The organism is Pelosinus fermentans DSM 17108 (assembly GCF_000271485.2).
GTDB classification, from domain to species: domain Bacteria; phylum Bacillota; class Negativicutes; order DSM-13327; family DSM-13327; genus Pelosinus; species Pelosinus fermentans.
Map to the genome: position 1 here is coordinate 4683871 of NZ_AKVN02000001.1, position 230686 is coordinate 4914556.

At 40.7% G+C, this 230686-nt stretch carries 194 protein-coding genes, 2 tRNA genes, 7 rRNA genes, 1 other RNA gene, 1 pseudogene, 2 riboswitches and 1 other annotated feature (1 of these 208 cut by a window edge); of the genes and pseudogenes, 39 read left to right on the plus strand and 166 right to left on the minus strand.

From position 1 onward, the window contains the following. The 10 genes from FR7_RS21480 to FR7_RS21525 all read right to left on the minus strand — a co-directional run. A protein-coding gene (locus tag FR7_RS21480) for a DUF3100 domain-containing protein (RefSeq protein ID WP_007932906.1) crosses the window boundary here: on the minus strand, positions 1 to 287 show its beginning. The gene continues 508 nt to the left of window position 1, outside the view; 287 of the gene's 795 nt are visible here — the first part of the coding sequence; the start codon lies at positions 285 to 287; the stop codon falls past the left edge of the window. Between the two features lie 210 nt (positions 288 to 497). Further along, positions 498 to 1823: a helix-turn-helix domain-containing protein gene (locus tag FR7_RS21485; protein ID WP_007932907.1), complete on the minus strand. Its 1326-nt coding sequence runs from the start codon at positions 1821 to 1823 to the stop codon at positions 498 to 500. A gap of 246 nt (positions 1824 to 2069) precedes the next feature. Further along, positions 2070 to 2279 (minus strand): CopZ family metallochaperone, encoded by a 210-nt coding sequence (locus tag FR7_RS21490; RefSeq protein ID WP_007932908.1) that lies wholly within the window; start codon positions 2277 to 2279, stop codon positions 2070 to 2072. 224 nt (positions 2280 to 2503) lie between these two features. Beyond that, entirely contained in the window at positions 2504 to 3313 is an 810-nt protein-coding gene (locus FR7_RS21495) for an HAD-IIA family hydrolase (protein WP_007932909.1), read from the minus strand. Further along, on the minus strand, positions 3314 to 4693 hold the full coding sequence (locus FR7_RS21500; RefSeq protein ID WP_007932911.1) for a sn-glycerol-1-phosphate dehydrogenase: 1380 nt from the start codon (positions 4691 to 4693) through the stop codon (positions 3314 to 3316). It abuts the gene before it with no gap. A 162-nt stretch (positions 4694 to 4855) separates the two neighbouring features. After that, on the minus strand, positions 4856 to 5671 hold the full coding sequence (locus FR7_RS21505) for a PTS system mannose/fructose/sorbose family transporter subunit IID (RefSeq protein ID WP_007932914.1): 816 nt from the start codon (positions 5669 to 5671) through the stop codon (positions 4856 to 4858). Between the two features lie 21 nt (positions 5672 to 5692). Beyond that, on the minus strand, positions 5693 to 6454 hold the full coding sequence (locus tag FR7_RS21510) for a PTS mannose/fructose/sorbose/N-acetylgalactosamine transporter subunit IIC (RefSeq protein ID WP_007932916.1): 762 nt from the start codon (positions 6452 to 6454) through the stop codon (positions 5693 to 5695). Positions 6455 to 6497: 43 nt separating this feature from the next. Next, the gene (locus tag FR7_RS21515; protein WP_007932917.1) at positions 6498 to 6971 is read right to left on the minus strand and encodes a PTS sugar transporter subunit IIB; all 474 of its coding nucleotides are present in this window, start codon (positions 6969 to 6971) and stop codon (positions 6498 to 6500) included. Positions 6972 to 6986: 15 nt separating this feature from the next. Further along, on the minus strand, positions 6987 to 7409 hold the full coding sequence (locus FR7_RS21520) for a PTS sugar transporter subunit IIA (RefSeq protein WP_007932918.1): 423 nt from the start codon (positions 7407 to 7409) through the stop codon (positions 6987 to 6989). A 341-nt stretch (positions 7410 to 7750) separates the two neighbouring features. Next, complete coding sequence (locus FR7_RS21525; RefSeq protein ID WP_007950770.1) at positions 7751 to 10414, minus strand: sigma-54-dependent transcriptional regulator; 2664 nt, start codon at positions 10412 to 10414, stop codon at positions 7751 to 7753. Positions 10415 to 10719: 305 nt separating this feature from the next. Between FR7_RS21525 and FR7_RS21530 the strand changes: the two genes are divergently transcribed. The 4 genes from FR7_RS21530 to FR7_RS21545 all read left to right on the plus strand — a co-directional run bounded on the left by FR7_RS21530 (position 10720) and on the right by FR7_RS21545 (position 13721). Beyond that, on the plus strand, positions 10720 to 11352 hold the full coding sequence (locus tag FR7_RS21530) for a TetR/AcrR family transcriptional regulator (protein WP_007932920.1): 633 nt from the start codon (positions 10720 to 10722) through the stop codon (positions 11350 to 11352). 184 nt (positions 11353 to 11536) lie between these two features. Beyond that, entirely contained in the window at positions 11537 to 11758 is a 222-nt protein-coding gene (locus tag FR7_RS21535; RefSeq protein WP_007932922.1) for a hypothetical protein, read from the plus strand. A 61-nt stretch (positions 11759 to 11819) separates the two neighbouring features. Continuing rightward, positions 11820 to 12302, plus strand: a complete 483-nt coding sequence (locus FR7_RS21540) for an LptA/OstA family protein (protein ID WP_007950782.1) — start codon at positions 11820 to 11822, stop codon at positions 12300 to 12302. A 105-nt stretch (positions 12303 to 12407) separates the two neighbouring features. Next, positions 12408 to 13721 (plus strand): lipase family protein, encoded by a 1314-nt coding sequence (locus FR7_RS21545; protein ID WP_007950784.1) that lies wholly within the window; start codon positions 12408 to 12410, stop codon positions 13719 to 13721. Positions 13722 to 13830: 109 nt separating this feature from the next. Here FR7_RS21545 and FR7_RS21550 read toward each other — a convergent pair whose 3' ends face one another. Further along, positions 13831 to 15255, minus strand: a complete 1425-nt coding sequence (locus FR7_RS21550) for a YceG family protein (protein ID WP_007950786.1) — start codon at positions 15253 to 15255, stop codon at positions 13831 to 13833. Positions 15256 to 15355: 100 nt separating this feature from the next. Further along, positions 15356 to 16153, minus strand: coding sequence for a PhzF family phenazine biosynthesis protein (locus FR7_RS21555; RefSeq protein ID WP_007950788.1), 798 nt, complete (start codon positions 16151 to 16153; stop codon positions 15356 to 15358). 375 nt (positions 16154 to 16528) lie between these two features. On the opposite strand from FR7_RS21555, the gene FR7_RS24005 reads away from it, so the two are divergent. Together FR7_RS24005 and FR7_RS21560 are read left to right on the plus strand one after the other, a co-directional pair. Further along, complete coding sequence (locus FR7_RS24005) at positions 16529 to 16705, plus strand: hypothetical protein (RefSeq protein ID WP_007950789.1); 177 nt, start codon at positions 16529 to 16531, stop codon at positions 16703 to 16705. Positions 16706 to 16845: 140 nt separating this feature from the next. Next, entirely contained in the window at positions 16846 to 17706 is an 861-nt protein-coding gene (locus tag FR7_RS21560; protein WP_007950791.1) for a DMT family transporter, read from the plus strand. Between the two features lie 249 nt (positions 17707 to 17955). Here FR7_RS21560 and FR7_RS21565 read toward each other — a convergent pair whose 3' ends face one another. The 16 genes from FR7_RS21565 to FR7_RS21640 form a co-directional block, all read right to left on the minus strand. Then, positions 17956 to 18609: an MtnX-like HAD-IB family phosphatase gene (locus FR7_RS21565; RefSeq protein ID WP_007950792.1), complete on the minus strand. Its 654-nt coding sequence runs from the start codon at positions 18607 to 18609 to the stop codon at positions 17956 to 17958. A 153-nt stretch (positions 18610 to 18762) separates the two neighbouring features. Continuing rightward, positions 18763 to 19641, minus strand: coding sequence for a 4-hydroxy-tetrahydrodipicolinate synthase (dapA, locus tag FR7_RS21570; RefSeq protein WP_007950794.1), 879 nt, complete (start codon positions 19639 to 19641; stop codon positions 18763 to 18765). 21 nt (positions 19642 to 19662) lie between these two features. Continuing rightward, positions 19663 to 20595 carry a phosphoglycerate dehydrogenase gene (locus FR7_RS21575; RefSeq protein WP_007950796.1) on the minus strand — a complete coding sequence of 311 codons (933 nt, stop codon included), beginning with the start codon at positions 20593 to 20595 and terminating at the stop codon, positions 19663 to 19665. After that, the gene (locus FR7_RS21580; protein ID WP_007932941.1) at positions 20595 to 21206 is read right to left on the minus strand and encodes a KpsF/GutQ family sugar-phosphate isomerase; all 612 of its coding nucleotides are present in this window, start codon (positions 21204 to 21206) and stop codon (positions 20595 to 20597) included. The genes FR7_RS21575 and FR7_RS21580 overlap by 1 nt, the downstream gene beginning before the upstream one ends. 17 nt (positions 21207 to 21223) lie before the next feature. Further along, positions 21224 to 22072: a PTS system mannose/fructose/sorbose family transporter subunit IID gene (locus tag FR7_RS21585; protein WP_007932943.1), complete on the minus strand. Its 849-nt coding sequence runs from the start codon at positions 22070 to 22072 to the stop codon at positions 21224 to 21226. A 2-nt stretch (positions 22073 to 22074) separates the two neighbouring features. After that, a complete protein-coding gene (locus tag FR7_RS21590; RefSeq protein WP_007932945.1) occupies positions 22075 to 22821 on the minus strand; it encodes a PTS mannose/fructose/sorbose/N-acetylgalactosamine transporter subunit IIC in 747 nt (248 codons plus the stop codon). Between the two features lie 22 nt (positions 22822 to 22843). After that, positions 22844 to 23329, minus strand: coding sequence for a PTS sugar transporter subunit IIB (locus FR7_RS21595; RefSeq protein ID WP_007932946.1), 486 nt, complete (start codon positions 23327 to 23329; stop codon positions 22844 to 22846). A 23-nt stretch (positions 23330 to 23352) separates the two neighbouring features. Continuing rightward, positions 23353 to 23763, minus strand: a complete 411-nt coding sequence (locus tag FR7_RS21600; RefSeq protein ID WP_007932948.1) for a PTS sugar transporter subunit IIA — start codon at positions 23761 to 23763, stop codon at positions 23353 to 23355. 216 nt (positions 23764 to 23979) lie between these two features. Then, positions 23980 to 26817: a sigma-54-dependent transcriptional regulator gene (locus FR7_RS21605; RefSeq protein ID WP_007950799.1), complete on the minus strand. Its 2838-nt coding sequence runs from the start codon at positions 26815 to 26817 to the stop codon at positions 23980 to 23982. Positions 26818 to 27233: 416 nt separating this feature from the next. Then, positions 27234 to 28100, minus strand: a complete 867-nt coding sequence (locus tag FR7_RS21610) for a ketose-bisphosphate aldolase (RefSeq protein WP_007950800.1) — start codon at positions 28098 to 28100, stop codon at positions 27234 to 27236. A gap of 19 nt (positions 28101 to 28119) precedes the next feature. Beyond that, positions 28120 to 28974: a class II fructose-bisphosphate aldolase gene (locus FR7_RS21615; protein ID WP_007950802.1), complete on the minus strand. Its 855-nt coding sequence runs from the start codon at positions 28972 to 28974 to the stop codon at positions 28120 to 28122. Positions 28975 to 28985: 11 nt separating this feature from the next. Beyond that, positions 28986 to 30068, minus strand: coding sequence for a PTS fructose transporter subunit IIC (locus FR7_RS21620; RefSeq protein ID WP_007932953.1), 1083 nt, complete (start codon positions 30066 to 30068; stop codon positions 28986 to 28988). A gap of 30 nt (positions 30069 to 30098) precedes the next feature. Next, positions 30099 to 30410 carry a PTS fructose transporter subunit IIB gene (locus tag FR7_RS21625; RefSeq protein WP_007950804.1) on the minus strand — a complete coding sequence of 104 codons (312 nt, stop codon included), beginning with the start codon at positions 30408 to 30410 and terminating at the stop codon, positions 30099 to 30101. A 24-nt stretch (positions 30411 to 30434) separates the two neighbouring features. Continuing rightward, the gene (locus FR7_RS21630) at positions 30435 to 30887 is read right to left on the minus strand and encodes a PTS sugar transporter subunit IIA (RefSeq protein WP_007950806.1); all 453 of its coding nucleotides are present in this window, start codon (positions 30885 to 30887) and stop codon (positions 30435 to 30437) included. Positions 30888 to 30905: 18 nt separating this feature from the next. Further along, the gene (locus FR7_RS21635) at positions 30906 to 32822 is read right to left on the minus strand and encodes a BglG family transcription antiterminator (RefSeq protein ID WP_007950808.1); all 1917 of its coding nucleotides are present in this window, start codon (positions 32820 to 32822) and stop codon (positions 30906 to 30908) included. 272 nt (positions 32823 to 33094) lie between these two features. Then, positions 33095 to 35053 carry a TonB-dependent copper receptor gene (locus tag FR7_RS21640; RefSeq protein WP_007950809.1) on the minus strand — a complete coding sequence of 653 codons (1959 nt, stop codon included), beginning with the start codon at positions 35051 to 35053 and terminating at the stop codon, positions 33095 to 33097. Between the two features lie 592 nt (positions 35054 to 35645). Further along, positions 35646 to 35900 (plus strand) — a binding site (T-box leader). Positions 35901 to 35988: 88 nt separating this feature from the next. Between FR7_RS21640 and FR7_RS21645 the strand changes: the two genes are divergently transcribed. Together FR7_RS21645 and FR7_RS21650 are read left to right on the plus strand one after the other, a co-directional pair. Next, complete coding sequence (locus FR7_RS21645) at positions 35989 to 36960, plus strand: bile acid:sodium symporter family protein (protein WP_007932960.1); 972 nt, start codon at positions 35989 to 35991, stop codon at positions 36958 to 36960. A 35-nt stretch (positions 36961 to 36995) separates the two neighbouring features. Next, the gene (locus FR7_RS21650) at positions 36996 to 38285 is read left to right on the plus strand and encodes a lactate racemase domain-containing protein (RefSeq protein ID WP_007932961.1); all 1290 of its coding nucleotides are present in this window, start codon (positions 36996 to 36998) and stop codon (positions 38283 to 38285) included. 498 nt (positions 38286 to 38783) lie between these two features. Here FR7_RS21650 and FR7_RS21655 read toward each other — a convergent pair whose 3' ends face one another. Further along, positions 38784 to 39017 carry a hypothetical protein gene (locus FR7_RS21655; RefSeq protein ID WP_007932962.1) on the minus strand — a complete coding sequence of 78 codons (234 nt, stop codon included), beginning with the start codon at positions 39015 to 39017 and terminating at the stop codon, positions 38784 to 38786. A gap of 164 nt (positions 39018 to 39181) precedes the next feature. Further along, positions 39182 to 39421, minus strand: a complete 240-nt coding sequence (locus tag FR7_RS21660) for a hypothetical protein (RefSeq protein ID WP_007932963.1) — start codon at positions 39419 to 39421, stop codon at positions 39182 to 39184. A 244-nt stretch (positions 39422 to 39665) separates the two neighbouring features. On the opposite strand from FR7_RS21660, the gene FR7_RS21665 reads away from it, so the two are divergent. Then, entirely contained in the window at positions 39666 to 39959 is a 294-nt protein-coding gene (locus tag FR7_RS21665) for a hypothetical protein (RefSeq protein ID WP_007932964.1), read from the plus strand. An 82-nt stretch (positions 39960 to 40041) separates the two neighbouring features. Here FR7_RS21665 and FR7_RS21670 read toward each other — a convergent pair whose 3' ends face one another. The 10 genes from FR7_RS21670 to purB all read right to left on the minus strand — a co-directional run bounded on the left by FR7_RS21670 (position 40042) and on the right by purB (position 54113). Continuing rightward, a complete protein-coding gene (locus tag FR7_RS21670) occupies positions 40042 to 41760 on the minus strand; it encodes an SWIM zinc finger family protein (RefSeq protein WP_007950812.1) in 1719 nt (572 codons plus the stop codon). A 263-nt stretch (positions 41761 to 42023) separates the two neighbouring features. Continuing rightward, a complete protein-coding gene (locus FR7_RS21675) occupies positions 42024 to 42389 on the minus strand; it encodes a zinc ribbon domain-containing protein YjdM (RefSeq protein ID WP_276526086.1) in 366 nt (121 codons plus the stop codon). 339 nt (positions 42390 to 42728) lie between these two features. Beyond that, the gene (locus FR7_RS21680; RefSeq protein WP_007950816.1) at positions 42729 to 43607 is read right to left on the minus strand and encodes a radical SAM/SPASM domain-containing protein; all 879 of its coding nucleotides are present in this window, start codon (positions 43605 to 43607) and stop codon (positions 42729 to 42731) included. Positions 43608 to 43848: 241 nt separating this feature from the next. After that, a complete protein-coding gene (pruA, locus tag FR7_RS21685) occupies positions 43849 to 45480 on the minus strand; it encodes an L-glutamate gamma-semialdehyde dehydrogenase (protein ID WP_007950817.1) in 1632 nt (543 codons plus the stop codon). A gap of 155 nt (positions 45481 to 45635) precedes the next feature. Beyond that, a complete protein-coding gene (locus tag FR7_RS21690) occupies positions 45636 to 45938 on the minus strand; it encodes a PTS sugar transporter subunit IIA (RefSeq protein WP_007950818.1) in 303 nt (100 codons plus the stop codon). 62 nt (positions 45939 to 46000) lie between these two features. Then, a complete protein-coding gene (locus FR7_RS21695) occupies positions 46001 to 49090 on the minus strand; it encodes an efflux RND transporter permease subunit (RefSeq protein WP_007950820.1) in 3090 nt (1029 codons plus the stop codon). Next, the gene (locus FR7_RS21700; protein WP_007932973.1) at positions 49087 to 50196 is read right to left on the minus strand and encodes an efflux RND transporter periplasmic adaptor subunit; all 1110 of its coding nucleotides are present in this window, start codon (positions 50194 to 50196) and stop codon (positions 49087 to 49089) included. The genes FR7_RS21695 and FR7_RS21700 overlap by 4 nt, the downstream gene beginning before the upstream one ends. 102 nt (positions 50197 to 50298) lie before the next feature. Next, complete coding sequence (locus tag FR7_RS21705; RefSeq protein WP_007932974.1) at positions 50299 to 50916, minus strand: TetR/AcrR family transcriptional regulator; 618 nt, start codon at positions 50914 to 50916, stop codon at positions 50299 to 50301. Positions 50917 to 51215: 299 nt separating this feature from the next. Beyond that, the gene (locus FR7_RS21710; RefSeq protein ID WP_007950822.1) at positions 51216 to 52613 is read right to left on the minus strand and encodes an anion permease; all 1398 of its coding nucleotides are present in this window, start codon (positions 52611 to 52613) and stop codon (positions 51216 to 51218) included. Positions 52614 to 52766: 153 nt separating this feature from the next. Continuing rightward, the gene (gene purB / locus FR7_RS21715) at positions 52767 to 54113 is read right to left on the minus strand and encodes an adenylosuccinate lyase (RefSeq protein WP_007932976.1); all 1347 of its coding nucleotides are present in this window, start codon (positions 54111 to 54113) and stop codon (positions 52767 to 52769) included. A 354-nt stretch (positions 54114 to 54467) separates the two neighbouring features. Between purB and FR7_RS21720 the strand changes: the two genes are divergently transcribed. Together FR7_RS21720 and FR7_RS21725 are read left to right on the plus strand one after the other, a co-directional pair. Further along, on the plus strand, positions 54468 to 55349 hold the full coding sequence (locus FR7_RS21720; protein WP_007932977.1) for a LysR family transcriptional regulator: 882 nt from the start codon (positions 54468 to 54470) through the stop codon (positions 55347 to 55349). Between the two features lie 30 nt (positions 55350 to 55379). Further along, on the plus strand, positions 55380 to 56276 hold the full coding sequence (locus tag FR7_RS21725) for a hypothetical protein (protein WP_007932978.1): 897 nt from the start codon (positions 55380 to 55382) through the stop codon (positions 56274 to 56276). Between the two features lie 133 nt (positions 56277 to 56409). On the opposite strand, the gene FR7_RS21730 is transcribed toward FR7_RS21725, so the two are convergent. Together FR7_RS21730 and FR7_RS21735 are read right to left on the minus strand one after the other, a co-directional pair. Then, positions 56410 to 59553: an efflux RND transporter permease subunit gene (locus FR7_RS21730; RefSeq protein ID WP_007950824.1), complete on the minus strand. Its 3144-nt coding sequence runs from the start codon at positions 59551 to 59553 to the stop codon at positions 56410 to 56412. Between the two features lie 15 nt (positions 59554 to 59568). After that, a complete protein-coding gene (locus FR7_RS21735; protein WP_007950826.1) occupies positions 59569 to 60729 on the minus strand; it encodes an efflux RND transporter periplasmic adaptor subunit in 1161 nt (386 codons plus the stop codon). A 167-nt stretch (positions 60730 to 60896) separates the two neighbouring features. Between FR7_RS21735 and FR7_RS21740 the strand changes: the two genes are divergently transcribed. After that, the gene (locus tag FR7_RS21740; protein WP_007950827.1) at positions 60897 to 61727 is read left to right on the plus strand and encodes a MerR family transcriptional regulator; all 831 of its coding nucleotides are present in this window, start codon (positions 60897 to 60899) and stop codon (positions 61725 to 61727) included. Between the two features lie 197 nt (positions 61728 to 61924). Beyond that, positions 61925 to 62266, plus strand: coding sequence for a DMT family transporter (locus FR7_RS21745; RefSeq protein ID WP_337453687.1), 342 nt, complete (start codon positions 61925 to 61927; stop codon positions 62264 to 62266). A gap of 666 nt (positions 62267 to 62932) precedes the next feature. Here the strand turns inward: FR7_RS21745 and FR7_RS21750 are convergent. After that, the gene (locus FR7_RS21750) at positions 62933 to 63283 is read right to left on the minus strand and encodes a cupin domain-containing protein (RefSeq protein ID WP_040543391.1); all 351 of its coding nucleotides are present in this window, start codon (positions 63281 to 63283) and stop codon (positions 62933 to 62935) included. Between the two features lie 80 nt (positions 63284 to 63363). Here FR7_RS21750 and FR7_RS21755 point away from each other — a divergent pair, with 80 nt between their 5' ends. Further along, a complete protein-coding gene (locus FR7_RS21755; RefSeq protein ID WP_007932983.1) occupies positions 63364 to 63606 on the plus strand; it encodes an AzlD domain-containing protein in 243 nt (80 codons plus the stop codon). 207 nt (positions 63607 to 63813) lie between these two features. On the opposite strand, the gene FR7_RS21760 is transcribed toward FR7_RS21755, so the two are convergent. From FR7_RS21760 to rph, 6 genes are all read right to left on the minus strand, one after another. Then, positions 63814 to 64794, minus strand: coding sequence for a 2-hydroxyacid dehydrogenase (locus FR7_RS21760; protein ID WP_007950829.1), 981 nt, complete (start codon positions 64792 to 64794; stop codon positions 63814 to 63816). Positions 64795 to 64845: 51 nt separating this feature from the next. Beyond that, positions 64846 to 65730, minus strand: coding sequence for a 2-hydroxy-3-oxopropionate reductase (gene garR / locus FR7_RS21765; RefSeq protein WP_007950830.1), 885 nt, complete (start codon positions 65728 to 65730; stop codon positions 64846 to 64848). 58 nt (positions 65731 to 65788) lie between these two features. Then, the gene (locus tag FR7_RS21770; RefSeq protein ID WP_007950832.1) at positions 65789 to 66196 is read right to left on the minus strand and encodes a GlcG/HbpS family heme-binding protein; all 408 of its coding nucleotides are present in this window, start codon (positions 66194 to 66196) and stop codon (positions 65789 to 65791) included. A 14-nt stretch (positions 66197 to 66210) separates the two neighbouring features. Then, positions 66211 to 67203: a 2-keto-3-deoxygluconate permease gene (locus tag FR7_RS21775; RefSeq protein ID WP_007950835.1), complete on the minus strand. Its 993-nt coding sequence runs from the start codon at positions 67201 to 67203 to the stop codon at positions 66211 to 66213. 207 nt (positions 67204 to 67410) lie between these two features. Next, positions 67411 to 69399 (minus strand): sigma 54-interacting transcriptional regulator, encoded by a 1989-nt coding sequence (locus FR7_RS21780; protein WP_007950837.1) that lies wholly within the window; start codon positions 69397 to 69399, stop codon positions 67411 to 67413. A 572-nt stretch (positions 69400 to 69971) separates the two neighbouring features. After that, on the minus strand, positions 69972 to 72617 hold the full coding sequence (gene rph / locus FR7_RS21785) for a rifamycin-inactivating phosphotransferase (protein ID WP_007950839.1): 2646 nt from the start codon (positions 72615 to 72617) through the stop codon (positions 69972 to 69974). A 211-nt stretch (positions 72618 to 72828) separates the two neighbouring features. On the opposite strand from rph, the gene FR7_RS21790 reads away from it, so the two are divergent. The 3 genes from FR7_RS21790 to FR7_RS21800 are packed head-to-tail and all read left to right on the plus strand — an operon-like array spanning position 72829 to position 76802. After that, the gene (locus FR7_RS21790; RefSeq protein ID WP_007950841.1) at positions 72829 to 74553 is read left to right on the plus strand and encodes an ABC transporter ATP-binding protein; all 1725 of its coding nucleotides are present in this window, start codon (positions 72829 to 72831) and stop codon (positions 74551 to 74553) included. Then, positions 74550 to 76376, plus strand: a complete 1827-nt coding sequence (locus FR7_RS21795) for an ABC transporter ATP-binding protein (RefSeq protein WP_007950843.1) — start codon at positions 74550 to 74552, stop codon at positions 76374 to 76376. The genes FR7_RS21790 and FR7_RS21795 overlap by 4 nt, the downstream gene beginning before the upstream one ends. A 36-nt stretch (positions 76377 to 76412) precedes the next feature. Next, the gene (locus tag FR7_RS21800) at positions 76413 to 76802 is read left to right on the plus strand and encodes an MDR/zinc-dependent alcohol dehydrogenase-like family protein (RefSeq protein WP_007950845.1); all 390 of its coding nucleotides are present in this window, start codon (positions 76413 to 76415) and stop codon (positions 76800 to 76802) included. A gap of 13 nt (positions 76803 to 76815) precedes the next feature. Here the strand turns inward: FR7_RS21800 and FR7_RS21805 are convergent, their stop codons facing one another. From FR7_RS21805 to ttdA, 15 genes are all read right to left on the minus strand, one after another. After that, positions 76816 to 77763 (minus strand): sugar phosphate isomerase/epimerase family protein, encoded by a 948-nt coding sequence (locus tag FR7_RS21805; RefSeq protein WP_007950846.1) that lies wholly within the window; start codon positions 77761 to 77763, stop codon positions 76816 to 76818. An 18-nt stretch (positions 77764 to 77781) separates the two neighbouring features. Beyond that, positions 77782 to 78789, minus strand: a complete 1008-nt coding sequence (locus FR7_RS21810; RefSeq protein WP_007950847.1) for a Gfo/Idh/MocA family oxidoreductase — start codon at positions 78787 to 78789, stop codon at positions 77782 to 77784. 272 nt (positions 78790 to 79061) lie between these two features. Next, positions 79062 to 79907: an AraC family transcriptional regulator gene (locus tag FR7_RS21815; RefSeq protein WP_007950851.1), complete on the minus strand. Its 846-nt coding sequence runs from the start codon at positions 79905 to 79907 to the stop codon at positions 79062 to 79064. A 53-nt stretch (positions 79908 to 79960) separates the two neighbouring features. Next, positions 79961 to 80842, minus strand: coding sequence for a DMT family transporter (locus tag FR7_RS21820; protein WP_007950853.1), 882 nt, complete (start codon positions 80840 to 80842; stop codon positions 79961 to 79963). 446 nt (positions 80843 to 81288) lie between these two features. Continuing rightward, entirely contained in the window at positions 81289 to 82548 is a 1260-nt protein-coding gene (dcuC, locus tag FR7_RS21825) for a C4-dicarboxylate transporter DcuC (protein ID WP_007950855.1), read from the minus strand. A gap of 51 nt (positions 82549 to 82599) precedes the next feature. Then, positions 82600 to 83823, minus strand: coding sequence for a (Fe-S)-binding protein (locus FR7_RS21830; RefSeq protein ID WP_007950857.1), 1224 nt, complete (start codon positions 83821 to 83823; stop codon positions 82600 to 82602). A 16-nt stretch (positions 83824 to 83839) separates the two neighbouring features. Continuing rightward, entirely contained in the window at positions 83840 to 85228 is a 1389-nt protein-coding gene (locus tag FR7_RS21835; protein WP_007933014.1) for an FAD-binding oxidoreductase, read from the minus strand. Between the two features lie 272 nt (positions 85229 to 85500). Then, positions 85501 to 86406, minus strand: coding sequence for a LysR family transcriptional regulator (locus FR7_RS21840; protein ID WP_007933015.1), 906 nt, complete (start codon positions 86404 to 86406; stop codon positions 85501 to 85503). A gap of 272 nt (positions 86407 to 86678) precedes the next feature. After that, positions 86679 to 87581 carry a hypothetical protein gene (locus FR7_RS21845; protein WP_237769569.1) on the minus strand — a complete coding sequence of 301 codons (903 nt, stop codon included), beginning with the start codon at positions 87579 to 87581 and terminating at the stop codon, positions 86679 to 86681. A 554-nt stretch (positions 87582 to 88135) separates the two neighbouring features. Next, positions 88136 to 88942, minus strand: coding sequence for an acetoacetate decarboxylase family protein (locus FR7_RS21850; RefSeq protein ID WP_007950861.1), 807 nt, complete (start codon positions 88940 to 88942; stop codon positions 88136 to 88138). A gap of 43 nt (positions 88943 to 88985) precedes the next feature. Further along, on the minus strand, positions 88986 to 89396 hold the full coding sequence (locus FR7_RS21855; protein ID WP_007950862.1) for a DUF2000 domain-containing protein: 411 nt from the start codon (positions 89394 to 89396) through the stop codon (positions 88986 to 88988). A gap of 253 nt (positions 89397 to 89649) precedes the next feature. Further along, positions 89650 to 89835, minus strand: coding sequence for a hypothetical protein (locus tag FR7_RS24350; protein ID WP_237715536.1), 186 nt, complete (start codon positions 89833 to 89835; stop codon positions 89650 to 89652). 178 nt (positions 89836 to 90013) lie between these two features. Further along, positions 90014 to 91366: an MFS transporter gene (locus FR7_RS21865; protein WP_007933019.1), complete on the minus strand. Its 1353-nt coding sequence runs from the start codon at positions 91364 to 91366 to the stop codon at positions 90014 to 90016. 196 nt (positions 91367 to 91562) lie between these two features. Next, the gene (gene ttdB, locus FR7_RS21870; RefSeq protein ID WP_007933020.1) at positions 91563 to 92168 is read right to left on the minus strand and encodes a L(+)-tartrate dehydratase subunit beta; all 606 of its coding nucleotides are present in this window, start codon (positions 92166 to 92168) and stop codon (positions 91563 to 91565) included. Beyond that, positions 92165 to 93064 carry a L(+)-tartrate dehydratase subunit alpha gene (gene ttdA, locus FR7_RS21875; protein WP_007933021.1) on the minus strand — a complete coding sequence of 300 codons (900 nt, stop codon included), beginning with the start codon at positions 93062 to 93064 and terminating at the stop codon, positions 92165 to 92167. Before ttdA ends, ttdB begins: the two co-directional genes overlap by 4 nt. Positions 93065 to 93225: 161 nt before the next feature. Between ttdA and FR7_RS21880 the strand changes: the two genes are divergently transcribed. Then, positions 93226 to 94143 (plus strand): LysR family transcriptional regulator, encoded by a 918-nt coding sequence (locus tag FR7_RS21880; RefSeq protein ID WP_007933022.1) that lies wholly within the window; start codon positions 93226 to 93228, stop codon positions 94141 to 94143. Positions 94144 to 94252: 109 nt separating this feature from the next. Continuing rightward, complete coding sequence (locus FR7_RS21885; RefSeq protein ID WP_007933025.1) at positions 94253 to 94789, plus strand: flavin reductase family protein; 537 nt, start codon at positions 94253 to 94255, stop codon at positions 94787 to 94789. A 211-nt stretch (positions 94790 to 95000) separates the two neighbouring features. Here the strand turns inward: FR7_RS21885 and FR7_RS21890 are convergent, their stop codons facing one another. Continuing rightward, a complete protein-coding gene (locus FR7_RS21890; protein ID WP_007933026.1) occupies positions 95001 to 95294 on the minus strand; it encodes a hypothetical protein in 294 nt (97 codons plus the stop codon). Between the two features lie 209 nt (positions 95295 to 95503). Between FR7_RS21890 and FR7_RS21895 the strand changes: the two genes are divergently transcribed. Beyond that, positions 95504 to 95806, plus strand: a complete 303-nt coding sequence (locus FR7_RS21895) for a helix-turn-helix domain-containing protein (RefSeq protein ID WP_007933027.1) — start codon at positions 95504 to 95506, stop codon at positions 95804 to 95806. Between the two features lie 451 nt (positions 95807 to 96257). Here the strand turns inward: FR7_RS21895 and FR7_RS23605 are convergent, their stop codons facing one another. Next, the gene (locus tag FR7_RS23605; RefSeq protein WP_007933756.1) at positions 96258 to 96431 is read right to left on the minus strand and encodes a DUF2281 domain-containing protein; all 174 of its coding nucleotides are present in this window, start codon (positions 96429 to 96431) and stop codon (positions 96258 to 96260) included. Positions 96432 to 97154: 723 nt separating this feature from the next. Here FR7_RS23605 and FR7_RS21900 point away from each other — a divergent pair. Together FR7_RS21900 and FR7_RS21905 are read left to right on the plus strand one after the other, a co-directional pair. Further along, the gene (locus FR7_RS21900) at positions 97155 to 98069 is read left to right on the plus strand and encodes a LysR family transcriptional regulator (RefSeq protein ID WP_007933758.1); all 915 of its coding nucleotides are present in this window, start codon (positions 97155 to 97157) and stop codon (positions 98067 to 98069) included. Continuing rightward, positions 98053 to 98232 carry a hypothetical protein gene (locus tag FR7_RS21905; protein WP_007933760.1) on the plus strand — a complete coding sequence of 60 codons (180 nt, stop codon included), beginning with the start codon at positions 98053 to 98055 and terminating at the stop codon, positions 98230 to 98232. The genes FR7_RS21900 and FR7_RS21905 overlap by 17 nt, the downstream gene beginning before the upstream one ends. A gap of 185 nt (positions 98233 to 98417) precedes the next feature. Here FR7_RS21905 and FR7_RS24690 read toward each other — a convergent pair whose 3' ends face one another. After that, entirely contained in the window at positions 98418 to 98720 is a 303-nt protein-coding gene (locus FR7_RS24690; RefSeq protein ID WP_081489999.1) for an IS110 family transposase, read from the minus strand. Positions 98721 to 99231: 511 nt separating this feature from the next. Here FR7_RS24690 and FR7_RS21915 point away from each other — a divergent pair. Further along, the gene (locus tag FR7_RS21915; RefSeq protein WP_139181569.1) at positions 99232 to 102054 is read left to right on the plus strand and encodes a hypothetical protein; all 2823 of its coding nucleotides are present in this window, start codon (positions 99232 to 99234) and stop codon (positions 102052 to 102054) included. A gap of 252 nt (positions 102055 to 102306) precedes the next feature. Here FR7_RS21915 and FR7_RS21920 read toward each other — a convergent pair whose 3' ends face one another. The 6 genes from FR7_RS21920 to FR7_RS21945 form a co-directional block, all read right to left on the minus strand. Next, complete coding sequence (locus FR7_RS21920; RefSeq protein ID WP_007933783.1) at positions 102307 to 102624, minus strand: hypothetical protein; 318 nt, start codon at positions 102622 to 102624, stop codon at positions 102307 to 102309. 782 nt (positions 102625 to 103406) lie between these two features. Beyond that, positions 103407 to 103919, minus strand: coding sequence for a class I SAM-dependent methyltransferase (locus FR7_RS21925; RefSeq protein ID WP_007933787.1), 513 nt, complete (start codon positions 103917 to 103919; stop codon positions 103407 to 103409). After that, entirely contained in the window at positions 103895 to 104095 is a 201-nt protein-coding gene (locus FR7_RS21930; protein ID WP_007933790.1) for a hypothetical protein, read from the minus strand. The genes FR7_RS21925 and FR7_RS21930 overlap by 25 nt, the downstream gene beginning before the upstream one ends. Positions 104096 to 104244: 149 nt before the next feature. Then, positions 104245 to 104724 carry a 23S rRNA (pseudouridine(1915)-N(3))-methyltransferase RlmH gene (gene rlmH, locus FR7_RS21935; protein WP_007933791.1) on the minus strand — a complete coding sequence of 160 codons (480 nt, stop codon included), beginning with the start codon at positions 104722 to 104724 and terminating at the stop codon, positions 104245 to 104247. After that, positions 104725 to 105837 carry a S1C family serine protease gene (locus FR7_RS21940; protein ID WP_007933792.1) on the minus strand — a complete coding sequence of 371 codons (1113 nt, stop codon included), beginning with the start codon at positions 105835 to 105837 and terminating at the stop codon, positions 104725 to 104727. It lies immediately after the preceding gene. 12 nt (positions 105838 to 105849) lie between these two features. Then, a complete protein-coding gene (locus tag FR7_RS21945; protein WP_007933793.1) occupies positions 105850 to 106626 on the minus strand; it encodes an MBL fold metallo-hydrolase in 777 nt (258 codons plus the stop codon). 144 nt (positions 106627 to 106770) lie between these two features. Between FR7_RS21945 and FR7_RS21950 the strand changes: the two genes are divergently transcribed. Next, positions 106771 to 108324: a PAS domain-containing protein gene (locus FR7_RS21950; RefSeq protein WP_007950877.1), complete on the plus strand. Its 1554-nt coding sequence runs from the start codon at positions 106771 to 106773 to the stop codon at positions 108322 to 108324. On the opposite strand, the gene FR7_RS21955 is transcribed toward FR7_RS21950, so the two are convergent. Beyond that, positions 108314 to 109672: a phosphomannomutase/phosphoglucomutase gene (locus FR7_RS21955; protein WP_007933795.1), complete on the minus strand. Its 1359-nt coding sequence runs from the start codon at positions 109670 to 109672 to the stop codon at positions 108314 to 108316. The genes FR7_RS21950 and FR7_RS21955 overlap by 11 nt on opposite strands. A 145-nt stretch (positions 109673 to 109817) precedes the next feature. Here FR7_RS21955 and FR7_RS21960 point away from each other — a divergent pair, with 145 nt between their 5' ends. After that, positions 109818 to 110003: a hypothetical protein gene (locus FR7_RS21960; protein WP_007933796.1), complete on the plus strand. Its 186-nt coding sequence runs from the start codon at positions 109818 to 109820 to the stop codon at positions 110001 to 110003. Positions 110004 to 110066: 63 nt separating this feature from the next. Here FR7_RS21960 and FR7_RS21965 read toward each other — a convergent pair whose 3' ends face one another. From FR7_RS21965 to FR7_RS21995, 7 genes are all read right to left on the minus strand, one after another. Beyond that, positions 110067 to 110942, minus strand: a complete 876-nt coding sequence (locus FR7_RS21965; protein WP_007933797.1) for a peptidase MA family metallohydrolase — start codon at positions 110940 to 110942, stop codon at positions 110067 to 110069. A gap of 84 nt (positions 110943 to 111026) precedes the next feature. Then, the gene (deoC, locus tag FR7_RS21970) at positions 111027 to 111659 is read right to left on the minus strand and encodes a deoxyribose-phosphate aldolase (protein WP_007933799.1); all 633 of its coding nucleotides are present in this window, start codon (positions 111657 to 111659) and stop codon (positions 111027 to 111029) included. A gap of 155 nt (positions 111660 to 111814) precedes the next feature. Continuing rightward, a complete protein-coding gene (gene perR / locus FR7_RS21975; protein ID WP_007933801.1) occupies positions 111815 to 112240 on the minus strand; it encodes a transcriptional regulator PerR in 426 nt (141 codons plus the stop codon). 171 nt (positions 112241 to 112411) lie between these two features. Further along, complete coding sequence (locus FR7_RS21980) at positions 112412 to 112714, minus strand: spore coat protein (protein WP_007933806.1); 303 nt, start codon at positions 112712 to 112714, stop codon at positions 112412 to 112414. A gap of 17 nt (positions 112715 to 112731) precedes the next feature. Next, entirely contained in the window at positions 112732 to 112929 is a 198-nt protein-coding gene (locus FR7_RS21985; RefSeq protein WP_007933808.1) for a ferritin family protein, read from the minus strand. A 173-nt stretch (positions 112930 to 113102) separates the two neighbouring features. Then, positions 113103 to 113855, minus strand: a complete 753-nt coding sequence (locus FR7_RS21990) for a LytR/AlgR family response regulator transcription factor (protein ID WP_007933810.1) — start codon at positions 113853 to 113855, stop codon at positions 113103 to 113105. After that, positions 113848 to 115554 (minus strand): LytS/YhcK type 5TM receptor domain-containing protein, encoded by a 1707-nt coding sequence (locus FR7_RS21995; RefSeq protein WP_237714842.1) that lies wholly within the window; start codon positions 115552 to 115554, stop codon positions 113848 to 113850. Before FR7_RS21995 ends, FR7_RS21990 begins: the two co-directional genes overlap by 8 nt. Before the next feature lie 297 nt (positions 115555 to 115851). On the opposite strand from FR7_RS21995, the gene FR7_RS22000 reads away from it, so the two are divergent. Together FR7_RS22000 and FR7_RS22005 are read left to right on the plus strand one after the other, a co-directional pair. Continuing rightward, positions 115852 to 116874: an HD-GYP domain-containing protein gene (locus FR7_RS22000; protein WP_007933818.1), complete on the plus strand. Its 1023-nt coding sequence runs from the start codon at positions 115852 to 115854 to the stop codon at positions 116872 to 116874. Positions 116875 to 117137: 263 nt separating this feature from the next. Beyond that, complete coding sequence (locus FR7_RS22005; protein WP_007933819.1) at positions 117138 to 119324, plus strand: Tex family protein; 2187 nt, start codon at positions 117138 to 117140, stop codon at positions 119322 to 119324. Between the two features lie 138 nt (positions 119325 to 119462). Here FR7_RS22005 and pdxR read toward each other — a convergent pair whose 3' ends face one another. Continuing rightward, on the minus strand, positions 119463 to 120854 hold the full coding sequence (gene pdxR / locus FR7_RS22010; RefSeq protein WP_007933820.1) for a MocR-like pyridoxine biosynthesis transcription factor PdxR: 1392 nt from the start codon (positions 120852 to 120854) through the stop codon (positions 119463 to 119465). Between the two features lie 110 nt (positions 120855 to 120964). On the opposite strand from pdxR, the gene FR7_RS22015 reads away from it, so the two are divergent. Beyond that, positions 120965 to 121882: a DMT family transporter gene (locus FR7_RS22015; protein WP_007933821.1), complete on the plus strand. Its 918-nt coding sequence runs from the start codon at positions 120965 to 120967 to the stop codon at positions 121880 to 121882. A gap of 212 nt (positions 121883 to 122094) precedes the next feature. On the opposite strand, the gene FR7_RS22020 is transcribed toward FR7_RS22015, so the two are convergent. From FR7_RS22020 to FR7_RS22040, 5 genes are all read right to left on the minus strand, one after another. Continuing rightward, positions 122095 to 122565 carry a hypothetical protein gene (locus tag FR7_RS22020; RefSeq protein ID WP_007933822.1) on the minus strand — a complete coding sequence of 157 codons (471 nt, stop codon included), beginning with the start codon at positions 122563 to 122565 and terminating at the stop codon, positions 122095 to 122097. 8 nt (positions 122566 to 122573) lie between these two features. Continuing rightward, positions 122574 to 122843 (minus strand): hypothetical protein, encoded by a 270-nt coding sequence (locus FR7_RS22025; RefSeq protein ID WP_007933830.1) that lies wholly within the window; start codon positions 122841 to 122843, stop codon positions 122574 to 122576. Positions 122844 to 122866: 23 nt separating this feature from the next. Then, entirely contained in the window at positions 122867 to 124087 is a 1221-nt protein-coding gene (locus tag FR7_RS22030; protein WP_007933833.1) for an EAL and HDOD domain-containing protein, read from the minus strand. An 84-nt stretch (positions 124088 to 124171) separates the two neighbouring features. Continuing rightward, on the minus strand, positions 124172 to 125785 hold the full coding sequence (locus tag FR7_RS22035) for a DAK2 domain-containing protein (protein WP_007933834.1): 1614 nt from the start codon (positions 125783 to 125785) through the stop codon (positions 124172 to 124174). 32 nt (positions 125786 to 125817) lie between these two features. Then, the gene (locus tag FR7_RS22040; RefSeq protein ID WP_007933835.1) at positions 125818 to 126657 is read right to left on the minus strand and encodes a DegV family protein; all 840 of its coding nucleotides are present in this window, start codon (positions 126655 to 126657) and stop codon (positions 125818 to 125820) included. A 353-nt stretch (positions 126658 to 127010) separates the two neighbouring features. Between FR7_RS22040 and FR7_RS22045 the strand changes: the two genes are divergently transcribed. After that, a complete protein-coding gene (locus FR7_RS22045) occupies positions 127011 to 129143 on the plus strand; it encodes a cell division protein FtsA (protein WP_007933836.1) in 2133 nt (710 codons plus the stop codon). Between the two features lie 126 nt (positions 129144 to 129269). Next, entirely contained in the window at positions 129270 to 130568 is a 1299-nt protein-coding gene (hcp, locus tag FR7_RS22050) for a hydroxylamine reductase (RefSeq protein ID WP_007933837.1), read from the plus strand. Positions 130569 to 130787: 219 nt separating this feature from the next. Here hcp and FR7_RS22055 read toward each other — a convergent pair whose 3' ends face one another. Both FR7_RS22055 and FR7_RS22060 read right to left on the minus strand, forming a co-directional pair. Continuing rightward, positions 130788 to 131492, minus strand: a complete 705-nt coding sequence (locus FR7_RS22055) for a Crp/Fnr family transcriptional regulator (RefSeq protein WP_007933840.1) — start codon at positions 131490 to 131492, stop codon at positions 130788 to 130790. After that, positions 131489 to 132727 (minus strand): YgeY family selenium metabolism-linked hydrolase, encoded by a 1239-nt coding sequence (locus FR7_RS22060; protein WP_007933841.1) that lies wholly within the window; start codon positions 132725 to 132727, stop codon positions 131489 to 131491. The genes FR7_RS22055 and FR7_RS22060 overlap by 4 nt, the downstream gene beginning before the upstream one ends. Positions 132728 to 133132: 405 nt before the next feature. On the opposite strand from FR7_RS22060, the gene FR7_RS22065 reads away from it, so the two are divergent. From FR7_RS22065 to FR7_RS22085, 5 genes are all read left to right on the plus strand, one after another. After that, positions 133133 to 134272 (plus strand): metallophosphoesterase, encoded by a 1140-nt coding sequence (locus FR7_RS22065; RefSeq protein ID WP_007933842.1) that lies wholly within the window; start codon positions 133133 to 133135, stop codon positions 134270 to 134272. Positions 134273 to 134542: 270 nt separating this feature from the next. Continuing rightward, on the plus strand, positions 134543 to 135400 hold the full coding sequence (locus FR7_RS22070; RefSeq protein ID WP_007933843.1) for a zinc metalloprotease HtpX: 858 nt from the start codon (positions 134543 to 134545) through the stop codon (positions 135398 to 135400). A gap of 283 nt (positions 135401 to 135683) precedes the next feature. Next, positions 135684 to 136046, plus strand: a complete 363-nt coding sequence (locus tag FR7_RS22075; RefSeq protein WP_007933846.1) for a CidA/LrgA family protein — start codon at positions 135684 to 135686, stop codon at positions 136044 to 136046. 1 nt (position 136047) lies between these two features. Further along, a complete protein-coding gene (locus FR7_RS22080; protein WP_007950881.1) occupies positions 136048 to 136737 on the plus strand; it encodes an LrgB family protein in 690 nt (229 codons plus the stop codon). A 274-nt stretch (positions 136738 to 137011) separates the two neighbouring features. Beyond that, positions 137012 to 138244, plus strand: coding sequence for an LL-diaminopimelate aminotransferase (locus tag FR7_RS22085; protein ID WP_007933849.1), 1233 nt, complete (start codon positions 137012 to 137014; stop codon positions 138242 to 138244). Between the two features lie 286 nt (positions 138245 to 138530). On the opposite strand, the gene FR7_RS22090 is transcribed toward FR7_RS22085, so the two are convergent. The 34 genes and pseudogenes from FR7_RS22090 to FR7_RS22255 form a co-directional block, all read right to left on the minus strand. Next, a complete protein-coding gene (locus FR7_RS22090) occupies positions 138531 to 138899 on the minus strand; it encodes a FlxA-like family protein (RefSeq protein WP_007933864.1) in 369 nt (122 codons plus the stop codon). Positions 138900 to 139004: 105 nt separating this feature from the next. Beyond that, the gene (locus tag FR7_RS22095; protein WP_237769570.1) at positions 139005 to 140363 is read right to left on the minus strand and encodes a tetratricopeptide repeat protein; all 1359 of its coding nucleotides are present in this window, start codon (positions 140361 to 140363) and stop codon (positions 139005 to 139007) included. A 43-nt stretch (positions 140364 to 140406) separates the two neighbouring features. Beyond that, positions 140407 to 141396: a 3'-5' exoribonuclease YhaM family protein gene (locus FR7_RS22100; RefSeq protein ID WP_007933868.1), complete on the minus strand. Its 990-nt coding sequence runs from the start codon at positions 141394 to 141396 to the stop codon at positions 140407 to 140409. Between the two features lie 2 nt (positions 141397 to 141398). Then, positions 141399 to 142037, minus strand: a complete 639-nt coding sequence (locus FR7_RS22105; protein WP_007933870.1) for a trimeric intracellular cation channel family protein — start codon at positions 142035 to 142037, stop codon at positions 141399 to 141401. Between the two features lie 19 nt (positions 142038 to 142056). Next, positions 142057 to 142659: a DNA-3-methyladenine glycosylase I gene (locus FR7_RS22110; RefSeq protein ID WP_007933875.1), complete on the minus strand. Its 603-nt coding sequence runs from the start codon at positions 142657 to 142659 to the stop codon at positions 142057 to 142059. Between the two features lie 315 nt (positions 142660 to 142974). Next, entirely contained in the window at positions 142975 to 143853 is an 879-nt protein-coding gene (locus FR7_RS22115; RefSeq protein ID WP_007933877.1) for a beta/alpha barrel domain-containing protein, read from the minus strand. A gap of 6 nt (positions 143854 to 143859) precedes the next feature. Continuing rightward, the gene (locus FR7_RS22120; protein WP_007933879.1) at positions 143860 to 144924 is read right to left on the minus strand and encodes a homocitrate synthase/isopropylmalate synthase family protein; all 1065 of its coding nucleotides are present in this window, start codon (positions 144922 to 144924) and stop codon (positions 143860 to 143862) included. Next, positions 144921 to 145556, minus strand: coding sequence for a Fe-only nitrogenase accessory AnfO family protein (locus FR7_RS22125; RefSeq protein ID WP_007933881.1), 636 nt, complete (start codon positions 145554 to 145556; stop codon positions 144921 to 144923). Before FR7_RS22125 ends, FR7_RS22120 begins: the two co-directional genes overlap by 4 nt. Before the next feature lie 45 nt (positions 145557 to 145601). Further along, entirely contained in the window at positions 145602 to 145913 is a 312-nt protein-coding gene (locus FR7_RS22130; protein WP_007933883.1) for a 2Fe-2S ferredoxin, read from the minus strand. Positions 145914 to 145929: 16 nt separating this feature from the next. Beyond that, positions 145930 to 147165: a nitrogenase cofactor biosynthesis protein NifB gene (gene nifB, locus FR7_RS22135; RefSeq protein WP_007950884.1), complete on the minus strand. Its 1236-nt coding sequence runs from the start codon at positions 147163 to 147165 to the stop codon at positions 145930 to 145932. A gap of 59 nt (positions 147166 to 147224) precedes the next feature. Next, entirely contained in the window at positions 147225 to 148604 is a 1380-nt protein-coding gene (locus FR7_RS22140; RefSeq protein ID WP_007933888.1) for a nitrogenase component 1, read from the minus strand. After that, the gene (gene nifE / locus FR7_RS22145; RefSeq protein ID WP_007933889.1) at positions 148597 to 149976 is read right to left on the minus strand and encodes a nitrogenase iron-molybdenum cofactor biosynthesis protein NifE; all 1380 of its coding nucleotides are present in this window, start codon (positions 149974 to 149976) and stop codon (positions 148597 to 148599) included. The genes FR7_RS22140 and nifE overlap by 8 nt, the downstream gene beginning before the upstream one ends. Positions 149977 to 150146: 170 nt before the next feature. Continuing rightward, positions 150147 to 151535, minus strand: a complete 1389-nt coding sequence (nifK, locus tag FR7_RS22150) for a nitrogenase molybdenum-iron protein subunit beta (RefSeq protein ID WP_007933891.1) — start codon at positions 151533 to 151535, stop codon at positions 150147 to 150149. A gap of 1 nt (position 151536) precedes the next feature. Next, a complete protein-coding gene (gene nifD, locus FR7_RS22155) occupies positions 151537 to 153150 on the minus strand; it encodes a nitrogenase molybdenum-iron protein alpha chain (RefSeq protein WP_007933893.1) in 1614 nt (537 codons plus the stop codon). Between the two features lie 14 nt (positions 153151 to 153164). Beyond that, entirely contained in the window at positions 153165 to 153575 is a 411-nt protein-coding gene (locus FR7_RS22160) for a P-II family nitrogen regulator (RefSeq protein WP_007933895.1), read from the minus strand. Positions 153576 to 153594: 19 nt separating this feature from the next. Then, positions 153595 to 153921, minus strand: coding sequence for a P-II family nitrogen regulator (locus FR7_RS22165; protein ID WP_007933897.1), 327 nt, complete (start codon positions 153919 to 153921; stop codon positions 153595 to 153597). 39 nt (positions 153922 to 153960) lie between these two features. Beyond that, complete coding sequence (gene nifH, locus FR7_RS22170) at positions 153961 to 154782, minus strand: nitrogenase iron protein (protein ID WP_007933899.1); 822 nt, start codon at positions 154780 to 154782, stop codon at positions 153961 to 153963. Between the two features lie 493 nt (positions 154783 to 155275). Beyond that, positions 155276 to 156223, minus strand: a complete 948-nt coding sequence (locus tag FR7_RS22175; protein WP_007933908.1) for an AEC family transporter — start codon at positions 156221 to 156223, stop codon at positions 155276 to 155278. 185 nt (positions 156224 to 156408) lie between these two features. After that, positions 156409 to 156855: a BC1872 family protein gene (locus FR7_RS22180; RefSeq protein ID WP_007950885.1), complete on the minus strand. Its 447-nt coding sequence runs from the start codon at positions 156853 to 156855 to the stop codon at positions 156409 to 156411. 13 nt (positions 156856 to 156868) lie between these two features. Further along, positions 156869 to 157492, minus strand: coding sequence for a ribonuclease H1 domain-containing protein (locus FR7_RS22185; RefSeq protein ID WP_007933912.1), 624 nt, complete (start codon positions 157490 to 157492; stop codon positions 156869 to 156871). Positions 157493 to 157738: 246 nt separating this feature from the next. Continuing rightward, positions 157739 to 158239, minus strand: coding sequence for a hypothetical protein (locus FR7_RS22190; RefSeq protein WP_007933914.1), 501 nt, complete (start codon positions 158237 to 158239; stop codon positions 157739 to 157741). Positions 158240 to 158461: 222 nt separating this feature from the next. Beyond that, the gene (locus FR7_RS22195) at positions 158462 to 159628 is read right to left on the minus strand and encodes an ABC transporter substrate-binding protein (protein ID WP_007933920.1); all 1167 of its coding nucleotides are present in this window, start codon (positions 159626 to 159628) and stop codon (positions 158462 to 158464) included. A gap of 254 nt (positions 159629 to 159882) precedes the next feature. After that, a riboswitch (glycine riboswitch) is annotated at positions 159883 to 159982 on the minus strand. Positions 159983 to 159990: 8 nt separating this feature from the next. Continuing rightward, positions 159991 to 160066: riboswitch (glycine riboswitch) on the minus strand. Between the two features lie 380 nt (positions 160067 to 160446). Continuing rightward, positions 160447 to 161340, minus strand: a pseudogene (gene garR, locus FR7_RS22200) (2-hydroxy-3-oxopropionate reductase); the annotation flags it as partial. Positions 161341 to 161392: 52 nt separating this feature from the next. Next, a complete protein-coding gene (gene gudD / locus FR7_RS22205; protein WP_007950886.1) occupies positions 161393 to 162748 on the minus strand; it encodes a glucarate dehydratase in 1356 nt (451 codons plus the stop codon). A gap of 57 nt (positions 162749 to 162805) precedes the next feature. Then, entirely contained in the window at positions 162806 to 163720 is a 915-nt protein-coding gene (gene dapA, locus FR7_RS22210) for a 4-hydroxy-tetrahydrodipicolinate synthase (RefSeq protein ID WP_007933927.1), read from the minus strand. A 22-nt stretch (positions 163721 to 163742) separates the two neighbouring features. Further along, positions 163743 to 165149, minus strand: coding sequence for an enolase C-terminal domain-like protein (locus tag FR7_RS22215; RefSeq protein WP_007933929.1), 1407 nt, complete (start codon positions 165147 to 165149; stop codon positions 163743 to 163745). A gap of 17 nt (positions 165150 to 165166) precedes the next feature. Next, on the minus strand, positions 165167 to 166540 hold the full coding sequence (locus FR7_RS22220; protein ID WP_007933930.1) for an MFS transporter: 1374 nt from the start codon (positions 166538 to 166540) through the stop codon (positions 165167 to 165169). 394 nt (positions 166541 to 166934) lie between these two features. After that, complete coding sequence (locus FR7_RS22225; RefSeq protein ID WP_007933932.1) at positions 166935 to 167702, minus strand: IclR family transcriptional regulator; 768 nt, start codon at positions 167700 to 167702, stop codon at positions 166935 to 166937. A 199-nt stretch (positions 167703 to 167901) separates the two neighbouring features. Then, positions 167902 to 168087: a hypothetical protein gene (locus tag FR7_RS22230; protein WP_017531447.1), complete on the minus strand. Its 186-nt coding sequence runs from the start codon at positions 168085 to 168087 to the stop codon at positions 167902 to 167904. Between the two features lie 48 nt (positions 168088 to 168135). After that, positions 168136 to 169449 (minus strand): nickel pincer cofactor-dependent isomerase, group 22, encoded by a 1314-nt coding sequence (locus FR7_RS22235; protein ID WP_007933934.1) that lies wholly within the window; start codon positions 169447 to 169449, stop codon positions 168136 to 168138. Between the two features lie 269 nt (positions 169450 to 169718). Continuing rightward, positions 169719 to 170603, minus strand: a complete 885-nt coding sequence (garR, locus tag FR7_RS22240; protein WP_007933936.1) for a 2-hydroxy-3-oxopropionate reductase — start codon at positions 170601 to 170603, stop codon at positions 169719 to 169721. Between the two features lie 72 nt (positions 170604 to 170675). Then, complete coding sequence (gene dapA / locus FR7_RS22245; RefSeq protein ID WP_007933937.1) at positions 170676 to 171590, minus strand: 4-hydroxy-tetrahydrodipicolinate synthase; 915 nt, start codon at positions 171588 to 171590, stop codon at positions 170676 to 170678. Between the two features lie 54 nt (positions 171591 to 171644). Beyond that, positions 171645 to 173180 carry a galactarate dehydratase gene (garD, locus tag FR7_RS22250; RefSeq protein WP_007950888.1) on the minus strand — a complete coding sequence of 512 codons (1536 nt, stop codon included), beginning with the start codon at positions 173178 to 173180 and terminating at the stop codon, positions 171645 to 171647. Between the two features lie 52 nt (positions 173181 to 173232). Beyond that, the gene (locus tag FR7_RS22255) at positions 173233 to 174555 is read right to left on the minus strand and encodes an MFS transporter (RefSeq protein ID WP_007933942.1); all 1323 of its coding nucleotides are present in this window, start codon (positions 174553 to 174555) and stop codon (positions 173233 to 173235) included. Between the two features lie 266 nt (positions 174556 to 174821). On the opposite strand from FR7_RS22255, the gene FR7_RS22260 reads away from it, so the two are divergent. Beyond that, a complete protein-coding gene (locus FR7_RS22260; protein ID WP_007933943.1) occupies positions 174822 to 176753 on the plus strand; it encodes a sigma-54-dependent Fis family transcriptional regulator in 1932 nt (643 codons plus the stop codon). 120 nt (positions 176754 to 176873) lie between these two features. On the opposite strand, the gene FR7_RS22265 is transcribed toward FR7_RS22260, so the two are convergent. The 11 genes from FR7_RS22265 to FR7_RS22315 form a co-directional block, all read right to left on the minus strand. Beyond that, entirely contained in the window at positions 176874 to 177326 is a 453-nt protein-coding gene (locus tag FR7_RS22265; protein ID WP_007933944.1) for an L-2-amino-thiazoline-4-carboxylic acid hydrolase, read from the minus strand. 45 nt (positions 177327 to 177371) lie between these two features. Continuing rightward, entirely contained in the window at positions 177372 to 178688 is a 1317-nt protein-coding gene (hemL, locus tag FR7_RS22270) for a glutamate-1-semialdehyde 2,1-aminomutase (protein WP_007933945.1), read from the minus strand. A gap of 37 nt (positions 178689 to 178725) precedes the next feature. Continuing rightward, positions 178726 to 179700 carry a porphobilinogen synthase gene (gene hemB, locus FR7_RS22275; protein ID WP_007933946.1) on the minus strand — a complete coding sequence of 325 codons (975 nt, stop codon included), beginning with the start codon at positions 179698 to 179700 and terminating at the stop codon, positions 178726 to 178728. Positions 179701 to 179702: 2 nt separating this feature from the next. Beyond that, positions 179703 to 181223, minus strand: coding sequence for a uroporphyrinogen-III C-methyltransferase (gene cobA / locus FR7_RS22280; protein WP_007933947.1), 1521 nt, complete (start codon positions 181221 to 181223; stop codon positions 179703 to 179705). Positions 181224 to 181298: 75 nt separating this feature from the next. Then, complete coding sequence (hemC, locus tag FR7_RS22285) at positions 181299 to 182231, minus strand: hydroxymethylbilane synthase (RefSeq protein ID WP_007933948.1); 933 nt, start codon at positions 182229 to 182231, stop codon at positions 181299 to 181301. Then, positions 182191 to 183507 (minus strand): glutamyl-tRNA reductase, encoded by a 1317-nt coding sequence (hemA, locus tag FR7_RS22290; protein WP_007933949.1) that lies wholly within the window; start codon positions 183505 to 183507, stop codon positions 182191 to 182193. Before hemA ends, hemC begins: the two co-directional genes overlap by 41 nt. After that, entirely contained in the window at positions 183476 to 184138 is a 663-nt protein-coding gene (locus FR7_RS22295) for a precorrin-2 dehydrogenase/sirohydrochlorin ferrochelatase family protein (RefSeq protein WP_017531444.1), read from the minus strand. Before FR7_RS22295 ends, hemA begins: the two co-directional genes overlap by 32 nt. A 233-nt stretch (positions 184139 to 184371) precedes the next feature. Continuing rightward, the gene (mrdA, locus tag FR7_RS22300; protein WP_007933951.1) at positions 184372 to 186180 is read right to left on the minus strand and encodes a penicillin-binding protein 2; all 1809 of its coding nucleotides are present in this window, start codon (positions 186178 to 186180) and stop codon (positions 184372 to 184374) included. Positions 186181 to 186271: 91 nt separating this feature from the next. Next, positions 186272 to 187696: an LCP family protein gene (locus tag FR7_RS22305; RefSeq protein WP_007933952.1), complete on the minus strand. Its 1425-nt coding sequence runs from the start codon at positions 187694 to 187696 to the stop codon at positions 186272 to 186274. Positions 187697 to 188284: 588 nt separating this feature from the next. Beyond that, positions 188285 to 189391 carry a glycosyl hydrolase family 18 protein gene (locus tag FR7_RS22310; RefSeq protein ID WP_007933953.1) on the minus strand — a complete coding sequence of 369 codons (1107 nt, stop codon included), beginning with the start codon at positions 189389 to 189391 and terminating at the stop codon, positions 188285 to 188287. A 192-nt stretch (positions 189392 to 189583) separates the two neighbouring features. Beyond that, positions 189584 to 190837, minus strand: coding sequence for a dicarboxylate/amino acid:cation symporter (locus FR7_RS22315; protein WP_007933954.1), 1254 nt, complete (start codon positions 190835 to 190837; stop codon positions 189584 to 189586). 369 nt (positions 190838 to 191206) lie between these two features. Between FR7_RS22315 and FR7_RS22320 the strand changes: the two genes are divergently transcribed. Beyond that, positions 191207 to 191476, plus strand: a complete 270-nt coding sequence (locus tag FR7_RS22320; protein WP_007933956.1) for a hypothetical protein — start codon at positions 191207 to 191209, stop codon at positions 191474 to 191476. 85 nt (positions 191477 to 191561) lie between these two features. Here the strand turns inward: FR7_RS22320 and FR7_RS22325 are convergent, their stop codons facing one another. From FR7_RS22325 to FR7_RS22415, 19 genes are all read right to left on the minus strand, one after another. Next, a complete protein-coding gene (locus FR7_RS22325) occupies positions 191562 to 192197 on the minus strand; it encodes an NUDIX hydrolase (RefSeq protein ID WP_007933958.1) in 636 nt (211 codons plus the stop codon). Positions 192198 to 192281: 84 nt separating this feature from the next. Then, positions 192282 to 193310, minus strand: coding sequence for an FAD:protein FMN transferase (locus FR7_RS22330; protein WP_007933960.1), 1029 nt, complete (start codon positions 193308 to 193310; stop codon positions 192282 to 192284). A gap of 424 nt (positions 193311 to 193734) precedes the next feature. Continuing rightward, positions 193735 to 193851, minus strand: a 5S ribosomal RNA gene (gene rrf / locus FR7_RS22335). A 96-nt stretch (positions 193852 to 193947) separates the two neighbouring features. Continuing rightward, positions 193948 to 196880 (minus strand): 23S ribosomal RNA (locus FR7_RS22340). 423 nt (positions 196881 to 197303) lie between these two features. After that, a 16S ribosomal RNA gene (locus FR7_RS22345) occupies positions 197304 to 198861 on the minus strand. A gap of 373 nt (positions 198862 to 199234) precedes the next feature. Then, positions 199235 to 199351, minus strand: a 5S ribosomal RNA gene (rrf, locus tag FR7_RS22350). A gap of 86 nt (positions 199352 to 199437) precedes the next feature. Beyond that, a 5S ribosomal RNA gene (rrf, locus tag FR7_RS22355) occupies positions 199438 to 199554 on the minus strand. Between the two features lie 96 nt (positions 199555 to 199650). Then, positions 199651 to 202583 (minus strand): 23S ribosomal RNA (locus FR7_RS22360). Positions 202584 to 202867: 284 nt separating this feature from the next. After that, positions 202868 to 202943: transfer RNA gene (locus tag FR7_RS22365), tRNA-Ala, on the minus strand. Between the two features lie 192 nt (positions 202944 to 203135). Then, positions 203136 to 204693 (minus strand): 16S ribosomal RNA (locus FR7_RS22370). The 16S, 23S and 5S rRNA genes sit together here with 1 tRNA gene alongside, the layout of an rRNA operon. 352 nt (positions 204694 to 205045) lie before the next feature. Next, positions 205046 to 205324: a pro-sigmaK processing inhibitor BofA family protein gene (locus FR7_RS22375; RefSeq protein WP_007935587.1), complete on the minus strand. Its 279-nt coding sequence runs from the start codon at positions 205322 to 205324 to the stop codon at positions 205046 to 205048. Between the two features lie 230 nt (positions 205325 to 205554). Further along, a complete protein-coding gene (locus FR7_RS22380) occupies positions 205555 to 205848 on the minus strand; it encodes a DUF2508 family protein (RefSeq protein WP_007935589.1) in 294 nt (97 codons plus the stop codon). Positions 205849 to 205901: 53 nt separating this feature from the next. Continuing rightward, on the minus strand, positions 205902 to 206498 hold the full coding sequence (gene recR, locus FR7_RS22385) for a recombination mediator RecR (RefSeq protein ID WP_007935591.1): 597 nt from the start codon (positions 206496 to 206498) through the stop codon (positions 205902 to 205904). A gap of 3 nt (positions 206499 to 206501) precedes the next feature. Next, the gene (locus FR7_RS22390; RefSeq protein ID WP_007935593.1) at positions 206502 to 206828 is read right to left on the minus strand and encodes a YbaB/EbfC family nucleoid-associated protein; all 327 of its coding nucleotides are present in this window, start codon (positions 206826 to 206828) and stop codon (positions 206502 to 206504) included. Between the two features lie 3 nt (positions 206829 to 206831). Continuing rightward, positions 206832 to 208562, minus strand: a complete 1731-nt coding sequence (gene dnaX / locus FR7_RS22395) for a DNA polymerase III subunit gamma/tau (protein ID WP_007935601.1) — start codon at positions 208560 to 208562, stop codon at positions 206832 to 206834. A gap of 109 nt (positions 208563 to 208671) precedes the next feature. After that, positions 208672 to 208880, minus strand: an RNA gene (ffs, locus tag FR7_RS22400) — signal recognition particle sRNA large type. A gap of 284 nt (positions 208881 to 209164) precedes the next feature. Continuing rightward, on the minus strand, positions 209165 to 209569 hold the full coding sequence (locus FR7_RS22405) for a metal-dependent hydrolase (RefSeq protein WP_237715578.1): 405 nt from the start codon (positions 209567 to 209569) through the stop codon (positions 209165 to 209167). 72 nt (positions 209570 to 209641) lie between these two features. Next, entirely contained in the window at positions 209642 to 210412 is a 771-nt protein-coding gene (locus FR7_RS22410) for a hypothetical protein (RefSeq protein ID WP_007935603.1), read from the minus strand. A 199-nt stretch (positions 210413 to 210611) separates the two neighbouring features. Beyond that, positions 210612 to 210701: transfer RNA gene (locus FR7_RS22415), tRNA-Ser, on the minus strand. Between the two features lie 281 nt (positions 210702 to 210982). Here FR7_RS22415 and FR7_RS22420 point away from each other — a divergent pair. Further along, a complete protein-coding gene (locus FR7_RS22420) occupies positions 210983 to 211837 on the plus strand; it encodes a MurR/RpiR family transcriptional regulator (RefSeq protein ID WP_007935605.1) in 855 nt (284 codons plus the stop codon). Positions 211838 to 211957: 120 nt separating this feature from the next. Here FR7_RS22420 and ltrA read toward each other — a convergent pair whose 3' ends face one another. From ltrA to FR7_RS22470, 10 genes are all read right to left on the minus strand, one after another. After that, a complete protein-coding gene (ltrA, locus tag FR7_RS22425; RefSeq protein ID WP_007937569.1) occupies positions 211958 to 213367 on the minus strand; it encodes a group II intron reverse transcriptase/maturase in 1410 nt (469 codons plus the stop codon). A gap of 501 nt (positions 213368 to 213868) precedes the next feature. Continuing rightward, entirely contained in the window at positions 213869 to 214966 is a 1098-nt protein-coding gene (locus tag FR7_RS22430) for an HD-GYP domain-containing protein (protein WP_237769571.1), read from the minus strand. Between the two features lie 232 nt (positions 214967 to 215198). Next, on the minus strand, positions 215199 to 216077 hold the full coding sequence (gene dapA, locus FR7_RS22435) for a 4-hydroxy-tetrahydrodipicolinate synthase (protein ID WP_007935609.1): 879 nt from the start codon (positions 216075 to 216077) through the stop codon (positions 215199 to 215201). Positions 216078 to 216827: 750 nt separating this feature from the next. Continuing rightward, positions 216828 to 218147 carry a 4-aminobutyrate--2-oxoglutarate transaminase gene (gene gabT / locus FR7_RS22440; protein ID WP_007935612.1) on the minus strand — a complete coding sequence of 440 codons (1320 nt, stop codon included), beginning with the start codon at positions 218145 to 218147 and terminating at the stop codon, positions 216828 to 216830. A gap of 202 nt (positions 218148 to 218349) precedes the next feature. Continuing rightward, positions 218350 to 219768: an aldehyde dehydrogenase family protein gene (locus FR7_RS22445; protein WP_007935614.1), complete on the minus strand. Its 1419-nt coding sequence runs from the start codon at positions 219766 to 219768 to the stop codon at positions 218350 to 218352. A gap of 330 nt (positions 219769 to 220098) precedes the next feature. Further along, positions 220099 to 220434, minus strand: a complete 336-nt coding sequence (locus FR7_RS22450) for a PTS lactose/cellobiose transporter subunit IIA (protein WP_007935616.1) — start codon at positions 220432 to 220434, stop codon at positions 220099 to 220101. 23 nt (positions 220435 to 220457) lie between these two features. Further along, positions 220458 to 220766 (minus strand): PTS sugar transporter subunit IIB, encoded by a 309-nt coding sequence (locus FR7_RS22455; protein ID WP_007935618.1) that lies wholly within the window; start codon positions 220764 to 220766, stop codon positions 220458 to 220460. Positions 220767 to 220857: 91 nt separating this feature from the next. Beyond that, entirely contained in the window at positions 220858 to 222120 is a 1263-nt protein-coding gene (locus tag FR7_RS22460; RefSeq protein WP_007935626.1) for a PTS sugar transporter subunit IIC, read from the minus strand. Positions 222121 to 222181: 61 nt separating this feature from the next. Then, entirely contained in the window at positions 222182 to 224992 is a 2811-nt protein-coding gene (locus FR7_RS22465) for a sigma-54-dependent transcriptional regulator (protein WP_007935631.1), read from the minus strand. 207 nt (positions 224993 to 225199) lie between these two features. Further along, complete coding sequence (locus FR7_RS22470) at positions 225200 to 226549, minus strand: aminotransferase-like domain-containing protein (protein ID WP_007935632.1); 1350 nt, start codon at positions 226547 to 226549, stop codon at positions 225200 to 225202. A 112-nt stretch (positions 226550 to 226661) separates the two neighbouring features. On the opposite strand from FR7_RS22470, the gene FR7_RS22475 reads away from it, so the two are divergent. Beyond that, complete coding sequence (locus tag FR7_RS22475) at positions 226662 to 227993, plus strand: 6-phospho-beta-glucosidase (protein ID WP_007935634.1); 1332 nt, start codon at positions 226662 to 226664, stop codon at positions 227991 to 227993. A gap of 160 nt (positions 227994 to 228153) precedes the next feature. Here FR7_RS22475 and FR7_RS22480 read toward each other — a convergent pair whose 3' ends face one another. The 3 genes from FR7_RS22480 to celB all read right to left on the minus strand — a co-directional run bounded on the left by FR7_RS22480 (position 228154) and on the right by celB (position 230181). Then, positions 228154 to 228453: a PTS lactose/cellobiose transporter subunit IIA gene (locus tag FR7_RS22480; protein WP_007935638.1), complete on the minus strand. Its 300-nt coding sequence runs from the start codon at positions 228451 to 228453 to the stop codon at positions 228154 to 228156. 21 nt (positions 228454 to 228474) lie between these two features. Beyond that, positions 228475 to 228780, minus strand: a complete 306-nt coding sequence (locus tag FR7_RS22485) for a PTS sugar transporter subunit IIB (RefSeq protein ID WP_007935640.1) — start codon at positions 228778 to 228780, stop codon at positions 228475 to 228477. A 111-nt stretch (positions 228781 to 228891) separates the two neighbouring features. Further along, positions 228892 to 230181, minus strand: a complete 1290-nt coding sequence (gene celB, locus FR7_RS22490) for a PTS cellobiose transporter subunit IIC (protein WP_007951102.1) — start codon at positions 230179 to 230181, stop codon at positions 228892 to 228894. Between the last annotated feature and the right edge of the window lie 505 nt (positions 230182 to 230686).

The window sequence follows — 230686 nt, forward strand, 5'->3', positions numbered from 1 at the left end:
AGCAGCGCTCCTTTCGAATGAAACAGCAAGGATAAATTCGGTCCAATATCCAAGCCGATTTTAACAATTAAAAGCATCATAGCAATGGGCAAAATCCCAGCGGCCACTTCCATTTGCTTTGTTGATAGAATTTTAAATTTAGGAAAACTGATGATGCCGCCAAGTACCAATGCATGCAGCAGCGGCAGCAAAATAATGAGACCATACTTTATAACTCCAAGGTTCTCTGACATAACAACAATTATAAGTACCAAAAGATGAATTTTCCAATTACGCAAAATATCCACTACATCACTCCCAATTATTATAGAAATCTGTTTTCATGACATTTTTCTTTTGCAAATCACCTCTTTTATTTAAGGAATATATACGGTATTTTTCCTAAAATGATTATATAACAGCATGATTAGAAACAGCAAGTACCTTTGTATCTCTTCAATTATTCTAAATGGAAAATAAGAGAATACCATGCAAAAAGCATAGGTATTCTCGATAAATCAATGTTTTTCATTTTTATACGCGGCTATTTGGTATAATTTATTAGGCCGACCTCTTGCTGCTGCATACTCTTCGCCTACCTGCTCAACTAATCCAGCCTCGCAGAGACTCGTTATAATCCTTCGAACATTCCGCTCGGTAACCGACATCTGAGCGGCCAGTTGAGAAATTGAAAAGGAGCTCGCCCCCATGCGTTGTACAATGTTTTCGATTTTACAGTATGTCTTGATTCCCACACTCACTCGATTTAGCTTCTTTAGCAGCTCTGTATCATTGGAATAAAACTCATAGCTTAATGCTTTGTTGTTTTTAACTACCTCAACCATCTTGCCATCATCCTGCACAATAACAACATGCGCTCCTTTTTGCTCTTTCGTATTGCGAAGTGCACGATGAGCGTTGATCTCACCAGCAAAAACAGTTTCCCCAAAACCGATACCGGCTGTAACAGGAACATCCATATTGATTGCCAATAGTAATTGCTCAATTGTATCTTGCAGCATAGTTATTTCCCTTTGCACCGCACCGCGAGAGCTAAAAATCTCATATACTCCCGTTCCTTTATCCAAAAGATAGCCATCCAAACTCTTGCAAAGAGGCAATAAAATTGCCTTTAGCCTTAACTCTAAGATCTGAAGATCATAGGGAGTCTTAGCTCTTTCTATAATCTTTCCATAATTGCCAACTTCAATAATCACCAGTCCCACTTGAGTATTCTTGAAATAAGATGACTGTACTTTCTCAATAATAATTTTGAGAGATTGATAAATTTCTTGCTCACTTAACGTAAAGTGATAGACTGGAACATTTTCTTTTTGCAATGCATTCATAACACTGCGCAAAGCCGTTATCACTCCATCAATTTTACCCTCCCGCCACAATTGAAGATGAAACTGAATAATTTCCTCAGGGTCATATTGGCGGCTGTAATACTTAATGAAAACATCACGCCATGGTATTCCCGTAGCACGGAGTAACTGCTCTATATCTACTTCCGATTCAATAAAATCAACAGAAATACGTTCTAAAACCACTTTGTGGGCGAAGGCCATTTGCAGGCAGCACAGATAGAATCCTCCGCCCATTGTCTGGCAATAGGCAACCGTATCATCCGCTTTTATATACTCCTGAGCAATGATATAGGGAACGGGACCAGAAAAAAGCCAGCCTTTCACTTGGCTTCGATGCTCCTGTAAAATCCTTTGGATTTCTATCTCGTCGTCATAAGGAAAGGGTATGCATTCAACTTCATGAATGAAATCTGCAGCCACCTTAAGAATTCGCTCCACAGTACGATCAGGACCGATTACGCCAATTCTATGCATATATGATTACTCCTATCTTTCTTTTACATCTGTAAAATTCGTAATAATTGAATGTTCAGAGTTCTTTCGATTCAAATTGTTATGATTTCCTTATTTTTTAAATCTTTGTGCTTTATTACAATAATCATACCACAGAAAGAGCAGAATTTCTCCTACGCCTTGCTGAATCGAAAAGAAGTACCCTGTAAAGCAGACTTTTTCTTGTCTACTTTACAGGGTACCCTTTCCTACAGGCTATGAATAGCATTATGCAACTACATCAAAACCCACTTCTTCTATTGCTTGATGAAGGGCGGCAAGTTCTGCAGAGCCAGTCACTACCGCTTCTTTTTTCTCTAAATTAACAGCAGCGCTCGTAACTCCTGCAACCTCTTTAAGAGCCTTCTCGACGGCTGCCTTACAATGTCCGCAAGACATACCTTCAATTTTTATTACGATTTCACCAGTTTGACTCATTTCTATTCACCTCCTCTGCCTCATTATGCCATACCCCCGTACAGTATAATAAAAAGTATATAACAATCATTTTATCTAGTCAAGGCCATGAACATCGTACTTAACTTTTTGAACGGTCTTTTCTATATTTTCCCTTATAAAAGTTAAAAAGATGATTCTGTGCTTAGCCATAATCATCTTTTTAACCTTTATAGCTTTTTTAGTTTTCTGCAATCACTGTTTTACTAAAAATAGGTTCCTAATTCTTTTAGAGAATCAAATTGCAGCGTTGGCTGAATCTTTGAACTTTGTAAATCATTTATTTTCGTTTCTCCCGATAAAACCAGAATCGTCACCAAGTCATTCCCTTTGCCAAGTGCAATGTCCGTATATAATCGGTCGCCAACCACAGCAATTTCCTCTTCTTTGAAACCTGTATTCTTCAAAATATACTGCAAGGTATGAGTTGTCGGCTTACCAAAGTATTCTGGTGAAACTCCGGTAGAAGCTGTGATCATGGCACATATGGACCCGCAATCGGGAATAAAGCCATCCTCCGTTGGACAATTAAAATCAGGATGAACCCCTAAGAAAACCGCCCCTTCGCGAATAAACTTGCAAGCCTTGGATACCTTCTCATAAGCTAAGGTTGTATCAAAACCTACAACTACTACATCCGGCTCTTCTTCTACTAAATGGATATTAGAAGTTTGAAAGTCACTTGTTAAATATTCATTTCCCAATAGAAATACTTTTTTCCCTGGCATTTCTTCCTGCAGATGGCGGATGATGACATGGTTTGAAATCAACATCGCATTCTCTTTTACATCATAGCCCATATGATGAATTTTATTGATATAAAACTTTGCATTTTTAGAAGAATTATTGGTAAAAAATTTAAAAGCAATCTTATTTTTTTCTAGTGTCTCTAAAAATTCAATGGCACCATCTAATAATTTACCACCTAAATATACCGTTCCGTCTAAATCCAGAATAAAGCATTTTACCTTATGTAAAATATCTTGTGCTTTGCTTTTCACTGCCATTCCATTCATTTATGCTTCTTCCTTCTTTAAATAATCATGAACCTCACGAGCAAATTCTTCTAAAAGTCCAAGGTCAGATAATAAATTAAGGATGGTATATCTTGTCCGAACTTCTTTCGCCATCAAAATGCCATTGATGACATGTTGTTCATCAATGCCGACTTCCCTGGGGCGGCTCGCTCCTCCAGCATGTTTAAGAATGGCTGTAATCTCTCCTGCCGAAGGTATACTCTTAACGATATCGATAATTTTATCCATATTTTCTTGGATGGTATGAATCCTTGCAATTCTTTTAGCTACAGAGTTTCGTTGTTCTTTTTCATTGATATGAATAATTTCCTGAGCAGCTTTTTGATAGAGACTTTCAACACTTTTTTTCCATTGCTCCTGATCAAATGAATTGGCTTTATTAACAGCCTCGTCAAAATCAATCGATGCTTGGGCTAATAGTTCACTTAACTTTGCCGTAATTACGGCAGCAATCCCTACCTTTGTGCCATGGAGTACAGCCTTCTTCTGTTCAAATAAAAACATCATCTCCCAATAATGGGCCAAATGATGCTCTGAACCGGAAGCGGGTCTGGAATTGCCGGCAAAGCTCATGGCAATCCCCGTCACTACCAGGGCTTCCATTAAGTTTTTAATGGCACTTTCGTCTCTGTTTTTTATTCCTTCTACATTATTGATACATTTTGTCATGGATTCGGTAACCATTTTTACAACTACATCACAATAATATTCACCATTAATCGCTTTACCCAATTTCCAATCGGTTAAAGCTGAATATTTTCCAACAATATCCCCAAAACCAGCGATAATCATATTCATAGGTGCTTGCTTTAGTATAGTAATATCTCCAATGATGGCTTTGGGGCAGACACATTCAAAAGAGGTTTTAAGATTATCAACAATTAAGGCGGCTCCAGTGGAAGCAAAGCCATCCATGGAGGGGGCTGTTGCTATAATAATAGTTGGAATGCTGATTTTGTGGCTGACAAATTTAGCTAAATCATTGAGTGTACCTGTACCTATGGTAACAATTACATCTGTATCCTTTTCCACTTGAATCAGCAATGTGCCTACGGCTGCTTCGTCAGGAACCAGCTCTCCCTCTCCTTGAAATACAAATTTTTTGTATGCAAAGTTTGCTTGCCTTAAGGCTGCTTCTACCTGCTTGCCAGCGACTTCATCCGTGTGAACATCGGCAATGACTAATGCTTTTTTATATTGAAATTCTCTTAAACATTCAGGCAGTTTATCAATCCCATCCTTTTCGATTAGGATACGATCAATCGCAACGCGATGAGCTTCTTTGCATTCGCAATGTATTTCATTTCCTAAGAAATCTTCTATTTCTAAGTGCTCAATCCTATCTAGTGTTATATTCATCTTTGCCGCTCCTTTATCACCAAATTTCCTTTTAAAACATATAAACGAATCGAACCACAAAAACGCAAAGTACACAAAGGGTTCTATTTATATTTTTGTGCTCACCTTTGTGTACCATTGTGCCTTTGTGATTTATAAATTCTACAAGAAAAGCTAAAGCTCTTAAAATATACCTAAAATTCCTGTAACAGCGCCTAAGGCTATTAAGATACCCATTAGCTTAATAGGAGAAACACCCTTCTTGACCATCGAAAGAACAATTAAGGTTAATGCCAGCGGAATCAATCCTGGCATGAGTTTGTCAAGCAAATCGGTCTGTAAGTTAAATTTCACTTGACCTACATCGAAACTAATTAAGGTTTGCAGGGGAATAAACCGTCCTACCAGCCCTCCCATGACAAGAGTTCCTAAAATCGATGCACCTTCAATTACCTTATTAATCATGCCGCCTTCTAAAATTTGCTCCACTGCCTTCTTGCCATAGGTATAGCCATTCATCCACATGGTAAGTTGAATGGTAGTCATAATAGCGAATTGAGCAATTAAGAAGATAATGGGACCTGCAAGATTTTGATTATTGGTAATGCCAATGCAGATCGCAAGCATAATGGGAGTAATAATCCCTTGGGTTAATGTATCCCCAATGCCTGCTAAAGGTCCCATTAAACCGGTCTTAATCCCATTGAAAGCGCCATCAGTAATCGGCTTGCCATTGGCTTTTTCCTCTTCCATGGCAATGGTAATTCCATGAATCACAGCACCGCATATAGGCTCTGTATTAAAAAAGGATAAATGCCGCTGTACTGCTGCCTTGGCATCTTCTTTATCAGGATATAATTTTTCGATAACAGGCAGCATGGAATGGGCAAATGCAGTAGCTTGCATTCTTTCATAGTTATAATTGGATTGGGCGAACATGTACCATCGAAACCAAGATTTAAGCACATCATTCTTCGTTAATGTCTTTGCAGTTTGCATGCTAACTTACCTCCTTCATATTTATACGTTGACATCTTTTTTACCGGAATAGCGTATGGAAGTTACTGTCAGGGCTAACACAACACCCATAATGGCAATAATCAATATATCCTGTTTGAAATACACGGATAAAATAACACCTAAGACAAAAAACGGCATGGTAAAGGAATTGCCAATTAATTTCAAATTCATTGCGATACCCAAAGCAGGCAGCATGGCACCGATTACCGTAAACACATGCAGTACGCTAGGACTCATCACTCGCAGCATTCCTGATACAGCATCCGGTCCATAGAAGACTACCAAGGTGGCAGGAATAAAACTAACTAAGAATAGCAAAATCTGAGGGGGAAATACATTAATAAAGGCTAACCGCCTTAAATTGCCTTTTTCAATCTCTTTATCCGCCCAATGAACAAAAAAGGAATTCACCGTCATTTTAGCAATCCAAAGCACCGTTGCAATGGTTCCTAAGGGTACTGATATCGCCATGGCAGTAGCTACATCCAGGTTAGAAACTAAAGCAAGAGCCGTTCCAACGTATCCTGCAAAGGAAGGGTCACCCATTTGGGCACCACCGGCTGAAATAAAGCCTAAATAAATAACATTGATGCCCGCACCAATTAATGCCCCCTCTAAGGGCTGACCTAAAATGATGCCGGTAATAAATCCAGCTACCAACGGTCGATTAAAGGTAAAGAAACCAACATAGGTAAACCAGGGACTCCATGAAAGATAATAAAAAATACCGATTAACGCAGCCTGTAAAAAAGAGATGTGCATACTTTTTCCTCCTTTATTTTGCAAGCATCACATGCTTTGAAGATTAAATCATCGTTGCCATTGGCATTTTATTTGCATCAGGAACAATTTGTACAAAAACATCCACGCCAAGAGTCAATAATTCTTTAAATATCGCTTTTTCTTCTGCCGATATCGAAATGTTTCTGTAGAGCTGCTTTCTGCCCTGTGTTGCTCCCATACCGCCTAGATTTAAGTCGGCAATGTTAACTCCAGCCTTTATAAGATCAAGTACGGTTTTAGGCGTCTTAACTAAAATGATAACTCTTTCGCCAGTATCTTCTCCTGCTAGTGTTACAGCGGCATCCTCAGTATTAAAAATATCTACTTTAATAGAAGATGGGGCCGCCATCTTTAACACTTTTACCATAAATGAATCTTCGGCTACCTCATCATCCACGACAATAATTCGATCTGCTTTGGTGATTTTTGTCCAGGCTGTAATCACCTGCCCATGTATTAATCGGTCATCAATTCGAGTCAGAACAATATGTAACATAACATCCACCTCTTCTTACTTATTCGTTTCATCAAATATTTCAATCTCTTTAAAAAGTTCCCTGATTCCCGTGATACCTGTCTGGATACATACATTCGTTAACTCATCTAACTCATAGGACTCTCTCATACTAAAAGCCTCAATGATCATTGGTAAACTAAAACCGGCGATACACCTAAAATTACTGGTAATAGTGCTGCTCGCTTTGGCGGTATTATTATAGGGACTCGCGCCAAATAAATCAGCAAATACCAGCACCCCCATTCCTGTATCTAATGCTTGGATGGCTGCATTGACCTTCTCGCAAAACGCTTCAATGCTATCTCCGCGATAACATCCCAGCGCTAATGCTTTTTCCTGCTTCCCCAAAATTAATTGAGCAGTTTGTAAAGCTGCTTCGCCAAAATTTTCATGGGTTACTACTAAAATTCCAATCATTAAAATCCTCCTTTCTTTGTACTACGTATTAATGCAACTCCTATGCCAACTATGTGTCTCATTACCTGCCAGTCAGATAACAAACAGCCTATAGTCTATGAAAATAGGGGTTCGTTTGCTGCAATAAATTAATTTCAAATTTCGGATATCTTCCCTTCTTAGAATGTGTCTTAAAATGTGTCTTAATCGTAATTCATGGAATGTGTCTCAAAAAGCAAGACACATTCCATGATCATCGCGCTTCTGTCAATTGCGAATGCTCGCAATGACAGTAAATGATGCTCCCTAACAATTAAAAAGGAGCCTAAGAGTTCACCTTCCTCTTGGGCTCCTTTAAGCTTCTAATTCGATAGGATATTGAAATGTGCATCCATCATTTCAACGACATAGGCTAATTCAGTATTGGGAATTTCAATGCCAAATGCCTCTTCCACGATAATGAATGCATTTTTAATGGTTTTGAAAAGAGATTCCTTGGACTCCTTAATATGCAAAAAATTTGTATAGGGTAAAGGTTCATTCCTTATGATTCTTTCAATCATACAAGAACAATGAAATAAGAATTTGATCCTGATGCTTTCATCAATAGCTCCCTTACAGGTATCCGCAATCTTTTCTAATACTTCATTGAGTAATCTTGATGCTTTCCCTACATTTAAGAACGTGAGAATTTCTTCTAGCATAGCAATAGCACGCTCTTGATAGATAATGGGTGAGTAATCAAATTCAACCGGTGAGTTATCTACTTTTATTCTACCGCCAATTAACGGGCTCATTCCATTTACACTTTCCACCAGCATATCAAGGCTGATATTAGGTAACATCGCTTTTCTCGCTGCTTCGATCACCATAGGGGTACTCACCATTTTAACGACTCTTGTGGGTATGCCTGTTCGTTCTGAAATGATTTCGGAAAAAGTAGTAAGAGAGCCCATATCGACTAAAAGCAGCACGCCTCGTCCCTTATTGATTTTTTTCACCTTTTCAATTGCCTTGTCCAAAATTACTTCTACCTTCTCTTCCAAGGGCATGTCTATGGCATGAATACATTCATAACCTAGAAGGGTTTGGGCTACTTGAACCATATTGGTAGCTGTGGCATACCCATGAGTGATAACCAATACCTCAATATTTTCCTCACTCTTTTTTACATGCAGGGAGTATAGCAGCATAGCGGTAAAAGCGACTTCATCGTCAGGGATATGGATTCCCAATTTCTCTTCCAGCTTATTTTTAATCTTTTCGGCAACAGCAAATTCCTGCTGATGCTCTTCATATATTTTTTTGATATTGGGATGGATGGAGATCTGCCCTAAGCGCAGCCTTTCCACAAGAGTTTCCATATGCAGAGCTAGACTATATATTACTTTACTATCAAATAACAACCCCATAGCCTCTTTTGATTCTGCCAAGGATTCTTCAATGATTTTGACAATCTCCGGAGTAACGATTTTTGCCAGAACTTCTTTTTCTAATAACAGATTATGATCTTGGCTTACAGAAAAAGAATCGTGAAAGCGATTTTGAATCTGCTGATTCATGCGTTCTCTAATCTCATTAAGAGAAAGACCCTTTTCCAGAAATTTCTGCGCACTTCTAAGGATTACATCATAAAAATCCTCTTCGGTTTTATAATCGTCATACAAGAGCACGTTTTTTAGACTTGCATGTAAGTCTTCCTTTGCACCGTTAAATGTGATGGATTCGAAATCGTTTAAATTAAAGACCTTTGCTATTTCCTGTCTCTTATTATCAATGGTGAAAAATCCTTCTTTTAAGCGCTGTGAGAGCTGGGATAGTTTTATATGGACATCACTTTGCTGCTCAGTCACATATTCTACAAATGCATTGGCACACATAAGCTGGATATCATTTTTTAATTGTCCTATATTGCCTGGACATTTGTAGATCAACAATACTTTTAAAACCTCTTTTGATACGGTTACAGGTATTTTAATCTTGACAGACTCTTCTCTAAAAAACTGACAGATAAGAGTCATTCGTCCTTTCAATGACCGCTCTGCTAAACTAGGAAGCATAATAATTACCGGAATTCTTCTTAACAGGGTACCGAGGATCACTTCTTTAGGATCTTCAGTCGTAGCGGCAATGATCAGTATGTCAGCCTTACGGGTATTTTCCGATTCCCCTAAGCGACGATAACTGCCCCTATCCATCAGGGAAAACAGCATTTCCTGTCCTTCTGGCGGCAGACGATGAACTTCATCTAAAAACAAAATTCCTCCATTTGCTTGATCCACTAATCCTTTTTTCTCAATATCTGCGCCCGTAAAAGCGCCTTTTACATTGCCAAAAAGATGTGAAACTAACAGCTGGAGATTTTCCGCATAATCAGCACAATTAAATATGACATAAGGGGCATTGGCAGAAAATCGTCCTATCTCAATTGCATAACGATACATAATTTCCGCAAAAGTTGTTTTTCCGATTCCAGTAGGACCGATTAATAACGTATGTAATCCTTTCGGCGGATATAGAATTGCTGCCCGCGCCTGCTTTACCTGATTCTTTAAATCATCTTTAGAACCCACTATATTGGCAAAGATATCATCTTTCGGTTTGGCATGATTCTCTATTAAATAATGTAATTCATTTTTATTACAAGAAAATACTTCTTCTTTTTCATTACAAAGCAGCGATGTTTTAATTACTAGCTTTCTAAAATCAGTATCCTTTTTAATAATCGGATCTTTTATCATGATCTGTGCATTTGCTTCCAGCCAGATACGATCCAGATAACGCACAGGTTTACCTAAGATTTTAATAACCTTTCCCTCAGCCACAAGGTTATTTAATTCCGTGCTGACATTATTCCTGGTAATGTTAAGCTTCTCTGATAAAAGAGTTGTTTCAAAACCGACTTTTTCTAGTACTTTATACCTGCTAATATCAATCTCCTGAGTGAGCATTTTTAATTGTAGATAGACTTTCTCTTTTCTATGTATTTTATGTTCTAGACCATAAAATGTATCATCCTTTGACAATAGATCCCCCCCTTGCCCCTATCGTCTACAGTACTGTAAACGCATTAGAAATTATCTAAAAAAACAGATAATTCACATTCCCTGTATTCCACACATTTTCTCAAATCCCCTCTGTCCGGATTAAATCAATTATTTCACATTTGAGAAAATAATAGCTTTCACAAAAGGGACTGTCTTTCATTCTTTTGCATTTTGAGGCAGCCTCTGTAAATCCAACCTCTCTATTTTAATATAAAAATAAACCTTGACATCAAATTCCAGCAAAGTTTATAATTTGACTGAAATCAATTAATGAGGTGATGACCATGGCACGCCCTTCACAAGATCCCCAAATACGAATAGCCGAGATTCTGGATGCTGCCGAACCGTTATTTTATGCCAATGGCTATCATGAAACAGCAATCAGTGACATCGTAAAAAAAATGGGAGTTGCTCAAGGAACACTCTATTATTACTTTAAATCCAAAGAGGAAATATTAGAAGCACTGATCAATCGCCACATGTCCACGTTCACATCGGCATTTGAGCCGATCATTTATTCCGAAAACATTGCCCCGCCCCAAAAAATCGAATCCCTCTTACAGGCTGTATTCCATTCAACTCAATACAAAGAAGGATTATTATTTGGTTTTTTATATGATGACCGGACTTTACATCTCGTAGACAAATTGTCCCGTCAGGGTAAACAATTAATGGCACCTTTGCTGCTAAAAATTATCGAAGAAGGGAAGCAGCAAAACTATTTTCATGTTTCTCATCCCAAAGCAGCATTGAATTTGATTATGGCTATCATTGATTGCCTGATTGATGCAATTTATGAGAAATCACCTGACGGCCTGCTGACCTGCCAGTTTAAGCTTGCAGAAGAGCTCATGGCAAAAGCATTAGGGATGCAAGAAGGCACGATACATATCGTTATCAACGATTCAGAGCAATGAATATAAAAAACGCCATTCAGTCAATAACTGGATGGATGGTTTTTTTAGCTAATTAATTGACTGAAATCGATTAATTGGTTTTAATTAGACTAATTTCAACACCACGGACACATTCGTTAAGCAGCTTTTGCTGTGTGCTTTCATTGACGAGTATCATGAACCTATAATTAAGGAGGTATCGCAGATGTGTAATACGATCATTCATGGCATACCCGTTGAATCAGATCCTTCCTTATCAAGGGAAGAAATCAACAAGCTGGTTTACGAAGTCATTCAATCCTGGACCTGGGAAGGCAGAAAACTGGGAAAAGTCGAGATTATACGTGATGGACAATGGATGCAGGTCCACTCTTATGAACAACCTTTTATCCAGGTTGTCCCCATGAGAGCAACATTACAGGAGTGAATCAAGAGCCAAGAAAATAACCTGCTAACAGAACCTTAGCAGCTCGGGAGGTCAATCAAATATGAACCATAAAATTTTATTATCCCTCATCTTGCTTTTGTGTCTTTTGGTCAGCACAACAACAGCTTTCGCTGCCAAGCCTATCATCAACGCTGATAACACCTACTACGATGTAAATACCGGACTCTATATGCTACAAGGCAATGTGTACATTGAAGTTGCGAACCGCATTATAACGGCGGGTCAGGCAAAAGTCAGCCTCAGTTCACTGGAAGTCTGGGGATCAGACGGCATAACCCTTTCACAGGATCATATTTATCTTACAGCCGGCAGCGTTTACGTATATGGCCGTCAGAATAAAGCTATGCTTGACGGCGGCGTGACATTTAAACAGCCCAACTTAACGATAACTTCTGATACAGCCAACTTTAACTGGCGTACTAAACTGGGGATATTCAACGGGCAAGTACAGATTACTCAAGGTGATAACACCTGGTCAGCGGACTCCGTAACCTATAATATCGAAGCCAATACGCTGCAATAATCTCATCAGTCTGCTTTAACCTGCAGCGAAATAGTAGAATGCCGCATTCACACGAATTATCTGGTGGCGGTAATCTGGAATGATTTGCCCCCATGGAGGTTTATGATGAAAAAGTTAGTACTGCTGGTGCTCTGCTTTACACTATTATGGCATCCTTTTTTTGCCTACGCCACCCCAAAAGAAGATTATGAAGAAGCTTATAAACTATATGTTGCCGCCGGAGCCAGCGGAGCGGCTTATAGTGATCGGATCGGCGAGCTGGCCAACCGCTATTTAGCACAAAGCGGCTGGCAGATTGATCATTACGTCCAAACACAGGGTCATACCGGTGCCCGCTTCCTTATCGCAAAAAAAGATCATCCAGGTGGTGCTCCAGAGTATCTTCTTGCCATTGTTGGAACAGAAAACAACAAGGATCTAAAAACCAACCTAAAGGTTGAGAAAATTTATTTTGCAGGCAGCAACACCAACGAATTCACAGTCAATGCCAATAAAAAAGATGTGCCCAACACAGAACCTAAGGTACATAAAGGATTTAATGAATTTATACAAACCGTTCCGTCTGCCGTCTTGCGTAATCCCCGGCACTCCCGCCTCTCACTCCCTGATGTGCTCATGGCTGATAAAAACGCTAAACTGTATCTCACCGGTCATAGCTTAGGTGGTGCGGCGGCAACATTGATCGGAGCAAGGCTCCTCAGTATGGGAATAAATCCGGACCAAATTGAAGTGATTACGTTCGGCGCACCGGCCGTCGGCAATGCCGCGTTTGCCGCCAAATTCGAACCGATTCTTCACCTGACACGAATCGTCAATGCAGGCGATCCAGTAACTGGCGTCCTGCAAACCTTAATTGGCGGCTATCAGCAGTTTGGTCGAGAAATTAAATGGACCTCACCTGACACTCTAGATGATCCCCATAAGCTGGTCAGCTATGTCGATTCGGCAATAAAAAACTATTATGATAAGCGCAGCCAGGCTGTGGAGGCCGGAATGGAACTGCCCGTCGCGCCTGCTGCAAAACAGGCAGACTTCGGACGCGTCTACATTGCCTCACTCAAAAATAACCTTCCGCCTGTTTTGACAGCAGACTTTTGGTATATGCATGAAGCATTAAAGGATGAGTACCGGAAAATACTGCCAGACTATGTTATAGCTGATGCACAGGCAGCCCCAGATACATGGCGGGAAGGCGCCGTCGCCTCCGGTTGTCGATGGGCCATTATCTCAGAGGTAAGCGCTTTTCGTGTAAAACAAGAAAGAAGCACGTATTACATAACAGTAACCCAGGCTGTATATGATGTCACCACCGACACTGTCGTTGACACTGCCATTTTTTCAACTGGGACATACAACCTAACTCCCCTAGAAGCATTCATCCATGCTTTCAAAGGAATAAATATCCGGCAAAATAACTAGCTTTTAGCCACCATTAAGGCTGTTCCCCTGCGATATCCTCATCATCAGCTTTTGCAGCCATACTGTAATTACCTTGTGGTTATGTAGTGCCGAAGTACGAATTAATTCCTTATGTTTTTCTACGTCTATTAAAACTAGAAATAAGCAGTAATTTAGTAATTTCAATGCTAGGAATTGCCAAATTCAAGTTCTGTCCTTTGGTGTATCCACCAGTAGTTATACCTACTAATGACCCATATCTATCGAGTAATGCACCACCTGAACTACCAGGAGAAATAGGAGCAGTGATTTGAATAAAATTTTGATCATCAAAACTTCGGAAACCTGCAATTATACCATCGGAAATCGTATTCATGAGCCCAAGCGGACTACCAATCGCTACAATTTGTTGACCTCGTTTTAAACTATCGCTACTTTTGATAGGTATTGGTCGTGTTTTGCAATCGATTTGCAATAAGGCAAGGTCTTTTTGTCCATTGTTAGATATCACTGTATGTGTGATATACTCCGATTTATTATTTTCAAACAGGATTCCAAAGAAACTTCCATCCTCAATTACATGATAATTTGTCACAATGGTTCCATCTTCGTCAATGACTACGCCAGAGCCACTGCCACAATGTACGTGGTCATCATCGTAAACATTAATCATTACGATTGAATCAGACAACTTCGCCAATTCTTCATAGCTTTTTTCTATATGCTTCGTATGTATTATAGGTGCAGGATTCGGCGAAATAGTCTGTGATATATGTTTCGCAGGGAATCCTATTGTAACCCTACTTTCTTTTGGTTTTGGGAAGTCATAAATTTCAATTTTCATGTTATGTTCTATTAATTTCACATATGTATTGCGCAGGTCTATCCTATTAAATTCTTTATCATCTGTAGCGCTTATATATAAGGCATCACAACCTAGCATTGATAAGAATATAAAAAAATAAGCCTCATTCCGTCTTATTGCTCCCCAAAAAATGAACTTAGGTATAGAATTACTCTTCATCTCTCCAGAAAATAAACTACTCAAATAAGAATTTACCCACAAAATTAATGACAAGCCATAATTTCTTCTTATTGACTGGTTCTTGCTTTTTTCAATATCATCAAATAACTCTAATATTTTGGATAACGATCGTTTAATTGTCCAATTGACAGTGGTATTACTGATCTTAGTATCCCAAACAATACGATATAATTCTATATAGCTCCGTTTGCTATCATTTTCCCATTTTTCAAATTGATCCCAAATCGCTACTGCCTTTTCAATTTCTTCATTGGAATGAGAGCTAGTCAAACCTTGCTTTATGATAAGATATGGCTCAGAAGTTTTTTTCAAATTACATTCTAAGTCCCTTAATTCTTCCAAGTAATTTGTTGCATTGTCACAAATTCCAATATATCGATAACAATAGGTTGGGACAATGTGCCCTTTATTAAACTTTTTAATTCGCTCATTTCGTGATTTTAATATATCTTGCAAAGGATTCTGACTGTCTAATAAGAAAATTCCCTTTGCTTTTTCAGTAATAATCAAAATTCTACCCCCAGTTCCAGAAGTCCCACGGACGGCTCGTCCAATTTACCAGAATTTGCAACTCACGAGGGACGATTCCACCGAGTTTATCCCAGTTTCATCACTTGAGAAGCTCTCCCTTCAGCACTGTTACAGCTTTACCCCTAATCCGAACTCGGTCTCCTGCCGCAAGTAACTGTAGGAAACCGCCCCGTTTCGATGCTTGATAAGCAATAAACTCGTTTTTCTTCAACTTTGCCTGCCAATAAGGAGTTAGACGGCAATGAGCCGAACCTGTAACAGGGTCTTCATTGACACCAACAGCAGGAGCAAAAAAACGAGAAATAAAATCATAATTCTTTGATGCAGATAAAGCTGTCACAATTACTCCCCGGCAGGAAACCTGAATTAATCGACCAAAATCTGGTGCAGCCTCTTTTACTTCATCTTCTGACGATACTTCGATCAGATAATCGTCATCGCTGCGCCCAATAAAAATGGGCTTTACTCCCAAAGATTCCACTAATCCGCAAGGTGCTTCACAAGGAATTACAGTAGTGGCCGGAAAATCTAATTCAATTAAACCAGTATCCTCCTGATAGCTAGCTGTTAGCAAACCGCTTAAGGTGAAAAATCGAGCCTGTCTGTTTAATGGTAACAGTTTTTCCGTATACAGAATATGAGCACTCGCCAAAGTTGCGTGACCACAAAGTTTAACTTCATTCTTAGGTGTAAACCAACGAAGTTTATAACCGTCATTTTCCGGTATCAAAAACGCAGTTTCCGATAAGTTGTTTTCGTTAGCCACAGCCTGCAACCATTCATCATCTCTGATTTCTTCCAGTAAGCAGACAGCAGCTGGATTGCCTTTGTAAGGCTTATCGGTAAACGCATCAACCTGATAGATTGTTACTCCCATTTTGATTCTCCTCGTATTCAAAAATCACGGGGCCGATGGTTGCGCCCTTTTATATTTTATTTACCAGCAAAATAAAAACTCCTGCAAAGCTAATTTACTTTGCAGGAGTTTTTTCACCCTCAGTGAAACCTCAGCTGAGAGTCACTACCGTCCGAAATCCAGCTTCTCATATACTTTGAGGAAATGCGAACCGTAATATTTTTGTCACATTTATCAAGTATAATTAAAATCAATTTAGAAGAATTGGAGGGTCGACGTATTCCATCGTCCCAGATTTAAAACATTTTTCATTGATTACTTGTGGACTTCAAAGAAATATTAAATAGGAGTTTGATATTATAAAATGACAAATAACTTGATTATGGAGGTTTCATTGTGAAAAAGCCAATTCAAAATTTCCAAGTAAATGAACTGCAAATTCCGCAAAGCAATATTACAAAATTAAAAATTCGACAAGAATATTGTCAAAGAAATATTGTATTGCAAAAAATACATTCTTTTTTTACGAAGATAGACGCTTTAAACATTGAATATATTTCCCGCAGATGGTAATGATTGCATTGTCGCTCTAAACACCACCTCCAGATCTCCTTAAGTACAGGAATAAAGGCATATGAAGTCGAAGAAGAAAAAGCACATATTTTTGCAGCTAAATCTTAGCAGGTAAAATCGAAAATGATGAAGGTGTAGTTATGAATGGAGCAATCATACTTTTATGTCTAATCTGGGGAATGAATTGGGTGATAATGAAAGAAGCACTTCAAGTGTTTCCACCAGTGTTGTTTACCGCCTATCGTTTTGTTTTAGGGTCTATCGTGTTGCTTAGTATCGCCTATTTCAAAAAAATACCGATTCCACAACGCAAGGATTGGAAGTGGATTATTCTGGGAGGCATTTTGCAAACAGCCCTTTTTAATAGTGCCATTCAAATCGGCATGCAGTTCTTAAGTGCTGGACTTTCTTCGGTTTTATCTTATAGTATGCCTTTCTGGCTGGCAATCATGGCCCATTTTTTACTAGGTGAGAAATTGACCCTGAGAAAAATGGCTGGTATTACCATGGGCATCCTTGGACTGGTTGCTTTATTAAACGTAAGTGACGGCGGCGCCTGGTGGGCTATTTCTTTAACACTTGCAGGTGCCGTTGCTTGGGCATTCTCAAGTGTTCTTGTTAAATTAAAGTTGCAGCACTGTGATACCTTACAATATACAACATGGCAGATGGTAGTAGGAGCTATCCTATTGTCAATTTACTCGGCTTTGTTTGAGCATGGCATCGTACAGTGGGGTTTTAATGCAGTAGGGTATCTACTGTATAATGGCGTAATCGCCTCAGCATTGGCTTTTTTCCTCTGGACCTATATTTTATCAAATACTGAGGCTGGGAAGGCATCCATCTCAGTACTGGCTGTTCCAATTATCGGGGTGTTAGCCGGAGTAATTTTTCTTAATGAACCACTCTATTGGAATACCATTATGGGGATAGCATTAATTCTAGGTGGTATTTGGCTTGTCAATTGGCACAGGAAACCTCTTGAATCAAAAGGAACCTGATCCATTAAGGCTAGGATTGTTGGTGGAATGTTCCTGCCGCTTTGCCCACAATAAAGAGAAGATGCCATAAATGCTGGAACCAGAGAAGTTAAGGTGTGAACTGAAGTAGTAAACGCCTCTGGAAAAGCCTTTCAGGGAATTGCTGGCTTTTGTGATTGAGAACTTCAAACATTTTGCAACGATCCACCTCATTTATTCTTAATGAGGTGGATCGTTGTACGCTTTACCTGGCATATCAAGGGACTGTTACTAGATTAACTCCCTATTCTTTAAAAACTCTTCTACCTGGAAAAAACATTTAAAAGGCACATGTTCTGCTGCCTTTGCCTGTAACAGCGTAATTAATTTGCCTTTTGCAAAAGCAATATCGGCTAGTAGTGCTGCATTTACATCCGGTCTGCTATTGCCAGCGTAATATACTTTTTTATACTTTTGTTTTAAGCTCTGTACTACCTTTGCTTTATCCACACCATGTCTTCGTGAATAAAAAGGATGGTATGTATCTGGAGGCAGTAATGTAACGCCTTTGTTTTCGTATTTTCCTTCATTCGAGATAATTTCTATCTCCTGTATCCCCTTAAAAGCGAGTAAACGTTCTATATAATATCTGGTTCCTGCACTCAAAATAAGGAAATCACCACCAGCCGATTTTATGTATTCAATAAATGCTGGAATATACTCATCTATTTTTATACTCAGAATATCTTCACAGATTTCTTCTTTCGTTCTATTTATTGATTTAAATACAGTTGAAAGAAATTCCACATCTTCCATTTCGTTGCGTTTCCAGCTTGCGTGAAGCTCTTTCCCCCATTGCCCAAGATACTTCTCCATAATGATATGATAAAAATCTCTTTCACTCATGGTTCCATCAAAATCCGAGACAAAGATAAATTCTTTCAAAATGCATCCCTCCGCCCATATTATTTCTTCACGAGAAAAACCGCTGATTCAGGCTGCCTGCCAAAGTATTCTAAAACAAAAAAGCGCCAATATCGGTAGTGACCGCGTTAAGCGCTTAATGAGAGTAAAAATTCAACTATAGATTCAATGTTTCTATACTTTATAGTAATCCAGCATTTCCCCGATTTTCTTAACCGTTTCTTCCTTTACTTCAGTAACTGGTAATCTAGCGGGTCCAACTGGAATCCCTATCATTTCCATTGCTTTTTTCAAAATAGACGGAACAGTTCCCAGCTTTAGAACGGCACGCAATACTTCAATGTCCTGCTGTGCTTTTTCAGCCTTTTCCATATCTCCTTTTAAAAAGTTTTCATAAATAGAAACATCTATCGCTGTGATTAAGTTAGAAGTAGCGGCAATCGCTCCTGCAGCTCCAATTTTTAAAGCGCTCAAAATCAATGAGTCTGATCCGGATAATACAGAGAAGTCTTCATCTTTTGTGATTTGGATATACTTTTCAATATTTTCAAGCTTACCGCTGCTGTCTTTAATGGCTATGATATTTTTTATTTTTGCCAATTGACGTACGGTCTCAGGCTCTAGGTTTATACCAGTATTCTTTGGAATATTATATAGAACAATTGGTATTCTTACAGCTTCTGCAATTGCTTTATAGTGCTGAATGATTTCATTTTGTGAAGGAACTAAGAAATAGGGAGTAATCACTGATAAGGCATCAGCACCAAGTGCTTCCATCTTCTTTGACAGTTCCATTACTTCACTAGTACTGTTTCCGCCAGTACCAACATATACGGGTACTCGTTTGTTTACTTCATCAATAACGATCTTTGCAAAGGCAATTTTTTCATCATTGGTTAGTAAATGAAATTCTCCATTTGTACCAAGAATAAAAAGACCACTTACACCTGAATGGATTAATGTATTAACCAATTGTCTCGTTGCGTCGGCATTTATCCCCTGATTTTCATCAAAAGGAGTAACCATTGCTGTGATAATTCCTTTTACTTCCATAATAACTCTCCAATTCTCATGTTATTTTTCTAAAATTTTTAATAGATTATGGGTCGCTAAGTCAATGGTATTCATTTCTGCATTTACAGTTAATGAAGCAATGTGAGAACATAATATGAAGTTATCAAGTCTCAGTAACTTTTCATCCATTGATGGCGGCTCTTTAGAAAATACATCTGCAGCAGCTCCTGCGATCACGTTGTTAGTCAATGCATCATATAAATCCTCTTCATTGATTAAGCCACCTCGTGCAGTATTAATTAAATAGGCTGTGGACTTCATTAAGCCGAGTGCAGCTTTATTCATCAAATCATTATTTTCTTCCGTCAAAGGCATGTGCAGTGTGACAAAGTCACTTTCCTTTAAAACGTCTTCCAAACATTTCATCTCTATATTGTATTTTTCTTTCATGTCTTCTTTGCTGACAAAAGGATCATAACCAATAACCCTCATACCAATTCCTTGGGAGATCTTTGAAACTTCTTTACCGATGGCTCCTAACCCAAGAACTCCCACCGTCTTATTTTTTAATTCCAGACCAGAAGTTTTATTCCATTGACCAGCCTTTACTTCATTTACATTTTTGACAACATTACGGGCTAACAGAAAGAAGAAAGCAACTGCCAGTTCTGCCACAGAAGTAAAATTTGATCCAACGGCTCGAGCGATTTTGATCCCTAATCGATTAGCAGCTTCCACATCAATGTTATCGATCCCCACTCCAAATCGTGAGATTCCTTTTAATTTTTTTGCCCCTGTTAGCACATGTTCATCAACCGTATCTACCCCTAAAATGATTCCATCTACATCAGAAGATAGTTTGTAGAATTCTTCATAGGTATAGGGTTTGCCAGTAGTATTCACAATAACATCATAACCTTTTGATTTCATTCCCTCGATTGCCTTAGCTCCATATCTGGAAAATGAACGGGGCGTAATTAGAATCTTGCCCATTAGGATTCACCCTTTCTTTTTCCCAGAGATCCACCTGGATGCCATTTGATATATTGCTGATGGGATAACTTCTTAACACTTTGAAGTACTAGGCTTAATCCTTGCAGAACTAAAATTTCGGCGATGATTGATGCTCTCGGTGCCATATTTAATGAATCCCCTTCTTGTCCCACTCCTGCATATAAGAACACATCCCCATTTTTCGCAAGCCAGGAATCCGGATTACCGGATACCGCTATAATCTTTGCCCCATTATTCTTTAACGTTTGTATTGTCGCTTTTAATTCTTCTGTTTCTCCACTATTGGATATTGCAATAACAACATCACCAGAAACAACCTGACCAGCAGAACCATGCACAGCTTCCGTTCCGTGCAGTACATAGGTTGGCGTACCCGTAGAAGACAGTAGTGAAGCAATGTATCCAGCTACATGCCCTGGCTTTCCAATGCCTGTAATATGAACATGGCATTTCTTTTTTTCAGCATCAACAATTAAGTTTACTGCATCCTCATAAAAGCTGCGGTCTATTTTTTTTCGAATGTTTTCAAATTCAGTAAGGGATGTATTTAAAAAGTATTCTAATTCTTTATCGTAATTTTCACTTAGCATTTTTTATCTCCTCCCTTTTAAAAAATACCGATTGCTGAACCAGCTAAGCTGATTAAAATAAGAAATCCAACAATCTTAACATAGTTAGGACCTACTTTTATCAAGTAGAGATATACTCCTAATACAGCAACCAGAGGTAACAATTTAGGCGCAATCGTATCAATTACACTTTGAATTTCGAGAACTTTTACAGATGTAGTAATTGTCATTGGAGTTGTAAGTTTTACATAAGAAGCGGATAATGCTCCCATCATAAACATACCTACTACACCGGCACCAGTGATAACCTGTTGAATTTGACCAGACTGCAAAATATCAATAATTGATTTTTTACCAACGGTATATCCTTTATGATATAAGGTGTAGCCCATAACTCCTGTAAATACGGTCTGAATGATCAATGGAAGCAACGCGGCAATTGCTGAACCTGCCAGGGCAAAGGGAATGAAGATACCCATTAAAATTGGACGTAACGTTCCATAGTCAATGGTGTCCCCAATACCAGCAATGGGTCCCATCAAACCAGTTTTAATTCCTGTAATGACTTCTTCATTCACTTCTTCATCGTCTTCTTCAGTGTGAGATGCAGCTTTTTCTTCTAATGCAATGGCGATACCATTAATAACCGATCCCCAATTACATTGTGTGTTGTACATCGTTAAATGTCGTTGTAATGCCAAAGCTAAGTCTTCTTTATTTTTGTATAGTTTTTCTAATATTCCTGACATCGCTCCGCAGAAGGCCAATGCCTGCAAACGTTCATAGCTGTTAGACACCTCTGAATAAGCAAACCATCTGATCCATGATTTTGTAATATCGCCCTTCGTAAGTTTTTCGGGTTCTAAATTCACAACTTTCTGATTCATTATTAACCCTGCCTTTGCTGTGTATTTGGTTGAAAATGAGTGTAGATAGCTGCCATGCAAAATGCAAATATTGCGATTCCCACGATACTGATTCCTGTGTATGCTACAACGAAGAATCCAAGAATGAAAAAGGGAATAAAGTTCCTCTTACCGATAATAACCATTGTTAAAGCAAATCCTAGTGCTGGTAATATATTTCCCGCTACACCAAGTCCTTGTAATACCCAGTTGGGAACTGCTCCCATAAAACTTTGTACCGCATCAACACCATAGTAATTTGCTAAAAATGCCGGAATAAAACGGATAGGGAATACAAAGAGAAGCGGGTAGACAAATGCCAGCCTCCTTATGCCTTTTGCATCCCCTTCTTCTGCACGTTTATCTGCCACATGTACAAGTCCCGTAAATAATGTTCTTCTAAGCTCATCCAATAGAACTCCTAATAAACCAATTGGAACGGCAATGGCAACAGCTATTTCCGGACCAACATGTGCCTGAATTGCAATAGGAATCGCCACACAAGCTGCTAATGCTTCATCCGTTGGAATATTTCCTCCTGGAGCAATTGCACCAAGGTACATCATCTGTAAGGTAGCCCCCATAATTAATGCGGTTTGCATATCTCCAAAAATGAGTCCAATAAATACTGCCAATGATAATGGCTGCCGTATTAGCATTGAGAATCCATACCAAATTCGGTTTGTCGCTACATAATACAATAGACCAACCAATACTGCCTGGATAATCATTCGTTCATCTTCCTTTCCTGCATCATATTTTTTTAAGAATGTCCTCTAAACTTGCTGCCGTTTCCTCAGGGACGGTCTGGAAAAATATTTCTGTCCCAGCGTGACTTAATGTTTGAAGTTTTTCTGCATCTTCCTTGTTTAACGTGATCTGGCTATAAACAACTTTTCTTCCCGGACCAGCTCCCAGCCCTCCAATTTGTAATCGTTTCAGCGGAACCCCTTTTTCTGCTGTTTCCAAAGCAGTTGAAACTGTTTTAAAAAGAATTAATACACTTCCGTTGCCTAATTGGTTTTTCCCCCATAAAGCTGCTGCCTCATCTACCGACATCATTTCAACATTTACCCCTGGAGGAGCAGCCATCACATATACTTGGCTCATAAATGGATCTTTTGATAACTTGTTATCGATTACAACAATTCGATTTGCATTGGTCTGTTTTAACCAACGCGTAATTACTTGACCATGAATCAATCTAAAATCGACTCGCACCAGCTTAATTTCAGCCATAAAAGTTCCCTCCATCTCTCTTTTTACTTTATATTTTTTGCTTGCGGCAGGTCTGCCACACAGCATGCTTTCATTCCAACCTGCTGAACGGCTTCGGCTAATTCTCTGCCTGCTAACTCATTGCGCAGCAAATCTCCCTCAATGATCATTGAAATATTCACACCGCTGACTACATTGATGTCATAAACTCCTGATAATGCAATTGCTGCATTAAAAGGCGTGCCGCCAAATAAATCCGTTAATACCAGCACTCCCTTGGGCAGAGTATCTAACTTTACTTTAATCATCTCAATAAACTCTTCCGGAGACATCCCAGGTAACAGAGAGAAAGCTTGTACATTTGCCAAAGTCCCCATAATCATTTCAGCACTCTCGATGAATGCTTCTCCCAGATTGCCATGGGTTACTATTAAAATCCATGATTTTTCGTCCATACTTCTTTACCTCCTTTCTTTTGTCAAGTAATCTTACAACTATCGATTTCTTTTGATTTGTTAAAACTTTTCTTGCTTTATAGTAATGCAAAAGTTGTGCCAATTTACTATCTTCTTCGCTGATATTTGACAAAAAATAATAAAACAATTGATAAATGCAGGCTTTTAAGGCACTTTTTTTATCAATTGTTTTATTAATTTATTGCTTTATTATTTTTATTTTCTTGTGCGTCGATCTGTATCAATCAGATCAATGATATATCCAAGCTCTGTATCAGGAATTATCATACTAAAGGTATCCTCTGCAATCTGCAGTGATCTTTTCAGTGCATGATAGATATCTATATTCCCCTGAATACACATTGCAATATCTTCATAGGGCAGCGCTTCCTTCTTGATGACTCTTTCTATCATACATGTGCAGTGCATAAGGAAACATGCTTTTAAACGATCGGTTTTTTCGATGCGCAATATACTTACAATGTCATTTAAAGCCCTTTCCAGCACATCATAGGCTTTTTGAGGATTTAAGAAGCTTAAGGAATCCTCAATAATTTCCATTGTTATATTCGGAATCAATCTTTTCTTATAGATTCCAATTCGTCTGCCCTCAATCATGGTACTGATTCGTTCCAGCCCATTATGGATCACAATTTCATCTGTTGAAATATAAGGTATACCCATGATTTCGGGATTCAAGCTGCCCACAAATAAAAATATAGTATCTAATTTATCACGAGTTAAACTTTTGATCTTTTGCATTTTCATCGGTTGAACAATAATATTATGCTCAACGATGCCTGGAATCGAGTCTTTAATCAAGCTGGCAAGTTTTACAGCAGTTCCTTCTGATGTCATGCAGGTTGTAACAATCATTTTCGAGCTTATACCTGGCTTTGCAATTGTTAACTCTCTGGTAAGATTTATCCCTATATTAGGAGTTACATCTTGCAATTCTTCCCTAAGCTGAGCTAACGTCATACCAGACATCAAGCTCTTTCGAACTGCGTCTAACGCAATTGAAGTCGATACCATTTGAATTGTTACGATAGGAATACCCGTTCGTTCTTCAATAATCTTCCCAAAGGCTGCTAAAGATCCCATATCTACCAATAGTAAAACGCCTTTCCCCTGATCAACCCTTTTTACTAATTCCACTGCCTGATCCAAAACATCTTGAATTTTGTCGTCTAAAGCCATGTCAATTGCCCTACAGTGATTTGTGCTCAATAGAACATTGCAGACTTCAGCAATACTGGAGGCAGTACTGGTTCCATGGGCCATGAGGATAATACCGACTTTTTGGTTCATTTCTTCAGAATCAACGGCATAAAGGAACATGGCTATGAATCCTTCTTCCTCTTCGGGAATTTCCATATCCAAGGATTTTTCAATCTCTCTTCGAATGACCTTGGCGGCTTTATATTCTTCTGGATTGTTAATTGCAATCTTGTTTAAGCTTTCTTTTGTGTAGCTGAAATTTTCTGTTTTTCGTTTTGGCAGCGCATTGATATGCATCGCCAATGCAATAACTACTTTTTTACTTATTTTTTTCTTTAACATATCAGAAGCGATAGAAAGGGCATTTTCAATGACGGAATATACTCTGGGACTGACTACCTTAAAAAGCTTTTCATTTTCAGCTATCCTTTCATGAATATCTACCTTTTTTAAAAGCTGCTTTAAATATTTCTCAATAACCTGATTCATCTTCTTATTTATATTCTCTTGTGAGTACCCTCTTTTGGTATATAAATTATACTTTGCTGTTAATTCAGAATATACTTTATCTGAATCGTTATCGTTATCACTAAAAAAGTTTTTATTAGATTTGTTTTGAGGAAATTCGTAATACATTCTCTTGTCATCTTCCAGAAGCTCAAAAATTTCATCACGTTTTTCCTGACTGTATAAAAGCCCGTTGTACACATGCTCTGGAACTAATGGTATATCGATTTCGATAAATACTTTCCTGCGGGTTTTATATTCTAAGAATCCACGGGCACAGATTAGCTGTATATCACTTTTTAACTGCCCTATATTTCCCTTGCAATCATATAATAATAATGCCTTCAATACATCTTTATATACACGGATAGGCGCGTTGATCATTTCTGATTGAATCGAAAAGAAACTGCTGATTAATTCATAGCGTTCAGTCAAATACCTTTCAGATAACGAAGGTAATTTAATCACCATCGGAATTCTTCGTAAAAATGTTTTTAATAATACGGACTCTACATCTTCTGTAGTAGCTGCGATCAAAAGCACTTCCGCATTTCGCGTATTGCTTGTTTCTCCCACTCTGCGATATTTGTTTTTATCAATTAACAAAAACAGCATTTCCTGACCTTCTGGAGATAATCGATGTACCTCATCCAGTAATAATATACCGCCATTTGCTTTTTCAATTAATCCAGGATTATCTTTATCCGCTCCCGTAAAGGCACCTTTCATATGTCCAAACAACTGGGATAAGATCAATTGAGGATTATCTGCATATTCTGCACAGTTAAATATAATGAATTTCGCATCTTCTTTTAACGTACCAGATTCCAGTGCACACTGATACATAATTTCTGCAAAGGTAGTCTTGCCACTGCCAGTTGGACCAAGCAGCAGCGTATGCAATCCTCTTGGCGGGTAAAAGATAGCAGCCTTAGCCTGTTTAATCGGAACATCTAAGCTCATCTTAGAGCCAATAATTTGATCAAAAACATCTTGACTCTCGTTTTCCCTCTCCGTGGAATTAGGAGTGCTATGTATCAGTTCCCCTATGGAATCCACCTCTGTTTCTCTTATCGCCATATTGCCCCCGATTAAGCACTCAAGCCTTGCTTTGTCAAAAAAATAAACCGGATGCCCTTTTATTTTTATAACTTTTTTTTCCCTTACAAGCTTATTTAATTCTTTGCTGACGTTATTTCGGATAATACCAACAGTTTTACTGATCTGGTTTGTATCAAATCCAGAAAAGCCCTGCTCCAAGTTCTCAAAGCTAACTTTACTGCATAGCACTTTTAATGTTTCATATATGTTTTGCTTTCTTGTCATAGTTATAACTATTCCTTTCGCAAGCTCAAAGCACAATAAAACAAGTTAACCTTGAGCTTATTTTTTTTACAGCTATCTATTTTAAAGTACGGGCAGCTACAAATAATGATTCCGGTGAAAAAATAGTTACAGAATGATACAGCCAAGTAGAAAGGGATAATTGAAAGCAGAAAATTAAGTTTTTTATTACCATTTTCATATTTGAGATGTCTATTTTATAATATCATAGTCATTTACATGTTGCTTGATATCTGGAACATTTTTAAAGAATATGTCAAAGAGAGACATATTTCACCAGATCAAGGTGAATTATGTCTCTAAATTCTTCGAAAAAGATTGATTTTCCTGTATATTGATCCAAAAATTAACTGGATGTGAATCATTGCAGATCCAATAGGCTATGAGTCTAAAACATTTTATTTGTATAATTTCACTGTATCTGCTGCGTTAAATAAATTCATCTTGAATTCAATAACTTCACGTGCAGCAGCTATACATGGCGGATAAATAGCGTTGGGTTCATACCAGCCATCATTATCTTTTAACACTTCACGCACCTTTTTATAGTAAGCCGCTTTTACGTCGCTGGAAATATTTATTTTAGAGATTCCTATTTTTACGGATTCTGCAATTTCTTCGTCAGCATTTGATGAGCCTCCGTGTAAAACTAATGGAACTGCAACAACATTTCTGATCTCTTTTAATAAATCCAGCCTAAGTTTTGGCTTCATTCCTTTTGGATAAATACCATGCGCTGTTCCAATAGCAACTGCTAATGTATCAATGCCCGTTTTTTCTACAAAATCTTTTGCTAACTTAGGATCCGTGTATATAATCTTGCTTGCTCCCCCCTCAGCAGAGGTTCCAGTAGTCCCTATTGTTCCTAATTCTGCTTCTACTGAAACATGAATTGGATGTGCTGCTCCTACAACTTTTTTGGTTATTGCAATATTGTCTTCATATGACAAATGGGAGCCATCAATCATTACAGAAGTAAAACCGCATTGAATTGCGCGCATCACTTGCTCAAAACTTCCACCATGATCTAAATGGATAACCATTGGTACTTTGGCTGCGTTAGCTTCTGCTTTGCAGGATTCAACAAAGCTATCTCCCAGAAAGGATAATTCATCTGGATGAATTGCTAAAATGACTGGACATTGTATTTTTTCTGCACTTTGAACCACTGCTGTTAAAATTTGTCCACTGCCGATATTGAATGCAGGTACTGCAAACTGATTTTTCTGCGCTACTTCCAGCAATTCCTTCATATTCATTAACATGTGTGTCTCTCCTCATATTTTATATTGATTTATCATTTGATCCTGCTAATCGAATATAATATCTAACTTTCTCAATGCTATCCTCTTCTACTTGGTGAATTAATTCAAAATAATTTTTATCGGGAATTTCTTTTAATTGAGCCTTCGTGCTTTCTGTACAAGCATTGAAAAAATCACAGCCCACGTTGATCTTGTTAATGCCAAACTGTACTGCCTGCAAAATATTCTCTTCACCGGATCCTGATCCCCCATGCAACACAAGAGGTACCTTCGTATTATCCTTAATTGCTTTTAATCGCCGGAAATCAAATTTTGGCACCATCCCATCGGGATAGTTTCCATGAGATGATCCAAAAGATATGGCTAAAGCGTCAACCCCTGTTTCCTCTGCGAAGAGTTTTGCTTCATCGGGATCTGAATACATGGCAGTTTGTGTAAAAGAACCATCTTCATTGGTTCCCATGCAGCCAATTTCGCCTTCGACACTTACATTGTATTCTTTGGCAAATTCCACAATCTTTTTGCTGAATTCAATATTTCCCCTTAAATCATAGCGAGAAGCATCTACCATTACAGAAGAAAATCCATTTATAATTGCCTGGGTTAGATATTCATATTCAGTACCATGATCCAAATTCAGAGCAACTTCCACATCAGCTCGTTCTGCCAATATTTTCACAACAGGAGCAATTAAGCCGCTATCACAATGGCTTACTAAATGATCTTGCACTATATTTATGATGATTGGTGCTTTTTCAAGTTCGGCTGCAGTAATGACAGCTCTAATCGTTTCTAGATTAAAACAATTAATTGCCATCACTGCATAATATCCTTCATTTGCTTTTTTGAGCATTTCTTTCATTGAAACGTACATGTTTCACCCTCTCATCTAATTTGATCTGTGATATTAAGTTCTGATAAATCTACGCTTTCATCTTCTTCATCAAAGAATGAATCGTCTGCGGCTGTTTTTTTTGTTAATACTAATATTGCAGCCGTTATCACTGTGCCAATGGATAAAGCTGCCAAGAATCCTATTGGATTCTCCATGGCAGGCACGATAAACATACCACCTGAAGGTACGGGGCTTCCTACATTCCAAAGCATGGAGAATCCGCCACCTATGGCTGCACCTATGGAACAAGCAGCGATAACGCGAATTGGATCTCTGGCTGCAATGGGAATAACGCCTTCCGTTATCATCGCAACGCCCATGGGGAATGCAATTTTAATATTTTCTGCCTCTTCTTTTGAATATTTTTTCTTTGCTATGATCCATGATAATGCAACGCCGAATGGCGGAACCATGGATGCAAGAATTTTAACAGCTTCTGGTCCATAGATTCCTTCTACTAATAAACCATCTGCAAATAATGAAGCAACTTTATTTACAGGTCCCCCAAAGTCAAATGCCGCCATTGCGCCCATTCCTAAACCGAATATAAATCTTGAGCCACCTTGCAAGCCTTTTAATACTTCTGTCAGTGTTGCTGTTAACCAAACAATGGGAGTACCAATTACATAGAACATAAGTAAGCCTACAACCATAGTTGAAATTAAGGGTAAAATCATCATTGGCATTAAACCTTGCGCCCATACTGGTACTTTCAAATTATTCCTTAAATATTGTACGAAATAGCCAACGATATATCCTCCTAGCATGCCGCCCAGGAAACCAGCACCAATTGCATTTGCGATTAAGCCCATCATTAAACCCGGAGCAATACCTGGACGATCAGCAATGGAATAGCTAATAGCACCTGCTATTACCGGAACAATTAAACCCATGCCAAATACACCAAGAGAAACCAGCGCATCAGCAATTGAATACGCTTCTTTGTAATTTTTTATGACTGATCCGCCTGAGAGATTTCCAATGGCAATAAGGAGACCCGCTGTTACAACTAGAGGCAGCATATAAGAGATACCCGTCATTGCATGTTTTTTAAGTTGTAATTTTCTTAACATACTATCTCTCCTCTAAATTTCCATATTTAATTATAGTCCTAAGTCAGCCTGGATCTTTTTTATGATTGATTTTGGCGATTTAATAGCAATGTTAGTTGGAATATTGAGAATTTTTTTGCCTGCGAATCGTTCTTTACCACCAACGTTGATATCGGCTGCTACGATTACGATATCTGCATTTTTAATATCAATCTCCGTTAATTCATCCTCCGTCCCGATTGTTCCCTGGGTCTCAATGTGAATTTCATGCCCTAACTCTTTAGCCGCTTTCATTAGTTTTTCTTTTGCAATATACGTATGAGCAATACCTGAAGTACAAGCTGCAATTCCTACAATCTTCATAACATCCCTCCTCTCTTTTTTAAATTATCTGCCTGAAAATATAGCTAAGATTTCTTCAGGTGATTTAGCCTTTAGTAACTTGGCACAAACATCATCATCTCCTAAATTACTAGCTACTTTTGCTAATATCTTTATATGAGTGCTATTTTTGTCTTCATCTGTAACCGCAAATAAAATAATAAAACGAACCGGCTTATCATCCAGACTTTTCCAATGAATATCAGTTTTCGTTCTCCCAATAGCCAGTGATGTTTTGTTAACAAATTTTGATTTTCCATGGGGGATAGCGATACCATTACCAATTCCGGTTGTTCCTAGTGATTCTCGATAAAATACATCTTTTAGAAAGTTCTCCCGATTTGATATCGCATTTACATGAAGCAATAAGTCCGTTAACTCTTCCACAACTTCCTCTCTTGTAGTAGCCTCCATATCCAATTTAATTGTTTCACTTCTTATTACTTTTGATAAATCCATAGTTCTACCCCATTTCCTTTAATTTTTCATAAAAAAGCGTTGCACATCGATAGCACGAGTGCATTCCAGCAGATAATTCATCGCATTTTTCGCCTCGTATAAATGATAGATCTCCATGACTATATTTTTTGCGTGCTCATAATCCGAATTGAGAATAAAAAATTTTATGCAACTGCTGCCTTCCGTATTGTTCACGATTTGGATTGCAAGCCGCTTAATATTGGAATTTCCAGCCAGGTATATCTGTATTTTTTTGCCGAAATCAACTTTATAAAACACTAATTTATGTGCATTGTTCTTTTCTAAATCATTAATAATCACTGCATCTTCTGTGTTAATGTAAATATCAGCAGCAGAATTTAATTTTTCAAGATTTTCTAGTTGTAAATCTTGCTTCGTATTTTCAAATGAATCTTCAATCAAGATGTTCTTAATATTCTTAATGTCTTTTTCATTTAATAATGCTGAAACAAGCATGTATGGTTTTTCTTTAATGGCTAAATGAACCGTGGAAATAATAAAGTCGATATCATCGAGATTGATCGTATTTAATTTATGTTCTGATATCACATCCCCAATCTGCCATTGAGGAAATGCTCGTCTCAACCGGGTTGTCAATAATTGTGAAGTACCATAGCCGCTATGGCAAACTACAATTACTTTCTTATAACTGATTTCTCTTTCAATTGCTGCTTGAAAATAAGTTACTAAGTATCCAATTTCGTCAATGCTGATCGTATTTAAATTGTATTTTAAGGTAATCAAATGCACCACGATCTGGCATATGCTTAACATTTCAGTAAACCGTTCCTCAATTTCTTTTAATAATGGATTTTTTATTTGAATGTTATATTTAAGACGATTCAGCATTGGTCTAATATGAAGTATTAATCCATCATGCAGCAAGGTATCTTTGGTCAAATCAAAGGTTAAAATATCAGAGACCATTTTGACTAGAGAAGCAGTTATATCAATGTAATTCACTTCCAGATCTTTTTTAATGACTAATGAATTTCCCAGCAGCCGTTGTCCAACGCCGCATGAAACCAGGTATTGATAAATATAATAAATTTCTGAGTCATTAATCTTAATTTTACATTTTTCATAAATTTTTAGTGCTAACTTCGCAGCACTTTCAGATATTGCATCGTCAGCAGACAGGAACGTGAAGCTGCTATTATTCTGCCCTTGGATTTGGTTGCCGTCACTTACTCTTTTTATACAGATAAGAATATGGGTTAATAAATTAATAAAATATGGATCACCAATTGTGTATTCCAATGTTTTTTCTAAATCAATCAATATTTTTTCAATATATAAGACTAAATCAAGATCAAAAATCTTCGATAATCCCTTTATTGTCTGTGAATCAAGCCTGGAGAGACACTCTACGTCAAGACTATCACTAGTATCGTTTAGCAATTCACTGGTAATGGACGCAATTGCTTTTCTTATATTTACTTCTGATCCATTAATCTTTGTGCCCTCCACACTTCTATCGAGTGTAATATCATAACTTTGCAGCCAATCCTCTATAAACTTTAAATCATTTGCAATGGAGGCTTTGCTAACATAATATGCATCTGCTAATTTTTGAATGGATGTATTTTGATTGGATTGCGTGAGCAGCAATTTCAAAGTTTCTATTCTGCGATTTTTGATTGACAATGGATCGACAGCCTCTAAATTCGCATTGATATCGTTTAGTAAATCCATTTTTTGATGAGTAACAATCTTTATTCGTATACCACTGCCTGGCTTGCGATTAATCTTAATATTTTTATTTTTCAAATAATTTTCAATAAAATTTATATCTTTGGATAGTGTTTTATCAGATACTTTAAGAATTCCGGAATAATATTTAATTGGTTTAAAATCATTTTCTGCAATAAGTAGTCTGATTAATTCTTTTTGTCGTAAATTGAATATAGCCACTTATTCTTCCTCCTTATTACGATCTGCATTAACCTATCTCGTGTTAATAGTAACATACGTATTATTTCTTTAAAATACTAAATGCCTTCTGCTATGATACAGAAGGTTTAGTACCTAACTACGTAATTTTAGCGGCAGGAATATCAAGCCGCCGTTACTCATAAACTCTAGCGCCCCCGCACTAAAAGTGCAGGGGCGCTAGAATTTACTTCAAATGAGGCAGTTGCCCCTTCTACATCCAAGTCCAAAATGAAATTCGTTTTTAAAAGTTATTAATAATTATAGCTTGCTTTTACCCATATTGTACGACCAGGTTCGTTTACTCTAAATGAAGAAGCAATACCCAGCGCAGGGATTGCTGCCCCTGATCGGCTAATAAATTCAGAGTAATTTTTATCAAAGATATTATCAATTCCAGCCGCGATAGTAACCTGTTTGGTCGCCTTATAGGCCAGGTTGGCTGAAAGGATACCAAAGCCACTGCTTGCACCCAGATCATAGCCAATTTCACTGCCGCTGTTTAAATCGTAACGGGTTTGTGCCTGAACGCCGCGCCACAGCAAGCCCGCTTCTACCTTCTCATGGCTGTATTTGAGTCCCAGTGTTCCTTCCAAGGGTGGAATTTGGGCTAATGGTTTATCATCCGCATCATTATTGCCCCGTACATAGGCAAGTGAAGCTGTTGCCGTCCAATGCTTATTCAGCGAATAGATCAGATCGATTTCGCCCCCATAGAGTGATGCATCAATATTTTCTGCTGTCTTTGTCGCTGAGTTATTTGCATTTTTAAATAAGATAAAGTCATCTATATTTGCATAAAACAAAGATATACTCGTATTAAGTTTTCCTGAACGATAAATAAGTCCGGTATCAAGTTGAGTGCTCTTTTCTGGTTTCAGATAAAAATTGGTTCTCCGTTCCCAATAATCTGCTGGTCTTTGGGCATGTCCAATACCGACATATGAGGTAACCGGGGCATTTTTATGATCATGTTCATAACGCAGGAAGGCACCGTATGTCCGGTCATGATCTTCCGCCTCTGTTTTTGCATTCTTTACATCAAGGCTGTCAGTCCTGAGTCCAGCCAGCAAACGGCTATTCGTATCCAACTGGTGTTTAGCTTCGCCAAACAGACCATAATTCGTGAATATCAAATCCCGGCTCCAGCTTGAATACCCCATCCCCATATTACTTCGTCCATTATGTTTATTTTTTTGATAATCCATTCCAACGGTTCCCGTAGTCGATTTTCCTAAAATTAAATCTGCTGCTAAACGTCCGCCATTTGCAGTCCGGTCAACTTCCATAGCCATATTCATCATGGATGAGTTAGGCCGTAATGAGTAGTTGTCCATCACATGATCCACATAATTATGAAATGCTTTGAATTCTATATTACTAATCACCGATGATACATTTTTCTTGCTAAACTTAAAAGTATAATCATTACGGTCAAATTTCGGACCATCCATTGACCTTCCGCCGTAAGCCGCTTCAGCATCACTGGTTTCTGCAGTAAATTCATACAATGTATCCGCATCAGGTGTCCAGCCAAAAATACCAGTCAGACTTTGCCTCGTATAAAAAGAATGAACTTTATTGCCATTACCGTCTTTATAGTCATTCGAATTTGACCTGGTTTTTATAATCCGTACATAACCTTTTGTATCACCCGCAGTAACGTCCAATAATTCATCATCACGGCCGGCACTGCCGACAAGTACACTGCTGTTAACCCTGACTCCCGGCTGGTCAAATCGTTTTGTCTCCCGTTCAAATAAGACCGTTCCAGCTACGTTACCGCCACCGTATTTAACCGTCTCAGGTCCTTTCAAAACTGAAATTTTGCTATACGCTTCAGGAAAAACATAAGAAGTGGTCGGATCCATCCGGCCAGGGCATGCTCCAAACTGATACGTACCATCTAATAAAACATTAAGACGCGTTCCTCCCAATCCCCGGAAAACCGGATCGCTGCCTGTCCCGCCCTGTCGGGCCACCGAAAAGCCTGGAATATTTTTCAGATATCCACCGCCGTCAGCGGCTGGAACCGGCTGCCTTGGTGATTTAGGATCAGTCTCCACAATTAATGGCTCACTAACCGCCGGTGCGGTAACAACGATCTCATCCAATGTAAATGTTACTTTTTCCTCCTCTGCCGCTAACGCTGACTGCGTATTCGCCGAGAGCAGCAACAGTGAAGAAATCACAAAGGTCCGTACTTTTTTCATCAAATCATCATCCTTTATTCTGTTATAAGAACGCTAAGCCATAACTAATCATTTTTGCTGAAAATGAATACCTCCCCATTTTTTCTTTCTAAAATAAGAATATTGCGACCTGAAAAAACAATAAAGACCAGAAATGTCCATAGGAACAATCCTGGCCTTCAGTTCTTTACCAATCAGCCAATATTAACTTCCCTTTTAATAATACTCCTTTCCCTTGGGATACAATACTATCTTAAAGTGCTATCATCTTATCCAAAAATACCATAAACAATCATTTATTATCTGCCCTTAATCAGCTTACGGTTTATCGATCAGCCCTTTTATACCACCACTAGTTGAAAAATATAAGCAGAACTTTTAAAAAATCTCAATAGTACTTTTGGATAGTAGTAGACATTACAAAAATATAGTTGATGAAGATAACTGCAGGTGTTTTTTGTTGGATAGTAGTCTGATATTGCCAGCTATATTTTAAAAGCAATTGCAAACTCCCATGTTTTTTCAAAATTCCACTTGACAGCTACAAAAGGAAGAGTATAATGATAGATAATTAACAAAAAGCAGTGCAATCTCGATTATTTTTAATATTATTGTAAATGTGATGAGGGAGAATGTTGCAATCCTATGATCGTTTCAGAGAGCCGGTGGTTGGTGTGAACCGGTAGCGAGGGGAATGTAAAAATCACTCCTGAACAGCAAAGCTGAAATGTAAAAGTAAGCTGCGCCGGTTTCAGCTCCTTAATGGAGTGCAACCGTTATCTTGCTAGGGTTGTTAGACCTGATGAGAGGTAGACCAATTGGTCTATGAAAAAGGGTGGTATCGCGAGAAATTTCTCTTGCCCCTTTGAGTCAATTAAGACTCGAAGGGCAAGAGTTTTTTTTATTGCATGATTTAGCTTATGATTTCAAACAAAATGAATTAGGAGGTTTATTACATGGTTACGTTTTTAGAAAAGTTAGCAGCACTGGTTTGCAAGTATATGACGGTCTGGGTGCTAGTTGCCTCAACCATTGCTTTTGTTAACCCTGCTCCCTTTAAATTTGTCGGTCCGTATATTTCCTATCTATTAGGTGTGATTATGCTGGGAATGGGGCTCACCATGTCCTTGAAAGATTTTCGTCTGGTTTTGACTAGGCCCAAGGATGTTTTTTATGGCGTAAGTTTTCGTTATTTGATTATGCCGTTAGCAGGTTTTGGGGTAGCAAAATTATTGGGATTACCGCCGGCCTTAGCTGCAGGAATGGTACTATTAGGGGCTGCTCCCAGCGGCACGGGTTCAAATGTCATGACTTACATTGCCAAAGGTGACACAGCTCTTTCTATCACTGTTTCCAGTGTGAATACGATTTTAGCCCCCGTTTTGACACCATATATTTTTCTACTATTGGCTGGTTCAATGATTCCTATCGATGTTACCGTACTCCTTGTTGACATTGTCAAGATTGTATTGATTCCTGTCGCTGCTGGTGTTGCCCTTCATATGGCGGCTCCTAATCTGGTGGAAAAGATTATTAAGATTGTTCCTGCTGTATCAGTGGTATTTATTATTACGATTTTGTCTTCCGTTGTCGCACTGAATGCTGCAAAAATGGCAACAGTCGCATTGGTGCTATGCCTTGCAGTAATACTGCAAAATGTCTTGGGATTAACCCTTGGCTATTATTCTTCAAAATCCGTGGGAATGTCTGCCAAGAAATCACGGGCGATTACATTCGAAATTGGAATGGAGAATTCAGGTCTTGCCGTTGCTCTTGCCTTAGCTCATCTTGATCCAATGGCAGCTTTACCGGCCGCTGTTGGTGCGGTTTGGCAATATATTAGCGGCAGCGTACTGGCCAGTTATTGGTCAAATCGACCACTAGAAGAAGAAAAAGATATCGCCAAAGAAGTTGTGCTGGTAGAATAAAGAAGATTATTCTAAATGATAGGAAGGGATATATCATGGAAAAGAAAATTGCATTAAAGTATGGTAATAAAGAAATGACATTGTCTATTGCAGAAGAAAATATTCTGCAAGTCATTGAAAGTAATCCAATAGCTTTTGATAAATCGGAAATTGAAATTATACAAACAGCACTGGAAAATCCCATTGGCAGTGAGCGGCTTGCCAATCTAGTACGAGAAGGAGAACGGGTTTGCGTTGTTATCCCCGATATTACCCGAGCCTGGCAGAAAACAGACTTATATCTGCCATTGGTGGTTGAGGAACTAAATCGGGGTGGAATAAAGGATGAAGATATTCTTTTTATCTGCGCACTGGGAACTCATCGCCCACAAACAGCAGAAGAGCATAGACTATTGCTTGGGCCAAAATTGGCTGATCGGTTTCAGGTCATTGATCACGATTGCCTGGACCAGGAGAATCTGATTGATTGTGGTATGACTTCTTTTGGCACACCTGTGCGGCTCAATAAGAAGGCGATGGAATGTGATCATCTTGTTTTGACTGGCGGTATTGTTTATCATTTCCTGGCTGGGTGGTCCGGTGGCAAGAAATATGTACTACCTGGTATCTCCTCTTATGAAACAGTTATGAAAAATCATGCCTTGTCACTTAATCCAACCAGAGGATTAGGACCTCACCCGGACGTACGTTCCGGCAATGATGATACCAACCTGATTCATTTGGATATGCTGGAAGCGGCCAGCCTTGCAAAACCGGCATTTCTTTTTAATGTCGTAACTGCAGAAGGAAGAATCGCAGGCGCTGTAGCAGGACATTTCAAGGATGCCCATGACAAAGGACGGAAGCTGGTAAATGCTATTGATGGTGTGACGATTCAGGAAAAAGCAGACTTAGTTATCGCTTCGGCAGGCGGCAGCCCGAAAGATGTCAATCTCTATCAATCCATTAAAACACTGATTAATGCCCGGGAGGCGACAAAACCGGGCGGAACGATGATTATTCTGACCGAAAGCCCCGAAGGTCTTGGCGGTAATGCAGATGTACAGGAAATGATTTTAGGTTATGACACCGTTTTAGAGCGGGAAGATGCCCTAAGAGCTGATTATAGCATCTCAAAATATGTTGGCTACTATTTCTGCGAGTCTGCAGACAAATTTGATCTGCTATTAGTTTCATCCTTAGATTCTGATCTTTTGAAGAAAGCAAACATTACGATTGTTAAAACTCTGGACGAAGCGCTAGAACTGGTTTATGCAAAACGCGGACGTGACCTTAAAACTCATATCATGCCTCACGGAGCAAACACATTGCCTAGACTTGCGTAAATAAAAGATTATTTATTGATATGTAGACGACTTTCTTGTGGATAAACCTGTTAATAACATGTGAATACCTGTTGATAACTTTCATACAGCGTTAAAACAGTTCATTTAGAGTTTTATAATTGCTCGATTAACAAAAAATAAAGCTATGTATAGGATGTTTCTTCCTAAACATAGCTTCAAAATCTATTGCTATACATTAATATATTCATTTATTCATGGAATCCCGTTTTCTGCATGATTTCGCCCTGTCTTGCCAATTCTTCAATAATGAATGCACCAATTTTCTTTAATATCGTCATGATTTATCCACTCCTTTATTTTGCCAGTTATGATTCTTGATGTTAATATATATTAATCAATAATCATTGTCAATTAAAAAGTTTATTCTATTAAAAGACGCAATTGTGTAAATTATAAATATTAATTATTGCTGGAATTGTTTGTAAATACTAAAATCGTCTCACCCGAAGGTAAGACGATTCGTATTTCTTCATCCTCTTAAAATACAATTGGATAGTCTCTCTTTAGTCTCTTTACCTTTAATTCATCTACAGCAGTATATTTTTCCTCAGCTACTTCTCTAACCTTTTCTTCGATTACCAATTGAAAAAGAGCAGATTCTACATCTTCATGGTCACTTCCCAATACTGAGTTTATTTCTTTCGCTGTCATTTCTCCGTAATCATATAATAAACATAGGATATCAGCTTGTAGAAATTCTAGATACTCCATAAAATCTCTCCTGCTCAAATATTTATGATTTAGTATATCCCAATTCATCTATCAATAAATATCGCTTATAATATGGAATGAGAAACGTCTCAAAATGTATCTGAAATCTAACAACTCCTTAAGCAATTAGGCCTAAGGAGTTATTATTTTTACGTGTTCTTCCTTTACGAGATTATAATGGGACCAATTGAAGTTATTTCATTAATATTGATTGCAACCAATTCTCCCACAACATACGGTCCAACAGCAATAGTTAATTGAATAAACAGAAATTGCAGACCAGGCTCATTAGAATCATTACAATGACGTACTTCTAAAAGGGTTCCTACGTATACTACACCTGAGTTCGTAATAACTGACACGACGGCCCCCAAAGGAAATGTAAATGAATTAATATTAGACATTTATTTCTTCTCCTTTTTTTCTAGCTGAATATAACTATCCGCATGTTATTTTATGTATGATCACCATTAAAGGTTACATAGCGTGTTAATCTTATTCTCAGAAAATAAAAAACCACTGGTATGACCCCCAATTACACGATTCCGTCCATAATAAAGCATAAGAATTTGCATAAAAAATAACCAGAACTGAAAACTCCTGTTCATAAGAACATATAAGTATGAAAAATAACGCCTTCATCTCATTATGATTCTCGCCGGCGACATGAATCTTTATGGCCGAGTAATAGCAGATGCTGTAAGTACTGTTTCCGCTACTACGGGCCGGGTATTATTAACAGTAGCCAAAGAAGGCCTTAATGACAAATTGACGATTACAGCAGAAGGCACTCCGGAGAAAGAATTAGTGCAAGAGGCGTTATTAACAGCCTATCCAGAGCTGACAGTGAACATAAGAAATGGTAATCTGCTCTTATTCATTGAAACGACTGTTGATCTTAGTTCTCAGATTAAAGATGTAAGAATTATTGACCTACGCTGACTTTTCATAAGACTTCTACCCAATAAAAAGTAGACGCAGCTTCTAAGACTACGTCTATCTTTTTTAAAGAAAATGCTTCTAATTATTTTACTTTCACATTTTTTAACTCTTCGTAAAAAGCAGGTCTGCGCATGTATTCGAACGTCAAGTGCTTAACCAAATCAGCCGCAATACGATTGCCGCCGATTTTTACTAATAATCGTAAACGTGAACAGATATTTTTGTAATGAGATCGTTTCGAACTACGAGCTGCGTCCTGAAGGATCTCTTCTTTAAAGAGCTCATAAACCTGTTCCGGATATTTTGTTAGTAACGGACGATAGAACTCCACAATACGATGAGGATTCTTTTGAACATATTCTAAAAGCTTTTCCCATTCCTGCTCTTCAATAATAGCAGACGTATAATTATCGTTTATATATCCGGATTGTTTTGCAAACTCTACCAAAATACCAGGATAAATTTGCACCCACTCAGCCGGCTCATACATGCTCTTTAATTTCTGATAGTAGGTAAAATCACCGGATAATGCCAACTCACGACCCACTTCCCGCATCTTATCCAATTGCTTAGTTAGTCTATACACTTCAGCACGAAACTCTTTCCACTTTATTATCAGCCCTGGCAATTTATGATCGTTCTCTTCACCTTCCAATGCTAACATCTCTGCTTTAGCATAATCTTGTACTGCCAGTGCCTCCTGTATCGCTAATTCTCGAAAGCGGGAAAAATTCCGATGTGCATAAAGAAAATCCACAGCAGCTTTTTTACCATCAAATTTATCAATCAGTTCATATTGCAAAAGGGCAATCGCCTCAGACTCATATTCCCGAAAAAAAGCGTCCTGATCCTTTTCTTCCATCTTTAAAGAAATTTTCTTCAAGTATTGTTCAAATTGCTCTCGCTGCCTAGGATTTTGGATCACCGCAATACAAAAGTGCAGCAAGTCCATTCTCCATTCCGACCAGTTATGATAACGTCTTTGATCCGCTTCGTGAAGAATTTTGAGAAAGCACTTTTCTGCCTCTGGCCCTGGAGGAACCGTATCAGTAATCTGCACTAATACATCCTGTACTTCATAGATAACGGTGCTCACATCTCCTGCTGAATCATCAGCAGACTCCAGCATACCAGTCATTTCACACATCACACATAATGCCAAATCCACAGCAAGTTCATATTCTTGTTCATCACATGCCCTCCGTGCCCGCGCCACCACTTTGTAAGCTCCTTCAACAGCACGCTGACAATTACGGTAACTAATAAAACCATCATCATCTTCTGCTTGTTCAATATAGCGCCGCATTAAGCGAATCCACTTTTCTTTTTCGTCACTTCCAGAGCTAAACTCTGCTTTGATTTCATCGGCAATGGTCAAATCATTTTCTGCTATGTCCAGAAGTAAATTAATGAGTTTTTCCTTAGGTTGGCAAGATAGGCCACTTTTAAGCTGTTCCCGAAGACTTGTCTTCACTGGTAAAACGGTTCCTGCCTTTTTCTCAGAACTTACCCTTTTGGCAGCCACAGTCTGTACTTCTTCTTCACGCAATGCTAAAAGCGCAGCTACCATATGCTTGCAGTACGGTCCGCCAATATAAGGACAGTTGCATCCTGCTTCTACTATTGTTTCTTGCTCATCCAGCTGTACGACAACCAAATAATCGTCACTGCCGGTGACAGCGATTACATATCGATTGTCCTGTTGGTTATCAATATCCCCAATTCTTTTCTCTTGATAATACTGCCGCCCACGCTCCACAATAATGTCATCCACATATTGCTCAAAATCATTTAATTTCATCAAAGCACCTCTGCTCTCAATTATTCCTATATAAAGCTGTCCTCATTTTAACCTCATCGGCAATTTCCTCAGGCAGTTCCTCATAGGCAATAATATTGTTTTTTATTTGCTATTAAAATACAAATTCCTGCAAAAAGTAAATCCATTTTGCAAAAACTAAAGAAGATACCCCTAACCGAGCTAACTCAGGGGTATCTTCACTTTATTGATAGTATTGCAGCCATAATTTTATCAATACAGGGGTATGCACATGAGAATCAAGCTTATATCTTTTTAACAAATTCCGATTTTAATTTCATAGCTCCAAAACCTTCAATTTGACAATCAATATTATGATCGCCATCCACCAAACGAATATTTTTTACTTTTGTACCTATCTTTAAAGCCGATGAGCTTCCTTTTACCTTAAGGTCCTTAATAATTGATACAGAATCACCATCGTTTAAGGCATTCCCGTTTGCATCTTTGATAATCTTTTTTTCTTCACTGTTTTCGCCTTCTAAAGTCCACTCATGACTGCATTCTGGACAGATCAGAAGACTTCCATCTTCATAAGTATACTCTGAATTACATTTTGGGCAATTTGGCAAATCCATCATAATTTCATTTCTCCATTCATTATTGCTCATGTATTGATATAAGAATTACTTTTGATTTTCTTTTTATTTCGTAAAAATAGCACTTACGAGTTTATAAATTTATGAAAACGCAGCAATCTTCTTATACGCAAATATACTATCATAGTTTTCTGGGATTGACAAACCTTCCTATCGTCTTTTTGGAAATTACTCTTCTAAATCCCCCACTGATTCTTTTACACAAGTAAACCGGTTGAAACGCGAAGATGCAAAGACGCTGGCGCGTACACGAAGAACACAAAGGGGGAAAATAAATAGTTCTCTGCGTTTGACGTTCTCCTTGAAGACTATTAAGAAAAACTTTTTGAACCGGCGAAGACGAAAAGGAGTCTATTTGTTAAATCTTTTTCTATACCCGCATTTTCTGCAGAGTTCTTCCACTACATGAGTATTGCAAAAACCAAGCCTTATATTTTCCGCTCTTTTTGCGTGTATAATATCAGAAAATTGCTTTTCATGAATATTACCTAAGTTAATGATCCCTTCCCCGTCAAGACAGCAGGGTACTACTGTGCCATCGACTAAAATAGCAACTTGATTCCTTAAACCAAAGCAAGAGCCTGGTGTGAAATCCTCTTCCTCGTTTAAATCAGGCCATTTAAACTCATAATCCTGATTGAGGTACACTCGATCTCTTAATTTTAACGCTTTGGCTGCAGACAAATTTCCCTGTATTTTATAAGGCAGTTTAAAATTCTCTTCAATTTTATAAAGGATCTCTACATTTCTTTTTCTTTGATCCGCTGTCAGCAGTGCTTCATCTAAGTTCCATAATCGTAAGGATATAATTATGTTCGACTCTGCTGCTGCCTTGTTAGAAAAATTTAAAATATTATCAATATACTCATCCTTCGATATGCCCTTCTGATTTCCATCAAAACTATGAAGTGAAAAATTGATTTGTCTCACTGCAGGTTTTTCAATTAACGTCTCCGCTGCGGCAGCGATCAAAGTACCGTTTGTTGTAATGTTTACCTTAAACTCCTTTTCGTGACTTATATCGAGAAGACGCCCTAATTTAGGATGCAATAAAGGCTCCCCCATTACATGTAAGTAGATATAATCTGCAAAAGGTTTAATTTGATCCAGAATTTCTTTAAATGCAGCTTCTGATATACATTCAGGTTTCCTTTTGGTTTCAGGGCAAAAATCACATGTTAGGTTACAAATATTTGTTATTTCTAAATATATTTTTTTATATTTTTTCATAAATTGTAAACTCCAATTCTTTCTCAATGCACTCTTAGCAAATCACTAATACAGTTAGCTTATGATTAGTATGTCCCATTCACTATACTATAGTAAGACTGAGTCTGTCATTTGATTTCTCCTGCATCCTATGTTGCAGCACGCCGATTAGCCTGACGCATAATGTGTCAGGCTAATCGGCTTACTGCGCATCTAACTATTGATTTTACTGCATTTGGAAGATTTCAGGCTATTTCAGCGATTATTCCGTTACCATATAAGGATAATTGACTACGGTGCGGGGAACCAGCGTTTCCTTAATTGCACGCTGGCTCATCCAGCGATATAAATTAATAGCACTGCCTGCTTTATCATTTGTCCCTGATCCTCTGCTGCCACCAAATGGTTGCTGTCCAACCACCGCGCCAGTAGGTTTGTCGTTAATATAGAAGTTGCCTGCTGCATGATCCAATGCTTTTGCCATTTTGATGATTGCTGCTCTGTCCTGTGCAAATACAGCCCCCGTCAATCCATACGGAGTTGCAGTATCGCAGTCTTTTAAGGCTTCGTCCAGTTTATCATTGGGATATACATAAATGGTTATAATCGGCCCAAAGATTTCTTCTACCATGGTCTTGAATGCAGGCGTCTTTGCTACTATCACAGTAGGCTCTACGAAATATCCTGCACTATCATCGCTTCCGCCGCCAATAATGATTTCGGCATCTTTAGATTCCTTTGCATAGCTCAGGTAGCTCTGACAATTCTTAAATGATTTTTGGTCAATTACAGCATTCATCAGGTTGGTGAAATCACAAACATCACCCATCTTAATCTTCCCAATTTCCTCTTCAAGACGTCCTTTTAATTTACTCCAAAGACTTTCGGGAATATAAGCACGAGATGCTGCTGAGCATTTTTGCCCTTGGTATTCAAAAGCTCCTAAAACTATGGCGCATGCAAGAGATTCAATATCTGCGGATTCATGAGCAAAGATAAAATCCTTTCCTCCTGTCTCACCTACAAGACGAGGGTACGTGACATATTTATTAAGGTTTTCACCGACTTGCTTCCAGATCCCGTTAAATACATTTGTAGAACCCGTAAAGTGGACGCCCGCCATTTTGGGGTGACTAATAACGACGTTGCCAAAGTCTACCCCTCTAGATGGTACAAAGTTGATAACACCTGCAGGTAAACCCGCTTCCATAAGAATTTGCATAATGTAATAGTTAGATAACACCGCCGTAGAGGATGGCTTCCACAAGACCGTATTGCCAACCATAGCTGGAGCTGTAGAAAGATTTCCACCGATAGAGGTGAAATTGAAAGGAGTGATTGCTGCCACAAAGCCATCCAATGCACGATATTCTACACGATTCCATACTCCATCTGTACTGTTAGGCTGCTGCTTATAAATTTCCTGTACATAGTAGGGATTAAAGCGAAGAAAATCGGCCAATTCGCAGATAATATCAATTTCTGACTGATAAGCATTTTTACTTTGTACAAGCATGCAAGATGCTGCTATCTTCGCTCTATATTTTCCTGTCAATAAATCCGCTGCTTTTAAGAAAATCGTAGCGCGATGTTCCCATGGCATGTTTTCCCATTCTTCTTTTGCCCCTTCAGCAGCTTCAATTGCCATGAGCAGCTCTTTTTCACCGGCTATACAATATTCACCAAGCTCTTTTTTATGGTCATGAGGGCAAATCATTTTTTCTTTATTTTCGGAACGAACTTCTTTTCCAGCAATAATCATTGGTATTTCAATAGGGTTTGCCAATTGTCTTTCAAGCTCCGCCTTTAAAGCTTCCCGTTCAGGAGATCCCGGCATATACGTTTTTACAGGCTCATTTTTGGGAAGCGAGACTTGGAAATAAGCATTATTCATCTTTAATATTCCTCCTTGGCTATTTTGATCATTACGTTGACTATTAATTAAGAAGTATATACCTCATAATTATTTATCTAAATCTTACTTCAAAAATAGCGCTAGGTATATTCAGAATATCTTATAGATTGCATTAGTATTTTAAATACTTGCCGCTAAGATGATCCCTCTTGTATCATGCCAATCATTTCTTTAATCAAATCCCTCGCTAATAATGCATTCATTAGGTGATCTTGCGCATGGGCTACTAACAAGTTCATTTCTTGCTTTTCACCTTTTGCTTCCGTTTGCAATAGATTCGTTTGCAAGGTATGTGCTTTTTGTAATTCTTTAGTTGACTCTTTGAGGCATTCAAAAGCCTCTTTATGTTTTCCGCTTCGCGCAAAGCTTAGAGCCTCGAAACAATAGCTGCGTGCATTTCCTGCATGTAAGATAAGAGTGAAAGCAATGTGTTCCATTTCCACGCTGCACCTCCCATATTTGGTTATACCGAGAATCTAATTAAGAATATCATCTTGGTTTACTCAGAAAAATTAACCTCATTATCCTTATTTCGCGGCATTCCCATATGTACTTTATACCAAGCTGCATACATGGTCGGCAATACTAACAGCGTTAATATGGTAGCAACAAATAATCCAGCAGCAATCGCCACTGCCATTGGTCCCCAAAATACGCTGGAGAATAAGGGAATCATTGCTAAGATTGCCGCAGCTGCCGTTAATAAGATAGGACGGCAGCGAATGACTGTCGCATCAATCACTGCATCCCACAGGGATTCTCCATTTGAAACCAATTGTTCAATCTGGTCTATTAAGATTACTGAATTACGCATAATAATCCCGGATAAGGACAAAATCCCCAGCTGAACAACAAAACCGATTGGATGTCCCGTAAGTAAAAGCCCCAAAACTACACCAATGATGCCAAGAGGTGCTGTTAATAATGTCAGTATCATTTTAGGTATATTTTGCAGCTGAATCATCAATAGAATCATGATTGCTCCCACCATCATAGGCACAGGTTCAGAAATGAATTTAGCCGCTTTTATACTATCCTCTAAAGCTCCATCTACTTCAATGGTGTAACCAAAAGGTAAATCAGCACGTAACTCTTTAAGAGTATCATAAACCTCTTGCGTAACGTCATTTCCCATAAATCCTGGGTTTACTTCTGCCTGCACGATAACCATAGACTTCAACCCCCGCCTCCAGAAGAGTCCATCTTCTGCATCATAACTTATTTTTGCTATTTGATCCACAGGGATATATCTTCCGTTACCAATATGAACATTTAGGTCTTTAATTCGAGAAATGTCATTTCTATCTTGTGGTGCACCTTTAAATACCATACTGATGGTTCTATCCTCCACACGAAAATCTGCAATGGATGCGCCAGATAATTGTGTTTGCAGCGAAGACGCTAATGACTGTGTATCCACTCCAAGTTTTCTTGCCTTATCCTGATCAATCTCAAAGTGTATCACTTTACTTTTCTCATCCCAGTTAAAGTTAATATTCCTTACACCTGGATGGGCTGCCATGGTATCCCGCATTTTCTGGGCGATTACTCTGACTTTTTCAGGATCATAACCTCGAACTCGTATCATAACAGGATAATCTGCCGAAGGACCGTTGGCAATCACTTTCATATGTCCCCGTACGTTAGTCATCTTTTCATTTAATATAGTATTGACTTTCTGGGATAATGCCTCGCGAGCCTTAGCATCTTTAGCAACAATAATGAACTCCGCAAAATTTGTTTTATTAAAAGTAGGTTCAAAGCTTAAGACAAAACGAGGAGCGCCTTCACCTACATGATATGTATAGTAGTCAATAGCAGGATCACCCTCTATGCGCTTGGCAAATTCTTCAGCAATTTCTTCCGTAGCTTTCAAAGAAGCTCCTTCCTGCAGCTTCATTTGAACAATTAGCTCTGGTCTGGTAGATGCAGGAAAGAACTCCTGTTTAATCAGACTCATTGCTAATACAGCACCAAGAAAGCACGCCACGGTTCCTAATAATACTTGTTTTTTATGATTTAAACACCAAATTAGAATTCTTTTAAAGTATCGATAAAATTTAGTATCATAAATATTGTGTTCCTTTCCTTCAGCACCAGCTGATTCCATCTTAATGAACAGATAACCTAATAAAGGTGTTACTGTGCCGGCAGCAACCCAAGATAATAATAATGCCAATACCACTACTGTGAAAATACTGCCGCAATACTCAGCGGCACTTCCTCTTGCAAAACCAACAGGAACAAAACCGGCACAAGTAACCAGGGCACCTGTTAACCGTGGATAGGCTGTTGCAGTATAAGCATAGCAAGCGGCATTAAACCTTGTCCAGCCTTGCTCTAATTTTACAGACATCATTTCAATCGTGATGATGGCATCATCAACTAAGAGTCCCAAAGCAATAATGAGAGCACCTAGGGATATTTTCTGCAGATCAATCCCCATAAAATTCATAAAGGTAAAAACGGCTGCAATCACTAAGGGAATACAAAGAGCTACGATGACACCTGAACGCACTCCCAGGCTAAGAAAGCTGACAATTAATACAATAGCCACTGCTTCTCCTAAGGATTTTACAAATTCATCAATGGATGTTTCTACAATCTTCGGCTGATTCACGGTCTGATTTAGCTCTAACCCCACTGGCAGCTCTTTTTTGATTTGTTCAATGGCATTTTCTAAATTCTTGCCTAGGGTCAGTATATTCCCTCCCGGCTCCATAGCCAAAGAAATTCCAATAGCAGGCTGTCCGTTATAAAACATTTTAGGATCAGAAGGTTCAGCATAACTGCGGCTGATTTTGGCTATATCCCCTAAGCGAAACGTACTGCCATTAGCTTGAATCGGTACATTGCGAATGGCCTCCACATCTTCAAACATTCCTGTAACGCGTAAATAAACATTGTCGGAAGCTGTTTCAAACATTCCTGAAGCAGTCATAGCATTTTGTGTTTGGAGCGTAGAGGCGATGATACTTGGATCAATTCCCAATTGAGACAGTTTGTTATTTTCTATCTCAATATATATTTTTTCGGTTTGCACTCCAAGGAGTACAATCTTTTTTACGCTAGGAATATCTAGGAGCAGACGGCGAATCCTTTCTGCCTTTTGCCGCATTTCCTCATAGGTATAGCCATCACCTGTAAGAGTATAGACTACACCATATACTTCATCAAATCGATCATTAAAATTGGGAGCCAAAGCACCTTCAGGAAGGGTGCTTTTCATATCATTTATCATATTACGAGCTTCCAGCCATGTGGACCGGACATCTTTCTTGAGAACCGTATCTTTTAAAAATACGTAAGTAATGGTTTGCCCCGGAGTAGAATAGCTTTTTACATAGTCAAGGCCAGGCAAATCCTGCAGTTTTTTTTCAATTTTATCAGTGACCTGCTCTTCCATCTGACGAGCAGTAGCTCCTGGCCAGGAAACCTGAACAATCATTTGTTTTATCGTAAAATCAGGATCTTCCATACGTCCCAGTTTATTATAGGAGACTACTCCCATAATAAAGAATAACACAATAAAAAAATAGATAAATTGCTTATGATTTAAAGACCATTCAGTAAGATTAAAATTCTTCATAACGTATCACCGCTAATACGAACCTTTTGCCCTTCTTTTAATTTATGCACTCCTGCTGTAATAATCACATCTCCATTTTGGAGTCCTTCTAGTACTTGGACCTTTCCGTCACCAAAGGCACCAATTTTAATGTGACGCAACGTTACACTTTCATTATGTAGCACCCAAACTCCAGGAACATCGCTATTTTGATAAATTGCGGTTAGAGGAATATAGACTGCGGCTTGCTGATTCCCTCCATTAGCTGCCGTTACCGTAGACGTCATCCCCAATTTTACTTCTTGAGGAGGATTCAGCAGACTTACCCGGACTTTATAGGTACGAGATACGGCATCAGCCATAGGAGCAATCTCTCTAACAGCAGCGTCGACACTAACGGCAGGCAATGCCCAAAAAGAAACGTTAAGCTGCCCCATGTTACGAAATTCATCAATACGATTTTCAGGAACACTAATTTCAACTTCCCGCTCTCCATCCTGTACGATAGTAACTACAGATTGTCCTGCTGCAACAACCTGCCCTGCTTCGGCTGTTATGCTGGATATAACGCCTGCTTTATCAGCATATAAAACACTATAATCTAATTGATTAGATCCTTGAGCATATTGGGCCGAAGCCTGACGCAGGCTTGCAGCAGCCACATCATAGGCACTTTTGTATTGATCAAGTTGAGCTGCACTAATCGCTCCCCCTTCGTATAACTTTTGGTAGCGATTGAGATTATTTTCCGCCAGCTTTACCTGAGACTCAGCGGAATAGACTTGCGCTGCATTACTATTGACCGTTTGCTTAACATCTTTGGCGTCTATTTCCATAAGCACATCTCCAGCATTTACAACACTGCCTAGCTGCACATGCCGTTTTATTATTTTCCCGCCAACTTGAAAAGCCAGCTGACTTTCAAAACGCCCCTTAACTTCACCGGAATAAATATAATTTTGAGCCGCACCCGCATTCTCGACAACTGCAGTACGAACCAAGGCCACCTCTTCCATAACTACAGCTGATTTAGAATGTCCTTTGATCATAATTCCCGCTGCTACAGCTGCCAAAACCACACCTGCAGCCAGACCATAATATAGTTTCTTCTTACTGAACTTCTGCATCTTTCCACTCCTTTATATAAATACAACTAATGTTAAATATTATTTTAAATTAAACATTTATTTAATAAACTCTAAAAAAAAGAATTTATTAAAAGACTTTTTTTATGTAGGGTTACTTAAAACACCTCTGAGAAACATTTCAATGGCCTCTGTCATGTAGTATTCAGCCTTATCCTTTTTTGTCTCCAAAAATTCATCTGCAAGATAATTCGTCATAAAATAAAAATGTAAAACGCTTCCTAACAGTACATTAGCGCAATCAGGCTTAACATCTGACCGGATTTGCCCATTATTAATTCCTTCTTGAATACACTCCGTTAAGAAATCATGATTACGTAGAATAGCCGGCTTTACAATACTTTCATAGCAATTCGTAGAGTTTATGATTTCACCATAAATTAGACGATGATTATAAGGATAGAATTTATGTAACTTTACAAATTTTTGTGAAAAACGTCTGATTTTTTCGATGGGACAGCGTTCTTCATTACGAATTGAAACTATTATATTATCTACTAATTCAAACTGAGCTTCCAGTATAGCAGCATAAAGCTTCTCTTTTCCACCAAAATAATATGAAATCAGAGCAATATTTACTTCGGCAGCCTCTGCAAGTTCTTTTACAGATACTGCAGCAAATCCTTTTTGTGCGAACAAAGGAGCTGCTGCAGTCATTATTTTATGAACTGCTGGCTTATCTGTCATTATTTCCTTTTTCACTTTTTCCCCCATATTCTTCAACTTCAATCCATATTAAATGATCATTTAATATGGATTATACTTCCTATTCATAAATTTGTCTAGTTAGAAAGTGAATAAAGATAAGCCATCCAACTCGATTGTGCAGAAATCTGATGGCAATGTCCTTGATTTATCTCCAGACCGCTGACCTTTGCATTCATTACATTATCAGGTAGTTAGATTTTTTCATACACGCCATGAAAAGCCATAAGCCGATTAGCCTAACGCATAATTATACGTTGGACTAATCGGCTTTGTTTACGTGATTGTGTCCTCTTTTACCAGAGTCCGAGCACCTTCCACCATGCACCGCCGATTCCGAGCCAGATAATTACATTAACTGTAGTAAGTATAAACCCGAGCCGCCACCAGTCAGCCTGTGTTACATATCCAGCTCCGAAAAGAATCGGACCTGCCGCACCACTGTAATGTGTCAACGGTATCATAACATTGGATAAAAATGCAAAAGCTAATGCCGCGAGAATCGGAGGCACTCCTGCGCCAACAGCAATTGCAAGAAACGCTGCATACATAGCGCTAATATGTGCAGTAACACTAGCGAAACCATAATGACTATACACATAAATCACAATCAGTATCGCAAATGCCATAATCCAGGACAATCCCGATGCAGCAATTACCGTTCCTGCCGATTTAGCAATCCATCCAATAAAGCCTGACTTGGCAAGTTCAGTTGCTAAAGCAACAAGAGATCCCATCCAAAATAGCGTATCCCATGCTCCCTTTTCACTGATTACATCTTCCCAGGAAAGAGCCTGGCAAATAACCATTATACAAACAGCGCTCATAGCTACAACAGTCGCATCAATACGGGTAATGCCCGATGTCGCCCACATAATCATTGCACCTATAAATACAAAAGCTACCACCTTTTCTATTTTCGCCATGGGACCCATAGCTTTTAATTCCTCAATCGCTATTCTTTTTGCATCTGGCATTGCCGTAATTTCCGGGGGATACAATTTATAGAGAATGTATGGAATTAATAACAGTGAAACAATTCCGGGAACAATGGCTGCCAAAGCCCATGAAGCCCAGGTAAGCTGTACACCAATTGTGTGAGAAGCAAGTTCGACAGCAAGTGGATTGCCTGCCATAGCGGTCATAAACATTGCGCAAGTAATCGCATTAGCATGATACTCAACCTGCATGATATAGGAACCAAATCTTCGTGCTGTCGGTCCTGGTTCTGATCCAAGAGCAGAAGATAAGCTCTTAATGATTGGAAAAATAATACCACCCGCCCGTGCCGCACTAGAAGGTGTAGCCGGTGAAATAACAAAATCACTGAGAGTTATGGCGTAGCCCAATGTCAATGAAGACTTACCTATCATTTTAATGATGACAAATGCGATTCTCCTGCCAAGACCGCTTTTAATGAAACCCCGGGCAAATAAAAATGCAGAAACAATCAGCCACATGGTTCCATTACTATAACCAGATAGAGCAGCCCCCAGTTTTAATGTTCCGGATAAAGCAGTAAAAGTAACTGCGATAAAAGCAATGGCTCCGATTGGCAATGGCTGAAGAATATATCCCAGGATCGTAGCAACGAATATTGCAAATAAGTGCCACGCCTCTGCCTTTAAACCTGCTGGAACCGGCATAAACCATATAACGGCACCAACAGCAATTACAAGTAGTCCATTTCGCATCTCTTTGCTCATGGCATTATGTCACATCCCTTTTCAAAAAATTCAATGAAGCACCTCTTTTATAATGCTTTTGATAAATCAGGCGTATGTCGGACAAGTGAGTACATGATTCGGATTCGCGACATACGCCTGATGAAAGAATATGAAAATATTTTATGCGTTGTATTTCGCAAGAACGCGGTCAGCAAATTGAGGCGCATAGCCAATATAGTTTCGCGGATTTAGCATTTCTGTAATTTCTTCATCCGTGAATGCACCGCGAACTTTGGGATCAGCCTTAAGCGCTGTCTCCATCTGGGCTTCTTCTTCATATGCTTTCATGCAGGTTCTGTAAACGATCTCGTGAGCTGTCATTCGTCCTAATTTTGGTGCTAAATGCATCATAACGCATTCTGACATCATTATGCCTCTTAATTTGTTTAAGTTTGCTTCCATGTGTTTCGGATAGACAATTAGGTTTTCCAGCACATCCATTGATTTTTCAAGTGCTGCACCCATAAGATGGCAAGCACGCGGGATTGCTTCCCACTCTGTAAGAAAGCAACCCCAGTCCCGTTCATTTTCGCTGACCATACTTTCAACAATTGCTGGAGCTATACTTCTAACACTGCGGCAAAGTGCAATGATATTCTCGACGACCTGCGGATTACGTTTATGCGGCATGGTGCTAGAACCAACTTTCCCCATGAAAAAGGGTTCTTCCAATTCTATAATTTCAGTTCTTTGTAACGATAAGATTTCGCTGGCAATCCGCCCTAATGTACCAGCACAAATGGCCAGTACGCTGGCAAATTCCGCCTGGCTGTCACGTGCAACATGCCAGGCAATTGTGGGAACGTTCAAATCCAAAATTTCCATCATTCGTGCCTGAACTTCAAGTCCTTTTTCCGGATGAGAGGCCAATGTCCCCACTGCACCTGCCATTTCACCAACAAAAACCCTGTCTTTAATCTCTTGCAAACGCTGAATATTTCTGCCCAGTTCGTCTGCCCAGACAGCTACTTTATACCCCAGCGTAATTGGCAGCGCATGAATAACATGTGTTCTACCGCACATAATCGTATCTTTATGTTCTCTGACTAACTTCAGTGTCGATTTTTGACATGCAATCATTTGTTCTAAAATGTTTGCATAAGCCTCTTTCATCTGCAGTACAAGACCGGTGTCAATAATATCCTGACTAGTTGCGCCCCAATGAACATACTCACCGGCGTTGTTAGCTAATACTGTTTCAAATTCTCTTAATAAAGGTACAATTGTTATAGAACTTTTGTAAGATTCACCGATCCGAGGGATATTTAATAGTTCTGCATTTGCTTTTGCATTGATTTCATCCGCTTTATCCTTAGGGATAATGCCTAGCTCTCCTTGTGCTTTTGCTAATGCAGCTTCCGTATCCAGCCATTTTTGTACCATATTTTTATCACTGAATATTTCTCTCATTTTGTCGGTACTGAATAAGACTCCAAAAATTTGACTATCGATTGTTGTTGATGCCATTTAAAAAATCCCTTCCTTTTCCCGTAATTTCGTATTTATTCAATTTCTTGCCATGTGCACAATAACAAGCAGATCAACTTCGCCTTAATACTATCATTAAAAAAATTAACGGTGAAATATCGACAAATTATTATTTCATAACAAAGTCTTATATATATTTAAAATTACCTAAAAAAGCAGTTTATTCTAAATATTCCTAGGCTTATTCTATTTATTGTTACATTTTTTACAGCAACATAACTTAAATTTATCTTATAATAAGAAAAGCTTATCGCCTTATTCTCTATGAAAGTGCCCAAGTTAGACTTTTCCATGTTAGAATGAATACATTACAAACGTACGGGAGCAAAGATTATGGAATTAAGACAATTAGAGTATTTTCTTATGGTGAGTAAAACGAACAGCTTCACCCGAGCAGCAGAACGTCTTTATGTATCCCAGCCCGCTGTAACAAATGCGATCCGCATTTTAGAAGAAGAACTAGGCGTTCAGCTATTTGACCGCAATCAGAAACAAGCCGTTCTGACAGCAGAAGGACAGGTTTTCTTCAATCATGTTGAAAACATTATGTGCGGTGTATCAAAGACAATCTTTGAAATAAATGAATTAAAAAATCTGAATAGTGGTTTACTAACCTTAGCAATTACCCCTATTGCCGGAACATGGCCAATTCCTAAGCTTTTAAAAATATTTAAATGCAAATACCCGAACATCCAGATTTCTTTCATTGAAGAAAATGTCACAGAGGTACAAACATTATTAATTGAAAACAAAGCTGATCTTGGCATCGTCATTCTAGGCGACAATAATAACCTCATCGATTATACATTGATTAGTTCACAGGAGCTCGTTATCTGTTGTTCAAAAAACCACTGCTTTCAAAGAAAGAACTCCATAGATCTATCCGAGCTAGTAAACGAGCCATTAATCCTGCTTACCCAAAACTGTTTACTTCGTAAGATCATTGTAAAAGAATTCGAGAGGCTAAATACACTGCCCCAAATAGCTTTTGAATCCAATCACATCCAAACCATTAAAAGCCTTGTTGCCTGTAATGCAGGTCTTACAATCTTACCTTATGATTTATGTGACAATTCCCTTGTCACAATTCCGCTGGATACCCCTTTAACGATTGATACTGCCATTGCTATTAAAAAAAATAAATATATCTCACATGCTGCACAAGCTTTCCTTACATTAGCTAAAGAGAATTTTTTAAAGCACCATGAGAATTAATCTTATTATTTTTTATGAGGAGATCATGATATGAATGTAAAAATTGCCGTTGTTGCCAGCGGTCCATTGATTGCTGGTGAAATTGCGAGTATTATACAGTCCATCATAAGTGAAAGTATCGTTATTCAGACGTACTTGACTTGTGAGATTAAGGATAGCTCCACTGCTGATATCTATGTTTGCGCCCAAACACAACTAAAGTCACTGTCACAAGTTGTCCCAAAAGAAAAAATTGTTTTACTCGATCTAATGCCAAACTCGAAATTTTTCATTTCCATAGCTCGTATTCCTAAAAATGAAATCGTTTATATATTTAATAACCATTTAGAATATGCTGCTATCCTAAGTAATTACTGTAAGAATCTCGGTATCACCAACGAATTTGTGCCGATTGCCTATCGTGAAATGCCACAAAAAGATGTTTTGGCACAATTGCAAAAAGCTAACTATATAATTGGCGTTGACCGTTTTGTGGGGGAGGGTGGGCTTTTATCTCCAACCTATAGCACACACTTGCAAAAAGATGTCATGATCATTCCAGCAACCCGCGCCGCATCTGTTCACTCTGCCTGTGTGCTAATACAATGCATCGCGAATAAATTTCATCGCCATATCGCTGATGCTGCAGAAAAAATAAAGGCAGATTTACAAAGTGAATCTCCCCTTTCTGAAGATGATCTAAAAAAGCTTAAACTAGAAGCCAAGCATCTAGCTATTTCCAGTAATCAAGCAATGGATATCATTCAAAATGCAGTAACAAAATCAGTGTTAAATAATATTTCATCTGATACTGCTCTGCTTGCTCCTTATAGTAACCGTTTAGATATTGACCAGCTTGCCAACCAGCCAATAGATAACTTCTTAGAAATGATTATGGATTCAAACCGCACTCTGCATTTAATTGCTAAAAAGCTTGCAAGTCTATAAATAAGCATGAGTTCATATTTGCTCTAAGGCAGATGTTAAGAAATAGCAGTCTGCAGCCCATTCCAGGCTGCAGACTGCTATTTCTTACTATTTTTTTATTTTCCTTATTTGAATGCTGTTACTTAAGCAATATTTATATTGAACAAGCTTCTTTTTTCTTTTTCTTCCAATGCAATTTAGCCACAATCCATTCTACAACCACAAATAATACCGGGATGAGGAAGATGCCAAAAGCCGTAGCAATCGTCATACCGCCAACAACTGCAGTTCCCATCGCCATTCTCGCGCCGGCACCGGCACCGCTTGCCACCGCCAGCGGCAGGCACCCGATAATAAAGGCAAAAGACGTCATCAGGATCGGACGGAGACGCAATCCTGCAGCTTCAATAGCAGCTTTGACCGGGTCCATCCCCTTATCTACCCTGACTTTAGCAAATTCAACGATCAAAATCGCATTCTTAGCGGCTAAACCGATTAGCATAATCACTCCGATCTGCATATAGACGCTGTTTTGCAGATTCATAGCATATTGAGACAATAATGCCCCGAAAATGCCGGTTGGCACAGAAAGCATGACAGCATACGGAACGCTCCAGCTCTCATACAGCGCTGCCAGACATAAAAAGACAAATACCAAGGCTAATGCCAAAATCTGCATGGTTGTACTGCCTGCCTTCTTTTCCTCCCGGCTTTGCCCTGACCATTCCACGCTAAAACCGGAAGGCAGCTTTTCTTTTGCCAGTTTCTCCATGACAGCAAGGGCTTGCCCTGAACTATAATTTTCTCCTACCGAGCCATTGATCTGAATGCTGCGGGCAGCATTGAATCGGGAAATAATGGACGGTCCTGTCGTTAGCTTCGGTTTTATCAAGGTATCTAACGGAATCATAGATCCATTCGAGGATCGGACATAAATAAAGCGCGTCATGTCAGCTTCATTGCGGAACATTGTATCGGCCTGCATAACCACTTTATAGGTACGGTTAAATTGGTTGAAATCATTCACCTGGGTACCGCCAAAATTGACCTGCAGCGCCGTAAATACATCGTTTAACGCAATTCCCAAATTTTTTATCTTTTCCCGGTCAACTTCAAATTCATAGCCGGGAGAATCACTTTTATATGTGGAGTATACTGCACTCACTTCCGGGAGCTGATTGGCTGCAAGCACGAATTCTTTCGTAATCGCATCCAATTCTTCTTTGCTGTGACCGGTCATATCCTGCAATACCATAGTAAAACCGCCGACCATCCCCAGACCTGGCAAAGAAGGCATGTTAAAGGCCATAATTGAAGCTTCCGGAAACAGGTCCGCTTTGCTCTGAACCTGGCCGATGATGGAATCAATCTGGGTTTCAGGGTCTTTTCGGCTACTCCACGGTTCGAGCCCAACAAACAGGACTGCCGTGTTGGCTTTAGCAGCATTTGACAAAATATCAAAACCCGCAATCGCAATAACCTGCTCAACACCTGCTTGTTCTCTAATTTCTTCAGCCACCTGATCGGTTATGACCTGCGTCCTATTCATACTCGCACCTTCCGGCAGATTGACAGCTACCGCAAAAAAGCCCTGATCTTCATCCGGTACAAACGTGGTCGGGACAATTTTATACAGGTACACCGTCCCCACTAAAATGATCAACAAGAAGATATAACAATATTTCGCTTTGGAGATTAATGATTTCACCGTTTCACTATACGCACTGGTAGTTCGGTCAAACCAGTCATTAAATTTTTCAAAAAATCTGCCCAGAGCACTATCCTTTGCCTGTTCTTTGTAGGGTTTTAATAATAGGGCACACAGTGCCGGGGTCAAGGATAAAGCGACTAGAGCAGACAAAGCCATCGATACCGCGATCGTCAGGGCAAACTGGCGATAGAGAACCCCCACCATGCCGCCGATGAAAGCAACCGGAACAAATACGGCCGCCAATACAAACGCAATGGCAATAACGGGACCAGACACTTCGTCCATTGCTCGCTTCGTGGCCTCCACCGGTGTCATTCTATTATAGCGGATATGATGCTCCACAGCTTCAATAACGACAATAGCATCGTCGACAACCAATCCAATCGCCAATACCATAGCGAACAGCGTCAAGGTGTTAATCGAAAATCCAAGAAGCACGAAGGCACCAAACGTACCAATTAATGATACGGGAACGGCCAGCATCGGAATCAGCGTTGCCCGCCAGCTTTGCAGAAAAAGAAATACTATGATCATAACGAGGGTCATCGCTTCAAAGAAGGTTTTAACCACCTCGTACATAGATTCGGCGATAAAATTTGTATTATCAAAGACAGGTCTATATTTCATATCCGGTGGAAAATTTTCGGCTGCTGCTGCCACAGCTTTTTTTACTCCTGCAATGGTATTCATTGCATTCGCATCGCTGGTAAGCTGAATACCCACTGCAACCGCATTGGCCCCATCCTGTTTTGAGGAATAATTCAATTCTTTTCCGGCATTCTCGACTCGCGCAATATCTTTCAGATAAACAAAAGAACCATTCGGCTGAGCCTTCACGATAATATTTTCAAAATCAGCAATACTTGCCAAACGCCCTTGCACTTTAGCGGTATATTGAAACTCCTGCTTTTTGGGTACAGGCATGGCGCCGATTGTACCGGCTGGTGCCTGGACATTCTGTTCCTTGATGGCCTCAATCACGTCGGCGACTGTTAACTCCAGTTCCGCCATGCGATCCGGGTTAATCCAGATACGCCGGGAAAAATCCGCCCCCAGAATCATCACATCGCCGACACCGTTGACCCGCTTAATAGCATCTTTTAAGTAGACATTGAAATAATTAGTTAAAAATACACTGTCATAGGTGCCCTTGGGCGAATAGAAGCTCAGCATCATAGCCATGTCAGAAGATGCTTTTCTGGTGGTAATGCCAGCCGCGGTTACTTCTGCCGGCAAATTGGCATTGGCCTGGGCGACACTGTTCTGTACCTTAACAGCAGCTATGTCTCCATCGATGCCCAGATCAAAGATAACTTCCAGACTATAGGCACCCGAATCATCGGAATTTGAACTCATATAGTTCATGCCCTGGACACCGTTAACCTGCTCCTCCAGCACCTGGGCTACCGTCTGATTAACAACTTCAGCGTTCGCGCCAATATAGGCTGCCGACACTGATACTGTAGGCGGCTGGATTTGCGGGTACTGAGCAATGGGAAGATTTAGTCCGGCAATCATTCCCGCTACCACAATCATAATGGAAAGAACAATTGCAAAAATTGGACGCTCAATAAAAAATCTTGCCACGATTATGTACACCTCCTAGGAGTTAATTGATAGCTCCAACTCATCGGGAGTGACGATAGTCACATCAAGTGCCATCCCCTCCTGAACCTTTGTCAGCCCTTCTACAACAACTGTGTCATTTGCGGTTAATCCTTCTTTTATAAGGTAATAACTGCCCACCTTTTCTCCCAGAATCACCGACCGGGGCTCTGCTGTATTGTCGGCATTGACAATTGTGACGAGGGATTTATCCAAAACCTGCTGCACAGCCCGCTGGGGAACCAGTATAGCATTTCTTTCTGGTATGCCAGGGATTTTCACTCTGGCAAACATCCCAGGGATTAATATCCCATCAGGATTAGCAAAAGAGGCTTTTAACGTCAGTGTTCCACTATTATTGGCCAAGCCTCGATCTGCCTGCGTGACTTTCCCCTTTATCGGATATACTGCACCATTGCTTAATGTAATCATGACATCTTCGCCCCAGCCGCTGTTGGCAATATGATTCTGCGAAACCTGCCGCAAGTTAAGATATTCATTTTCACTCATGTTAAATTGCACAAATACCGAATCCAGAGCACCCATCGTGACTAACGTGGTACTCCCTGCCTGCACATAGGTTCCCACGCCGACATCATTTACATCAATGCGTCCGTCGATTGGCGAAACAACCAAGGTACTGTTTACATCATCCTGCGCCTTTTTTACTAGTGCACGGTAAGAAGCCACTAAAGCCTCATTCTGGCGTTCGGTCGCTTTCTGAGTAGTCAGACGCTGCTCCGAAATGGCTGCTGCATTCAGCAGATTTTGATATCGCTCCGTATCAATCCGTGAGTTTTCCCAATTGGCCTCGGCTTGTACCAGCTGCGCTTGGGCAGAGAGCAATGTACTTTCATATTGAATGCTGTCGATGCGAAACAAGGGTTGCCTCTTTTTGACCACATCACCGCCGGAAACCATTTTTTCCACAATATTGCCTGACACACGTGCCTGAATTTTCACTTCATTTTTTCCCTGTACCTGTCCTGCATATTCATTGGCTCTCGTTACATCCTGCTGGATAACCTTTATTGCTTTAACCGGCACTGCTTTTTCCTGCACCATCGTCTTCGTGCCGCCACATCCCGTAATGATCAAACCAATCATTATAGCACCCAATCCTACACAGTAACTCTTCCTAAATTTTGCTGAAAGCACAATTTTCCACCCTCCCTATTTGTTAACGATATTGCAGCATTGCTTTGCTGCGCCACCAAGTTATATCGGTCCATCAGCCTTATATACTTCTAAAATTGACCAATTTAGAGCTATGTATTATGATAAACTATACAGTAGTTGTATAGTCAAGAGGAGGATTTTACATCATGCATGATTTTTTACAAAAAAAATTTACTACCGGCCAATTTGCTGCTCTGTACGGCGTCAACAAGCGCACCTTGATGTATTATGACAGCATTGATTTATTCAAGCCGGCTATCGTGAAAAAAAACGGGTACCGCTATTATACGTATGGGCAAAGCGGTGTTTTTGACGCGATTCAACTGCTACGCAAACTCCGTGTCCCATTGGAAGAGATCAAAAAACATTTGGTACACTGCACTCCGCAAAAAACACAAACGTTGCTGTATAATCAAAGTCAAATGCTGGAGCAAGAAATTGCCGAGCTTATATGGCTGCAAAGAGTTGCACAGAATAAGATCAGCAACATGGAAGCAAACCTGGAAATGGATTGTTCTAAAATCGAAATTATTGAATCAAAAGCACAAGCAATCGTAGTCAGCGAATCGACTGCCGAAATGTCCATGGAAGAAACAATGAAAGTTATGCTGAAATTTATGCGTGACTGCTATCATACTCGAAATTATTGTGGATACCCCCTTGGCTACATGATGGATACTGACAAAGTACTACAAGGAGATTTCTGCCAATTGACCAATTACTTTTACCGTATTGATGAGAAAAACAGTAAAGCCATAAATTGGACTTTTAAGCCTGCCGGCCGTTACCTTGTGAGCTATTACAGAGGATCTTGGGCGGAGATGGATCCAACCCTTCAACAACTTTCGGACTATGCAAATAATCACGGACTTACATTCATTGGACACGCCTATCTGGAAAGTATCCTGGATGATACTACGGCAGTCGTTGAAGATCCCTACTATTGCGAAGCTAAAATTTCAATTTTATTGAAATAACTCAGCTTCTCGCCATTTCAATTCTTCTTGACTATTCAGCTACCGTATAGTTTATATTGTAATAAGGTTAAGAAATAATCACGCTAGGTCGTGCCGCCCAGGTTACGGAGGAGGATAGCCATGATAAAAAACAAACCGCGCATTAAATATCATATTTAAAGCTATACTAAAGCATAACGACCGCTTTATTATTTAACATTGGAGGATACAAAATGAATGGATACGCATTATTAGCGGCGGCTATCGTTTGTGAAATTTTCGCAACCTCAATGTTGAAAGCTTCTGCAGGTTTCTCAAGGCTCATACCTAGCATTTTATTTGTCGTAGTCATGGGAGCTTCGTTCTATGCACTCTCACAGGCATTGACCCAAATCCCGCTAAGCATAGCTTATGCCATTTGGTCAGGACTAGGAACAGCATTGACAGCCCTGGTAGCCTTATTGGTTTGGAAGGAATCTATTAATATTTACACTATTGCTGGTATAGTATTAATCATTATTGGTGTAGTGTTGCTTAATTTAAAAGGTGCTGGACATTAGTTGCATGTATACGCAGTTACCTGCACACTCAAATAATGTCCAATAAAAAAAAGCTACCTCACTAATTAAGAGTAAGGCAACCGTTGTGGGTAGCTATATTATGACGATGAATTGGATTTTAGCATGTAGTGCTGCAATCGTCTTCACAGCCGCAGAACAACAAAAGAATAATAATTATGACGATGACAAACCAACAGCCGCCGCTACCACCGCCAAATCTCATATTTATTCCTCCTTTCCAACATAATTGGTTTACATTATATATTATGTTTTTTGAGGATTTTTGGTTACAGGATTGGATATTCAAATAAATAAAAGAAAAAGAGCCGTCTAGCTAATTTAAAATGTACCCGATAAAGTAGACTTTAAAAAAGTCTACTTTATCGGGTACATTTTAAATTGAGATAAGACAGTGTTTTCGTGTGGATAAAGCTGTTAGTAACACCTATTTTCGTGGATAACTTTACCATATATGTAATATATATACCATTTATTAAGATCCACAACTATTGCAAGATCAGCGTCACATGAGCGACCCAGCCATCAAGAACATCAAATACTTACAAATTCACGTGTGCGCTTAGAATTCTTAAGAGTACTTATAAGAAATTGTACTAGAAATGGCGGGTTGCTTTAGCCATGCTGATATTCTGGAAAACAAACCTATCAAAGATTATTATAAGAAATGACAAAATGCAGCATGGTTAAAGAGGAAGAGGGGTTGGCATATTTATGTGGACGATCCCCTTTGAAACGAATGGAATCGTAATCATTCAAATGATGAGCCTCCCCGTCTACTTCCACTGTCAATTGACCGGACATGACGGTAACAAATTCCATCACTCCCGGTTGGTGTGCCTCTGACAGATACTCCCCTCGAGGCTGTAAGTATCCCCTATAAAGCTCAATCAAACCATGAGAACGAAACAAAGGCTCAGCGACAAATACATCATTTGAACTAATCAGCTTCATCCCATCTTTCTTTCGACTGATGGAGACATCCGATTCGATAGACAATAGAAAATGCTTAATTACTGGATTCTTATCGGATTGCTAGCAGCTTCTACCTATATATCACGCATCATAGGAATCGAATCATGGCAGGGCGAGAGATGAATGCTACCTTGCGATTATATTTTAATTATGTTCCTATTGGAATTATTTCAGCACTTATTATTAAACAAATCGTAATACCAATGGATGGTCAACTAGCTATTTCATTTCCGGTTCTTATTGGGTGTCTTTCCACAGCAGTAACAATTAAGGTACTAAACATGTTTCTTCCCTCTGTTATGATTGGAGCAATCCTTGGATGGGCAGCTCGTTATTGTATGAGTTAAATTGATTCACCATCTCCGGCAGTAAAGCCCCTTCCAAAATGGAATTGGAAGGATGATATAAAAAAAATATAAAGCCACGAAACTCGTGGCTTTATCAGCAGGTTAAATGATTGAGGCGATCCATAACTTTGTAAATCCTTTTAGCCCATAAAGACTATTAATAAACTAGCAGCCAACCATAAAATCATTTAAGTGATCAGCATAAATTTATTTCTTTAATACCTCAGGATTTACACACGTATCTGGCATTTGTCCATTAAGCACTTTGATGATATTATCTACGGCAATAGCCCCCATTTTTAAGCGAGTATCCATTGTTGCTGATGCGATATGTGGGACTATAACCACATTATCCAAATCGCTCAATCCTGGGGCAATTCTTGGCTCTTCTTCAAATACATCAAGTCCTGCACCCCAGATTTCTTTTTCTTGCAAAGCTTTTACTAGTGCAATTTCATCTACTACTGGCCCCCGGCTAGCATTAATGAGAACCGCCGTCTTCTTCATCATCTTCAATTCTTTCTCGCCGATGTAGTGATGAGTCTCAGAAATCAGCGGGACGTGCAGAGTAAGGAAATCCGATTCTTTCAACAAGGTTTCCTTATCTACAAATGTAGCTCCAACCTGCTTTTCAAATTCCTCATTGCGGCAAACATCTGTATAGATGATCTTCATATCAAATCCCTTGGCCTTGCGGGCAACATTCTTCCCGATTCTCCCCAGTCCAGCAACACCGAGAGTCTTCCTGTCTACGTCAAGACCAATAAAGAACATGGGAGCCCATCCCTGCCACTTTCCATCACGCAAAAATTTATTGGCCTCAGGAATACGGCGAGCCATCGACAGTAATAAAGTGAACGTAAGCGTGGCTGTAGATTCATCTAATACTCCTGGAGTATTTGTAAGAATAACGCCCCGTTCCGTGGCCGCAGCAACATCAAAATTATTGAAGCCAACAGCATAGTTGGCTACTATTTTCAATTGTGGACCGGCAGCATCAAGAACTTCACTATCGATTGTGTCTGTTAACAAAGAGATAACTGCATGTTTCCCTTTGAGTTTTTCCTTTAACTCCTCTTTACTCAATGCACGATCTTCTTGGTTAACCTCCACAGCAAAATGTTTACGCAGTTCCTCAATGTTGTCTTCGGGTATCATCCTAGTCACATATACACTTGCCTTTGTCATAATAGCCCCTCCAAATTTTTCTCAATTTTATCAGTAAATATCCAAGTAATTCTATCGTTTCACTTCTACCTGTGCCATTTTCTCGTAATATCGAATCAGCGAACCATGATCATCGTCTCCCATGCCATCGACTTTGAGAGCTTGCATCATTTCCATCACAGCGGCCGTCATCGGCAAGGGTACACCTACTCCATGGGCAGTGTCCATTACGTTGTTTAAATCCTTGATATGCAGATTGATCCGAAACCCAGGATCGAATTTACGGTCCATGACTAGAGGAGCTTTGGCATCAAGAACAGTACTGCCTGCCAAACCACCTCGAATGGCCTGGTAAACCAATTCAGGCTGAACTCCTGCCTTAGCCGCCAACACCAATGCTTCCGACATGCCGGCAATATTGATTGCCACAATGATTTGATTCGCCAGTTTGGTAACGTTGCCTGCACCGATATCACCTGTTAAAACAACTGATCCAGCCATCGTTTTCATAATGTCATAACAGCTGTCAAATACATGACGTTTACCACCAACCATGACTGATAACGTACCATCAATCGCTTTGGGCTCACCACCACTAACAGGTGCATCTAACATTTCAATACCGCTTTCAGCCAGTTTCATAGCGACTTCACGGCTAACCAAGGGGGAAATAGAACTCATGTCAATTACGATTGCTCCAGGTTTAGCTCCCTCAACAATACCGTCTTTACCAAGTACAACTTGCTTCACTTGGGGTGAGTTGGGCAACATGGTGATAATAATATCCGTCTGAGAAGCAACATCTTTAGGAGTTAACGCTAACGTCGCCCCGCATTGTACAACCTCGTCCACAGCAGACTGAACTACATCACACACCACAAGGTCATAGCCTTTTTTTAAAAGATTTTTACTCATTGGTTTTCCCATAATCCCTAATCCAATAAATCCTATCTTCATTTACTCTCACTCCTTGTAATCTACAGTTAACTAAAGGTTATTGCCGCCTTATTACCTGCTAAATATCTTTAATCATTTTGGCCATCATATTAGCTATTGCTAAATCCTCCTGGGGCTTAAGCCCACTGATTCCAGCTCCACCTACCATATTACCAGCAGCATCTTTTAAAACAGTACCGCCAGGCAGACCCGTCAGCCGTTGATCACAGAAGTAGCTTGCCGGCACATTTTCACGATGAAGCCGTTCTAGAAAAGCATCCGTGTCCACTCCCATACGCGCTGCAGTATATGCTTTTCCCTGTGACAGCTCAATGCTCCGAACGGGTGCTCCGTCCATACGGCCAAAGGCGATCAAGAATCCATATTTATCACATACAGCCACGCAAATTGGAGCGTTAAATTCAATAGTCGCCTTCTCAATTGCTTTTGAAACCAAATCCTGTGCCACCTGTAGACTTATCTCCATTTGTCCTCACTCCTTTACTCTTTAACGTTATGTACATCTTTACAATAAAGACTGGCATCCAATGCTGCTTGATCAGGTCCTTTTTTATGATTCTTTTTGTACATCCATGAAGTCAGCAGAGGAGTTAAAACTGCAGTAACAATAACAGATGCGGCCACTTGAACCGTTGCGATGGGAGCAATTGCGATATATGCATGGTCAGCCATTGCCACAGCTGACGGAACAGCTGCTGCATTGCCAGCGGTACTAGAAGCGGCAGCTCCTGCAATACCCGATCCCCCCAATTTCTTGTCTGCGAGAATGCAGACGAAACCCGTGACAGCCCAAACAAATACGCCTAATACTATGCCCTGGATTCCTGCCGATAAGACAGAATTAAGATTAATGTTTTGCCCCAGGGTAAAAGCCATAAAAGGAACGATCAGTGGCTCATGATCACCGAAGAATTTACGCAGGTCTTCGTCAAGGTTTCCCAATATAGCACCCATTAAAATGGGCGCTACAACCGACCACATGGTAAGCCATGGAATATTTGCAAGGCCGGCACCAACAAGGAATAGCATCGTCAGAAATGGTCCTGTCTCAATACTCTGAGGTACATAAGTTCCAGCATCCTCTTTACTTCCCATTACACTAGTCAGCGCCAAGAACATACCGCCGTTCGTATCGCTCATGGCTGCCATTACAGCCAAAGCCGAAAGTCCAAAAAGATCACCGTTAAATAGCCTTGATACCGCAAAAGCTATAATAATTGCAGTACCTACCTTCGCGCTAAGAATACCAAATCCTCGCTTTAACATGCTAGGAGCCGTTTTCAATGTCATCTTGGTACCGCATACGAATAAATACATACCCAGAACGGTAGGATAACCGATACCACTTAGAGCTTCAGTGAACCCGCCAATCTTAAGCATTGTAGGAAAAAACGTGTTAATAACCATACCGATAAATAAGGGAACTACCATAAGTCCGCCTGGCACGCGGCTTATTGACTTCATAATTTTCATTTTCTTACGCTCCTTATTTCTGAAATATTCAGATGGTATTTATTTTTCTTTACATATGGTTATGATAAATCGTGAAGGCCTTCACTTAATTATTAATGCAAAATTCGTGCCAACTTCCAAACTCAACAATATTGTAGAAAAAGATAAAGAAACCCACACATGCTGCTTGTTTTTTATGCGGCATGTGTGGGTTTTTAAAGCATTTTATTAAATATCTGATTCTCGGACAGCAAAACGGTTTACAGTCATTCGGTCGATACCCAGACGACGGGCTGCCTGACTCTTGTTCCAATCTTCCTCTTGTAATACTCGACGAATGACCTTGCCTTTAATTTCTTCAAATGTGCCACGAATTAATTCGTCATCACCCGATTCCAGTTGATCTTCTTGGAGATGTTGGATTTCCTCAACCATCAGCCGTACTGTCGGTAGATGAATTTGGCCCTGTACAGCAGCAAGGACAATACGCTCCATAACATTCTTTAACTCTCTAATATTACCGGGCCAGGAATATTCACTAAGCAAATGATTGATTTCCCCGGGTAATTCCATGATGCCTTTGCCATGTTCGACGATAAAATAGTTAAAGAAATATTCGGCAAGAAGGGAAATATCCTCTGGACGCTCGCGCAGCGAGGGGATGGGAAGGTTGAGCACATTCAGTCTATAATATAGATCATTACGAAAACTGCCTGACAGCACTTCTTTTCTCAGATCAATATTCGTTGCCGCAATCACTCGTATGTTAACCGGAATAAGCGAATCGGAGCCCAGGCGCATTACCATTCGTTCTTCAAGTACTCGGAGCAATCGAGCTTGAAGCCCTTTTTCCATATCACCAATCTCGTCGAGAAAGATCGTCCCGTTATGAGCCAATTCAAAAAGTCCAATTTTACCACCTTTTTTTGCACCAGTGAAAGCACCTTCGACATAGCCGAATAACTCACTTTCCAACAACTGAGAAGGTAGTGCCGCACAATTTACGGCGACAAAAGGTCCTTTAAAACGAAGGCTGTGAGCATGGATGCTTTGAGCAAAAAGTTCTTTGCCTGTACCACTTTCCCCTTGAATCAGTACAGTTGCACCTGTTAAAGAATAGCCCCGCGCAATCTCGATAAGCTTCTTCATTCGAGGATCCTTTGTCAAGATATCACTAAATACGTATTTGGTCACAAGGCCTTTCCCATAGAGACTTTGACGGATCGTTCGCTCTGCATCCTGAATCTGGGTTACTTCCTGGAATGTTGCCACTACACCTTTCACAGCTCCATCGACATTGATAGAAATCCGATTCGTCAGAATATGGCCTTCCGGAACTTTTTGCAACTGACCAATCTCATCTTGTCCAGATTTTAGTACTTCATCGATTCGAGTATCCCTGAAAACTTTGGTGATTTGCTGCCCCAGAACTTGACTCTGCTGAACATGGAATATTTTTTCCGCAGCCGGATTTAAGAGAGTAATGCTTCCATGCTCATCGGTTGCTAAAATTCCATCATGTACAAAGTTAAGTATAGCCTGAAGCCGTTGAGTAGCCTTCTGTTCTTCTTCTTGAACCCGCAGCAAATTCATTGCATCTTCTACCGCTGGTAAAATTGATTCTCGGCTGGAAGTAATTAAACGCACATCAAGTGTTGGAAATTCTAAATGAGTCATGACACTCGTATCACCGATGAAAGTATTGACACCGTATTCTTCCATCAGGTATTTTACCTGAGCACGGACATTCTCCCAGTTTGTTGTAACACCATCTGCAAGAATGACCTCGTGAATGGAGATACCGAGAACCTGAGCTGCTGCCCGGCAGCCCGTGACTGCATTCTGGTATCCTAAAATACCTAAAACTCTTCCGGGACCAGACACGGGGTATATGTTACGGAATATGTCGTATCCAGTTACCCTGATCTCCACCACGGGAATTTTAACGTGCCGCCGAATCATCGATGCTGTACCGCCGCGGCTAATAATTATCTTTGCTCCCGCCTTTTCAGCTTTCACCGCTTGTTTCGTTCCCTCTTCTAAACTCCCTTCCAGTACATCGATGGGTAGATCTAATTCCTTTTTGATATCGCGTACTAATTGAGCAAATTCTTTGTAAGTCGCCACCAAGCAAATACTATTCTTCATACTTTCCATCCCTTTCGGATGTATATTTTTCATTTCCCACAACCGAATTATTTCTATAGAAATGCCCACAGACCACACTCTGCTAACATTAGATTGATTTGACTTTCTTTGCTTTTAAGGGAATATCACTACTAAATTAGTATATCATTTCCACTTTATTAATAAATATAAAATTATGAAAATTGCAAAAACATAACAAACACTAAGCCCAAGGTGGACAGGCTCCTGCTATTTTCTTGCTTTGGAATAAAGTAAATATTCCATATCCTTGCCATTGTAATGCTTGATAAAAGAGCTTTCATATTTCATTTCCGCATTTTCAGCTACTTTTAGTGCAGAAACGTTATTTGACCGTATACATGCATATACTCTATCTACGTTTAACTCTCTAAAAGCTATTATTTCTATGATACAATATTATATCAGTTTTGATTCTTAGTAAACATTATTAGAAAAATATCAATACATCCTATCCCTATTTGAAATGCAAACGGCCTCAACTCTTGAAAATACAAGGGTTGAGGCATCTTTCATCGTTACAAATGGTATGCTGGTCCATGTTCGGGTTAAACGGAGATTTTAACAGAGTTGGCTATTTTATCTGAATGTATCAAAGTAAAAGCACCTTAAAAAAACCTCAGTTAATGTATTGGATTAACCTGTGAATCCTCCAATAGTTCAATATAGCCTTTTGTTCCGTTCACTCGAATTCTCTGCCCGTCCTGAATGAGAGTGGTCGCCTGCTGAACGCCGACAACGGCTGGAATGCCATATTCCCGGGCAACAATCGCACCATGAGTCATCAGTCCCCCGACTTCGGTAACCACGCCGCTTGCCGATACAAAGAACGGCGTCCAGCCAGGATCTGTAAAGGTGGCTACCAGGATATCTCCTTTGTCCAGCTTCGCTTGCTCCGGTTTTAGAATGACCCGGGCGCGTCCTTCCACCACTCCAGCAGATACAGCTATTCCGGGTAAAGATCCTGTCGGTGCATCCTGCTGGCCATAGCTGCCATAGATGATTTCCCCTTCACTGGTCATCACTCTGGGCGGCGTAAGTTTTTCATATTCCAGGTAATTTTCCTTACGATCAGCAATCAATTGCTGATCGGCATGAGCGGTCCGAATCACTTGTTCCAACTCAGTAAGAGACAGATAATATACATCTTCGGCTTGTTTAAGTACACCCTGATGAACCAGTTTTTCCGCTTCTTCCATAATCGCTTTTTTATAGAGATCAAAGTGGGATACGATGAAATATTTGGGATACTCTCTAAAACCGGCCAGCCCCCGATAGGTTTTAATGAGCTTATCCATAATTTTGGCTTTTACGGTGCCGCCTTTTATCTTTTTTAAGCGGGTTGACAGGCTTTTGGCCGCTTCTTCCGCCAGTTTCTCGCCTTTAGCAAACTTAAGGCGATGTTCACCCGGCTGTACGCTTTGAATATGGCTTAAAATTGCCGGGATAAGCTGGCTGGGTTTTTCCCGCCAGCGGGGCCGTGTAATATCAATTTCCCCGGTACACCGCATACCATATTGCTGGAGAAATTCCTCAAAAACCGGCTTCACATGATGGCCGCCTTTAACCGTTCCCAGCCCCGTCAGCAACGTATCGTCATCAGCCTGATGCAGATAAGTAATCACAGCGGGATACTGCCGAATGATATCGGCAAGATCGCCAAGGGCCAGCCCCATTTCACTGGTATTATTTCTCGGCGGTGATTTTCCCAAATCCTCAGTTTCTTTGCTGTCCCCCAGCCACCGTTTACTTAGGCGGTCAATTAATTCGAAGGAAAGCATACCCGCCATAAACGGTCCCATCATTTTGCCATGCAAAACCCAGGTAAGCATTTCTGTTTTATCCCTGTCAATAAACCTGATTCTGTCGCCGCCGGAAAGCTGCCGCAGCGTTCGCTTCGCTTCAGAAATTTTCTCTTCAGCCCAACCATAGACGTGATAAGCCTGACTTGGGTCGTTGGTCGTCATATTTTGAATCGTTCTCATTGCCGGCCCGGCAAGTTTTTTTAGTTGGGCAAAACTCATTCTGGGCTGTCCTTCCGGTTGAAGTAAGGCGACAAGGTCACGGCGGTTTTTGATCTCGTCGATGGCGCTGCCCATCAAAGCATCCATTCTATCCAGGCCTGTTTGTTTTTTTTCAGGACTGCAAGAACTGGTAATATCACCAAATAAACGTCCGCCAGCCATAACCAGGATGTGATCATAGGGTTCCGAAAACTGGAACAGCGACAGTCCCAGCGGCTTCATAGGGTCAGTCATCATTTGCTGATGCCCAAAGGAGGAGAATACATGAAACCGGTTATCGGCAAGTTTAGGTACCGGATAGAGCGTAGTAATCGGCCTGCTTTGTACAATATAGAAAATGCCGTCAGCAAAGCACCATTCGATGTCCTGGGGAGATCCAAAATACTGTTCGATATGTTTACCAATTGCCGCCAATGTAAGCACTTGTTCATCGGTAAGCGCCTGGCACTTAGGCATTTCGTCAGGCAATGCCCTTTCCCTTGTTCCCCCCTCCGGTGCAGCGTATATGGCGATTTTTTTATCACCAATCTGTTTTGTCAGAATTTTATTGTCCTTCACCTTGTAGAGGTCCGCGTTAACCATGCCGCTGACCAATGCTTCGCCCAAACCAAAGCTCGCATCAATGGAGACAATCTTACGATTGCCGTTTACCGGGTCGGCAGTAAACATAATCCCTGATACTTCCGGAAAAACCATCCGCTGTACCACCACGGCCAGCAAAACTTGTTTATGATCAAATCCGTTTCGAGCGCGATACACGATGGCGCGATCGCTGAACAACGAGGCCCAGCATTTCCGGACATGATCAACAATGGCGTCAATTCCTTTAATATTCAGGTAGGTATCCTGCTGGCCGGCAAATGATGCGCCGGGCAGGTCTTCTGCTGTCGCGCTGGAGCGAACGGCATAAGCATAATCTACTCCTGTTTCCTGCCAGGCCTGACCTATCTGCCGCCGGATTTCGTCCGGCACCGGCAGACTTTCCATATGCTGTCGGATGCGCTGCCCTAATAGTTGGATCGCATCAGAGTGTTCAACATCCAAATCGTTGAGTTGGTCTAAAAAACCGGCCAATACAGGACTTGCCTTGACAAAATATTGATAGGCTTCTGTGGTGATGCAAAAGCCTGGCGGTACTTTCACATTATCAATCTTGGAAATTTCTCCTAGATTTGCCCCTTTTCCGCCCACCAGCGGCAAATCCTGTTTGCTGATTTCAGTAAAAAAAAGTGTATAAGTTAGCATGCTTCCCCCCTAGTTTTCATGCAAAAGTATATAATCAATGCTCTGTTTAGTATTCGTCCGTAACAACAAATGTATTCTCATACTGAATAATTTGGGATATGAAGTTAGAAACTAAGCTATGCCAATACATTTCCCCTTTGTTGGTGATTGCAATAGAGATAAAGTGTCTTTTCTGTACAAAGGCCATCAAATATGGAGGGAGCTTGATTCGGTGCGATTACTTTGGGACTGTTTAAAACCGTATAAACTGCCTGTTTTTGCGCTTTTATTGTTTTTGATTATCCAGTCAGCCTGTGAAGTTCTGTTGCCCACCCTGGTAGCGGACTTAATTAATCAGGGCATTCAAAGGGCTGATACCGATTTTATTGAAAAAACAGGAATGAATATGCTGCTGGCGGCCATCGCAGCTATGGTTTGCTCTTTGGCCTCCGGTTTAATTTCAGCCCGTATCTCCACCAGGATTAGTGCAGATTTACGGCAGCAAATTTTTTTTAAAGTGCAGGAATTTTCCTCCAATGAAATGGACCTGTTTGGGGTTTCTTCGCTGATCACCCGTACCACTAATGACATTACCCGGATTCAAACTTTTTTACTTTATTTGTTGAAGATGGGTATACTTACGCCGTTAATGATGCTTAGCGGCATTATCATGGCTGTTTTCACCAGCGGTAAGCTGTCCCTTGTTCTCATTATTACCTTACCGGTTATGTCTTTGGTTATCGCCTGGATTCTGGCCAGCATGATGGGCTACTATCGAAGTATGCAAGCTCAATTTGATTTACTCAATTTGGTATTACGCGAGAATCTTACCGGAATACGCGTCATTCGGGCCTTTAAACAGACCCGCCATGAAATGGAGCGCTTCGAAGGAGTCAATGGCGAATACACCCGCTTGTCCATTCATACCCAGCAGCTGATAGGCATTTTAATGCCAGCGGTTACCATTCTGATGAATATAACCACCATTGCGGTCATGTTTTTCGGCAGCAGACTTGTCATGAACGCAACGATGGATGTAGGCAGCCTGGTCGCTTATGTGCAGTATATCACCCAGATTCTGTTGTCGGTGATGATGACGTCCATGCTTTTTATGATGTATCCACGGCTGATTACTTCACTCACCCGGATTATCACCGTATTGGAAACCAGTTCCAGCATTGTTGACGGCTCCCGGGCTGAGGCCAGAATTCATACCGGCATTGTAGAATTCAACCATGTATCTTTTACTTTTCCCCAGGCGGAGGAGGCTGTTTTAAAGGATGTATCCTTTACTGCTTATCCTAATCAAATGACGGCCATTATCGGCAGTACAGGCAGCGGAAAATCCACCATTGCCAAACTGCTGCTGCGTTTTTATGACGTCACCGCCGGTCAGATACTGATTGATGGGGTAGATATCAGGGACTATACGCTGCATAATCTGCGTGAGAAAATCGGTTATGTTCCGCAGCAGGCAGTGTTATTTTCCAACACCATTGCCGGAAATCTCCGCTTCGGCAAAAAGAATGCCAGCAGGGAGGAACTGCTTAAGGCTGCCGGCATTGCCCAGGCAACCGAGTTTATCCAGGCTAAAGAAGCAGGACTTGATACCCCCATTGCTCAGGGCGGCACCAATGTGTCCGGCGGTCAGAAACAGCGTCTGGCCATTGCCCGGGCTGTGATTAAAAAGCCGGCTGTCTATTTGCTGGACGATAGTTTTTCGGCACTGGACTATAAAACCGATCGGGCGGTACGCCAGGCATTAAAGTCTGAAACAAAAGACGCAGCCCTGATTGTCATTGCCCAGCGCATCAGCACCATTATTCAGGCGGATCGCATTGTGGTTCTCAACGAGGGGGAAGTCGCCGACACCGGCAACCATGAAGAGCTGATGAAACGCTGCGGCATCTATCAGGAAATCTTCAGATCGCAGTTTCAGCAGGAGGGGCTACTATGAGCAATAAGCCAGGTTCTTTTTCAAAGCCCCCGTCAATCATCGGAGACGCTGAGAAGCCGCGAAACTTCGGCAATACAGGCAGACGTCTGTTGCGCTATTTTAAACAATTAAAAGGGAAATTATTAGTCGCCATTTTAATGACGGTGTTAAGCACGGTGTTTACTGTTTTGGCACCGGAAATTTTAGGCCGAGTGACGACACAGCTGTACATAGGTGTGACTACAGGTATTTTTCTCTGGGACAAGATGATAACAACGCTGCTGCTATTAACCGTTATCTATTTGATTTCCCAGGTGTTTGCCTTTGCACAGAATTTCCTGATGGCCGAGATCACATCCCGTATTATTTATCTGATCAGAACAGACCTCAATATAAAGCTCAATCGGCTGCCACTGCGGTTTTTAGACAGCAAAACCCATGGTGAACTATTGAGCCGGGTTACCAATGATGTTGAAACCGTTAGTTCTACCTTGCAGCATAGCTTTACCCAGATTATTTCTTCTCTAACCACCCTGGCGGGGATCTCTGTCATGATGTTGATCATTAATGTCTGGATATCACTGGTAGCTTTTGCGGTTATACCCCTCGCACTGCTTACCTCATCAATCATCATAAAAACATCCCAAAAATACTTTATCAATCAGCAGGCTTTTATTGGCGCGATGAACGGACATGTGGAAGAAATGTATACAGGCTATAGCATCGTGAGAAGCTTTAATTACGAAGAAGAAGCTAAGACCCGCTTTAGCGACTTAAATAAAAAAATCCTGAAAAATTCATGGCGCGCCGAATTTTTATCAGGGATACTATCGCCTTTGGCCGCATTTTTAGGCAATATCGGGTATGTAGGCGTTGCTGTTCTGGGCTGTTTTTTTGCCATTCGCGGTCAAATTGAAGTTGGACAAATCCAGGCTTTTCTGCAATACGTCAAGCAGTTTAACAATCCTATCAGTATCATTTCCAATGCAGCGGGAACTTTGCAGGCCGCACTGGCTGCTGCGGAAAGAATTTTTGAAATTTTGGATGAAGCGGAGGAAAGCGCCGAGCATCCCAATCCGGTAAAGCTGGAAAACGTCCAAGGCAATGTTTCCATCCGGCAGGTAAACTTTTCTTACCTGCCCGGTCAGCCTGTCATCCGTGATTTTAATTTAGAGGTCAAAAGCGGTCAAACGGTCGCCATCGTCGGTCCCACCGGATCAGGCAAAACAACGCTGATCAATTTGTTTATGCGTTTTTATGATGTGGATGACGGCAGTATTAAAATTGACGGTATTGATATCAGGGATATGAAACGGGATGATTTGCGCGGCATATTTGGCATGGTACTGCAAGATACCTGGCTGTTTAATGGAACCATTGCAGAAAATATCGCCTATGGAAGGCAAGGGGCCACCCGGCAGCAGGTTGTTGACGCCGCCAAAACCACTTATGTCCACCAATTTATTAGAACATTACCGAATAGCTACGATATGCGGATTAGTGAAGATGCCGGCAATATTTCTCAAGGGCAGAAGCAATTACTCACCATTGCCCGGGCCATTATCGCCGACCAGCCAATTCTCATCCTGGATGAAGCCACAAGCTCCGTAGACACCCGCACAGAGGTTCTCATTCAAAACGCGATGAATAGGATGATGCAGGGCAGGACAAGCTTTGTTATTGCCCACCGGCTGTCTACCATTCGTAACGCGGATATCATCCTGGTACTGAATCACGGGGATATTGTGGAAAAGGGCAGCCATACAGAGTTGATGGTGAAAAAGGGTTTTTACTATGATCTTTACAACAGTCAGTTCGCGGCTGAGGATGCCGGATCTGTATAACGTAAAATCCCCTTCCTGTTTTGCTTAAGGTATGATATGTTAATGCGCTTTGACGATGCGGTTTTAATTGAACCTTTTTCAGTAGGAACCCATGGAAAAAATGTTCCTCAGACTAAACCGGAAAATCAAGTGGTGATTTATGGCGCCGGAACCATCGGTCTCTGTGCCCTAAGCGGCTTAATTGCCCAGGGAAACAAAAAAGTAGCCGTATTGGATGTGGATGATAGGCGTTTGGAAATTGTAAGGGAAATAGGCGGAATAGGATTTAATCCGACATCAGGAGATGTGCGTAATTTCTTAATTGAACAATTCGGGGAAATAAAAAAATCCCATGGACATTCGGCAATCAACATTGATGTGGCGGTTGACTGCGCCGGCACGCCGAATATTCCAGAGGATTTTCTGAATTATGCATTTAATCCATAGGATTCATATTTTCTCACTCATAATCATTTGGTAAAGCTTCTTTTAACACATTTAAAGACTTCTTTATTCCAGTTAGTGGCGACATTGTTAAATCTTCCATTTCTAAGCTGACCGATCCGGTATATCCAATCATGCTGAGAACAGAGAAAAATTCTTTCCACCACTGAACACTATGACCATGTCCCAATGCCACATAATTCCAAGTACGTTGAGAAAATTGATCGATTGTTTTTGTATCTAAGACCCCATCAGACTCTAAAAGACTTCGTTCCATGCGCGCATCCTTCGCATGGACATGATATATGCGCTCTGCCCCTAATTTGCGTACAGCCACAATAGGATCTCCTCCCATCCAAAACAGATGGCCTGGATCTATGTTCATCCCAATCATGGGACCTACCGCATCCCGAAGCCGTATAAGCGTTCCAGGGTTATAAACTAATTGATATCCATGATTTTCTAAAGCAATCTTTTCGATCCCATGTGATTTCGCTCTCTCTACCGCAGTCTGCCAATAAGGGATGAATACTTCATTCCATTGCCAATTTAAAATTTTCGTTGTAATTGGAGGCCAGCTACTTGTAATCCAATTAGGTGTTACATCCGTGGGAGAACCACCAGGCAAGCCAGACATCATTACAATATGTTTTATATTGAGCTTTTCAGCCAGTTGAAACGTTTTTTCAACAACTTTTTGATGCTCTTTTCCTTCTTCATTTGGCGCAAGTTGATTGCCTGAACAATTCAATGTTGCTAAAGTAAGTCCACGCTTTTCGATTTCTTCCATAAAAGTATTACGCGCAGTTTTATTTTCGAGCATATTATCTAAATCAATATGCGGAGCTTTTGACCAATTTCCACAAGCAATTTCAATTGAATCAAATCCCAACTCTGCTGCAGTATCCAACATTTCTTCAAAAGACATATATCCTAAGCTATCTGTATTAAAGCAAAGATTCATGGTATTCACCTCAAAAATTTATTTTTTATAAAAATCAGGCATAGATTCCAAGTTCATTCTTACAATACTTTGTGTATCGCGTGCTTTGGATGCGGCCTTAGCAGTTACTTGTCCAACATAGCCATCCCAAGCACTTGGTCCTGTTAAATGTCCATTTTTACAAGAATTAATCCATTCTTGAAATTCAATATTGTAGGCATCAACGAAACGTTCCGACCAATCATGACAAATTCGAGTTATACGCGAATTGTTGGTCCTGACCATTGCATTCGGTGGTTCCGGTAAATTCAAAGAACCTTCTTCACATACAATTTCACATTTTATATCATATCCATAACGGCAATTCACAAAAGACTCAACATCAATTCTCACACCTGATTCAGTCGTCAAATACATAATTTGTGGATCACGTAAATCACCTTCCGCATGACGAGTCGATTTTGGAAAAACAACTTCTACTGTCGCATAATTTTCATTGAGTAACCAACGAAGCACATCAATTTCATGAATCATCGAATTTTCGACAGACATAGGAGTTGTAAATCCAGGCGCATCATAATTACGGTGTACGCAGTGAAGCATCAAAGGAAGTCCATATTTTCCAGATTCAATCAACTGTTTCAACTGGCAATACCCTGGATCATAACGGCGCATAAAACCGACTTGTACAAGATGTTTTCCACCAGCAATTTCCGCTTCTATAATACGTTTGCAGGCCTCAGGTTCAGGCGCAAGCGGTTTTTCGCAAAAAACATATTTTCCGTATTGAATAGCTGCCATAACATATTGTTCATGAAACGGGTCAAGCGTTGTTACGATAACAGCGTCAATATCATTAGAGGCAATCATATCTTCTCCACATTTATAAGCATGGAGTTCATAATTCTTAGCAACCGTTTTACAAAAATCGAGATTCACATCTGCGCAGGCAATAACACGGCCTCCTTGTAATTTTTGATTTATTCGTTCGATATGCGTACGTCCAATAGCACCTGTTCCAACTAACCCTATTCTCAATTGTTTCATACCTAAGACTCCTCTCATTTATAAAGCTTATTACTCATTTTTTCAATTGGTACAAACAAAACACAATACGTTTTTTATAAAAACTTATCACAACTTGATAGTTCATGAACCTTAATTAATATTATAATTAGTATCATTTTTTTCTGTTATTATTATCTTGCTGTAATTTTCAGAATAATCATAATAGATCTTATTTTATTTCTTATTTGTTATAATATCTTGCAAAAAAAATGCACAGCATCATAAACATGACAATACTGTGCATTTTAAAATCATTTATTTTTTTTAAAATGTATTCTATAGTCTTTAGGGGAAATACCAACATACTTTTTGAATATCGCACTAAAATGAACACTACTGCCAAATCCAAGACTTTCTTCGATCTCTCGAATTAAAAGATGCGTTTCCATTAAAAGACTTTGCGCTTCTCCGATACGCCGGTGAATTATATACTGAATGGGAGATAAACCCGTTTCATGCTTAAAAACATGAGATAATTGCGAAGGACTAATATGAAGACTGTGGCTAATATTTTCCAGTTTAATCGATTCTTTATAGTGTTCATCGATAAACTCCGTAATTTTACGTACAAGGTTTTCTTTTTTTTGTTCATACTCCATATTCCCATTCTCTTTTTGTGTTACTATTTCTTCATAAACTAAAAGCAAAATACTTATAGCCAAATAATGTGAAACAATATTTGCTGATGTCATGTAAAGTTCATGCAATACGGGCATAAGTTGATGTAAACGCTTAGATGTTTCTTTTGAAGAAAAAATAGGTTTATGACTATAATTGATTAGGCAGTTTGGAGGCAATCCTTTTATGTCAATACCAGAGAGAGCACAACAATACGTCTGCATATTATGCTGCTGAAAAGGAGCTTCTCCATGAAGAATTCCCGCATTACAAATAATGAAATCACCAGAATTCACAGCATATTCTCGATTACCTACAAGATATCGCCCTTTTCCGCTATATACATAAAGAATTTCGAGCACATTTTGATGAGAATGAATCATATGTGCATGTTTTTGACTATATGTTTCATTAACAAAAAAGGTTCCTTTCAATTCAATATTATTTAGTGTAAATGACAACATAAGCTTTTTGTTCATCTCCAAATACCTCTCTTGATAAAATTATATCTTATTAAATTAGTTGATCATTCTTATGCTTCCATAGACTGTTTTTTCCCCTTAGCAACATACAAACCTGAAAATATTATAATAGCACCAATAAACTGCAGCCACCCAAAGCTCTCTCCGAGAAATAGGTAACTGATTGCAACAGCAAAGACTGGTGGCAGGTTATTATATAACGATGCCTTGGTGCTGCCTAATATTCCTGTGCCCCATATCCATAGACAATTACCCAAGCATAGAGGAAAAAGGCCAGAATATAATATGCTGGCCCAACCTGGCCAGGGTACAGATTGCCAATCAGTTGCCAGTACGGCGGGAAGTGATATTAATAGGAAGAGTCCAGTAGAAATTAGAAGTATATATGCGGTTATCTGATATGCCGAATAAGCATGTATCAGTAGACGAGAAAAGACGGTATAGTAGCCGTAACTCATTTGGGCGGCGAGTAACATCAGTGCCCCCGTAATATGTCTTTCGCTCAGACTGATTTCTTTACCAGTACCAGCCACCATAATAACGATCCCCCCAATCGAGACCAGTATACCAACCATCGCCGCCTTACTAATACGCTCAAGTCGGTGAAAGTGGTTAATAATGGCTACACTGACTGGCAAGCAGCCAAGAATGAGCGATGCGTTTCCTGCTGTTGTAATCTGCACACCTGCAGTAAAAAAAAGTTGAAAGAAGAAAAAACCCAGACTAGAAACGAGTAATACTTTCCAATCTTCTCGCCGCAGCGTTTGCCAGCTCCCTATGCGTCTTAGCACTCCCCAGCCAACTACCAACGCAACCAGCATGCGAATTGCATTATAAGGCATAGGATCTACATACAGAAGACCAATTTTCATTGCCGGCGGATTTAACCCCCACAAAAAAGCAACAAAAGCTAAAATGAAATGAACTTGCATTCCTGCCACCCCCAATTTCTTTCCTTTGCAATATAGCACTATACTATTAACCTGATTATCTTGTGTTACTCTCCTTGTAGCTCTCCCCACCCAAGCTTCGGAGGAACGATTCCCAGGATATGGCTTTGCGTATCGAGTCAAACGGCATTTTTTTATCCGTTATTATATCCTATAAGCGATACCTTTTAGTTAATACTATCAATTAATAATTAATTGGTCAAAATTTACATTTGGAAGTAATGTAAAGAGCAGGCTTATCACAATGGAAAGTTTGTTGAAGTTACGCCGGTGCGAATGCAGCACTGGGCGCATTCGACTATTTAATACGAAATTGATTTTGAAAAAAGCCGCAAGGAATATCAAAATAAAATGTACCCGATAGAGTAGACAAAGAAAAAAATCTACTCTTCGGGTACATTTTATTTGAGTTAAAAGATTCGGCTGAATTATTTGAATGAGAAAACAATCAAAACAGCAATAAGAGCAAGGAACATTCCTGGAGCGGTTCGCTTCGCAATCTCCATAGGATTTACACCAGCTATTGTTGCGCAAACAATGGTAGCACCCGCTACTGGAGACATCGTACGTCCAAAAGCTCCAGATAATGTAGCAAGTGAACCCATGTCAGTGATTTTAAAACCAAATTGTGCAGCATAAGGGGTAACTGAGCCATTGAAAGCGAGAGCAGCTGCATCACCCGAACCACTCAAAATTGCAAGTAAATATGGACCGAAGGAGGCTGCATATCTAGCTATATCCTGTGATTCCTTCATTTTTTCAATGAGCGCACCAGTGAGTCCGATTGTCTCCATCCCTTGGGTGAATACAGCGGCTGCAATAATAATACCCACGATTTCACCATAAGACTCACCCATGCCTTTAAAAAAGCTTTTGGATATTTCTTGAGCATTCCCCAATGTCACGATAAATCCTAGTATAACCCCCATAATCATAGCTTGGGGAACTGTAACGACAGGAATAATACCAACCATTTTGCTGCCCAACACCAACAATACAAGAGGAACGATAGGAACTAGCGCTTTTACAAAGTTAACTTTAAACTCTTGCTTATTGACAGCTACTTTTTCGGCACGCTCAGCACTAGGACCTTCTTTGCGCAAATAAGAAACAAAAGTTAGCATCGGTGCTGCAATAGCAAGTGCAATAAGCACAGATGAGGTATGACCAGCGATAACGGTCATCACATCAACATTAGCTAACTTAGCGACAAATGGATTGTGAACAAGACCAGGGCTCATTGTACTGCCAAATGTGCCGGACATGACAGCAGCGGCCGCCATAGCAGGGTGTACACCAGCTCCAATCAAAGTAGGTATTAACACGGCGCCAACTGCAGCGGCGCACCCCGCTGTACTCGGTAAAGCAATATTAAGCACCCAAGTCATTATTACTGCTCCTGGTATCAAAATAAATGTAAATCTTTTTAGCAAGCTAGTTAAGAAGTTTACCAGATGACTATCACAGCCAGTCAGTTTCATTACATAGGAAAAACCCATCACTGTACAGATCGTGGTTACAAGCCCTTCGTTCACCATTGCTTTGGCAAACGCATCTATGGCTACTAAAGGTTTGCCGACGACTAAAGCCATTGCCACACCTGCTACGAATAAAACCAACCTGGTTTCATAACGTTTGATGATAGCGAGGAATGTTAATAGTACAATTAAAATGCCAAGTAAAACCATTCATTAACCCCCCTAAATTTTCTATTCTCATCGCCCTGAGCCGTAGTCATCTCAAATGACTTGGCTAATGTGCATTACCTTGAATTTTCCGCCACTTTGTGCTGCCGCCTTATTTAGCTGAACAAGACAGGTGGGACATTCGGAGACAACAATTTGCGCCCCAGAATTTTCAATATTAATGCGTTTCTTTGCTAAGATGGATGTTGCAATATCGGGATAATCCATATGGAAGGATCCAGCACCGCCACAGCAAGTATTGGCTCCTGCCATTTCTGTAAAGTTCCCGGTTGCTTTTAAAAGTTGGCGGGGCTGGTTTTTGATACCTTGCCCCCGTCCTAAGTGGCAGGGTTCATGAAATGTCAGTTTCGCATCAACACGGTGCTGAGGCTTATAGCCAACATGGACGAGATATTCACTGAGCCCCATAATTTTTTGACTGAAGGCAGCTGCCCGGTCTTTCCACACTGGATCATCAGCAAAATAAGCGGCAATGTGCTTCAATGTACCGCTGCAGCTAGCACAATCACTAACAATCACATCCGATTTTTCAAATAAAACAATATTTTCTTTTGCCATCTCTAAAAAGTCAGTACGAAGTCCATGAGCAAGGTGGGGTAATCCACAGCATAGATTATCAATTCGTTCTGGCTCTGTTAGTGTACCTAAGATAGTAAGTGTCCCCTCTACTGCATCAGGGAACATCATGCTCATGCCGCAGCCTTTAAAATAGGCGACCTTGCTTTTATCAGATAGGGTAATAGGCGACAGGGGCGCAGCGCTGCCTAGAGCGGCAGGACCTACAAAGGATGCCAAATACTGCTTGCGTGTAAATTCTCTAGGTGCCATACCATGAGGGACCACAGTATTCATGCCGATCCGACGTAATACCTTAAGTGTCCCGGCAGATAATTTTACAAGGGTTCGATTCTTCATGAGGGCACCTAGTGCCTTATATTTAGCACCCGGACTGCCATTTTTATCGGCAAAATACTGTCGAAGGGCAATCATCGCCTCATCGGTTTTGACCTTGCTGGGACAATTATCTACACAGGTGCGGCACAAGAGACAAAAATTAATAATGTCGAGTACCTTAGTACTAGGTTTAACAACTCCTTGTATCAGTCCCCTGGCAATATTATTTTTGCCCCGGGCACTTGATGATTCCATATCTTTTGCGCCAAATAGAGGGCATACGGTCAGACAAGTGCCACAACGGTCGCACTGACTCACAATATCTTCCACGTCTTTGAAGTATGATTTTATATCTGTATGCATTATTACAAACTCCTCACTACCAAATTTTATTTGGATTCAGAATGCCCTTAGGATCAAAGGATTGCTTAACCATTTGCAGCGCATTGACCCCTGCTTCCCCTAAAGCCTTAGTAATATGAGGCCGTTTCGTTATGCCAATACCGTGTTCACCGGATAACGTGCCACCTACAGAAAGAGCTGCCGAAAAAATCTCATTTACAGCATCATGAACTCGTTGTTCTTCTCCGGGCTTAGACAGATCACAAAGTACAGAGGGATGGATGTTGCCATCGCCGGCATGCCCATAAACGGCAATTGTCAGGTTGTATTTTTCTGCTATTTTGCGGATAAGACCAACGGTCTCAGGAAATGCATTCCGTGGTACTGAAATATCTTCGCCAAATCGATTGGGTGCCATAGCACCAATAGCTGAACTGAGTCCACGGCGTATGGACCAAATATCATCTACTTCTTGCTGGGAAGCCGCAATCCGAACTTCAAGTACCCTAAATTCATTGGCGATAGCTTGAATTTGCTTAGCCTGCTTCTCCAGATCGGCATTGGTCTCTCCGTCAATTTCCAGGATGACACAGGCTTCTATGGACGAATCAATCTCAAGTTTACGGTGTCTGGCTACTGCTTGGATACTGATTTTATCCATTAATTCTGCAGCCGCTGGTACCACTCCGGATATCAGCATTTTATGAATGGTCTTACAAGCATTATCCAGGGAAGGAAACATTAATTGCAGGGTATTTCGTGCTTTGGGCATCGGAATTAAGCGCAGCAGCACCTTGGTAATAACACATAAGGTACCTTCTGATCCAGTGAATAATTGGGTAAGATTATAGCCAGTTACGTTTTTGATTGCTTTGCCGCCGGTATTAATAATGCTGCCGTCAGCTAATACGACCTCAAGTCCCATGACATAATTACTGGTCACCCCATACTTGACCGCCCTCATGCCACCAGCATTTTCCCCCACATTTCCACCAATGGTTGCATACTTCCAACTAGCCGGGTCTGGAGGAAAAAACAAGCCTCTTTCAGCACAAAAATTATAAACGTCAATGGTACGTACGCCAGCTTCCACTGTAATCATCATATTTCCTTCGTCAAATTCGATGATTTTTGTCATGCGATGGAGTGCTAAGGAAATACCACCGCAGACAGGGATGCTGCCACCAGTGCGGCCACTAGCCGTGCCGCGAGGTGTTACAGGAATACCATATTCATTGGCAATCGCCATTACTGCGGATATCTCTTCCGTAGTGCTGGGAATGACTACAAGATCGGGAATATTCTCTGGCGACATTGGAACAAAGGATGAGTCATAAGAATAGCCAAAACACTCCTCTGTAGAATCAATCGCATTTTCCAAACCAACAATATTACGAATTTTCCTTTTGATTTCATTTGCTATCATTCAATCTACCTCCTAAATAATTCATAAAATTCAAATTATTTATTTTGTATTTCGTGTACCTAAATAAACACTATCATGTAGGATTATTAAAGGGAAATATATTATAGCAATGAGTTAATAACTTGTGCCTATAGTAGTTATAATCGATTTGAATTCGTACGAATTATACTTTATTCAATACATGCAAAAAAGTCCGCGAAATTTGCGGACTTTTTATTTTAGCAGCAGAATTTATAAATTTTAAAGGATGCATCAGTATTTTTCTTATGTATTTACTTTGTAACATCATCAATACATGCTTTCAGTTTGTATTGCTCCTTAAGAAATTTTATAAATGCCATGGATGCATTTGACAAATATTTATCCTTTTTCCAAGCTAAGCCAATATCAAATGTAATAGGTTCATGTAATGGAACAACGGCGATTTGAGGATCATCCCGAACGACCATGGTCATCAGCAGAGAAATCCCCGAGCCATTGGCAATTAAATTCTTTATTGTTTTAATTTGGTTGGAAGAAAGTATCGTATTAGGCATGAAATGTTGACGCAAACACCTGCTGATGACAATTTGATGCTGATAAGATCTTTCTTTTAGTAAGATAAACTGTTCGTTTTTCAGTTGATCAAATCTCACCGATTTCTGCTGTCCCAGGGGATGATCGGGATGCATGCACAAGACAAGTTCTTCTTGGGTGATAACCAAGGTATTGAGGGTTTCAGAACTTTCAGGAAGAATGATGATCGCCAAATCAAGTTCATCTTTTTCTAGTTTAGAAGCAGCTTCTAAGGAGGATGTCTCCTCAAAAGCAATCAGTTGTAAATCGGGATAGGCATGTTTAAAGCCTGAGAAAATATCAGGAAATAAGTAGGATTCAATCATCGGCGGAACACCTAACTTGACCGTGCCTTTTCGCCACGTCTTAAAGTCTTTTGCTTCCTGAATAGCTTGTTGACAGTCATCGAGAATCTTTTCCATTCGCGTAAGAAAAGCCTCCCCTTCCGTCGTAAGAACAGCTTTCTTTTTACTCCTGTCAAAAAGCTGGACATCAATTTCTTCCTCCAGCTTGCGAATAGCCTGGGTGATTGAAGGCTGAGAAATATGTAATTGCTCTGCTGCTCTGGTAAAACTATGTAGCTTTCCTACCATGCAAAAATATTCAATTTGTCTTAATTCCATATGCAAAAAACCTCCATAACGTCCAGCATAACACAGGTACAAAACTAACTTCATAAAGTTAACGTATCGATTAACATATATCCAACTCTAATCATTATTGAATAGGCTGTATATGAACTTCTTCACTCTATGAACTAATTCCTTGTAGAAATTTACTGATCTGCCTAACCGGCCCAGACATTACACAGACAGCAAAAAGGCCGTAGTAAAACTAACGTTTCACCACGGCCTTTTGACAATCAGTATAACTTCATAGGATTAGTATTGTAAAGTTACTTAGTTACTTGTACTTCATTCGTATCGATATTAACTCTTACATTTTTGCTGACTAATGGTGAAGCAGAAGAATCAATCGCTACAACATAGACCCATCGATCCGAAACACTTAAATTGTTAACCGGGCTGTATGTCTCAATTGCTCCAACTTTAGAATAGGATTCTCCGTAGATATAGTTGGGATTACCAATTTTTTTCGTAATGTTATTTTCTTTTACATACAAGTTACCGCTTTGGTTATTCCAAGAACGATCTAAAATAACTGTTACATTATCAAAAACTTGAGAATACACTTTTGCATCTGCTGGAATTGTTGCTGAGCTTGCTTTAGTAGCTTTAGAGTTAATGATTAACCCTTTATTGGCATCAAAACTAAATGTCAAATTGAATTCATCAACTCCATATCGCATTAATGGGGCATAAGTGATGTCGCGAAATACCAGTAGAGGCAGGGTTTCATTTTTGTTGTTAATTACTTTTCCATTAACACTGGTTTTAAGTTCAGAGATAACAGCATCTTCCAGTGCAGAGTTAATATATCGATTGTTAGGATTATAGGAAAGCTGCATACTGTTCTTAGTTATTTGTAGACCATTGTCCAAACTCCAATCCGTTTCCAGTCCGAGAAAACGGCTGTCGTTGTAAGTCATAGGTAAATAGGTGGTATCTTTGTAAACGATAACAGGATACAGTCTTGTATTATTATCAATAGCAACATCATTCGCGGTAATTTTAAAAGTCGGCAAATTCACTTTTACAGATTGTTGAGCGAATACGCTAGGTACCGCTAAACCGGTTAATAACGTTACGCTAAATGCAGCCATTATAGTTTTCTTTAAATAATTCTTCATAAGAACACCTCTTTTTTTTATTTTCCCACTTATAACTCTTACAGCCAACTTATGGCTCCCACTGACCGCCTGCTTTCTGTACATACATGACTTCAAGTAGCTTTCAGCCTAACTTAGTATGACTTCTTTCCTCCTCCATCTTATCTCTTTTCATCGAAAAACTAAGATTATTAATCTTTCAGCCATCTTCATGAAAATTTCTCTACCGGTATTGATTACTCTATCTTGGTACCTGTCTCTATTGTAAATCATGAATTCATTTACTTATCTAACTATGCAATAAATGTGCCAACACACTAATATGTTCATAAAACCAGCCCCAGCTTGAAGCAGCTGAAAAGATGAATCATGCTGTTCAAAAGAACGTTGACCGTTTACGTATTACGAAAACGCAACAAGTGTACCTAATCGTTCAGCACTTCATACGATCTACTGAGCGAGCGCCATATTCGTTCCAAACTAAAGTCTTTCCATAAAGAAATAGCAGACTACCGCCTATTTGAGGCTGCAGTCTGCTATTTTAATATTTTAAAATTTACAGTTTAACCCGAAACTCCGAGTATGACGGCCAGGAATTCCTCAACAACATCTCACATTCCTTATTATCCCAAATCATATGAACACAAATCCCGAAGATGAATCAGATCATCAACAGTAAGTGCAAAAGGAAAACGATATCCGGCAATAACCGCTGTCGGTCGCAAGTCCGGAAGCTCTATATAAGGATGATCGAAAATCTCCATTTTGGCCTCCCCTTTCCAGATGTGAGATACCATGATATCACGTGATTTAAGTTGTACAAGTTCATTCACTGCTGCTTTCCCATGTTTACCTGCAGCAAGTTCTGGAAAATATCGTACATTAACAGCTTTTGCAAAATTAGGCGAAGGAAGAGAATCCGTCAATTCGCATAAAGTAACTTGCGCTTCGATCAAACGACGGTCTTTAGCGGATAAAGTAGCACCAAACTTCCCACCTGGGCCTACAACAGGATTTGCTTTTGATGGCAGATCATAGGCCCGCGTAATCCATGTTGACCCCATTTGTTTAGGCCACCCCTGAATAAGACCCCGCATTAGGGAAACATCCTGGTCAACCCATATAAATGGGCAGTAAGATACAGGTGCTCCCTCAAATTGGGCAGATAATAAAATAATCGTTTCATGATATTGACTACGAACAGGATCTAAATACTCTTCATCATTTTCACTGGAGTACTGCCATTCAATAAAATATGCTGCGCAGCGGCTTGATGCTAACTCAAGACCCTCAGGCAAAAACGCTGCAGCAGCTATTGCATTTACCTCATACTCAACTGCAAGTGCATTGCCCACATAATGCCATGGCGGTTTTGGTGCAAGACTTGATGTGCCTCGTGGCGTCCGTGGAAGTGTATATCCTTTAAGCATTATATTACCTCCTCATTCCATAGATTTATTCTCTTTATGCTTGTTATCGCAATAAGCCCAAATTTCCCGTTAGTTTATTTACTTTTTTCTTCGGGCCGTACAAGCAAATACCTAAATAGTAGATGTCCGAACTTGGCAAACAGGAAAGTGTTCTGCTATAGTCTTCATACTCCAAGCATTTTTGAGCAAGCTCGCTGAAATCTATAACAGTTACCTCCGAATGAGAACTGTCAAACATTAAATCCCGAATATCTTTAATCTGCTGTCTACTACCACCTAAAACAGGAATTGTTTGGGCAGTGATTCCAATATGTATGTTGCCATTAGCATCTTGTATATCGCATCCTACAATGTCCTGTTGAAACATATTACTCAGACTAATTCCCAGCACTGCAGCGGTATTGGCTACTAGTCCGATCGGAAGTTCTTTATTGATAACCATGACGATCTTCACTATATTCCCCCCTTCTTTCCATTTATTTTAGCAACCTAAGCCCACAATGTATTGTAAAAAATTGACGTAAGAAATAGCAGCCTGCCTCCCTATTGCAGATGGCAAACTGCTATTTCTTACTAATTATTGATTTTGAAACCACATTCATGCTGTCCTCTATTATACGCAATATCAATTTACATGGGATAAAATGATTTTGAAATGTTGTATAGGCAATTTCTTCAATCTTAATCATCTAATTCTGGGTGCAAGATCAACTAATCGTAATCTCCTTTGCTTGATTACAGCAAAGCACTTTATTCTGTCCGTTTAGTTTTGTTTGTATTTTAACTTCTTCTCCCCATAAACTGGCAATATATTTTATTGCATCTTTCGCAAACTCCAACTCAAGCTCCCGCCCGTCAAAATCATGTTCCAGAATCAAAGTACCCTTTTCCACATCCAGGGGCTTAATAGCGGGAATATGGTTTACCTGGACCCATCGCAGGTTGCCTGAAAATCCCTTAAATAATGAAAGGTTACAGACAAAATGAAATAGCCTCAGTCCGCTGGAAGTTCGGACCAAGGCTGCTTAGATACTTTATTTTTTTATACTGCCTCCTTGACAGGGACAGTGTTCAATCCTTAAGTTCAACTCGCTTAATCTCTCCAACAACAAACAAATAACAGAAAATAGCAACAAGGCAATGTACAGCAATATAAACTAACGCACCATTGAATGATCCTGTTATTTTTATAATATAACCAATTGCAATGGGGGTAATGATACTGGTAAGATTGCCAAAAATGTTTAATACAGCGCCACTCACACCGACGATGGCTTTTGGCGCAGTATCGGAATTGACCGTCCAGCCAAGTTGACCCAGTCCTTTACCGAAGAAGGCTACAGACATAACAGCGATGACGATCCATTCCGTGTCCACATAATTACAGGCGATTATCGTGGTTCCTAATAACATCCCTACTATTATCGGTATTTTCCTGGCAATAGTAAGAGAATAGCCCTTTTTGAGCAAGAAATCAGATAACATTCCACCCAAAATTCCGCCCACAAAACCAAATATTGCGGGTACAGATGCAGCAAAGCCGGCTTTGAGAATCGTCATTCCACGAGCCTGCACCAGATAAACTGGAAACCAGGTAATAAAGAAATATATCGTAGCGTTAATGCAATATTGGGCAATATAGATTCCTAGCATCATACGATTTTTAAGCAGTTGTTTAACATATTTCATGTTAGGTCCATCTTGCTTAGCTCCATCTTTCTTTGCTTGATCCATATCGACCAAGCCGCCGCCTTCTGTAATATATTGAATCTCAGCTTCATTGGCCATGGGATGATCTTTAGGATTATGAATAAACTTATTCCATACCAATGTAAAGAGCATCCCCATCGCGCCCATAACCACAAACACATAGTGCCAACCATAAGTGAATACAAGCCATCCCATCAGCGGCCCAAACAATACGGTGGCAGCAGCTTGACCGGAACTAAAAATAGCTGCTGCAGTACCGCGCTCTGAGGCAGGGAACCAAGCCGCAACAATTCGACTATTTGCCGGAAATGAAGGTGCTTCAGAAGCCCCAACCATGAACCTTAACGCAAACAAAGTAGCAACTGCAGTAAATCCAGTTAGAAAACCAACGAAACCTTGAAATAATGTAAATAAAGACCAAAAGAAAATACTAGCTGCATACACTTTTCTTGAACCAAATCGATCCAACAAATATCCTCCTGGTAACTGACAAAGGACATATGCCCAACCAAAGGCAGAAAAGATATAACCCATCGCTACAGAATCCATATGCAAGTCTTTTGCAATCTCTGGGCCGGCCAGTGCAATCGTAGCACGATCGGCGTAATTGATGATAGTAACAATAAATAATATGGCTACGACTATCCAGCGAACATTCGTCTTCTTTACTGTGGAAGGAGTTATTTTGGGTGTAACATGATTCATAGTATCCATAATTTCACCTGGTAGATTTGCTAATCCACAGATCTACGCTATCCTTTCTCTATATAGTGATTTTATTTATCATTACCGTTCATTAAAATTTTCTTTCCGTTAATCATTCTTTTATATCTACTCTTTCAATATGCTTCCTAGCAAAGGAAGCTTGCAGGAACCTTTCCTGCAAACTCCCCTATACAGACTACTTTAACTATTTAATAAACTTAACTTGACTACAAACATCTTTAACGATTGGTATTTTCTTCTCATTGAATATGACCTTATTAGTTTCAAAGAGATTATTTCCTTTGGTATCAATAGAAATAATGAGCGGACCAAATTCTTTTACTCTACAGACCCAAAGCGCCTCAGGCATGCCAAGTTCTAACCATTCAACTCTTTCGATTTCTTCCACTTTCGTCGCAGCCAGTACCGCACAGCCACCAGGGAACACTGCATGAACTGCTTTGTAAGTTTGGCATCCTTCCACTGTATTCGGGCCCATGCCGCCTTTGCCGACAATTAATTTTACCCCTGTCTCTGCAATAAATTCTTTTTCGAACTTTTCCATCCGCATACTGGTGGTAGGTCCTATGGAAATCATTTTCCATCCATCGTCTTCTTTTACAACAATTGGTCCTGCATGGAAAATTGCTAATCCTGCCAGATCGACAGGTAATTTTTGACCTAATTCTACAAGACGACGGTGAGGCATATCACGACAGGTAACTAGATATCCATTTAGATACACAACGTCTCCCGCCGTTAGCTGCTCAAGGTCGCCATTCTGAATTGGTGTTGTTAAAATCTTTTTCACAGTGTTCCCCCCCTGTGTGAAGTAATTTCATAAGTCATATCTTCATTGATTTGAATATTACCTTTTCTATGAGCCCAGCACCCGATAGATACCGCTACGCTAATGGTGGACGGATGGCGAGCTGCTGTTTCCATATGCACACCCATAACAGAGTTCTTACCAGATAATCCTTGTGGTCCAAGACCTAAGTCATTGAGACCTTTCTCCATCAACCGCTCCATTTCTGCGCCCCGCGAATTAGAGTGACGTACTCCAAGTGGACGAAATAGTGCCTTTTTTGAAAGTTCTGCCGCCACATCAATGGAGCCGCCAATCCCTATTCCTACCAATAATGGTGGGCAAGCATTGATCCCATAGGATGTCATCACGTCAAAAACAAACTCCACAACACCTTCATATCCTGCTGCAGGCATCAACGTTTTACCCTGTCCTGGCAAACTACAGCCACCGCCGGCCATGTATACTTCAATATTGATACCTTTCTCGTTAGGGATAATCTCCCAGTTTATCCAAGGGATGCGCTCACCTGTATTCGTACCTGTGTTTTTCTCTTCGAAGATTTGCACAGCATTATGACGCAGCGGTGCTTCCTTCGTGGCTTCCAGAGCCGCTGTCCGCAGAATATCTTGTACCTCTGCCAGCAAGGGAAATTGTGATCCGACCTTGACAAAATACTGGACAACTCCGGTATCCTGACAGCATGGGCGGTTCAGCCGATTAGCCAATTCCTGATTTTCAGTCATGGAATCATATACTACCTTTGCCAGATAGCTGTCTTCCTGTTCACGTAATTCTTTTAGCTTCGCTGTAACGTCGTCAGGCAGATGTTTCCCCATATAACCTGTAAATTTAGTCATAATCTCTGTCATCGCCTGAATTTTTTCTTCTTTGTTCATGTAATAACCTCCTCATGTTTCAAAAATCAATATTTTCTATATATTCAGGTATTATTGCTTTTGATAGTATTGTAATATACAATAAATAATAGGTCTAATACTAAAATATCTATCAATACCATAGTGTATATCCTATACCAAAAGAAAAAAAGGAGTATCATATGGAGTACCGTCAAATGAAATATGTCTTAAAAGTAGCGGAAGAACAAAGTTTTTCTCAGGCTGCTAAAAAATTATATATCGCCCAACCCTCTTTAAGCCAATGCATTCAAAGGCTGGAGAAGCAATTAGGTGTCTTATTGTTTGATCGGACAGCGACTCCCTTGCGGCTTACTTTTGCCGGAGAATTATATATTGAGACTGCAAAACGAATTTTAGACTTGAATGATCAAATGATTCAGCAAATGGATGACATCGCGGATTTGAAAAAAGGCCGCCTTACGATCGGAAGTTCTCCTTTTAGAAGTACGTATCTCCTGCCACAAGTGCTGCCTCTTTTTCAAAGACAATATCCAGGTATTGAAATTGTTTTAGCCGAAGGCACTACCGCAGAGTTAGAAGAATTTGCTTTAAATGGCATCACTGACTTTTCAATCGTACTCCTGCCAATAGCAGAGAATATTTTTGCTTATGAACCGATTTTGACAGAAGAACTTTTAATTGCTTTATCACCACACCATCCCTTAAGCAAACAAAATAGAGGAAGTAATTCAAACCAGCCGCCCTGGACAAATATAAACATTTCCGAGCTAAAGGAAGTACCATTTATTCTAATGAAGCATGGACAAAGACTGCATCAGACTTTACTTGATCTTTGTGCACAAGCTGGATTTAAACCGAAGATTATTCTTGAAAGCCAAAGCATGGAAGCGGCACAGGCTTTAGTTGTAGCTGGACTCGGTGCCACTTTACTCCCTGATACATTAGTTAGACATAGGTATATGCCAGAACATCCCTGCTATTTTTCAATAAAGGAATCCATTAACACAAGAACCGCTATTATAGCCTATCGAAAGGGAAAATACCTTTCTAAAGCAGCTCGTTTATTTATATCTTTGATGAAGGAAATGCATAAATAAAACTCTACCCTCTACTTCTGAATAGTATCTTACAAAAAAGTGCGTACTCCCCATTAATTGCATATTGGTGTATTATAAAAGCATCGAAAATTCAAGGAGGGTTAGCACTATGAAAAAAGAAATTGAAGTCTTTGATTATGCTAATGAAATTCTGAAAGCAGTCAAAACAGGCGTTTTATTGACCACAAAGGCAGCTGACAAAGTGAACTCTATGACTATTTCTTGGGGCACACTCGGAATTGAATGGTCAAAACCAATTTTTACAGTTTTCGTTAGAGAAAATCGCTTTACAAAACATCAACTTGAAAAAAATCCTGAATTCACAATAAATATACCCTATGGTTCTTTTGACAAAAAGATCTTGGGGGTTTGCGGGACAAAATCCGGTCATGCAATTGATAAGATTAAAGAACTTAACTTGACGCTTGTAACACCTAATACTGTTTCTGTTCCTGCTATTAAGGAGCTTCCCTTAACACTTGAATGCAGGGTTATTTACAAACAGAAACAAGATGAGCGTGAAATTACAGAAGAAAACAAGAACGTATGTTACCCACAGGATGTTGATAGTTCATTTCACGGTGCAAACAAGGATTTTCATACCGCTTATTATGGAGAGATTGTTAGCGCATATATTATCGAGTAGATCGCTTTAAGCGACATGGCGCCAGAGGCACGTAATGTAAGTTCAACTTTTGTTATGCCTATAGCCCAATATAAGTCTGATAAATGCACATAAGAGTAATGCCATGCTGTCTATCTGTCAGCATGGCATTACTCTTATGCTTTTTGCCCAGTCCACATATATTTGATCCATTTTGTATCGTTACCAGTCATGCGGTTTTCCCCTATTACTCTTACCGCCTTGTTGGCTCCCAGGACAATGCCTGCATGATAAATCGTATGGAGTCAGCAAATCCTTGCCGATAGCTAACAGCCATACTCGCTGCTTCCCTTTCATTGTTTTTATCCGCCAGCCTGCTTAATGTGCGATGTAAATGTGGAGGCAACGCTGCACGCAGCTCATCTTCATATTCTTTAGCCGCTATATCGGAATAATAATAGTCATTTGATACTTGCTGCAGAGGTATATTAAGACTAACATCCTCCATAGAATCCATTGCACATTCAAAAAGGCTTTCTTTTTTCATGATAATCCTCTCCTTCGTATTTATAATGAACTCTTGCCATCTATGGGTTATACTTTTTAATTCTTTAATTCTATTTTAGAATTATTTTAGACTTGAGTCAACTATTTTTATTCTATTTCGGAATAAAAATATATTATATATTGGATTGCTTGAGGTAAACCTGTAGAATAGGGATTAGAAAATATTCTATTTTAGAATAGGTGGTTATTATGGATGTTGGTGCTCGTATTAAAGAATTGCGTAAAGCTAAAAATCTAACAACTCAAGAATTAGCGAAAATGACAAATATTTCTCAACCAGTTATTAGTCGATTAGAAACTAATAGCAGGGCTGCCGATGTTGATTTAATCAAATCCATCTGCACCGCATTAGGAATATCTTTAACCGATTTCTTCGCCAGTGAAACACAAACACTTGCCCCATCACTAAATCGTCTTCTTCTTGCTGCCGAAAAGCTTACAGAAGAAGAACGCGAACAACTAACAACTCTGATTAAGACCATGAAACCTTGATTATTACTTAAAATCAAAAAAAGCCAATCCCATACTATAAAGGGAATTGGCTTTTTTATTGTGTGTTAAAGGAGCTCTTCTATAGGTATATTGTATCTATGGGCTTATATAAATGTGGACACTGGGGACGTTCCTTTTCTGGCAACTTTATTGTGACAAAAAAGGGATGTCCCAAACTGTCTTTATAGCACCTCAACTAAATTTATAACCCTTACACTATAACTTCCACCCGTCTGTTCTATGAGCTTCTGATGTAAAAGTATAATATTTGCCATTGTGGACACTGGGGACGTTCCTTTTCTGGCAACTTTATTGTGACAAAAAAGGGATGTCCCAAACTGTCTTTATAGCACCTCAACTAAATTTATAACCCTTACACTATAACTTCCACCCGTCTGTTCTATGAGCTTCTGATGTAAAAGTATAATATTTGCCATTGATAATTTACGCATCATTTAGAAAGTTCCAGAAAAGCTTCTTTATTATCAGTAATAACAGTATCCATCATATCTTCTAACTTTTTTTGTTCTTTATTACACAAGAATTCAACAAAATCAATGGTCTGCCGTTGCTTATTCGCAGGCAATTTTTGGAATTCCTGCAATAACTTTTCTGCTAATGTCATTGATTTCACCTCCAAGACGTTACTTTTATTATACCCCTCTGATAGTCTTTTGAACACTATTATATAAAGAATCACACCAAGGAACAAATGGTTTACCTTAATACCATAGTGCTAACTTTCGCATTAAATAGTCATCAGAAATATAACTGAATAGCAGGCTACGCCATTTCAGCATGCAGCCTGCTCATTCTTATTTTTAAATCCGCCGTTATACCCGATACACCTCAATGATGGTAGTTTTCTGCGTATCGGGTATAACGGCGAAATTTGTTTTACGTCAAATAAAGTAAGTCAATACTGCCCTATTACTTCTCTCAAATGAACATCCCTTATCTTCTAGTACAGGGACAGGGATTAATGGACACTGGGGACGTTCCTTTTTTGGCAACTTTATTGTGACAAAAAAGGAACGTCCCCAGTGTCTTTATTGCATAGTACGTAATCATATGACCGCATTTTTAGCTAACGACTAATATATCTGCATCATTAAGCCAATCAGTAGGACTAGAACTGATATATATTGGGATTCTGTTGATTAAATGGACTAGAATCAACAATTCTATTTCTTATGGCTCTTATCCATGAACCCTATGCATAGCATGTATTTTACGTATTTTATTTTGTGAAGTACAATATTTGTGAAAGTATTTGTTTTATACTTCTATTTTTGCGAGAAAAATTTAATATTGGGCTGGTGATTTTTCTGTGGAGATCATTCATTTAGTGTATTTTACTGAAGTAGCACGTCAAGGGAGTTTTACCAAAGCTTCTGAGGTCTTATATGTTTCACAATCTACGATCAGTAAGCTGATTAAAAACTTAGAAAATGAATTGGGAGTATCTTTATTCCATCGTGGTCCCAAAAAGATAGTTCTTACAGATGCAGGTATATTGCTTTTTGATAAGGCAATTATTATCCTAGATACTTTAAACATTATTAATACAGAGTTATATAATTTAGCTGGTACCCCACAAGGCAATTTAAAGATAGGAATTCCTCCCATGGTTCAAACGTTATTTTCGAAAACCATAGCTGAATTCAACTCTTTATATCCTCAAATTACCATCGATTTAGCAGAGGATGGTTCCAGAAAAGTTGAACAGCAAATACATGAAGGCACTCTTGATGTAGGCATCGTTGTCTTGCCCACAAGGGCTACTGTAGATCTAGAAACTGTTACTTTCTTGAAAGATCCGTTAATGCTTATCGTTCATGCAAATCATCCTTTAGCTACTAAATCTATCGTTGATATGAGAGAGTTAAGTGATGAGTCCTTTGTATTGTATCGAGATGACTTTGCTTTGCGTGATCACATTTTGGAAAAGTGTAAAGAAATGGGCTTTATACCTAAGGTTGTATGTGAAACTGCTCAGTGGGATTTCATTGTTGATATTGTTGCTTCGAAATTGGCGATTGCATTTCTTCCTCAAACATTGTGCACCAAGTTAGATATGGAATTAATTCACTATTTACCCTTAAAAAATGAAATCAAGCCTTGGCATTTAGCAATTGCATGGAAGAAAAATACGTATTTATCCTATGCTACAAGAGCGTGGTTAGAATATAATTTTAAATCATTTGGTCTAAATAGGTCCGATCATAAAAAAGAAGGGAAGGATAATGATGGAGAAAAATAGTCAACTAGTTACTAATACTACTCAGCAGTTATCACAAAACGATGAAGTAGAAAGTAATAGTGGTAACGTAGCCCTAGCGATGGGAGCCTTCAGTATTGTACTCTTAATTATAATAAGCTTAGTATTATCAATATTTCACTCTTTATTTATTCGTTTACAATAAAAAAATTTATTGTAAACGAAGTAAGAGGCTTTATAACCTTAATCCTTTTTTCTATAATCAGACATTAATCTTCTAATTGCATTTTTAAGACTATATCTTAGGCGCTAACTGAGAATTCAGATCTGTACAGGGAAACACAAGACCAGCTAACTAAAGTCAAGCCCCACGTCAAAAAATATTCCCTTTTAAAAAGTACATGCGTCAACGGAGTCGGTTTTGACTTTTCTTACGAGGGAATTTTTGATAGAATGAGAAATGAGGGGATTGATGAGGAAGACTTCGAACCCCTGTTTTAAGAAAAAGTGGACGATACGTGCTGAGTAGTGACCCGTGGATTCTAGGGAGATGACCGGTTTACTACGAAACGTTTCTCCACTTTTTTTATTTGCTCCAGAGCACAGAGAAGGCCTTGCTTGGTGTTTAGGGTTTTGAAGGGCTTCAAAAAGAATCCTCCCTGGGACAGGGACATTCATATCCTTCCATCCCATTATACACAAAAGCGGATTGTTCGGAGGTTTTCTAATCCCTTATGGATAACCCTTCTGTACTATATCTTACAGGGACAGGGAACTATGTTTCAAGTTTTCCAAACCCGTGTTGGCGATAGTCCCGCTATTCGAGCTATTTGGCGTATATTAGCACCATTTTGACTCTTTTGTGTTGAAACATTATCCCTGTCTCATGTTTCCCCTAGCTAAGTTCAGCGGATTTGAGTGCTTATGCACTCATCCGCTTTCGTGGCGCACACCTGTCCCCTGTTTTTATCATTTGCAGTAAGTGAGTACCTGACCGAATATCCTCAATATATTGTCACACTAATAGTAGAATTACATATTATATTACATAAGTATACTCTTATATAAAGAAGTTCACTGTCGCTGCTAATCCAGTACAGATTATTGATAAGTATATGTTTTTTTTTTGCCGAAGGACTTGAAAGTCCAGTCCTTTAGCCCTATTGAAGCTTAATTAAGTTTGTGAAAGCGAGGAGGAATCAAGTTGGATACAATAGGTCTTCAACTTAGACGGCTGTTGCCCGGTACAATCAATCCAAATGAGATTGTTCTATTTGAAACAGTTCTTAGCAGCTTTGGACCCGTAAGTTATAACCCGGCAACAGGAGTCATCATCCTAAACAAAATCGGACGATATCTTGTCAATTGGTCGGTAGCAACTCAAACATCTCCAGGTTCAAGTGGTATAACTTTTTCAATCGTAACAACACAAGCTGATGAAGTGCTAGTAAGTTCACCTCTAATAACGGATGAGGTCGTTGGATCTGCACTTATACAAGTTGATGTTGCACCAATCGGACTAGGTTTAGTGAATCGAACACCTAATAGTGTAACATTTTCTCCTTTAGTCCCAATTATAGCAACTTTAGTGATCGCTGAGGTGCCAGAAGATATTGGCGATACTGGCGTTACTGGCCCTACTGGAGCTACTGGCGATGTTGGAACTACTGGTGCTACTGGAGCAACTGGTGACGTTGGAGCTACTGGTGCAACTGGAGCAACTGGTGACGTTGGAGCTACTGGTGCTACTGGCGCTACTGGTGATGTTGGAGCTACTGGTGTAACTGGTGCTACTGGTGATGCTGGAGCTACGGGTACTACTGGAGCTACTGGAGCTACTGGAACAACTGGCGCTACTGGCGATGCTGGAGCTACAGGTGCTACTGGAGCTACGGGTGCAACTGGTGACGTTGGAGCTACTGGAGCTACTGGAGCTACTGGAGCAACTGGCGCTACTGGTGACGTTGGAGCTACTGGCGCTACTGGTGATGTTGGAGCTACGGGTGCAACTGGTGCTACTGGCGATGTTGGAGCTACGGGTACTACTGGAGCTACTGGAGCAACTGGCGCTACTGGTGATGTTGGAGCTACGGGTGCAACTGGTGCTACTGGCGATGTTGGAGCTACGGGTACTACTGGAGCTACGGGCGATGCTGGAGCAACTGGAGCTACTGGAGCTACTGGAGCTACTGGCGCTACTGGTGATGTTGGAGCTACTGGTACTACTGGCGCTACTGGTGATGTTGGAGCTACTGGTACTACTGGAGCTACTGGTAATGTTGGAGCTACTGGAGCTACTGGAGCAACTGGTGACGTTGGAGCTACTGGTGCTACCGGCGCTACTGGTGATGTTGGAGCTACTGGTGTAACTGGTGCTACTGGTGATGCTGGAGCTACTGGTGCTACTGGCGCTACTGGTGATGTTGGAGCTACTGGTGCTACTGGTGCTACTGGCGATGTTGGAGCTACGGGTGTAACTGGAGCTACGGGTGCAACTGGTGCTACTGGCGATGTTGGAGCTACTGGTACTACTGGAGCTACTGGCGATGTTGGAACTACTGGTGCTACTGGAGCAACTGGTGACGTTGGAACTACTGGTGCTACTGGCGCTACTGGTGATGTTGGAGCTACGGGTGCAACTGGAGCAACTGGTGACGTTGGAGCTACTGGCGCTACTGGTGATGTTGGCGCTACTGGTGTAACTGGAACTACTGGAGCTACTGGCGCAACTGGTGACGTTGGAACTACTGGAGCTACTGGCGCAACTGGTGACGTTGGAGCTACGGGTGCAACTGGAGCAACTGGTGACGTTGGAGCTACTGGTGCTACTGGCGCTACTGGTGATGTTGGAGCTACGGGTGCAACTGGAGCAACTGGTGACGTTGGAGCTACTGGTGCTACTGGCGCTACTGGTGATGTTGGAGCTACTGGTGCTACTGGAGCTACTGGCGATGTTGGAGCAACTGGAGCTACTGGAGCAACTGGCGCCACTGGCGCTACTGGTGATGTTGGAGCTACTGGTGCTACTGGGCCAGCTGGCGGAGCTACTGGTGTTACCGGCCCTACTGGTGCTACCGGTCCTACGGGTGATACTGGCGCTACTGGTGCTACTGGCGCTACTGGCGCTACTGGCCCTACTGGCGCTGCTGGGCCAGATGGCGGAGCTACTGGTGTTACCGGCCCTACTGGTGCTACTGGTGCTACTGGTGCTACCGGTCCTACGGGTGCTACTGGTGATACTGGTGCTACTGGTGATACTGGCGCTACTGGAGTTACTGGAGCTACTGGAGCTACTGGCGCTACTGGCGCTACTGGTACGTTTGAACCTAACCCATTTGATGTATATGTTCAAGCAGGAGCAGTTGGTGGAGATGGTACACAGGCTAGTCCATTTGGAACGATACAACAAGGTGTTACGGCTGTATCCCCAACTGGGACTGTTCATATACTAGGTGGAACGTATCCAATTACCGCGCAAATAACAATTAATAAAGCAGGAGTAACAATAAAGGGATATCCTAATACACTAATCATATTACAAGCTGCTGTTATCCTTTTTCTAGTTACTGGAAGCGGCGTCACAATAGACGGATTAACGATTACTAGTGATAATCCATATGCGGTTGAGTTCATCCAACTTGCTGGAACGGATCATAAACTTGTTAACAATGTTATTTTTGGACCACCTCAAGCAGGACCATCAACAGGTTGGGTAGTCAATCGCGGATTTTTAACGCAAGGCAATGTGGTAGATTTAATAGTTCAAGATAATATTTTTTATTTTCTCAGGCAGCCTGCTTATTTAAATCCAAATTCAACAGGTCATATCGTCGATAATGTAGTTTATAATACCCGTGGATTCGTTGTAGATCAGGCAGTTTTTGTATTTTCAGGTAACTCATGGGGTATTCCTGAAAATGCGGTTGATATTGCATTGCTAGTTGGTACAATAACGGGTCCTCCTTACGACCCTTTAACTGCTTTATCTAATAATAATAGTGTCGCTACTATTAGTGATCAAAGATAGTCAGAGATACACGCACTTAGCATAATACGATACTTCTCTGAATACCCTTCTGTCACACATTAATCGTAACTTCGAATAAGAAAAAAAGCCAAGGCCTCAACCCCTCATTCTGGAAGGGTCGAGGCCTTGGTTCGCTGTTAAAGATGATACGGTTCTCCGTATCCAGTTAAACGGTGCAGAAAATGTAGTATATAATAGTTGGCGTCCCCATCATCCACCTATATTTGGCTACAGGGTAAGCCACAAGGCTTCCTAATATCCAGTACCAACAATTTCACCAATTATAGATATTCTTGACACAGGATCTTTCCTGGGTTTGATTCCTTGCTCTAACAATTCCTTATCTAATCTTGCATAGGTAATGTCTCTATACTCTTCAAATGAAATTTCGTGAACTATTTCAGTGATTTTTCCAACCAGCGAAAGATGATATATAGCATCTTCTTTTTGCTTCTTGACCATCACATATTCTTTCCCATCCAAATCTATAATCAATGTAAGTGTAATATCAGCGTTCTCTATTTCCGCACCCATAATCGTGTCTTTCGTTGTTCTATAGGTTCTATACATTTACTGTATCCCCATTTTGCCAGAAATTGAGTGATGTCCCTCGTAAATGAAACGAATATCTCCCATTCGTTGTGGCGAGGAGGAGTCCCCGCCACACGCTGGTGCAGTGCTTTTGCCCCAGCTTTTTACTTTTCTCTTACCTTGGATTGCTACCAATTTATATCCCCCCATCTTCATCCTGTAGGAGGTTTCTTCTATCCGCAGTTCAGGATAGAAGAAACCAGCATACAGTTTGTTTCAGGGGAAATTAAAAAAACGCATATGCGAGGTCTTTTCAACCTACACATGCGCTTTGCTTCGTCTTGACTGCGCGCAGACGCTAAGCCTCTGCCAAAACTCACAATATTACTATTCCGAACAATGCATCCCTTGTTTTCAAGGAAAGATCACGGTATAATAAATTGTCGTCGTAGACAGCTAGCTGTTACGTGTAGGTGCTCAACCACCTGCTCGTGCCTGGGAGTGTTCCACCACTCTCAGGACACGGCGACTTTTTTAATTTCCACCTATTCCTAATTATATTACTTTTTTTAGGGATTGCAAGCAAAAGTAAAGTGAAAAAATGAAATTTTTGCCTAGTCATACCCCTATTCATTTATAACTTCCCCTCTCACCAGCATAACTGGCAATGTCATCAATCTAAGAAAAAAAGAAAGAAAATTCATAAAAGCACTTGACAAGATATCAAAAAAAATGGAGCCTCGAATTGATCACTATTTTTAATGCGAGGTGCTTTTTATGAACTCATGCCAAGTTATATCGTCAATTTTACAGGCCACCAATCAACGAATTACTTCAATTTTTTTTTGGGGGAAGAACACCGTATCAGAGCCTATCGTTTTTTTCCCAAAAAGGAAAACATCTGTAGTGTTACTCCCATCTAGCTCTAAATAATCTTGCCGTATACTACGAAAACGATCGATTCCATTCTCTTTAAGAAATTCTTCGATTTTAGTTTCTTGAAAATAATTAAAATATAGAGGCTGTGAAGAAAAACTGGTCGTCTCAAAACCAGGCTGCTTCCCTTCCATAAAGCTTAAATAAAGATAACCACCACTCCGCAACCATTTTACCGCATTAGCTAATACCCCATTTGCCTCGTCATCATCCAAGTGAACAATACTAAAGGAAAGTACTACCGCATCAAAATATTCTGACGAAAAACTTGCTTTGCGAGAATCTTGAAGATGAAAAATTCCATCTGGAACATTGACTCTAGCTATTTCCAACATTTCAGAAGAGAGATCGATTCCAGTAATCTTTAACCTTTTTACTGCACATAATTGTTTAGCCACGTTTCCAGGTCCACATCCAATATCCAATACTTTAAATCATCTTCTAATAAACCCGCAAATTCGATAACATGCATAGCATAAGGACTATAATTCATAAATTTATCAGTGTAACCAGAAAAGTTTTTGTTATATGCATCAATTGTCAACTTTGTTTTATCTTGCAATTTACAAAACACCCCTTCACTCCTCATCAGTTTCCCAGAAAACGTAAGACTATCTATAAAGCTCCTACAAAGCTAAGATTATTTAACATCAACTACTTACCATAAAATACAAAATTCCTGCAAGAAATTCTTGTTCAAATTTCTTGCAGGAGTTTTCGCCATTATAAGTGATACGGTTCTCCCCGATTAATCTTAAATGCCCTATATATCTGCTCGACTAATAGCAACCGTATCATTTGGTGAGTAAATGTCATCTTGGAAAAAGATAATCTTTCGTTTGCAACTTTCAGCAGCTCGGGGGAAAGACCGAAGGCGCCTCCGATGATGAAGGTAATATCACTTTTTCCAGAAACGCCTAAATCACTTATTTTTTCTGCAAGTTCTTCTGAGGAAGCTTGCTTGCCAATAACGTCAAGGATGATAAGATAGCTGCTATCTTTAACATATTTTAGGATACGTTCCCCTTCTTTGAGCAGTACTTTTGCTTTCTCAGCATCAGAAGGATGCTCAGGCATACGTTCTTCGTCAACTTCAATGATCGACAAGCGGCAATAAGGCGTGAGGCGCTTGACGAATTCCGCAATGCCCATGGTTAGATATTTTTCTTTAATTTTACCAACAGCAATAATTGTAATTTTCATTTACTGCTGAGTCGGCATTTCTTCTAAAAGTACGTTTACAGTCTGCTGATTGCCTTTACGAAGAATCGTAACACTAACAGTATTGCCAACTGCCTGCTCGTCAACCGCTCCTCTTAGATCAGCTACACTATTCACTTCAGTGTCTCCTATCTTCAAGATAACATCACCTTCTCTAAGACCAGCCTTATCTGCTGGTCCTCCTTTTGCGATTTGCAGCAAATAGACTCCTTTATCAATGGTAAGCTCATATCCATAACTCGCAGCTGTATTGCGATCAAGTATGCCTACGCCTAGGTAAGCTCTTACTACACGTCCTTTTTCAATAAGAGATTGTAAAATAGGTCTGGCAGTATTAATCGGAATCGAAAAACCAATACCTTCTACACCTGCAACTGCTATTTTTGCACTGTTAATCCCAATGACTACACCATCAGCATTTACCAATGCTCCACCCGAATTTCCCGGATTAATAGCAGCATCCGTTTGAATCAGTTTAAATTTTCGTTCTCCAATCTCAATAGAGCGATTCAGCGCACTAATAACCCCAGCAGTCACACTCCCCTTAAACTCCAAACCAAGGGGATTACCAATGGCAAGCGCCGGTTCACCAACCAATAAACTGTCTGAGTCCCCAAGAACAGCTGTGGGTAAACCAGCAGCATCTACTTTTACGACGGCCAGGTCAGTAGCAGGATCAGCCCCTAATACTCGCCCGGCGAGCACCCGTCCATCTGCTAGGGATACTGTAATTTCCTGAGCATTTTCTACAACGTGATTATTCGTGGCAATATATCCATTCCCATCAAAAATAACTCCTGAACCTACACCTTGCTCTACAAGTTCTTTACGATTAAAAGAGTTTCGAGCATAAGCTTTATTCGTAATCCCCACAACTGCCGGACCGACAGTCTGTGCAGCTCTGACTAAAGGCGTATTGCGTGCTTCAGACACTTGGGCTTGCGCCGCAGGTTCCTGCAGTAAATTTTGCATCGGCGTCATATTTTGCGGTGTAGATTTCGATAAAAACCTGCCGCCATAACCTAATACTAAACCACCGCCAATTAGTGCTCCGACAACAGCAATTAAAAATATCTGTCCAATTTTTCGATTCATCATCCTGCCCCCTTAGAAGTTACTACTCACTGTACGATCAGGATAGGTAATATGCAATTCAATTTCTGAGCCAATTTTTAAGCCCTGCTCTTCTAATATAGCACTTACGGTGCTTTTTGCCAATTCAGGATTATTATTTTCCTTACTCATGTGAGCTAAGAATACTTGCATATTCGGCTTCCTTTTTAACCGTGCTAACGTCCACGCAGCATCTACATTGGATAAATGCCCGCGATTGCTTTTGATGCGGCGCTTTAAATGCCAGGGATATGCCCCATTTTCCAGCATGTCTAAATCATGATTACATTCTAAAACTAATACATCACTTAATGCAATCGCTTCTTTCACTGCATCGGTAACAAAACCAATATCAGTAACCACACTACATTTACTGCTTCCATGATAAAAACGAAAGCCGACTGGGTCTGCTGCATCATGAGAAATACTAAATGGTTCCACCCGGACTTGTCCAATAGTAACGTTCTCCGATAAATTCTGACAGCAAAGATCAGGTATAACATCACGGCAGTACATCGCCCGCCAAGTATAAGGGCTGGCATATACAGGTAAATTGTACTTTTTAGTCATAGTTGGCAAGCCGCTAATATGATCTCTATGCTCATGTGTAATAAATACTCCATCCAACTCTTCGATATCTGTACCTAATGCAGCTAAGCTTTGTTTAATACGCCTTGTGCTGATCCCTGCATCCACTAATATTTTAGTATGTGTAAAATCTAAAAAAATGGCATTGCCTGTACTGCCACTCGCTAAAACATGAACTTTCATATATTCTCCTTTAGTTACACTTGATGTATATTCGAGTATTTTTACGACACTACTTGTAAAATTACATTAAAAACTATATAGTATTATATCAGAAAAGTTCTTATGATTTAACCTTTAATTCTATATAAAGAGGGATTCTATATAATGGAAGATCAACGTAAAGCTAAAAAACAGCTGATTGAGGAATTGATTTCATTACGCCAGCAGCTTGCAAAATGGAACGCTGCACCAACTCCCTCTTGCCCTCATCATAGTATGGATGAGCCACAGCATAGTTCTGCCCTTCTCCCAAAACCACATGCTTATTTATGGGAAGGGGAGTTTAAATCCTTAGTAGAAAATTCTCCGGATGCGATTATTCGTTTTGATAAAGATTTGCGATTTTTATATGCAAACAAAGTGGCTCTTAAAGTAATGAGAATACCATTAGCATCCTGCCTAGGAAAAACTGTCTCTGAATTAAAATTTCCCAGAAAATATTATAAATTGTGGAAATCACAGGTTGAGACCATATTTCAAACTAAACAGCAGGCAAAATTTGAAGCGGAATTTACTAGTAGTAAAGAACATCACTTTTACTATCATGCTCGACTTGTTCCCGAATTTTCTATAGATGGTTCTGTTGTTTCAGTTTTGTGCACCTTACGCAATATTGATGAACTAAAAAAAACGGAATTAGAATTACGAGCCAGTGAGTTTCGTAATCACAAACTATTATCATCTCTGCCCGATTTTTTATTTTATCTCACCAATGAAGGAGTTTATTTAGATTATCACGTAACCAATCCCGATTTATTATATAAGCCTCACAACAGCCGCATCGGCAAACATTTAACAGAAGTGCTCCCGAGTAAACAAGCCCAGCAATTTATGTCTGAAATAAAATGCGCCATCAAAACCGGGAAAATCAAAAGTATTGAGTACCAGCTGCCCATTAATGATACGATCTGTTCAATGGAAGCGCGTATCATGACTTATGATAAAAGCAGTGTCCTGGTTATTGTCAGAGATATTACAGAACTCAAGCATCTGCGGCAAGAACTTACCCGTCTTGATCAGCTAAATCTAGTGGGAGAAATGGCAGCTACAATTGGTCATGAAGTACGAAACCCAATGACAAGCGTCCGAGGATTTTTACAGTTTCTTAGTTATAAGGAAGAATGTCATAACTTTAAAAATTATTTTCAACTTATGATAGAAGAATTAGATCGTGCAAATTCTATTATTAGTGATTTTTTATCTTTGGCAAAGAATAAACAAGTCAAATTAGAAATGCAGAATTTGAATACGATTATAAAGACCATTGCTCCTTTACTGCAGTCCAATGCGATCATATCCAATAAATCCCTTCATCTGGATTTAAACCTCATACCGGATTTACCCCTTGACTCTAAGGAAATCCGTCAGCTTCTCTTAAATCTAGTGTATAATGCGTTAGATGCTATGCCGCCCCATCGAAATATTACTATAAAATCCTTCATGGAAAAAGGTCAAGTCATACTAGCCGTCCAGGATGAGGGCACCGGCATCCCGCCAGAATTGATCGAAAAGTTAGGAACCCCCTTTTTTACCACTAAAGAAAAAGGAACGGGCTTAGGATTAGCCGTCTGCTATCGAATTGTTGCCAGACACAAAGCAACCATTGAAATTGATACTTGCTCTCAGGGCACTACCTTTTTTATAAAATTTAATCAGTAACTACATATTGCGGTGGTAATGCATTCATTACCGCCACTCTTATATTTTCAGGCAAGGCGCATAACAATGTATCAATAATCTCCCGCAAGCGCTTTGTTGACTTAGATTCGAAACGTAAAGTAAATAAGGGCTCTGTAACAGAGGCGCGAATCATCCCCCAACCATCTTGAAATTCAATTCGCACACCATCAATACGGTTCGGTTTATACACTGCTAATTTTTCGGCTACAGCATCTAAAACTGCTTCTTTATCAGTTCCCTTATACGTAATCCGGATATCAGGGGTAAGAATATAATTAGGAATTTCATCCACAAGCTTCGCTAGGGAACCATGAGCAGCAACAAATTCACATACCTTTAACCCCGCAAACATGCCATCATCATAGCCCAGTTCACGAAAGAAGAAGTGCCCGCTGATTTCCCCGGCAAATAATGCCTTCTCTTGTATAAAAGCAGCTTTACTAAAGGTATGTCCGGCTCTTGCCATGACAGGCCTGCCACCAGCTTTACGAATTTCCTCAGGTGCGACCATGGAACATTTGGCATCATAAATAATCGTTCCTGGCTGTTTCTCAAGATAATATTGAGCGATCAGGACAATGATATCATCATTATCAACGGCACGTCCGTTTTCATCAACAAAAGCAACTCGATCTCCATCACCATCAAAGGCTACACCTAGGTTTGCACGACTTTCCCGAACCTTTTCTCCAAGTCCCTGCAAATTTTCAGCCAAGGCTGGGTTAGGCGAACGATTGGGAAAATTTCCATCGGGCTGACAATATAATTCAATTACATCATAACCTAACTGCTTGAATAATTGCGGTGCAATCTGAGAGGTAGCTCCATTACCAGCATCAACCACCACTCGCAATTTACTTTTTTGAGCTAAGAGTGCAGTAGATGCGATATACTCATCCACAATGGGCAATGCGATCATTGTGCCTTCACCGACGACACTCACACCCTCTTCCACCATTTGTTTTATTTCTAAGATATCCTCTTCTGTTACAGGCTGATCACCAAATACCAGCTTAAAGCCATTGTAAGGAGCAGGATTATGAGAAGCAGTAACCATAACCCCTCCCATTGCCTGCATCACTTTTTGCGCATAATAAAAAACAGGAGTGGCTACCGTCCCAATATCAATGACTTCACAGCCTGATCCCACCAGCGCTTTAATTAAAATATCTTTTAAAATTGGCGTGGATAAGCGAACATCACCGCCTACTACTACTTTTTTGCCAGCTAATTTAACGCCTACTGCCAAGCCGATTTTGTATGCGATCTCCTCTGTCAATTCAATACCTGCAATTCCCCGAATATCACATGCATGGAAAATTTTCATAAAATCAAGTATTCTCCCTTCAGAACATTATTATGGCTATTGTAGCATTTAAGGACAAGTAAGTACAATCTACAGTCACTTTTTTCTCTTCTTTAACATAAGATAATCTAAAGAAGATTTGACTAAAACAGTAGGGGGAATCAGATTGGCTAGTCCTGAAAAGATGATTAAAATGTTACTAGAGGAAATTCATCAAATTACATTACCATTGGCTACCATCGTGAAGAATCAGGAAATCCTCATTATTCAAAATAAGCAGGTCATCGAATTATTAGAGCAAATTCGCATTTCTAGAAGCGAAGACGACGACGAAGACGACGACGACGAATAAACAATCGCCTTACAACTATAGAAATAGAAAAATAGCAAGCGATATCTTAATTCTAATCGCTTGCTATTTTTCTGTTTTTTTATTCATATGAACTTCAGCCCACTGCTTCCACGAATTTTCAAAGACAGCATAATCAATGCCTGCATTTTTACTGATAGCCTTATCTAAGCTATCGCCAGCTTTTAAACTCTTAATAACATCTTGCAGCGTATCCTCTCCATACACCTCGGCAATATAACGTACAGCAGCCAGTGATTGACGATATGCCAAAGATTGATTGGACAGTTCATCAAAGCTGTCCTCCAGCTCTCTCATGGTGTACATCCTATTATCCAATACATTATCAGCAGTAATCCATTCATAATGATTTGCACGATACTCCACATACTGAGCCAGACCTTCTGTAAACCAGCGAGGATAATTCCCATTGGTTATATGATCAAACACCAAATGAGTGTACTCATGCACCATCGGACCTGAATGAATAAATTCTTCCACGGATTCTCCATCATTTAGCCATACATGAGGTGATAGCAGTTGAATGGTTCCACCCCAGTACACTCCCATGGCACTTTCATTACCAGACCAGCCAAAAGCCTGACGCAGCTGGTTCTTATTCGAATGAATAAGAATTAATGTTTTACCAGAAGGCGCATACTGCAGCGTTTCAATTACTGGCTGATATGCAGCCTCAGCAGCCTGTCCTATCATACTTACTGTGTCAGCATCAACTGGAGCGTATTTAATCCTAAAATGCGCAGTTTCATAAGTTGCCATATCCCTTGCTTCATAATTAACCTTTATCTGTACCGCTTGACGCACCAGAGGATAAAGCCACATACGAGGTTTGGTAGGCATAGCAAAAACCAGCATTAGAATAAAGAGCAGTCCAGCAACCATTATAAAGGTATTCACTTCGCCTATTAGTACTTTACGCATAAGGCACCCTCCTCTCCTTCTAAGAGTTACAGGTGCTCATTATAGCATAGGCACAAAATAGTTTCTATCGGTATTTTATGTAAACTAGCTTACAATTTCAATCCCTTTACTGGTTCCGATCCGCGTGGCTCCAGCAGCAATCATAGCTGCGGCCTCTTCAAAACTACGAATCCCACCTGATGCTTTAATACCAATTCGATCTCCGATAATGGACTTAAATAACCTGATATCTGCAATAGTGGCACCGCCTCCTGCAAATCCTGTAGATGTTTTAATAAACTGAGCGCCGCTTTCCAAAACAATACGGCAAACCCGTTCCTTTTCTTCCTCTGCTAGCAGCCCGGTTTCTACAATGACCTTAACAATACGTCCTTGCCCTTCTGCTATGACCTGTTGAATATCATACAGTACAGCCTCCCAGAGACCTAATTTGGCGGCACCAATATTAATCACCATATCTAATTCATCAGCACCATGCAAAACAGCTTGTTTAGCTTCAAAAGCCTTGACGATAGACAAATTTGATCCCAAGGGAAAACCAATAACTGTAGCCACCTTCACACCCGTACCCGCTAATAAACTGACCGCCAGATCTACATAACATGGATTAATACATACAGCAGCAAATTTATATTCTGCCGCTTCTTTACATAAGCAACGAATATCATGAGGCGTTGCATCTGGTTTTAAAAGCGTATGATCAATATAGGTATTCAATTTCAATTCTCCTTTATATGTGAATATGATTCTCTCATAATTTATACATATTTCGCATTACATCATCAAATACCTTTAAGCTGAAAATCATTTCAATATAATATAAAAAAAGACTCAGCTTTCGCCAAGTCTTTACTATTTTTGCAAATTAGGATTTAATTGCTATTTTTTCGTTGACAAGCAGGGCAGATTCCATGAAAATAAAACTGTTGTCCCATAATCTGATATTTAGTACCTCGAGAGACTTCACTGACGAATGCATCAATATTAATATCAGGAACATCTTCGACTTGGCCGCATTCCGTGCATCTCACATGAGGATGATTCGTCATAACAGCATCATAACGAAAACTATCTTCACCTGCATTTAATACTTGCACTAAACCGATTTCTTTAAGAATTTCCATCGTTTTATATACAGTAGCTAAGCTCATCGTTGGGTACATCGCCTGCAGTTCATTAAAAATCATCTCTGCATTAGGGTGAGACCGTGTAGAAGATAACATATTATAGATAGCCAACCGTTGAGGGGTAACCTTAAATCCTTTATCTCTCAGCAAAGACGTGATACAGACTTCCATATATTCACCACCAATTCCAATTTATTTTTTATAGAAAACGATTATCGAGTAGTTCTATCTCTATTTTAATATATATTAAAAACTGTTGTCAAGGAAAATCTCTATCGTAAATGGAAGAGCCTCTGGGATACTTCCCAGAGGCTCTTCCATTTACAAAAAAGGCCGCTTACTTTAACTGCTAAATTTGCTTTGGGCTTTGTTGATCTGCTGAGCAGTTGCATTTTCCACATTGTAAAAGCCTTTTTGCTGCATCACATCAAAAATTTGTTTTTGCTGACTATATACATCCCCAAGAACATTCATGTAATCCTTGCGAAGCTGTTCATTGGCAGCTTCCAGAATGTATGAATTAATTGATTCTGCAAGATGTTTGCTTTCATTTAACGCCAATTGCAGTATGTCCTGATCGGCAAACTGGCTGCCTTGTCCATTCAGTCCTTGCTGTTGTTGGTTCTGTTGACCTGCTTGTGCCACAATATCACCCCTATTCTTTATTGTAATGTTTGACTCACATTCAAATGCTTACTTAGATTTTGAAAATGCTGTTGATTTTTTTGTGCCATTTGTTGAAAAAGCTGCTTTGTTTCCTTGCATTGAATGGTGCTGGCAAAGTGGTTTAGGCATTGCACTGAATTCTGCTCCATTCCTAGGAAATCTTCCAATTGCATTACTTCTTTGGATGATAACATGACCATCCCTCCTTTCTCCTATGTAAAATAAGTTGGCTATCGGCGAAATGTATAATTACACCTCACCCTCGCTGACTATAGCATGCACCATAAAAATACCAACTATACCAAAAAAATAGTCTGACAGAAAAAGATGCCGGCAGCTCTTTCTATCAGACCATAGCAGTATTCTATTATTTTAATCCTAATATATCTTTGATCTCTCTAACTCGACTTTTGCTAATTGGTATTTCAACATCGCCTTCAACTTTTAACCAATAGGTTCCCTTAAACCAAGGCACTACCTCTTTTACCTTATCCATGTTTACAATATAACTCTTATGCACACGCACCAGATTGGTCTGGGCCAAACGTTCCTCTAATTCCGTTAAAGTACTTGTATAACTAAATTCACCATAAATTGTAACTACTGTAACAATACCTTTTTGGGTATACACATAAATCAGGTCATTATAGTGCACCATAATAATTTTACCATTTTTTTCTAGGGGAAGTTTTTGTACAACAATTTTGGATTTATTTAATGCCGCATCCACGCGGCCAACCGCAGCCCGCCATTCGTCACCATGATAATTTTTCAGACGCTGGATTGTCATATGTACACGTTCTCTTTCAAAAGGCTTTAAAAGATAATCTACTGCGCCAACTGTAAAAGCCTGGACAGCATATTCATCATAGGCAGTGGCAAATACCAGTAAGGTTTCCGGAACGATTGTACGAAGTATTGCCGCAGTTTCTAAACCATTCATGCCCCGCATTTGTACATCCATAAAAATAACATTCGCCTTTAATTGAGCTGCTAATCCAATCGCTGCCGCCCCACTATCCGCTTCTCCTACAATTTCCACTTCATTTTCCAAGGACAATAAATACTTTAGCTCATCACGCGCCGGACTCTCATCATCTACAATTAAAATACTAAGCACATTCTTCCCCCTCATCATACACACGCTTTGGAATACGCAAGGTTACTGTAGTTCCACTGCCTGGGGCACTCAAAAGGGACAATCCATATCCTACGCCATATTGTCCTCGTAAACGTTCATGAACATTGGATAGACCAATGCATTCTGGAGCAGGCGCCGCCAAAGGACACCGCCCTTTGACATCCATGCCTACACCATCATCACGAATCGTAATTACAATATCCTGACCATCTTCCTTGGCGCTAATTATAATGCAGCCACCATTTTCCTTGGGCTGCAGTCCATGCTTTATCGCATTTTCTACTAAGGGCTGTATGGTTAATGTAGGAATCAAATATTTTTCTACTTCTTCAGATATCATCTCTTGAATTACTAACTTCTCGCCATGTCTGGCTTGCTCAATGGTTAAATAAGCACGTACTTGGGATAGTTCCTCTTTGAGGGTGATATTACGCCCTGTTTTATGTAAGGTATGCCGAAACATAGCTCCCAACTTTAACAAAAGCTCCCTTGCTAAATCGGGTTTTGTACGTACTAAAGAAGTAATCGTGTTAAGAGTGTTGAATAAAAAATGAGGATTGATTTGTGCATAAAGCGCTTTTAGCTCTGCCCTAGAAACTAATTTAGCCTGACGATCAATTTCTGTTAATTCCAATTGGGTGGAAAATAAATGGGCGATACCGGAAGCAAAGACTCTGTCGCCATGCCCTACGGCATTTGCCCTTGTATAATATAACTTCAAAGTACCTATAACGCGATTTGCACGTTTTAAGGGCACGATGATAGCACTGGCCAATTTGCAATTTTTGCAGGAACAGCCAATCTCTAAAGCATTTTGTGCGATATACAGCTCTCCCTTAGAAAGCACTTGACTGGTAGCAAGGGTTAATCCTAAAGTATCCGCAGAATGATGTGTTGACTCCACGCCTACAAAAGCCAACACCTGCTCCGTATCCGTAATGGCAACTGCTTCATAGCTTCCTGCATTAAAAATAATTTGAGCTGTTGCCTGAGCAGAGCTGCGATCTAAGCCATGCCGCAGATAGGGTAAGGTCTTGGTTGCAATATCAAGAGCTTTATGAGACTGTTCAGCTCCAACCTGTTCTTGGGTATACATCGCCGTCTTAATAATCAGCATAAAAATAGCAACGCCTAAGGAATTGACCAAAATCATCGGCATTCCAATCGCATCTACCAAATTCTTAGCCATCTCATAGGGATGAGCCGTAAGCAAAATAATAATCATCTGCAAGACTTCCCCTACAACACCGGCAACAAAAGCGATCCACCAAGGAATGAGCTTCTCATGATAATAACGGCGGATTAAACCTGCCAGCAAGCCTTCAAAAATACTGGAAATTCCACAAGAAAATGCTGTAAAACCACCTAATAAATAGCGATGCCCGCCAGCAATAACTCCAGCGGCTGTCCCCATAATAGGACCGCCAATGAGACCCGCAGCCATTACACCAATAACTCTGGAATTCGCCAATGCATCGCCTACGGGAATACCAGCATAGGTTCCTAAAATGCCGATAAAACCAAAAATAATAGTGATCGCAGCTTTTTCACTAAAATTACCTTGTCGATAAATCATCCGCCGAAATACTGAAAATTGAGATAATAAAAAAGCCAGCGTAGCGGCCACACTCATTCGTTCAATCATTTCCCATAATAATAAGTCAGTCAAAACCCTCACCTCATATAGTGCCGATTTTTATATTTCTCCAACGTACATAAGGTATGCCCCTTTAAATACTCTTAATTAAAGAATAACATGTTTAAATATAGCAAGCAACTACAACATGGCTCGATTATCCGCCGCAGCATTACTGCTTTAGTCTATGCTTATTATCTAGATCTTCATGGTAACAGGGTCTAATTCCCCAGATTAATAGGACTATGGTACCTTATTCCTTCCTAAAAAATCCATTACAATAATATATACAATACTACAAAATATTACAGAAACGTTTTTATACTGGGAGTTGTTGTCATGATCATTGACTATGCTGAACCTGGAATGATATTAGGGCAGGACGTTATAGACGAGTATGGAAAGCTTTTACTTGAGCAAGGAATTACCCTAACTGAAAGTTATATTAAACGCTTAAAAAAATTTGGCATTCATACCATTCGCATCTTTGACCAAGAAGCAACGCTGCTAAAACAGCAGCAAGTAATTCCCTCTGAATTGCGTACCGAGCTGTCTCTTTGCTTTCAGGCTTTGTCTTCACTGCAAACCAGCTTTCTGGCAAATGAAAAGCTTACTTTTTTATATTTGGATCAAATTGGTAACCTTATTAATAACATTATCGATCAAGCATCACAGCAAGCAACCACAATGATTAATACACAAATTTATTATCCCAATCAGCAAGAACTCGTTCATTCCATCAATGTCTGTTTACTTTCATTAATAACAGGCTTTCAGTTGAATCTGTCTAAGGATGACCTTTATGAACTGGCTTTAGGAGCGTTATTACATGACATTGGAAAAGCCACCCTTCCCCGTATCAACGGGTTATTGTTTGATAGTGCCAAATTGCATACATTATATGGACGCAATTTATTATTGCGCAACAAATTATCACCGAAAATTGCACGAATTGTGGCCGAACACCACGAAGCGTTAGATGGTTCGGGACTGCCCTTGGGTCTCACTAACAATAAAATTCATTTGTTTTCAAAAATTGTAGCCATTGCTAATTATTTTGATAAAGCGATCACAAAAGCCGTTATTGAAAACACGTCTCAATTAGAGGTAATTGAAGGAATGTTAGCAAAAAGCAATACACTTTTTGATGTGCATCTTCTTACTATATTCATCCATACGATACCAATCTATCCTGTAGGCAGTCTAGTCCTATTAAACACGAAACAAGTGGCCCACGTGACGAAAAATCATCAAAGCCACCTGCTGCGCCCTGAAATTAAACTCAATACAAAACTAGGCAAAGTGGTTGTCAACCTACGGCAAGAACCCAATCTGGCTATCAGCAAAGTGATTGAATACTAAATAGCGCTACATGTCCTTTTTAAAAATACAACCTTTTGAATCGCGAAGACGCGAAGAATATGAAGAACACGAAGAGCTAAAATATTGATCACAGAACCATAGAGAAAGGATAAAAACATCCTCTCAGCGTACACTCTCTGAGTTCTCTCTCAAAAAAAATCTTCGTGTTCTTCGTATTTTTTCGCGTCTTCGCGGTTCATTACTTTTTTATATAACTTTATGGTATAATAAAAACCATCTAAAAATCATAAAGTTGGTGCAATATGTTATATACTGATATTCCTATCGTAATCGCCAGGGAGCTTGCTATCAAAGTTCCTCAGGTAATTGCTACTATTAATTTATTAGACGAAGGCAATACGGTTCCTTTTATCGCTCGCTACCGTAAAGAAGCGACTGGAGAACTGGATGAAGAGCAACTTCGCACTACAGAAGAACGCCTGCAATATTTGCGCAATCTGGTAAAACGACAAGAAGACATCCTTGCTACTATTGAAGAACAGGGCAAGCTGACCCCTGAATTAAGTGCGGCCATTATTGCCGCTACCAAACTGCAAGAGTTAGAAGACTTATATCTGCCCTTTAAGCAAAAGAAACGTACTCGTGCCCAAGTTGCCCGGGAAAAAGGACTAGAACCTTTAGCCAATATTATTTTGTCCCAACAACTGACAACGGGTACACCTCTTACAGTTGCAGCAGATTTTGTATCCCCTGAAAATAAAGTGGATACTGCTGAAGATGCCCTAGCAGGGGCTCTTGATATTATTGCTGAAATAATCAGCGAAACAGCCGATATTAGGGCCAACATGAGAAAGCAGCTATGGAGAACAGCCGAAATTCGTACAGAGCTGGCAGTAGCAGAGGAACTAGGTAAAGAAGTTCTTACTTATAAAGAATACAAAGAACCCGTTAACCGTATCCCCTCTCACCGTATTTTAGCAGTCAATCGGGGAGAAGATAAAAAACTACTCAAAGTAACCCTAGAAGCTCCACATGATACCAATATAGAATTAATCAATCGTCAAATCAGTAAAGGCACTTCTATTTTCAGCGAATGCATCTTATCAGCAGTCACTGATGGTTATAAACGGCTATTATTTCCTGCTCTTGATCGGGAAATTCGCTCTCTTCTAACAGAGAATGCGGAAAAGCAGGCAATCCGTGTCTTTAGCCTTAACCTGCGCCAATTACTTCTCCAGCCGCCTTTTGCTGGACATACCGTCATGGGACTTGATCCAGGTTATCGCACAGGCTGTAAAATGACCGTCGTTAGCCCTACAGGCTCTGTCCTCACCACAAATGTCCTTTATGTGACCATGGGAGAGGGGCAAAAAGAAAAATCAGCACAAATTGCTCTAGAGGCTATAAAACAATATGGTGTAACACTCATTGCAATTGGCAACGGTACAGCTTCCTATGAAACAGAAGAATTTACAGCCGGGCTGATTAACACCCACCAACTGCCAGTAAATTATCTAATTACCAATGAAGCGGGTGCTTCTATCTATTCTGCTTCTAAACTGGCAAAAGACGAATTGCCTGATTTGGATGTCACCTTGCGAGGTGCCGTGTCCATTGCACGACGAGTGCAAGATCCCTTAGCTGAATTAGTAAAAATTGATCCTAAGTCAATTGGCGTTGGTCAATATCAGCATGACGTAAACCAAAAAGAACTGGGTGAAACCCTCTCTAACGTAATCGAATCTGCTGTAAATCATGTTGGCGTCGAGTTAAATACCGCCTCCATTGAACTACTAAAACATGTATCGGGCATTAATGCTACAGTAGCCAAAAATATCGTAGCTTACCGAGAAGAAAACGGCACTTTTAAAAGTCGGGCGCAACTACTTAAGGTTGCCCGTCTAGGACAATCCACCTTTATCCAATGCGCCGGTTTCCTTCGTATTCAAGATGGAGAAACGCCTTTAGATAACACTCCTGTTCATCCAGAATCCTATAAGTTAGCAGCAGCTATTTTAGCCAAACTTGGTTTCTCGCCAAAAGATTTAAAAGATAAAACGACTCTGCAAACCATTCAAGAAAAAGCACTAAAAGCAAACGCTGCTGCTTTGGCAGCCGAGCTGGAAGCAGGCGAACCTACCGTTCGTGATATTTTGGCAGCACTAGCCAAACCCGGTCGTGATCCTAGAGAAGACATGCCAGCCCCTATGACCCGAAAGAATATTGTTAAATTATCAGAACTGACTGCTGGAACGATTGTAAAAGGCACTGTACATAACGTAACTGATTTTGGCGTCTTTGTAGATATTGGCATTAAGACCAATGGTCTCATTCATCGCTCAGAACTGAGTTATAAACCCTTTCGCCATCCGTTAGATGTTATTTCGGTGGGAGATATTGTCGATGTTATGATCTTAAACGTAGACGAAAACCGGAATCGTATTGGCCTGAGTCTAAAACAGGTGGCAGCAGCTGGAGATAAGAAATAGATATAAGCTGCAAATAAGAAAATAAATTTATTCTCTTGTACAAAATGGCACAGGAATCTTTCGATTAACCTGTGCTATTTTCTATTTTAAGTTGTTTGCAGCATCATTTCGTACTTTAAGCGTGTTAATCATAGTAAATTAGTAAATGCTGTTTTTCATTATAAAATCATACAAACGCAGAACACTTTGGTGAATTTCATCAACATGTAAATGCCCATATCCTAACATCAGTTTATCGGAATGATTTCCTTTTCTAATGCAATAGTGCTCTATAGGATACACACGAATCCCAAAAGCTTGGCTTTTCGCAATAAATCCTTCATTAAAACAGACTCCTGGAATTTGCAGGACGAGATGCAGTCCCGATGTATCACCGAGCAAACAGACTTCTTTCCCAAAACACTGCAAAATTGATTTTAACAATAGTTGACGCTTTTCGCCATACAGTTGGCAAATTTTCTGTACATATTTATCAAGCTTTCTTTGACTTAAAAATTCTGCCAATGCAGCTTGTTCAATAATTGGATTTTGTACATCAAAATACTTCCGCAAATGAAGCCACTGGGCATGAAGCGGAGGCGGCAGCACCACGAAACCAACTCTCAGTGCCGGATACATGGTTTTGCTGAACGTGCCCGCATAGAGAACAGATTCACAGTCCATAGAATAAAGTGGCGTTATCGGCGCGCCTCCATACCGGAATTCGCTGTCATAATCATCTTCGATAATATAAAAATTCTGCTTCCGTGCCAGACGAATCAGTTCTGCCCTGCGTTCTGCGGGAAGAATTCCTCCAAGAGGGAATTGATGTGAGGGGGTAACATACACTGTCGAGAAATCCCAATTCTCTAGTTGTTCCGTTCTAATGCCATTTTCATCTACAGGAATACCTAAAAAGGGAATTTTTCTGTTTTTCAGAATTTCTATAATTCCCAAATGGCATGGATCTTCCACTGCAAAGGGCAGTCCTTCTTTTGATAACATTTGAACGAAAAGGTTCAGTGCCTGTGTGGTTCCCGTAGTGATAAAAATATCTTGGGGTTTTGCCAATATACCCCGCGTACGAAATAACCACTGGCTTATTTCTTCCCTCAAGGGTTCATATCCCGCCGTTGTGAAGTATCCTAAATCTTTGTCTTGCAGCTTTTCACAGGATTTATAAAGTAATTGATTCCACAGATAACGAGGGAAACAACTTACATCAGGCTGTCCTGTTTTAAAATCCGTGGAGAAAGATGGTTGACTGGTTTCATTAGCAATTGCTTTCGTATGGTATTTCTCCAGATACAGTCCCTCTTTCACCTTCGTAGGTGCTCCCTGACGGCTGACAACAAAACCTTCTGTAATAAGCATATCATAGGCTTCGCAAACTGTACTTCGTGAAACAGACAAATTCTTGGCAAGACCGCGACTGGAAGGCAAAGCTTCCCCTGCAGTGATTTTACCTTCCAGAATCAGTTTTTTTATGGAATAGAAAAGTTGCCGTGATAATGAAATCTCCTTTTCCCTTTTCAATATAATATTCCACATACACCCTCCCACTGGTATGTAATATATTCGCCATACTGGATATTTCGTTATACCAGTCTCTATGCTAGTATAATAACACAGTACTTTATAGAGGTAAAGGAGCGTGGATTATGGAAAAATTAAAAGGGCGCATCTATTTAGCCATATCTTTTGTACTTGCAGGAACGGCAGTAATTGCTGCACGGTTTGTGTCTGATTCTCTGGGGACCTTTACGATAACCGCAGCAAGCCTTCTTGCAGTGCTTATCATATTGCTGCCATTTTACATGTTACGAATCAAGCAAGGGATTCGTAACATGAGCAAAAATGACTGGATCATGATTTGCCTGCAGGCATTTTTCGGTATTTTTTTATTTAGAGCCTTCCTTCTATTCGGATTGCAAAACACCAGTTCAACAGAAGCTGGCGTTTTGATTGGCGCTGCACCGGTATTGACAAGTATATTAGCACGCACCATGCTGAAAGAAAAATCAAATGCAAAAACCACAGGTGGTATCATTTGTGCTGTTTTGGGAGTTCTACTGCTTCAAGGCGCACAACTATCGAACCTTACAGCAGAACATGTATTGGGAAATATGCTGGTAGTGTGTGCAGCAGCAAGCGAATCTCTATTCAATATCCTATCGCGTATTCACAGTTTGAGCGAAATAACCGACAATAGGGGTAAGATAGAACCAACCGTTCAGTCTCTGCTCGTGTCCGCTATTGCTTTTCTCTTTTGCATCATTCCTGCATCATTTGAATATCCCGTTTCATCTTTGCTATCACTTGACTTAAAGGGATGGGTATCTATTTTGTGGTATGGTTTGATCGTTACCATGCTATCTTACGTTTTGTGGTATGCTGGAATCAAAAGATGTACAGCCCATACCGCTGCTGCTTTTTCTTGCTTGATGCCATTTACTTCTATGCTGTTAGCCTTTTTGATTTTAGAAGAATCCGTCGAGACAATGCAATGGATCGGAGGATTTCTAGTTATCCTTGGTGTTATATTGCTAACCTATTCTCAGGCAGCAGAAAAAGGTTAGAAACGATTGAATTCTTATTCGAAATAAGAAAGACAAATCCACGGACACCTAGGTAGGTATTCGTGGATTTGTCTTTTACTGATACTACTGTCATTCGCTCTGTTGCCTTAATTTTGGTGTTTCTTCCTTAGTCAAACATTTGGGGCTCGCTTTCCAAGGAGAAATGGCAACGGGTGGTGGGCATTCAAACTGAGGAGATGGAAATCACTTTATTACCTGTATCGCCCTTTATCTTTGTTCTTATATTTATCCCATACATTACGAACCAGCATAACGACTCCACCAATGACCAATAAATTGAGTAACATACTGAAGATTCCAGACATACCTCCCATATGTCCACCAAACAGGCTGCCAAATAAGCTTCCCGCTAAAAATCCGCCTCCGATCATACTGGCATTTCGCCAGAAGCCGCCAGTGGACTGTGATGGATTGCTTTGTTGTACATCAGGTGTTGTCTGTTTTGCAGGAGCTTTGTCACCAAAATTGTTGGCAGGTGCCGAGGGTTTATAAGTGCCTCCCGTATTTCCTGGTGCTGCCGATTTACTAGTCGAACTGCTGGATGACGGTGCAGAAAATGATTTCGAACCAGAAGATGACCTAGACCCTGAGCTGCTTACTGCAGCAAAACATACAGTACTAAGAAAAACAAACAGTAACGTAAATACTATAATCTTTCTCACTGAAATCTTTACTCCTCCTTATGAACTTTCACATCTCCTGGAAAAGCATAAATAGCTGACAAATTAGGCAATTCTCCGCTTAAATAACGATCAATATCATGAATATCAACAAAGAAGGAACAATTCACTTCTAAGTATCCCTGTTCTTTATTTTTTGTCAGCGTTTTTAAGTGTTCCCGCAACTTGTGACACTCCGCTTCCGAAGCAGTAATATCTAGTGTTACCAATGGCACGCCATATTCCCGCAGTACATCTTGTAAACTTATTCTTTCAGACATAATGATCCCCTTTCTTTACCTTACTATAATGAACAAACCTCATCAGCCCAAGCTACTGCCTTTTTATAATCATTAGGAATATGTTCTTCCCCGATACCTAAACTAGCAGCACAAGTCATAAAAGCTTCCCACTGCGCTCTTTCATAGAATAACACCAGATGATAGATCTTGCCCAAATCATTATATTCTCCTAATAACGCACCTTTAATCTCTTCACTAATAGGCAGCTCAGCCATAATATCTTTGAGAGGCCTGCCAATGAAGACGTCAATTAAGGAAAACATCCCCATCATAAACAATTCTGACTCCCGCCCTTTAAATCCTACTCGTTCGGCAAGTAATTCAGAAAATTTTGCCCGTACTAACGAGGTAACAAGAATACCGTCTGTTTTATTATCACCAACTGTCCGCATAACAATTAGAGATACCCATTTAACAATCTCATTTTTCCCCATTAACACTAATGCATGCTTCACAGAGGAAATTTCATTTGTTAAACAAAAAGCTGCAGAGTTAATAAATCGCAACAACTGATAAGATAAGGCTAAGTCATACATAATAAATTTTTCAATTGCGTTAAAGTTAAAATTTTCTTTATCCAGCTCCTGTAGTACTCTAAGAACCCGCAACTGATTAATTTTACTACTCGGAGCCGCTTTTCCTCTCAGAACCAGAGGCTTACTAAAAAAATATCCCTGAAAATACGAGTACCCTAGTTTTACAGCTTGTTCAAAATCAGCTCGCGATTCTACTTTTTCGGCTAAAAATTTAATGTTTCGTTCACCAACGCTGCTCATAATCCTTTTCCTATCATGCCCAGTGGTGGTTAAAAAATCAACTTTTATAATATCAGCAATATCCAGCAGAGGCATAAACTTAGGGTGAAAGACAAAATCATCTAATGCTACTATATATCCTGCTTGTTTTAATTTTTCACAAGCCTTGATTAATTCGGCAGTGGGTTCCACCGTCTCTAATATTTCAATTACGACTAACTCTTTAGGCAATAACAGAGGTATTTCCTTTTTTATCAGATTCTCTGTAAAATTAACAAATGCGCGTTTACCGCCAGTAAGAACATCCATACCAATTGCAAAAAAACTGTTGCAGATTACCTCAGATGTCGCTTGATCACCATCAGTGCAAGTGCATGTGTTTTCATAGCTGTCTCGAAATAACAGTTCATAAGCAAAAAGTTTTTGACTTTTTGTGAAAATAGGCTGCCTCGCTACAAAAACATCCACTTCGTATAGCCTCCTCTGCCGCATATACCTTTTAAAACAAACCTTCCTAGAGTATATCTAAGAAGGTTTGCCAACTTAAATTCCTTATTCAATACTAATAATGAAATCATAATGCGGCTGGCCACCTAAATATAATTCAATCTGGACAGCAGGCAAGTGGACTGCCAGATCATCTGCCAATACCTGTGCCTCCCCTTTTGTCAGGCTGGCACCATAATACAAGCTAACTACCTCATCCTCATCATCTAATAAAAATTCTACCATACTGCGTAGTGCAGCACCTACATCATCCGCATCAACAATCACTTTGTTATCCTGCACGCCAATGTATTTTCCAGCCGCTACCGTATGGCCGTTTACGACACTATCACGAACCGCCCTTGTAACCGCTGCCGCCTTTACTTCTTTACTCCGTGCTGTCATGCGAACTATGTTATCTTGTAAGGAAAGATTGACATTAAAAGCCACTAATGCCGCCAAACCTTGGGGCACATTGGTAGTGGGTACAATTTCCACTCGATTACCCAATAGTTTTTGTGCTTGACCTACTGCTAAAAGAATATTTTTATTGTTAGGCAGAATAATATATTTTTCGCTATTCCCCCGATGCACTGCACCAATAAAATCTTCTACAGGCGGATTCATAGTCTGTCCGCCCATAATAACAGTTGCAGCTCCCATCTGTTTCATGATATCAGCCAATCCTTGGCCCGCAGCTACACTAATGATAGCCACTTGGCTATGCCCTGGCACTTCATCCAAAAATTCATGACGCTGCTGATGCTGGTCAGCCATGTTATCAATTTTTATGTCATGCAGCGTTCCCCAGGACATCGCCGACTCTAGCACCACTCCTGGACGAGCTGTGTGAATATGCACCTTCATGACATCGCTGCCCGCTGCTACGACCAAAGAATCTCCCATAGGGAGCAGATGTTTTCTTACCTCAGCTGTATTGATGCTGCAGTGTTTCACTAAAAATTCAGTACAGTAGGGATGTGTAATATCGACTCCTGTATATTCAAGAGAAGCAACTCGCAAATTACTGTCAAAATTAGCTTCAGGACCTGAAGACTCTCCACTCAGACCTTCTAAGCAACCGGATAAAAATACGATAAGCCCTTTGCCGCCCGCATCTACAACTCCGGCAGATTTTAGTATTGGTAACAGGTCTGGAGTTTTTTCTAATTCTACTTCACCAGCTTTAATAGCTTCCGATAAAACATCCATAAAATCTAAACCATCCCTCACCGCTCGGTGAGCCCCCTTGGCAATTCCTTTAGCCACGGTAAGAATAGTCCCCTCTACAGGTTTTGACACAGCACGATACGCATACAATACACCATATTGAAAAGCTTTACCAACTTCAGATGATGTCGCTTGATCCTTACCAGCTAATCCTCTAGCAATACCACGAAAAATCTGGGATAAAATTACCCCGGAATTTCCTCGCGCACCCATAATCGCACTATCTGATGCCCGCTTGCTCAAAGGACCGATGCCAACCTCGGGAGCCTCTTTTACAGCCTGGGCCACTGCTCTTAATGTTAATAACATATTCGTGCCAGTGTCGCCATCAGGCACTGGAAAAACATTTAAACTATTAATATGTTCATGCTCTCGCATAAACGTTTGATATGCTCCAAGTATCATACGACGAAAATCATTACCTGTAAGCCATTCAGTCTTCCCCTGCATTATAAAATCCTCCTACATAGAAATATCGCGATTTAGATTTTTTCCTGGAAAACTAAGCCTAACAAGCCTGGTCCCAAATGAGCGCCTAATACGGAGCCAATCTTTGCAGGTAATATAAGAGTTTCTGGATACATCTCTTGTATTCGTTTTCTCAACGCTTCCCCTTCTTCCGGAACATCAATGTGACCTACACCAATATATTCTAAATTCTGATACTTTTTCAGCTCATCCAACATGCGATTCACGACTCGCTGTTTGGTACGAACCTTATCCATAACAGCAACTCTGCCGTCCACTAAATACAGTAAGGGTCTTATTTGCAGGATACTGCCAAATAAAGCAGAAGCACCGCCAATCCGTCCCCCTTTATATAAATACTCTAAGGTATCTGGAATCAAGAACGTATGCGTCGCTTTTACGATGGTTTCTAATCTTTCAACAATATCTCTAGCAGAACAATTGACCAAAGCCATTTTCAGTGCGGTCTTAGCCATCTGCACCATACCAACTGACGCAGTACCTGAATCAATTACATGAATGTTTCCCCCGCCGATCATCTTTGCAACCGACCTGGCACCTTCTGCAGTACCGCTTAATCCCCCTGATACACTGATAATAATTATTTCTTTACCTGCTTTTATAAGAGGCTGACAAACTTCTATAAAATCACCTGGTGCCGGCTGTGATGTTTTAGGATGTTGTTTCGTCTCTTGAGAAATTTGAAACAACTCTTTTGTAGAAATCTCATTTTCCCGCCATTCCTGGTCACCAACCCGTACCTTGAGGGCTACTACATGTAAATTAGGATGCCCAGCAAGCATTTCATCAGGCACTTGCCCAATGCTATCGACTACAATGTGTATTTGAGACACAGATAAACTCCTCTCAATCTAAGCAGGCTATTGCCCCACCATATAAATATTTATACTTATGTTACATTTTATCAAAAAATGCGTTATAAATACATATTTTTTTTCCTGCTATGCCTTAAGTACAGCATCGACCCAGCCGTGTTTATACCTACCTTGGTACTTTACTAAAGCAATTATTTCTTGCAAAAAGGAAATCCGCAGAAAAACGCGAAAGTAATACTTTTTATAGAGATATTTTATCTGTCTCGTCCCTAATCTCCGGAAAGATGAAACTCTTGATCCTTCCTATTTTTATACAAACCAGGAATTCATATTCTGGTACAAATAAAACCATATATAAAAGGAGCACATTAATGGAAAAAAATCTACTCTTTGCATTAGATATTGGAACACGCAGTGTAGTCGGCCTAGTGGGGGAAAAAGTAGATAATAGCATTCAGATCATTGCCTCTCATCGCCAAGAGCATCGTACCCGAGCGATGATGGATGGACAAATTCATGATGTTCCAGAAGTAGCAGCGATTATTGCAGAAGTAAAAAATGCATTAGAGACTTCTTGCGGTCCCTTGAAGAAAGTCTCAGTAGCCGCAGCTGGCCGAGCTTTATGCACCATTCAATCCAGGGCTGAGATTGAAATGTCAGATAGGGGTGTGCTCACATCCAGTGATGAACACGCTCTAGAACTGGCAGCAATCCAATCGGCTCAGCATAAATTAGCTACATCCAATACCATATCCGACCCCACTTCTTATTATTGTGTAGGATATAGTGTCGTTAGCTTCATCCTGGATAAGACGCCGTTAAAGACCTTAGTGGGGCAGCGAGGTAAAAAAGCTACGGTTGAACTAATTGCAACCTTTCTGCCCAGACAAGTTATCGATTCTTTGCAGTCAGCTATCACCTCTGTGAATTTAGAAATAGCCACTCTCACCTTAGAGCCTATCGCAGCAATTAACGTCTTAATTCCTCAAACCATGCGCCATTTGAATCTCGTGCTGGTTGATATCGGAGCAGGTACATCGGATGTGGCCATCACAAAAGATGGTTCGATTATTGCCTATGGTATGGTTCCCTGCGCCGGTGATAAAATTACGGAGGCTATTTCCCAGCAATATCTTTTGGACTTCAATGTGGCAGAGACGGTCAAACGCCAGCTTACGGGCAATGAATCCGCTACCATTACCCTCACCGATGTATTAGGTCTTCCCCAGGAAATAGCCGTAAGTGAGATTATTAAAAACATTGAACCCCATGTAGCTGAATTGGCACAATTAATTGCAACCCAGATCATATCCCTCAATGCTACGGCCCCTCAGGCGGTTCTCTTAGTTGGTGGTGGTTCCCTCACCCCGATGATTTCCGAAGCATTAGCCCAATCCCTTGACATGCCAGCACCGCGAGTAGCGGTTCGCCGTCCTGATATAATCGAAGGCATCAGCCAAATTCCCGCTGACCTTTGTACCCCTGATGCAGTCACCCCTCTTGGGATTTTAAAACTTTCTGCCAGCCGTACACTTAATTTTATGAATGTTACCTTAAACGAACAACCCCTGCATCTCTTTAATCTGGGCCACTTAACCGTCGCAGATGCTCTATTGGCTGCAGGTATTGACACGCGGAGTCTCCATGGCAAACCAGGGCTTGGCATCACCATTGCTATTAACTCCCAAACCAACTTCTTTCCCGGCACCCATGGCACTCCTAGTCTCATTGAACTAAATGGTCATAAAGCGACCCTTTCTGAACTGCTGCAGGAAGATGATGTAATCAAAGTAACCAAAGGCACAAGTGGCACCATGCCCTCTCTTTGCCTTTCCGATATTTTTGATATTCTTCCCTCCTATCTTATTTTTATCAATGAAGAACCTTACGAAATATCTCCAATTATTACGATTAATGATGAATTAGCCCAACCAGATGCAGTACTGGCTGATAGAGATCAAGTACATTACCGTGTACCGAGTACCCTGGAAGAAGTTCTGGGCACAACTGGAAACCCTATGGATGTCCCGCCTTACCACTATATTATCAATGGCAGTGAACGAGAATATAGTATTTGGCGCAAATACACCATAAACGGAAATGCCGCCACAGCTGCCAATCCCGTAAGTGCCAACGACCAGATCATGATTTCGCCCCTTTGCGAACCAACTCTGGGTGAACTATTAGGGCTCAATAACGATGAGGAACATTCCATCACCGTATTATTCAATAAAGTTAAGTGCTGTATCCCCCTTCGTCGCTATACGATCATCATGAATGATAAAGTCTCTCAAATCACAGATATTGCCCCTAATAAAAGTGTCATTCATTTTTCTTCTACCGAACAAGAACATCCCATGATTAGCGATGTGCTGCTGGCTGCCAATTTCAATCCGAAAACGATTCCTCCTGGCAGTATTGTCAAGATTCTTTTAAATAATCAACCGACAGAATATACTACCCTTGTAAAAAATAGTGACGAGATTACTCTTGTGGTAACTTGATTCTTCTAAAACTATATTGATTCTTTTTAGCAAGTGGCTTGCAAATTGTGACATACATCACATTTATTCTTTCTCAATACCATTATAATGAATATGTAATAAAAAATGGTAAGGGGGATATGATTCATGAGCATGTTTTGTCGTCAATGCGAGCAAACCGCTGGAGGTACAGGCTGTACCAAGGTAGGTGTCTGCGGTAAAAATGAGGATATTGCCAGTCTGCAAGATACACTTGTTTTTGGTCTAAAAGGAATTTCTGCATATGCCCACCATGCTAGAGAACTGGGTGCTAGAGATGAGCAAGTCGACGCTTTTATGCATGACGCTTTATTCTTTACTCTCACGAATGTTAACTTTAGCTTAGAACGCCATATTGAAATGGTATTAAAATGCGGTGAAATGAACCTTAGAATCATGGAAGTACTAGATAATGCCCATGTTACCCGTTTCGGCTCACCAGCCCCTGCACAGGTATTTACAGGCACTAAAGCCGGCCCTGGCATTGTGATCACAGGTCATGATCTTTTAGATCTTGAAGAATTATTAAAACAAACAGAAGGTACAGGCGTTAACGTTTATACGCATGGAGAAATGCTTCCTGCCCATTCCTATCCTGAACTTAGAAAATACAAACACTTAATTGGAAATTTCGGCACTGCATGGCAAAATCAGCGCACAGAATTCGAAAATTTCTCTGGTGCTATTTTGGTTACAACAAATTGCGTAATGCCGCTTACTGACAAATGTTCTTATGGAGATCGCATTTATATGCGTAATATTACAGGTCTACAAGGCGGCAAACAAATCCTTGACCGTGATTTCTCCGAAATTATTGCTCACGCAAAATCCTTACCAGCTTTGCCTGAAACAGCTGGCGACTATACAATTGCTACAGGTTTCCATCATAGTGTTATCCTTAGCCTGGCTGATAAAGTGGTCGAAGCGGTTAAAGCCGGTAAAATCAAACGTTTCTTCTTAATTGGCGGTTGTGACGGTGCAAAACCTGGTCGTAACTATTATACTGAAATTGCACAAAAAGTTCCTAAAGATTGTGTAATCTTAACTGTAGCGTGTGGTAAATACCGCTTTAACAATTTGGACTTTGGTGATATCGACGGCATTCCTCGCCTCTTGGATCTAGGACAATGCAACAATGCATTCTCAGGTATTCAAGTAGCAGTAGCCTTGGCTAAAGCCTTTAACTGCGGCGTAAATGACCTGCCACTTTCCTTTGTTCTATCCTGGTATGAGCAAAAAGCAGTAGCGATTCTCTTAACTCTGCTGCACTTAGGAGTTAAAAACATTCGCATTGGTCCTACACCACCGGCTTTCATCTCACCAAATGTATTCAAAGTATTAAATGAGTCCTTCGGTTTACAGCTCATTACCACTCCTGATGAAGATCTAAAAGCCATTCTTGGCTAAATAAAAAATCCTGGATGAAATTCATCCAGGATTTTTTTATGAATCAGAAAGTATACTTGGGGCTAAAAAAAAGCACTGAAACGCGAAGACACAAAGATAAAACGAAGAAAATATTAATTACCCTTTCTTTTGTTTTCTTCATACTCTTTGCGTCTTCGCGTTTCAAAAGTTTTTTTAAAACGATCTCTTTAGCGTCTTTTGTTTTGACTTTTCGTATACTCAGGAAATTAAACGTCTTAAATATTCCACATCCAGAATTCTTATTTTCTGACCGTCAAAATCGATAAATTTATCTTTTTTGAGAGAACTTAACGTCCTTGTTACCGTTTCCCTTGTTGTCCCTACTAGATTTGCTAAGTCTTGCCTCGATAAATCAAGAGCGAGTTCAATTACGCCATTGTCTTTGATATCACCCTGTTCCTGGCTTAAGCGCAATAAGACTTCTACGGTACGTGACATTACATCATTCAAAGCCAAGTTTTTAATCTTCTGCTGTGCATAGATTAATCGCTGACTTAGCGCTTTTATTAACTGCAATGCCAGCTCATTATTCGTAAGTACCAGCTGCTCTAAGTCTATATTACGTATCATACCAATACAAGAAGGCTCTACTGCCACAGCAGTCGCCGGATAAGGCCGGTTATTAAACATCAGCACCTCAGCGAAAATTTCTCCTGCCCCTAAAATCTTAATAATATGTTCCCGCCCATCATCAGAAGTTCTAAGAACCTTTACTTTGCCGCTTTTTACATAATGAAATCCTTCACCCGCATCACCTTCCAGAAAAATAATCATGCCTTTGCGAAAGCGCCTCTCAATTGTATGATTATGAATAATCTCCAGTTGCTTTTCCGGCAGCTTTGCAAAAACAGGTATCTCTCTTAGATATTCCCATCCCTCTTTATTGCTTTCCAAAATAGTCATCGCCACCTTTCACTACTTTCTTGTTCCTTTGTAAGCAAAAATTGACAAGCAATCGCCTGATAGCCCGCCGCTGCAGCTGTTAATTGATTTACTCTTAGATTCTCATCTGCAATATGCATATCCTTCTCACAGCCAGGACCAAAACCGATAGTAGGAACGTTGGCTATCGCAGCAGAGTAACTAGCATTCGTGGAAATAGTATAAGTGGAAAGTGCAGGGGTAAAGCCAGCTTTGCCTAAAGCTTGTTGGACACCACTTACCAATTCATGTTCAGGGGATAGTATCCACCCAGGGAAAAACCGTTTTCCCGACAAATATTGTCCTGTATAGCATTCAAGACCAGACTCAGCAATCCCTACCTCCGCGGTAAAATCAGCATCCTGGTGCTGCAATACAGCAATCGCTTTATGAATTGGCTGCAAGATATCTGTTTCTAATTCATCCTGGACCATATACCGGTCAAATGTAGCCCAACATGTATGGGGCACTGTAGAACTCCCCGGACAGGGCGCTGAGGCGATACTTACTAGTTCTAGACTCCCCTGCCCTAAGGAACTCATTGAAAAGGTTGTTTGCTTCTTAATTTCTGGTACTAAACTTAACATCATATCACTGGCGTTCTTCCCTGCTAAGGGAACAGCAGAATGAGCGGCTTTTCCTCTCGTCACCACGATCACTTGAGCGCGCCCCCGCTGACCATAGCAAATCTCCAAATCAGAAGCTTCTCCAACAATCACATAGTCTGGCTTTATTACTTGGATCACTTGACGAAAGGCCAATCCTTCAAACTGTTCCTTGCCAACTGTACCGGATACAAATACAGATCCAGATAGCTCATCTTTATATTGGATCAAAGGTGCCAAGCCGCATATCATTGCGGACAAAGCTCCCTTCATGCTCACAACCCCACGGCCATAAATACGTCCATTCTCAACCAATCCCTCAAAAGGATCATGAATCCATATTTCAGTACCACTCACAGGTATCGTATCGATATGACTATCAAACAACACTTTAGGACCCGGATGATGTCCGCGAATCTCACCGATTACATTGCCCACGCCATCTATCCAAGCCGAGTCATACCCCAAAGCAAGCATCTTCTCTACCAACAGGTCCGCAATTTCTTGTTCTTGCCCTGTATAGCTGGGAATTTGCACTAACTCCTGACATGTCTTTATGATCAAGTCTTCATCAACTGGCCCAAGAGGTCCACAAATCTGTTGATTATCCATTCTACTTCTCCCTTTTTTTACCTAACTTTCAATCTGCTATTAGCGTATTACAATTATATATAAAATTATCAATTTCGATTCCCTTCTCACTAAATCCTGCATAATAAGAAGTATAATAAGAAAAACGCTGCACATCCTTAAAAAAACAAAACCTTTAAAACCACGAAGACATAAACAGGATCGAACCACAGAGGCGCAGAGGACACAGAGAAAGAGTAGATATAACGAAAACATAACTATATCGGATAAAACGGTCTCCGTATCCTATCTATGGCAGGAAATCCTCAACCGGTCACGAAAATAAATAAATAGACTTATCTATTATCCGGTGACGACTGCCATGTATCACATTGATTTGAAGCATATATAGCAACGTTGACTATATGAAGGAGCGCATACATTATCATGATCATCATTGTACTACTACTCTATAGTGCCATAAATTTTTATATTGGGATACGAGGCTGGCAATCCTTACGAAGAAAATCACCTCTTATTTTCTCCCTAAGCTATCTCTTTATTTTCGGTCTTTTTGCATTGAGTTACCCTCTGGGCAGTTTCATTCAAAAACTCTCTCCTTCAACCCTTGGTGATACCCTTCTTTTGACTGGTTCTTTTTGGCTCGGCATGATCTATTATTTATTTTTATTTACTCTTTTTATTGATATTCTGCGTTTCATCGATGCATACAATCCCTTTTTACCGCTAACCTTAAAACAACATTCTTTGCGGGTGGCAGCCACGGTTTTTCTGGTCACAACCTGTCTGATTGCTTATGGTACGTGGAACGCTCGTCATCCAGTGACTATCAACTATGAGATCACAATACCCAAAACAGCAGGAACAAGTTCTTTAGAAACCTTACAAGTCGTCATGGTCTCTGACATTCATTTGGGACAGATTGTTGACAATCGTCGTTTAAAACGATTAGTCAATCGAATTAATCAACTAGAGCCTGATATTGTACTGATTCCTGGGGATATTATTGATAATGATATCAATGTTCTGCCAAATCAGAATATGATCGAGACATTTCGTAAACTTCGCCCTAAACTAGGTACCTATGCGGTATTAGGAAATCACGAATATTTCGATCAGCAAACAGATCTTGCTATTGAATATCTAGAGCAAGGCAATATCCATATACTGCGGGATCAATGGACCCTAATTGATAATAGTTTCTATGTGGTAGGCCGGGATGATCTTGCAAAAATGCGTTATACAGGGGCCTTGAGGCAAGACCTGAAAACTGTCATGGAAGGCATTGATCATAGGCTGCCGATTATCCTTCTTGATCATCAACCCAAAGATTTACAAGATGCAGTCGATCAAGGAGTTGATTTACAGCTATCCGGGCACACTCACTTGGGGCAATTATTTCCAAATAGCCTGATCACAAAAAGACTCTACGAATTAGACTGGGGATATCTGCAAAAAGAAAGTTTACAGGTAATCGTTTCTTGCGGCTTCGGTACATGGGGTCCCCCTGTCCGTATTGGCAATTCGCCAGAAATTATTAACCTAACCATTCACTTTGAAAAGTAATTCTGGAAATACAAGCTTTCTTTTCTTAAAAAAGAATAATTATTGACAATTATATAACCTCATGTTATTATATAGGCAAACAAAGATATAAATACCCTGCAAGGGGAGTAGCTGTACAGTATCTGCCGTCAACACGGATTCATCCCGGCTATACTGGCAATCATAATTGCAAGCAAGACCTTGCCTCATATCTAACAGTATGTGGGCAAGGTCTGTTTACTATATCTTGATTTTTACTCAAAGAACAAATCAAAAGGAGGCTTTTTTATAATGAACAATCTAAAAACAACCTTATTGTTAGCAGCCCTAACAGGTCTATTAATGGCAATTGGTGGTCTATTTGGCGGCAGATCCGGAGTAGGTATCATGCTGATAGTCTCCTTGGCTATGAATTTAGGAAGTTATTGGTTTAGTGATAAACTGGTTCTGCGTATGTATAGTGCCCGGGAAATTACATCTGAGCAAGGTCCTGACCTCTTCAAGCTGGTAGCCAATCTTGCCCATAGGGCAAACTTGCCGATGCCTAGAGTCTACGTAATTGATTCCGATGTCCCTAACGCCTTTGCTACAGGACGCAGCCCTCAATATGGTGTTGTCGCAGTTACTACCGGGATTATGAAAACTCTATCGTATGACGAATTGTCAGGTGTTATCGCTCATGAATTAGCTCATATTAAAAATCGCGATACACTCATTAGTACCGTTGTTGCTTCAATCGCAGGCGTTATTACCTGGATCGCCCACATGGCTCAATGGTCAGCTATCTTCGGTATGGGGCGCAGCAATGAAGACGATAATGGCGGTCTTCTAGGCACACTCTTTACTATCGTATTAGCTCCAATTGCTGCAACTCTTATCCAATTAGGAATTTCTCGCTCAAGAGAATATATGGCCGACGAAATTGGTGGTGCCATTTCAAACAATCCATTAGCATTAGCAAGCGCTTTAGAGAAAATTGACTATTATGCCAAACATAAAGTGCTGCCTGCTTCCACACCATCTACCTCTCATTTATTCATCATTAACCCATTAAGCGGGACGGGACAATGGATGACGAACTTATTTAGCACTCATCCAGCTACCGCTGAGCGTGTAGCACGTCTCAGAGAACAAGCCCGCGGCAGATAATATAAGGAAGAAGGAGGCTGCCCTCACCATAGGTTTAAAAAACTTATGGTGAGGGCAGCCTCCTTTTTTATCGTATAAAATTTAAATGACCGATAGGTAAAGCAAAGCAGTTGAAACGCGAAGACACAAAGGAGGATTTTATTTTTGCTCTGTGCATTGACAGCTTCTTATGTTTGAGTAGATTAACAATCATAGTCAAAACCAATAATTTTAATTGTTATTATGAATTTTACGCATGGTTAGTAATGCTATATACTACTTATATAACATGGAGGCGAATAAAATGTACATTTTAAAATGTATTGCTCAAATTGGTGGATTACTGGGAATTGCCCTATTGAGTAATAAAATAACGCAGGTATTTGATTTGCATTTTCCTGGCAGTATATTAGGAATCTTATTTATTTTTCTTTTATTAGAAGCAAAGATCATTTCTTTAGAATGGGTCGAGACAGGTGCCAACCTTCTCATTGCAGAATTAATTCTATTTTTTATTCCATCAGCTGTCGGAGTGGTTCAGTATAAACAGTTAATCATAACCAATGGAGCAAGTTTTGGATTCGTTATTTTCCTCAGCACCGTAACGGTGATGATTTCTACAGGATTACTTGCCGAATTTTTGAATAAGATAGGAAAGGGACGATAATATGTTAGCAGGATTTAGCTTTATTATTACAATTCTTAGCTATGCAGGAGCAAAAATTTTATATAGAAAAAAGCAATCCGTTTTTTTATCACCATTAGTCATCTGCCCTTTTATATTAATCAGTTTGCTATTATCATTTCATGTTTCTTTAGAAACCTATTCTGCAGGTACACAATGGATTACGAATATGCTGCAGCCGGCAATCGTCGCTTTTGCAGTTCCCTTGTATAAATATCGAGCGTTATTAAAGAAATATGCATTAGAAATTGCCCTTGGTGTTCTCGGAGGTTCGATCATCGCAATCGTATCTTCCGTTATGTATGGTAAATTGTTTCACTTGACGCCGCAACTTCTTGATAGCTTGGCGCCACGCTCCATTACCACTCCCATTGCAATGAATATTTCTCAAACCATTGGTGGCCTTCCTGCCATGACAGCTAGTTTTGTCATCGTAACAGGTATTGTAGGGATCTTTGCAGGTCCTTTTATTCTAAAATGGCTTCCCATTCATCATCAAGTTAGTAAAGGCATGCTTCTGGGAATGGGGGCACATGGAGCGGGAACAGCACAGGCATATGAAATAGGCTCTATTGAAGGGGCTATCGCAAGCTTAACGATGATTGTTGCCGGTATTATTACAATTATGGTAGCACCTATATTAGTACCGATACTAGTCCCCATCATAATATAAAGGCAAGGTCTGCAAGACTTACGTAATGAAAACTGATGTTTTGGATAAAATAGAATGTATATAGTGGTGTAACCGAAGCTGCAAATAATAATTTTTAAGTTTTTTTAAAAATATCCTCCCATAATATATGCAGGAAAATAGTCATATATAGTATAATAAGGCTATACGATATGTAACTACTGAATCAATAGAAATCATAAGTATGTAAATACTATATCAAACTAACAAATTCTTTAGTTAAAATGTATCATAATTATGGAAGGAGCTTATATTAATGGCTTTAATTAACGAAAACTATTTGAAACTCCCTGGCAGTTATTTGTTTGCAGAAATCGCAAAGAGAGTTACAACTTTTAAAACAGAATTTCCAGAAGCAAATATCATTCGATTGGGAATTGGTGATGTTACACAGCCTTTAACCCCTGCTGTCATTGAAGGCTTACACAAAGCCGTGGATGAAATGGCACACGCCGAAACATTTAGAGGCTATGGACCAGAACAAGGTTATAACTTCCTCATCAAAAAGATCATTGAAACTGATTATCGTTCTAGAGGTATCGAACTTGAAGAAGATGAAGTCTTCGTCAGTGACGGTTCCAAAAGCGATGTAGGTAATATTCAAGAGATTTTTGGTGTACATAACAAAGTTGCGATTACTGATCCTGTATATCCTGTATATCTGGATACCAACGTAATGGCAGGTAGAACAGGTGATTTTTCTAATGGCATCTTTGAAAATGTCACCTATTTAATCTGCAATGCAGAAAATAATTTTGTTCCAGAGTTACCTACAGAAAAAGTAGACCTTATTTACTTATGTGTTCCTAATAATCCTACAGGCACCACACTTTCTAAAAAAGAATTGAAAAAATGGGTTGATTATGCAAGAGCAAACAACTCCATTATCTTATTTGATTCTGCTTATGAAGCATATATCCAAGATCCAGAGCTTCCTCACAGCATCTATGAAATTGAAGGTGCCAAAGAAGTCGCTATTGAGTTTCGATCTTTCTCCAAAACAGCCGGTTTTACTGGTACTAGATGTGCCTATACCGTTGTACCTAAAACCGTTCTGGCTCTAACTGCTAATGGCGAGAAACACGCCTTAAATAAATTATGGAACCGCAGACAAACGACTAAATTCAACGGTACTCCTTATATTATCCAAAAAGGTGCGGAAGCGACTTATACTCCTGAAGGTCAAGCTGAAATCAAGAGTATCGTAAAATATTATATGGATAATGCAAGAATCATTAAGGAAGGTCTAGAAAGTATTGGCATACAAACCTTCGGTGGCGTAAATGCACCTTACATTTGGCTGAAAGTACCAAAAGGACTGGATTCTTGGTCTTTCTTCGACAAGCTGCTCCATGAAGTACATATTGTAGGTACTCCTGGTACTGGCTTTGGTCCATCTGGAGAAGGTTACTTCAGATTGACAGCCTTTGGCAACAAAGAAGCCACCATTGAAGCAATTGAAAGAATTAAAACCAAATTAAGTTTATAAATAAAACAATACTTCATTAAAAATAAAAACGTTTGAACCGCGAAGACGCAAAGGGACCTATTTATATTGTCATTGCGAGCGTAACGAAGCAATCCCCTGCCTGCCAAGAGATTGCTTCGCTATGTGCTCGCAATGACAAATTTACGCAATCTAAGAACATCCCCTTCGCGGTTCATTGTTGTTGATATCACATTGCACAATTTATAAAAAAATCAGGAAGCGGCGATTTATGCCGTTTCCTGATTTTTTTATAAATCGAAATGTTAAATGACTCCCTGAAATGAACTTATGATTCAATTGTATTCTCAGTATCATCTTTTTCCGCTGTTACATTTGAGGAACTAAGATTCGCTTCCTTACTTTCCTGTGTAAGGCTCAGGTTGTATGCAGGACCAACAGTTACATTGCTTGAAGCAGCTTGCTCACTATTTGAACTTTTCGATTGGGATTTTTGCTGCACTTGTTGGATCTGGAGCTGGATTTGCTGCATTTGCTGTTGAAGCAGCTGAATCTGCTTTGCGTTTTCGGCTGCATCGTCCTCTTGCAATTCTTGAATTTGCCTGGTAAGGCTTTGAATCTGCTTTTGTAGATCACTTACACTACTTTGGGTACTAGACTGACTGCTTTGGCTATTTCCGCTAATCGTCATAGACATGATAACTACCTCCTTTATATACATCGACCTGCTTTGTATATCGGAGAATTATCTTTGAATTTCCTTTGAATTCTTTTAATTGTCTTTGATTTTGTTAAATTGTTATTATTTTTTAAGTTTAACTTCCAGATTTGTTTTTACCCGCACTAAAACGTCCTGCCAATCACCTCTATGAATTTGACGAAAAATTCGTATCGTTGGATACCAAAGACTCTCTTGTCCTTTTACCTGCCAGCGCCAATCAGGGTCAATAGGCAAAAGCAGCCATGTTTCTTTCCCCATAGCTCCTGCTAAATGCGCAACTGCCGTGTCTACCGTTATTATCAGATCCAGATTTTCAATCAGGCCTGCTGTTTCGGCAAAGTCACTGATATTCTCATGAAAATCAATTACTTGATGCGAAACTGTTTGTAGATCAGCAGCTTTTTCATCCATCTGCAAACTTACCCAATTTACCTCCTGGAGAGAGAAAAGCTGTTTGAACACATGAAAAGGAATGGATCGATTTTTATCATTTTTATGATTTGGATTACCGGCCCAAACAACACCAATGGTAAAAGACTGATCCTTTATTACCTTTTTCAGCATCTCACTCCACTTGTTTATCAGGTTAGAATCTGCTTTTATATATGGAATGGGGCTAGGAATGGTATGTAGTGTAGTATGAAACATAAATGGCAAACTTGGTAATGGACAGGAAAATGTATACTCCCCCACCATCTTTTCGTCAGTCTGAATTGTACTATTTTTGAAAGAAGCAGACATTAACCGTTCTAGCTGTTTGGGCAGGAACAAAACTACCTCAGAAGCCACTTTTTCAATTTCTTGAGCATATCTTACAAAATGAATCGTATCACCGAACCCTTGTTCATGAAACAATACTATTTTTTGTCCGATTAAATCCTCCAACTTCCAATTGTATCCAGAATCACAGGCACTAAAGATTTTGCGACGCAGTTCATACCCTCTCCAGCCCTTCTCATACTGTCCCTGAAGTAAATATAAGACTCCTAATGCAAATTCAGCTTCTATAAAGCCAGATCGCAGTCTAATAGCCAATTCAAGATGATGTTCAGCCTCATCTAAGCGCTCCATCTGCTTGAGCACCATTCCAAGGCGAAAATGTGCTTCTGGAAAACCAGGTTCGCAGCTTATCGTTTCGCGAAGGCAAATTTCGGCTTCCTCCAGAAGACTTGTTCTAGAAAATAGCGTTCCTAAATTAAATAAAGCTTCAGGATAATCCGCTTTTAATTCTAAAGCACGCTGAAGATAGAATTCTGCTTCATCTAGATTATTCATATTGATTAATAATGCACCTATACCATTATAAGCTTCAGCATAATCTGGTCTTAAAGAGATTGCTTGATGAAAAAGCTCTAATGCCTGCAACGCATCTCCTTTATGTGCCAGCTCAGCTCCCTGAGTGAAACATAGCTCTGCATTCATATGATTACTTTCCTTCACTTTTTTACCATTGTTGTCAAACATCGGCTCATCGCTAACTTGGTTAGAAAAGAGTATCTGGTTCTTTATACTCTCTACTGCTTTTAACTGAAGATTTATATAGTTTTCGATTATTCAGCAGCCAAACTTTATCAGAGAAATGTCCGTCTTCTACCTTTTCTAAAGCTCGCCCCATATCATACATTCTCGCATCCATGATATCCAGATAATGCAGTATTTCAGCCTCGGGTATCATTGGTCGTTTAGGACTGCCAAACTCTGGCTCATAATGATGGGACAAGACCATATGCTGCAAAAGCAGGGAGGCTTCCGGATCGGCTCCCACCTCTACAGCAGTCTGATCAATCATTTTTATTCCTTGGATGATATGCCCTAAGAGTTCTCCCTCTACCGTGTATTCAGAGACAATCCCTAATTCACTGGCATTCATCTCCGCTATTTTTGCAATATCATGAAGAATGATGCCTGCAAATAGTAAGTCCCGATTCAGACTTACGTACACCTCACTTACCTTTTCACCCATTTTCAACATAGTGGTTATATGATATAAAAGACCAGAACGAACAGCATGATGATTTTGTTTTGCTGCCGGATATAATAGCAGCTTCTCTTTATGAGCAGCAACTAAAGTACTGACAATTTTGGCAATATCAGCATTCTCAATCATACCTATATATTTTTCAATTTCCCCATACATCACTTCTGGGCTATAGGGAGCAACGGGCACGAAATCACCAATATCTAACGCATCTTCTTGTGTAGCCGTCCTGATTTTATCAATTTTAAGCTGCAGCCTGTTCTGCCATTCGGAAATGCTTCCCCGTATTCTGACTAACATATTTATAGTGTATTTCGGTTCTGTTTCTGTGCTATAATCCCAGAGCTTGGCATTAATTTCACCCGTGGGATCCACTAATGTTAGATCCAGATAACTTTTATTAGTACTGGTTGTCTTGTATTCAGCAGCCTTCACAAGAAAAAAGCTCTGAATTAGATCACCAGACTGAAAATCTCTAATTTTTTTAGTTTCCATCCTTACTCTCCCTTACTCTCATACTTTTCTTGCCCTTTTGCAGCAGGCACCGGAAAATTAATATCATATTTCATACAAACCATTCGGATGCTTACTGTAACAAAAAAACATAGATACATCGGACCATTTCCTAATAAAAACGGCTTCGAATAAAAAAAACATATCGCTCCTGCAATAGAGGCTACTGCATATACTTCTTTTTGAAAAATAAACGGAATATCCCGCACAAATACGTCTCGAATCACACCGCCGCCTACACCGCTTAGTACGGCCATCATAACAGTGATAAACAACCGATGATACTCATATAAAAATGACATATTTGCACCAGCTGCCGTAAAGGCACCCAGCCCTACTGCATCACAGATCAAAATAACATTATTGAATTTATTAATCCACTGATAATTTATACTTACAATAATAGCTGTAATCAAACTGATAATGGTAAAGAAGGGATAGACAAAGGCTGTAGGAGGATTAATCCCAATTAAAACATCCCGCACAATCCCTCCGCCAACTGCCGTAGTTAATGCTAACATAAACACGCCAAATAAATCCAATCGTTTGTGTATCCCAACTAAAGCTCCTGCCGCAGCAAAAGCAATGGTTCCAATCACTTCAAAAATATTTAATACGTCCATTCATTTACTCCTTGCTTTGTTACTCCTTCAACAACTCTTTGTGACGATAACAATGTGTTATATGGTCATTGACCATACCAATTGCCTGCATATAGGCATAACAAATCGTCGGCCCTACAAAAGAAAAGCCCTTTTTCTTCAAGGCCCTGCTCATTTCCTTTGATTCTAACGTCTCTGTGGGAACCTCATCCAGAGAAGACCAGCTGTTTTGTCTGGGCGCACCGCCAATAAATTGCCATATATACGTTGAAAAACTACCCATTTCCTGTTGTACTTGCAAAAATGCTCTGGCATTTTTAACAAGAGCTGCCATCTTTAGAGAATTGCGAATCAATCTTGGGTCAGACATCAATTGTAACATTTTTTCCTCATCATAAACAGCAATTTTAGCTGGGGAAAATCCATCCAGCACTTCACGATAGGCTTCACGCCTTTTTAATATGGTAATCCAACTTAACCCTGCCTGCAAACCTTCTAAGAGCAGAAATTCAAACAACTTATCATCATTATATTGAGGTACTCCCCATTCAGTGTCATGATATTTCTGATATAGAGCATCAGATGTTACCCAGCCGCACCGCTGTATTTCATGAGAAGCACATAACACATCATTCTTTTTCATATCATTACTCCCATTACTTTTTTTATCTTATTTTTCTACAAAATAGCCCTTCCCTACTTCCATACCAAATTCACAAATTCCTGCATAATAAAAAGCTACGCATCCTTTAAAACATAGCCGTTATGAACCACAAAGACGCAAAGGGTTTTAATTCTTTGTGCTCTCCTTAGTGTGCCGCGGGCAGCGGCATTGCGCCTTTGTGGTTCATAACTTTTATATTTTTCCACCTACAAAACTTTTACTTTCCAGACGATTAGAAAAAGCTCCAAGACTCCTTGCATATCGCAAGTCGTCTTGGAGTTTTTGTTAATCACACTAAGCTATTTTATTTGTATTATCGACAGTAAAAGCATTGCCGATAATTGGCTTATAGTCAAACACATCCTTGTTGCCAGCCTGCATCACCAAATGGCTTAAATGGAGAAAATCATTTCTGTTAACATGGCATTTCATACCATATACGACCTGCCACGCAGTCACCACTTCCTCTAATGCTGCATTTCCCGCCCGCTCGCCAATTCCCCCAATCGTTGTACTTGCCAGTTCAGCCCCGGCAGCAAGCGCTACCAAGGTATTGGCATTGGCTAAACCAAAATCATTGTGCATATGAACTTCTACCGGCAATGGACAGCGAGGAATCAATTCCTGAAAGATAGAATGCACCGCTAATGGATTTAGGCAGCCTACCGTATCCGCATAACGAATGCGAACTGCTCCCAATTCTGCCGCTATATTTGCAACTTCCAGGAAATACTCCCGATCCCCTCGTGAAGCATCTTCTGCTCCTACAGAAACCGTGCAGCCAAAGCTTTGTGCCAACAATATGGACTGCTTTAAATTCTCCAGTACCCATTCCCTGCTTTTTTTTAATTTTTGTTCAATATGCAAATCAGAGACAGGAACTGAAATATGCAGATGGGAAAAGCCACAAGATACTGAAGACAGAATATCATTTTTAAGAGCACGATTCCAAGCAATCACCTTAGCTTGCAGCCCAGCAGACAAAATCATTTTCATCGCTTCTTGCTCTTCTTCTCCCATTACGGGAACCCCTGCTTCAATCCAGGTTACTCCGGCCTTATCTAGTGCCGTAGCAATATTTAATTTATCCTGAGCAGAAAAAACAATGCTTGGGGACTGTTCTCCATCTCTTAGGGTAGTATCCACAATCTCAATTGTCCTTGCATCCTGCATAATGATCTATCCTTCCTGTTTTACCTGTATAGCTTGATATAACTCCCATAATGCATGATCATCGACTTGCATTTTTTGCCTCACTGCTAAGCTGCGAACTTGTTTTAATAAAATTTGAGCGTGAGCGTCAGACATGCAAATATTCCACTGCCGAAACTTAGCTTGGATAGATGCATTTCCTGAATGTTTGCCAATTACCAGTTGTCTGGTCAACCCGACTTCTTCGGGAGAAAAAGCTTCATACATCTGAGGATTTTTGATCACTCCATCTACATGAATCCCTGACTCATGAGCAAAAATATCCTGCCCAATAATCGCTTTTGTTTTCGGCAGGGTTAGCCCCATAGCAAACAATATTTGGGAACAAATCAACGCTAAATGCCCCGTTTCTTTACTTGTTTCCCCTAGTAACCGTTTTTGTGCCATGATAAGTTCTTCTACAGCAGCATGCCCCTGCAAACCAACACCAGCTACTGCTGCTGCAATTCGTTTCACACCAGCTTGTAAGGCAGCTAATGCATTACCGGTAGCCAAGCCATAGGCATTATGTCCATGAAATTCTAAACAAACAGGTATTTTAATCAATAATGAAGCCAAAATTCTTGAAGCTGCTACCGGTTCCAAAAGGCTCTCTTTATCCCCATATATAAATGAATCGATTCCATAAATGGGAATATCCCGCCAGAGAAAACAAAGTTCTTCTATTGAAAACCGGGAAGCATTGTCTATACAAAAGCCAATATTCATACCTAACTGCTGGGCAGTAAAAAGGGCTGTACAAACTGTACTCGTCAGGCCTTGCCCCAAATGTGGAGCGCAAGCAATGATAACATTTTTAAACCCTAACTTATCAGCCAATGCGACTTCCGTTAAAGTACCATTAATTTTCCCGCGTATATGTTTTTGCTGAGACATATTCAACTTTGGCAGACCATGTTTTTCCCAATCAACTACTTTACAATCAATCACATCTACTGGAAGCTTTTGCAAAAGCTCTAGCAAGGGATTTATCTGTCCTTTGTCCATTCCTACCCGCAGACCTTCTTGTAACGTTTGATCTACCCAAATCATTTTTCACAGACTCTTTTACTAATATAAACGTGAGTTTCAGCAGGTGCTGTCTTTTCTACTTCACCAACTAAATTGCCGCCTTTCAACTCTGCCTCCAGCCAAGGAGGAATGTGATTACAAAGGACTTCTAGACGATAGAATTTCCCTTGACGCAAGAATGGTAACAGCACTTGTTTGGAACTAATCCCACCAGTATTTTCCTGAATCTCTTTAATGGATATATAATAATCGCCCTTTTCTCTTTCTATGGGTAAAGGAATTACATTATTGCTCTGGGATTGCTCCTCCTCTTCCTTGTCTTCTTCTTGCTTTAACACATAATCCAGAAAAGACAACGGTTTTTGCTTTCCTTCAAATTCCCAAATACTGCATTGAATTTTTTCCAATTCAAAGTAAGGTACACCAACGACAGCGCAGCTTACAAAAATCTTACATTGGTCTAAAAACAAAATGATCTCAGCCATCTGCCGACGCAAGCCAACCAATCCAGCTTCCTTGTCTAATGAGAATTTTTGTTCTCTAATAACTGTCCAAGCTCCTTGTACTTTTTGATAAATGACAATGGCATTCGCCTCATCTAAAGAGCTGGTTACACCATCATCATTTATACAGACTGCAATTTCTGGATACACAGCAACCCCTCCCCCTTTCCCATACACCTAAAATCCTATATTCTATTAAAGTGCTAAACGCTCCACTATATTGCCGCCTTCAATATGCTCTTCCATAATAGTTTCTACATCATCAGGAGTAACCCCCTTATACCAGGTACCACCAGGATATATGACAACCACAGGTCCTTGCTCGCAGATACCAAAACAGCCTGTATTATTCACAAATACCTCACCGCCTAAATCCCGTTCCTCAATTTCCTCCATGAATTTTGCTACCAATTCCACGCCGCCCTTCGTATGGCAGTAACCTTTCTGTTGACCATTTGCTCTTGAACTGGTACAAACGAAAATATGAAACTTTGGTTTATTCATCATGATTAGACCCTTCCTTTCAAATCGCTTTTTTCATCGTTAACTGTTCTACTGCATAGGCTAATCCCTCTTCCACGGTATAACAATACTCCACGCTCACAATGCCATGCTCTAATAATCTTTGTTGCCCATGATATCCAATACGCATGGTCAAAACGGCATCACAATCCTCGATCGCTTGAATTGCTGCGCTCTTTCGTCCCTCTTGCAAATCTGAATCACATTCCGAAACACCAGAGCAGTACTGCTCAACTTTGCGTCTTTCCACAAGGGTAAAGGATTCATCATTTATTTGGTAAATTAAAAATTCTGTCGCATGCCCAAAATGTTGATCTACTAATTTGCCATGCTTAGAGGTAACCGCAATCCTATACTCTTTACCAATCTGCTTAGCCGGCAAAACGGATTTTTCTGGTTCTGGCTTGGTCATACGAAATTCATTTGACCTGTCATTGCCTAAGAGTCCAACGGCATCCGCCCGGCATTGCTTACAATGTCTCATCTGCTGCATTTCAAGCTGACAAAGATCTCTCATTTCATTAATTTCTTTCATACTAGTTTGCGGAAATTTCTCAAATGCACTTCCGGGAGCAGGAATCAACGGCATGATATTCGTAATAAAAACTCCTAATTCTTTCATCTTCTTTACGACTTCCGGAATATGATGATCATTGATTCCTTTTACCATAACAATATTAATTTTAACCAGTACGCCATGTTCCACCAGATAGGCAATGCCTTTCAATTGATTTTGAATCATCAATTCAGCGCCAGCTACTCCGGTATAGCTTTTGCCCTCATAATTCACAACTTTATAAAGCCGCGCCCCAATGTTAGGATCAAGACAATTCACTGTAACGGTGATATGCTTTATACCCATTTCTACAAGTTCTGCTGCATAGTGAGGCAGCATTAAACCATTGGTTGACAAGCAAAATATGATATCCTCGCCTTTAGCCTGAATTAATTCAATGGATTTTTTTGTAACATCCCAATTTGCCAAAGCGTCTCCAGGACCGGCAATCCCTACTACACTTAAATTTTCAATATTTTCTTTGACCCAGGAAAATTTTTGGCTGGCAAGCTCTGGTGTCAGCACTTCGCTCGTTACTCCTGGCCGGCTTTCGTTTACACAGTCAAATTTACGATTGCAATAATTACAGCTGATATTGCACTGGGGTGCCACTGGCAAATGCATCCGCGCATATTTATGATGAGCATCCGCATTATAACAAGGATGTTTGCTCTCTTCCATACCCTTCACCTCAATTTCCCCTAGCATTGCAGGGTAATTTTTTTACTTACTACAGCCAGCTACCCTTGCTGGTAGAATTCTTCATACATGGAGCTTCGATATGATTTATATTTGTTTTCCAGCAGGGTATTGGTGATGCGATCTAACAACATCATTGTACCCGTATAACCTACAGATAAAAGCCGCTGTCCTCCTACCCGATCATGAATGGGAAAACCCAGCCTCACGAGAGGAATATCACCTTTTTCTGTAAGGTATCGACCATCGGAAGGACCAATTGCAATATTGACTTTTCCTTCCTTACTGGCAGCTAAAATATGAGAGAAATCCGTTTCAATTAAGATCTTACTTTCTTCTGGACACTCAGCTACTGCTGCTGTCACTAATTGATTGAACTTCCCGATTTGGCTGCCTGTAGCCACAACTGCTGGGAAAACGCCATTTTCTGCACAAATTTTGGTTACCCCATAGACCATTTCCGGCTCACCAAAAATAACACTTCTTCCTTGAAAATTATATTTATGAGAGTCAATCATCCCATCTAACAAACGTCCACGTTCTTGTTTAATACTTTCCGGAACCTTCTTACCGGTAATTTCTACTAAAGTATTGATAAATGCATCTGTACTTTCCACACCCATGGGTATGGCTATATTGTATAAAGGAACACCAAATTCTTCTTCCAGATATTTTCCTGGAGAAATCCCATCCTCTATGGTGATTCCCATTTGGATGGTCGCTGCAGCACCACCCATAGACCGTATCTCCGTTATTTTGGTCCCGCCATTGCTCATCTTGGTATAAGGTTTTGCGAAAGGGCGATCCAGAGTATCGGAGAAATCAGGATATAATACATATTCAATTTGCATGAGAGCTAACATACGCTTTATTTCACGAATGTCAGCAGGACTGATGTTGGGAATAATAATATTTATTTTGTTATTCTTTTCTGCAGCTTCCGTTAGCTGCATCAATATTCTTTTTAGAGTAAAAAAATAACCTTCAAAGTGACTGCCGCCATAGCCAGGCGTAGAAGCCGTAACAATCGGAAACTCTTCCATCTCATTATCAATGAGATATTGACCCGTAATTCTCTCAATGTCTTCACCAATGGTTTCTGCTAAGCAAGTCGTTACAATACCAATCAAAGCAGGATGATATACCTTCCTAATATTGTCCAAAGCCTGTCTGAGATTCTTTTCTCCGCCGTATATGGTGCCTTTTTCATTTAAAGAAGAAGATCCTACATCAACAGGCTCGTTAAAATGTTCAGCAATATGCCTGCGCATGTAGGTACTACAGCCTTGGGACCCATGAACAATAACCATAGACTGTTCGATTCCCTTCAATGCTAAGATGCCGCCCATTGGCATGCACATATTACAGGGGTTTTCGTTTACATTTCGAAAAAATATATTCTCTTTGTTTTTTTCAGCCATGGTTCGCCACCCCGCTTTCCATTCCCAATGCATTAAGACTCTTCCATACAGGCGAACAAACGGTAGAATACACTTCTTCAGCAAAATTAACGGCACCCTCAAAACCGCTTAAAGGATGTTTGCGATCATGATTATGATCAATAAAGGCAATCCCCAATTTATAGGCCAAAGGCCGCTCTTTGACTCCTCCTACTAGTAGATTAGCTCCCTTTTCCATCATAAATCTTTCCAGTTCAGCAGGATTCGCATCATCTAAAATCACCGTACCGTCATCCACTAACTCATTCATGATTTCATATTCTTCTTTTCTGCCGGTTTGCGTACCAATCATCACTACATCAATACCAATTTCTCTAAACTGTTTAATCAGAGAAATGGCCTTAAATCCTCCACCAACAAAAATGGCAGCCTTCTTGCCTTCCAGCTTAGCCCGATAACCTTTAATAATACTGTCTACTCTGGCTGTTTCCTTAGCAATCAACTCCTCCGCCTTGACAATCATAGACTCTTCTCCTAAAGCAGCTGCAATATTGCGCAATGAGGCAGCCGTATCCTCAATACCTAAAAAGGATATTTGAATATAAGGAATCTGGTAGAGTTCTTCCATTTTCCCCGCAAGATAGATCATCGATCCAGCGCACTGTATAATGTTCAGCTTAGCCTTAGGGGCTGATTTCAAGGCTGTATAATGAGAATCTCCTGTAAAAGTAACGTTTAATTCTACCCCCATCTGCCGTAAATAATTATGAATAATCCAAGCTTCACCAGCCAGATTAAAATCCCCTAAATAGTTAATACTATTGTTCTTTTCGATTACTGCAGACTCAGAGGGCTTTATCAAACGAAGCAACGCATCTCCTGCTGCCCTGTAACCCGCAGATTTATTGCCAATAAATCCGCTGGACTCTACCGGTATCACTTCAATATTATGTCTTCGAGAGGCGGCGCTGCAAATGGCTTCTAAGTCATCACCAATTACGCCGACAATACAGGTTGAATATACAAATACTAGTTTTGCCTGATATTTTTCCACCAGTCCATCAATTGCTGCCGATAACTTTTTTGCGCCGCCAAAAATAATGTCCTGCTCTTTTAAATCGGTAGAAAAGCTATTGCGGTATAATTCCGCACCGCTGCTCAGGCTGCCGCGAATATCCCAGGTATAGGTGGCACAGCCAATTGGTCCATGTACCAAATGTATGGCATCTGTAATTGGATTGAGCACGACTCTGGCTCCACAATACACACAAGCTCTTTGGCTTACACAGCCGGCAGAACTGTCCGTATCACATTTAAGCTGTTTCTTATTCTTACCTTTCGTAACAATAAACTCATCTCGTTCTGTAATGCTTCCTGTAAGATCTTCAGCCATAGTACATCTCACTCCTCTCCTAGAAATACCATAAAAAACGTTTGAACCGCGAAGACGCGAAGATTTGAAGGATAAGAAATATCTATACATTTCTTCGTGTGCTTTGCATTTCTTCGCGACCTTCGCGTTTCAACATCTTTTTTTAAACCTTACTATTAAAAAATGTCTATCTACATTACCAATTCAAAGTCTTCATCTTTGGCATCTCTGTCTGCTCTGTCTAACAGGGCGTTACTAATCATCTCAATCAGTCTCATGGCACCATGATACCCAACAATCGGCAAGTAAGAATGAACACTTCTGTCTAAAATCGGGAATCCAACTCGCATAAAAGGAACATCTTCCGCCCGGGCAATATATTTTCCATAGGTATTGCCAATCAATAGATCTACAGGCTGATTTTTAATCCATTGGTGCAAGGTAAATAAATCTCCCGCACTCTTCACATTGGCCTCAATTCCAGCACCTTTCAGCATACTGTTAATATCATCTTCAAAGCTTCCTGCTGCAGAATTGGACGAACCGCCTGGCGTACCCGTCAGCACATGAAGAGGAACCATTCCTAAGCTTAATACAAACTCCGTTAAGCCCGTTACAATATCTGGATCACCAAAGATCGCTACGGTTTTTCCATGAAAATGGAAATGCGTGTCGGTCATAATATCAACCAGCTGACCTCTTTCTATTTCTAGTTCTTTTGGAATTTCCCGGGCAAAGCTATTACGCAAGGTCATTAATAATGCATCCGTAGCTTTGATTCCAATGGGAGTTTTAAGGGTAGCTACAGGAACTTTGTATTCTTTGTTTAAAAGATCAGCGGGATCACTAGAGGCAAATCGACCAAGGGCCAGGGTGATTTGGGAATTTCCTGTATCCTTTAACTGTTCTACTGTTGTACCGCCCTCAGGATACATCTCAAATTCTCCTGTCATCGGTGAATCCACAACCCCTGATGTATCAGGGAACATAATATATTCAATGCCCATACTTTCTACCAGACGTTTTATTTCCCGCATATCTCCAGGATTCACGAAGCCAGGAATAATATTGGCTTGTTCTTTTTTCTCTGGCGACGTACTTTCTGCTAAATAGCTAACCATTGCTTTTGTCATATTGGAGAAACCTGTGATATGGGAGCCTACATAACTGGGAGTGTTCGCATGAATCACCAGTTTCCCCTCAGCCACTTCCGCTGTTTTAATAATACTGGAAACATCATCGCCAATGGTCTCCGTTAAACAAGTGGTGTGTATCGCCATAACATCCGGCTTATAGATGTGAAACACATTTTGTATGGATGCTTTTAAGTTAGCGCCGCCGCCAAAAACCGATGACCCTTCTGTAAAGCAGCTAGTGGAAGCCATAACCGGATCACGAAAATGACGGGTTAAATGCATCCGATGATAAGAGCAGCATCCTTGTGATCCATGACTATGGGGCAAGCATTTGTGAATCCCCAGAGCAGCATACATAGCGCCAATTGGCTGACAAGTTTTCGCTGGGTTAATAATACCGCCGCTTTTGCGTTCGGTTATATCTTTTGGTGTACAATCTAACATACTATGCCACTCCTTCCTCAGTTACTGTTCCTTCTAGTAAAGGTTGATTTTTCCATGGTGGAGTTATAAAATTCCAAGTTGGTGAGGCAAATCCCATGCTGATATCTTCAGCAAATTTAACAGCACCATTAAAACCAGCATACGGTCCGCTGTAATCATAGGAATGTAATTGCTTCGAGTTAATACCCATTTTTTGAATGACATATTTATCCTTGATTCCGGAAGTGAAAATATCTGGTTTCAGTACTTTTATAAATTCTTCTGTTTCAAAATGATTTAAGTCATCAACAATGATGCTGCCATCTTTCATGTCAAAGCGCATGCCTTTATATTCACCTAAAGGTATTTTAGCTTTTAGTTCTTCCAATTTTTCTGGTGAAACTTTTAAACGGAAGCGTTTTTCATCAGCTTCTGCTGTATAGTGAGGAATGTTTTTACTATCTGCATCTGTTTTGATTGTAGGAATCACTTCCCGCCCTTCATAATCATCCCGGTGAGCAAACTCATATCCTGCTAATAAGGTCTCAATGCCTAGTTCACTAAATAAATTTTGGAAATGATGACCCCGGGATCCGCCAACAAAGCAAAAAGCTGTTTTTCCTTCACAAATCTTTTTATATTGGTCAAATATCGGCTCAATTCTTGCCAATTCGCTAGCAATTACCGCCTCTGTCTTCAAGGTCAGTTCTTTGTCATCAAAATAAAGAGCCATGTTGCGCAAGGATTCGATTGTCCCTTGAATACCAATAAAGTTAACCTTAAGCCAAGGTGTACCATATTTGGTTTCTAACATCTCAGCAATATAGTTAATCGAACGGTGACATTGCACCAAGTTAAGTTCTGCAGTATGAGCATTTTTAATTGCTTCATAAGAGCCATCCCCTGTCATAACCGATACTACATGGTAGCCGATTTCTTTTAAGATACGCTCTACTTCCCAGCCGTCGCCGCCAATGTTATATTCCCCGAGAAGATTAATCGGGAACTTCGCAGGAGCTTCTTCTTGGTCTCCGGTACCAATTACCTTTTCCATTAAAATGTTATTGGCAATATGATGACCTGCAGATTGGCTAACCCCTTTATAGCCTTCACAGCTAAAAGACAGTACTTGCACGCCATGCTTCGCTTCTGCCGCTTTAGCAACAGCGCCCATATCATCACCAATCAATCCTACAGGGCAGGTAGCAGAAAGGGTAATTGCCTTAGGATGAAAAATTTCCATAACTTCATCAATTACCTTGCTGAGCTTCTTTTCACCGCCAAAAACGATATCACTTTCTTGCATATCCGTAGATATGCAGTAATTGATAAAATTCTGTTTTGGATCGTCGGATTTTGCTTTATTTCGTCTTGTATTCCACGCATAATAGCCACAACCGATCGGTCCGTGAACAATATGCACCATATCTTTAATCGGACCTAGAACAACGCCCTTACAACCAGCATACGCACAGCCTCGATTGGTAATAATACCAGGAATGGTCCGGGTATTGGCTTCGATTTGCTGACTTTCTACATCCGATCTTTTAATGAATATATGTTTTTTACGATTTTTCTGCACTTTAGCTGGATATTGGTCTAATATTTCCTGAAGTTTTGCTTCATTCATTCCCATGTTCCCTTACCCCCTTATACTGCACTTTCTCCTGTTTCTCCAGTACGAACCCGAATGGCATCCATTACTGGTAAAACAAAAATCTTACCGTCACCAACGTTATTACAAGTCTTATTCGCCTGAATGATTGCCTCTACAATCTTCGCCACATCCTCATCATGAGCAAGAATGGTAAATAATCTTCGAGGGAACAAACTGGTACCCACTAAAAAATCAGTAATGAGTTTCTCTGCTTCCCCTGTTTGATCCTCTCCAGCCATAAGAAGGAGTTCTTTTTTTCTTTCCAAAATTAATGTTGGGTTGCTTACTATTTTACCGCGGCCTTCTACTTTAAAAGCAGTAAAACCAGCTACGCCAGCTTCCACTAAGGCTTTTTTAGTAGCGCCTGTTTTATTCATACGCACTATGGCGAGAATTTCTTTCATCCTGATCCCTCCCTCCTTCTTATAGACTTGGGATTCCACTAGAGATGGTATACGCTTCTTCAATGGAACTTATGAAAATTTTACCGTCACCATAAGCACCTTGCTCGCTGGTTTTTGCATATTTTAAGATCAACCGAACCATCTCTTCTTTATCTTCATCACGGATCGCCATCATTAGCAACGCTTTAGGAATTTCATCATAGATAATTCCTGATATTTTAATACCTTTTTGCTTGCCGCGACCGACTACATCCACAACTGTTGCTGCATGGAAACCAGCTCTTGATAATTCTGCCAATACTTCATCCTTTTTCTCTGGTCTGATAATGGCTCTAATTAATAACATATTGTTTCCTCCAATATATTTTTTTGTCTTTGAGGCTAACTACATATCCATAAACCCATGTTCCATCATGATTTCTTCCAATCTGTCTTGTGTCATTGGTTTAGGAATAACAAACATCGTATTACTGTCAATGGCTTTCGCTAATGCACGGTACTCGTCAGCCTGTCCAGATTCCGGATCAAAGTCAACAACTGTCTTTTTATTAATTTCGGCACGTTGAACCAGATTATCACGAGGAACGAAATAGATCAATTGAGAGCCAATTTCTTCAGCAAAAGCTTTTAATAACTCATATTCTTTATCAACTTTACGGCTGTTGCAAATAATGCCGCCAAGTCTTACTTTACCGTTTACTGCGTATTTTTGAATACCTTTGGCAATGTTATTCGCTGCATAAAGAGCCATCAATTCACCAGAAGCAACGATATAAATTTCTTCTGCTTTACCTTCGCGAATCGGCATTGCAAAACCACCGCATACAACGTCACCCAGTACATCATAAAATACATAATCAAGATCTGGTGTATAAGCACCTAGGGATTCCAGCATATTAATAGAGGTGATGATACCACGGCCGGCGCAGCCTACACCTGGCTCTGGACCACCTGATTCAACGCACATGGTACCGAGATAACCAGGCTTTAAAATATCATCTAAATCAATATCGTCGCCTTCATCACGTAAGGTATCCAATACTGTTTTTTGACACAATCCATGAAGTAATAAGCGAGTGGAGTCAGCCTTAGGATCACAGCCTACTACCATAATGTGCTTGCCAGCCTCCGCTAAAGCACCCACTGTATTTTGAGTAGTGGTGGATTTACCAATACCACCTTTACCATATATAGCAATCTGTCTCATAATAAAAACCTCCCTAAATTTGTAAATATTCTTTCCATAAATAGAGAACGACTTGAATTTAAACTATTAACCATCTTTCCTAATCTTTATAGTTGAAAAGTGTATTTTTTTCACTTATAATAAAGATTAGGTACATCGAATAAGCCCTGGTGTCTGTTGGGGAATGTAAAGATTACCGCGCTTTATGGATACCGCAAATATCCATAAAGCATTTTTTATTTTGGGCAGCTGCGCATATACTATAGAATCACCTCCTTAAAAAACACAGATGGGCTTATAAACGAAAGTGCGTTTATAAGCCCCATTGCTCATGTACTTATTTTTTTCTGGTAAAAGGCAAAAAGCTCACAAGGGTTTCTAAAAACCACTCGTAAGCTTCATTGCTTCCTGCTATTAACTTGAGCTGAGTATAGCACATATTATTTAGCTGTGCAATACCCTTTTAAAATAGTCGAAATATTAAATTTAAACCTTCCGCGTCCACTATACTAGGTTAAAAATAATACTGAAAAATCAACATATATACTGGAATTACCACAATGGACGCTATCGTGGTTACCGTCGTCATGATCGCAGCATACTCTGCATCTCCCTGGTAGGATTTAGCCACAATAGAAGTCTGAGTCATAACCGGAAGCATGGCTTGAATAATAAATACTTTCTTCATTAAGAGAGGAAGCGGCATTGCATAAGTAATTGCCATGACAATCAATGGTGAAATCACAAACCGTCCCAAAAGGATGGCAATCATATCCTTGCTGACCTTTATATTACTCAGTTTTACACCATATATCGCAATGCCAATGAAAAGCATGGATAAAGGAGTTGTCATGCTCCCAAGATATTTACAAGTATCGAGAATAAATTGAGGCAAACTGATATCACATAAGATAAGGGCCATAGCCAGCAAGAACCCTAAGAGAGGAGGAGAAAACACTTTTTTTATTACCTCAATAGCAGAAACCTTATCTTTACCTGATGCACCATCGTTGCGAATGCCGCTTGCTCCAATAGTCCAAAATAAAGAAGTATTAGCAATATAATATAGCAAAACATAAGGAACACTTTGTTCGCCAAACAACGCCAAATTCACTGGCAGACCAATAAAAATAGTATTTGAAACAAAGAACATGGATCTGAATGTTCCCTGCCGGTTAGACTTTACTCGCAAAAGCTTAGACACTGCATATCCAACTGCATAACAGACCAACATGGAAGAATAAGGTACAATTAACCCAGTCGCCAAATGCAGCAGCCCGTCCTTATTAAAAGTATTCATCAAATTCCATATCATATAAGTAGGCAATGCTACATTGGTAATGATACGGGAAAATAATTGAGAAGCCTCTTCATTAAACCATCCTTTACCTGTAAGAACATATCCTGTAATAATCATTAAAACAATGCTAAAGATACTTTCAATTGTGTGAAAAATAATCATAAACTATAAACTCCTAACCACCCTTGAAATACACCATAAGAAAAGCGCTGCGCGTTCTTTAAAAATTAAACCTTTTTAACCGCGATGACGCAGAGAATACGCATTTCTCTGTGTTCTCTGTGTTCTCTGCGGATCTCTGTGCCCTCTGCGTTTAACGTTCTCTTTACTTTCTAGAATTAAGCGCCTTATGCTAAAGCTGCTAACGCCGCTTTTACTATGGCCTCTGCTTCTGAAGAATGACCAATTGAGGCAGCAATATCTCTACCGTCTTTTACAAAACTGCCGTAATATCGATTCTGCTCCTGCTCGAGTTTCTTTTCAGAAATATATGTATATCCCAAACCCTTCATATGCTCTACTACCTGCTGGGCAGCGTCTATTTCAGTAGAATAGTTCGGAACAGCTTCATCAAAATTCTCTCGCAATTTCAAACTCACCATTTCGCTTTCTTTTACTAACGGGACATATACGCCACCAGATTGTTCCACATCAGCTGTTGTCCCTAACCATTTCACAGCAAGTTCTGCACTAAATTGCAGCAGGTGTTTTAACCAGATAAAACCCATCACCTTTACTGCTACTTCAATATCCAAATCCCTTCCTGGCTTCATGCCAATACCATTATCCTTCATTGTAATTCCTCCATTATATTAATTGTAGCGCAGCCTTTGCTAGTTGGTCCGCCTGTTCATTATATTTGTCACCGGAATGAGCTTTTACCTTTACGAATACAACCTCCAACTGCTTTGCGACCTGATCATAATATTGTTTATATTTCTTAGTTCCTTCCTGCTTGGCCTCCCATGCATTGGTACACCATTTTTCGATTCCTTCGTAATCATGATAAATAACAACGGTGCGCACCCCTTGCTCTAACGCATAAGTCATAGCAATTTTGGCACCCATGGTTTCTCCCGCTACATTGCGCATACCAGCAAGTTCCGGATCATTGTCTTTCTGACTAAACGTAATCTCTGCTCCTTTCCACAATATTACGACCCCAGCAGAATATTCTTTGGTTGCAGTATTGTAACTGCCGTCAACATAGGCAAGCATCATATCATCAGGAGGCTGCTCGATCACCAAGGGCGGCACTGTGACCTTTACTCCTCCTGCTACATATGCTCTTGCCTCTTCCTCTGTTTTAAAACTCTTATATTCAGCTCCCGAATACCCTTTGATTTGTTCCTGGCACTGAGGCCAGGAATAAAATAAACCAACTTTGCGTCCTTTCCTGACAGCATATACTTTTTTTTGTTTATCTGACATATCCTCTCTTTAACCATCCTTACATTTTTATTAACAAAAAATATCACCTTGGCCAGCAATCTTGTCCCAAAACACACTACAGTGCCGCCAGAGCTATAAACTCATTCATTATCTTTCTATTTTATGCCTTTCTATTTAGAAAAAGCAAGCAATAATCACAAAATAGATTGTGCCCAGATACTATATAACAACATTGTTATATAGTATCTGGGCACTCTATTATGAATAACTATCCCAAGCATTCTCTTACTCAGTACGAGTAGAGCACATGGGAGCAGTTAGCTGGGTGAATACATTCAGATTGGGCTGCCCTAAGCTGATTCCATTCGTTAGGCGATTGGAATGAAACGAAATGATGACACTTGTAATCTTTGCCAAGCCGCTAGGTGTTGGAATCCCTCGCAGAGGATTATAATCCAGTGGAGCAACATAATAACTCAGCGTTCCATTACTATTTACAATTAAGCGATTGGGATCAAAACCATCGGAAGTATACACCACTCCTAAAGGAGCCGCAGGCCAGACACCTCGATCCGTAACAAAGAACACCGTATATACGCCAAGGGGGATTAAACCTTGGGCCGCTATTTGAATATGCCCTTCATTTCCTCTGCCACAAATTTCACCTGTAGCGGTGGCCTGCAGCCAAAATGACAAAGCAATCGCAGGCGGTCGATTGGCTGACAATGTTTCAAATATGAGATCACAGCAGCCATCGCAATATTTTGATTTTCTATCCTCTTCCACACTATCCCTCCTTATGAAAATACTATATAAAGTTTAATCGATTAAACTTCTTCCTTTTATATCTTTTATATATGGTATGCCTCCAATAGAGGAAATGTGAAAAAAGCAGAATTATTTTTATACATCCTTAATTGAAAAAAGACCATGCTATCAATGCATGATCTTTTTCCAGTTCTTAGACAATCTTAAATTACGATGGTGAAATTATAATAAATTGATTTACTAAGGTTTAACAGTTGCTTTAAACACTTGTTTGCCATCTTTCATTTCAATAATTACAACACTTTTTACTGCATCATGAGTAGCATTTAATGTTGTGCTCCCTGTTATTGCTGGATAGTCTTTTGTCCCAGCCAAGGCTTCACGAATTTTTTCTGGATCAAGGCTATTGGCGCGTTTAATGGCATCAATAATGATATTTGCCGCATCATAGCCTAGTACAGCCATCGCATCCGGCACTTGGCCATATTGTTTTTTATATGCTTCTACAAAAGCTTGCGAAGTAGCACTGGTATCATCCACCGAATAATGGTTGGTAAAATAGGTATTATTTAGTGCTGCGCTAGTTCCAACCTCCACTAGTTTTGGTGAGTCCCAGCCGTCTCCCCCTAGTATTGGCACCGTAATACCAATTTCTCGGGCTTGCTTCACAATTTTTCCTACTTCTTCATAATAGCCGGGAATATAAATAATTTCAGCATTTATCGCTTTTATTTTGGTTAAGATGGTCTTGAAATCCTGATCTTTCTGCAAATACGCTTCTTCCGCTAAAATACTCCCGCCGCCTTTTATATAGGCCTCTTTGAAGAAGGTAGATAATCCTTTGCTATAATCACTGCTGTTATCTACTAATATGACAGCCTTATTCAAATGCAGCGTGTTCAACGCAAAATTGGCACCCACTGTGCCTTGAAAGGGATCGATAAAACACACGCGGAAAGTATAATTTTTAACTTTACCACTTGCTTCATCCACTGTTACCTTAGGGTTTGTCGCACCTACAGCAACAAAGGGAACTTTAGTCGCCTCTGCCACACTAGAGGTGGCAATTGCGTTAGAGCTCGCAAAAATACCCGTTACTGCTACAACTTTATCCTGAGATGCAAGCTTGGTCATCGCGTTGGCTGACTCAGAAGGTTCACTTTTATTATCAGCAATCACAGCCTGAATTTGCTTTCCAAGAATACCGCCTTTCTCATTGGCCTCTTTAATTGCCATTTTGGCACCATTGGCAGATGAGGTACCCATGGTAGCATTACCGCCAGTCATTTCATTCAAAACACCAATTTTAATATCCTTGGAAGCAGAATCACCACAACCTGTCAACATTCCTGCTAATACTAAAACCACTAGAGATACCACCACAAGTTTAAAACCCGATTTTCTCATATCATCGTCTCCCTTTTTAATCATGTAACTGCACAAAATACACCTTTAATGCACTCTGGATGCTTCCTACGGCAAAGACACGTCAGACTAGGTGAGAGTGATTCTTTTGCTGCTTATTTATCAATGAAAAAATAAGCAGCAAAAAACAAAGAGTCAAATCACTAAGTGATTTGACTCTGGATAAACAAATGAATACGCTAAAAGCGTTTTCAGCATCACAATATAAAGAGATCTAAATCATCCCCGTATATTACGAATTTGTCTCTGTCCTTTTGCCTGAGAGATTTGTCAGCAATATAATTGCTGTGTTTCACCTTCGGCGCCCTGTATAAGAGTCTCTCCAGAGTCCCGTCCATTTACGGTTCTACTCGGTGGTCCGAGTGCCTGAGAGTTTTACTCCTTCGGCGGGCTATTAAGCCACTCTCCCGCAAACTTCATCCGGAAAACATATGTAGTTGTAGCAAGTACATTTGCTGTAAGTATTATTATAAAACAACACATCAAATAATTCAATAGTAAATAAGTAAGTTTTTTCAGCATCTTTGTCTTTTTATTCTATTCTGGCTGAACATATAAAACAAAATCGAACCACACCAGGAGCAGAGAACACAGAAATAGACGGGAGAAATAAAACATTTTTGAAACGCGAAGATGCGAAGAGAAAGAAGAACACGAAGTAAAGATGCCGAACCGCAGAGGCACAGAGGACACAGAGAAAAGATAGATAAGGTTAAAAATCCCCCTCAGCGTCCTCTGCGTCTCTGCGGTTAAATCGTTCTTCCCGTCCTTTGTCAATTGCGAGCGTCAGCGAAGCAATCCTAGCGTTTTACTTCAACTTTAGCCATCTTTTCGTAATATTTTACTAAACTGCTATGATCCCCATCGCCCATGCCATCTACTTTAAGAGCCTGCATCATTTCCATAACCGCTGCAGTCAGAGGCAGCGGAACACCCATATCATGGGATGTTTCCAATACGTTCGCTAAATCTTTAATATGAAGGTTGATACGAAATCCCGGATCAAATTTACGATCCATCATAAGAGGTGCTTTGGCATCTAGAACCGTACTTCCAGCTAAACCGCCGCGGATTGCCTGGTACACTAAATCCGGTTCTACCCCTGCTTTGCTGGCTAATACCAATGCCTCTGAAACTGCTGCAATATTTAGGGCAACAATGACCTGGTTAGCAAGTTTTGTCACGTTTCCTGCACCCACTTCACCGGTCCGTACAACAGAACCAGCCATGGCCTTCATTACAGGATAGCATGTATCAAATACTTCTTGCTTGCCGCCAACCATTACAGACATGGTACCATCGATCGCTTTGGGTTCGCCGCCGCTTACGGGAGCATCTAACATTTCCACGCCTTTTTCAGCAAGTTTTGCTGCTAATTCGCGACTTACCAAAGGAGCAATGGAACTCATATCGATGAAAACAGTACCTTGTTTTGCCCCATCAAGTACACCATTTTCTCCTAAAACTACTTCTTTTACATGTGGTGAGTTCGGCAGCATGGTAATAATAATATCAGCCTGCTGGGCTGCTTCTTTAGCTGTAGCTGCACTCTTGGCTCCTGCGGCTACCACTTCATCAACAGCCTGTTGGTTCCTATCTACAACAATCAGTTCATAGCCAGCCTTAAGTAAGTTTTTACTCATAGGCTTACCCATGATTCCTAGTCCAATAAATCCAATTCTCATTTTCTTGACTCCTCCAGCTTTTTTAAATTACAAGTTACCAGTATTACTTCTTACCTTTTCCTTAGCGAACCAGACAAGGACGTTTATTATCAAACTTCCAGTTTGGAATCAGATACTGCATCGCCATAGCATCATCCCGTGCACCTAAGCAATTCTCCACATAGAGTTTGTGTGCTTTCTCAATCTGCACCATATCTACTTCGACTCCCAGACCTGGCTTATCAGGAACAGCTACCATTCCACCAACTATTTTAAATGGCTCTTTAGTCAAACGTTCCTGACCTTCCTGCCAAATCCAGTGAGTATCTAGAGCTGCGATTTTTCCAGGCGCAGCGGCTCCCACATGGGTAAACATTGCCAGAGAAATGTCAAAGTGATTATTCGAATGGGAGCCCCAGGTTAATCCCCATTCATGACACATCTGGGCAACTCGCACTGAACCTTGCATGGTCCAGAAGTGAGGATCAGCTAAAGGAATATCCACCGAATGTAACTGAATAGTATGCCCCATCTGACGCCAATCAGTAGCGATCATATTGGTAGCAGTCGGCAGCCCTGTCGCCCTCCGAAACTCAGCCATTACTTCACGCCCAGAATACCCATTCTCAGCTCCACAAGGATCTTCAGCATAAGCTAATACGTGATGTTTATTGCTGCATAATCGAATTGCTTCGTCCAAGGACCACGCACCATTCGGATCAATGGTAATACGCGCTTTTGGGAAACGCTCAGCCAACGCCGTAACCGCTTCAATCTCTTGATCGCCGCTTAGCACACCGCCCTTTAGCTTAAAGTCATTAAAACCGTAAAGCTCATGAGTAGCTTCAGCCAGCCGGACAACAGCCTCCGGAGTCAATGCCTCCTCATGGCGCAGTCGGTACCAATCATTCTTTGCATCCTGATTACTCAAATATGGTAGATCGGTTTTGGTGCGGTCGCCAACGTAGAACAGATACCCCAGCATTTCCACTTCCTTGCGCTGCTGACCTTGACCAAGCAATGCGGCAACGGGCACGCCTAGAAATTTACCCACCAAATCCAGTAGTGCAGCTTCCAAGGTCGTGACAACATGAATGGCAATGCGCAAATCGAAAGTTTGCAATCCTCGTCCAGCAGAATCCCGGTCTGCAAAACTCTGTCTCACGGTATTAAGAATATTGTTGTAAACACCAATCGATTTGCCAATGACCAACTCCCGCGCATCTTCTAATGTCTGGCGAATGCGCTCCCCTCCTGGAACCTCTCCAACGCCTGTGTTACCTGCATTGTCTTTTAGTATCACGATATTCCGGGTAAAAAAAGGACTATGGGCACCACTGAGATTTAAGAGCATACTATCGTGGCCTGCAACAGGAATCACTTGCATTTCAGTAATAATGGGCGCAGACGAACTGTTTTCCTTCTTGTTTTGATCCATATAACATCACTCCTTATCATTACGATCTTCGGACTATCCCATCCCTAAATCTATCCGTTATTTTAACAGTCCCATCTCTATTAACACCTTAGAAAGCTGCTCTCTTTCACTATGGGTCATCGCCCCAGCTGGGTCCATGCATGGTCCGGCTTCAATCCCCAATAAGATAAGTGACTCTTTAATCACAGCAGGAAAAGTACCAATCGAAAAGGCAATTCGCAAAGGTGCTAAGGCAAACTGAGCTTTGAGTGATCCTTCTAGATCGCCTGCTATATATTTTTCATAGATGTCCGCGCACAGTCTTGGTGCCACATTGGCGCAAGATGCAATGGAACCAGTAGCACCATATAAAAGTGCTCCATAGATCAGAGTATCCCTTCCCATGAGAACAGAGAAATCCTCTCTGCCTTGGGTCAAACGGATATATTCAGCGGTCAAAGTCAAATCACCGCTGGAATCCTTGATGCTCACGATATTTGGTATTTCGGCCAGCTTTGCTACTGTGGCAGGCGCAAGATTCACACCTGTTTTAGGTGGATTGTTATAGAGTATGACAGGAAGAGATGTGCTTGCCGCAATATCTTTATAGTGTTTATAGAGCTGCTCTTGGTTAGGAGTAACAAACATCGGTGTTAAAACTGATACGGCATCCACTTTACATTCTTCCGCTAATTGAGTCAGCATGATACTCTCCCGAGTGGTGATTCCGTTAGTTCCCGCATAGACGGGAACTCTGCCTTGTACTTCATCCATGGTAACCTGAATGATTTCCCTCTTTTCTTCAGGAGTTAGACCATAAAATTCCCCGGTTGTCCCGGTTATAAATAATCCATGAACGCCACCATTAATTAGATAATTGACCAGCTTCCGCATGGCTTTTTCGTTAAATTTTTCTTCTGCAGTAAGAGGGGTTATCACCGCTGGAATGATTCCACTTGGCGCAAATCCTGCTTTATTTTTAATTGGCTTCATTATTTCCCCACCCTTAATTTATTTAGCGTACCATACTAGGACGTTTAGGATCATACTTCCAGCCAGGGATTAGATATTGCATCGCCATGGCATCATCACGGGCACCTTGACCAATTTTATTGTACAGTTGATTTGCTTTTTCGATTTGCCCCATATCCACTTCTACGCCAAGACCTGGTTTTTTCGGTACTTGAATCAATCCATTTGCAATTTGAAACGGTTCTTTCGTTAGATGTTCCTGACCTTCCTGCCAGATCCAATGCGTATCAATAGCGGTAATATTACCAGGAGCAGCAGCTGCTACATGGGTAAACATAGCCAAGGAAATATCAAAATGATTATTAGAGTGAGATCCCCATGTCAATCCCCATTCATTGCACAGCTGTGCAACACGTACTGATCCCTGCATCGTCCAGAAATGAGGGTCGGCCAGGACGATATCCACAGCATGAAGATTCGCTGAGTGTCCCAATTGCCGCCAATCAGTGGCAATCATATTAGTCGCTGTGGGCATACCGGTAGCACGTCTGAATTCAGCCATAATTTCCCGACCAGAATAGCCATTCTCAGGGCCGCAAGGATCCTCTGCATATGTCATTATATTGTGTTTATTCCTGCATAAACGGATGGATTCATCTAATGACCAGGCACCATTGGGATCAAGAGTGATGCGTGCCTCAGGAAAACGTTTGGCAAGGGCAGCCACAGCTTCCATTTCCTCGTCACCGCTCATCACGCCGCCTTTTAGTTTAAAATCTTTAACTCCATAGCGCTCAGTTGTCGCTTCGGCGAGTCTGACAATGGCCTCAGGCGTTAACGCTGCTTCATGACGCAAGCGCAGCCAATCATCTTTCTCATTAAGATTACTAAGGTAAGGTAAATCCGTTTTTGTACGGTCACCAACGTAAAACAAGTAAGCCAGGGTTCTCACAGCATCCCGCTGCTGCCCGCTCCCCAGCAGTGATGCTGCTGGCACATTTAGAAACTGCCCCAGCAAATCAAGCAATGGAGCTTCGATTCCCGTAAGAACATTATCGGCACGTAAATTGATTTCATGGGGTTGCTTTAGCACAGCCTCTTCAGCAGCAGAGGTTACCTTATGTACTGTAGATTGCGGTCCTGCTGTATTTTTTCCTAATAGCTGCTGACGTATATTGTTGAGAATATTGTTATATAAGCCTATTGACTGTCCTACTACAAGCTGCTCTGCTTTTTCTAAGGTTCTAAGAATACTTTCTCCCCCTGGAACCTCACCTACACCCGTATGTCCCAGGTTGTCTTTTAGTATTACGATGGTTCGGGTAAAAAAGGAACCGTGTGCACCGCAAAGATTCAGCAGCATACTGTCATAACCGGCCACGGGTATGACTTTCATTTCTGTAATAATTGGTGTACCTGAATAAGTACCGCCGTTTACTGTATTATTCATATGTATTAAGCCTCCTTTTATTTAAGTTCAACCCGTTTAATTTCTCCAACAACAAACAGATAGCTGACAATGGCTATAAATGCATGGAGTACAACATAGATAAGGGCACCATTAAAAGATCCTGTTGATTGAATAATATAGCCAATTGCAATTGGGGTGGTGATACTAGAAAGATTACCGCAGGTGTTTAACAGCCCGCCACTCAAACCAGCAATTTGTTTTGGCGCTGTATCGGAGTTAACCGCCCATCCAAGCGCCCCAAGTCCTTTACCAAAAAAGGCTAAACCCATGATCGCAATAATCATCCAATGGACATCCACATAGTTGCAGGCAAGCATACTCATGGATAATAGCATTCCCAGTACAATCGGCACTTTTCTGGCAACAGTAAGGGAATACCCCTTCTTCAACAAGAAGTCAGATAAAAGTCCACCTAAAATACCACCAAGAAAACCAAATATCGCTGGTACAGATGCAGCAAAACCGGCTTTGAGGATCGTCATGCCCCGGGCCTGTACCAGGTAAACCGGGAACCAAGTAATAAAGAAGTAGGTAATGGCGTTAATGCAATATTGGGCAACGTAGATGCCTACCATCATACGATTCTTTAGCAGTTCTTTTATATATTGAAGCTTAGGTCCTTCACCTTGACTGCTATCCTTTTTAGCTTGACCTGTTTCACACTGGATATCAGCTCCTTGCTGCGTACAAATATCTTTTTTTGATTGATCGATATCTACCAAGCCGCCACCTTGTGCAATATAATCAATCTCAGCTTTATTAATCATCGGATGATCCTTAGGATTATGAATCAGCTTGTTCCATACCAATGTGAAGAGGATGCCGATTACGCCCATAACCGTAAAAACATAATGCCAGCCAAAATTATGAATAAGCCATCCCATCAGCGGCGCGAAAAATACAGTAGCAGCATACTGGGCCGAATTAAAAATAGCTGATGCAGTACCACGCTCAGACGCTGGAAACCAGGCCGCAACAATCCGGCTGTTTGCTGGAAAAGAGGGTGCCTCAGCAACTCCAACCATGAACCGCAAAGCAAAAAGCGTCATAATTGCAGTGGCTCCAGCAAGAAAACCAACGAATCCTTGAAATAATGTAAATAAAGACCAGAAGAAAATACTATAGGCATATACCTTTTTTGAGCCAAATCGATCTAAAAAATACCCTCCAGGCAATTGAAAAATAACATATGCCCAACCAAAGGCAGAAAAGATATAACCCATTGCTATAGAATCCATTTTTAATTCTTTTGCTATGGCTGGACCAGCAAGTGAAATAGTGGCACGATCTGCATAATTGATTACGGTAATAAAAAACAAGACGGCTACAACTAACCAGCGAACATTGGTCTTTTTAGTAGAATTGTTCATAATATCCTCCTCTAATATGGTTTATTCATTTAAAAACTAAGTTTCACTCTGCTATTTGTTATTGCGATAATCATCCCCCCCATTGTTACTATTCTTTTTATCGATTGATAATAGCCGCCTTATTTATATTTCATTTTTATGTATTTAATTTCATATATTGAAATATAATTTCTTTTTTAATGATATTCTATTCAATATGTAAATATTCCTTCTATTTTTTAAAATAATTAAATTTTTCTAAATATAAGTAATATTATCGACAAATTGAATTCCATACACTGTGCAAGACAAAATAATACAAAGCACTTGTTGAAAGTTCAACAAGTGCTTTGTATTATTTTGTCATATTCAATATGTAGTAATATCTAAACTAAAGATATAGTATTCTCCCTCTTTACCAGCCGCCCCTTGATCCCATCCTAGCAGAGAGCCGATTCGAATATTCAATCAAAATGGGTACATACTCCATTAGTTTCTCTAACGGCTGCACACTTGTCGGCCCTGAAATACTAATACCTGCAATGACTTGCCCCGCAGCATCATACAAGGGAGCCGCAATACAGTTAATTCCATTGTTCCACTCCTCTAAATCTACTGCATATCCCTGCAAACGTACTTTCTCAATTTCTTTGACAAAAATCTCCTCATCAGTGATGGTATGCAACGTATATCGATTCACTTCCCGTTTAAAAACCTCTCTGATAATTTCAGGAGATTTACAAACTAGAACTTTCCCTAAAGCAGTACAATAAATGGGCCGCCGCATTCCAATATGAAAATAACCGTACATACAGTAAGGAGTTTCCGCTCTGGCAACATAGATTACTTCATTCCCATCAAGTACTGCAAGGTTCACATTTAGCTTTAGATTATTTGATAACTCCTCAAGATAAGGAAGACAAATACGTCTTATTTCCATAGAATTAAGAACGATGCCCTCATACTTTAGAAATCCCCTACCTAATAAGTAATTTCCTTCATGCTGTTCTATGAAATTAAACTCTTTTAGTGTATTTAGCAAACGATAGGCAGTCGGCTGATTGATTCCCGTTATATCGCTAATATCTTTTAAACGCAATCTAGGTTTTTCATAAGAAAAGCAGTTTAATATGGTGATCGCCTTCGTAATACTATTATTTAATAATCCTTTGTTGACAGTCATTGTACCTCACTCCATATTTCGTATATTAAGAAATTCATTCAATACTTGACTATAATTCATTATTATATGAAATAATCCTGCTTTTCATGAAGCCACTAACTAATCCATTTTTTATTGGGTAAAAAAGGCAGATGAAACCCGTCCCTCTTTATGAAAAGGAACGGGTAAAGAGTCTTAAGGTCTTATTGAAACAAGGTCTCTAGGATTGAATAGCCAAGCGATCCACTCGTGCCATAGCATCTATGACCATTTGTGCAGAAACCGGGAAAGCCATACAAGCCATCGCGGTAGCTTTAGCCGAAGCTTCGGCAGCCTTTTCCAGATCTTCCTTGGATAAATTTGCAATTTGTTTTAACGTTGTTGGTATCTCACAGCGCTTAGCCAATTCAATTTCTGTAAGAATTTCTAAATCCGATCGCCTCCTTTATTTTTATTAGTCCAGAAAGATAGAAGTCATCAGATTTCCGTCCTCGTCAAATTCTATATATTTTGGCTCATCCTCAGCTTCTAGACCTGCGTATTTCCCATGAATAACATCCTCATAATAAGCTTCAGATAGCATAATATGACCAATATGAAGACTATTTTCTATACGAATAATCCTTGCCCTTTCCTTGTCTACATTATTTAAAGTCCGTATACATAATTGAATGGCTTCTTTATCCGTTGCTACAACGATCGGAATCCCTGCTGACTTTAATACAGTACTTGTTAAGCAATTAGGATACATTTTTTCAGGATCTAACTTATCAAATAATCGCTTTGTAATTGCACTCGATAAACCAGTGCCTAATCCATTTCCATGAGAACAGTCTGTGATATCTAACATACAAGTTCTTTGAACCTGTAAGCCGCCTGTTGCATAATCCGTAGAAAATGTTCCTGTAATATTCGGATCTACCCCAGTGCCACTATAATTTTTGCCAATCTCGTCTACAATGAGCACATCTGCCTCTCCCACAATAAGCTGCGGCATATTCGTATGGGCCCATTTTAATAATTCTGGCTCTCTAGCCATAATATCATCTTTGTGAATGGCTTCTATTTTACAGGTTTCATCATATGCATTTTCCATGCAAGAAATCGCTAACAAAATAGGGGCTTTGTCAAGAATGACTTTCGCGTTGGCAGGTAAATTCTCTGCAATTTTTCCCATACCATCACTATGAACACTCTCCGCACCTTCTTGCTTCCCTAAGCCAACTACCATCATTTTACAAGGGCCGCTTTCGTATTTACCTCGAAACGCATTATGAAGTTTTAATCGGCAAGAAACAATAATCCCGTCTGATTCATAAGCTATTTTATCTAAATACACAGGCTTTCCTAATTCAGAATATCCCAGTATAACTGTGTCCATGCAGGATTTTATGGGACATCCCATTGTTTCTTCTGTAATATTATATCCTGCTAAAATTTCAATCTGTCCCTCTGCTGTTGCTCCACCGTGACTTCCCATAGCTGGAACAATGAAAGGATTTGCATTTTTTGATTTTACAAAATCTACAATTCCCTTCGTAATTACATCTACATTTGCAATACCCCTGCTGCCTGCAGTAATTGCTATATTCATTCCCGGTTTGATTAAACTTTTAATTTTTTCTTTCGATAATTCTGCAAAAATAATACCCGGTATTTCTTCTGGCATGATAATTGGCCTTGGGAATATTTGTTTTGCACGAAACATTTTAGGAATCGCTACATCCGCTAATAGTTTTGATACAACTCCACCTTTTTTAATTTCCATAGTTTATTCTCCTATTTACTATCTATCTATGCTGAAATAAGAAAACCTTATACGTTCTAAAAACAAAACATTTTGAACCGCGAAGTAACAAAAGCTATGAAGAACGCGAAGTAGCCATAATATCTCCTTCGTGTCCTTTGTATTCCTTCGTGATCTTCGCGGTTCGTTGTTTTTTTATTTTTTGTAGTATTTCCTTTACGACTCATAAATTCCGCTACTATTCAAAAGGGCAGCCTAAATCCTATATTGAGGCTGCCACATTTCATTGGTTAGCGTTTCACTTCAATTTTAGCCATCTTTTCGTAGTATCGTACTAAACTGCCATGATCTCCATCCCCCATGCCATCTACTTTAAGAGCCTGCATCATTTCCATAACCGCTGCAGTCAGAGGCAGCGGAACACCCATATCATGGGATGTTTCCAATACATTTGCTAAATCTTTAATATGAAGGTTGATACGAAATCCCGGATCAAATTTACGGTCCATCATAAGAGGTGCCTTAGCATCTAGAACCGTACTTCCAGCTAAACCGCCGCGGATTGCCTGGTATACTAAATCCGGTTCTACCCCTGCTTTGCTGGCTAATACCAATGCCTCTGAAACTGCTGCAATATTTAGGGCAACAATGACCTGGTTAGCAAGTTTTGTCACGTTTCCTGCACCCACTTCACCGGTCCGTACAACAGATCCAGCCATGGCCTTCATTACAGGATAGCATGCGTCAAATACTTCTTGCTTGCCGCCAACCATCACAGACATGGTACCCTCAATCGCTTTAGGTTCGCCGCCGCTTACGGGAGCATCTAACATTTCTACTCCCTTCTCAGCAAGTTTTGCTGCCAATTCACGACTTACCAAAGGAGCAATGGAGCTCATATCAATGAAGGTAGCCCCCTTCTTAGCTCCCTCAAGTATACCATTTTCACCTAAAACAACTTCTTTTACATGAGGTGAGTTTGGCAGCATGGTGATGATAATATCTGCCTGCTCTGCTGCTGCTTTTGCAGTGGCAGAGCTCTTGGCTCCTGCTGCTACGACTTCATCCACCGCAGCTTGATTTCGATCCACAACAATCAGTTCATAACCAGCTTTCAGTAAATTTTTGCTCATAGGTTTTCCCATAATTCCAAGTCCAATAAATCCAATCTTCATTTTCTTTTGCTCCTTTATTTTTAAATTAACGTAATCTGCTCTTAGACTCATCTGTCCTTAAAAGATTATGAATTACTTCAACAATCCCATCTCAATTAATACCTTACTAAGCTGTGCTCGTTCTTCATGTGTCATAGGACCTGCGGGGTCCATGCACGGCCCTGCCTCAATACCTAATAAAATAAGCGATTCTTTAATCACCGCCGGGAAGGTACCAATGGAAAAGGCAATCCGAAGAGGTGCCAGAGCAAACTGCGCTTTTAAAGCTCCCGCTAAATCACCAGCCATATATTTTTCATAAATGTCAGCGCACAGTCTTGGTGCCACATTGGCACAAGATGCTATGGAACCGGTAGCACCATATAAAAGTGCCCCATAGATCAACGTATCCCGTCCCATAAGTACAGAGAAATCCTCTCTGTCTTGGGTCAAACGGATATATTCTGCTGTCAAGGTCAAATCACCACTGGAATCCTTGATGCTCACGATATTTGGTATTTCAGCCAGCTTTGCTACCGTTGCAGGTGCAAGATTCACACCTGTTTTAGGTGGATTGTTGTAGAGTATCACAGGAAGAGATGTACTTGCCGCAATGTCTTTATAGTGTTTATAGAGCTGCTCCTGGTTAGGAGTAACAAACATCGGTGTTAAAACCGACACGGCATCGACTTTGCATTCTTCCGCTAATTGAGTCAGCATGATACTCTCCCGAGTGGTGATCCCATTCGTTCCTGCATAAACGGGAACTCTGCCTTTTACTTCATCCATGGTAACCTGAATGACTTCCCGTTTTTCTTCAGGAGTTAGACCGTAAAATTCTCCGGTTGTCCCAGTTATAAAGAGTCCATGGACACCACCACCAATCAGATAATTAACCAACTTGCGCATAGCTTTTTCATTAAATTTTTCTTCTGCCGTAAGAGGTGTTATCACTGCCGGGATGATTCCTCTCGGCGTAAATCCTGCTTTATTTTCAGTTACTTTCATTGTTTTCCCACCTTTGTTGTATTAAATATTCGCCATTTAATAACCTAATTAGAATCAGGTGACCGGTGCAGGATTAAACAGACATAATGCATTGTGTAATCCCCAGTGCTCAGCCCACGTTTCTTTACGGCCACTGGCAACTTCGATAATCATGCGAAATATTTCCCAGCCAACTTCTTCAATAGTTGCTTCACCCGTTGCAATTTGTCCCGCATTCACATCAATGAGATCATGCCACTGCTGCGCCAGCGCATTTCGAGTCCCCACTTTAATGACCGGTGCCATGGCCAATCCATAAGGTGTCCCCCGTCCGGTGGTGAATACTTGTACGTGAATTCCAGAAGCCAACTGCAGAGTACCACATACAAAATCACTTGCTGGTGTTGCCGCGTAAATCAGCCCTTTTTCCTTTGCTTTCTCCCCCGGAGACAGTACCCCTACAATGGCACTGCTGCCTGATTTAGCAATCGAACCGAGAGCTTTTTCCACAATGTTAGCCAGGCCGCCTCTTTTATTACCCGGCGTTGTGTTAGCACTTCGATCTACTTCGCCAAGATCCAAGTAATGATCATACCATTTCATTTCCTGAATGAGTTTACGACCGACCTCTTCATTCACGGCGCGGGGTGTTAATAAGTGAATCCCATCTCTCACTTCTGTAACTTCCGAGAATAGAACCGTCGCTCCAGCACGCACCAGCAAATCTGCGGCATATCCCACCGCTGGATTCGCCGTCACACCAGAGAAAGCATCACTTCCGCCACACTGCATCCCAACTACCAGATCGGAAATGGGACAGGTAACTCGCTTTCGGGAATTTAATCTTTTTAATTGTTCTTCTGCCTCTTTCGTAATCTTCTCAACCATTTGATGAAATCCACGCTGTTCCTGCAATACAACAATTGTAGCAGCATCACCATCTGGTATCAGCTTTTCAGGAGCAAGTTTCTCACAACCTAAGCCAACTACCATTATTTCTCCACCAAAGTTGGGATGGGTTGCAAGATTCTGCAGAGTGTGAATGGGAACAATCGCTTCCGGAGCATCAATCGCCACACCACAGCCGTAATTATGATTCAATGCTACTACATCCTCTACATTAGGATATTGAGGAAGAATTTCTTCTTTAATCCGTTTTACCGCATAATCTAAGACACCTGCAACGCATTGAACGCTTGTACTAATACCAAGAATGTTTTTTGTTGCAGCAGTGCCGTTTGCATTACGGAATCCTTCAAAGGTGTACCCTTCAAGAGGCGGCAATGGTTGTGGCACTTTATTGCCAATTGATAATTCATCTAAATCCGGTGGTGTTGGCATGCGCACTAAGGATTCATCAATCCAACTGCCTTTGATTATTGAATGAACTGCGTACCCAATAACTTCACCATAGCGAAGAATTTCCCCATCTTGCTCTATATCAGCCAAAGCTACTTTATGCCCTTGGGGAATATGTTCCTTGAGTTCGAGACCACAGGCAAATACTGTCCCTTCAGGCAATCCCCCGGAATTGACCACAATCGCAACATTATCAATTGGATTTATTTTTATATAAAGAGGTACTTCTTTTCGATCTTCAGTCAAAGACATGTATTCTTTCTCCTTTACTTTCTATTTGATTTCTATATTTTAGAGTTATTTTTTACAATTCGTCTTTATCAATTTTTAATTCCACTCTATGAATATCGCCAACAATAAATAGATACGACATTGCTCCTAATAAACCCATAATGCCAACAAACACTAAAGCACCATTAAAAGATTGCGTTACCTTCAAAATATAGCCGATTGCCAACGGAGTCACAATACTTGCCAGATTTCCTACCATATTAAAAATTCCACCGCTGACTCCCATCATTTCTTTTGGCGATGTATCACCAACAACACACCATCCTAAAGCACCAACACCTTTAGAGAAAAAGGCCAGAGACATTACTGCAACAACCAGTACTGTTGAGTCTACATAATTGGCTAATATAATACTACTAGAGAAGACCAGACCAATAATAATTGGTGTTTTACGAGCTACTGTTAAGCTCTTGCCTCGGCGTAAAAGCCAATCTGACCAATAGCCACCAAGCACACCCCCTGCAAATCCTGCGATAGCAGGAATCGAGGCAACAATGCCTACCTTTAGCATCGACATGCCTTTTGCTTCAACAAGGTACGTTGGAAACCAGGTAAGAAAAAACCAGGTGATAGTATTCAAACAAAATTGTCCAAGATATACACCGATCATTTGTCTATTCTGTACCAAAGCCCGAACATAATTCCATTTGATGGGAGTCTTCTTATCACCAAGACTTGCCAACCCACCTCCAGCTTCAATATAATCCATTTCTGCCTGATTTACACCGGAATGGTTTTTAGGATCACGAATCACTTTAAACCAGAAGATCGAAATAACAATCCCCGCGGCGCCAGTCCAATAGAAAATATAGTGCCAACCAAATGCATGCAATGTCCAAGCCATCAAGGGCGTAAAAACGGCTAAGGCAAAATATTGAGCAGAATTAAAAATTGCTGATGCAAACCCACGCTCGTGAGTTGGGAACCACATTGCCGTAATTCTGGCATTTGCCGGGAAAGCTGGTGCTTCTGCAATCCCCATTAAAAATCTCAGTCCAAAAAGCATAGCAAAAGCACTGCCTGCAAAGAAACCAACAGTCCCTTGTAAAACCGTGAATAAAGACCAAAGGAATAATCCCGAACCATAAACAACACGAGCACCATACTTATCCAGAACCCAGCCACCTGGGATTTGCATGGCAGTATAAGACCAGCCAAAAGCCGAAAAAGCCATTCCCATGGTCACAGCATCAAACCCCAGTTCCTTTCTCATGGCAGATGCAGCAATGGAAAGGGTTGCACGGTCAACATAATTAAATGTGGTAACAATAAATAACATGGCAAGTATAAAATATCGGATATTAGTCTTTTTTTGAATCACTTGTTTATCATTCATTAACAAATTTCCCTCCTTTATTTTGCGGTATTGCCATCATTCTGATTATTTCTTATTTTAGCAATATTTCCGCTATTGCTTTTTATTATTGCAATAACCGTGCCAACTATAAAACGTAGAATTATCTGACTTTTATAATAATCCATCCACCACAATCGCATTATTGTATACACCAATCGTAGCATTAATTGCTACAATCGTTGTTGCGTTTTCCTTTTTGATGCATGTATAATAAAGAAGACATTTAATATAAAGGACTGAGAGCATTGTCCAAAATCGCCTTTATTGCCCCCGATAAACAATTATTTCTGCAAGGCAAGAAAATCATTCAGGAACTGGGCTTACATCACAAATTTGATCTCTATTTAGCAAGACTAAATAGAGGTATTAGAATTGCTAAAAAACTACAGAATGAAGATATTGATGTGATTGTCTGCCGCGGCGGCACCGCCCGGTTAATTATTGAGTCTCGAGTGAATATCCCCGTTGTTGAAATTCCCATTACGGGCCAAGACCTGGCTCAAGTTTTTCATGAGTCCAAAAAGTTAACAGGACTGCCTCACCCCAAGGTTGCCATATTGGCATTCAGCAATATGGTCCACGATATTGAAATACTATCAACCATTCTCGACATTGAGTTGACCATTTATCCTCTTAAAACGGTTGAGGATCTCCCTTCCAAAATAGCAGAAGTAGCAGTAACAGATGCTGACATCGTAGTAGGCGGTATAAAAACCATTCTTCTGGCTGCCAAGAAAGGATTAATGACCCACCTCATACGCTCCGGAGATTTTTCTATCCGAACGGCACTCCTTGAAGCCCAGAAAATTATGCTGGGCCGAAAAATCGAAAAAGAAAAAGCCCAAGAATTTAAAGCCTTAGTAGATTATTCATTAGAAGGCATTATCAGCATTAATAAGGACAAAGTCATCAAAGTATTCAACCCGACGGCAGAACGATTATTAAATCTCTCTGCCAAAGATATACTGGGGAAAAAAATAGACTCCATACTCACTTTTATCAATTTTGATACCTGTTTACTGGAAGGACAGCAATCCATCGGCCAAGTCGTTCAACTTGGTACCATATGGATTAGCTTTAACATCGCGCCTATCATCGTCGATCAATTGATCATTGGTGCAATCATCGCGTTCCAGGATGTCACCCGTATTCAGGAAATGGAGGCTAGAATCCGCAACGAGTTAATCACCAGAAAATTTATTGCCAGATATCACTTCACCGATCTATTAGGAGTCTCACCTCAGATGATTGAAAGTAAGCGAATTGCACAAGAAATGTCTTTAATTGACGCCACTGTATTAATTTCAGGGGAATCCGGCACAGGAAAAGAGTTATTTGCCCAAAGCATACACAACGAAAGCCAACGAAGACATGGACCATTTGTTGCCGTCAACTGTGCTGCCTTGCCGCAAAACTTACTTGAAAGCGAATTATTCGGTTATGTAGAAGGAGCATTTACGGGCGCAACCAAAAAAGGGAAACCAGGTTTATTTGAAATGGCCCATACAGGCACTATCTTTTTAGATGAAATATCAGAAATGGATAAATACGCGCAAAGCCGCCTGCTTCGTGTGCTGCAGGAAAAGCAGGTCATGCGTCTCGGGGATGACAAATACATACCCGTTGATATGAGGATTATTGCAGCTACTAATAAAAATTTAATGGAACTTATTAAAGAAGGACAATTTCGGCAAGATCTTTTTTATCGGCTTAAAGTACTAACCATGACGCTGCCTGCATTACGCAACAGAAAAAATGATATACAATATCTTGCACATCATTTCTTGGAATATTATAAAAGACGACATTTTAAACAGTTGGATATTTCTGATTCTGGATATGACTATCTATCCGGATATTCCTGGCCAGGGAATGTTCGGGAATTAAAGTATTTCATAGAAAGATTGGTGGTCATCGCCAGTGAAAAATGGATTACCGAAGAGGTTATAAAAAAATATTGGCATGACAGAGAAGAGGAAACAGAACTACCTGCCACAGCAAGCGATCTCCCCCCACTTGACAATGACCTTCTGCCGTCAGAAGACAAACGGATTACGGATGCATTAGCACAATGCCATTCCAATATAACCCGCGCGGCTAAATTGCTGGGAATGGATAGAAGCACACTTTATCGAAAATTGAAGGCTTATAAAATTGAAATCAAAAAATCTTATTAAAACAATAAGAACTTTTGAACCGCGAAGACGTGAAAAAAGAGCAGTGCCAAAACATTCGTTTTGGCACTGCTCTTTTACGAAGCATTATTCCCTTATCTCAGTATGGTTTCTAGAATAAAGTCATACTTCCGTAACGATAAAACGACACACCTTATCTCCGCTTGTCTTGCAAAGAGGCCTATCTAATCGGGCATTAAATCCCTTGTATAGCACATCATCAATCTCGCAGTAAATGGTGCCCAATTCTTGATCCCCTAGCTCCGTCCACATATCTTGCATTGGACAATAGGTAATGTCCTCAGGATGATCAGGATTCCTTTCCCAAGAGATTCCCGGCATATCCCTTACCTTCGTATACGTCTCTGAATTTATTTCTAATCCTCTTTCTGCCGCTTCTTCCTTCATTGAGACAAGCCTGGCTTTACCAAAATTATGTATGGCAGCCCTTATCGATTCTTTTCCTAATTCCGATCCCATTCTTTCGACCATTTCTTTAGCCATAAAATAATATAACTCTGCCATTAACTTAGCCATTCTTTCCACAGGTTCACCATCACTGCGAACTTTACTCATCTGCTAACCCCCTCGGCTACCAAAGCTTATTGTGTAAGCTCAACTTTATTTATTGTTTTTATGGTATTCTGCCACTTTAGCAAAAGCATAGCCGCTTGCTGCAATTGTTGCAGCAATATCTTCTTCCGAGTGAGCAGCAGACATAAATCCTGCTTCAAATTGAGACGGTGCCATATATACCCCTTGCTCTAACATCGCATGAAAGAAGGTATTGAATGCACCAATATCTGATTGTTTCGCACTCTCATAATCATATACAGGTTGGTCTGTGAAGAACATGCCAAACATGGCACCAAGCTGATGGTACTGCAATGTAAAACCATACTTCTCGCCTTGAGCACGGATTCCGGCACATAAAGTTTTGGTTTTCTCAGCTAACTTCTCATATAGTCCAGGTGTTTGCGATAAGAGGGTAAGAGTGGTAATCCCTGCTGTCATTGCCAACGGATTACCGCTTAGTGTACCTGCCTGATATACAGGGCCAGCAGGAGAAATAAGCTCCATAATATCCTGCCTGCCGCCATAAGCACCTACGGGCAAACCGCCGCCGATAATCTTTCCTAAGCAAGTCAAATCAGGCTTTATGCCGAACACTGACTGTGCTCCGCTGTAAGCCACACGAAAACCAGTCATAACCTCATCAAATATCAGCAAAGAACCATATCGCTGCGTAATTTCACGTACGGCTGCCAGGTATCCTTCCTGCGGCAGCACCATTCCCATGTTGCCGGCAACAGGTTCAATAATGACGGCAGCAATCTCTTCGCCATATTGAGAAAAGACCTCTGTCAGAGCTGATATATCATTATAATTTACGGAAATCGTTCCACCGGCAACAGCGTCAGATACACCAGGACTGTCAGGTACACCTAAGGTAGCCGCCCCTGACCCTGCCTTCACCAGCAGACTATCATGATGTCCATGATAACAGCCAATAAATTTAACAATTTTGCTGCGCTTGGTATATGCTCTTGCTAAACGCAATACACTCATGGTAGCCTCTGTTCCTGAATTCACCATGCGTATTAATTCCATAGAAGGGACGGCCTGCTGCACCAATTTAGCCAAGGTAGTCTCCAAAAGAGTAGGTGCTCCATAACTTGTTCCATTAGACACAGCTTGAGCTAAAGCTTCTACTACCGCAGGATGAGCATGACCTAAAATCATCGGACCCCATGATCCAACATAATCAATATATTGATTCGAATCAATATCATATAAGCGGCTGCCTGCAGCCCTCGCAATAAAAGGCGGCGTTCCGCCAACTCCTCGAAAGGAACGTACAGGACTATTAACGCCCCCTGGTATATACTGCTTTGCTTCATTAAATGCTTCAGTCGATTTATTTAAATGAAATGCCATGAGTAGACCTCCTAAAGGTGGTTTATTGTCTCTATTCTTATTCCTCTTTTAACCAGCGGGCAGCATCCATTGCATGATAGGTAATAATAATATCCGCTCCGGCCCGTTTCATGCTAACCAGTGTTTCCATCACTGTACGCTTTTCATCAATCCATCCTTGGGCTGCTGCAGCTTTAACCATAGAATATTCACCACTTACGTTATAAACTGCCAAAGGATAGTCAAAGCGATCCCTAACTTGACGAACAATGTCCAAATAAACCAAGGCCGGTTTCACCATAATAATATCTGCACCTTCTGCAATATCTAACTCGACCTCGCGCATGGCTTCCCTACTATTAGCCGGGTCCATTTGATAGCTTTTGCGATCACCAAATTGCGGTGCTGAATCAGCAGCGTCACGGAATGGTCCATAATAAGCAGATGCATATTTTACGGCATAGGACATAATGGACACATTGCTATAGCCACTTTCATTTAACGCAGTGCGAATAGCTAATATACGTCCATCCATCATATCCGAAGGCGCTATGATATCAGCGCCTGCCTGAGCCTGACTCACAGCGGTTTTTGCCAGTAATTCCAAGGTACTGTCATTATCAACCTCTTGGCCTTTCAGCAAACCGCAATGACCATGGCTGGTATACTCACACAGACACACATCACCAATCACTACGATGTCAGGTAATGCCGCCTTAATCAGACTCATTGCTTTTTGCACAGGACTATTCATATCCCAGGCACTTGATCCTTCTGCATCTTTATATTCAGGAAGACCGAAAATGATAACTGCCGGTATACCTAAGGAAAATGCCTCAGCGGCTTCCTTGACTGCCATATCGGGAGACAAATGAAAAACACCTGGCATAGAAGAAATTTCCCTGCGTATTTGATTTCCTGGCACCACAAACAAAGGATACACTAGATTACCAACCTCAAGAGTTGTTTCCCGAACTAACTGTCGTACTCCGGCAGAAACTCTAAGACGTCGCGGACGAAGTAAAGAACTCATTTTCAGGCCTCCTCATATAGCGTTTTAATGACTTCCATCATACCGTGAATCGTGTACTCCTCACCAATCACATCCGGAGTAATGCCATGTTCCAAGCACGTGCCGGCAGTGATCGGACCTATGCATGCAATCTTGGCATTTTTTAAGAGTTCCGCTCCCTGGTCCCCTAATAAATTCAATAAATTGGTTACTGTAGAGGAGCTGGTGAATGTAACAAGATCGATTTCTCCTGCTTTTAGCTTTTCCGATAGAATCTTACCATCCGTATCCCCAGTAAGAGTACGATAGACAGGAACGACATTTACCCTTGCTCCCATTTCCCCTAATTTTTCCGGTAAAAGATCTCTTGCTACCAACGCTCTCGGAATAAGCACTGACATACCTGGCTGAATCCTGCCCGTCATTGCAGCAACAATACCTTCAGCTCTAAATTCCAAAGGCACAATATCTGCTAAAATTCCATAATCTTTTAGCCTTGCTGCTGTTTGCGCACCAATGGCAGCAACCTGAACGCTGCCTAAAGCCCGACTGTCTTTCCTCATGCTATGTAAACGCTTAAAGAAATATTCAACACCATTTACACTGGTAAAAATCAGCCAATCATACGTCGCTAATTTTTCAATTGCTTCATCCAGTTCAGCATAGCTCTCTGGCGGAACCAGTTTGATGGCTGGTGCTTCTATACATTGAGCTCCCAAAGCTTCTAATTGACTTGTTAAGACACTGGCCTGCTCTCTTGCACGAGTGACCAATGCCGTTTTCCCAAACAGCAAACGTTGATCAAACCAGCCCAACTGTTCACGCAATTTTACAACTTCGCCGACAATAAAAATAGCTGGCGGCTTGATCCCTGCTTTTGCCACATCCTCAGCAGCGTTCCCTACCGTCGTGACTAAAACCCGCTGCTCAGGTTTCGTTCCCCAGCGAATCACTGCAGCAGGTGTATTTGCCGAACGGCCATGCTCAATCAGTTTGGATGTAATATGAGGAAGATTTTCTACTCCCATTAAAAATACTAAGGTATCCACCCCAGTAGATATATGTGACCATTTAATCGTTGATTCCGGCTTAGTAGGATCTTCATGTCCAGTGATTACCGCAAATGACGTCGCAATCCCTCGATGGGTGACAGGAATACCAGCATAAGCAGGTACTGAAATGGCTGAGGTTATCCCAGGTACAATTTCAAAAGAAATATGATTTTCTACTAAGGTTAGTGCTTCTTCACCGCCCCGCCCAAAGACGAAAGGATCTCCACCTTTCAGCCGCACTACGTTTTTCCCTTCTTTTGCTTTATCCACCAGCAGCTGATTAATATCTTCCTGACGCATCGTATGGTCACTGGAAGCCTTGCCTACATAAATAAGCTCCGCATCTTCTCTAGCTGTTGACAACAATCGATCATCTGCTAATCGATCATATACAATCGTATCTGCCTGCTGTATATATTCAAGGGCCTTTACACTGATAAGCTTATAGTCACCAGGACCAGCCCCTACTAAATAAACAATTCCTTGCCTCATTATTTTCTCCTCCTGTTAGAACGCAATTTATATTCTAGATGATAGCGAAGAACATCTCACGTTCTTTTTGAACCATTAATGATTTACTTCCAGTTCTTGCAGAATCTCTCGTCCACCCTCGGCGAGCATCCGTTGTGCTAAATCACGACCAAGCTTCTTGCCATCCTGGGCATTCCCTTTAATGGCCTGTCGAATCTGACGCGCTCCATCCACTGACAAGATAGCCGCTTCTAACGTTAATACCTCTTGTTCTATTCTCCCGAACACACCAATGGGAATCTGGCAGCCGCCTTCTACTTCAGCCAAATACGCCCGTTCTGCTTCTACAGCCCAGCGAGTCTCCTGATGATTTAAAAAAGCAAGCATCTTTAATACTTCTGCATCATTACTGCGCGCCTCAATAGCCAAAGCCCCTTGTCCCACTGCTGGCAAACAAATATCCTGGGGCAATACTTGAGTAATTTTCTCTTGCCAGCCCAAACGCTTTAAACCAGCAACGGCTAAGATAATCCCATCAAACTCGCCATTCTCTAATTTTTTTAGTCTGGTATCCAGGTTTCCCCGCAGATCACCAATCTTAAGATCTGACCGATATTTAAGCAACTGTGCCTTTCGCCTTAAACTTGAAGTCCCGACCCTGGCCCCTTTTGGTAACTTGTCAACGGTGCCATAGTTAGGGCTGATAAAAGCATCCCCAGCGTCCACACGCTCAGTAATAGCAGCCAGCAGCAATCCCTCTGGCAGCTCGGTTGGCATATCCTTTAAGCTGTGCACGGCCAAATCGATTTGCCCATTTAGCATTGCCGTTTCTAATTCTTTGGTGAATAAACCCTTACCGCCAATTTTAGCCAAAGGTACATCTAAAATTTTATCACCTGTAGTTACAATATGAAGTAGCTCTACATCCACATCAGGATACTGAGCTCTTATACAGTCAGCAATATGATTTGCCTGCCATAGAGCCAGCTTACTGCCCCGCGTACCGATAGTAATTTTTTTTCTTTTCACGATGTCTGCCCTCTCCTATTGTATCAAGTTTAAACAAATCCAGTATTGCATCTAAATAGAACTGTTCTTTATGTGTACAGGCTCCCTCATTAATGCAAACCATAGGATCTCTTAACATTTTACGTATAATCATCTTCGACATATTTTCCACGGCCTTACGTTCATCTGCTGTAATATCAGGCAATTTTGTCAGTGCTCTCTTCAGCTCCCGCTGACGAATTTTTTCTGCCTTATCTGTCAAACGTGCCATAACAGGACGAAGTGATAAATAACGGAATTTAATCATCAATTCCTCTAACTCTTTTTTAATAATTTCTTCAGCCAATTCTGCTTCCTGTTCTCTTAAACGAACATTGGACTCCACAACCGCTTCCAAATCATCAATGTTATATAAACGTACTCCCGCGATAGCAGATACCTCAGGCTCCACATCCCGGGGTACAGCAATGTCAATAATAATAATAGGACGTCCTTGACGCTTGGGCATTAAATGAGCCACATCCCAGGCACGTATCACGTAATGAGGAGCACCGGTAGAAGTAATAATAATATCAGCATCCACAGCACTTTTCATAAAACTTTCAAAGGGTACGGCTACTCCGCGAAATTGTTCAGCCAACTCTACCGCTCTTTCGTATTTACGATTAGAAACGATTACTGTTTTGACACCATTTCCTACTAAATGCTTTGCTGTAAGTTCGCCCATTTGTCCCGCCCCCAGCAATAGCACATTGGAAGCAGATAAATTACCAAATACGTTCTTAGCTAACTCTACAGCAGCATAGCTGACAGACACTGCGCTATGAGCGATTCGGGTTTCACTGCGAACCTTCTTACCCACAGCAATGGCTCTGTTAAATAACGTATTGAGTACTGTACTTGTAGTGCCAACGTCCCTGGCTACTGAATACGCCTTTTTTACCTGACTTAAAATTTGACCTTCCCCTATAATAAGAGAATCAAGACTTGCCGATACCCGGAATAAATGTTCAATACAATCTTCTTCAACATAAAAAAAGAAGTCTTCCATATCAAGAATGCTTTCGGATATTCGCTGCAAAAACTGCTGCATTACCGGAAATCCATCTTCCGCATCATCTACTACAGCATACATCTCTGTACGATTACAGGTAGACAGTAATACACATTCGCTGATTTCTTCATATTCATGAAGATGATTCAATGCCGTTTTGATCTTATCCTCAGAAAAAGTAAAACATTCCCGCACATCTACCGATGCCGTCTTATGATTGAGTCCTAGTACAACCAATTGCATTTTTAATCTTAGCCTCCGCCTCTTTTATCTTACCTTCCTTAAGCAAGATAATTACTTCCTGATCCAAGGTCCTTCGCCAAAAGGATTCTCTTTCTTTTGCTGTCGAAAGCTGCTCTTTTATCTGCTCTCGTGCTTTAGCCACCAACTCAAGATAGATTCCATATTCCGGTCCATAACGCTCTGCTAATTCCTCACGTAATTTTTTTGCCAACGCTGGGCTTTTACCACCTGTAGAAATCGTAAGCAGCAAATCTCCATGAGAAATTTGGGATGGCACACTAAAATTGCCAAGCTCAGGTGCATCCGTCACGTTTACAAGAGCACCTGCACCCATACCTTCCTCAGCAGCCCATTTATTTACTGACTTATTATCGGTAGCACAAATTACCATAAAAAAACCATTAACATCCCCCTGCCGGTAAGACCGAGCAATATGAATAATACTCTTGTCCTCTACTAAGGAAGCCAGCTGCTTCGTAAGGGCAGGGCTGACTACCGTAACCATTCCGCCAGCAGCCAAAAGCGCTCCAACCTTACGCTGGGCCACACTCCCGCCGCCAACAACCATACAGGGGCGACCACTAATTTGTAAGTTTATCGGATAACAGGGCACATTTTTCACATCCTTCATATTTTAGCATATTTCGGACTAAAAATGTAATATTCCTCTATTAGAAAGTACAAAGATTCACTTTTAATTTTTAACTCTATGCCGGTCCTTTAAAATCAATAAAAAATAACCGAACCACAGAGGCACAGAGAGCACAGAGAAAAAATTATAGAAAAACAACGCTTTGCGTCTTAAAATCATAGCTATTTTTGAATAAATACTTCTCTGTGCCCTCTGTGTTTAACGTTCTCCTTTTAAGCGCCACCTGAATCCGATTTTTCTTTCGCGCCGAAATATGCCTCTACTATCTTTCGCACAACAGGCGCTGCAGCAGTAGAACCCTCACCGCCTTCCTCTACTAGTACAGCTATTGCAATTTCAGGATTTTGGGCCGGTGCATAGCATGCAAACCAAGAATGAACGGTACCAGTACCTGTTTCCGCTGAGCCGCTTTTTCCAGCCACCGTTGGAGTAACTCCCTGAAAGACTCCTACTCCTGTCCCCTTGGTCGTGACAGCAACTAAGCCACTCTTAATGATGTCCCATGTTTCTGTCTTTAAATAAATCCTATGAACCACTTCCGGCTGGTAGCTTCTAACCATCGCTCCATTGTCATCTACGATTTTTTCCACTAACATCGGTCGATAGATTACTCCATCATTGGCAACTGCCATTAGTAATAGTGCCTGCTGCAGGGGCGTTGTTAGATAATAACCCTGCCCAATCGCAGCAATGATCGTCTCTCCAGGATACCATGGCTGCTCATAATTCTTTTGCTTCCATCCTTCTGTGGGCACTAATCCTTCTTCTTCCCCTTGCAGCAAAATACCACTTTTCTTTCCTAAACCAAAGGTTAATGCATAACTGGCTAAATTATCAATCCCCATACGGCGGCCTAGTTCATAAAAAACAGGATCACTTGACCATGCTATAGCATCAACAATCGTAAGCTTTCCTAACCCTTCCGTCTTCCAGCCGTAAAATTTCCATCCCCCTAGGATATAGAATCCTTTATCCTCAAACACTTCCTCTTTCGTAACATATCCCATATCCAAGGCTGCAGCTGTTGTAATAATTTTAAAAACAGAACCTGGTGGATAGGTACTTTGTATTCCTTTATTCGTAAGAGGATGATCAGGATGATTGATCAAATCCCCCCAGTTTTTACTGCTAATGCCACTGGCAAATAAATTAGGATCAAAGGCTGGAGAGCTAACCATTGCCAAAACACCTCCTGTATGAACATCTAAAACGATGGCGCTCCCTCCTTTAGCAGGCTGCCCCATATTACGGCTTATTTCAATCTGCTGCATCAGAGCTTCTTGTGCAGCTTTCTGTAAATTTCCATCCAGGGTCAAAATTAATCCCTTCCCTGATACAGCCTTCTTCTCACCAATCCTTTGCACTTCTTCTCCAAAGGCATTCACTTCTACTTGTAACCCACCATCGATCCCCCGTAATACATCCTCCCATTCCAACTCCAAACCATCCTTTCCTATAAAATCTGTAGGTCTATATCCTTGTGCCTTGCGCTTAGCATATTGTTCCTCGTTTATGCTGCCCAGAAATCCCAGCACATGAGCTGCTAAATCCTTATATATGTAATGCCTTACAGGCACGGCGCTAATGACAACCCCAGCTAAAGTATCCTTTCTTTCTAAAATCTTGGCTTGCAATACAGGATCAATATCTCGCTTCACGATGATCGGAATATAAGGTGATTCTTCCCCATCCTTTAGCATTTTTTCAATAGTCTCAGGTAAAATACCAATCATATTGGCTAATGCCGTTGTCTTTGCAGAATCATAACTATATTCTGCTGGAATAATAGCAACAGCAAAACTAGGACGATTGGTAACAAGTAAAGCCCCATTACGATCATACATATTCCCGCGCGGGGCTTGCTCTGTAATTTGGTGTATGCGATTTTCTTCTGCTACTTTCTTATATTGTGGACCACGTATTAACTGCATCCAGGCCAAACGCAATATTAAAAGACCAACCACTGCCACAATGACCCATACCATAATATTCATTCTGCGAGACTTTTCTGTAATCCACATAGGTTAACTCCTTTTTTATCAATTGATTTTCGTATAACATAGTATCCCGCAAAACAAAAAAAATAGCCCTAATGGGCTACTTTATGAAACATTACTTACCTGTATAATCTTTACCAACTACAACCACTGCATCAATCGTCTTACCTTCATCTTTTGTAACCTGCAATGAATATTTAAATGGCAGCGAACTTAATCTATTAACAACTCTACTATCTGTAGTGTTAGAAATAACCACTGTATTCTTATACGCATTTGCTGTATTCGTTACACCTGCTACTTCAAATCCGCGGTTACGAAGGATCTCGGCAATTCTATCACCTGCATCCGCCATGCCGCTGGCATTGACCACTTCCACGCTTACTTTATCAGAATTGGCTTTCTTACTAACGGACTTGCCTTTATCTGATGAAGTATCAGTTTTGTCACTTTTATCAGTTTTATCATCTTTTTTTGATTTATCCGAAGTCGTTTTTTTCTCTGGAACTACATTTTTAGTTACCTTCGGTGTTTCAACTACTTTCATTTCTTTTGGAATGGAAGTCTCATATTCACTTACATCTCGCTGTGTCGCAGCAACATATTTCTCTTCCATGGCTACACCAAGAGTTTGAGCTACGTGCTTGCGAAGAGCCATTACATCAGGCAGCCAATAACTTATCTCATCAATAAATGCTGGTTTCCCTGGTACCATGTCTGTTCTTAGCCCATTTTTCGATGCATCATTCAAGGTTTTAGCAAGATTAAGCATTTCCGTGGTAGACATATCACTATTTACCACACTATTTACTTCTCGGACAATAGCAGGTATCTTAGTAATAACAGATGGACTGGCGACTTCCTTCATCAATGCTTGCAAAAACTTTTGCTGACGCTCAACTCGGCCAATATCGCCATCTTCATCACGATAACGTACATATTGAATCGCCATATCACCATCCATACGTTGGACACCTGGCCGTAAATCAATTACGAAAGGACCATGATCTTCCCCATTATCATCATAAGGGTCCGAATAGTACATCCTTTTTTCCACATCAATGGTTACACCGCCGACAGCATCAATAATCTTTTTAAACCCTGCAATATTAATTGTAATATAATGATCTAATTTTATTCCTAACAAACCTTCGACAGCCTGCTGCGTTAATTTATGACCGCCATAGGCATAAGCATGGTTAATCTTATCCCAACCATGTCCTGGAATTTTCACCCTCGTATCTCGAGGAATAGAGAGCATTGCAACATCTTTCGTATTTGTGTCAATGGTAACAACAAATAACGTATCCGAACGCCCGGTATCATCACTACGTTCATCAACACCCATAACCATTATGTTAATTTTATTTTGAGGAGTTACAATGCTCCCCTTTTCTTTACTTTGTTCAATGCCTCCGCTAAACCAAACATAGGACGCGCCAGCTACTGCTAATACTGCTAATAAAATACCTAGGACAGCAATAACGGATCTTCCCTTACCACGCCTCTGTTCAGCCAATCTTTTCTCCAGTCCTGCCATAGTGCGCAACTCCCTTCTATTACCTGGAAATATTCTCATATACCAAGTATTAAATTCAAAAACTGCAGATAAAAAATCAATAAACAAGCCTCCGCATGGGAGGCTTGCTTTTAAGTATAACAAAATGTAACATAAAAGGTCAAGATTTTTATGTTTGACACCTCATGGATATAACATAAAAATCCCAATATAAAGAAGGAAGCTTAGACAATTTCATCAGTTAAATGTAGCCTGAGAGCCTATTCAGCGGGATTTTCTCGAGTAGATACAACCAGTAATCCAAAACCCCTTGGAAAAAGATTCATAGAAGATCATTTATTAGATCACCTGATCTTTTTCGGTTAAAGCTGTGATTTTATATGGCTTATCTCTATATTTCAAAATATCCTTTGTAACCAGTTTTCTTAGACCCATTTTATCTGCATCTTATATTCTCTCCATAATCCACCTGAATACATCTTTATTGTCTAATTAAAAATAGTAAAGTTACTTATTTACTATAATATTCTTTTTACGATATCCTTGCAACTACTTCGGTTTAATACGCAGAAAAAAATATCTGTCGAATCATGCTCGACAGATATTTTTTTATTTCTTAGGAAATTTACTATCAATTAATGACCAAACCTCTGGCTGCTCTTGACCTAGTCGCCATAGTGCAATACCAGCAGGATTGTATTTTGCGATAATATCCAATTTAGCGGCTATGCTTTTATCATTTTCAAACCAAACTTCATGATCTTTGTAAGTAAAGTGAGGCGCCTGCACTGTCTCATCATACATAATTTTAGCATCATGCTGTTCGGCCCGTACGATCGCGTCTACATAGGTTATGGTTTCCCCTTCCTTACCAACCCAATCATAACCGTATAAACCAACACCAATAATTACTTTGTGTGGTCCACCACAATTATCAATCGCATATTTAATATTTTTCTCATACCAATCAATTGGTGCAATAGGACCTGCATTAGAGGTGGACCAATGATTGTCATAGGTCATAATCTGCAGGAAATCAGCATTTTTTGCCAGTTCAGGATAATTATAAGCTCCTGATACATCCTCCGCTACGTCAACTTGCGGAAATACGGATATGATTACTGTTTTATTTAGGCCCTGCATTTTTGGATATAACTCTGCCATAAAACTAGTTAAATTATCCCGCTGAGCTGGCGGTAATAATTCAAAGTCAATGTTAATACCATCATACTGCTTTTCCTGAACTAGTTTTACAATATTATCGATGGCTTTACTGCGAACCTCTGGATTACCTAATAATTCTTCGGTAGAACCAGTCTTATTGGTAATCAAAGGGTACATTTTCAGTTTTAGATCTCTAGCAGTATCATATACCAGCTGGCTGTCTTTTGCTTCAACAGTGCCATCCTTGGTTGCCTTATACCAAAATGGACCAACACCTGTCATACTTTTAGCAAAGCTTTTCATACTTGGAAAAGAACCTGTTTTATCCGGTGTTCCTGGCCAAGGATTTTCATAATAGCCAATGATCATTCTCGGTGGCATCATAATATTCCCTGTTCCATTAACCCCAGGATTATCTGTAGAATCCGGCATACCTGGCAGTGGTTTAGGTGCTGGACTATTACTACACCCACCTGCAAGTCCGACTACCATTATCACAAAACATAGCAGTACAATACTAGTTAAAATCTTTGAATAACGCAATATTGTCACCCTTTCCTAATGCTATACTAAGTACAGTTAAAAAAACAGCTTATATAAATTTCATTCTGCTTTTTTCCTGCCTTACTCATAGTATTGGCAAGAGCAGTTTTCTTATTCAAAAAAATATTAACACCAACTCATAATTATAAAAAAAGAGACAGTGCCAAGTAGGCACCATCTCATTTCTGCTTTTAGAATGAGTTAATCATCATAATTTTTAGTATAAGCGACTTGCAACACTTCATCTGGCAATTCATTTTCCCAGCGTGCTACTACTACAGCAGCTACACAGTTACCAATCAAATTACAGGCTGTACGAGCCATATCCAAGATACGATCAACGCCCAGAATGATACCAATGCCTTCTACCGGTAGACCAAAAGCCGCTGCAGTACCGGCAATAACGATGAGGGATGCACCTGGAACTGCTGCAATTCCTTTGGTTGACATCATTAATGTAACTAACATCAACAGTTGTGTAGAAAGAGGAAAATCAATCTGATACACTTGCGCAATAAAGATAACTGCTAATGCACTATATAATGTGGAACCATCCAGATTAAAGGTATAGCCTGTTGGCAATACAAAGGTAACAATGTGCTTTGGCACACCAAATTTTTCTAATTTTTCCATTGCAATTGGCAGCGCTGCCTCGCTGGATGCAGTGGAAAACGCAATGAGAATCGGTTCTTTAATAGCTCGTAATAATTGAAAGAAATTCATCCGAATAATTACAGAAGCACAAGCTAACAATAGCGTAATAAATAACACTAAAGCAAAATACAACGACCCAATTAACTTAGCCAACGGAATCAGCATTCCAAGACCAAATTTTCCTACAGTGAAAGCAATCAAAGCAAAAACACCGATGGGAGCTAATTTCATTACATACCAAGTAAACTTGAACATAATTTCAGCAACGCTGATAGCTAATGTAACCGCGGGTTTACCTTTTTCTCCCATGGAAGCTGCTGCTACGCCGAAGAAAGTAGAGAATAAGATGATTTGCAGCATATCACCGCGCCCCATAGCATCTATCACATTGGTAGGCACAATATTAACCAGCATTTGCGTCATATCAATGGTCTTCGTTGCGGCTGCTGCAGCAGAACTGACATCCGCCCCTGTTGCAATCGCGACACCTGCACCTGGCTGGAAAATATTCGCTACAGCCAGCCCGACAAAGAGAGCTAGCGTTGTAGCGACTTCAAACCAAATAATTGCCTTTGCACCTAAACGACCTAGCTTTTTAAAGTCACCAGTACCTGCAATACCCATAATTAATGAACTGAAAATCAAAGGTACTACAATCATTTTAATCATGCGAATAAAAGTGTCACCAACGGGCTTTAATGCTTGTCCATAGGCAGGGAAAATGTAGCCGAAAACAACACCAAGTATAAGAGCAATAAAAATTTGAGTTGTAAGTCCTATTCCTTTTTTATTTTTCTCCACGAATGTATCCTCCTCCAAAGTAAAATCGCCTAAAGGTCTCTTCCAGATATACATCTTTTAAAACTATTTTAGTATATCAGCTGTGCTTATAAAAAGATACCCTAATTGCTATATATTCAGTCTTTTCTGCACAATATAAACCAAACAAATTCTGTCAATTTTTATAATACGATATAATTTCTGTTCTTAAGAGTTGTCCTAATAAAAACTCAGAATTTTGCAAATAAGCTAGACACGGTGAGATCATTGCACTATAAAGCCAAAGAACCCTGTTTTCTAGGCAAAAATCCATTATACATTTTCTATACTGAAATGATATAATACTTGCAACTACATTTTATTCAAGTAGTAAAGGGAGTGTGTTGATAATTGAAAAAAGATCTTATTCAAGCCATGCCTCCACTTGACGGTCATGCTGTAAAAACGCTGGAAGATGCTCTTAGTAAATCCCCTAGCAAAATCATTCGTTTAGAGATTAATAACACCATTTATCAGCTTTCCCGGGAAGGTCATTGGTTTAAAATTTCACTGCTTACCAAGAAACTTACAGTAAAGCGATCAACTATTTTCCAAACTCTAACTGAAATTTACAATCAAATCATCCACGGTCAGAATTGGCGTATTGCTACCAATCATTAGACTATACGACTATATCTTGTTATAGGCAGGATAAGCTACTATTTACTTAATTTAAAAATAATCCCTCTTTACAGAGGGATTTTTATTATTTATCATCAATGGTCTTATAAATCTCTAGAAATCCCTGCAAAACTTGGGCAGTCAAACCCCAAACCACATGCTTTTTATACTTATAAAATGAAACCTGGTACGTTTTACGTGCCCGCCATTCTTCAGAGTACCCAGTAACCAGGGAAAAAGGGAAATCTGCTAAAGGTCTCGTTCCCATTTCCATGTGGGCAACAATCGGTTTATGAGCAAGCAAAAAACGTAAAGGTATGGTAAATACTTCTGCAACTTCATCCTGGCTAGGTTCAATCGGATGAAGAGGCGAGAGATAGCCTACGTAAGGATGCAATTTTACTCCTATAGGGCTTATGATTTCGTCTAATGCTCCTAGAATTTTTATTTCAGCAGCTGCTAAAGAAAGTTCTTCCTGGGTTTCCCGTACAGCAGCAGCTAAAGCTGATCCATCTTCCTTTTCAATACGACCTCCTGGAAAGCAAATCTCTCCAGGCTGCCAGGATAATTGTGTAGAACGTACTTCAAATAATACAGCCAATTCACCATCCTGGACGATAAGAGGCACCAGCACCGCTGCAGAAAAGAACTCATTATAACCAGCTTTACTTTCTACATTAACAGCTAACGCTTTTGATATTTCTCTACATAAATCATCCATTACTAGTCCTCTCCCATCCAATCAGCATTTTTTCACTTTACTCAGCAACCTATCTCTTTATGCCGACAAAAAAGTAATCATTCGTTATTTTTTATCTGCATCGGAAGATATCTCTATCTTTCCCTCAAGACCGGGAGTAATAATAATCTTACCATCCAAAGTAACAATCACAGCTTCATTGCCGGGAAATTGTTTTAACAGTTCTAACCCTTTTTCTACTCCTAGAACAAAAATAGGTTTACTCAAAACATCTCCATAGGTGGAACTAGAATTAACCATCGTCACACTTGATACTTCCCTTGGCTGCCATCCTGTTCGCGGATCTAGAATATGTGAATATCGTATACCATCCTTCATCATAAACCGCTGATAATCTCCTGATGTCTCCATCGTATCCCATTCCGTCAAAGCCAGCTTAGCACTAATGCCATCTGGATCTCGAGGATGCTGTATACCAATCCTCCATGGTTTACCATCAGGCTTATTACCAATAACCCGTACATCCCCGCCAGCATTTACTAGAGCAGATGTTATTCCTTTTGCTTTTAGTAGTTCAACAGCCTGATCGGTAGCATATCCCTTGGCAATGGCACCTAAATCAAGCATCATGCCCGCCTTTGGCAAATATATCGTATTAGCAGCCGTATCTACCTCAACCAAATGATAATTGACCAATGGCAAAACCTCATCAATTTCAGCCTGACTTGGTACATACTCGCCCTTATGACCAATTCCCCATAATTTCGTAAGGGGACCAACGGTGATATCAAAAGAACCGCCAAGCTTATCCGATACATCCTGAGAGAACTTAATAATTTTTACCAATTCAGGATCAACAACAACTTTTCCCTTACCTGCCATTTGATTAATTCTCGAAACTTGACTATTATCATCAAAATTATTCGTTAAAGCATGCAAATGCTGGAACTCAGCGAAAGCGGCCTTCACTGCCTCTTCTGCTCCTGGACCATAAGCAGTAATTTCAACAATTGTGTCCATAAGAAATTGTGTTTCCTTATAGACATTAGACGAGTTTGTCTTGCCAAAGCATCCTGAAATAAATAACGCTGTAATAACAATAATAACCATAATTAATGATAACCTTTTATTCACTAATCCACCTTCCTGTCATTCACATTTATCCTTATATTCAATGTTCAATAAGCTATTATTTGTATCCTAATCTACAAGTATGATTAACCCGTAATCTATATTATAATACAATTCTTTATGTTCTTATGGAAAACCTTCAATACTCTTCAAAAGGACACGAAGGTGTGCCGCAGCAGAGGCATTATGCCTCTGTATTCATCATTACTTATATGTTTTACACGTCCTTTAAAAAATAAAACCTTTTGAACCACAATATCTCTTCGCGTCATTTGTCATTGCGAGCACAGCGAAGCAATCTCGTAACAAGTAGGGGATTGCTTCGCTGTGCTCGCAATGACAAATTGATAATACTTCATTCTCTAAAACTTGTAAACTCTAATATAGTAAAAAGCACCCATTTTCATGAGTGCTTTTTACTTTCCTTAACCAGCAACTACCTATCCTCCCAGGACGTTTCCATCCAAGTACTTTCGGCGTATAAGGGCTTAACTGCTGTGTTCGGTATGGGAACAGGTGGAACCCCTTAGCTATCGCCACTGGATTAAAGTTTTTAGAAGTACATATAAATATGTTCCTTCAAAACTTCACAGAAGAAAGACTGCATGTTAGTTGTTAGCAGCATGCTGCTAACTAAATTTAAGTCAAGCCCTCGTCCTATTAGTACCAGTCAGCTGAATCCATTGCTGGACTTACACACCTGGCCTATCAACCTTGTCATCTACAAGGGGACTTACTAGCTTACGCTATGAGAGATCTCATCTTAAGGCTGGTTTCACGCTTAGATGCTTTCAGCGTTTATCCTTTCCGAACGTAGCTACCCAGCTGTACTCCTGGCGGAATAACTGGTACACCATTGGTTCGTCCACTCCGGTCCTCTCGTACTAGGAGCAGCTCCCTTCAAATCTCTTGCGCCCGCGATGGATAGGGACCGAACTGTCTCACGACGTTCTGAACCCAGCTCACGTACCACTTTAATGGGCGAACAGCCCAACCCTTGGGACCTACTACAGCCCCAGGATGTGATGAGCCGACATCGAGGTGCCAAACCTCCCCGTCGATATGGACTCTTGGGAGAGATTAGCCTGTTATCCCCAGGGTAGCTTTTATCCGTTGAGCGATGGCCCTTCCACGCGGTACCACCGGATCACTAAGTCCGACTTTCGTCCCTGCTCGACCTGTACGTCTCGCAGTCAAGCTCCCTTCTGCCTTTGCACTCTGCGCGCGATTTCCAACCGCGCTGAGGGAACCTTTGAGCGCCTCCGTTACATTTTCGGAGGCGACCGCCCCAGTCAAACTGCCCACCTGACACTGTCCTTAGTATCGTTACTACTAAAGTTAGAATTCCAGTAAATAAAGGGTGGTATCCCAACAACGACTCCACACATACTAGCGTACATGTCTCGCAGTCTCCCACCTATCCTGTACATCATTTACCAAAATTCAATGTCAGGCTACAGTAAAGCTCCATGGGGTCTTTCTGTCCAGTCGCGGGTAACCTGCATCTTCACAGGTATTTCAATTTCACCGGGTCCCTCGTTGAGACAGTGCCCAAGTCGTTACACCTTTCGTGCGGGTCGGAACTTACCCGACAAGGAATTTCGCTACCTTAGGACCGTTATAGTTACGGCCGCCGTTTACTGGGGCTTCAGTTCACACCTTCGAATTGCTTCTAAGCACTCCCCTTAACCTTCCAGCACCGGGCAGGTGTCAGCACCTATACGTCAGCTTTCGCTTTAGCAGGCACCTGTGTTTGTGGTAAACAGTCGCTTGGGCCTCTTTTCTGCGACCTCCTTTAGCTCATACCGCTAGGGTAATCACCTAAAGAGGCTCCCCTTCTCCCGAAGTTACGGGGACATTTTGCCGAGTTCCTTAACGAGGGTTTTCCCGCGCACCTTAGGATTCTCTCCCCGCCTACCTGTGTCGGTTTGCGGTACGGGCACCCACAGCCTCGCTAGAAGCTTTTCTTGACAGCATGGGATCAGTAAGTTCATCAACCTTACGGTCAACTCCCCGTCACTCCTCAGGCTTAACGTTTAGCGGATTTGCCTGCTAAACACCCTACAAGCTTAGACGCGTTTCTTCCATTCACGCGATTACTTACCCTTCTGTGTCACTCCATCACTCAAACGGATGGGGGTGGTACTGGAATGTTTGCCAGTTGTCCATCGCCTACGCATTTACGCCTCGGCTTAGGCCCCGACTTACCCTGAGACGACGAGCGTTGCTCAGGAAACCTTAGGCTTTCGGTGGACAAGATTCTCACTTGTCTTTTCGCTACTCATACCGGCATTCTCACTTCTATATACTCCACAGCTCCTTACGGTACTGCTTCGATGCGTATAGAACGCTCCCCTACCACTTGTATCTTACGATACAAATCCATAGCTTCGGTTCCGTACTTTAGCCCCGGACATCTTCGGCGCAAAACCTCTCGACCAGTGAGCTATTACGCACTCTTTAAATGGTGGCTGCTTCTAAGCCAACATCCTGGTTGTTTCTGAAGTTCCACATCCTTTGCCACTTAGTACGGCATTGGGGACCTTAGCTGATGGTCTGGGCTGTTTCCCTCTTGACTACGGATCTTATCATTCGCAGTCTGACTCCCAAGGTCCGAGTACAGCCATTCGCAGTTTGACAGAGTTCGGTAACCTATAAGGCCCCTAGCCCAATCAGAGCTCTACCGTCTGTACTTATTTCTTGAGGCTAGCCCTAAAGCTATTTCGGGGAGAACCAGCTATCTCCGCGTTCGATTGGCATTTCACCCCTATCCACAACTCATCCCAAAACTTTTCAACGTTCACGGGTTCGGTCCTCCACGCAATTTTACCTGCGCTTCAACCTGGCCATGGATAGATCACTGCGGTTTCGGGTCTACAACAACTAACTAATCGCCCTATTAAGACTCGCTTTCGCTGCGGCTCCACATTTTCTGCTTAACCTCGCTAGTTACTGTAACTCGCCGGTTCATTCTTCAATAGGCACGCCGTCGACCACATAAGGGTCTTCGACTGCTTGTAGACATACGGTTTCAGGTTCTTTTTCACTCCCCTCCCGGGGTGCTTTTCACCTTTCCCTCACGGTACTATACGCTATCGGTCGCCAAGGAGTATTTTGCCTTGGAGGGTGGTCCCCCCTGCTTCCCACAAGGTTTCACGTGTCTCGTGGTACTCTGGATCTCAGCCATCTTGCTCTGCTTTTCGTCTACGGGACTGTTACCCCCTATGGTCTACCTTTCCAGGTAGTTCGACTAAGCCTGACTTGAATTATGCTGGTCCTCAACCCCGAATCAGTAAACTGAATCGGTTTGGGCTCTTCCCCGTTCGCTCGCCGCTACTTAGGGAATCTCGCTTGATTACTTTTCCTCTGGGTACTTAGATGTTTCAGTTCCCCAGGTGCCCTCCTCATGGTCTCAGCCATGGGTAACAATGCATTACCATTGTTGGGTTTCCCCATTCGGATATTCACGGATCAATACCTGCTTGCGATTCCCCGTGACTTTTCGGAGCTTACCCCGTCCTTCTTCGGCTCTTGGCGCCAAGGCATCCACCGTATGCCCTTTGTAACTTGACTTATAAGTTACTCGATTGTCAATAACCTATCATTTGCGTTGTTGTCGCTGTGGGCATTCATGTCGACGTACAAGTAAGTACGACTCCATTCATGTCCTCGCTCCGCCTAGCAGCTGACAGCTTCTTGCCAATCTGTGGCTTTTGTATATCAATCACATTTAGAAAACATAAAATGATATACGTTAAAACTAAATTAATCCTAACATGCTCGGTAATCACCCTAATATTGCTATTAGAATTATTACGTTGCTTTCTTCTGTGCAGTTTTCAAAGAACATCAAAGGTACTACATTGCACATTACTAAAATTACTTTTAGCAACATGGGATGTATTCCCTCAAAACTAAGCAATGTAAGTAAAAGTGAACAACCAGATGTGTCGACCTTGGATATGAAAGAGTATTTCATCCTTCAAATCTCCATAGAAAGGAGGTGATCCAGCCGCACCTTCCGATACGGCTACCTTGTTACGACTTCACCCCAATCACTGATCTCACCTTCGACGGCTGGTTCCATTGCTGGTTACCTCACCGGCTTCGGGTGCTCTCAACTTTCGTGGTGTGACGGGCGGTGTGTACAAGGCCCGGGAACGTATTCACCGCAGCATGCTGATCTGCGATTACTAGCGATTCCGACTTCATGCAGGCGAGTTGCAGCCTGCAATCCGAACTGAGAGCTTGTTTTTGGGTTTGGCTTCACCTCGCGGCTTCGCTACCCTCTATTTAAGCCCATTGTAGTACGTGTGTAGCCCAAGACATAAGGGGCATGATGACTTGACGTCATCCCCACCTTCCTCCGTGTTATCCACGGCAGTCTCCCATGAGTTCCCACCTTTACGTGCTGGCAACATAGGATAAGGGTTGCGCTCGTTGCGGGACTTAACCCAACATCTCACGACACGAGCTGACGACAGCCATGCACCACCTGTCTATCTGTCTTCCGAAGAAGAACTTCCTATCTCTAGGATCATCAGACGATGTCAAGCCTTGGTAAGGTTCTTCGCGTTGCGTCGAATTAAACCACATACTCCACCGCTTGTGCGGGCCCCCGTCAATTCCTTTGAGTTTCAACCTTGCGGCCGTACTCCCCAGGCGGGGTACTTATTGCGTTAACTCCGGCACTGGAGGGGTCGATACCCCCAACACCTAGTACCCATCGTTTACGGCCAGGATTACCGGGGTATCTAATCCCGTTCACTACCCTGGCTTTCGCGCCTCAGTGTCAGACACAGTCCAGAAAGTCGCCTTCGCCACTGGTGTTCCTCCTAATATCTACGCATTTCACCGCTACACTAGGAATTCCACTTTCCTCTCCTGCACTCAAGAATAACAGTATCCAATGCTTCACGGGGTTAAGCCCCGAACTTTAACATCAGACTGATTATCCCACCTGCGCGCGCTTTACGCCCAATAATTCCGGACAACGCTTGCCACCTACGTATTACCGCGGCTGCTGGCACGTAGTTAGCCGTGGCTTTCTTGTCAGGTACCGTCATTATGAACCATTATTTACAATCCACACATTCGTCCCTGAAAACAGAGTTTTACGATCCGAAAACCTTCTTCACTCACGCGGCGTTGCTCCGTCAGACTTTCGTCCATTGCGGAAGATTCCCCACTGCTGCCTCCCGTAGGAGTCTGGGCCGTGTCTCAGTCCCAGTGTGGCCGTTCATCCTCTCAGACCGGCTACTGATCGTCGCCTTGGTGAGCCATTACCTCACCAACTAGCTAATCAGACGCAGACCCATCTTCTAGTGATAGCTTATAAATAGAGGCCACCTTTAGTATCTTAAGTATGCACTCAAAATACAACATTCGGTATTAGCACCACTTTCGCAGTGTTGTCCCCAGCTAGAAGGTAGGTTGTCTACGCGTTACTCACCCGTTCGCCACTAAAATTCCATTGCTGAAATCTCCGTTCGACTTGCATGTGTTAGGCACGCCGCCAGCGTTCGTCCTGAGCCAGGATCAAACTCTCCATAAAAGTTATATTATGAAGAACCTTGATGGCTCTTTAAAAAACTTGTTTGTGTTGCTCTCACTTTCGCAGAACAACTTTGTTTTGCACTCGAAAAACGAGTACCGCACATCTGGCTTATTTTAACCTTACTTACATTGTTTAGTTTTCAAGGAACATCATTCGATCATTTATTCATGATCGTTCCGCCGTTTAGCGCGGATCTTTATGTTAACATGAAAGGTTACTTTCTGTCAACACTTTTCTTTTAGTACTTATTGCCAGCGTCGCTGACAACTTATTCAGTATAACACTTTGTCACACATTATGTCAAGTACTATTTTTCATCTTTTTTCTTTGGTTCTGATCTTTTGAAAAGCATTCATAACAGGAGTGCTTTTACTGGCAGCTACCTATCCTCCCAGCTCGTTTCCAAGCAAGTACTTTCGGCGTATAAGGGCTTAACTGCTGTGTTCGGTATGGGAACAGGTGGAACCCCTTAGCTATCGTCACCAGATACAAATACATCAAGATCCAGTATCGCTTACCGCAATAAGCATTTTTTGAGAAAAACAAAGAGCACTCACAAAGAATGAGTGCTCTAACCAGCAACTATCTATCCTCCCAGGCCGTTTCCAACCAAGTACTTTCGACGTATAAGGGCTTAACTGCTGTGTTCGGTATGGGAACAGGTGGAACCCCTTAGCTATCGCCACTGGATTAAAGTTTTTAGAAGTACATATAAATATGTTCCTTCAAAACTTCACAGAAGAAAGACTGCATGTTAGTCGTTAGCAGCAAGCTGCTAACTAAATTTAAGTCAAGCCCTCGTCCTATTAGTACCAGTCAGCTGAATCCATTGCTGGACTTACACACCTGGCCTATCAACCTTGTCATCTACAAGGGGACTTACTAGCTTACGCTATGAGAGATCTCATCTTAAGGCTGGTTTCACGCTTAGATGCTTTCAGCGTTTATCCTTTCCGAACGTAGCTACCCAGCTGTACTCCTGGCGGAATAACTGGTACACCATTGGTTCGTCCACTCCGGTCCTCTCGTACTAGGAGCAGCTCCCTTCAAATCTCTTGCGCCCGCGATGGATAGGGACCGAACTGTCTCACGACGTTCTGAACCCAGCTCACGTACCACTTTAATGGGCGAACAGCCCAACCCTTGGGACCTACTACAGCCCCAGGATGTGATGAGCCGACATCGAGGTGCCAAACCTCCCCGTCGATATGGACTCTTGGGAGAGATTAGCCTGTTATCCCCAGGGTAGCTTTTATCCGTTGAGCGATGGCCCTTCCACGCGGTACCACCGGATCACTAAGTCCGACTTTCGTCCCTGCTCGACCTGTACGTCTCGCAGTCAAGCTCCCTTCTGCCTTTGCACTCTGCGCGCGATTTCCAACCGCGCTGAGGGAACCTTTGAGCGCCTCCGTTACATTTTCGGAGGCGACCGCCCCAGTCAAACTGCCCACCTGACACTGTCCTTAGTATCGTTACTACTAAAGTTAGAATTCCAGTAAATAAAGGGTGGTATCCCAACAACGACTCCACACATACTAGCGTACATGTCTCGCAGTCTCCCACCTATCCTGTACATCATTTACCAAAATTCAATGTCAGGCTACAGTAAAGCTCCATGGGGTCTTTCTGTCCAGTCGCGGGTAACCTGCATCTTCACAGGTATTTCAATTTCACCGGGTCCCTCGTTGAGACAGTGCCCAAGTCGTTACACCTTTCGTGCGGGTCGGAACTTACCCGACAAGGAATTTCGCTACCTTAGGACCGTTATAGTTACGGCCGCCGTTTACTGGGGCTTCAGTTCACACCTTCGAATTGCTTCTAAGCACTCCCCTTAACCTTCCAGCACCGGGCAGGTGTCAGCACCTATACGTCAGCTTTCGCTTTAGCAGGCACCTGTGTTTGTGGTAAACAGTCGCTTGGGCCTCTTTTCTGCGACCTCCTTTAGCTCATACCGCTAGGGTAATCACCTAAAGAGGCTCCCCTTCTCCCGAAGTTACGGGGACATTTTGCCGAGTTCCTTAACGAGGGTTTTCCCGCGCACCTTAGGATTCTCTCCCCGCCTACCTGTGTCGGTTTGCGGTACGGGCACCCACAGCCTCGCTAGAAGCTTTTCTTGACAGTATGGGATCAGTAAGTTCATCAACCTTACGGTCAACTCCCCGTCACTCCTCAGGCTTAACGTTTAGCGGATTTGCCTGCTAAACACCCTACAAGCTTAGACGCATTTCTTCCATTCATGCGATTACTTACCCTTCTGTGTCACTCCATCACTCAAACGGATGTGGGTGGTACTGGAATGTTTGCCAGTTGTCCATCGCCTACGCATTTACGCCTCGGCTTAGGCCCCGACTTACCCTGAGACGACGAGCGTTGCTCAGGAAACCTTAGGCTTTCGGTGGACAAGATTCTCACTTGTCTTTTCGCTACTCATACCGGCATTCTCACTTCTATATACTCCACAGCTCCTTACGGTACTGCTTCGATGCGTATAGAACGCTCCCCTACCACTTGTATCCTAAGATACAAATCCATAGCTTCGGTTCCGTACTTTAGCCCCGGACATCTTCGGCGCAAAACCTCTCGACCAGTGAGCTATTACGCACTCTTTAAATGGTGGCTGCTTCTAAGCCAACATCCTGGTTGTTTCTGAAGTTCCACATCCTTTGCCACTTAGTACGGCATTGGGGACCTTAGCTGATGGTCTGGGCTGTTTCCCTCTTGACTACGGATCTTATCATTCGCAGTCTGACTCCCAAGGTCCGAGTACAGCCATTCGCAGTTTGACAGAGTTCGGTAACCTATAAGGCCCCTAGCCCAATCAGAGCTCTACCGTCTGTACTTATTTCTTGAGGCTAGCCCTAAAGCTATTTCGGGGAGAACCAGCTATCTCCGCGTTCGATTGGCATTTCACCCCTATCCACAACTCATCCCAAAACTTTTCAACGTTCACGGGTTCGGTCCTCCACGCAATTTTACCTGCGCTTCAACCTGGCCATGGATAGATCACTGCGGTTTCGGGTCTACAACAACTAACTAATCGCCCTATTAAGACTCGCTTTCGCTGCGGCTCCACATTTCCTGCTTAACCTCGCTAGTTACTGTAACTCGCCGGTTCATTCTTCAATAGGCACGCCGTCGACCACATAAGGGTCTTCGACTGCTTGTAGACATACGGTTTCAGGTTCTTTTTCACTCCCCTCCCGGGGTGCTTTTCACCTTTCCCTCACGGTACTATACGCTATCGGTCGCCAAGGAGTATTTTGCCTTGGAGGGTGGTCCCCCCTGCTTCCCACAAGGTTTCACGTGTCTCGTGGTACTCTGGATCTCAGCCATCTCGCTCTGCTTTTCGTCTACGGGACTGTTACCCCCTATGGTCTACCTTTCCAGGTAGTTCGACTAAGCCTGACTTGAATTATGCTGGTCCTCAACCCCGAATCAGTAAACTGAATCGGTTTGGGCTCTTCCCCGTTCGCTCGCCGCTACTTAGGGAATCTCGCTTGATTACTTTTCCTCTGGGTACTTAGATGTTTCAGTTCCCCAGGTGCCCTCCTCATACTCTCAGGTATGGGTAACAATGCATTACCATTGTTGGGTTTCCCCATTCGGATATTCACGGATCAATACCTGCTTGCGATTCCCCGTGACTTTTCGGAGCTTACCCCGTCCTTCTTCGGCTCTTGGCGCCAAGGCATCCACCGTATGCCCTTATTAGCTTGACTTCGTCACTCTAATAGTCGGCTGTCAATAAACAGTCATCTGCGTTGTCGCTTCTGCGGGCATTCCATTTGACGTACAAGTAGTACGACTCATTTCATGTCCTCGTCGCTCCTAGCAGCTAACTATTTCTTGTCAACCTGTGGTTTGTGTATATTCGGGTTTGACGCCGAAATATATACATATACATGTTTCAAATAATCCTAACATGCTCGGTAATCACCCTAATATTGCTATTAGAATTATTACGTTGCTTTCTTCTGTGCAGTTTTCAAAGAACATAAAAAAATGGTGGAGGATAACGGGATCGAACCGTTGACCCCCTGCGTGCAAGGCAGGTGCTCTCCCAGCTGAGCTAATCCCCCACTATATGAGGATATATATTATCATGCCTGCTTACTTTATTCAACAGGCATGTTTCTGTATTCCCTCAAAACTAAGCAATGTAAGTAGATTTATAATACTACAGCAAGCACATAAGCTCCGTCTAGTATATAATGCCAGATGTGTCGACCTTGGATTAGAATCCTGTATTTCAAGAATTCAAATCTCCATAGAAAGGAGGTGATCCAGCCGCACCTTCCGATACGGCTACCTTGTTACGACTTCACCCCAATCACTGATCTCACCTTCGACGGCTGGTTCCATTGCTGGTTACCTCACCGGCTTCGGGTGCTCTCAACTTTCGTGGTGTGACGGGCGGTGTGTACAAGGCCCGGGAACGTATTCACCGCAGCATGCTGATCTGCGATTACTAGCGATTCCGACTTCATGCAGGCGAGTTGCAGCCTGCAATCCGAACTGAGAGCTTGTTTTTGGGTTTGGCTTCACCTCGCGGCTTCGCTACCCTCTATTTAAGCCCATTGTAGTACGTGTGTAGCCCAAGACATAAGGGGCATGATGACTTGACGTCATCCCCACCTTCCTCCGTGTTATCCACGGCAGTCTCCCATGAGTTCCCACCTTTACGTGCTGGCAACATAGGATAAGGGTTGCGCTCGTTGCGGGACTTAACCCAACATCTCACGACACGAGCTGACGACAGCCATGCACCACCTGTCTATCTGTCTTCCGAAGAAGAACTTCCTATCTCTAGGATCATCAGACGATGTCAAGCCTTGGTAAGGTTCTTCGCGTTGCGTCGAATTAAACCACATACTCCACCGCTTGTGCGGGCCCCCGTCAATTCCTTTGAGTTTCAACCTTGCGGCCGTACTCCCCAGGCGGGGTACTTATTGCGTTAACTCCGGCACTGGAGGGGTCGATACCCCCAACACCTAGTACCCATCGTTTACGGCCAGGATTACCGGGGTATCTAATCCCGTTCACTACCCTGGCTTTCGCGCCTCAGTGTCAGACACAGTCCAGAAAGTCGCCTTCGCCACTGGTGTTCCTCCTAATATCTACGCATTTCACCGCTACACTAGGAATTCCACTTTCCTCTCCTGCACTCAAGAATAACAGTATCCAATGCTTCACGGGGTTAAGCCCCGAACTTTAACATCAGACTGATTATCCCACCTGCGCGCGCTTTACGCCCAATAATTCCGGACAACGCTTGCCACCTACGTATTACCGCGGCTGCTGGCACGTAGTTAGCCGTGGCTTTCTTGTCAGGTACCGTCATTATGAACCATTATTTACAATCCACACATTCGTCCCTGAAAACAGAGTTTTACGATCCGAAAACCTTCTTCACTCACGCGGCGTTGCTCCGTCAGACTTTCGTCCATTGCGGAAGATTCCCCACTGCTGCCTCCCGTAGGAGTCTGGGCCGTGTCTCAGTCCCAGTGTGGCCGTTCATCCTCTCAGACCGGCTACTGATCGTCGCCTTGGTGAGCCATTACCTCACCAACTAGCTAATCAGACGCAGACCCATCTTCTAGTGATAGCTTATAAATAGAGGCCACCTTTAGTATCTTAAGTATGCACTCAAAATACAACATTCGGTATTAGCACCACTTTCGCAGTGTTGTCCCCAGCTAGAAGGTAGGTTGTCTACGCGTTACTCACCCGTTCGCCACTAAAATTCCATTGCTGAAATCTCCGTTCGACTTGCATGTGTTAGGCACGCCGCCAGCGTTCGTCCTGAGCCAGGATCAAACTCTCCATAAAAGTTATATTATGAAGAACCTTGATGGCTCTTTAAAAAACTTGTTTGTGTTGCTCTCACTTTCGCAGAACAACTTTGTTTTGCACTCGAAAAACGAGTACCGCACATCTGGCTTATTTTAACCTTACTTACATTGTTTAGTTTTCAAGGAACATCACGCCGCTTGTGGCGACTCACTTATAATATCACAAATAATTCATGCATGTCAATACCTTTTATTTATCTTTTTAATGTTTTTATTGTTTTTTATTAAATACATTATAATGCAAGTAATTGGCTTACAATGCTGTAATGTTTTTTCATCATATGCAATTATAGATCGGGAAGCGAACAAACCTTGTTGCTTCCCCACAGTTAGGCAACGAACAACTTAAACAAGATAAGCAACATTACTCCTGGAAGTCCTAGAAACCCTGCGATTAATGCCGTTATTGGATTAATTGCAATTGTAAATCCTATATGCAGCCCCACAAAATTTAATGCCCACAACATGGCACCCCCAATTAAACCATTATAAATCAAGCGAAAAATTAATTTGATTGGCATTAAAAACATTCGTCCCACAACATATAATAGAATAATGCCAAAAACATATGCCAGAATTACATTAAAATCTCCAAATCCGCCAAGCATAGTACACCCTTCCTCTCTTACTACTTCTTTTCACACGTTTTAAACGCTTTACTTATATACCTCATTATAACTTATAATCCCGCCCTCTTCTATCTCTTGTTATCACCTTTCTTCTATTAATATGGTCATTCTGGTCCAAGTATGATTAAGAAGAGGTGATTTTACGTCCCCTTAACTAAAGAAGGGTCAGAGTTTAGAAAACTCTGACCCTTTTTATTAAGAATGAAATTTTATAGTTTTTTGTACTCGTCGCTATCAGCAACAGTATAAGGAGAGCGTACAATACCTTCTTGACGAGCTTGCTTTAATAGGTATACATATTTCTTTTCAGCTGCCTGCATTAAATAAACGGCATGGTCAACCAAATCTTGATCAGAAACACTATTATAATAATGCTGGGCATTTAACCATTCTTGCCTGGCTTCTTCTACCACAATGGATAAAGAGGGCAAGGGTTTGGCATCCAACTTTTCGCTGCCATAAACATAATCTTGTATTTTCTGCAATGTTTCTATTATATTCATAATTCCCCTCCTGTCTTACGGTTATTTTTACCAAAAACAGGAGTATTTAAACATTACATTTCTCGGCGATTTTCCATAGCCTTGGACAAAGTCACTTCATCAGCATACTCCAAATCGCCACCTACTGGCAATCCATGAGCAATTCGGGTGACTCTTATCCCTAAAGGTTTTAACAGCCTCGCAATATACATTGCTGTAGCCTCACCTTCTACATCCGGATTGGTTGCCATAATCACTTCTTGGATCTCTCCCTCTCCAATACGCGTTAGCAATTCCTTTATTCTAATATCATTAGGTCCAACCCCTTCTAAAGGAGATAACTGTCCATGCAGCACATGATACCTGCCGTGATATTCTCGCGTACGTTCCACAGCAGCTACATCCCGAGGTTCTTCCATCACACACACGATGCTGACGTCCCGTCCAGCATCCCGACAAATCGAACAAGGATTACAATCTGTTAAATTAAAACAAACTTCACAATAACCAATCTTCTCTTTGGCCTCTATAATCGCCTGAGCTAAGCTTTCTGCTCGAGATTTATCCATCTCTAAAACATGATATGCTAAACGTGCAGCTGATTTAGAACCGATTCCCGGCAGTGCGCGAAACTGCTCTATCAATTTCGCCAACGGTGCTATATATTGCATCGTTTAAAATAAACCAGAAGGCAGATTCATACCACCAGTGAGTTTTCCCATTTCTTGAGCCATCATATCGTCGACCTTTTTAATAGCCTCATTGACGGCTGCAGTCACCAAGTCTTCCAGCATCTCCATATCTTCTGCATCCACTACGCTGGGATCAATTTTTAAAGACTGAATTTGTTTTTCACCAGTAATAACTACTTTTATTGCACCGCCACCTGCGGTAGCTTCCAATGTTCGCGTTTTAAGCTCTTCTTGCATTTTACTCATTTCACCTTGCAGCTTTTGCATTTTCTTCATCATACCAGCCATATTTCCCATATTTCCAAACATATCTTAATCCCCCTTGTATTCTTCTTTTTTTATAACCTTACCACCAAACATATGCATAGCCTGACGTAAAGCCGGATGAACTTCTTCTTCCAGCGGCGGTGCAGCCGTCACCGGCTTCTCCTTCGGTGGTAGAGCAGCTGCCTTTGGAGCTATCGCCGCACTTCCCAGTATACAACAAAGTTGCACTGTTTTTCCACAAAATTGGGTTAATACTTTTTCTATCATAATTCGATAATCTTCTTTTTCAGTACGTTCCTTGGGAAAAGCAGCTGCAAACTGAACAATAGCCTGTTTATCATTCAAACTTATCAATTTTCCTTGAGAAACACAAGCATGTACAGAGCGCTTACCGCTTGCCACCAATTCTTTAAGGACATTGTCCCAAATCTCTTTTACATCGCTTGATGACGAATTGCTATCCACAACGAGCTCTGTCTGAGGCTGTTCATGAGTTATTTCCTGCTTTACCTCAACTTTTTCTATCGGCTTTGGATTCACGGGTTGAGCAGAAACTGGTTTTGCCGGAGCAGGAGGACGCACAGTTTCTACTTGTTTTATAATTGGAGGCTCTATTCGCGGAAAGGACTGCCCTGATACCTTCTCTTCCAATATTGCTATTCGCTCCAGCAAATTCGCCATATCTGCTTGTGCTGAACGACGACAAAGGGACAACAGAGTCATCTCTGCTGTAATTCGAGGCTCAGGCGCCCATTTTGCATCATTGGCACCTTCATTTAATATCTTGATCATATCAATTAATTCATCATGCTTAAACTGTTCTCCATGTTTGGCTAATACATTTCGGTCATCTCCATATAATTCAATGCTATCAATATCAGGAGCAGCTTTGAATAGCATGATACTTCTCATATATAAAGCCACTTCTAAGAGTATCTGACGTACTTCTTTACCTAGTGCAATTAATTCTCCTAATGCCATCAATACCGCTTTAAAATCACGTTCCGCCAACGCTTCGGTAATGCGCCATACCCACTCATGACCGATAAGACCTAATAATTGTCGAACCTTCTCTGCAGTAACGATTCCATTTTCCATGGTAGTACATTGATCAAGAATACTTAGAGCATCCCGAAGCCCTCCATCTGCATGAGAAGCAATCAGCTTTAATGCATCTGGTGCTACATTTAGCCCTTCGTGCTGAACAACTGCAGTTAAACGACCTTCTATTGCTTCAGCATCGATACGTCTAAAATCATAACGTTGACAACGGGAATGAATCGTCGCTGGAATTTTATGCGCTTCCGTCGTGGCTAGAATAAATACTACATGGGCAGGCGGTTCTTCTAATGTCTTTAATAGTGCATTAAACGCCTCAGTTGTTAACATATGTACTTCATCGATGATATATACCTTATACCGGCCATCTACAGGCGCAAACTTAACCGTCTCCCGAAGTTCGCGAATTTCGTCAATCCCCCGATTAGAGGCAGCATCAATTTCAAATACATCCATAGACGTTCCAGCATTAATCGACTGACAATTTAAACACACATTACAAGGCTCAGGTGTTGGACCATGTATGCAGTTTAAAGATTTCGCCAAAATCTTGGCAGTACTCGTTTTCCCTGTGCCTCGTGGTCCCGAAAATAAATAAGCATGAGCAATTTTCCCCGATACAATTGCATTCTTCAAAGTAACACTAATATGCTTTTGTCCTACTAGATTTTCAAAATCCTGTGGGCGCCATTGGCGGTACAACGCAACATAAGCCATCTACCCAACACCTCCTTACAACATCTATGGTATTCTACGCTAAAGTAGCTTTCCCTTTTTCTTTAGTGAGCAAACTACTTATAATACACTAAAAAGCAACCAGATTTCTGGTTGCTTTTTAGGTTGCATTCATCATTTTAGCGTCGGGCCACAACAAAAGTCAGGCAACCTCACGGCACATAAAAATTATCACTTACCGCTGCTTTCTTCCGAATCTGACGGGGTTCATGAGTTTCCATTGCGTAAGACCCAACTTTTGCTGTGGCCCCACTCTAAAATAAATAAATGGCTAAAATATTAAATTTTATGCCAACAACGATCAGTACCTACTGACATCTCTATTAAAATGTAATAACCAGAGAAATTCAAAAATCTAATAACAATAACTTTTCTACCGCACAAATTCAAATAAAAACATTATGTTCACTCAAGGCGTATACATATTATATACTATTTATTTTACTAACGCAAGTGTATATTGTTGTTAAAAATTACCCAATGCGTAGGAATTATGGATGCAAATATAAACAACTAACTAAAAATCAATTATAAGCTGCCCTATAGACTCTCTAAATGCTGTCTATATCTGTACCAATTTTTCTTCAGCTTCTTTTCACCCGTCCAATTGAGGTCGCCAGATGATTCCAAAGAACAGCTTCTACCATTTTAACTTCACTTTGTTCGCAATTGATAACAAGAACCACCTCTGTGGTTACGTTTTTTGCCTTGTCTTTTTTGACACTTCTTTTGCTATTAAAGTAATCAAACGCGAATCCGACCGCTACCCCCAGTGCGAAACCCGTTAGTCCTCCTAGTATCGGTCCAAATTTCCAAAGAAATCCCCACATCACGCCAAATAGCATAAAAACGGTGCCAAGCATAGCTCCCCCGTCAAGCAAGCTATGACCGTCAGCACGATGGATAGTATCAAACAATTGACGTTCTTCTCCCATTCGTGACATCGGTACAGCTAGTATCTTATCCCGAGCAATGTCCTTCTCCTCCAATTCGCTAATGGCTAATTCTAAGAGCGATGAGTGTTCAAAAGTGGAAAACACATACATATCAATCACTCCTGCTTATACTGGCATCTCAAAAGCAGTATCCTGAAAATTGTCTTCGAGATACCTAGCTTGTTCTTGGTCATACAACCTGTTGTATTCAACAGTATTTACATAACCATCATAAAGACTAAATCCATAAGTAGATGGTAAAAACAGTATCCATTGAGGGTTAATTACTGCAATTGCATTATTATATTCTCCAAGTGCCGTAAATTGTACCGCCTGTACCGCGTTGGAATAATAACATATAACGATCCACCAGCCAAGTACGAGAAAGCCCGTAGGCAATCGATGTGTATAAAGATGCCCTATACCTGGCATAAGGAGCGACCACCATAGTGAAACCCATGGAATTTTCTTATCTAAGAAGCAGATTTCCAATGTCGATATTTTGGAAGGGCTTATTGGACTTCTCTCTCTATCCGCCAATATAGACATTTTATTTAAGTCTACGCTTTGACGGTAACTGCTCCAAATTGACCATATATAAACAGGAACATACAAAAGTAACCACCTATTGTCAACTACCTCGATTGCCATGTCATATCGTCCTGTAAAGGAGTATAAGATTGCATAATTTATATTACCATTCATATTGATTATGAGTTCCCAAAGAATTAAGAGAAAACCATGTATGTAACTGCCCAAACTAACATGACCGAATCCTGGAAGCATTGCTGACCAAAATGCAATTATCCACGGATTTCTTAAATGAACTAGGTTTATGGAAATGGTAGAAACCAGCCCCTTCGGATGGCGTGGTTCTTTGTTGGAAGAAGAATTCATACATTCACCTCACACTCTAAATATTATTATCAACAGTTATTTACTCTATACGCTCCATCAAATATATTGCAAATAAACCATTATTTTACATAATGCTTTTGATAAATGAAAACTAATTTTATGCACTTAACATAAAATTAAGCACAAAAAAGCGCTTGCAAGTTATAATATAACTCACAAACGCTTATATCTTCTGCAATGGCGGAGAGAGAGGGATTCGAACCCTCGGTACAGTTTCCCGTACACACGCTTTCCAGGCGTGCTCCTTCAACCGCTCGGACATCTCTCCAAGGTGTTTACACCAGTCAAAGTTACATTACTTGACTGCAAGAAATATAATATCATTTCTTAATACTATTGTCAACAATAATATATGAGGATTAAAATCCCAATCCGTCTTACATAAACTTGCATGGCTTTAGGGTGTCTGATACAATATGGATACATAAAGAAGGAAAAATTGACAGCTTCAATTTCACTGTCAATCTTAGTCAGTCTTATCCTTAGAACAGCTTAGCCATCGGATAAACATTCAAATTTCTCTTCTTGCAAAAGGTTGGAGGACATAAAATGGAAAGTACCTTGAATTCATGCTTGCCGCGTATACGCAGTGGTTTTAATGATTTAACTAAAACCGAACAAAAAACTGCAACTTATATTCTGGAAAATCCTTCTGAAGTCATACATATGACCATCACGGAGTTAGCGGAAGCAGCTAAGAATGCAGAAGCAACTGTTTTTCGTCTTTGCAAAAAATTAGGCTTTTCGGGGTACCAAGAATTGAAGATTGCCCTTGCCGGGGATTTATATACTCCCTTAGAATCCGTCTATAAAGAAGTTCATCCTACCGATTCCATCAGAAATATGACTAGCAAGATTTTCTTAGGCATAAATGAAGGGCTGCAAGATACCCTTAAGATCATTGACGAAGAAGCAATTGAAAATGCCATCCAAGCGATCACTAACACACGTCGGATTGATGTTTACGGCTCAGGCGGATCAGCAGTGATCGCTTCCGACATTGAGCACCGTTTTATGCGCTTTGGTATTTCCGTAAGAGCTTACTCTGACCCACATCTGCAAATCGCATCCGCCACGTTGCTTAAGCCTGGTGATGTAGTCATTGCGGTGTCTCATACTGGTGCTAATCGCGATATACTTGATGCTGTTGCTATGGCAAAAAGCAACCATATTACTACCATTGCAATTACTAGTTATATGCGATCACCTCTCAGTCAGTTAGCCGATATTTCACTTCATGGTATGGGCAGAGAAATTAATTACCGTTCAGAAGCTATGGCCTCACGCTTAATTCATCTGGCCATAGTTGATGTTTTATACATTGGATCGCTTCTCCGCCAGCAGGAAACAATCATCGAAAATATGAACAAGGTACGTATGTCCATTGCCAAACGTAAAATATGAAGATATTTCAATCACCATCCTATTCGCTAAGAAAAATCGAGTAAGAGGCTACCCATTAGTTGAGTAGCCGACTTCTCACACCACCGTACGTACCGTTCGGTATACGGCGGTTCAACAGAATTAGTGTACTAGTGAATACCTTTCACTTATGGTGATGAAGCCGATTTTCCTGAGGTATTCATTGGTTAACGTCCGAGAAAGGATTGGGCTATTGGCTGTGTGCCAGTAGCTCTTTCTTGTATTGGCGTATTCCCACGCTTTGCGGTTATCTATGCCATGAGCAACAAGATTATCGTGCTTCGTCCCAATTTTCTTCCATTGCTTCCACAAGCACATTCGAATCCTTCTTCTCAGCCATTCATCCAATGCTTTAGCTAGGGTTTTCATATCAGCCATTCCAAAGTAGTTCATCCAGCCCACAATGCACTGCCGGAGCTTTTCCGCTCTTTGCTCCATGCTCATAGCATTGCTTCGTCCTGTTATTTCCTTCAGCTTTTGCTTGAATTTCTTTACAGGCTTAGGGTGAACTCTAATTCCTAATCCACCTTTTTTGTGATAGAACGAAAAACCTAGAAATTTCAGCTTCCACGGCCTGTCTACTGTACTCTTTTCTTGATTGACTTTGAGCCTTAATTTTTGCTCAAGAAATCGCGTGATACTTGCCATGACCCGTTCTGCCGCTTTCCGGCTTTTGACGTAAATATTCTGATCATCAGCATAACGACAGAATTTTAAGCCCCGTCTCGTGAGTTCAGTGTCCAGTTCATTCAGCATGACGTTACTCAGAAGTGGAGAAAGATTGCCCCCTTGAGGACAGCCTTCCTCGCTCTCCTGTACCACGCCATTTATCATGACTCCTGATTTCAGATATTTGCGTATCAGCGACAGCACTCGGCTATCTTCGATGGTTTCTGAAAGCAAGCGCATGAGTTTATCGTGATTTACGGTATCAAAATACTTTGCCAAGTCGATATCAACTGTCCAGGTGTATCCTGCCTCGATATATTCCTTGCATTTTACTACCGCTTGTTTTGCACTTCTGCCGGGTCTAAACCCGTAGCTATTTGCCGAAAACTGCATTTCATAGATTGGGGTTAATATTTGAGCTATAGCTTGTTGTATCACTCTGTCAACTACAGTAGGTATACCAAGTAGCCTTTTCCCCCCGTCCGGTTTCGGTATTTCTATCCGTCTGACCGGCTCGGGCTTATAGGTCCCTTCTAGTATGGATTGCCTGAGTTGGTTGCCGTTTTGTTTCAGGAATTGTAAAAGTTCATTTACTGTCATTCCGTCGACTCCATGGCTTCCTTTGTTACCCTTCACTCGCTTATAAGCAAGATTCATGTTATCTCGGTGAAGGATTTTCTCCAGCAATCCACCGGCGTATTCATTGTCACCGTTTCTTCCTCTTTCGGGCATGGGAGAAATGCTCGGCACTCCTACATTACCTCTGAGTTCCACTCTTGTCTCCTGTAGGCAGCCTTCTTTGTGAAGTTGTCTGCTTTCTACGCATTTCTTCGTACCTTTCAAAATTCGGAAACCTCCTATTGTTCGGTCCTTCCCAGAGCGTATATAGCCGCTCTGGTAGTATGACCTCTGCTGACTTCTGACAGCTCAGTCGTACATTACTGCACGGGTTGCCGTTTTCAAATTCATATCCACAGCTTGACTGTCAGATCTCCCCAGGTAAGAACGCTTACTTTCACTCCACCTATCTGCTACATTTACATCGCCCGCTTCGGATAGTTTAGGGCTTCGTTTTGTGCGGCAAACTCACCCAGCTGACATATGCCTTGTATGTAGTTCGTCTTCCTCAGACCGGAGTTTTGCCGCCGACTTCCTTCAGATTCCACCTCGCGATGGACACCCTTGTCTTAGGCTAACGGTTGGCACTATCAACCCCCGTATTGGACTTTCACCAACTAGTAAGCGCCCATGCTGGGCACACCGCAAAAGGTTAGAAACCCAATGGGTTCTAACCTTTTTGTTCATCCTATTGATTCTCTTTTTAGCCTAATTGTTCATTGCCTGCTACTCCTTAACATGAGAAGAAACATATGCCTGATCAGCACGGACTTGCGAATAATTTGGAGTTACATCTTCAAAATCGACAATAAAGAGTTCAGGCGATTTCATTAAATCAAGTTCAACAATTTGATCGATATTCTGCCCGTCCTCACTGGACGTTATGCGAACAACTGGCGTAGTTTTGTTTTTTAGATCCACACCAAGAATTACACCGCTTTGCTGGTTGTTTAACCGCACCGTTTTTCCAATAGGGTAAATGGCAACACTCTGGTTAAACTTGCCGACAATAACCGGATTAAAATACTCTCCTGCAGCTTTACTCAAAATCGCAGCAGCGTAATACACAGGCGTCGGCAAACGGTGTGGCATCCCCACGATCAAACGCTCATAGACATCAGCAATGCTGATAATTTGGGCATATTCAGAAATGGAATTCCCTTTAAGACCCATGGGATAGCCACTGCCGTTCCAGCGTTCGTGATGCTGAAAGCAGGCGTTAAGAACATTGACAGATACTGTCTGGTTCCTCCGCAGGATCTCCAAAGAGTAAAATGGATGCCGCTTATATTCTTCTTTTTCACGTCTTGTCAAATAACCGGGAAACTGCCGTGCTATGTTCTTCGAAAATTTTATTTTGCCAACATCATGCAGTATCGCAGCAAGTCCCAGCTCATCTAACTGTTTAGCATCATATCCCATAGCAATACCCGTCATAATTGACAAAATACAAGTATTGACGGCATGAGAAAACATATACCCCTTTTTACGGCGTATATCCAGAAGGTTCATCATGCTCTCCGGTTTCTCCCCAAGCTGATTAATCCATTCACTGACAAGGCTTTTTACTTTATTGAGGTTTACACCTTTGCCTACATTAAATTGATGAATTGCATCTCGCGCAGCACCAAGGGCTTCCTTTTTGTATTTAGAACCATAAAAATCTTCCTCCAGGGCGATGATCTCTTGAATCTGCGGCTCACCTACAAATAAAGAGGTAAAGCCTTTATTTCGAAGATACTCAATGTACCGTTCCTTCATAACGATGCCCTCATGGAGCAAAACTGTACCATCAGCTAACATGAGCGGTTTTGATAAGTACATGCCTGGCTGAATTTCATCAATCGTTACACTTTGTATAAGAATCCTCCTCCTACGATAAACATGCTACCTGTTAATTCTACTAGTTATATCGGAAGATAAAGCAAAATACTTAAAACTTCTGAATAAGCAAGTAGAAAAAATGTACCTGAACAATCGAGCCTCTAGCTCTATTGCTCAGGTACATTTTTTATTCGACAGTTAATACGCAACCGTGCAGCGATGAATAAACCAATTATAGTAAGCCGTAAGCTTTCATCTCAATGCGAAGAAGCTCAAGATTACTCTCGCTGATTTCTGTCAGTGGCATACGACAGTGACCAGCTTCAAAGCCCAGTAAATTTACAGCCGCTTTAATCGGAATCGGGTTGACTTCGCTGAATAATGCCTTTATGAGATTCAATGTTTGAAGCTGCAGTTTGATAGCACCCTTGGTGTCACCTTGGAAAAAACGCTCAACCATATTGTGAGTTTCCTGGGGAATAATATTTGCCATAACAGAAATGACGCCTTTGCCGCCTAGTGACAACATGGGCAATACAGTATTGTCATCACCAGAATACACTGCAAAATCTTCTCCGCATAAATTGACTACATCGCCTACTTGTCCGAGGTTGCATTCTTTAATGGCGATAATATTATCAATTTGTGATAATGCCTTTACCGTCTCAGGATTAATATTTAAATTGGTTCTGCTCGGCACATTATACAAGACCAGGGGTATCTTTACGTTATTGGCAATGACTTTAAAATGTTCATACAAGCCTTTTTGCGTAGCTTTATTGTAATATGGGGTGACCGATAAAATTCCATCAGCACCAACGTCTTCCGCCGCTTTCGATAACTCGATGGCATGACGGGTATCATTGCTGCCTGTACCAGCTATGACTGGCACACGCTTGTTGATTGCTTCTACCGCAAATTTGATAACGGCAATATGCTCATCATCTGGCATAGTAGAAGCCTCTCCTGTGGTTCCACAGATTACAATGGCATCTGAGCCGCCTTTAATCTGAAACTCAATCAGCTCTTTTAAAGTTTGATAATTAACACCATTGTCAGTAAAGGGAGTTACAATCGCTACTGCTGATCCGATAAATAATGGTTTTTTCATAAAGTTATCCGCCTTTTACTCATATTTATTATATGAAAATCATTAATAGTATAATTATAGCCGATAATCAGGCAAAAAGGAATTGAAGAGTCTCTTTCTAAACATAAAAATTAACCCATTCATAACATGAACATAATATACACTCATGTAAAAACTGATATGCTTGTAGTAGATGTTAAGCAATAAGCGCAGGTGATTCATGTGTCTGACAAATCCACTACTATTTTCTTTTTACTATTTGCAATTCTATTTATTTTGATGTACTTGTATCAATTTAGTATTCTTTCTGAATATCGTGAATTATTTGATCTCCCCTTATCATAACATTGTTGATATAACTTTTTTCATCTCGTCTGCCTTATATAAGGCAGACGTTTTTTTGAATGTACATGTATCAATTCGCAAGTAACCGCATAGAATACTGTATTGTTTCAACTTGCTTTGAGGAGGTACACTATGTTAGTTCTTTTATACGGATTGGCAGCAATCGGCGTAGTCACATTAGGAGTATTGGTGCATATGTTTGCTAGAATACCACAATAGCTGAATATAACGTAACCATGCCAAAAAGCAACTATTCTACCTTTAACCGGGGAGAAATAAATAAATCCTGGGAAAATTCAGCATTAGAATTTTCCCAGGATTTTTGCTGCTTATAATGAGCACTTGCATGTAATCTTAACTTATCAATTTCTCATCAACAACCTTACTAGTTGCCGGCAATCCTTTGCTTGCAAATATGCTGTTATACTAGCCTTCTTTCGCCGCCCTTAAGATACTTTGCTCTAAAACAGTAAGTCCACGATCCAGCTGTTCATCCGTGACCACTAGAGGGATCAACAAACGAATTACGTTACTAAAAATTCCAGCACTGATTAACATTACCCCTTGCTCCAGGCAATATTTCACAACTTTACTCGTAATTTCCTTGGCTGGTTCTTTCGTTTGCCGATCTTTAACCAGCTCAATCCCAATCATCGCACCGATTCCTCTCACATCACCAACAACAGTGCATCTTTCCTGCAATTCTTTCAGTCTCTTCATCGCTGTGCTGCCGATTTGTGCAGCCCGGCTACAGAGGTTGTTATCCTCAATAAACTTTATGGTTTCTAAACCAGCCGCACAGGCTAAAGGATTCCCGCCATAGGTCCCGCCAATATTTCCAGCATCAGGTGCATCCATGTATTCAGCCTTTCCAGTAACAGCACTGAGAGGCATACCGGCAGCAATGGATTTTGCCGTAGTCATGATGTCAGGTTCCACTCCCCAGTTTTCAATGGCAAACATTTTTCCAGTACGGCCAAACCCTGTTTGTACCTCATCAGCAATAAACAAGATTCCTTTACTTTCACAAATCGCCTTAAGACCTGGCAAAAATTCTGGCGGCGGTACAATAAAACCACCTTCGCCCTGCACCGGTTCAATAATCATAGCCGCAATATGCTCCGCATCAATTTCCGCCGTAAAAAACCGTTCAAAATTTTCCAGACAGTGCATACCACAGCCTGGATGGGTGGTACGATAATGACAGCGATAACAGTAAGCGGAAGGCACCTTGTAAGTTTCCGGGGCAAAAGGTCCAAAACCATATTTATAGGGCTTCACCTTACTGGTAAGACTCATGGTCATAAATGTTCGCCCATGAAATGCGCCTTCGAAAGAAATAATCCCTGTTCTTTTTGTAGCATGGCGAGCAATTTTAACCGCATTTTCCACGGCTTCCGCACCACTATTGGCAAACATGGTCTTTTTTAAAGACCCGCCCGGCATCAGGGAATTCATCTTTTCTGCCAACTCTACGTAGGGTTCATACATAGCGATAGCAAAAAACGAATGAAGTAATTGCTCTGCTTGTTTTTGTACGGCCTTCACCACAGGTTCCGGGCAATGCCCAACATTTAAAACCCCTACACCTGCATAAAAATCAAGAAATTCTCTACCTTCTACATCGGTAATCACCGCTCCGCTGGCTTTCTCTACAAAAACACCTGTGGAATTGGCAATTCCCCTCGCAACTGCATTGTTTTTTCTCTGAATCAATTTTTCTGTCTTGGTTTCTGCAATACTCATTGTAAAGCCCCCTAGCATTAAAAATTAAGGCGCTGAATATATCTCATCAGATATACATTCAGCGCCATTGCTAAATACATCACTCGCATTTGGTTTATATATGAATCTTACCACCAGATGTCAGTCTGCGTCTATGTGAACAGGTCACAGAATATCTTGTGCCTCTTTGTGATGTATTCACTTTGAAAACCGTTAAGACTTACTAAAATTTAAAAACGATTAATTTCTCTTCTGTCATTTCTTTCACCGCATACTGCGGACCTTCTCGACCAATACCGCTTTCCTTAATGCCGCCATAAGGCATGTTATCCGTCCTGAAGGTCGCCCCATCATTGAAAATAACCCCGCCAGTCTCAATTTTCATAGCACACAGCCTGGCAATCGCTAAGGAATTGGTAAATACACCTGCTTGCAGTCCATATATAGAAGCATTCACCAAATCAATGGCTTCCTCAATTTCATCATAAGGCACAATGGAAAAAACGGGTGCAAAGGCTTCCATACTGACAATATTCATACCATGCTGCACATCGGTTAAAATGGTAGGTTCAAACCAAGTCCCACGGCGTTTGCCGCCTGCCAGTACTCTGGCTCCTTGAGAGATCGCCTCATTTACCCATTCTTCTGCTCTGATTGCTTCTGCTTCACTGATCATGGGGCCAATGTCCGTAGCAGGATCAAATGGATCGCCCATAACTAATTTTTCTGTGTGTATTGCTGCCTCATCGCAGAATTCTTTATAGGCACTGCGATGAACATACACTCTCTGGCAGGATATGCAAACCTGACCTGCATTTGCAAAGGCATGTTTAACGCACAATCCTGCCGTCAGTTTAATATCCGCATCGTGATGGACAATATTTGCCGAGTTTGATCCTAACTCAAGAGCTACACGGCGAAACCCTGCGTTTTGCAACAACGTCTTCCCCACAGCAGGGCTGCCGGTGAAGCTGTAAAAACCAATTCGCTGTTCTTCAGTCAACAGTTTGCCGAGTTTGGCGCCAGACCCTGTCAGTAAATTGAGATAGCCATCAGGCAGCCCTGCTTCTGCAAAAATTTCGCATAACAGCACTGCCGATAAAGGAGTCACGGTAGCTGGTTTGTATACCACTGCATTTCCAGCGGCGAGAGCGGGACCGATCTTATGGCAGGCTAAATTAAGAGGAAAATTAAATGGTGTGATAGCACAAACAACCCCTACAGGAATCCGCATTGTAAAAGCCCAGCGGTTGTCGCAGCCGGGTGCTCCTTCCAAGGGCACCATTTCACCGGTCATCCGCTTTGCTTCTTCAGCAGACAGAATCAGTGTTTGTTCTGCCCGCGCCACTTCAGCCATTGCTTCTTTGATGGGTTTTCCCACTTCTTGTACAAGGAATTCTGCCATTTGTTTCTGCTTTTCCATGAGAATCCGGCTAGCTTTCATTAATATTTCATAACGCCGGTATGGCTCTATATGTATTGTTTTAAATGCCTTTTCAGCAGCATCCACCGCGTCCTTTACCTCTGCCTCACCGGCTACCGAAATCAAGGCAACCTCACTGCCTGTTGCTTTACTTACGACACCAATCTTTTCATCTGTTACTTTCCATTCTCCATTAATAAATAAACCATATTCTTTCACTAGTACTACCTCCTTATCCACATTAGAAATTTTGGACTTTGCCATGCTGTAAAAGTGGCGAAACCCTAGTTTTTTATACAATACAATCAAGATGCATGATCCTTTGATTGTACAAAAGAGACTGAAAATCATGCGTTCTTCTACATGATTTCTCAGTCTCCATTGACTACCAATTCCTTATAGGAATCATATTGTTTTTCTTAGAATAACAGACTCTTACAGGTCAGTCAACCCAAAACCATTGTGATGTTTTCATGATAATACTGACTACATTTGTGCATCCATCACACTCATAGATTCAATCACTGTAATTGTCATTGTTTATTGTCCCTACTCTATTATATTCATTCCGGCAGAACTAAGCTGTTTGTCATGGATCATACTCATCAACTCTTTTATTAAATCTTTTGCTAAGGATGCGTTCATCAGATGGTCCTGAGCATGAATTAATAATAAGCTCATTTCTTGTTTTTCTCCATTTGCCTCGGCTTGCAATAAATCAAATTGCATACTATGTGCTTTTTTTAATTCCTGAGCAGCCTGATCAAGACGCGCTGATGCCTCTGTATGTTTTCCCCCTCGAGCTAACGCTAAAGCCTCAAAGCAATAACTGCGCGCATTGCCTGCATGTAAAATGATCGTAAATACAAATTGCTCTTTGTCCACATTACACCTCTTTAAAAATCCTGTTAATTCCTCATTAAATTAAAGGCTTGGTCCAGAATTTTATTCCCGTCCACACGACCATAATGTACCCCGTCAATAAAAGCATACCCTTTATCTTTCGAACTCGCTAAAGCATAAATATACTTCTCTTTATAACGAATTTGGGGTGCAACCAATACAACATCGTAATGGCTGATATATTTTTCTATTTCATCAACGGAGCAAGCAAAAATATTTAGGTTTAGAAGATTTCGCTTTTCTCCCTCCATACGCATTTTATTCACTAAAAGACCTGTAGACATGCCCGATGCACATACTAATAAAATATTCATTTTATCCCCCTTGTATCACTTATTTTACGTGTGCCTATTTCTTCATCTGCAGCGACCCCTCTTAAAAAGTGGTTTTATTCCCCTGGGAAAGCTAGGCATTCATTTGCTCTTGTTCTTCTTTCATCTTATTTTCATCCCATATTTTTAGGAAAGGGTAATAAATGATACCGGCAATGAAAAAATTTAATACTTGCAGTGCAGCTCCTTTCCAGTCTCCCGTAACTAAGAAACCACTGACAAAAGCGGGAGTCGTCCAGGGCGCCAGCACATAAGGCTTATCAACAATTCCTGAGGCCATAAAGACAAACGTTGTAATGACACAAAGCAGCGGAGCCATAATAAAAGGAATCATCATGATAGGATTCATGACGATGGGCATACCAAAAGTAATCGGTTCATTAATATTGAAAAAGCCTGGTAAAATAGACATTTTGCCCAATGCTTTCAATTGATTGGATTTTACGGTAGTAAACAATAACACGGCTAATGCAAGGGTTGTGCCGGAGCCGCCAATTAAGATAAAAGCATCAATAAACTGCTGGCAAATAATATTGGGAACTGCTTCACCGGCTATTTTTGCCACCGCGTTTTGCTGCGTAAAGGCTAACCAGATCGGAGCCATAACCCCTGTCCCCACTAAAGCTTGTCCATGAATACCAAAAAACCATAGCAGCTGAATGGCAAATACAGCAATTAATACAGCTGGCAGTGTACCGCCAAGATGCAAGAGGGGGGCTGTAACCGCCCGATTGATCACTTCCGAAATCGATCCTCCCCCTATTCTTGCTAACATTACATTGATGATAAAGATACTGACTAAAATCACAACGCCAGGCAGTAAGACTGCAAAAGAACGTCCTACAGAGAGAGGAACACCTTCGGGCATTTTAATAATAATATTCTTTTTAATCATGAAACGCTGTACTTCTACAACTAAAAGCCCGATAATCATGGCAACAAATAATCCCTTGCTTCCCATTAATCCTGAATCGATATGGCCCTCTTTCGTGAAAGGCGAAGCAAGAATAAATGCGGAAACACTCAGTAATCCAGAAGAAAGGGAGTCAATGGCATAAGAAGATGCCAAGGCATAAGCAATAGAAAAAGAGGCAACCAATCCCATAATACCAAAAGTAGCATTCACAACTGTCAGTAAATCACTAACATAAGGATCTACCAGCATGGCAAGGAAAGATATCGGCGGAAATGCGCAAATCAAAAAAAATGATCCTATCAATAACAGAGGAACGGTGGAGACAACTCCATCCCGCAAGGCTTGTAAATGCCGCTGTTGGGCAATAACTTCGACAACTGGAAGGAGATGTCTTTCGAGAAATTGAATGACTCTTTCCAACAAACTAACACTCCTTTTTATTCCTTCTCGCACAGCCACACATTCTGATTCTTTACTGCACCTACATATAATGCATGAGATCCACGATATTGTAATATTCATTATCAGGCAATATAACATGCAGCCGTTCTTCAATTGGCCGCAAAGCTGCCTCTACAATGGCGTGGCTCTCCTCATATTTATGCTGATCTGCCCTTTTACAGCGATTAGAAGAACCAATCACTTCCCCTGACAATAATTTTTCAATTGCGCAGGCAAGATGTAAAATCAAACCAATACTTGCATCTTCACTAATGATGAAATTATGTTTTGCCAGTTCTAAATAAAACAATGCAAAGACTTCCATGAACTCTTCGCCATCAAGGCTGGTATGTTCATTGATAACGTTTTTCATAAAGGCCAGCCGATCCAATGCAAAAGGTGCTGCTAAGCCATTTGAAACATTCTCCATCTCCGATTCCAAATCAGCAGAATCACAGCTTTTGCTTTCATCAGAACAGCTGGCACAAGGAACCTCTAGTATCACATTAGGGAAAATCTCTGCTAATACAACGTCAAGCTTACCTTCCAGTAATTGTTTGGGAGAAAGATACTGCACTGTACTGTCCTGGGGTTTAATGCTGCTTACGACTGCTATTAAGTTTTTCTCTCTTTTTATTTTCTTTATTTTTGCAGTGAAATCATTCATACTGGCAATTTCCAGGGGAATAATATCGATTTTTCTGTCTTTTCCCAATAGTAAGCCTTCAATAATTTCCTTTAATTTAATAGCAGTACCTTTGCCTGTAATACAGGCTACAACAATCACATTATCTTTAAAATAATTATTAAAATCCGAAGTATTGCCGTATATACGCCCAATATAGGGGCTAAGATTGGTTACTGCATAATAGATGTCATCTAAAGGAACTCGCATTAAAGATTTCCGTGCTGCTTCCAGCACCATTGGCGTACTAGCCATCTCTATGGTTTTTATGGGAATGGCTGTATTTTCATAAATCATATGACCAAACATCACTAACGATCCCATGTCAACCAGCATGATGACACCTTGTCCTTCATTGTTGTCCTCTACCAGCTGCGTAATTTCCGCCAAGGCTGTTTCCGTCTTTTTCTCTAAGGGCATGTCATATCCCACTGCATGGCTTTCCCCTAATAGCCGATTGGCAACTTCCACCATAGAAGTAGCGGTGCTAACGCCATGCATGGCGACAATCACGCCAACCCTGCCAGGATATTCTTTGCCCACATATTCATCTAATACAATAAACATGGTAATAAAGCCAATTTCGTCAAGAGGTATTTGTATGTCAAAGCTGTTCTTTAATAAAATACTAAAATGCATGGCAGCCGCAAACTCTTTACTATAGGATTTCTGGATTTCTGCGAGATTAGGATTTGAAATTTCTTTCCCTTCCCGAATTCTTTCCAGTGTACTGGAGATATGTATCGACATACCAAATAAAATTTTATCATTGAATTTTTTGCCGACTTTATTACTGGCATACCTTAGAAACTTCTGGGTTATATCTACTACTTTTTTATCAACAATTTTATATAACGCTTCCAAATTGTCTTTGCGAAATTTGGCCATATATTGCTTAATATAGGTATCAATATCCAGTCCCATAATCAGCTGGATATTTTTCTCACTCATTCCTTTCATTCTAAGGTTTTGAATTTTTTGCTCTAACACCTCATAAATACTTATGGTATCTTTATATTTGACATTAATTTGCTTTCCATCTGTAACTTGAAAAATAATATCTTCTGTTAAACCAAGAATATCAAGGTCATCCCGATGCTCCTTGTATTTTACAAACCCTTTTAGTATATATTCGGGCAGTTCCTCACTGCTGACTTTCAAATTTTCATCCTTACTTCCTACATAATCTAAAAACGCTCTGGCGCAGCTAAGTTTAATATCACTCTTTAATTGTCCGATGTTATTGGGGCAATCATATAGCAGAAAGGCTTTTAATGCATTTGGCGATACCCGAATGGGAACATGAATGCATTGTACCTCTTGTTTAAAAAAGGTTTTAATTAATTCCCACCGTTCTCCTATCGTTCGTTCCCTGATAACTGGAAGTTTAATAATCATGGGAATACGCCGGGTAAAGGTCCTTAGCAAAGTAGAATCCGCATTCTCTGTGGTCGCACAGATAATGAGTATTTCTACCTTTCTATACTCCTCAACCTCTCCCATACTGCGAAATAATCCTTTATCAATCAGATAGAACAGCATTTCCTGGCCCTCTGGCGACAATCGATGAACCTCGTCCAAAAATAAAATACCGCCATTTGCTTTTTCTACTAAACCTACCCGATCCCGTTCTGCCCCTGTATAGCTTCCCTTCTTTGCGCCGAATAGCTGCGCCAATAACAATTGGGGATTATGAGCATAATCGGCGCAATTAAAAGCAACGAAGGGAGCATTGTCTTGTAACCGTCCTATATCCTGGGCATAACGAAAAATAGTCTCGGCAAACATGGATTTACCAACACCAGTCTCCCCCAATAGTAAGGTATGCAGCCCTAATGGCGGATATCTCACTGCCGCTTTTGCTTGCTTAACCGCATTCTTAAGACTTTTATCCGCACCAATAATAGCATCTAATACCGATTTCTCCGCTGCATCCTCTTCACTGGCTTCACTATCCAGAGTTTTATATAGCACTGGTTTACCTTCCAGTTTTTCTAACTTCCCTGCTTTTACCAACGCATTCAAGTCACCAGAAGCATTTGGTCTTAAAATACTAAGCTCCATGGCTACCTGATCAGTAGAAACACCGGATACCATTCCATCTATACGATGTTGTTCTTCACATAATGTTTTTACAACCATCAATACACTTTCAATTCGTTTCATTCCTACCTCCAGCCTTTCACTAATTGAAATTTATTTTATGATGAATATCTTTATATGATTAGCTAAGGGCTACATTCGGCAAGTAAGGGCAGCTACGATATGGGCGATATTATAATTTATCTAAATATTCCCATTTTACTTCGTGATTTTCTGTGAGAAATCCTGCAACCCAATAGTATTGACATCCTGTCCATATTGAAATATACATTATGATCTTACATATTGTGCAAGCCTTTTATAAATAATCTCAAAACCATGCTGAATCTCATGAGTATTTGTGCGGGAAATACTTAAGCGTACGCCTTTTTCCCCATAAGAGTTTTGTAAAAAATATAAATTTCCTGGAGTTACAAGAACATGATGTTTCTGTAAATCAGCAATAAAACGCCCTTCGTTAATATAATGGGGTAACTTTAGATAAGCATAAAAGCCACTTTCACCACCACTATATTGTACATCATATTCCTCCATTTTCTTCAGATTACTTGCTAAACATTCTAATCGCTGTGCTAATTCTTTTTTGATGGCAGTCACATATTTTTCTAATAATTTATTACGTATGTAGATTTCCAGCGTTGCCTGAGAGACCAGGGATGCTGAAAAATACGAATGGTAATAGGAATACATTGCATGCCGTTCAAAAATCGGAATTAAATGCGTGGGAAGCACTACAATCCCAATGCGAAACCAAGGAATAATCTTAGAAAAACTTTTGAGATAAATATGGTGAAAATGATCTCCGTAAGCATAAATTGGATCGTATTTATGATCTAAGGAAATATCGCTGCAGTAGTCATCTTCCACAATATACACATCATACTTATCAGCCAAGGCTGCAATCGCTTTTCTCTGTCTGGTACCGTATGCGGTTCCTAATGGATTATGATTGCGGGGTACAGTATAAAAAAACTTTATTTTCTCCGTCTTAAAAAGAGTTTCAAGTTCATCTAAATCAACACCCTGTTTCGATCGTCTAATCCCCCTCACATCAGCTCCCCAATGTTCTAAGAATCGAATACAAAATCCATAGGTCGGCTGCTCTATTAAAATCACATTCTTCTGATTGGGAAAAGTAATCTGTGTCAATATGCTTAATGCTTGCTGAACTCCTAAGTTGATATAGATATTCTTTGCCCTAGTAAAGACTTGAAAATCCGTGAGATATTTGGGAATCATACTGCGAAGAGAATCTGTACCATGTAAATGACGGTGAATTGAATACTGATTGCTGCTATCGACTGCTCGATCAAGGCAATGCTTAAGGTCGGGTATCTGCATATCACCGATAATAGGATTCCCTGTTGAAAAATCAATGACAGAAGTGTTCATTTTCTCAATTCTGGGTAGATTTTCCACAATATAGTAGCCGCTTTGGGGCACAGAGTAAACCAAATGTTTACTCTTTACGATCTCATAGGCTTTCACCACTGTACTTTGACTACAGTGATAGGTTTGAGATAAAGCCCGAATAGAAGGCAATTTTTCTCTCCCCTTATAACGTCCCAACCTTATATTTTCTTCCAGATCTTCTGTGATAATTTGATAAATATCCTTCATTATAACCTCCAAACTGTACTAGTACAGTTGCCTCCAATGCTGATTGCAGCACCTTTAGTATGGGGATATGATTAATTATAGGAACTATATTTAATTGTTAGGAGGAATCTTGATGAGCGGATTAAAAATTGTGACTATTGGCGGTGGCTCCAGTTATACACCAGAGATTGTTGAAGGCTTTATTAGACGATATGAGGAATTGCCGGTTCGCGAGCTCTGGCTGGTGGATATTGAAGCTGGCAAGGAGAAATTAGAAATTATCAGTAATCTTGCCAAAAGAATGGTCAGGAAAGCCGGAGTACCGATTTCCATCTACACAACTTTGGACCGAAGAGAAGCGCTGCCGAATGCAGACTTTGTCACAACCCAGTTCCGAATAGGGTCGTTAGACGCCAGAATAAAAGATGAAAGAATTCCGTTGCGTCATGGTTATATCGGGCAGGAAACCAATGGTGCCGGCGGAATGTTCAAGGCACTGCGAACCATTCCTGTCATGCTGGAAATTGACCAGGACATGGCAGAACTGTGTCCTGATGCCTGGCTCATTAATTTTACGAATCCTTCCGGAATGGTAACAGAGGCAGTACTTCGCTATGGCAAAACAAAAAAAATTATTGGTTTATGCAATGTGCCTATCGGAATGGAAATGGGCGTGGCGAAACTCTTCGATGTTGACAGTAATCGAATCCGAATTGACTTTGCTGGTTTGAATCATATGGTATTTGGTTTGTCTGCCTATCTGGATGGCAATGACATTACGAAATCTGTCATTGACAAAATTGCTGACGGCAAAATGGAAAGTACGGTAAAAAACATTATGAACATTGATTGGGTTCCAGAATTTGCAGCTGGTTTATCGATAATCCCCTGCCCCTATCATCGATATTATTTCAAGCGGCAAGAAATGCTGGAGAAAGAATTAGAAGAATTTTCGAAAGGGGAGACGAGAGCCGAAATTGTAAAAAACCTGGAAAATGATCTTTTTCAGTTGTACAAAGATCCTGCATTAGACTCTAAGCCACCCCAGTTAGAACAACGTGGCGGAGCATATTACAGCGATGCTGCCTGCCGGTTAATCAGCTCAATCTACAACGACAAAGGTGATATCCAGCCAGTAGATACAAGGAACAATGGTGCTCTTGCCGGCATTTCTCCCGACTCTGTTGTCGAAGTAAGCTGTGTGATTACCAAGAATGGTCCCCGCCCGCTTACTATGGGTGAACTCCCTATTGAAATAAACGGACTGGTACAGCAAATTAAATCTTTTGAAAGAGTCGTAATTGATGCTGCCGTTACCGGTGACTACAATAAAGCCCTGCTGGCAATGACAATCAATCCTCTTGTCTCTTCTGACACAATGGCAAAAGTTTTATTAGATGAGATGCTGGAAGCCCATCAAAAGGATTTGCCCCAATTCTCATCGTATTTTGTCTCGAAAGGATAAGTGAATCACTCATATAAAATAACGTCAGATCTCTCCATGGATCTGACGTTATTTTATATGGAAGATCATACATCGAGTGTATAATTTTAATTTCATAATCCAGCTGCTGCTCAGCAGTATCTACAAAGAGCTGCTTAGATGAAAAATTCCTCATTATATGCTACTCTTTAAACATTAAGATCATTTCTTCAATTAAATCTTTTGCCAAAATAGCCGTCATTAAATGATCCTGAGCGTGAATTAACAAGAGGTTTATTTCTTGTTTTTCGCCCCGGGCTTCAGACTGCAATAACTCCGTCTGAATCTGATGAGCTGCTATTAATTGTTTCTTTGCCTGGGCAATACTCTCCTCTGCTGCAATAAAATTCTTTTCCCGTGCGTATTTCAATGCTTCCAAGGCATGACTGCGGGCATCGCCCGCATGCAATATAATTGTAAAAGCGACTTGTTCCTTCTCCATGTTTATCTCCTTTAGTAAAAATTACGATTGTTTTAATTCATATGCTTGTTCAAGAACTTTTTTGCCATCTACCATTCCATAACTCACAGAATCAATGATCGCAAAGCCTTTATTTTTCCCAGCAGCAATTTCGCCGATAGACTTTGCCTTATATCTGATTTGAGGACCGATTAAAACCACTTCACAAGTATCAATGAATTCTTCCAGCTGATCTACAGAACAAGCAAAAATTTCATCATGACTGCCGCTATCGTTACTTGCCTTTTGCATTTTAGTTACCAATAAACTAGTAGACATTCCTGATGCACACACTAATAATATTTTCATAAATATACACCTCTTTCTCTTACTATAAAGCTGCGATTAAATAGTTTATCACGATGCTATGAGCGTTCTACTACATAAAACATTCCCGAACATAGCATCGCGACACTTTATCTAGGCTCCGATAATGATATTAGGGTCACCTTTTTTGTTTTGTTTCGCACCCGTTTCTTCTTTGAGCTTGGCATCATCCCACATCTTAAAGAATGGATAATAAATAACACCGGTAACCCCAAAGCAGAATAATTGTAATATTGCTGATCTCATATCACCTGAATCTAAAAAAGCATTAATGATCGGAGGTGTCGTCCATGGTGCCATTGCAAATAATTTATCTACCAGACCAGCATCCATTGCAAAATAAGCAATAGTTATCGAAACAAGAGGGGCAAAGATAAAGGGAATCATTAATACAGGGTTCATGACAATCGGCATACCAAAAAGAATGGGTTCATTAATTGCAAAGAACGCTGGTCCTATCCCAGATTTACCAAGAGCTCTTAATTGTGTAGATCTTGCTGCAAAGATTAACATGAGTACCAAGGCAAAGGTGGCACCTGAACCGCCAATATTTCCATATACATCCCATAATTGCTGACAAACAATGTTAGGAATAGGCAGTCCTGCAGCTTTCGCTGCAGCATTTTGCTGAGCAAGTGTTAAATAGACTGGACTCATTACGCCACCTACTAAAGCAGCTCCATGAATACCGATACACCACAATAATTGAGCAAAAAATATGGCAAGTAAGAAGGCCGGCAAACTGCCGCCGAGACTTAAAAGAGGTGCTGCCAGTATTTTATAAATGATATCCTGTACATTGGTTGCACTAAGAGATAATACACTGTTAATAAACCAAACAACAGTGACCGTAATAAAACCGGGAATCAGTGACATAAAGGAACGAGCAACCGCTGGAGGCACGCCCTCCGGCATTCTGATAACTAAATTTTTTCGAATCATAAACCGTTGAACTTCAACTGCAAAAATAGCGATGATCATGGCTACGAACAAACCCTTGCTTCCCATCCATCCTGCAGTGATATTGCCATCTTTGGTAAATGGAGTAGCCAGCATAAAGGTAGCAACACTGATTAACCCATTTCCTAATGGATCCATTTTATACGAGTTAGCCAATGAATAGGCGATAGAAAATGATGCCATTAATCCCATAAGTCCCATTGTGGCATTATTAACCGAACATAAACTTGCTACGTAAGGTTCCACCATTTTTGCCAATGCAGGAATGGGAGGAAAGGCGATAATTAGAAACAACGACCCCATTAAGAGCAATGGTATTAAGGATACGATACCGTCTCTGATTGCCTTTAAGTGTCGTTGCTCACCAATGCGAGTTGCAACAGGTGCATAGTACTCTTCAAGCCATTTGATAAATTTCTCCATAAAGCAACACTCCTTTTTTTATCTTACTCGGTATTATGTTTTGCAAGATACATGCCAATACGCAGTAAGTCTATAAAAAGAGGTCATTGCACGATTCTAATATAAAGGAAGTAAAGCCTTTATGGCTTATCCATCCCTTATTTTACTTGGCGTCATGATGCAATCCTCTCACCTTACTTACGATGTGTATTTATGTCTGGGATCATCTGTATTGCATTTACAGATGTTGGGTTATTTCTCAAGTAACGTGTATTATTTTTCATTGATGAAGTCTGTAACTGCCTAAAGAAAATTTCTGACGCGTTCTTTAAAATATATAAAACGAATCGAACCACAAAGACGCGAAGGACACAAAGGGTTTTATTTATATCTTTTTGTGGACTCCTTTGTGTGCCGCATCAGCGGCATTGTGCCTTTGTGGTTCAAAATTTCATCTTTTCCACCTATAAAACTTATACTTTGTCTACTTAATATAAAGCCAAGATGGCTTGCCATAAACGATCAT

What these genes read in the sequence shown, in the direction of transcription:
- FR7_RS21680 (WP_007950816.1), bottom strand. Translation starts at nt 43,607, where the DNA reads ATGAAAAAATATAAAAAAATATATTTAGAAATAACAAATATTTGTAAC.
- FR7_RS21740 (WP_007950827.1), top strand. Translation starts at nt 60,897, where the DNA reads ATGCATGATTTTTTACAAAAAAAATTTACTACCGGCCAATTTGCTGCT.
- garR (WP_007933936.1), bottom strand. Translation starts at nt 170,603, where the DNA reads ATGAAGATTGGATTTATTGGACTTGGAATTATGGGAAAACCTATGAGC.
- FR7_RS22105 (WP_007933870.1), bottom strand. Translation starts at nt 142,037, where the DNA reads ATGGACGTATTAAATATTTTTGAAGTGATTGGAACCATTGCTTTTGCT.
- FR7_RS22005 (WP_007933819.1), top strand. Translation starts at nt 117,138, where the DNA reads ATGTTATATACTGATATTCCTATCGTAATCGCCAGGGAGCTTGCTATC.
- FR7_RS22025 (WP_007933830.1), bottom strand. Translation starts at nt 122,843, where the DNA reads ATGTCTGAAAGAATAAGTTTACAAGATGTACTGCGGGAATATGGCGTG.
- nifE (WP_007933889.1), bottom strand. Translation starts at nt 149,976, where the DNA reads ATGGCTGAAGATCTTACAGGAAGCATTACAGAACGAGATGAGTTTATT.
- FR7_RS21560 (WP_007950791.1), top strand. Translation starts at nt 16,846, where the DNA reads ATGAATGGAGCAATCATACTTTTATGTCTAATCTGGGGAATGAATTGG.
- FR7_RS22165 (WP_007933897.1), bottom strand. Translation starts at nt 153,921, where the DNA reads ATGTTATTAATTAGAGCCATTATCAGACCAGAGAAAAAGGATGAAGTA.
- FR7_RS21850 (WP_007950861.1), bottom strand. Translation starts at nt 88,942, where the DNA reads ATGCTTAAAGGATATACACTTCCACGGACGCCACGAGGCACATCAAGT.
- FR7_RS22065 (WP_007933842.1), top strand. Translation starts at nt 133,133, where the DNA reads ATGATCATCATTGTACTACTACTCTATAGTGCCATAAATTTTTATATT.
- FR7_RS22185 (WP_007933912.1), bottom strand. Translation starts at nt 157,492, where the DNA reads ATGTCAGATAAACAAAAAAAAGTATATGCTGTCAGGAAAGGACGCAAA.
- FR7_RS22180 (WP_007950885.1), bottom strand. Translation starts at nt 156,855, where the DNA reads ATGAAGGATAATGGTATTGGCATGAAGCCAGGAAGGGATTTGGATATT.
- FR7_RS22015 (WP_007933821.1), top strand. Translation starts at nt 120,965, where the DNA reads ATGGAAAAATTAAAAGGGCGCATCTATTTAGCCATATCTTTTGTACTT.
- FR7_RS22235 (WP_007933934.1), bottom strand. Translation starts at nt 169,449, where the DNA reads ATGGAAATTAAAAAAGGTGGAGTTGTATCAAAACTATTAGCGGATGTA.
- FR7_RS21500 (WP_007932911.1), bottom strand. Translation starts at nt 4,693, where the DNA reads ATGAATATAACACTAGATAGGATTGAGCACTTAGAAATAGAAGATTTC.
- FR7_RS21695 (WP_007950820.1), bottom strand. Translation starts at nt 49,090, where the DNA reads ATGAAGAATTTTAATCTTACTGAATGGTCTTTAAATCATAAGCAATTT.
- FR7_RS22420 (WP_007935605.1), top strand. Translation starts at nt 210,983, where the DNA reads ATGGAAAGTACCTTGAATTCATGCTTGCCGCGTATACGCAGTGGTTTT.
- FR7_RS21805 (WP_007950846.1), bottom strand. Translation starts at nt 77,763, where the DNA reads ATGAATCTTTGCTTTAATACAGATAGCTTAGGATATATGTCTTTTGAA.
- recR (WP_007935591.1), bottom strand. Translation starts at nt 206,498, where the DNA reads ATGCAATATATAGCACCGTTGGCGAAATTGATAGAGCAGTTTCGCGCA.
- celB (WP_007951102.1), bottom strand. Translation starts at nt 230,181, where the DNA reads ATGGAGAAATTTATCAAATGGCTTGAAGAGTACTATGCACCTGTTGCA.
- FR7_RS22380 (WP_007935589.1), bottom strand. Translation starts at nt 205,848, where the DNA reads ATGAATATAATAGAAACATTGCAGAAAATACAAGATTATGTTTATGGC.
- FR7_RS21890 (WP_007933026.1), bottom strand. Translation starts at nt 95,294, where the DNA reads ATGAAAAAAGAAAGCCTTTTTGAATGTGCAATGGATTCTATGGAGGAT.
- FR7_RS22070 (WP_007933843.1), top strand. Translation starts at nt 134,543, where the DNA reads ATGAACAATCTAAAAACAACCTTATTGTTAGCAGCCCTAACAGGTCTA.
- rph (WP_007950839.1), bottom strand. Translation starts at nt 72,617, where the DNA reads ATGCTAACTTATACACTTTTTTTTACTGAAATCAGCAAACAGGATTTG.
- FR7_RS22295 (WP_017531444.1), bottom strand. Translation starts at nt 184,138, where the DNA reads ATGAAGGATGTGAAAAATGTGCCCTGTTATCCGATAAACTTACAAATT.
- FR7_RS21690 (WP_007950818.1), bottom strand. Translation starts at nt 45,938, where the DNA reads ATGGAACACATTGCTTTCACTCTTATCTTACATGCAGGAAATGCACGC.
- FR7_RS21895 (WP_007933027.1), top strand. Translation starts at nt 95,504, where the DNA reads ATGGATGTTGGTGCTCGTATTAAAGAATTGCGTAAAGCTAAAAATCTA.
- ttdA (WP_007933021.1), bottom strand. Translation starts at nt 93,064, where the DNA reads ATGAACAAAGAAGAAAAAATTCAGGCGATGACAGAGATTATGACTAAA.
- FR7_RS21645 (WP_007932960.1), top strand. Translation starts at nt 35,989, where the DNA reads ATGGTTACGTTTTTAGAAAAGTTAGCAGCACTGGTTTGCAAGTATATG.
- FR7_RS21485 (WP_007932907.1), bottom strand. Translation starts at nt 1,823, where the DNA reads ATGCATAGAATTGGCGTAATCGGTCCTGATCGTACTGTGGAGCGAATT.
- FR7_RS21545 (WP_007950784.1), top strand. Translation starts at nt 12,408, where the DNA reads ATGAAAAAGTTAGTACTGCTGGTGCTCTGCTTTACACTATTATGGCAT.
- FR7_RS21530 (WP_007932920.1), top strand. Translation starts at nt 10,720, where the DNA reads ATGGCACGCCCTTCACAAGATCCCCAAATACGAATAGCCGAGATTCTG.
- hemA (WP_007933949.1), bottom strand. Translation starts at nt 183,507, where the DNA reads ATGCAATTGGTTGTACTAGGACTCAATCATAAGACGGCATCGGTAGAT.
- FR7_RS21800 (WP_007950845.1), top strand. Translation starts at nt 76,413, where the DNA reads ATGTTAATGCGCTTTGACGATGCGGTTTTAATTGAACCTTTTTCAGTA.
- FR7_RS22215 (WP_007933929.1), bottom strand. Translation starts at nt 165,149, where the DNA reads ATGAATAATACAGTAAACGGCGGTACTTATTCAGGTACACCAATTATT.
- FR7_RS22430 (WP_237769571.1), bottom strand. Translation starts at nt 214,966, where the DNA reads ATGTACTTATCAAAACCGCTCATGTTAGCTGATGGTACAGTTTTGCTC.
- FR7_RS21655 (WP_007932962.1), bottom strand. Translation starts at nt 39,017, where the DNA reads ATGGAGTATCTAGAATTTCTACAAGCTGATATCCTATGTTTATTATAT.
- FR7_RS22100 (WP_007933868.1), bottom strand. Translation starts at nt 141,396, where the DNA reads ATGGAAACTAAAAAAATTAGAGATTTTCAGTCTGGTGATCTAATTCAG.
- FR7_RS21820 (WP_007950853.1), bottom strand. Translation starts at nt 80,842, where the DNA reads ATGCAAGTTCATTTCATTTTAGCTTTTGTTGCTTTTTTGTGGGGGTTA.
- garR (WP_007950830.1), bottom strand. Translation starts at nt 65,730, where the DNA reads ATGAAGATAGGATTTATTGGATTAGGGATTATGGGAAAACCAATGAGT.
- FR7_RS21865 (WP_007933019.1), bottom strand. Translation starts at nt 91,366, where the DNA reads ATGGATACTATGAATCATGTTACACCCAAAATAACTCCTTCCACAGTA.
- FR7_RS21510 (WP_007932916.1), bottom strand. Translation starts at nt 6,454, where the DNA reads ATGCACATCTCTTTTTTACAGGCTGCGTTAATCGGTATTTTTTATTAT.
- FR7_RS21600 (WP_007932948.1), bottom strand. Translation starts at nt 23,763, where the DNA reads ATGGACGAAAAATCATGGATTTTAATAGTAACCCATGGCAATCTGGGA.
- FR7_RS21700 (WP_007932973.1), bottom strand. Translation starts at nt 50,196, where the DNA reads ATGCAGAAGTTCAGTAAGAAGAAACTATATTATGGTCTGGCTGCAGGT.
- FR7_RS21575 (WP_007950796.1), bottom strand. Translation starts at nt 20,595, where the DNA reads ATGGGCAAGATTCTAATTACGCCCCGTTCATTTTCCAGATATGGAGCT.
- purB (WP_007932976.1), bottom strand. Translation starts at nt 54,113, where the DNA reads ATGGCATCAACAACAATCGATAGTCAAATTTTTGGAGTCTTATTCAGT.
- FR7_RS21940 (WP_007933792.1), bottom strand. Translation starts at nt 105,837, where the DNA reads ATGAATCGAAAAATTGGACAGATATTTTTAATTGCTGTTGTCGGAGCA.
- FR7_RS21840 (WP_007933015.1), bottom strand. Translation starts at nt 86,406, where the DNA reads ATGGAATTAAGACAAATTGAATATTTTTGCATGGTAGGAAAGCTACAT.
- FR7_RS21720 (WP_007932977.1), top strand. Translation starts at nt 54,468, where the DNA reads ATGGAATTAAGACAATTAGAGTATTTTCTTATGGTGAGTAAAACGAAC.
- pdxR (WP_007933820.1), bottom strand. Translation starts at nt 120,854, where the DNA reads ATGTGGAATATTATATTGAAAAGGGAAAAGGAGATTTCATTATCACGG.
- FR7_RS22045 (WP_007933836.1), top strand. Translation starts at nt 127,011, where the DNA reads ATGGAAAAAAATCTACTCTTTGCATTAGATATTGGAACACGCAGTGTA.
- FR7_RS21580 (WP_007932941.1), bottom strand. Translation starts at nt 21,206, where the DNA reads ATGCTAAGTGAAAATTACGATAAAGAATTAGAATACTTTTTAAATACA.
- FR7_RS21535 (WP_007932922.1), top strand. Translation starts at nt 11,537, where the DNA reads ATGTGTAATACGATCATTCATGGCATACCCGTTGAATCAGATCCTTCC.
- mrdA (WP_007933951.1), bottom strand. Translation starts at nt 186,180, where the DNA reads ATGTGGATTACAGAAAAGTCTCGCAGAATGAATATTATGGTATGGGTC.
- dapA (WP_007935609.1), bottom strand. Translation starts at nt 216,077, where the DNA reads ATGAAAAAACCATTATTTATCGGATCAGCAGTAGCGATTGTAACTCCC.
- FR7_RS22130 (WP_007933883.1), bottom strand. Translation starts at nt 145,913, where the DNA reads ATGATGAATAAACCAAAGTTTCATATTTTCGTTTGTACCAGTTCAAGA.
- FR7_RS21620 (WP_007932953.1), bottom strand. Translation starts at nt 30,068, where the DNA reads ATGTTAAGAAAATTACAACTTAAAAAACATGCAATGACGGGTATCTCT.
- FR7_RS22110 (WP_007933875.1), bottom strand. Translation starts at nt 142,659, where the DNA reads ATGAAAAAGAATGATGTGTTATGTGCTTCTCATGAAATACAGCGGTGC.
- dapA (WP_007950794.1), bottom strand. Translation starts at nt 19,641, where the DNA reads ATGGAAGTAAAAGGAATTATCACAGCAATGGTTACTCCTTTTGATGAA.
- FR7_RS21945 (WP_007933793.1), bottom strand. Translation starts at nt 106,626, where the DNA reads ATGAAAGTTCATGTTTTAGCGAGTGGCAGTACAGGCAATGCCATTTTT.
- FR7_RS22265 (WP_007933944.1), bottom strand. Translation starts at nt 177,326, where the DNA reads ATGAGTAAAGTTCGCAGTGATGGTGAACCTGTGGAAAGAATGGCTAAG.
- FR7_RS21965 (WP_007933797.1), bottom strand. Translation starts at nt 110,942, where the DNA reads ATGCGTAAAGTACTAATAGGCGAAGTGAATACCTTTATAATGGTTGCT.
- FR7_RS21605 (WP_007950799.1), bottom strand. Translation starts at nt 26,817, where the DNA reads ATGACAAGAAAGCAAAACATATATGAAACATTAAAAGTGCTATGCAGT.
- FR7_RS22475 (WP_007935634.1), top strand. Translation starts at nt 226,662, where the DNA reads ATGAGCGGATTAAAAATTGTGACTATTGGCGGTGGCTCCAGTTATACA.
- FR7_RS21660 (WP_007932963.1), bottom strand. Translation starts at nt 39,421, where the DNA reads ATGTCTAATATTAATTCATTTACATTTCCTTTGGGGGCCGTCGTGTCA.
- FR7_RS21985 (WP_007933808.1), bottom strand. Translation starts at nt 112,929, where the DNA reads ATGTTATCATCCAAAGAAGTAATGCAATTGGAAGATTTCCTAGGAATG.
- FR7_RS21610 (WP_007950800.1), bottom strand. Translation starts at nt 28,100, where the DNA reads ATGTTAATGAATATGAAGGAATTGCTGGAAGTAGCGCAGAAAAATCAG.
- FR7_RS22055 (WP_007933840.1), bottom strand. Translation starts at nt 131,492, where the DNA reads ATGACTATTTTGGAAAGCAATAAAGAGGGATGGGAATATCTAAGAGAG.
- FR7_RS21555 (WP_007950788.1), bottom strand. Translation starts at nt 16,153, where the DNA reads ATGGGAGTAACAATCTATCAGGTTGATGCGTTTACCGATAAGCCTTAC.
- FR7_RS21640 (WP_007950809.1), bottom strand. Translation starts at nt 35,053, where the DNA reads ATGAAAAAAGTACGGACCTTTGTGATTTCTTCACTGTTGCTGCTCTCG.
- FR7_RS21495 (WP_007932909.1), bottom strand. Translation starts at nt 3,313, where the DNA reads ATGAATGGAATGGCAGTGAAAAGCAAAGCACAAGATATTTTACATAAG.
- gabT (WP_007935612.1), bottom strand. Translation starts at nt 218,147, where the DNA reads ATGAGTATTGCAGAAACCAAGACAGAAAAATTGATTCAGAGAAAAAAC.
- FR7_RS22115 (WP_007933877.1), bottom strand. Translation starts at nt 143,853, where the DNA reads ATGCAGGATGCAAGGACAATTGAGATTGTGGATACTACCCTAAGAGAT.
- dapA (WP_007933937.1), bottom strand. Translation starts at nt 171,590, where the DNA reads ATGAAAGTAACTGAAAATAAAGCAGGATTTACGCCGAGAGGAATCATC.
- FR7_RS21760 (WP_007950829.1), bottom strand. Translation starts at nt 64,794, where the DNA reads ATGACAAAGGCAAGTGTATATGTGACTAGGATGATACCCGAAGACAAC.
- nifH (WP_007933899.1), bottom strand. Translation starts at nt 154,782, where the DNA reads ATGAGACAGATTGCTATATATGGTAAAGGTGGTATTGGTAAATCCACC.
- FR7_RS21885 (WP_007933025.1), top strand. Translation starts at nt 94,253, where the DNA reads ATGAAAAAAGAAATTGAAGTCTTTGATTATGCTAATGAAATTCTGAAA.
- FR7_RS22120 (WP_007933879.1), bottom strand. Translation starts at nt 144,924, where the DNA reads ATGATTTGGGTAGATCAAACGTTACAAGAAGGTCTGCGGGTAGGAATG.
- FR7_RS22035 (WP_007933834.1), bottom strand. Translation starts at nt 125,785, where the DNA reads ATGCAGGGGAAGACTGAATGGCTTACAGGTAATGATTTTCGTCGTATG.
- FR7_RS21755 (WP_007932983.1), top strand. Translation starts at nt 63,364, where the DNA reads ATGGCAGGGCGAGAGATGAATGCTACCTTGCGATTATATTTTAATTAT.
- FR7_RS22465 (WP_007935631.1), bottom strand. Translation starts at nt 224,992, where the DNA reads ATGAAACGAATTGAAAGTGTATTGATGGTTGTAAAAACATTATGTGAA.
- FR7_RS22325 (WP_007933958.1), bottom strand. Translation starts at nt 192,197, where the DNA reads ATGGATGATTTATGTAGAGAAATATCAAAAGCGTTAGCTGTTAATGTA.
- FR7_RS22470 (WP_007935632.1), bottom strand. Translation starts at nt 226,549, where the DNA reads ATGAAGGATATTTATCAAATTATCACAGAAGATCTGGAAGAAAATATA.
- FR7_RS21770 (WP_007950832.1), bottom strand. Translation starts at nt 66,196, where the DNA reads ATGGAGATAAGTCTACAGGTGGCACAGGATTTGGTTTCAAAAGCAATT.
- FR7_RS21880 (WP_007933022.1), top strand. Translation starts at nt 93,226, where the DNA reads ATGGAGTACCGTCAAATGAAATATGTCTTAAAAGTAGCGGAAGAACAA.
- FR7_RS22305 (WP_007933952.1), bottom strand. Translation starts at nt 187,696, where the DNA reads ATGGCAGGACTGGAGAAAAGATTGGCTGAACAGAGGCGTGGTAAGGGA.
- FR7_RS21830 (WP_007950857.1), bottom strand. Translation starts at nt 83,823, where the DNA reads ATGCATACAGATATAAAATCATACTTCAAAGACGTGGAAGATATTGTG.
- hemL (WP_007933945.1), bottom strand. Translation starts at nt 178,688, where the DNA reads ATGGCATTTCATTTAAATAAATCGACTGAAGCATTTAATGAAGCAAAG.
- FR7_RS21665 (WP_007932964.1), top strand. Translation starts at nt 39,666, where the DNA reads ATGATTCTCGCCGGCGACATGAATCTTTATGGCCGAGTAATAGCAGAT.
- FR7_RS22075 (WP_007933846.1), top strand. Translation starts at nt 135,684, where the DNA reads ATGTACATTTTAAAATGTATTGCTCAAATTGGTGGATTACTGGGAATT.
- FR7_RS21675 (WP_276526086.1), bottom strand. Translation starts at nt 42,389, where the DNA reads ATGAGCAATAATGAATGGAGAAATGAAATTATGATGGATTTGCCAAAT.
- FR7_RS21625 (WP_007950804.1), bottom strand. Translation starts at nt 30,410, where the DNA reads ATGAAGATTGTAGGAATTGCAGCTTGTACTTCAGGTATTGCTCATACG.
- FR7_RS22410 (WP_007935603.1), bottom strand. Translation starts at nt 210,412, where the DNA reads ATGAATTCTTCTTCCAACAAAGAACCACGCCATCCGAAGGGGCTGGTT.
- FR7_RS21795 (WP_007950843.1), top strand. Translation starts at nt 74,550, where the DNA reads ATGAGCAATAAGCCAGGTTCTTTTTCAAAGCCCCCGTCAATCATCGGA.
- FR7_RS21670 (WP_007950812.1), bottom strand. Translation starts at nt 41,760, where the DNA reads ATGAAATTAAATGATTTTGAGCAATATGTGGATGACATTATTGTGGAG.
- cobA (WP_007933947.1), bottom strand. Translation starts at nt 181,223, where the DNA reads ATGAGGCAAGGAATTGTTTATTTAGTAGGGGCTGGTCCTGGTGACTAT.
- FR7_RS21775 (WP_007950835.1), bottom strand. Translation starts at nt 67,203, where the DNA reads ATGAAAATTATGAAGTCAATAAGCCGCGTGCCAGGCGGACTTATGGTA.
- FR7_RS22480 (WP_007935638.1), bottom strand. Translation starts at nt 228,453, where the DNA reads ATGGAGAAGGAACAAGTCGCTTTTACAATTATATTGCATGCGGGCGAT.
- FR7_RS22175 (WP_007933908.1), bottom strand. Translation starts at nt 156,223, where the DNA reads ATGATTATTTTTCACACAATTGAAAGTATCTTTAGCATTGTTTTAATG.
- FR7_RS22390 (WP_007935593.1), bottom strand. Translation starts at nt 206,828, where the DNA reads ATGTTTGGAAATATGGGAAATATGGCTGGTATGATGAAGAAAATGCAA.
- FR7_RS22375 (WP_007935587.1), bottom strand. Translation starts at nt 205,324, where the DNA reads ATGCTTGGCGGATTTGGAGATTTTAATGTAATTCTGGCATATGTTTTT.
- FR7_RS21725 (WP_007932978.1), top strand. Translation starts at nt 55,380, where the DNA reads ATGAATGTAAAAATTGCCGTTGTTGCCAGCGGTCCATTGATTGCTGGT.
- gudD (WP_007950886.1), bottom strand. Translation starts at nt 162,748, where the DNA reads ATGGATCAAAACAAGAAGGAAAACAGTTCGTCTGCGCCCATTATTACT.
- FR7_RS21920 (WP_007933783.1), bottom strand. Translation starts at nt 102,624, where the DNA reads ATGTATAGAACCTATAGAACAACGAAAGACACGATTATGGGTGCGGAA.
- dnaX (WP_007935601.1), bottom strand. Translation starts at nt 208,562, where the DNA reads ATGGCTTATGTTGCGTTGTACCGCCAATGGCGCCCACAGGATTTTGAA.
- FR7_RS21615 (WP_007950802.1), bottom strand. Translation starts at nt 28,974, where the DNA reads ATGTACGTTTCAATGAAAGAAATGCTCAAAAAAGCAAATGAAGGATAT.
- FR7_RS21540 (WP_007950782.1), top strand. Translation starts at nt 11,820, where the DNA reads ATGAACCATAAAATTTTATTATCCCTCATCTTGCTTTTGTGTCTTTTG.
- FR7_RS22485 (WP_007935640.1), bottom strand. Translation starts at nt 228,780, where the DNA reads ATGAAAATATTATTAGTGTGTGCATCAGGAATGTCTACTAGTTTATTG.
- FR7_RS22160 (WP_007933895.1), bottom strand. Translation starts at nt 153,575, where the DNA reads ATGAAAGAAATTCTCGCCATAGTGCGTATGAATAAAACAGGCGCTACT.
- FR7_RS21490 (WP_007932908.1), bottom strand. Translation starts at nt 2,279, where the DNA reads ATGAGTCAAACTGGTGAAATCGTAATAAAAATTGAAGGTATGTCTTGC.
- FR7_RS22140 (WP_007933888.1), bottom strand. Translation starts at nt 148,604, where the DNA reads ATGGCTGAAAAAAACAAAGAGAATATATTTTTTCGAAATGTAAACGAA.
- FR7_RS22000 (WP_007933818.1), top strand. Translation starts at nt 115,852, where the DNA reads ATGATCATTGACTATGCTGAACCTGGAATGATATTAGGGCAGGACGTT.
- FR7_RS21955 (WP_007933795.1), bottom strand. Translation starts at nt 109,672, where the DNA reads ATGAAAATTTTCCATGCATGTGATATTCGGGGAATTGCAGGTATTGAA.
- FR7_RS22080 (WP_007950881.1), top strand. Translation starts at nt 136,048, where the DNA reads ATGTTAGCAGGATTTAGCTTTATTATTACAATTCTTAGCTATGCAGGA.
- FR7_RS22255 (WP_007933942.1), bottom strand. Translation starts at nt 174,555, where the DNA reads ATGAATGATAAACAAGTGATTCAAAAAAAGACTAATATCCGATATTTT.
- FR7_RS22220 (WP_007933930.1), bottom strand. Translation starts at nt 166,540, where the DNA reads ATGAACAATTCTACTAAAAAGACCAATGTTCGCTGGTTAGTTGTAGCC.
- perR (WP_007933801.1), bottom strand. Translation starts at nt 112,240, where the DNA reads ATGGAAGTCTGTATCACGTCTTTGCTGAGAGATAAAGGATTTAAGGTT.
- FR7_RS21590 (WP_007932945.1), bottom strand. Translation starts at nt 22,821, where the DNA reads ATGATTATCCAGGCAGTATTGGTTGGTCTATTGTATTATGTAGCGACA.
- FR7_RS21595 (WP_007932946.1), bottom strand. Translation starts at nt 23,329, where the DNA reads ATGGCTGAAATTAAGCTGGTGCGAGTCGATTTTAGATTGATTCATGGT.
- FR7_RS21950 (WP_007950877.1), top strand. Translation starts at nt 106,771, where the DNA reads ATGGAAGATCAACGTAAAGCTAAAAAACAGCTGATTGAGGAATTGATT.
- FR7_RS22225 (WP_007933932.1), bottom strand. Translation starts at nt 167,702, where the DNA reads ATGACTGTCAACAAAGGATTATTAAATAATAGTATTACGAAGGCGATC.
- nifK (WP_007933891.1), bottom strand. Translation starts at nt 151,535, where the DNA reads ATGTTAGATTGTACACCAAAAGATATAACCGAACGCAAAAGCGGCGGT.
- dapA (WP_007933927.1), bottom strand. Translation starts at nt 163,720, where the DNA reads ATGAAGCCAATTAAAAATAAAGCAGGATTTGCGCCAAGTGGAATCATT.
- FR7_RS21710 (WP_007950822.1), bottom strand. Translation starts at nt 52,613, where the DNA reads ATGCGAAATGGACTACTTGTAATTGCTGTTGGTGCCGTTATATGGTTT.
- FR7_RS21520 (WP_007932918.1), bottom strand. Translation starts at nt 7,409, where the DNA reads ATGATTGGAATTTTAGTAGTAACCCATGAAAATTTTGGCGAAGCAGCT.
- nifD (WP_007933893.1), bottom strand. Translation starts at nt 153,150, where the DNA reads ATGGGAATGAATGAAGCAAAACTTCAGGAAATATTAGACCAATATCCA.
- FR7_RS21810 (WP_007950847.1), bottom strand. Translation starts at nt 78,789, where the DNA reads ATGAAACAATTGAGAATAGGGTTAGTTGGAACAGGTGCTATTGGACGT.
- FR7_RS21630 (WP_007950806.1), bottom strand. Translation starts at nt 30,887, where the DNA reads ATGGATTTATCAAAAGTAATAAGAAGTGAAACAATTAAATTGGATATG.
- FR7_RS21905 (WP_007933760.1), top strand. Translation starts at nt 98,053, where the DNA reads ATGATGGAGAAAAATAGTCAACTAGTTACTAATACTACTCAGCAGTTA.
- hemB (WP_007933946.1), bottom strand. Translation starts at nt 179,700, where the DNA reads ATGAGTTCTTTACTTCGTCCGCGACGTCTTAGAGTTTCTGCCGGAGTA.
- FR7_RS21505 (WP_007932914.1), bottom strand. Translation starts at nt 5,671, where the DNA reads ATGCAAACTGCAAAGACATTAACGAAGAATGATGTGCTTAAATCTTGG.
- FR7_RS22455 (WP_007935618.1), bottom strand. Translation starts at nt 220,766, where the DNA reads ATGAATATTTTATTAGTATGTGCATCGGGCATGTCTACAGGTCTTTTA.
- FR7_RS22090 (WP_007933864.1), bottom strand. Translation starts at nt 138,899, where the DNA reads ATGTCTATGACGATTAGCGGAAATAGCCAAAGCAGTCAGTCTAGTACC.
- FR7_RS21515 (WP_007932917.1), bottom strand. Translation starts at nt 6,971, where the DNA reads ATGTTACATATTGTTCTGACTCGAATTGATGACCGATTAATACATGGG.
- nifB (WP_007950884.1), bottom strand. Translation starts at nt 147,165, where the DNA reads ATGGAAGAGAGCAAACATCCTTGTTATAATGCGGATGCTCATCATAAA.
- hcp (WP_007933837.1), top strand. Translation starts at nt 129,270, where the DNA reads ATGAGCATGTTTTGTCGTCAATGCGAGCAAACCGCTGGAGGTACAGGC.
- rlmH (WP_007933791.1), bottom strand. Translation starts at nt 104,724, where the DNA reads ATGAAAATTACAATTATTGCTGTTGGTAAAATTAAAGAAAAATATCTA.
- FR7_RS24690 (WP_081489999.1), bottom strand. Translation starts at nt 98,720, where the DNA reads ATGGGATGGAAGGATATGAATGTCCCTGTCCCAGGGAGGATTCTTTTT.
- FR7_RS21650 (WP_007932961.1), top strand. Translation starts at nt 36,996, where the DNA reads ATGGAAAAGAAAATTGCATTAAAGTATGGTAATAAAGAAATGACATTG.
- FR7_RS23605 (WP_007933756.1), bottom strand. Translation starts at nt 96,431, where the DNA reads ATGACATTAGCAGAAAAGTTATTGCAGGAATTCCAAAAATTGCCTGCG.
- FR7_RS21835 (WP_007933014.1), bottom strand. Translation starts at nt 85,228, where the DNA reads ATGATAGCAAATGAAATCAAAAGGAAAATTCGTAATATTGTTGGTTTG.
- FR7_RS22085 (WP_007933849.1), top strand. Translation starts at nt 137,012, where the DNA reads ATGGCTTTAATTAACGAAAACTATTTGAAACTCCCTGGCAGTTATTTG.
- FR7_RS21585 (WP_007932943.1), bottom strand. Translation starts at nt 22,072, where the DNA reads ATGAATCAGAAAGTTGTGAATTTAGAACCCGAAAAACTTACGAAGGGC.
- FR7_RS22060 (WP_007933841.1), bottom strand. Translation starts at nt 132,727, where the DNA reads ATGGATAATCAACAGATTTGTGGACCTCTTGGGCCAGTTGATGAAGAC.
- dcuC (WP_007950855.1), bottom strand. Translation starts at nt 82,548, where the DNA reads ATGGTTTTACTTGGCATTTTAATTGTACTATTAACATTCCTCGCTATC.
- FR7_RS22195 (WP_007933920.1), bottom strand. Translation starts at nt 159,628, where the DNA reads ATGAGAAAATCGGGTTTTAAACTTGTGGTGGTATCTCTAGTGGTTTTA.
- garD (WP_007950888.1), bottom strand. Translation starts at nt 173,180, where the DNA reads ATGTCTTTGACTGAAGATCGAAAAGAAGTACCTCTTTATATAAAAATA.
- FR7_RS21815 (WP_007950851.1), bottom strand. Translation starts at nt 79,907, where the DNA reads ATGAACAAAAAGCTTATGTTGTCATTTACACTAAATAATATTGAATTG.
- pruA (WP_007950817.1), bottom strand. Translation starts at nt 45,480, where the DNA reads ATGAATAATGCTTATTTCCAAGTCTCGCTTCCCAAAAATGAGCCTGTA.